This is a genomic window from Burkholderia reimsis, from assembly GCF_003294055.1.
In the GTDB taxonomy this organism is placed as follows: domain Bacteria; phylum Pseudomonadota; class Gammaproteobacteria; order Burkholderiales; family Burkholderiaceae; genus Burkholderia; species Burkholderia cepacia.
This window is the reverse complement of record NZ_QMFZ01000017.1, coordinates 1-163,153: the sequence shown is the minus strand read 5'-3', so window position 1 is coordinate 163,153 and position 163,153 is coordinate 1. Positions and strand designations below refer to the sequence as shown.

At 67.3% G+C, this 163,153-nt stretch carries 161 protein-coding genes and 4 pseudogenes; 85 read left to right on the top strand and 80 right to left on the bottom strand.

What is annotated here, in order from left to right; genetic code table 11:
- The first annotated feature begins 97 nt into the window (after window positions 1–97).
- The 6 genes from DPV79_RS20730 to DPV79_RS20705 all read left to right on the top strand — a co-directional run bounded on the left by DPV79_RS20730 (window position 98) and on the right by DPV79_RS20705 (window position 6,855).
- Complete coding sequence (locus DPV79_RS20730; RefSeq protein WP_113046351.1) at window positions 98–1,690, top strand: ABC-F family ATPase; 1,593 nt, start codon at window positions 98–100, stop codon at window positions 1,688–1,690.
- A 256-nt stretch (window positions 1,691–1,946) separates the two neighbouring features.
- Window positions 1,947–2,696 (top strand): FkbM family methyltransferase, encoded by a 750-nt coding sequence (locus DPV79_RS20725; protein WP_059687992.1) that lies wholly within the window; start codon window positions 1,947–1,949, stop codon window positions 2,694–2,696.
- Complete coding sequence (locus DPV79_RS20720) at window positions 2,697–3,689, top strand: phosphotransferase enzyme family protein (RefSeq protein WP_113046350.1); 993 nt, start codon at window positions 2,697–2,699, stop codon at window positions 3,687–3,689.
- Between the two features lie 22 nt (window positions 3,690–3,711).
- Window positions 3,712–4,572, top strand: a complete 861-nt coding sequence (locus DPV79_RS20715; RefSeq protein WP_414016671.1) for a 4Fe-4S cluster-binding domain-containing protein — start codon at window positions 3,712–3,714, stop codon at window positions 4,570–4,572.
- Window positions 4,569–5,642 carry an asparagine synthase-related protein gene (locus tag DPV79_RS20710; protein ID WP_113046349.1) on the top strand — a complete coding sequence of 358 codons (1,074 nt, stop codon included), beginning with the start codon at window positions 4,569–4,571 and terminating at the stop codon, window positions 5,640–5,642. Before DPV79_RS20715 ends, DPV79_RS20710 begins: the two co-directional genes overlap by 4 nt.
- Before the next feature lie 7 nt (window positions 5,643–5,649).
- Window positions 5,650–6,855 (top strand): glycosyltransferase, encoded by a 1,206-nt coding sequence (locus tag DPV79_RS20705; protein ID WP_060128478.1) that lies wholly within the window; start codon window positions 5,650–5,652, stop codon window positions 6,853–6,855.
- On the opposite strand, the gene DPV79_RS20700 is transcribed toward DPV79_RS20705, so the two are convergent.
- Entirely contained in the window at window positions 6,812–7,501 is a 690-nt protein-coding gene (locus DPV79_RS20700; protein ID WP_113046348.1) for a cephalosporin hydroxylase family protein, read from the bottom strand. The genes DPV79_RS20705 and DPV79_RS20700 overlap by 44 nt on opposite strands.
- Between DPV79_RS20700 and DPV79_RS20695 the strand changes: the two genes are divergently transcribed.
- A complete protein-coding gene (locus DPV79_RS20695; protein ID WP_208866737.1) occupies window positions 7,500–8,486 on the top strand; it encodes a phosphotransferase in 987 nt (328 codons plus the stop codon). The two genes, DPV79_RS20700 and DPV79_RS20695, sit on opposite strands and share 2 nt — an antisense overlap.
- A gap of 18 nt (window positions 8,487–8,504) precedes the next feature.
- Here the strand turns inward: DPV79_RS20695 and DPV79_RS20690 are convergent, their stop codons facing one another.
- A complete protein-coding gene (locus DPV79_RS20690) occupies window positions 8,505–9,080 on the bottom strand; it encodes a polysaccharide deacetylase family protein (RefSeq protein ID WP_113046346.1) in 576 nt (191 codons plus the stop codon).
- A 70-nt stretch (window positions 9,081–9,150) separates the two neighbouring features.
- The gene (locus DPV79_RS20685) at window positions 9,151–9,714 is read right to left on the bottom strand and encodes a hypothetical protein (RefSeq protein ID WP_425267362.1); all 564 of its coding nucleotides are present in this window, start codon (window positions 9,712–9,714) and stop codon (window positions 9,151–9,153) included.
- 271 nt (window positions 9,715–9,985) lie between these two features.
- Between DPV79_RS20685 and DPV79_RS20680 the strand changes: the two genes are divergently transcribed.
- A complete protein-coding gene (locus tag DPV79_RS20680) occupies window positions 9,986–10,465 on the top strand; it encodes a YjjA family protein (RefSeq protein WP_021159760.1) in 480 nt (159 codons plus the stop codon).
- A 111-nt stretch (window positions 10,466–10,576) separates the two neighbouring features.
- On the opposite strand, the gene DPV79_RS20675 is transcribed toward DPV79_RS20680, so the two are convergent.
- Together DPV79_RS20675 and DPV79_RS20670 are read right to left on the bottom strand one after the other, a co-directional pair.
- Window positions 10,577–10,942 (bottom strand): hypothetical protein, encoded by a 366-nt coding sequence (locus DPV79_RS20675; protein WP_027787292.1) that lies wholly within the window; start codon window positions 10,940–10,942, stop codon window positions 10,577–10,579.
- A 342-nt stretch (window positions 10,943–11,284) separates the two neighbouring features.
- Window positions 11,285–12,046, bottom strand: coding sequence for a hypothetical protein (locus DPV79_RS20670; RefSeq protein WP_113046345.1), 762 nt, complete (start codon window positions 12,044–12,046; stop codon window positions 11,285–11,287).
- A gap of 124 nt (window positions 12,047–12,170) precedes the next feature.
- Here DPV79_RS20670 and DPV79_RS20665 point away from each other — a divergent pair, with 124 nt between their 5' ends.
- The 3 genes from DPV79_RS20665 (at window position 12,171) to DPV79_RS20655 (ending at window position 15,626) form a co-directional block, all read left to right on the top strand.
- Entirely contained in the window at window positions 12,171–13,607 is a 1,437-nt protein-coding gene (locus DPV79_RS20665) for an aldehyde dehydrogenase family protein (protein ID WP_113046344.1), read from the top strand.
- Window positions 13,608–13,728: 121 nt separating this feature from the next.
- Window positions 13,729–14,919, top strand: coding sequence for an NAD(P)H-dependent flavin oxidoreductase (locus DPV79_RS20660; RefSeq protein ID WP_113046343.1), 1,191 nt, complete (start codon window positions 13,729–13,731; stop codon window positions 14,917–14,919).
- 65 nt (window positions 14,920–14,984) lie between these two features.
- Window positions 14,985–15,626 (top strand): OmpW/AlkL family protein, encoded by a 642-nt coding sequence (locus DPV79_RS20655; protein ID WP_021159755.1) that lies wholly within the window; start codon window positions 14,985–14,987, stop codon window positions 15,624–15,626.
- A gap of 98 nt (window positions 15,627–15,724) precedes the next feature.
- Here DPV79_RS20655 and DPV79_RS20650 read toward each other — a convergent pair whose 3' ends face one another.
- Window positions 15,725–15,928, bottom strand: a complete 204-nt coding sequence (locus DPV79_RS20650; RefSeq protein WP_021159754.1) for a DUF1289 domain-containing protein — start codon at window positions 15,926–15,928, stop codon at window positions 15,725–15,727.
- 421 nt (window positions 15,929–16,349) lie between these two features.
- Between DPV79_RS20650 and DPV79_RS20645 the strand changes: the two genes are divergently transcribed.
- From DPV79_RS20645 to DPV79_RS20625, 5 genes are all read left to right on the top strand, one after another.
- Window positions 16,350–17,444 (top strand): polyamine ABC transporter substrate-binding protein, encoded by a 1,095-nt coding sequence (locus DPV79_RS20645; RefSeq protein WP_027787297.1) that lies wholly within the window; start codon window positions 16,350–16,352, stop codon window positions 17,442–17,444.
- Window positions 17,445–17,529: 85 nt separating this feature from the next.
- The gene (locus DPV79_RS20640; protein ID WP_048022911.1) at window positions 17,530–18,690 is read left to right on the top strand and encodes an ABC transporter ATP-binding protein; all 1,161 of its coding nucleotides are present in this window, start codon (window positions 17,530–17,532) and stop codon (window positions 18,688–18,690) included.
- A complete protein-coding gene (locus DPV79_RS20635; RefSeq protein ID WP_027787299.1) occupies window positions 18,687–19,613 on the top strand; it encodes an ABC transporter permease subunit in 927 nt (308 codons plus the stop codon). Before DPV79_RS20640 ends, DPV79_RS20635 begins: the two co-directional genes overlap by 4 nt.
- Complete coding sequence (locus DPV79_RS20630) at window positions 19,610–20,431, top strand: ABC transporter permease subunit (protein ID WP_027787300.1); 822 nt, start codon at window positions 19,610–19,612, stop codon at window positions 20,429–20,431. The genes DPV79_RS20635 and DPV79_RS20630 overlap by 4 nt, the downstream gene beginning before the upstream one ends.
- An 87-nt stretch (window positions 20,432–20,518) precedes the next feature.
- Complete coding sequence (locus tag DPV79_RS20625) at window positions 20,519–20,929, top strand: hypothetical protein (RefSeq protein WP_113046342.1); 411 nt, start codon at window positions 20,519–20,521, stop codon at window positions 20,927–20,929.
- Between the two features lie 160 nt (window positions 20,930–21,089).
- Here the strand turns inward: DPV79_RS20625 and DPV79_RS20620 are convergent, their stop codons facing one another.
- Genes DPV79_RS20620 through DPV79_RS20610 form a run of 3 tightly spaced genes read right to left on the bottom strand, consistent with a single transcriptional unit; the run spans window position 21,090 to window position 24,499 of the window.
- Window positions 21,090–21,896: a sulfite exporter TauE/SafE family protein gene (locus DPV79_RS20620; RefSeq protein WP_113046341.1), complete on the bottom strand. Its 807-nt coding sequence runs from the start codon at window positions 21,894–21,896 to the stop codon at window positions 21,090–21,092.
- A gap of 18 nt (window positions 21,897–21,914) precedes the next feature.
- Window positions 21,915–23,585 (bottom strand): bifunctional protein tyrosine phosphatase family protein/NAD(P)/FAD-dependent oxidoreductase, encoded by a 1,671-nt coding sequence (locus DPV79_RS20615; protein WP_059588454.1) that lies wholly within the window; start codon window positions 23,583–23,585, stop codon window positions 21,915–21,917.
- Window positions 23,586–23,614: 29 nt separating this feature from the next.
- Window positions 23,615–24,499, bottom strand: a complete 885-nt coding sequence (locus DPV79_RS20610; RefSeq protein WP_113046340.1) for an MBL fold metallo-hydrolase — start codon at window positions 24,497–24,499, stop codon at window positions 23,615–23,617.
- Between the two features lie 261 nt (window positions 24,500–24,760).
- Between DPV79_RS20610 and DPV79_RS20605 the strand changes: the two genes are divergently transcribed.
- The 5 genes from DPV79_RS20605 to DPV79_RS20585 all read left to right on the top strand — a co-directional run bounded on the left by DPV79_RS20605 (window position 24,761) and on the right by DPV79_RS20585 (window position 28,408).
- Complete coding sequence (locus DPV79_RS20605; protein WP_111999286.1) at window positions 24,761–26,158, top strand: sigma-54 interaction domain-containing protein; 1,398 nt, start codon at window positions 24,761–24,763, stop codon at window positions 26,156–26,158.
- Between the two features lie 79 nt (window positions 26,159–26,237).
- Window positions 26,238–26,768 (top strand): M949_RS01915 family surface polysaccharide biosynthesis protein, encoded by a 531-nt coding sequence (locus DPV79_RS20600; RefSeq protein ID WP_113046339.1) that lies wholly within the window; start codon window positions 26,238–26,240, stop codon window positions 26,766–26,768.
- A 164-nt stretch (window positions 26,769–26,932) separates the two neighbouring features.
- Window positions 26,933–27,493 carry a DUF2975 domain-containing protein gene (locus DPV79_RS20595; RefSeq protein WP_048022805.1) on the top strand — a complete coding sequence of 187 codons (561 nt, stop codon included), beginning with the start codon at window positions 26,933–26,935 and terminating at the stop codon, window positions 27,491–27,493.
- Window positions 27,494–27,501: 8 nt separating this feature from the next.
- Window positions 27,502–27,726 carry a helix-turn-helix domain-containing protein gene (locus DPV79_RS20590; RefSeq protein ID WP_027787308.1) on the top strand — a complete coding sequence of 75 codons (225 nt, stop codon included), beginning with the start codon at window positions 27,502–27,504 and terminating at the stop codon, window positions 27,724–27,726.
- Window positions 27,701–28,408: a hypothetical protein gene (locus tag DPV79_RS20585; RefSeq protein WP_113046338.1), complete on the top strand. Its 708-nt coding sequence runs from the start codon at window positions 27,701–27,703 to the stop codon at window positions 28,406–28,408. Before DPV79_RS20590 ends, DPV79_RS20585 begins: the two co-directional genes overlap by 26 nt.
- A gap of 57 nt (window positions 28,409–28,465) precedes the next feature.
- Here DPV79_RS20585 and DPV79_RS20580 read toward each other — a convergent pair whose 3' ends face one another.
- The 4 genes from DPV79_RS20580 to DPV79_RS20565 all read right to left on the bottom strand — a co-directional run bounded on the left by DPV79_RS20580 (window position 28,466) and on the right by DPV79_RS20565 (window position 35,464).
- Entirely contained in the window at window positions 28,466–29,494 is a 1,029-nt protein-coding gene (locus DPV79_RS20580) for a MerR family transcriptional regulator (protein WP_113046337.1), read from the bottom strand.
- A 116-nt stretch (window positions 29,495–29,610) separates the two neighbouring features.
- Window positions 29,611–31,191, bottom strand: coding sequence for an efflux transporter outer membrane subunit (locus tag DPV79_RS20575; RefSeq protein WP_113046336.1), 1,581 nt, complete (start codon window positions 31,189–31,191; stop codon window positions 29,611–29,613).
- A 2-nt stretch (window positions 31,192–31,193) separates the two neighbouring features.
- Window positions 31,194–34,358: an efflux RND transporter permease subunit gene (locus tag DPV79_RS20570; RefSeq protein WP_021160906.1), complete on the bottom strand. Its 3,165-nt coding sequence runs from the start codon at window positions 34,356–34,358 to the stop codon at window positions 31,194–31,196.
- Window positions 34,355–35,464 carry an efflux RND transporter periplasmic adaptor subunit gene (locus DPV79_RS20565; RefSeq protein ID WP_113046335.1) on the bottom strand — a complete coding sequence of 370 codons (1,110 nt, stop codon included), beginning with the start codon at window positions 35,462–35,464 and terminating at the stop codon, window positions 34,355–34,357. Before DPV79_RS20565 ends, DPV79_RS20570 begins: the two co-directional genes overlap by 4 nt.
- A 185-nt stretch (window positions 35,465–35,649) precedes the next feature.
- On the opposite strand from DPV79_RS20565, the gene DPV79_RS20560 reads away from it, so the two are divergent.
- A complete protein-coding gene (locus DPV79_RS20560; RefSeq protein WP_059816981.1) occupies window positions 35,650–36,270 on the top strand; it encodes a TetR/AcrR family transcriptional regulator in 621 nt (206 codons plus the stop codon).
- A 97-nt stretch (window positions 36,271–36,367) separates the two neighbouring features.
- Here the strand turns inward: DPV79_RS20560 and DPV79_RS20555 are convergent, their stop codons facing one another.
- On the bottom strand, window positions 36,368–38,101 hold the full coding sequence (locus tag DPV79_RS20555; protein WP_196754962.1) for a ClcB-like voltage-gated chloride channel protein: 1,734 nt from the start codon (window positions 38,099–38,101) through the stop codon (window positions 36,368–36,370).
- A 103-nt stretch (window positions 38,102–38,204) separates the two neighbouring features.
- Window positions 38,205–39,272 (bottom strand): YeiH family protein, encoded by a 1,068-nt coding sequence (locus DPV79_RS20550; protein WP_048022797.1) that lies wholly within the window; start codon window positions 39,270–39,272, stop codon window positions 38,205–38,207.
- A 112-nt stretch (window positions 39,273–39,384) separates the two neighbouring features.
- Between DPV79_RS20550 and DPV79_RS20545 the strand changes: the two genes are divergently transcribed.
- The 8 genes from DPV79_RS20545 to DPV79_RS20510 all read left to right on the top strand — a co-directional run bounded on the left by DPV79_RS20545 (window position 39,385) and on the right by DPV79_RS20510 (window position 47,621).
- The gene (locus tag DPV79_RS20545) at window positions 39,385–40,278 is read left to right on the top strand and encodes a LysR family transcriptional regulator (protein WP_021160912.1); all 894 of its coding nucleotides are present in this window, start codon (window positions 39,385–39,387) and stop codon (window positions 40,276–40,278) included.
- Window positions 40,279–40,451: 173 nt separating this feature from the next.
- Complete coding sequence (locus DPV79_RS20540) at window positions 40,452–41,216, top strand: sugar phosphate isomerase/epimerase (RefSeq protein ID WP_113046334.1); 765 nt, start codon at window positions 40,452–40,454, stop codon at window positions 41,214–41,216.
- A gap of 28 nt (window positions 41,217–41,244) precedes the next feature.
- Window positions 41,245–42,237 (top strand): sugar kinase, encoded by a 993-nt coding sequence (locus DPV79_RS20535; RefSeq protein WP_113046333.1) that lies wholly within the window; start codon window positions 41,245–41,247, stop codon window positions 42,235–42,237.
- A 396-nt stretch (window positions 42,238–42,633) separates the two neighbouring features.
- Window positions 42,634–43,914 (top strand): MFS transporter, encoded by a 1,281-nt coding sequence (locus DPV79_RS20530; RefSeq protein ID WP_021160915.1) that lies wholly within the window; start codon window positions 42,634–42,636, stop codon window positions 43,912–43,914.
- A 5-nt stretch (window positions 43,915–43,919) separates the two neighbouring features.
- Complete coding sequence (locus DPV79_RS20525; protein ID WP_021160916.1) at window positions 43,920–44,885, top strand: NAD(P)-dependent oxidoreductase; 966 nt, start codon at window positions 43,920–43,922, stop codon at window positions 44,883–44,885.
- Window positions 44,886–45,358: 473 nt separating this feature from the next.
- Window positions 45,359–46,402, top strand: coding sequence for a LacI family DNA-binding transcriptional regulator (locus DPV79_RS20520; protein WP_059488421.1), 1,044 nt, complete (start codon window positions 45,359–45,361; stop codon window positions 46,400–46,402).
- Window positions 46,403–46,456: 54 nt separating this feature from the next.
- The gene (locus DPV79_RS20515; protein ID WP_113046332.1) at window positions 46,457–47,245 is read left to right on the top strand and encodes a YhfC family intramembrane metalloprotease; all 789 of its coding nucleotides are present in this window, start codon (window positions 46,457–46,459) and stop codon (window positions 47,243–47,245) included.
- Between the two features lie 13 nt (window positions 47,246–47,258).
- A complete protein-coding gene (locus DPV79_RS20510) occupies window positions 47,259–47,621 on the top strand; it encodes a DUF3022 domain-containing protein (protein ID WP_027784493.1) in 363 nt (120 codons plus the stop codon).
- A gap of 33 nt (window positions 47,622–47,654) precedes the next feature.
- Here DPV79_RS20510 and DPV79_RS20505 read toward each other — a convergent pair whose 3' ends face one another.
- A complete protein-coding gene (locus DPV79_RS20505; RefSeq protein ID WP_048022793.1) occupies window positions 47,655–48,086 on the bottom strand; it encodes a PGDYG domain-containing protein in 432 nt (143 codons plus the stop codon).
- A 142-nt stretch (window positions 48,087–48,228) separates the two neighbouring features.
- The gene (locus DPV79_RS20500) at window positions 48,229–48,780 is read right to left on the bottom strand and encodes a Spy/CpxP family protein refolding chaperone (RefSeq protein ID WP_113046331.1); all 552 of its coding nucleotides are present in this window, start codon (window positions 48,778–48,780) and stop codon (window positions 48,229–48,231) included.
- Window positions 48,781–49,035: 255 nt separating this feature from the next.
- Here DPV79_RS20500 and DPV79_RS20495 point away from each other — a divergent pair, with 255 nt between their 5' ends.
- A complete protein-coding gene (locus tag DPV79_RS20495; protein WP_006481526.1) occupies window positions 49,036–49,500 on the top strand; it encodes an Lrp/AsnC family transcriptional regulator in 465 nt (154 codons plus the stop codon).
- A 3-nt stretch (window positions 49,501–49,503) separates the two neighbouring features.
- Here DPV79_RS20495 and DPV79_RS43080 read toward each other — a convergent pair whose 3' ends face one another.
- Both DPV79_RS43080 and DPV79_RS43075 read right to left on the bottom strand, forming a co-directional pair.
- Window positions 49,504–50,073 (bottom strand): COG4705 family protein, encoded by a 570-nt coding sequence (locus DPV79_RS43080; RefSeq protein ID WP_208866736.1) that lies wholly within the window; start codon window positions 50,071–50,073, stop codon window positions 49,504–49,506.
- On the bottom strand, window positions 50,070–50,384 hold the full coding sequence (locus tag DPV79_RS43075; protein ID WP_208866735.1) for a COG4705 family protein: 315 nt from the start codon (window positions 50,382–50,384) through the stop codon (window positions 50,070–50,072). Before DPV79_RS43075 ends, DPV79_RS43080 begins: the two co-directional genes overlap by 4 nt.
- 251 nt (window positions 50,385–50,635) lie before the next feature.
- Here DPV79_RS43075 and DPV79_RS20485 point away from each other — a divergent pair, with 251 nt between their 5' ends.
- Window positions 50,636–51,736, top strand: coding sequence for a saccharopine dehydrogenase family protein (locus tag DPV79_RS20485; protein ID WP_021160924.1), 1,101 nt, complete (start codon window positions 50,636–50,638; stop codon window positions 51,734–51,736).
- Window positions 51,737–51,841: 105 nt separating this feature from the next.
- Here DPV79_RS20485 and DPV79_RS20480 read toward each other — a convergent pair whose 3' ends face one another.
- Window positions 51,842–52,459 carry a P-loop nucleotide/nucleoside kinase family protein gene (locus DPV79_RS20480; protein ID WP_021160925.1) on the bottom strand — a complete coding sequence of 206 codons (618 nt, stop codon included), beginning with the start codon at window positions 52,457–52,459 and terminating at the stop codon, window positions 51,842–51,844.
- Window positions 52,456–52,602: a cytochrome bd-I oxidase subunit CydX gene (gene cydX / locus DPV79_RS20475; RefSeq protein ID WP_048022786.1), complete on the bottom strand. Its 147-nt coding sequence runs from the start codon at window positions 52,600–52,602 to the stop codon at window positions 52,456–52,458. Before cydX ends, DPV79_RS20480 begins: the two co-directional genes overlap by 4 nt.
- Before the next feature lie 155 nt (window positions 52,603–52,757).
- On the opposite strand from cydX, the gene corA reads away from it, so the two are divergent.
- Window positions 52,758–53,735: a magnesium/cobalt transporter CorA gene (gene corA, locus DPV79_RS20470; RefSeq protein WP_048022784.1), complete on the top strand. Its 978-nt coding sequence runs from the start codon at window positions 52,758–52,760 to the stop codon at window positions 53,733–53,735.
- A 13-nt stretch (window positions 53,736–53,748) separates the two neighbouring features.
- On the opposite strand, the gene DPV79_RS20465 is transcribed toward corA, so the two are convergent.
- Both DPV79_RS20465 and DPV79_RS20460 read right to left on the bottom strand, forming a co-directional pair.
- On the bottom strand, window positions 53,749–54,036 hold the full coding sequence (locus DPV79_RS20465) for a YciI-like protein (protein WP_021160928.1): 288 nt from the start codon (window positions 54,034–54,036) through the stop codon (window positions 53,749–53,751).
- 321 nt (window positions 54,037–54,357) lie between these two features.
- Window positions 54,358–54,846, bottom strand: a complete 489-nt coding sequence (locus DPV79_RS20460; protein WP_091923283.1) for an adenosine-specific kinase — start codon at window positions 54,844–54,846, stop codon at window positions 54,358–54,360.
- Window positions 54,847–54,984: 138 nt separating this feature from the next.
- Between DPV79_RS20460 and DPV79_RS20455 the strand changes: the two genes are divergently transcribed.
- Window positions 54,985–55,983, top strand: a complete 999-nt coding sequence (locus DPV79_RS20455) for a cysteine synthase A (RefSeq protein ID WP_113046330.1) — start codon at window positions 54,985–54,987, stop codon at window positions 55,981–55,983.
- Window positions 55,984–56,083: 100 nt separating this feature from the next.
- On the top strand, window positions 56,084–56,569 hold the full coding sequence (locus DPV79_RS20450) for an aminoacyl-tRNA deacylase (protein WP_027787328.1): 486 nt from the start codon (window positions 56,084–56,086) through the stop codon (window positions 56,567–56,569).
- Window positions 56,570–57,164: 595 nt separating this feature from the next.
- On the opposite strand, the gene DPV79_RS42170 is transcribed toward DPV79_RS20450, so the two are convergent.
- Window positions 57,165–57,407, bottom strand: coding sequence for a hypothetical protein (locus DPV79_RS42170; RefSeq protein ID WP_124467399.1), 243 nt, complete (start codon window positions 57,405–57,407; stop codon window positions 57,165–57,167).
- On the opposite strand from DPV79_RS42170, the gene DPV79_RS20445 reads away from it, so the two are divergent.
- The 15 genes from DPV79_RS20445 to DPV79_RS20375 all read left to right on the top strand — a co-directional run bounded on the left by DPV79_RS20445 (window position 57,406) and on the right by DPV79_RS20375 (window position 78,279).
- Window positions 57,406–58,104, top strand: a complete 699-nt coding sequence (locus DPV79_RS20445; RefSeq protein ID WP_048022908.1) for an energy transducer TonB — start codon at window positions 57,406–57,408, stop codon at window positions 58,102–58,104. The genes DPV79_RS42170 and DPV79_RS20445 overlap by 2 nt on opposite strands.
- A gap of 86 nt (window positions 58,105–58,190) precedes the next feature.
- On the top strand, window positions 58,191–59,108 hold the full coding sequence (locus tag DPV79_RS20440; protein WP_027787330.1) for a MotA/TolQ/ExbB proton channel family protein: 918 nt from the start codon (window positions 58,191–58,193) through the stop codon (window positions 59,106–59,108).
- A gap of 20 nt (window positions 59,109–59,128) precedes the next feature.
- Window positions 59,129–59,551, top strand: coding sequence for an ExbD/TolR family protein (locus DPV79_RS20435; protein WP_021160935.1), 423 nt, complete (start codon window positions 59,129–59,131; stop codon window positions 59,549–59,551).
- 372 nt (window positions 59,552–59,923) lie between these two features.
- Window positions 59,924–60,355 (top strand): ExbD/TolR family protein, encoded by a 432-nt coding sequence (locus DPV79_RS20430; RefSeq protein WP_113046329.1) that lies wholly within the window; start codon window positions 59,924–59,926, stop codon window positions 60,353–60,355.
- Window positions 60,356–60,371: 16 nt separating this feature from the next.
- Window positions 60,372–61,562: a tetratricopeptide repeat protein gene (locus DPV79_RS20425; RefSeq protein WP_060196319.1), complete on the top strand. Its 1,191-nt coding sequence runs from the start codon at window positions 60,372–60,374 to the stop codon at window positions 61,560–61,562.
- A gap of 316 nt (window positions 61,563–61,878) precedes the next feature.
- On the top strand, window positions 61,879–62,454 hold the full coding sequence (locus DPV79_RS20420; RefSeq protein ID WP_059710271.1) for a helix-turn-helix domain-containing protein: 576 nt from the start codon (window positions 61,879–61,881) through the stop codon (window positions 62,452–62,454).
- 316 nt (window positions 62,455–62,770) lie between these two features.
- On the top strand, window positions 62,771–65,560 hold the full coding sequence (locus DPV79_RS20415) for a TonB-dependent receptor (protein WP_069253546.1): 2,790 nt from the start codon (window positions 62,771–62,773) through the stop codon (window positions 65,558–65,560).
- A 239-nt stretch (window positions 65,561–65,799) separates the two neighbouring features.
- Window positions 65,800–67,740, top strand: coding sequence for an extracellular solute-binding protein (locus DPV79_RS20410; RefSeq protein WP_244321783.1), 1,941 nt, complete (start codon window positions 65,800–65,802; stop codon window positions 67,738–67,740).
- A 13-nt stretch (window positions 67,741–67,753) separates the two neighbouring features.
- Window positions 67,754–68,806: a microcin C ABC transporter permease YejB gene (locus DPV79_RS20405; protein ID WP_027787337.1), complete on the top strand. Its 1,053-nt coding sequence runs from the start codon at window positions 67,754–67,756 to the stop codon at window positions 68,804–68,806.
- A complete protein-coding gene (locus tag DPV79_RS20400; protein WP_027787338.1) occupies window positions 68,760–69,872 on the top strand; it encodes an ABC transporter permease in 1,113 nt (370 codons plus the stop codon). Before DPV79_RS20405 ends, DPV79_RS20400 begins: the two co-directional genes overlap by 47 nt.
- Complete coding sequence (locus DPV79_RS20395; protein WP_113046328.1) at window positions 69,872–71,515, top strand: ABC transporter ATP-binding protein; 1,644 nt, start codon at window positions 69,872–69,874, stop codon at window positions 71,513–71,515. The genes DPV79_RS20400 and DPV79_RS20395 overlap by 1 nt, the downstream gene beginning before the upstream one ends.
- On the top strand, window positions 71,508–72,959 hold the full coding sequence (locus DPV79_RS20390; RefSeq protein WP_059488445.1) for a TldD/PmbA family protein: 1,452 nt from the start codon (window positions 71,508–71,510) through the stop codon (window positions 72,957–72,959). The genes DPV79_RS20395 and DPV79_RS20390 overlap by 8 nt, the downstream gene beginning before the upstream one ends.
- Entirely contained in the window at window positions 72,959–74,320 is a 1,362-nt protein-coding gene (locus tag DPV79_RS20385; RefSeq protein ID WP_048022768.1) for a TldD/PmbA family protein, read from the top strand. Before DPV79_RS20390 ends, DPV79_RS20385 begins: the two co-directional genes overlap by 1 nt.
- A gap of 21 nt (window positions 74,321–74,341) precedes the next feature.
- Window positions 74,342–77,503 (top strand): multidrug efflux RND transporter permease subunit, encoded by a 3,162-nt coding sequence (locus DPV79_RS20380; RefSeq protein WP_113046327.1) that lies wholly within the window; start codon window positions 74,342–74,344, stop codon window positions 77,501–77,503.
- 128 nt (window positions 77,504–77,631) lie between these two features.
- Window positions 77,632–78,279 (top strand): glutathione S-transferase family protein, encoded by a 648-nt coding sequence (locus DPV79_RS20375; RefSeq protein ID WP_113046326.1) that lies wholly within the window; start codon window positions 77,632–77,634, stop codon window positions 78,277–78,279.
- Between the two features lie 109 nt (window positions 78,280–78,388).
- On the opposite strand, the gene DPV79_RS20370 is transcribed toward DPV79_RS20375, so the two are convergent.
- From DPV79_RS20370 to DPV79_RS20305, 14 genes are all read right to left on the bottom strand, one after another.
- Window positions 78,389–79,420, bottom strand: a complete 1,032-nt coding sequence (locus DPV79_RS20370; RefSeq protein WP_226190813.1) for an extracellular catalytic domain type 1 short-chain-length polyhydroxyalkanoate depolymerase — start codon at window positions 79,418–79,420, stop codon at window positions 78,389–78,391.
- Between the two features lie 86 nt (window positions 79,421–79,506).
- A complete protein-coding gene (locus DPV79_RS20365; RefSeq protein ID WP_021160949.1) occupies window positions 79,507–79,761 on the bottom strand; it encodes a GlsB/YeaQ/YmgE family stress response membrane protein in 255 nt (84 codons plus the stop codon).
- A gap of 231 nt (window positions 79,762–79,992) precedes the next feature.
- Window positions 79,993–80,304, bottom strand: a complete 312-nt coding sequence (locus DPV79_RS20360; protein WP_048022765.1) for a hypothetical protein — start codon at window positions 80,302–80,304, stop codon at window positions 79,993–79,995.
- Window positions 80,304–80,675: a hypothetical protein gene (locus DPV79_RS20355; protein ID WP_048022763.1), complete on the bottom strand. Its 372-nt coding sequence runs from the start codon at window positions 80,673–80,675 to the stop codon at window positions 80,304–80,306. Before DPV79_RS20355 ends, DPV79_RS20360 begins: the two co-directional genes overlap by 1 nt.
- A gap of 52 nt (window positions 80,676–80,727) precedes the next feature.
- Window positions 80,728–80,976, bottom strand: coding sequence for a CsbD family protein (locus tag DPV79_RS20350; RefSeq protein ID WP_060196332.1), 249 nt, complete (start codon window positions 80,974–80,976; stop codon window positions 80,728–80,730).
- 367 nt (window positions 80,977–81,343) lie between these two features.
- The gene (locus DPV79_RS20345; protein WP_059488456.1) at window positions 81,344–81,877 is read right to left on the bottom strand and encodes a chalcone isomerase family protein; all 534 of its coding nucleotides are present in this window, start codon (window positions 81,875–81,877) and stop codon (window positions 81,344–81,346) included.
- A gap of 1 nt (window position 81,878) precedes the next feature.
- Window positions 81,879–83,096: an SAM-dependent methyltransferase gene (locus tag DPV79_RS20340; protein WP_059488458.1), complete on the bottom strand. Its 1,218-nt coding sequence runs from the start codon at window positions 83,094–83,096 to the stop codon at window positions 81,879–81,881.
- Window positions 83,093–83,947 (bottom strand): DUF1365 domain-containing protein, encoded by an 855-nt coding sequence (locus DPV79_RS20335; protein WP_113046325.1) that lies wholly within the window; start codon window positions 83,945–83,947, stop codon window positions 83,093–83,095. Before DPV79_RS20335 ends, DPV79_RS20340 begins: the two co-directional genes overlap by 4 nt.
- A complete protein-coding gene (locus tag DPV79_RS20330) occupies window positions 83,944–85,251 on the bottom strand; it encodes an NAD(P)/FAD-dependent oxidoreductase (protein WP_113046324.1) in 1,308 nt (435 codons plus the stop codon). The genes DPV79_RS20335 and DPV79_RS20330 overlap by 4 nt, the downstream gene beginning before the upstream one ends.
- Window positions 85,252–85,342: 91 nt before the next feature.
- Window positions 85,343–85,954, bottom strand: a complete 612-nt coding sequence (locus DPV79_RS20325) for a lipocalin family protein (protein ID WP_059653124.1) — start codon at window positions 85,952–85,954, stop codon at window positions 85,343–85,345.
- Between the two features lie 8 nt (window positions 85,955–85,962).
- Window positions 85,963–87,063 carry an SAM-dependent methyltransferase gene (locus DPV79_RS20320; protein WP_113046323.1) on the bottom strand — a complete coding sequence of 367 codons (1,101 nt, stop codon included), beginning with the start codon at window positions 87,061–87,063 and terminating at the stop codon, window positions 85,963–85,965.
- On the bottom strand, window positions 87,060–87,893 hold the full coding sequence (locus tag DPV79_RS20315) for a DUF1295 domain-containing protein (protein WP_060084912.1): 834 nt from the start codon (window positions 87,891–87,893) through the stop codon (window positions 87,060–87,062). The genes DPV79_RS20320 and DPV79_RS20315 overlap by 4 nt, the downstream gene beginning before the upstream one ends.
- 155 nt (window positions 87,894–88,048) lie before the next feature.
- On the bottom strand, window positions 88,049–88,783 hold the full coding sequence (locus tag DPV79_RS20310) for an anti-sigma factor (RefSeq protein WP_113046322.1): 735 nt from the start codon (window positions 88,781–88,783) through the stop codon (window positions 88,049–88,051).
- Complete coding sequence (locus DPV79_RS20305) at window positions 88,780–89,376, bottom strand: sigma-70 family RNA polymerase sigma factor (protein ID WP_042975896.1); 597 nt, start codon at window positions 89,374–89,376, stop codon at window positions 88,780–88,782. The genes DPV79_RS20310 and DPV79_RS20305 overlap by 4 nt, the downstream gene beginning before the upstream one ends.
- Before the next feature lie 283 nt (window positions 89,377–89,659).
- On the opposite strand from DPV79_RS20305, the gene DPV79_RS20300 reads away from it, so the two are divergent.
- Window positions 89,660–90,187, top strand: a complete 528-nt coding sequence (locus DPV79_RS20300) for a lipocalin family protein (RefSeq protein WP_165581777.1) — start codon at window positions 89,660–89,662, stop codon at window positions 90,185–90,187.
- Window positions 90,188–90,356: 169 nt separating this feature from the next.
- Here DPV79_RS20300 and DPV79_RS20295 read toward each other — a convergent pair whose 3' ends face one another.
- The gene (locus DPV79_RS20295; RefSeq protein ID WP_021160963.1) at window positions 90,357–91,016 is read right to left on the bottom strand and encodes a carbonic anhydrase; all 660 of its coding nucleotides are present in this window, start codon (window positions 91,014–91,016) and stop codon (window positions 90,357–90,359) included.
- A 220-nt stretch (window positions 91,017–91,236) separates the two neighbouring features.
- A pseudogene (locus tag DPV79_RS20290) lies at window positions 91,237–91,707 on the bottom strand (tyrosine-type recombinase/integrase); the annotation flags it as partial.
- Between the two features lie 118 nt (window positions 91,708–91,825).
- On the opposite strand from DPV79_RS20290, the gene DPV79_RS43405 reads away from it, so the two are divergent.
- The 14 genes and pseudogenes from DPV79_RS43405 (at window position 91,826) to DPV79_RS20215 (ending at window position 107,362) form a co-directional block, all read left to right on the top strand.
- Window positions 91,826–92,140: a hypothetical protein gene (locus DPV79_RS43405; RefSeq protein WP_244321782.1), complete on the top strand. Its 315-nt coding sequence runs from the start codon at window positions 91,826–91,828 to the stop codon at window positions 92,138–92,140.
- A gap of 877 nt (window positions 92,141–93,017) precedes the next feature.
- Window positions 93,018–93,680: a hypothetical protein gene (locus tag DPV79_RS42165; RefSeq protein WP_124467374.1), complete on the top strand. Its 663-nt coding sequence runs from the start codon at window positions 93,018–93,020 to the stop codon at window positions 93,678–93,680.
- Between the two features lie 22 nt (window positions 93,681–93,702).
- On the top strand, window positions 93,703–96,489 hold the full coding sequence (locus DPV79_RS20275) for a type VI secretion system Vgr family protein (RefSeq protein WP_244321781.1): 2,787 nt from the start codon (window positions 93,703–93,705) through the stop codon (window positions 96,487–96,489).
- Window positions 96,490–96,510: 21 nt separating this feature from the next.
- Window positions 96,511–98,739: a T6SS effector phospholipase Tle3 domain-containing protein gene (locus DPV79_RS20270; protein ID WP_060155118.1), complete on the top strand. Its 2,229-nt coding sequence runs from the start codon at window positions 96,511–96,513 to the stop codon at window positions 98,737–98,739.
- On the top strand, window positions 98,736–100,235 hold the full coding sequence (locus tag DPV79_RS20265; protein ID WP_060128573.1) for a hypothetical protein: 1,500 nt from the start codon (window positions 98,736–98,738) through the stop codon (window positions 100,233–100,235). Before DPV79_RS20270 ends, DPV79_RS20265 begins: the two co-directional genes overlap by 4 nt.
- Before the next feature lie 78 nt (window positions 100,236–100,313).
- Window positions 100,314–100,562 (top strand): hypothetical protein, encoded by a 249-nt coding sequence (locus DPV79_RS20260; protein ID WP_060155113.1) that lies wholly within the window; start codon window positions 100,314–100,316, stop codon window positions 100,560–100,562.
- A gap of 100 nt (window positions 100,563–100,662) precedes the next feature.
- Entirely contained in the window at window positions 100,663–100,920 is a 258-nt protein-coding gene (locus DPV79_RS20255) for a PAAR domain-containing protein (RefSeq protein WP_048022903.1), read from the top strand.
- A gap of 360 nt (window positions 100,921–101,280) precedes the next feature.
- Window positions 101,281–101,487: pseudogene (locus DPV79_RS20250) on the top strand (helix-turn-helix domain-containing protein); the annotation flags it as partial.
- Window positions 101,488–101,858: 371 nt separating this feature from the next.
- Complete coding sequence (locus DPV79_RS20240) at window positions 101,859–102,998, top strand: acyl-CoA dehydrogenase family protein (protein ID WP_059495916.1); 1,140 nt, start codon at window positions 101,859–101,861, stop codon at window positions 102,996–102,998.
- Between the two features lie 47 nt (window positions 102,999–103,045).
- Window positions 103,046–103,948, top strand: a complete 903-nt coding sequence (locus DPV79_RS20235; protein WP_048022729.1) for an HpcH/HpaI aldolase/citrate lyase family protein — start codon at window positions 103,046–103,048, stop codon at window positions 103,946–103,948.
- Between the two features lie 7 nt (window positions 103,949–103,955).
- Complete coding sequence (locus DPV79_RS20230; protein WP_113046319.1) at window positions 103,956–104,609, top strand: pyridoxine/pyridoxamine 5'-phosphate oxidase; 654 nt, start codon at window positions 103,956–103,958, stop codon at window positions 104,607–104,609.
- A 59-nt stretch (window positions 104,610–104,668) separates the two neighbouring features.
- Window positions 104,669–105,853: a cystathionine beta-lyase gene (metC, locus tag DPV79_RS20225; RefSeq protein ID WP_059817021.1), complete on the top strand. Its 1,185-nt coding sequence runs from the start codon at window positions 104,669–104,671 to the stop codon at window positions 105,851–105,853.
- Window positions 105,847–106,491, top strand: a complete 645-nt coding sequence (locus DPV79_RS20220; protein WP_021160969.1) for a glutathione S-transferase family protein — start codon at window positions 105,847–105,849, stop codon at window positions 106,489–106,491. The genes metC and DPV79_RS20220 overlap by 7 nt, the downstream gene beginning before the upstream one ends.
- 88 nt (window positions 106,492–106,579) lie before the next feature.
- The gene (locus DPV79_RS20215) at window positions 106,580–107,362 is read left to right on the top strand and encodes a glutamine amidotransferase (RefSeq protein ID WP_063803054.1); all 783 of its coding nucleotides are present in this window, start codon (window positions 106,580–106,582) and stop codon (window positions 107,360–107,362) included.
- Here the strand turns inward: DPV79_RS20215 and DPV79_RS20210 are convergent.
- From DPV79_RS20210 to DPV79_RS20190, 5 genes are all read right to left on the bottom strand, one after another.
- Complete coding sequence (locus tag DPV79_RS20210; protein ID WP_081057231.1) at window positions 107,285–108,019, bottom strand: autoinducer binding domain-containing protein; 735 nt, start codon at window positions 108,017–108,019, stop codon at window positions 107,285–107,287. The two genes, DPV79_RS20215 and DPV79_RS20210, sit on opposite strands and share 78 nt — an antisense overlap.
- An 86-nt stretch (window positions 108,020–108,105) precedes the next feature.
- Window positions 108,106–108,600, bottom strand: a complete 495-nt coding sequence (locus tag DPV79_RS20205) for a hypothetical protein (RefSeq protein ID WP_225723178.1) — start codon at window positions 108,598–108,600, stop codon at window positions 108,106–108,108.
- The gene (locus DPV79_RS20200; RefSeq protein ID WP_021160973.1) at window positions 108,597–110,135 is read right to left on the bottom strand and encodes a DHA2 family efflux MFS transporter permease subunit; all 1,539 of its coding nucleotides are present in this window, start codon (window positions 110,133–110,135) and stop codon (window positions 108,597–108,599) included. The genes DPV79_RS20205 and DPV79_RS20200 overlap by 4 nt, the downstream gene beginning before the upstream one ends.
- Entirely contained in the window at window positions 110,132–111,502 is a 1,371-nt protein-coding gene (locus DPV79_RS20195) for an HlyD/EmrA/EmrK family protein (RefSeq protein WP_081063918.1), read from the bottom strand. The genes DPV79_RS20200 and DPV79_RS20195 overlap by 4 nt, the downstream gene beginning before the upstream one ends.
- Before the next feature lie 9 nt (window positions 111,503–111,511).
- Window positions 111,512–113,011 carry an efflux transporter outer membrane subunit gene (locus tag DPV79_RS20190; protein ID WP_113046318.1) on the bottom strand — a complete coding sequence of 500 codons (1,500 nt, stop codon included), beginning with the start codon at window positions 113,009–113,011 and terminating at the stop codon, window positions 111,512–111,514.
- Between the two features lie 103 nt (window positions 113,012–113,114).
- On the opposite strand from DPV79_RS20190, the gene DPV79_RS20185 reads away from it, so the two are divergent.
- Entirely contained in the window at window positions 113,115–113,951 is an 837-nt protein-coding gene (locus tag DPV79_RS20185) for an AraC family transcriptional regulator (protein WP_021159581.1), read from the top strand.
- A 114-nt stretch (window positions 113,952–114,065) separates the two neighbouring features.
- Complete coding sequence (locus tag DPV79_RS20180; protein ID WP_113046317.1) at window positions 114,066–115,433, top strand: glutamate--cysteine ligase; 1,368 nt, start codon at window positions 114,066–114,068, stop codon at window positions 115,431–115,433.
- Between the two features lie 19 nt (window positions 115,434–115,452).
- On the opposite strand, the gene DPV79_RS20175 is transcribed toward DPV79_RS20180, so the two are convergent.
- Window positions 115,453–116,565: a 3-deoxy-7-phosphoheptulonate synthase gene (locus DPV79_RS20175; protein WP_113046316.1), complete on the bottom strand. Its 1,113-nt coding sequence runs from the start codon at window positions 116,563–116,565 to the stop codon at window positions 115,453–115,455.
- Between the two features lie 381 nt (window positions 116,566–116,946).
- Here DPV79_RS20175 and DPV79_RS20170 point away from each other — a divergent pair, with 381 nt between their 5' ends.
- From DPV79_RS20170 to DPV79_RS20155, 4 genes are all read left to right on the top strand, one after another.
- The gene (locus DPV79_RS20170) at window positions 116,947–117,357 is read left to right on the top strand and encodes an acyl-CoA thioesterase (RefSeq protein ID WP_113046315.1); all 411 of its coding nucleotides are present in this window, start codon (window positions 116,947–116,949) and stop codon (window positions 117,355–117,357) included.
- 28 nt (window positions 117,358–117,385) lie between these two features.
- Window positions 117,386–118,033 carry a hypothetical protein gene (locus tag DPV79_RS20165; RefSeq protein ID WP_059495927.1) on the top strand — a complete coding sequence of 216 codons (648 nt, stop codon included), beginning with the start codon at window positions 117,386–117,388 and terminating at the stop codon, window positions 118,031–118,033.
- The gene (locus DPV79_RS20160; RefSeq protein WP_059682554.1) at window positions 118,030–118,593 is read left to right on the top strand and encodes a shikimate kinase; all 564 of its coding nucleotides are present in this window, start codon (window positions 118,030–118,032) and stop codon (window positions 118,591–118,593) included. Before DPV79_RS20165 ends, DPV79_RS20160 begins: the two co-directional genes overlap by 4 nt.
- Window positions 118,594–119,172: 579 nt before the next feature.
- Window positions 119,173–119,880, top strand: a complete 708-nt coding sequence (locus DPV79_RS20155) for an SDR family NAD(P)-dependent oxidoreductase (protein WP_113046314.1) — start codon at window positions 119,173–119,175, stop codon at window positions 119,878–119,880.
- 31 nt (window positions 119,881–119,911) lie between these two features.
- Here the strand turns inward: DPV79_RS20155 and DPV79_RS20150 are convergent, their stop codons facing one another.
- Window positions 119,912–120,877, bottom strand: coding sequence for a LysR family transcriptional regulator (locus DPV79_RS20150; protein WP_113046313.1), 966 nt, complete (start codon window positions 120,875–120,877; stop codon window positions 119,912–119,914).
- A gap of 210 nt (window positions 120,878–121,087) precedes the next feature.
- On the opposite strand from DPV79_RS20150, the gene DPV79_RS20145 reads away from it, so the two are divergent.
- Window positions 121,088–121,552 carry a RidA family protein gene (locus tag DPV79_RS20145; protein WP_113046312.1) on the top strand — a complete coding sequence of 155 codons (465 nt, stop codon included), beginning with the start codon at window positions 121,088–121,090 and terminating at the stop codon, window positions 121,550–121,552.
- 42 nt (window positions 121,553–121,594) lie between these two features.
- Here the strand turns inward: DPV79_RS20145 and DPV79_RS20140 are convergent, their stop codons facing one another.
- Complete coding sequence (locus DPV79_RS20140) at window positions 121,595–122,848, bottom strand: alpha-hydroxy acid oxidase (RefSeq protein ID WP_113046311.1); 1,254 nt, start codon at window positions 122,846–122,848, stop codon at window positions 121,595–121,597.
- A gap of 103 nt (window positions 122,849–122,951) precedes the next feature.
- On the opposite strand from DPV79_RS20140, the gene DPV79_RS20135 reads away from it, so the two are divergent.
- The gene (locus DPV79_RS20135; protein ID WP_027787364.1) at window positions 122,952–123,839 is read left to right on the top strand and encodes a LysR family transcriptional regulator; all 888 of its coding nucleotides are present in this window, start codon (window positions 122,952–122,954) and stop codon (window positions 123,837–123,839) included.
- A 56-nt stretch (window positions 123,840–123,895) separates the two neighbouring features.
- Here DPV79_RS20135 and DPV79_RS20130 read toward each other — a convergent pair whose 3' ends face one another.
- Window positions 123,896–125,215, bottom strand: coding sequence for an MFS transporter (locus DPV79_RS20130; RefSeq protein WP_027787365.1), 1,320 nt, complete (start codon window positions 125,213–125,215; stop codon window positions 123,896–123,898).
- Between the two features lie 388 nt (window positions 125,216–125,603).
- Between DPV79_RS20130 and DPV79_RS20125 the strand changes: the two genes are divergently transcribed.
- The 4 genes from DPV79_RS20125 (at window position 125,604) to DPV79_RS20110 (ending at window position 127,217) form a co-directional block, all read left to right on the top strand.
- A complete protein-coding gene (locus tag DPV79_RS20125) occupies window positions 125,604–126,023 on the top strand; it encodes an organic hydroperoxide resistance protein (protein ID WP_042975135.1) in 420 nt (139 codons plus the stop codon).
- Between the two features lie 70 nt (window positions 126,024–126,093).
- Window positions 126,094–126,420 (top strand): DUF4148 domain-containing protein, encoded by a 327-nt coding sequence (locus tag DPV79_RS20120; protein WP_113046354.1) that lies wholly within the window; start codon window positions 126,094–126,096, stop codon window positions 126,418–126,420.
- Between the two features lie 68 nt (window positions 126,421–126,488).
- Complete coding sequence (locus tag DPV79_RS20115; RefSeq protein WP_059682827.1) at window positions 126,489–126,815, top strand: DUF4148 domain-containing protein; 327 nt, start codon at window positions 126,489–126,491, stop codon at window positions 126,813–126,815.
- 72 nt (window positions 126,816–126,887) lie between these two features.
- Window positions 126,888–127,217 (top strand): DUF4148 domain-containing protein, encoded by a 330-nt coding sequence (locus DPV79_RS20110; protein ID WP_113046310.1) that lies wholly within the window; start codon window positions 126,888–126,890, stop codon window positions 127,215–127,217.
- A gap of 260 nt (window positions 127,218–127,477) precedes the next feature.
- Here the strand turns inward: DPV79_RS20110 and DPV79_RS43760 are convergent.
- A pseudogene (locus DPV79_RS43760) lies at window positions 127,478–127,867 on the bottom strand (phospholipid methyltransferase); the annotation flags it as partial.
- Between the two features lie 213 nt (window positions 127,868–128,080).
- On the opposite strand from DPV79_RS43760, the gene DPV79_RS20100 reads away from it, so the two are divergent.
- A complete protein-coding gene (locus DPV79_RS20100) occupies window positions 128,081–128,806 on the top strand; it encodes a GNAT family N-acetyltransferase (protein WP_113046309.1) in 726 nt (241 codons plus the stop codon).
- 48 nt (window positions 128,807–128,854) lie between these two features.
- On the opposite strand, the gene DPV79_RS20095 is transcribed toward DPV79_RS20100, so the two are convergent.
- From DPV79_RS20095 to DPV79_RS20085, 4 genes are all read right to left on the bottom strand, one after another.
- Window positions 128,855–129,310, bottom strand: a complete 456-nt coding sequence (locus tag DPV79_RS20095; protein WP_113046308.1) for a MarR family winged helix-turn-helix transcriptional regulator — start codon at window positions 129,308–129,310, stop codon at window positions 128,855–128,857.
- A gap of 112 nt (window positions 129,311–129,422) precedes the next feature.
- Window positions 129,423–129,551 (bottom strand): hypothetical protein, encoded by a 129-nt coding sequence (locus DPV79_RS43655; RefSeq protein WP_021159600.1) that lies wholly within the window; start codon window positions 129,549–129,551, stop codon window positions 129,423–129,425.
- Window positions 129,548–129,919: a GFA family protein gene (locus DPV79_RS20090; protein ID WP_048022703.1), complete on the bottom strand. Its 372-nt coding sequence runs from the start codon at window positions 129,917–129,919 to the stop codon at window positions 129,548–129,550. Before DPV79_RS20090 ends, DPV79_RS43655 begins: the two co-directional genes overlap by 4 nt.
- Window positions 129,920–130,102: 183 nt before the next feature.
- Window positions 130,103–131,203 carry an NAD(P)H-dependent flavin oxidoreductase gene (locus DPV79_RS20085; RefSeq protein WP_113046307.1) on the bottom strand — a complete coding sequence of 367 codons (1,101 nt, stop codon included), beginning with the start codon at window positions 131,201–131,203 and terminating at the stop codon, window positions 130,103–130,105.
- Between DPV79_RS20085 and DPV79_RS20080 the strand changes: the two genes are divergently transcribed.
- Entirely contained in the window at window positions 131,202–131,447 is a 246-nt protein-coding gene (locus tag DPV79_RS20080) for a hypothetical protein (protein WP_133295690.1), read from the top strand. The genes DPV79_RS20085 and DPV79_RS20080 overlap by 2 nt on opposite strands.
- A 15-nt stretch (window positions 131,448–131,462) precedes the next feature.
- Here DPV79_RS20080 and DPV79_RS20075 read toward each other — a convergent pair whose 3' ends face one another.
- The 3 genes from DPV79_RS20075 to DPV79_RS20070 all read right to left on the bottom strand — a co-directional run bounded on the left by DPV79_RS20075 (window position 131,463) and on the right by DPV79_RS20070 (window position 133,921).
- Complete coding sequence (locus DPV79_RS20075) at window positions 131,463–132,719, bottom strand: MFS transporter (RefSeq protein WP_113046305.1); 1,257 nt, start codon at window positions 132,717–132,719, stop codon at window positions 131,463–131,465.
- Complete coding sequence (locus tag DPV79_RS42705) at window positions 132,716–132,889, bottom strand: hypothetical protein (RefSeq protein ID WP_165843537.1); 174 nt, start codon at window positions 132,887–132,889, stop codon at window positions 132,716–132,718. Before DPV79_RS42705 ends, DPV79_RS20075 begins: the two co-directional genes overlap by 4 nt.
- Before the next feature lie 105 nt (window positions 132,890–132,994).
- Window positions 132,995–133,921 carry a LysR family transcriptional regulator gene (locus DPV79_RS20070; protein WP_113046304.1) on the bottom strand — a complete coding sequence of 309 codons (927 nt, stop codon included), beginning with the start codon at window positions 133,919–133,921 and terminating at the stop codon, window positions 132,995–132,997.
- Window positions 133,922–134,157: 236 nt separating this feature from the next.
- On the opposite strand from DPV79_RS20070, the gene DPV79_RS20065 reads away from it, so the two are divergent.
- Together DPV79_RS20065 and DPV79_RS20060 are read left to right on the top strand one after the other, a co-directional pair.
- Complete coding sequence (locus tag DPV79_RS20065) at window positions 134,158–134,790, top strand: hypothetical protein (protein ID WP_027787377.1); 633 nt, start codon at window positions 134,158–134,160, stop codon at window positions 134,788–134,790.
- Window positions 134,791–134,803: 13 nt separating this feature from the next.
- Window positions 134,804–135,487: a hypothetical protein gene (locus DPV79_RS20060; protein WP_113046353.1), complete on the top strand. Its 684-nt coding sequence runs from the start codon at window positions 134,804–134,806 to the stop codon at window positions 135,485–135,487.
- Window positions 135,488–135,559: 72 nt separating this feature from the next.
- Here DPV79_RS20060 and DPV79_RS20055 read toward each other — a convergent pair whose 3' ends face one another.
- Window positions 135,560–136,693 carry an AAA family ATPase gene (locus DPV79_RS20055; protein WP_113046303.1) on the bottom strand — a complete coding sequence of 378 codons (1,134 nt, stop codon included), beginning with the start codon at window positions 136,691–136,693 and terminating at the stop codon, window positions 135,560–135,562.
- Between the two features lie 41 nt (window positions 136,694–136,734).
- Window positions 136,735–137,604: an RNA ligase family protein gene (locus DPV79_RS20050; RefSeq protein ID WP_113046302.1), complete on the bottom strand. Its 870-nt coding sequence runs from the start codon at window positions 137,602–137,604 to the stop codon at window positions 136,735–136,737.
- Window positions 137,605–138,341: 737 nt separating this feature from the next.
- On the opposite strand from DPV79_RS20050, the gene DPV79_RS20040 reads away from it, so the two are divergent.
- The 3 genes from DPV79_RS20040 to DPV79_RS20025 all read left to right on the top strand — a co-directional run bounded on the left by DPV79_RS20040 (window position 138,342) and on the right by DPV79_RS20025 (window position 141,941).
- A complete protein-coding gene (locus DPV79_RS20040) occupies window positions 138,342–139,490 on the top strand; it encodes an RNA ligase RtcB family protein (RefSeq protein ID WP_113046300.1) in 1,149 nt (382 codons plus the stop codon).
- Window positions 139,484–140,098, top strand: a complete 615-nt coding sequence (gene prfH, locus DPV79_RS20035) for a peptide chain release factor H (protein WP_113046299.1) — start codon at window positions 139,484–139,486, stop codon at window positions 140,096–140,098. Before DPV79_RS20040 ends, prfH begins: the two co-directional genes overlap by 7 nt.
- A 382-nt stretch (window positions 140,099–140,480) precedes the next feature.
- Complete coding sequence (locus DPV79_RS20025; protein ID WP_113046298.1) at window positions 140,481–141,941, top strand: MFS transporter; 1,461 nt, start codon at window positions 140,481–140,483, stop codon at window positions 141,939–141,941.
- 202 nt (window positions 141,942–142,143) lie between these two features.
- Here the strand turns inward: DPV79_RS20025 and DPV79_RS20020 are convergent, their stop codons facing one another.
- From DPV79_RS20020 to DPV79_RS19980, 9 genes and pseudogenes are all read right to left on the bottom strand, one after another.
- Window positions 142,144–142,905, bottom strand: coding sequence for an O-methyltransferase (locus tag DPV79_RS20020; RefSeq protein WP_113046297.1), 762 nt, complete (start codon window positions 142,903–142,905; stop codon window positions 142,144–142,146).
- Between the two features lie 104 nt (window positions 142,906–143,009).
- Window positions 143,010–143,306 (bottom strand): 4Fe-4S dicluster domain-containing protein, encoded by a 297-nt coding sequence (locus DPV79_RS20015; protein ID WP_059488551.1) that lies wholly within the window; start codon window positions 143,304–143,306, stop codon window positions 143,010–143,012.
- 2 nt (window positions 143,307–143,308) lie between these two features.
- Window positions 143,309–143,617 carry a hypothetical protein gene (locus DPV79_RS20010; protein WP_021159616.1) on the bottom strand — a complete coding sequence of 103 codons (309 nt, stop codon included), beginning with the start codon at window positions 143,615–143,617 and terminating at the stop codon, window positions 143,309–143,311.
- Between the two features lie 12 nt (window positions 143,618–143,629).
- Window positions 143,630–144,187, bottom strand: coding sequence for an RNA polymerase sigma factor (locus DPV79_RS20005; RefSeq protein ID WP_113046296.1), 558 nt, complete (start codon window positions 144,185–144,187; stop codon window positions 143,630–143,632).
- Between the two features lie 500 nt (window positions 144,188–144,687).
- Complete coding sequence (locus DPV79_RS20000) at window positions 144,688–145,581, bottom strand: LysR family transcriptional regulator (protein ID WP_021159618.1); 894 nt, start codon at window positions 145,579–145,581, stop codon at window positions 144,688–144,690.
- A 114-nt stretch (window positions 145,582–145,695) separates the two neighbouring features.
- On the bottom strand, window positions 145,696–146,523 hold the full coding sequence (locus DPV79_RS19995; protein WP_113046295.1) for an alpha/beta hydrolase: 828 nt from the start codon (window positions 146,521–146,523) through the stop codon (window positions 145,696–145,698).
- Window positions 146,524–146,774: 251 nt separating this feature from the next.
- Entirely contained in the window at window positions 146,775–147,158 is a 384-nt protein-coding gene (locus DPV79_RS19990) for a VOC family protein (RefSeq protein ID WP_027787387.1), read from the bottom strand.
- 22 nt (window positions 147,159–147,180) lie between these two features.
- Window positions 147,181–148,142, bottom strand: a pseudogene (locus tag DPV79_RS19985) (hydroxymethylglutaryl-CoA lyase).
- 40 nt (window positions 148,143–148,182) lie between these two features.
- Window positions 148,183–149,373, bottom strand: a complete 1,191-nt coding sequence (locus tag DPV79_RS19980; RefSeq protein ID WP_113046352.1) for a CaiB/BaiF CoA transferase family protein — start codon at window positions 149,371–149,373, stop codon at window positions 148,183–148,185.
- 253 nt (window positions 149,374–149,626) lie between these two features.
- On the opposite strand from DPV79_RS19980, the gene DPV79_RS19975 reads away from it, so the two are divergent.
- On the top strand, window positions 149,627–150,592 hold the full coding sequence (locus DPV79_RS19975) for a D-2-hydroxyacid dehydrogenase (protein ID WP_113046294.1): 966 nt from the start codon (window positions 149,627–149,629) through the stop codon (window positions 150,590–150,592).
- A gap of 307 nt (window positions 150,593–150,899) precedes the next feature.
- Here the strand turns inward: DPV79_RS19975 and DPV79_RS19970 are convergent, their stop codons facing one another.
- From DPV79_RS19970 to DPV79_RS19915, 12 genes are all read right to left on the bottom strand, one after another.
- A complete protein-coding gene (locus DPV79_RS19970) occupies window positions 150,900–151,112 on the bottom strand; it encodes a hypothetical protein (protein WP_006497261.1) in 213 nt (70 codons plus the stop codon).
- A 395-nt stretch (window positions 151,113–151,507) separates the two neighbouring features.
- The gene (locus tag DPV79_RS19965) at window positions 151,508–151,945 is read right to left on the bottom strand and encodes a hypothetical protein (RefSeq protein ID WP_021159623.1); all 438 of its coding nucleotides are present in this window, start codon (window positions 151,943–151,945) and stop codon (window positions 151,508–151,510) included.
- A 124-nt stretch (window positions 151,946–152,069) separates the two neighbouring features.
- Window positions 152,070–152,993: an ABC transporter permease gene (locus tag DPV79_RS19960; RefSeq protein ID WP_060056485.1), complete on the bottom strand. Its 924-nt coding sequence runs from the start codon at window positions 152,991–152,993 to the stop codon at window positions 152,070–152,072.
- The gene (locus DPV79_RS19955) at window positions 152,993–153,865 is read right to left on the bottom strand and encodes an ABC transporter permease (protein ID WP_104767999.1); all 873 of its coding nucleotides are present in this window, start codon (window positions 153,863–153,865) and stop codon (window positions 152,993–152,995) included. Before DPV79_RS19955 ends, DPV79_RS19960 begins: the two co-directional genes overlap by 1 nt.
- 46 nt (window positions 153,866–153,911) lie before the next feature.
- Window positions 153,912–154,991, bottom strand: a complete 1,080-nt coding sequence (locus DPV79_RS19950; RefSeq protein ID WP_113046293.1) for an ABC transporter ATP-binding protein — start codon at window positions 154,989–154,991, stop codon at window positions 153,912–153,914.
- Window positions 154,992–155,040: 49 nt separating this feature from the next.
- Window positions 155,041–156,207 carry an extracellular solute-binding protein gene (locus DPV79_RS19945; protein ID WP_113046292.1) on the bottom strand — a complete coding sequence of 389 codons (1,167 nt, stop codon included), beginning with the start codon at window positions 156,205–156,207 and terminating at the stop codon, window positions 155,041–155,043.
- A gap of 587 nt (window positions 156,208–156,794) precedes the next feature.
- On the bottom strand, window positions 156,795–157,388 hold the full coding sequence (locus tag DPV79_RS19940) for an RBBP9/YdeN family alpha/beta hydrolase (protein ID WP_113046291.1): 594 nt from the start codon (window positions 157,386–157,388) through the stop codon (window positions 156,795–156,797).
- Window positions 157,389–157,404: 16 nt separating this feature from the next.
- Window positions 157,405–158,757: an MFS transporter gene (locus DPV79_RS19935; RefSeq protein WP_113046290.1), complete on the bottom strand. Its 1,353-nt coding sequence runs from the start codon at window positions 158,755–158,757 to the stop codon at window positions 157,405–157,407.
- A 163-nt stretch (window positions 158,758–158,920) separates the two neighbouring features.
- Window positions 158,921–159,976 (bottom strand): beta-keto acid cleavage family enzyme, encoded by a 1,056-nt coding sequence (locus tag DPV79_RS19930; protein WP_021159631.1) that lies wholly within the window; start codon window positions 159,974–159,976, stop codon window positions 158,921–158,923.
- Window positions 159,977–160,094: 118 nt separating this feature from the next.
- The gene (locus DPV79_RS19925; protein ID WP_021159632.1) at window positions 160,095–160,943 is read right to left on the bottom strand and encodes a TauD/TfdA dioxygenase family protein; all 849 of its coding nucleotides are present in this window, start codon (window positions 160,941–160,943) and stop codon (window positions 160,095–160,097) included.
- A 10-nt stretch (window positions 160,944–160,953) separates the two neighbouring features.
- The gene (locus tag DPV79_RS19920) at window positions 160,954–161,934 is read right to left on the bottom strand and encodes a quinone oxidoreductase family protein (protein ID WP_021159633.1); all 981 of its coding nucleotides are present in this window, start codon (window positions 161,932–161,934) and stop codon (window positions 160,954–160,956) included.
- 18 nt (window positions 161,935–161,952) lie between these two features.
- Window positions 161,953–162,963: a universal stress protein gene (locus DPV79_RS19915; protein ID WP_113046289.1), complete on the bottom strand. Its 1,011-nt coding sequence runs from the start codon at window positions 162,961–162,963 to the stop codon at window positions 161,953–161,955.
- Window positions 162,964–163,153: the final 190 nt, after the last annotated feature.

Sequence of the window (163,153 nt, the reverse complement as noted above, 5' to 3'; positions counted from 1 at the left end):
GCCGGGAATACGCCGTCGGGGCGGGGCGGTCGGCAGTTTCTCCGACACCTGCTAAAATACACGGTTTTCCGTCGATTTCTCTCTTACGGGACCTGCCGTGCTTTCTACTGCCAACATCACGATGCAATTCGGGCCGAAGCCCTTGTTCGAGAATATCTCGGTCAAATTCGGCGAGGGCAACCGCTACGGTCTGATCGGCGCGAACGGCTGTGGCAAGTCGACCTTCATGAAGATCCTCGGCGGCGACCTCGAGCCGAGCGCCGGCAACGTCGCGCTGGAGCCGAACGTGCGCCTGGGCAAGTTGCGCCAGGACCAGTTCGCGTATGAAGACGTGCGCGTGCTCGACGTCGTGATGATGGGCCACACCGAGATGTGGGCCGCGATGACCGAGCGCGACGCGATCTACGCGAACCCGGAAGCCACCGACGACGACTACATGCACGCCGCCGAGCTCGAAGGCAAGTTCGCCGAATACGGCGGCTACGACGCCGAGGCGCGCGCCGGCGCGCTGCTGCTCGGCATCGGCATCGAGGAGAAATTCCACAACGGCACGATGAGCGACGTCGCACCGGGCTGGAAGCTGCGCGTGCTGCTCGCGCAGGCGCTGTTCTCGAAGCCGGACGTGCTGCTGCTCGACGAACCGACCAACAACCTCGACATCAACTCGATCCGTTGGCTCGAGCACACGCTCAACGAGTACAACTCGACGATGATCATCATCTCGCACGATCGTCACTTCCTGAACTCGGTGTGCACGCACATGGCCGACATGGACTACGGCACGCTGAAGGTCTGGCCGGGCAACTACGACGACTACATGCTCGCATCGGCACAGGCGCGCGAGCGCCAGGCCGCGGCGAACGCGCGTGCGAAGGAGCGTGTGGCCGAGCTGCAGGACTTCGTGCGCCGCTTCTCGGCGAACAAGTCGAAGGCCCGTCAGGCAACGAGCCGCGCGAAGCAGATCGACAAGATCAAGATCGAGGAATTCAAGCCGTCGTCGCGTCAGAACCCGTTCATCCGCTTCGAGTTCGAGAAGAAGCTGCACAACGTCGCGGTGGTCGCGGAAGACATCACGAAGAAGTACGAGCGCACGATCTTCCAGAACTTCAACCTGTCGGTGCAGCCGGGCGAGCGGATCGCGATCATCGGCGAGAACGGCGCGGGCAAGACGACGCTGCTGCGTTCGCTGCTCGGCGCGCTCCCGCTCGAGCACGGCACGGTGAAGTGGTCCGAGAACGCGAATGTCGGCTACATGCCGCAGGACACGTACGAGGAGTTCCCGAACGACATCACGCTGATGGACTGGATCGACCAGTACCGCAAGGACGGCGACGACGAAACGATGGTGCGCGGCACGCTGGGCCGCCTGCTGTTCTCGTCGGACGACATCAAGAAGTCGGTGAAGGTGCTGTCGGGCGGCGAGAAGGGCCGGATGATCTGGGGCAAGCTGATGCTCGGCCGCCACAACGTGCTGCTGATGGACGAGCCGACCAACCACATGGACATGGAATCGATCGAGTCGCTGCAGATCGCGCTCGAGCAGTTCGAAGGCACGCTGATCTTCGTGTCGCACGACCGCGAATTCGTGAGCGGGCTGGCGAACCGGATCATCGAAGTGCGCACGGACGGCTCGCTGTTCGACTTCGGCGGGAATTACGAGGAGTTCCTGACGAGCCAGGGGCAGGAATAAGTGTCCTGAGCGTTCCTCCGGCCAAGGGTCGCGGCTGGGCAGGCAAGCAGTACCTCCAGCCGTCCCCACGGAGCGCACCGCCGGAAGTAAATCGAGCCCGCATCGACAGCGTTGTCGATGCGGGCTTTTTTCATTTCCGCTTGCCGCGCAATCCGGCAGCGTGTCTCATTCCGGTTTCCTCCCATCAATCGACTTCGGGTAAATTACCCACCGAACGCCAATCATCATTCCCCATTTCGACCCGGAGCCGCCCCCGATGCCGGACCATCCACTCCCGCTCGACCTGTCCGGCCTTGCGCAAAGCCTGTACGCGCAGGGCACCGAGGAGGGCATCCTGTCGCGCCTGATGGAGCGGATCGCGCCGGTCAACCGGTTCTGCGTCGATATCGGCGCCAGCGACGGCCTGCGCAACAGCAACACCGCCCGGTTGTTGCGCGAACAGGACTGGGCCGGCGTGCTGGTGGAAGGCAGCGCGTACCGGTTCGGCAAGCTGGCCGCGCACTACGCGGGTGCAGCGCGCATCCGCCTGCATCACGACCGCGTCCAGCCCGACACGGTCGATCATCTGCTCGCCGATGCGAACACGCCGACCGACTTCGACCTGCTGTCGATCGATATCGACGGCAACGACTACTGGGTCTGGCGCGGCCTGCAGGCGTTCAAGCCGCGCATCGTCGTGATCGAATACAACCCGTACTACACGCCGCCCGAGCGTTGGGTCATGTGCTTCAACCCGGATCACGAATGGGACGGCTCGACCTATTACGGCGCGAGCCTCGAATCGCTCGTGCACCTCGGCAGGCAGAAGGGTTATGAACTCGTCTGCTGCGACGACATGGGCAACAACGCATTCTTCGTGCGGCAGGACCTGTATCCGCTGCTCGGCATCGCGAACAACGATCCTTCGGTGCTGTTCCGGCCCGCGATGTACAAGCTGCGTTATGTCGGACACAACACGTTCCTGACCGGTCATCCGTATCGGCACGGGCCGGCCGAGCACATCTGAATGGGCCCGCTCGCCGCGACCTTCGACGAGATCCTGGAAGCCTGCGCGCTCGGCCGTAGCGGGCCGCCGCGCCAGGTCAGCGAACGCGTGTGGCACCTGCCGACCGATGACGGCGGCGTGGCGCTCAAGCTCTACGCGGCCGGGCATCAGGCGCGTGCGGCCAGGGAAGCCGCGGTGCTCGCGCACTTCGAGACGCACGGCGATGCACGTTTCCATGTGCAGGCGCTGAAACGCACGGCAGCCGGCGCACCGCTGTGGACGGGGGCGAACGCCCACGCGATGCTTACCCGCTGGGAACCCGGGCAGTTCAGAACCTACGACACGTTTTCGCCGGCCGAATGGGATGCGCTGGGCGCGAGCCTGGCCGCGTTGCATCTGAGTCTCGAACGGCTTCAGCTGCCATCGCTCGACACGATCCGTGCGCGGTTGATCGCGATCGACGCGGATGCGGTGCGGCGCAGTCTGCTCGATTCGCTGAATCGCGCACGCTCGAACGAGAACGCCGCGAACCTGCGCCGCTACGTCGATCTCGCGCTGCGCATGCTCGACCGCTACTATCCGGGCAGCATCGACGCGTTTCCCGCCGACGATCCGCAGCACCCGATCCACAACGACTACAACCAGTTCAACTATCTGTTCACGGGCACGCTGCCGCCGCTGATCCTCGACTGGGAAGCGACGATCGGCGCGCCGCGCGAATACGAACTGGTACGTTGCCTGAATCATTTGCCGCTGGAAGCGCCGCAGCTGGCGGAAGCGTTCGTGCGCGCATACCGGCGGGTGCGGCCGGTGGATCCCGCACGCATTGCCTGGGCGGTCGATGCCGCATGCCTGCAGCACGCGCTGAAGCTCTGGATCGTGCAAGGCTGGCTCGACGATCCGTCGCGTTTCGCGTCGCATCTGAGCGGCGCGGTGACGATGGCATCCGCGATGGTGGATGCCCGCGACCGCCTGGTCGATTTCTTTTCCCGTTGCATCGAAGCAGGACGCTGAAGTGAATTCGAACCTGAACCGGATGTCGCCTCCGACGTCGCCGCCGGGCGAGCGGCAGCACGTATTTCCGCCGCCGCTGGATCGCGACTACCGTGTCGAAGACGGGCGTGTCCTGACGCGCTCGCTGGAAGCGCATATCGTCGACCACTGCAACCTGACGTGTGCGGAATGCTGCTCGCTGTCGCCGCTTCTGCCCGAGTGGTACGCGAGCCCGGCATCGCTCGAGGCCGATCTGCGCCGTGCGGCGAAGGTGCTGCGCCCGCGCATGTTCAAGCTGGTCGGCGGCGAACCGCTGCTGCATCCGGCGCTCGTCGAGCTCGTCGGGCGCGTGCGCGCCACGGGTATCGCGCCCGTGATCTCCGTCACGACGAATGGCCTGAAGCTCGGCGAGATGACGGACGCGTTCTGGCAGGCGGTGGATGCGCTGACGATCTCGCGCTATCCGAAGCCGTCGCTTTCGGCCGACCTGGTCGCGCACATCGAGCACCAGGCCGCGCGCTTCGACGTGCGCCTGAACTGGAAGGTGCAGGACGTGTTCACGACGATGAACCGTGCACAGCCCGGCACCGACCGGGACGCCGCGCAGCGCCTTTATCACGATTGCTGGATTCGTGAGCGCTGCCATATGATTCGCGACGGCATGTTCTACACGTGCACGCGTCCGGCGCATTTCCACACGCTCTACAAGGGCGAGAAGGATTTTCGATCCGACGGCCTGCCGCTGCGCGACGACGCGGGCATGCTCGACGCGATGCTCGCCTATCTGCAACGCGAGGCGCCGCTCGAAGCGTGCCTGCATTGCCAGGGCGGCAGCGCGCCGGTGGCGCCGCATCGCATCCTCAAACGCATTGAAGTGGACTCCTTGAAGGCTCGTTATCCATGATCGTCGGCACGCGCGACCTGTTCGGCTTCGACCGGCTTCACTACCATCCGCGCAGCGGCACGGCGGCGTCCGGCATCCGGGCCGTCCTGCGCGCGTCGGCGCAACCGGCCGGCGAGCCGGACGCGGCGGCCATCGCGGGCTACCTGAGCGGCGAGCGTCTGGCCGGCCGCACCGTGCTGCGCGACGTGCGCGCGGTGCCGCCCGGCCATGCGCTGATCCGTTCGCCGCAAGGGCTGGCCGTTCAGCCGGCATCCGGGCGGCCGCGGCACGCGGATCTGGAAACCGTGCTGCGCGCGTCGCTGCAACGTGCGCTCGACAGCGGCAAGCGCGTTGCGCTGGCGTTGAGCGGCGGGCTCGATTCGGCGTTGCTGCTTGCGCTGCTGCGCGAACTCGGCGCGCAGCGGCACGTGACGTCCTACATCCTCGTGACCGACATGCCGGACTATTGCGAACGCGACGCGGCACTCGAACTGGCCGGGCAGATGCAGGCGAACGTGAAGCTCGTGCGCGTGAACGAGGCGGATTTCGTCGCGGCGCTGCCGAGAACGACCCATGCGGTCGAGGAGCCGATGTTCAACCTGCATCCGGTCGCGAAACTGCTGCTGGCCGAGGCGATGGCCGCGGACGGCGTCGAGGTGGCCATCACCGGCGACGGCGCGGACCAGGTGCTGCGCCGCGACCAGTCGGCCAACTATCTGCCGCTGTGCCATGCGTTGTTCGATGCGGCGTCGGTCGACCTGCATCCGCCGTTCGTCGACGATGCCGTCGTCGCGCATCTGACCAGCATCGCACCCGATCCGGACAAGCAATGCCTGCGCGATCTCGGTGCGCGCCTGAACCTGCCGGACCGGCTCGTGCATGGCCCCAAGCGCGGGCGGCTCGCCCCGGCGATGGATCTCGCGACGCTGCTCGATCGCGACCGCACGCGCGCGCTGGCCGACACGCTCGGTCTGGACGCGCCCACGCTGCAAACGGACAACGAACGCGTGCTGTGGACGACGCTGTCGCTGATCCTCGATCATTTCAACCGCCTCGACACCCCCCTCGATGCCGCGCATCGCCCAACCTGAGCCACTCATGAAACGCATCCTGTTCTGCGTGGTGCCCGAGAAAGGGCACGTCAATCCGTGCATCGGCCCGGCCCAGCATCTGCGCGCCGCCGGTTGCGACGTCGCGTTCTATGCGCCGGCCGACATCAGCGCCCAGCTCGACGGCGCCGGCGGCTTCGCGTTCGTCGGGCCGCGCGAGACACCCGAGCGTCACGACCTGTCGCGCGGCGCGAGCTTTGCCGCGAACATCCGCGACGCGGACTGGCTGCGGCACTGGATCCGCACGCTGCTGATCGACCTGGCGCCCGCACAGGTGGACGGCATCCGCGCGGTGCTGCGCGACTGGCGGCCCGACGTGGTCGTGATCGATCCGCTGCTCTATGCGGCGGCGATCGCCGCCGAGCTGGAGGGGCTGCCGTGGGTGGCGATGTCGAATTCGCTGAATCCGGTGCTGCCGGACGATCTCGACTCCGAATTGCTGCGCACGGTGCGATGGTTGGCGCCGGAACGCACCCGGCTGTTTGCGCGCTACGGGCTCGATGCACGCTTTCGCGGTTGCGACATCCTGTCGCCGCACCTGACGCTCGCGTTCACGACCGACGCGCTGGTCGGCGCGCCGCCGCCCGGTGTCGAGCTGGTCGGCCCCGCGCTGCCGTCCGGCCCGCGTGGCGACGAGACGCCGTTCCCGTGGGAGCGCCTCGATGCCGATCGTCCGCTCGTCTACATGTCGCTCGGCAGCCAGCTTTATTACCATCCCGATGTGTTCGCGAAAGTCATCGAGGCGGCGCGCGCGACGCCGGCGCAACTGGTGTTGTCGGTGGGCGAGCTGGTCGATGCGGATCTGCTGCCGGCCGACGACGCGCGTGTCATCGCAGTGCGTTACGTGCCGCAACTGGCGCTGCTGCGACGCACGCACGCGTTCGTGAGCCATGGTGGCGCGAATTCGGTGATGGAATCGCTTGCATGCGGCGTGCCGATGTTGCTGTCGCCGTTCTGCAACGACCAGTTTCATTCGGCGCACTTCGTCGAGCGGGCCGGCGCGGGGCGCGTGCTGGATCTGCAGCACGCCGGCGTGGCCGACATTGCCGATGCGCTCGCGTGCCTGTTGCGCCCCGGTTCGTTGCGCGAGCAGGCGGCGCGGATTCGTGCGAGCTACGCGCGTGACGGCTCGGCGGAGGCCGCGCGCCTGATCAGCGAACTCGCTTCAGGAAGCCGCCTGGCGACAGCGTCATGAGTACGCGGTCTTCGATGTCGTAGTCGACCTCGAACCGGTCGTCGCGGCCGAGATAGTCGCGCACGGCGGTGGCCGGGTTGTTGCCTTTGCCGTACGGCTTGCCGTCGAACATCGACGCGGGCAGGTATTCCATCACGGTATCCATCACGATCGCGTAGCTGCCCGGCGTCACGAGCGGCGCATAGCATTCGAGTTCGCGCAGCACGTGCGCATGGGTATGCGTGAGGTCGAGGATCGCCATCACGCGCGCATCCTGGGGAATCTGCGAGCGTACCGATGCGAGCGTGTCGGCCGCGCACGACTTGCCTTCGATCAGCACCATGCGATCGGCGAGCCGATGCGACTGCAGGCGCTGCCTGACGTCGTCGCGCAGGCGTGGCTCGATCGCGACGACACGGCCGCGATCGCCGTTCAGCGCCAGCATCGACGCGGAGAACACGACGCCGCCGCCCGCCGCGATCCCGGTCTGCACGATGCAGTCGGGACGCTCGCGCCAGATCAGTTCCTGGAGCGCGAGCATGTCGCCGGGCAAGTGGAAGAAGCGCTCGCCGAGCCAGCGCGTCTGGAACAGGTGGTCGAATTCGGCGGCGCGCGTCAGCCATTCGATGTTGATGTCCCGCATGCGGGCCGAAGGACGCTCTGACATGGTCAATGCAACGAGTAGGAGTGACGTGAAAACGCTGGAACCGTGGCTTCACCGGTATTGGAACATCGGGCCTGCACGCATGCAGGCGCTGGCGTCGGGCCATACTAACAAAACGTATCTCGTCGAGTGCGACGCGGGGCGCGCGGTGCTGCGCGTGTCGTGGTCCGGCAAGCCGGTCGGGCAGGTGGATCGCGAGGCGGCGATACTCGGTCATCTCGGTGAGACGCGGACGGCGCCGATGCTGCCGGCGCTGCCGCGCCTGCGGCCGACCGTGGACGCGCAATCCGGCGTGCGACTGCCTGACGGAAGCTGGCTGCATCTGTTCGAGCATATCGCCGGCAGCCCCGGCCTGCCGGCCGAAGCGGAGGCGGGCGCGATCGACGCGATGCGTGCGCTCGCGCATCTGCATGCGGCGCTGGCGGCGATACCCGTGACCGAATCGGCGCCGCTGGCCTGGCTGGCGGCGCGGCACGCACGTGTTGCCGCGCGTGCCGCGCCGCCGTTGCCGGGGGACCTGGGCGACCGGTACGGGACGATGATCCGTCGGATCGGCGCGCATCTCGACGCTGCCGCACGCTGGCTGACGGGCACGGTGCACTGGCTGCACGGCGACTATCACGCGGGCAACCTGCTGTACGTGGGGGGCGCGGTGAACGGCGTGCTCGATTTCGACGACGTCGGGCAGGGCGCGCAGTGGCTCGAAGCGGCGTTTGCGCTGTTTGCGCTGTCGCGCGATGCGGGCCGGGACGATCGCTTCGTATTCGACGCGCGCCGCTGGGACGCCGGCCTGCGGGCCTATGCGGCGACGCGGCCCGATGCCGTGCCTGACTGGATGCATGACCGCCGCGACGCGCTGATGGCCCTGTTCTGCGCGGACCAGACGCTGATTCACCTGGAAGCCGCGCAGCGCGGCCTGTGGGTGCCGGGGCCCGGCATCGGTTTTCTCGGCGGCTGGCGGCAGTTGCTGGACGGCGCTGCGCCCTGACGCCGGCCGGATGCCGCGTCAGCACGGCCGATTCAGGAACAGGCGCACGGCTTCGACCGTGTTGGGCCGCGCCTCGCCGTGCCGCGATCCGTCGTGCATGCAGAACAGCACGTCGCGCCGCCGTGCCGTGCTGGCGTCGACATGGGCGCACATCGCGTCGAACAGCGCCTGCGGCGACGGCGCCGGCCGCTGCCAGTCGTCGAGGATCGCGGTCCAGCCGGTATGTTCGCGTTGCAGCCGTGCGAGCACGCGGGCGCGACTGTCCTGCGGCATCAGTCCATAAGGCAGGCGCAGCGGGATCGCATCCGGCGCGGGCACGCGTGCCTCGCGGTAGGCATCGCGGATCAGCGCGTCGGTCGTCTCGATCTCGTCGATCAACGCGTCGTCCGACAGCGTGCCCGGCTTCGCATGCGAACGGGTGTGATTGCCGAGCCGGTGGCCTTCGCGCGCCATGCGTGCGGCCACATCGAGCGCGCCTGCCAGATTCCGGCCGAGCAGGAAGAAGGTCGCGCGGCACGACGCGGCGTGCAGGACGTCGAGCAGGAGGGGCGTCGACGGGCCGGGGCCGTCATCGAAACTGAGGCAAATGGGCATCGCAGGTGGGTGCGCCGTTCAAGGTGTATCGGGGGAACGATAGCGCAAGTCGCGGCGACTAGCCGGCCGGCTACTCGCGCGGCTCGATGGCCAATGGACAGGTGCCGACCCGACGCAAGCGCGTACCGGTCCACTCGTAGAAGAACCGGGCCGCCTTCGCGTCGTTGTAGTCACAATCGTCGTTGAAGCAGCCCGCGACGATCAGCAGCGTACTGCCGGGCCGGAAATCGACGCGCTCCTCGTCGTTGCCCATCACGCCTGCGATGGCCTCCACGCCTGGCATCGTGTACGTCGCGCCCGTGTACTTGTCGACGATCGCGAAATTCCGGCAATCCGTTCCACAACCCCAGGTCGCGACGCGGTAGTGGCCGGCAAAGTTGGCCGGTTGCGTGAATTCGTCGCGAATGACGGTGCGGTAGAGGCGGGCTTCCCGGGTGGTCAGGCGTGGTGCCGCGGCGGGCTTGCGCGGTGCGCTTGCGGCGGGTGCCGGATAGCGCTCGAATGACGGCGAAGGGCATGCGGCGGCGGCCGTGGCCGTGGCCGCGCCGGCGGTGCCGGCGCCGCAACCGAGCGCGGCCGCTGCGCCGGCGAACAGCAGAAATCGATGGGCAAGCATCACGCGAGCGTCCTTCATGTTCGGGATCGAGATCGGGCCGGAGGGTCCGGGCGGCCGGCGACGACGATTCTATGACGCTTCGCGCGCGTGGGCGACCCGGGCGGGCGATCGCGCACGGATGCAACACCGGCATGTCCGCACGCGGCGCGCCGTCAAGCTTTGTCAAATCGTGGCGATATCACGATGCCTGACGTTTCAGGCCGCCTCCGAAGGCTGCCATGCACGGGTCGATTGAGTATCCTTGGATTCGATTCGCGGTACTCACGCAGTCACAACCGGGAGGCTTCACATGAATGCACGTCTATACCGCGCGACCATTGCCGGTGCGCTGATCGGGTTGCTCGCGCCGTTTTCGGTGGCGCATGCGCAACTGGGCGATGTCCTGAAGCAGGTCGGCGGCGGGGGCGATTCGGGCGGCAGCGCGGGCGGTGCGCTCGGCAACCTCGGCGGCATCGGCGGCGCGTTGACGGGCGGCGGCGGTTCGTCGCTGATGCCGGGCAGCACCGGCAACGTCGCGGGCCTGCTGCAGTTCTGCATCCAGAACAACTATCTCGGCGGGGCATCCGGCGGTGCGTCGTCGGTGAAGGACGCGCTGATGGGCAAGCTCGGCGGCAACGCGTCGTCCGACAGCGGCTATACCAGCGGCGCGAGCGGTGTTCTCGACGCCGGCAATGGCAGCAAGCTCGACCTGAGCGGCGGCGGACTGAAGCAGCAGGTGACCAGGCAGATCTGCGACAAGGTGCTGACGCAGGCGAAATCGCTGCTGTAAGCGCGCATCGCGGGTCGGGGGGCGGTGCGCGACGTACCGCCCCCGTCAGTCTTTCCGGCTGACACTCCCGTCAGCGAAAGGAGCGCGGCGCCGCGCGTGCCGTCCCGATCGTCAATCGGCCAGCCGCTTGTCGGCGAGCGCCTTGCAGCAGTCTTCGTAGACCCATTGCACGAGTTTCGCCCGATAGTCGAGGTCGTCGGTATCGACGATTTCCTCGACCGCGTCGCGCGCCCACGACGCGTCGACGAACCCGGCGTGCCGCTTGGCGATGTCCTGCGCGAGCGCCGCGAGCTTGGCGATCGCGAGCCAGTCGGCCTGACGGTGATGGCGGTCGAGCCAGCGGTGCGCGGCCTGGACCTGGAACGTGGCGTCCGGCCACGATTCGTTGAGGTAAAACGCGCCGAGGTTGCCGCAGGTGAGCCAGCAAAGCAGCTCGAGGCGGTCTTGCGAGCCGAGGGTATGGGGTGCGTCGGACATGGCAGCGCTCACGAAATACGTGGATTCCGGGCGGCGCCGGTTGCAACGGGCCGGTGCCGATAGTAAAAACATAGCACGATGCGGGCCCGCCCGCGCACCCGGGCGGATGCTGACATGGCGGTGGCGAAACGGACGCTGCGCCGGCGCGGATGGCCGATGGCGGAATGAGGGGGCGGCGGGAACGAAAAGTGCGCGAGCGCGTGGGGAACGACGCGGGAAGATGCGGCCGGTGAGCGGCCAGGAAGCGGCCAGGAAGCGGCCAGGAAGCGGCCGCTTGCGCCGCGAAGCGGGCCCGTTGCCGGGCCCCCGCAGCCCGGCGCGCGGGCTGGCGGATGCGCGGGTTCAGGTCACCGTGTGCGTGGCGCGCGCGATCGAGCGGATGCTGCGCTCGACGCGGATCAGGATGATCAGCACCGCGAGCGACACGAACGAATACAGCGCGACGAGCGCGGCGACACCGGCGAAGCGCGCGGTCTGGCCGTTCTCGGCAGCCGTTTCTTCCGCGGCCTTCTTCTCGTTGTCGATCGCCGTCCGGCGTGCGTCGTAGCGCTCGGAGAAGTCGCGCATGACCGCCGACACGACGTCGGTGTACGCCTGCTCGCGCGCATATTCGTCGCCGTGCCCGGTGACTTTCTTCTTGACGCTTGCCGCGACGTCCGCGCGTGACAGCACCTTGTCGAGATACGCGATCTGCTGTTCGTAGTACGCGACGTCCGGATGGTCGTCGTCGCCGAGCACGCGCTGGAACGACGGTTCGTACGCGTCGCGATCGACCGCGTAGTCCGGCGACAGGGCCGCCCGGCCGTGCTTCTGCACGATGCCCGACAGTTGTGTCGACAGGCGCAGCGCGGGCGACGCGTTGTCGTCCTTCGCTGCCGCGCCGTCGGCGGCCGGCGTGGCCTTGGCGGTTGCGCCGTTCTCCCACGCGAACGATGCAGGATCGACCTGGATGGCCGAATCGACCTTCGGCGGTTTCGACAGGCGCGCATCGAGTGCGATCGCGCCGAATATGACCCCGCCGATCAGGACCGCGGTCGCGAACAACAGCACGATCACGCGCAATACCTGAAGATAGCCGCCCTCGATTTTGGTCAGGATGCTCAAGGCATTCTCCTTTCTTATGATGAATGAGGCGCCGAGGCTAAAGACCTTTCCAATAGCTGTCAATCGTCACACCGGCCGGCCGAAACGCTCGCTAGAATGTCGGCTTTCCTGGAGGCGGAAAACGATGAAAATCTACGACCAGTTCTATATCGACGGCGCGTGGCGCAAGCCGGCCGGCACCGGCACGATCGACGTGATCGACTCGGGTACCGAAGCCGTGATCGGCCGGATTCCGGAAGGCGTCGCGTCCGACGCGCAGGACGCGATCCGCGCGGCGCGCGCGGCCTTCGACGCGTGGGCGGCCACGCCGGCCTCGACGCGCGCGGGCTACCTGCGCAAGATCGTCGAGCATCTGCAGGCGCGCAGCGAGGAGCTCGCGCAGTCGATCACCGGCGAAGTCGGGATGCCGATCAAGCTGTCGCGCGCGATCCAGGTCGGCGGCCCGATCTACAACTGGAAGGCGTACGCGAAGCTTGCCGAGTCGTTCGAGTTCGAGGCACAGGTCGGCAACTCGCTCGTCGTGCGCGAGCCGGTGGGTGTCGTCGCGGCGATCACGCCGTGGAACTACCCGCTCAACCAGGTGACGCTGAAGGTCGCGCCGGCGCTCGCGGCCGGCTGCACGGTCGTCCTGAAGCCGTCCGAGGTCGCACCGCTCAACGCGTTCATGCTTGCCGAAGCGATTCACGAAGCCGGGCTGCCGGCCGGCGTGTTCAACCTCGTGTGCGGCTACGGCCCCGTGGTCGGCGAGGTGCTGGCCACCGATCCGGACGTCGACATGGTGTCGTTCACGGGCTCGACGCGCGCCGGCAAGCGCGTCGCCGAGCTGGCGGCCGCGGGCGTCAAGCGCGTTGCGCTCGAGCTGGGCGGCAAGTCGGCGTCGGTGATCCTCGACGATGCCGATTTCGCGACGGCGGTGAAGGGCACGGTCAACGCGTGCTACCTGAACGCGGGGCAGACCTGCTCGGCGCACACGCGCATGCTGGTTCCGGAAGCGCGCTACGACGAAGCGCGCGAGATCGCGAAGGCCGCGGCCGAATCGTACGTCGCGGGCGACCCGCGGCAGGATGCGACGCGTCTCGGCGCGCTTGCGTCGGCCGTGCAGCAGCAGCGCGTGCAGGACTACATCCAGCGCGGGATCGACGAAGGCGCGGAGCTCGTGACGGGCGGCACGGGCCTGCCGGAAGGGCTCACGAAGGGCTTCTTCGTGAAGCCGACCGTGTTCGGCCGCGTCGATCCGAAATCGACGATCGCGCAGGAAGAAATCTTCGGGCCGGTGCTGTCGATCATCACGTATCGCGATGAGGACGAGGCCGTGCGGATCGCGAACGACTCGCCGTACGGGCTCGGCGGCGCGGTGTGGGCCGGCAGCGACGAACGCGCAATGGGCATCGCGCGCCGTATCCGCACCGGGCAGGTGGACATCAACGGCGGCACGTGGAACGGCGCCGCGCCGTTCGGCGGCTACAAGCAGTCGGGGCATGGCCGCGAGAACGGCGTGTACGGGCTCGAGGAATATCTCGAGTACAAGTCGATGCAGCTCAAGCCCGTGAAGCCTGCCTGAGCGCTTCGCACCGCACGAACCGGAAACGGCACGCTGGTGCCGTTTTTTTATTGACGGTCGTCAAGGTGCGCGGCGGTGGATCGTCGATCATCGCGGTTCCGATGTTCCGACGAGGTTTCAGATGACCGTACGCACTTCCTTTCCGCCGCTGACGATCCGCGGCCGCACCTTGCTGCCTGTCGTGCAGGGCGGCATGGGCGTCGGCATTTCCGCGCACCGCCTGGCGGGCAGCGTCGCGCGTGAAGGCGCGGTCGGCACGATCGCGAGCATCGACCTGCGTCACCATCATGCGGACCTGCTCGCGCGTTGCCGCGCGCAACCCGATCGCGCGACGCTCGAGGCCGCGAACCTCGAGGCGCTCGCCCGCGAGATCCGTCTTGCGAAGACCTACAGCGAAGGACGCGGGATGATCGCGGTCAACGTGATGAAGGCCGTGAGCGCGCATGCGGACTACGTGCGGGTCGCATGCGACGAGGGTGCGGATGCGATCGTGATGGGCGCGGGCCTGCCGCTCGACCTGCCCGATCTCACGCAAGGACACGACATCGCGCTGATCCCGATCCTGTCGGACAGCCGCGGGATCGCGCTCGTGCTGAAGAAGTGGATGAAGAAGGGGCGCCTGCCCGACGCGATCGTGATCGAGCATCCGGCGCATGCGGGCGGCCATCTCGGCGTCACGCAGATCGACGACATGCACGACCGCCGTTTCGATTTCGCACGCGTGCTCGACGAGGCCGCGCAGGTGATGGCATCGCTCGGCATCGAACGCGAAACGATCCCGCTGATCGTTGCGGGCGGGATCAACAGTCACGACACGGTGCGCGCGGCGCTCGAGGCCGGCGCGAACGGCGTGCAGGTTGGCACGCCGTTCGCGGTGACGGAAGAGGGCGATGCGCATCCGCACTTCAAGCGCGTGCTGGCCGATGCGACGCCCGACGACATCGTCGAATTCGTCAGCGTGACGGGGCTGCCCGCGCGCGCGGTGAAGACGCCGTGGCTCGATCGTTACCTGCGCAACGAGACGCGCATCCGCAGCAAGCTCGGCGCGCTGAAGCAGCGCTGCCCGACCGCGCTCGAATGCCTGAGCGTATGCGGCTTGCGCGACGGCATCGAGAAGTTCGGCCATTTCTGCATCGACACGCGGCTGGCGGCGGCGCTGCGCGGCGACGTCGCGAACGGGCTGTTCTTCCGCGGCCGTGAGGCGTTGCCGTTCGGCCCTGCGATTCGCAGCGTGCGCGACCTGCTCGACCTGCTGCTGACGGGCTGTGCGACCGAGCCTGCGGCAAACCGTCCCACGTTTACGCTGGCTTGACGGATATCAAGAACATGAAAAGACCCTACGAGGAGAATGGGAACCATTCTTTGGGGGTCCGTACCATGCTTAAAACGATTCGAACTTGTGTCACCGCTGCCGCCGTTGCGGCCAGTTTCGTCGCGATGCCGTCGCTGTCGCACGCGGCTTCGCCGGGCGAAGGCATCAACCAGGGCGACGTCCTGGTCCGGCTGCGTGCGATCAGCATCCAGCCGAACGAACGCGCGAGCGACACGCTCGGCGCGCTCAACGTCGGCGTGAACAACGCGATCGTGCCCGAGCTCGACTTCACGTACATGATCCGCGACTACCTCGGCGTCGAACTGATTCTCGGCACGTCGCGGCACCAGCTGACGTCGAGCCTCGGCAATCTCGGCGGCGTGGGCGTGCTGCCGCCGACGCTGCTGCTGCAGTATCACTTCAACCATGCCGGCAAGGTGCGTCCGTATTTCGGCGCGGGCGTGAACTACACGTACTTCTACAACAACGGGCTCAACGTCGGCGGGCAGGGCGTGTCGATCAACAAGAGCAGCTTCGGCCCGGCATTGCAGTTCGGCGTGGACGTGCAGTTGACGAAGAAGGTCTTCATGAACGTCGACGTGAAGAAGATCTGGATGAGCACCGATGCGACGCTCGGCGACAAGGGCATCGGCACGCTGCACATCGATCCGCTGATCGTCGGCGTGGGCGTCGGGATGAAGTTCTAGACGCGGCGGGAAACGAGCAGAAACAGGAACAGAAACAGAACAGAGTTGGGGTTGGCGGCATGGCGGTCTGCATGCCGCTTTTTTTTTGCGCGGCGGATTTACAGCTTGTCGTACTGGAAGCGCATCGCGGTGCCTTCGCGCTGGATGCGTTCCCACACCGCGCGCTTTTCGTCGTCGCTCAGGAACACCCAGTTCGACACTTCGGCCGCCGTGCGGCCGCAGCCCTTGCAGACTTCGTCGAAGAGGGTCGAGCACACGCCGATGCAGGGGCTGTCGGGCAAGTCGTGGAGATTGGAGGCCATCGGAGGGGTTCACGCAGTTGAATCGTCAGCCGCCATTTTAATGCATCGCGGCCGGTCGGTCGGACGGGCGCGGCCGGCATACCGTACCGGTGCAGCGGCGTGACAGTACGGCCGGGTTCGGGCGCAGCCGCCGCACGGCTCGCGTCCGGCCGGCGAACGCGGTTTCGTCGCCGCCTGTCTTTCCCGGTGGACAGCCGCCGATTACCCGATAGAATTCCCCGGGAACGTCCCGCCGCACGGGCCGCCTGACCGGCCGGCAGCGGGATATCTGTTCCGTTTGCGCGACACCGGCATGATTTTTTTGTGACGGGGCGCGAATGATGGTAGTTTTCGGGGTTTTCGAGGGGCGGCGCGCCAGAATGCGCCGCCATGACGAGGCAGACGGCAGCCGGGCAACGTGTCCGGCCGGAGGGAGAACGGGATGAAAGCAAAGGTAGTGGGCCGGTTCGCAGCGCTCGCGCTGTGCGTGGGTGCATCGGCGGCAGCGGCGAAGGATACGCAGCTCAATGTCTATAACTGGTCGGACTACATTGCGAAGGACACGATCCCGAACTTCGAGAAGCAGACGGGCGTCAAGGTTCGCTACGACAACTACGACAGCGACGATACGCTGCAGGCGAAGCTGCTGACGGGCAGCTCGGGCTACGACATCGTCGTGCCGACCAGCAACTACGCAGGCAAGCAGATCGCCGCCGGCATCTTCGCGCCGCTCGACAAGTCGAAGCTGCCGAACCTCAAGTACCTCGATCCGCAGCTGATGGCGCTCGTCGCCGGCGCGGACCCGGGCAACAAGTTCTCGGTGCCCTGGGCGTACGGCACGACCGGTCTCGCGTACAACCTGACGAAGGCGCAGCAGGCGCTGGGCAAGGTGCCGCTCGACAACTGGGACATCCTGTTCAAGCCGGAAAACATCTCGAAGCTGAAGACCTGCGGCGTGTCGGTGCTCGACGCGCCCGACCAGATGTTCGCGGCGACGCTGCACTACATCGGCAAGGATCCGATGAGCACGAACCCGGCCGACTACAAGGCCGCGATGGAAGTGCTGAAGAAGATCCGCCCGTACATCACGCAATTCAACTCGTCGGGCTACATCAACGACCTGGTCGGCGGCGACATCTGCTTCGCGTTCGGCTGGTCGGGCGACGTCGTGATCGCGAAGCATCGCGCGATCGAGGCGAAGAAGTCGTACAAGGTCGAGTACTACATTCCGAAGGGCGGCGCGCCGGTGTGGTTCGACGTGATGGCGATCCCGAAGGACGCGAAGAACAAGGAAGCCGCGCTGGAGTGGATCAACTACATCGAGGATCCGAAGGTGCACGCGGCGATCACGAACGCGGTGTACTACCCGAGCGCCAACGCCGAGGCCCGCAAGTACGTGCGGCCCGACGTCGCGAACGACCCGGCCGTCTATCCGCCGGCCGACGTCGTGAAGACGCTGTTCCTGCTCAAGCCGCTGCCGCCTGAAATCCAGCGCCTGCAGACGCGTCTGTGGACCGAGCTGAAGTCGGGCCGCTGACGCGAGCCGGCGTTCCCAGCAGTCATGAAGCCCCTGGTGCCCCCGGGGGCTTTGTTCGTTCAACGCAGGAGAGATGCAGCACATCATGAATAGCCAGTCGGGTGCGCCGGTCGCGGGCGCACCGTCCTCCGTTTCCTCCTCCGGCGCCGATGCGCGCGCCGAGAACTTTGTCCAGATCGTCGACGTCGTCAAGAAATTCGGCGACACCGAAGCCGTGCGCAGCGTCAACCTGACCGTGCGCCAGGGCGAGCTGTTCGCGCTGCTCGGCAGCTCGGGCTGCGGCAAGTCGACGTTGCTGCGGATGCTCGCGGGCCTCGAGACGGTCACGTCGGGCAAGATCCTGATCGACGGCGAGGACCTCGCGCAGATGCCGCCGTACAAGCGGCCCGTGAACATGATGTTCCAGTCGTATGCGCTGTTCCCGCACATGTCGGTCGAGTCGAACGTCGCGTTCGGCCTCAAGCAGGAAGGCACGCCGAAGGCCGAACTGAAGGAGCGCGTGGCCGCGGCGCTCGAACTCGTGCAGATGAGCAAGTACGCGAAGCGCAAGCCGCACCAGCTGTCGGGCGGCCAGCAGCAGCGCGTCGCGCTCGCGCGCTCGCTGGTCAAGCGCCCGAAGCTGCTGCTGCTCGACGAGCCGATGTCCGCGCTCGACAAGCAGATCCGCCAGCGCACGCAGATCGAGCTCGTCAACATCCTGAACAAGGTTGGCGTCACCTGCATCATGGTCACGCACGACCAGGAAGAAGCGATGACGATGGCCAATCGCCTCGCGGTGATGAGCGAAGGCCAGATCGTGCAGATCGGCTCGCCGAACGAAGTGTACGAATACCCGAACAGCCGCTTCTCGGCGGAGTTCATCGGCTCGACGAACCTGTTCGAAGGCGTGACCGTCGAGGACGAACCCGACCACGTGTACATCGAATCGCCGGAGCTGCCGAGCCGGTTGTACGTGAGCCACGGGATCTCGGGCCCGCTCGGGATGCCGGTCACGGTGTCGGTGCGCCCCGAGCGGATCGCGCTCACGCGCAAGCCGCCCGAAGGCGCGTTCAACTGGGCGCGCGGCCGGATCGGCAACGTCGCGTACATGGGCGGCTATTCGCTGTATCACGTGAAGCTCGACGGTGGCAAGACGGTGATCGCGAACGTGTCGAGCCTCGCGATTTCGGAGCTCGACACGCCGTCGCTCGGCGACGAGATCTACGTGCGCTGGAGCGCGACTGCCGGCGTGGTGCTGACGTCATGACCTCGTTCAAGTCCATGCTCTCGTGGCCGGTGCGGCGCTTCAACCTGACGGGCGCCACGGCGGTCGTGGCCGGCCCGTTCACGTGGCTCGTGCTGTTCTTCCTCGTGCCGTTCGTGCTGGTCGTCAAGATCAGTTTCGCGGAGCTGCAGCTCGGCATCCCGCCGTACACGGAGCTTGCGTCGTACGCCGACGGCGTCGTGCACGTCGCGCTGAACCTGTCGCACTACGCGTTCCTGTTCACGGACAGCCTGTATTTCGCGACCTACGTGAACTCGGTGTGGGTGGCCGCGATCACGACGCTGCTGTGCCTGCTGATCGGCTATCCGATGGCGTACTACATCGCGCGCTCGAACCCGGCGACCCGCAACCTGCTGATGATGGGCGTGATGCTGCCGTTCTGGACGTCGTTCCTGATCCGCGTGTACGCGTGGATCGGCATCCTGAAGAACAACGGGCTGCTGAACAACTTCCTGATGTGGATCGGCCTCACGCATACGCCGATCGAGCTGTATCGCACCAACTACGCGGTGTACATCGGGATGGTGTATTCGTACCTGCCGTTCCTCGTGATGCCGCTGTACGCGCACCTGGTGAAGATGGACCTGCGTCTGCTCGAGGCCGCATACGACCTCGGCGCGAAGCCGTGGAAGGCGTTCGTGCAGATCACGCTGCCGCTGTCGAAGAACGGGATCATCGCGGGCTGCCTGCTCGTGTTCATCCCGGCGGTGGGCGAGTACGTGATTCCCGAGCTGCTCGGCGGCGCGAACACGCTGATGATCGGCCGCGTGATGTGGAACGAGTTCTTCAACAACGCAGACTGGCCGATGGCGTCGGCCGTGACCTGCGCGATGGTGCTGCTGCTGCTCGTGCCGATGGCGATGTTCCAGCACTTCCAGGCGAAGGAGCAGGGAGGCCGTCGATGAAGCCGAATCGTTACCTGCAGTTCGCGGCGCTGTTTGCCGGCTTCGCGTTCCTGTACATCCCGATCATCAGCCTGATCGTCTATTCGTTCAACGAGTCGAAGCTCGTAACCGTGTGGTCGGGGTTCTCGTTCCGCTGGTACTCGGCGCTCGTCGAGGACGACGAGCTGCTGACGGCCGCGTGGCTGTCGCTGAAGATCGGCGTGCTGACCGCGTTCGCGTCGGTGATCATCGGCACCTGGGCCGGTTTCGTGCTCGCGCGGATGGGGCGTTTTCGCGGTTTCGCGCTGTTCAGCGGGATGATCAACGCGCCGCTCGTGATTCCCGAGGTGATCCAGGGGATCTCGCTGCTGCTGCTGTTCATCGAACTGGCGAAGTGGATCGGCTGGCCGGCCGAGCGTGGCATCTTCACGATCTGGCTCGGCCACGTGATGCTGTGCATCTCGTATGTCGCGATCATCGTGCAGTCGCGCGTGCGCGAGCTGAACCCGTCGCTGGAAGAGGCCGCGCTCGATCTCGGCGCGACGCCGCTGAAGGTGTTCTTCACGATCACGCTGCCGCTGATCTCGCAGGCGCTGATCGCGGGCTGGCTGCTGTCGTTCACGCTGTCGATCGACGACCTCGTGCTGTCGGCGTTCCTGTCGGGCCCCGGCTCGACGACGCTGCCGCTCGTGGTGTTCTCGCGTGTGCGTCTCGGGCTGAACCCGGAGATGAACGCGCTCGCGACGCTGTTCATCGTCGCGGTGACGGCCGGCGTCGTGATCGCGAACTTCGTGATGCTGCGCCAGGAGCGCAAGCGGATGGCGGGGTTCGCGACCTGATGGCTGAATGGCGTCTGCCATGAACAACGCCCGGTGCCGACGACGAGTCGGGCCGGGCGTTTTGTCTGGCGCGACGGGAGAAAGGAATTGAAGATTTCGGAATTGCTTGGTGCAAGCCTGACTGCCGCGATCGTGGCAGGCTTGCTGATCGGCGTTTTGTCCGTCAAGGATTTCGGCGGTGTTTCGATCGTTTTTTCCGCTGTGGCTTTCACGGTTGCATTTCCCGTGGCAATGCTGCTTTCGTATCCGGTCTATCGGGCCAGCACGCTGCTTCCTCGGAGGGCGGTATTGCCGATGCTGGTCATCGTGGGCGGAGCGGCTGGATTGACCGTTCTTGCGGTTCTGACACAGGCAGCCTGGCCGGACATCGCAGGGAACGGAGAAATGGCCCTGCTGTATGCGGCAATCGGAATGATGTGTGCGGTTTCGGCGCTGGGGTATGTCGAGCGATCCGGGATTGCCGGCAGGCTGCGCAAATGGCTCGAAAGGCCGAATTGACGGCCATCCAGCATCTGCCTTGACGACGACGGCGCGTCGCGCCGTTGGCCGGTGGCGTCCGCGATAAAAAACGCCCGGTGCGGACGTCGAGTTGGCCGGGCGTTTTGTCTGGAGGCGCTGCGCGTCGAGCTGCGTCGAGTCGGCGCTGGTCGGTACGCGATTACGCGCCGAACGCCGCTTTCGCCAGCAGCCCGAGCGCGACGCACACCAGCACGGCCGCGAACCCGGCCTGCACGTGCCGCGCGGCGAGGTGGCGCGACGCGCCGCGACCGGCAGCCATGCCGAGCGCGGTCGCGACGGTGAACCACAGCGTCACGTCGAGCGGCGCGCGCGTGCCCGACACGAGCGTCGCGAACACGCCGCCGGTGCCGACCAGCGCGATCACCATCAGCGATGTCGCGACCACCCCATGCATCGACACGTTCGTGAACTTGCGCAGCATCGGCACGATCACGAAGCCGCCGCCGACGCCGAGCAACCCCGTCATCAGGCCCGTCATCGCGCCGGTCGATGCCAGCGCGATGCCCACGGGCCAGGACCACATCAGCCGGCCCGTATCGGGATTCACGCGGCCGACGCACAGCGGCGACGCATCCGCATCGACCACCGCCTGCCGCAGCGCCTGCCGCAGCAGGCGGCCGGCGACGATCAGCATCGTCAGTGCGAACAGCGCGAGCAGCAGGCGCTGCGGCAACACGTGCGCGAGCCGTACGCCGAGCGTGGTCAGCGGCAGGCCGGCCACGGCCATCAGCAATGCCGCGCGATAGCGCACGAGCCCGCGGCGGAAGCCTTCGAGCGCGCCGAGCGCCGCGCTGCCGGCCACCGCGACGAGCGCGACGGGCGTGGCCTGCTGCATCGGCCAGCTCATGCCGACGACGAGCGCGGGCACCGCGAGGATGCCGCCGCCGGCGCCGGTCAGGCCGAGCACGGCGCCGACGAAACCGCCCAGTACGAGGGAAATCAGCATGACGTCATCGGGCTCCGGTCAACGCGCGATCGCGGGTTTCGCGAGCCATTCGCGGCCCTTGAGCATCGCCTTCCAGTAGAGCGGCGGCAGCACGCGTTCCTTGAGCAGCCACGCGAGCCGCGACGGGCGCTTGCCGTCGATCAGCCACGCGGGGAAGGTCGGCGCGACCTTGCCGCCATACAGGAATTCGGCGAGCACGATCTTGCCGCGCTCGACGGTGAGCGGGCACGAGCCGTAGCCGTCGTATGCGGCGTCGCCGTGCGCGCGGCCGAGCGACACGAGCAGGTTGTGCGCGACCACGGGCGCCTGCTTGCGGGCGGCCGCGGCCGTTTTCGCATTGGTCGTGTTGGTGGCGTCGCCGAGCGCATAGATGTCCGGGTACTGCCGATGGCGCAATGTCGCCGGATCGACGTCGATCCAGCCGGCCGCATCGGCGAGCGGGCTCGACCGCACGAAATCGGGCGCCTTCTGCGGCGGCACGACGTGGATCATGTCGAACGAGCGCACCACGGTTTCCTTGCCGCCGTCGGGCAGCGCGCGCGCGAACGTCGCCTGGCGTGCCGGGCCGTCGATCGAGACGAGGTTGTGGCCGAACGACAACGCGATGTCGTAGCTTTTCACGTACTCCATCAGCGCGGGTACGTAGTCGGCGACGCCGAACAGGGCGCCGCCCGCATTCAGGAACTCGACGTTCGCGGCCTCGAGGCGGCCCGCGCGCCGCCAGTGGTCGCACGACAGGTACATCGCTTTCTGCGGTGCGCCTGCGCACTTGATCGGCATCGGCGGCTGCGTGAAGAGGGCGTTGCCGCCGCGGAACGCGCGCACGAGTTCCCACGTGTACGGCGCCAGGTCGTAACGGTAGTTGGACGTGACGCCGTTGCGGCCGAGCGTATCGGCGAGGCCTTCGATCGCGTGCCAGTCGAGCTTGAGCCCCGGGCACACGACGAGCTTGCGATAGCCGATGCGGCGGCAGCCGTCGAGCACGACCGCGTGCGCGTCGGGCTCGAAGCCCGCAACGGCGGCCTGGATCCGGTGCACGCCGCGCGGCAGCACGTCGGTGATCCGGCGTGCGGTGGTCTCGGGCCGGAAGACGCCCGCGCCGACCATCGTCCAGCCCGGCTGGTAGTAGTGGACGTCGGCCGGATCGATCACCGCGATGTCGAGCGACGCGTCGCGCGCGAGCAGGCTCGACGCGACTGCGATGCCGGCCGCGCCCGCGCCGACGATCACGACGTCGTGCCGCGCGTCGACGGCCGGTGCCGCCTGCTTGCCGCCTTGCACGACACGCGACGCGAGCGCGTGCAGGTCGTAGCCGGCCGCGGCGGCCGTCGCGACGATGTCGTTCAGCGGGCGCAGGCCGGCTTGCGACAACGCCCACAGCGTGGCCGAACGCATGCCGCTGCGGCAGTACGCGAGCACCGGGCCGTCGAGCGACGCGACGAGTGCGCCGAATTGTGCGGCCTGGTCGTCGGTCACCTTGCCCGTATCGACCGGCAGGTAAAGCACGTCGATGCCGAGCGGCGCGGCGGCCGCGCGGATTTCGGTGACGGTCGGCTGGTCGGCGCCTTCGCCGTCGGGGCGATTGCAGACGATCGCGCGGATGCCGGCCGCGTGAAGCGCGGGCAGGTCGGCCGCCGCGATCTGCGGCGAGACCGACAGCGCGTCGGTCAGCTTGCGGATGGAGGTCATGTCGGGGGTCTCGGTTGAGGCGCCGGCGCTCAGATCGCGTCGAGCGGGATCTTCAGGTAGCGCACGCCGTTGTCTTCGGGCTCGGGCAGGTGGCCGGCGCGCATGTTGACCTGCACGGACGGCAGCATCAGCACGGGCATGGCGAGCGTGGCGTCGCGCGTGGTACGCATCGCGACGAAATCGTCCTCGGTCACACCGTCCTTCACGTGCACGTTCGCGCGGCGCTGCTCGGCCACGGTCGTCACGAACTGCACGTCGCGGCCGCCCGGCTGGTAGTCGTGGCACAGGTACAGGCGCGTGTCGGGCGGCAGGCCAAGCACGCGCGCGATCGAGCGGTACAGCGTGCGCGCGTCGCCGCCCGGGAAGTCGCAGCGGGCCGTGCCGTAGTCGGGCATGAACAGCGTGTCGCCGACGAATGCCGCGCGCTGCGTCGCGTCGTCGACGCAGTAGGTCATGCACGCGGGCGTGTGGCCCGGCGTATGCAGCGCGCGGATCGTCAGCGTGCCGAGCGCGAGCGTGTCGCCGTCGTCGAGCAGCCGGTCGAACTGGCGGCCATCGTGCGCGAAGCCGGGGCCTGCGTTGAACAGCGTGCCGAACACGTGCTGCACGCGGCGCACGTGCGAACCGATCGCGATCCGGCCGCCGACGTGTTTCTTCAGGTACGGCGCGGCCGACAGGTGGTCGGCGTGCACGTGGGTTTCCAGCAGCCAGTGCACGTCCGCGCCGAGTTCGGCGACGCGGGCGATCAGCCGGTCGGCGCTGGCGGTGCGCGTGCGGCCGGATGTCGGGTCGTAGTCGAGCACGCTGTCGATCAGCGCGCATGCGCGGCTCGCGGTATCGAGCACGAGATAGCTGACGGTGTGGGTCGCCGGGTCGAAAAAGCCTTCGACCGACAGCGTGGTGGCATTGCTCACGGGGTGTCCTCGATCGGGTTCTGCATCTGCAATCGCAACCTGTAAATCAAGAAGCGTGCCAGCCTGCGTCGCGGCACCGGCCGATCTGCCAGGGATTTGATTCGACTCGGGTTTTCGGCGCAGGCGCGGTGAAGCACGGGCGTCGCAGGCATACGGTTGCCGCTGCGGACTGCCACTTCTGGCAGTGTCGTGGCAGAATTGGCAGTCCGCCTGGCAGTACGCCCGCCCGTTCGTCAGGCATCTCCTTCACCGAGCGTCCGCATGAATCCGCACGACACCATCCCGATCGTCCCCGCGCCGCGCCCCGACGTCATGCCCGACGTGCGCGCGCTCGTCGCGTATCTCGAGCAGGATCCGCAGCCGATGATCGTCGTCGATCCCGATTACCGCATCCTCGCGGCGAACGATGCGTACCGGCGCCAGTTCGGCGTCGCGGGCGTCGAGCACGTGGGCCGGCATTGCTTCCAGGTGTCGCATCACTACGACGTGCCGTGCGACCAGGCCGGCGAGCATTGCCCGATGAAGCAGGCGCTCGAGTCGCGCGGGCTGAACCGCGTGCTGCACATCCATCACACGCCGCGCGGCCCCGAGCATGTCGACGTCGAATTGCGGCCGATCTTCGATGCGCACGGCAACGTGATCGCGTACGTCGAGCGGCTGACCACGGTGCGCAGCGCATCCGCGCAGCCGAGTGCGGAAGGGCTCGTCGGCGGCGCCGACGCGTTCAATGCGGCGCTCGGCGCACTGCAGCGCGTCGCGCCGTCGATGCTGCCGGTGCTGCTGCTCGGCGAATCGGGCACCGGCAAGGAACTGTTCGCCCGTGCGCTGCACGAAGCGAGCGATCGTGCGATGGGGCCGTTCGTCGTCGTCGATTGCTCGGGGATCGCCGAGACGCTGTTCGAGAGCGAACTGTTCGGTTACGAGAAGGGCGCGTTCACGGGCGCGAACCAGCGCAAGCCGGGCCTCGTCGAGACCGCGCAGGGCGGCACGCTGTTTCTCGACGAGATCGGCGATGTCCCGCTGCCGATGCAGGTGAAGCTGCTGCGTCTGATCGAGTCGGGCACGTTCCGCCGCGTCGGAGGTGTCGAGGCGCTGCGCGCGGACTTCCGGCTCGTCGCGGCGACGCACAAGCCGCTGCGCGAGATGATCGACGACGGCCGGTTCCGGCAGGATCTCTACTACCGGATCAACGCGTTTCCGATTCCGCTGCCGGCGTTGCGCGAGCGGCGTGGGGACGTCGCGCTGCTGGCGGAATCGATCCTGCGGCGAATCGCGAACGCGCGCGCCGGCGCGGGCGAGGCGGGCGCCCGGCCGTTCGCGGCCCGGCCGTTCGTCCTGACCGACCGCGCGCGTGCGTGTCTCGATGCCTATGCGTGGCCGGGCAATATCCGCGAGCTGCGCAACGTGCTCGAACGCGCATGCCTGTTCGCGGACGACGGGACGATCCGGGTCGAACACCTGCCGGCCGAACTGGTCGCCGCATCGGCGGCGCCGCAGGATCGCGCGTCCGATGCGCGCGGCGTGTCGGACGCGGAGCTCGTGCGCATCGCGCGCACGTTCGACGGCACACGCAAGGCGCTCGCCGAGCAGGTCGGGATGAGCGAGCGGACGTTGTACCGGCGGATGAAGGCGCTCGGGCTCGGGGCGCGCGAGCGCTGAACGGGCAGGCGGCGGGCGGCTGGCAGAGGCACGCGGCTGTGTCGATAATGGCGCGTTCGATCCCGCTTCCACCTCGCCGATGAAGAGACACTTCCTTTCGCCTTGCCTGTTTCTTGCCGCCACTGCGCTGTGCAACCCGGCGCAGGCCGCCACCGAATACACGTGGACCGATGCGGCCGGCGCACATGCGGTGACGCTCGCACGCACCGCGTCCGGCGACGACCTCGAGCTCAAGGTCGCCGCGACGCTCGACGGCCGGCCCGACTGGACCGTGCGCGACTACGTGAAGGCATGCCCGGTCGACGTGATTCTCGACGTCGTGCCCGCGTCGATCGAGATGCGCGACCTGCTCGGCAACGGCCGCAAGCAGTTTCTGTTCGCGTACAGGATCGGCTGCCGCGGCGACGTCAGCGCCGACCAGGTCAAGTACTTCCTGATCGACCAGGGCACGAAGTACGTGCTGCGCGGCGAGGAAACCGTCACGGTCAACGGCAAGTTCATGGACGGCGGCGCGGCGCCCGTGCCGAATGCGGACCTGAAAGCCCGACCCGCGTTTCTGCGCTACATGACGAAGCGCTGGCACGCGATCAGCGCGCACGACTATCGATAGGCGCGCGCCCGGCGCTCGTGACGGCGCGTGCGACTCACGCCTGTCGGGGGTGAGTCGAACCTGTCGAACAATAAAAAATCATGGTGCAACGACAATAAATTATCGTTTTACGATAATTTTAGACGTACAATCGACGCTCGTTCATTCGTCGTCGAGGACACGTCATGCATTCCGATCGCATCGCCCGTATCAGCCAGCAGATGGCCACCGTCACGCTGTGGTTCATCGTCGGCATGCTGGTGCTCAACGCCGCGTGCTGGGCGTTCCCGTCGCTGAACGCGGCGTCGGGGCCCGGCCTCGTATTCGGCCTCACCGATTCGGTGATCTCGAACCTGCACGTCGATGTCGCCGCGTTCCCGTGGTGGCAGAAGGCGGTCGGCATCCTGCTGTCGAGCGTGCCGCTGATCGCGCTCGCGAACGGGCTGCGTCATCTGCGTGCGCTGTTCCGCACCTACGCGCGCCGCGACTATTTCTCCGCGCAAGCGGCCGGCCATCTCGGCAAGACGGGCCGTGCGATCGGGATGTGGGTGTTGCTGAGCCTGCTGTGCGAACCGCTCCTGAGCGTGTGGGCGACGCTGCGCGAACCGGTCGGCCATCGCGTGGTCAGCATCGGTTTCAGCCTGCCGTACGTGGTCGCGCTGTTCACCGCGGCCTGCATCGCGGTCATCGCGCATATCCTTCGGCAGGCGAGCGAACTCGATGCCGAACATCGGCAGTTCGTCTGAGGCGCGCCATGTCGATCGTGGTCAAGCTCGATGTGATGCTCGCGACGCGCAAGGTCCGCTCGAAGGATCTCGCGGCGGCGGTCGGCATCACCGAACAGAATCTGTCGCTGCTCAAGCAAGGGAAGGTCAAGGGCATCCGTTTCGCGACGCTCGAGGCGATCTGCCGTTATCTCGACTGCCAGCCCGGCGACCTGCTCGCGTTCAGCGATGACGGTGTCGGCGAGCCGGACTGACGCATCGCCCTCGCGGCTTGCCGGCGTGGCGGGGCGGCGCCGGCCGCGCATCGTCGCGCTGGCTGTCGTCGCGTCCGTATCGATTCACCTGCTCGGATGGTTTCTGCTGCAGCGGGCGTCGACGGTGGCCGGCCCGAACGCCGGGGCGCGGCCCCGGCTCGCGCTGCGCGTCGAGCTGATTCCCGCGCGGCCGGTGCCCGTGGCGGGCGTGCCTGACGCCGGGCGAACCGGGCCCGCCGCGAGTGGGCGCGGTGCCGAGGGCGCCGTGTCATCGACGAAACGATCCGCCGCGGTTGCGGTGTCGCGCATGACGACGCGGCCGTCTTCGAATACGGAGGGCGTTTCGCATCGGCAAGGTGAAACGCGTGCCGGTGCAATCGCGACCCGACGTGAACCCGTTCCCGAACCCGCGCCAGGCCCCGATCTCGACTGGCGCCGCGATCTGGACGCGATCGGCTCGCGGCATGCGGCGGCGCGCAGTCCGGCGCAGGCGGCGGTCGGGGCATTGGGCGCGTCGTCCGGCGGCGTGGCCGCGCGCCGTGACACCGTCGATGCGAGGCTGGCCGACGGCGTGTCGAATGCCCGTCGCACCGACTGCCGTCACGCGTATTCACACGCGGGCCTGCTGGCATTGCCGATGCTCGCGCTGGATGCGGTGCGCGACACGGGCTGCAAATGGTGAAACGGGCGGCACGCGGGAAACCCGCGTGCCGCCCGCACCTTCATGCGCTCAACGCGTTCAGCGCGCGGGCGCAAGCTGCGCCATCGCCTCCCGCACGAAACCGATCAGCGTGTCGTCGACCCACGTATCCTGCGTCAGTGCAGGCTCGTTCATCATCGCCGCGCGGAATTTCGCGTGCGTGGCCGGATCGTGGCCGGCGTAGCTGCAGAACAGCTCGAGCCAGCGCTGCGCAAGCGCGCGGCCTTCCGGCGAAGCAGGTCGGACGCCCGCATCGATCGCGTCGCGCACGTCGCCCATCAGTTGCGGCCATTCCATCGCGCGTTCGCCGTAGTGCGCGCGCATGAAGCGGATCTCATCCGGCGCGAGATACTTCTCGAAGATCCGCATCTTGTTTTCGGACGACGCACGCAGCACATAGTCGCGCAGCGCGGTCGAAATGCCGATCTTCGACTGCATCGCCGGTTCGTGCTCGTGCATCAGGTTCAGCTTCGCCAGCAGCCGCGGGTCGTTGTTCGTGTCGCGCACGAGCAGCGTCATCCAGCGACTGGCGAGCGCACGGGGGCGTTCGTCCTCGGCGGGTACGCCCGCGTCGTGCAGCGCGCGCACTTCGTCGACGAGTGCGATCCATTCGGCGTCGCCCGCCTGGCTTTTCTGGTACATCGGCAGGCGCGCGAGTTCTTCCTCGGAAAAATATTTGTCGTACACGGTCATCAACTCCAGTGTGGTGAGCCAATCGGCCAGCTCCGGCTCCGTGCCCGCGGCGAGCTGCGCATGCAGGCTCACGAGGCGCTCGCGCAGCTGCGCGGTCTGCGCGAGCTGGCGGTCGAGCAGCTCGATCTGCTTCGCGACGAGATCGACGAGTGGGGTGCCGGGCTGGTTCAGGTGGTCGCCGATTTCGGTGAGCGACAGGCCGAAGCGACGCAGCGCCTGGATCTGGTGGAGCCGGGCGATGTCGTGGCGGTCGTACAGCCGGTAGCCGTTGTCGGCGCGCGCCGAAGGCGTCAGCAGACCGATCGCGTGATAGTGATGAAGCGTGCGGACGGTCAGCCCGCTGCGTTTCGCCAGTTCTCCCACTTTCAGTCGCATTCGTTCCTCCGTTCGGTACGCGCACTGGAGTCTCGAACGTTACGCTACGTGAGGGTCAAGCGGAAGATGGGGAGGCGTGCGCGCGGGATTCCGCGCGCACGCGATGGCGGGCCGGCTTATTGCGGTGAAGGCGGCGTCTCGGTGACGGCAGTATCGGCGGTGGCGGCGCGCGCTTGCTGGCCGGTTGCGCCGTCGGCGGCTGTGTCGCCGGCCTTGCCGGACGGCCCGCCCTTGTCGACCGGCGGCGTGCCCATCGCCTGGTAGAGCCGCGCGGTATCCGCGAACCGCGCGCCGGTCGCGCGGATCTCGTCGAGCCGTGCATTGCGATACTGCAGCTCGCTGGCGCGCGCGGCCGACGGCGGCAGCGCGCCGAGCCGTACGCGGGCCGCCGCGTCGTCGTACGCGCCCCGCGCGGACAGCGCGGCGCGCGACGACGCGTCGAGCGCTTCCGCATCGTGCTCGAGCGCCGCGAGCGAATCGGCCACGTTCTGGAACGCACCGAGCACGGCCTGCTTGTACTGGTCGACGGCGGCCTCGTAAGTCGCCTTCGCCGCGCGGCGCTGGGCGACCAGCGCGCCGCCGTGGAAGATCGGCTGGCTCAGCGACGCGCCGACGTTCCAGATCGCGCCGGCGCCCGACAGCATCGCCGGCCAGCTGAAGCCGCCTTTGCCCATCGCCGCTGACAGCGACAGTTGCGGAAACATCTGCGCGGTCGCGAGGCCGACTTCGGCCGCGGCCGCCTTCAGCCCCGCGTCGGCGGCCTGGATGTCCGGGCGGCTTTGCAGCAGGTCCGACGGCACGACGACGGGCACCTGTTCGGGCAGGTGCAGATCGGCGAGCGTGAGATCGGCCGGCGGCCGGTCGGGCGTGCGGCCGACCAGCACCGCGAGCGCATGGCGGGCCGAGTCGCGCTGCTGGCGCAGCGCGGGCAGGCTCGCCGCGAACGTGTCGGCGCTTTGCCGCGCGTTCAGCGCGTCGCTGCGCGAGGCGGAACCGAGTGCGTAGCGGCGTTCGGCATCGTGTGCCTGGTCGTTGGCGAGGGCGACGAGCCGCTCGGTCGTGTTGATCTGCGCATTCAGCACCGACACCGTGATCGACGCGGTGACGATGTTCGCGGCCAGCGCGCGCCGCGCGGATTCGAGCTGGAACGCGCTGACGTCGACGCGTCGCGCCAGCGCGCGGTTCGCGAAACGCGACGCGCCGAACAGGTCGATCGTGTAGCTCGCCTGCAGCTGGCCGACGAACGTGTCGTACAGCAGCGTCGGCGCGCCGAGCGCGGGGATCGGCACGCCGAGCGCACGCTGGCGCGTGGCCTGTCCGCCCGCGTCGATCGACGGCAGCATCGAGCTGCCGATCTGCCCGCGCAGCTGTTCGCGCGCGGCATCGAGCGAGTGCGATGCCGCACTGAGCGTCGGGCTGTTGCGCAGCCCTTCGTCGACGAGCGCGTTCAGCGCATCGGAGCGGTACTGCTTCCACCAGTCGGGCACCGGCTGAGCGCCGACCTCGAACTGCTGCGCGACGCCTTGCGCGGACACGGTCTGCTGCACTTGCGGCGTGGTGCCGTAGTGCGCGGGCGACGGCATCGCGGGCGGCTCGCCGCTCGGCGCGAACCAGGCGCAGCCCGCGAGCGGGCCGGCGAGGCTCGCGACGGCGAGTGCCCGCACGGCTTTCGTTTTCAGGTTCATCGATCGATCCATGGTCAGGCTCCCGACGGTGCGGCCGGCGTGCTGCCGCCGGGCGGCGGGCCGTTCTGCGGGTCGCGTTCGTCGCGCTTCACGCGGAACCACGTCGCATACAGCGCGGGCAGGTAGAACAGCGTCAGCACGGTCGCGCTCGTGATGCCGCCCATCAGCGCGGTCGCCATCGGCCCGAAGAAGTTCGAGCGCAACAGCGGGATCAGCGCGAGCACGGCGGCCGCGGCCGTCAGCGTGATCGGGCGGAACCGCCGCACGGTCGCGCCGATGATCGCGTCGACGCGGCCGTGGCCGGCGGCGATGTCCTGTTCGATCTGGTCGACGAGGATCACCGAGTTGCGCATGATGATCCCGAACATCGCGATCACGCCGAGCATCGCGACGAAGCCGAACGGCTGGCCGAACATCAGCAGCGTGGCGACCACGCCGATCAGCCCGAGCGGCGCGGTCAGCACGACCATCAGCACGCGCGAGAAGCTCTGCAGCTGGATCATCAGCAGCGTGAACACGGCGATCGCCATCAGCGGCATCTGCGCATTGATCGATTTCTGCGCCTTCGCGCTTTCCTCGACCGAGCCGCCGATGTTGATCTGGTAGCCGACCGGCAACTGCGCGCGCAATGCGTTCAGCTTCGCGTCGACCGCATGCGTGACGTCGATGCCCTGCGCGCCGGCACGTACGTCCGACTGCACGGTGATGGTCGGCTGGCGGTCGCGCTCCCACACGACGCCGTATTCGAGCGTCGGCTTGAAGCGGCCGAGCGAGCCGAGCGGCACCGGGCCGTTCGGGGTCGGCAGCGCGAGGCCGGCGAGCTTCGCGGGGTCGACGCGATCGGCCTTCGGCGCGCGCAGGTCGACCGCGATCAGCTTGTCGCGTTCGCGGTACTGCGTGACGGTCGTGCCGGACAGCGTCATCGCGAGGAAGCTCGAGACGTCCTGCGACGTGACATTCAGTTCGCGCGCCTTCTTCTGGTCGATCTCGAAGCGCACCGAGCGCTCGGCCGGCTCGTCCCAGTCGAACTGCACGTTGACCGTGCGCGCGTCGCCGCGCATCGTCGCCGCGACCTTCTCGGCGATCGAGCGGACCGTCGCGATGCTGTCGCCGCTCACGCGGAACTGCACCGGGTAGCCGACCGGCGGGCCGTTCTCGAGCCGCGACAGCCGCCAGCGCACGGCCGGGAACTGCTCGCGCAGCGTGGTTTCGAGCCAGGTCGCGAGCTTCTCGCGATCCTTCACCGATTTCGCGGTGATCACGAACTGCGCGAAGTTCGGCAACTGAAGCTGCTGGTCGAGCGGCAGGTAGAAGCGCGGCGCGCCGCTGCCGACGAAGCTCACCGAATGATCGATCTCGGGGCGCTTGTCGATCACTTTCTCGAGGCGCTCGGTCTCGCGCAGCGTCGCCGCGAACGACGCGCCTTCGGGCAGCCGCAGGTCGACGAGCAGCTCGGGGCGATCGGAACTCGGGAAGAACTGCTGCGGCACGAGCGAAAAGCCCATCATTGCCACGACGAACAGGGCGCCCGTGATCAGCAGTACGACGAAGCGCCGCTCGATGCACCAGTCGATCCAGCCGCGCAGGCGGCGGTAGAAGCGCGTGTCGTAGATGTCGTGCTCGTGATCGTCGGGCAGGTGCGCCTCGTGCGCCTGCCGCTTGCGCTCGGGCAGCATGTGATAGCCGAGCAGCGGAATCAGCACGACGGCCGCGAACCACGATGCGATCAGCGCGATGGCCGACACCTCGAAGATCGAGCGCGTGTATTCGCCGGTGCTCGATTTCGCGAGCGCGATCGGCAGGAAGCCCGACACGGTGACGAGCGTGCCGGTCAGCATCGGGAACGCGGTGCTCGTATAGGCGAACGCGGCGGCGCGTGCGCGGGTGTAGCCCTGTTCGAGCTTCACGGCCATCATCTCGACCGCGATGATCGCGTCGTCGACGAGCAGCCCGAGCGCGAGCACGAGCGTGCCGAGCGACACCTTGTGCAGCCCGATGTCGAACAGGTACATGAAGAGGGCGGTGACCGCGAGCACGACCGGAATCGAGATCACGACCACCATCCCGGTGCGCAGGCCGAGCGACACGAGGCTCACGACCAGCACGATCGCGACCGCTTCGGCGACGGCTTCGAGAAAGTCGTCCACCGAATGCGCGACCGCGTGCGGCATGCTCGACACCTCGACCAGCTTGAGGCCGGCCGGCAGTTGCGCCTGCAGGTCCTTCGATTCGGCGTCGAGCGCCTTGCCGAGGCGGATCACGTCGCCGCCCGGCTGCATCGTCACGCCGATGCCGAGCACGGCCTTGCCGGCCGAACCTGGACCGGCCGCGCGCATCTGCGTGACGACCGGGTCGTCGTAGCCGCGCTTCACGGTCGCGAGATCGCCGAGCCGGAACGTGCGGCCGTTGATGCGGATCAGCGTATCGGCGATCGCATTGACGTTGTCGAACTGGCCGCTCGGCCGCACGAACACGCGATCGTCGGCGGTCGTCAGTACACCGGCCGACGAGATGTCGTTCTGCGCGTTGATTGCCTGGCCGAGCTGCTGCGGCGAGATGCCGAGGCGCGTGAGCTGCGCATTGTTCACCTCGATGAAGATCCGCTGGTCGGGGTCGCCGAAATAGTCGACCTTGCCGACGCCCGGCACGCGCAGCAGCACGGTGCGCAACTGATCGGCGTAGTCGTGCAGTTGCGCGGGCGTGAAGCCGTCGCCCTCGAGCGTCCAGATGTTGGTGTAGACGTCGCCGAATTCGTCGTTGAAGAACGGGCCCTGCACGCCGGGCGGCAGCGTATAGCCGATGTCGCCGACCTTCTTGCGGATCTGGTACCAGGTCTCGGGCACGTCCTTTACGGGCGCCGAATCCTTCATCGTGAAGAAGATCAGCGATTCGCCGGGGCGCGAATAGCTGCGCAGGAAGTCGATGGCCGGCGTTTCCTGCAGCTTGCGGCCGATCCGGTCGGTCACCTGTTCCTGCACCTGCCGCGCAGTCGCGCCGGGCCAGAACGTGCGGATCACCATCACGCGGAACGTGAACGGCGGGTCTTCGGACTGCGCGAGCCGCGTGTACGCGAGGATGCCCGCGAGCGTCGCGAGCGCGATCAGGTAGACGACGAGCGCCTGGTGGCGCAGCGCCCATGCAGACAGGTTGAACCGGCCTTCTTCGTGCGGAGTGCTCACGATGCGAAGTCCTCCGGATGCAGCGGCGCGATCGCGCGTACCTTCTCACCCGCGCTGACCGTGTGCACGCCCTGCAACACGACGCGCTCGCCGGGCTGCAGCCCGTGCGACACCGTCACCGTGCGCTCGTTGAAGCGCGCGACGTCGACGCGGCGCAGCTCGAGCGTGTCGTCCTTCGTGCGCACCACCCACACGGCCGGCTGCGCGCCGTCATGGAACAGCGCGGTCGCGGGCAGCGTGATCGACGGCGCGTCGCCTGAGGCCGGTGCGCCGTCGAACGCGACGCTGGCCGTCATCCCGAGCCGGATCGCCGGATCGGGCGCGGCGAGCGTGAGCTTCACGCGATACGTGCGGCTTTGCGGATCGGCGGCCGGCGCGATTTCGCGCACCTTCGCCGCGAACTGGCGACCGGGCAGCGACGGCAGCGTGACGCTGGCCGCGTGGCCGGGCGTGAGCGATGCAAGCGCGGCTTCGGGCACGTCGCTGACGACGTCGACGTCGCCGGACCACGCGAGCTGGTAGACGGGCTGGCCGGCCGACACGTTCTGGCCGGTGTCGGCCTGTTCGGCGGTGATGTAGCCCGCGTGATCGGCGACGAGCGTCGCGTAGCGAAGCTGGTTCCGGGCGAGCGCGAGCTGCTGCTGCGCCTGGTCGCGCTGCGCGAGCGCCGACGTGTAGCTGTTCTCGGTCTGTTCGAGCTGGGCGGTCGCGATCAGGTTTTCGCGCGCCTGTGCGCGGTCGCGGTCGAGCTGCTGCTTCGCGAACGCGAGGCTGTGCGTCGCGGCGTCGAGTTGCGCCTGCGCGCTCGCGGCGTTCTTCTCGACGTCGGACGGATCGAGCAGCGCGACGACCTGGCCGACCTTGACCGTATCGCCGAGACGCACCTTGCGCTCGATGATCTTGCCGGCGATGCGGAACGACAGCGGGGTGGCATAACGCGGCTGGATCTCGCCGGGGAGCGTGCGGGCGACCGCGGCGTCGTCGGCATGCGCGGGCAGTGCGACGACGGGGCGCGGCGCGGGCGCCGCGGATTCTTTTGGATGACAGGCGGCGAGGACGAGCGCGGTGCCGACCAGCAGCACGGCGCGGGAACCGGAGCGATTCACGAAACCCCCAAGTGAGGTGAGAGCGAGAGCGGAACGAAGCCGGCAAGCGCGGCCGGCGCTTGCCCCGAGCGGCGCCGACAGAGGCGCGCGGACAGCATTTTCAGAAACTGTGGCGAATTCTAATACACACCTGTATCTGAATGCAAAGATGAATTTGAAAGGGAATCGATGCTAGACTGCGCGCCATGAAACCACAGCGCTTAACCCGCGAGCAGAGCAGGGATCAGACGCGCGAACGTCTGCTGAATGCCGCGCATCGCATTTTTCTGAAGAAAGGCTTTGTGGCCGCGAGCGTCGAGGACATCGCGGCCGCGGCCGGCTATACGCGCGGCGCGTTCTACTCGAATTTCCGCAGCAAGTCGGAACTCCTGCTGGAGTTGCTGGAGCGCAACCATGCGCAGGTGCAGGCCGATTTCCAGGCGATCTTCGACGAGGGCGGGTCGCGCGAACAGATGGAATCGATGACGCTCGCGCATTACCGCACGCTGTTCGCCGACGACGAATTCTCGTTGCTGTGGGGCGAGGCGAAGCTGCAGGCCGCGCGCGACGCGAAGTTCCGCGTGCGCTTCAACCAGTTCCTGCACGCCAAGCGCGTGCAGATGGCCGAATTCATCCGGCGCTTCTCCGAGCGCTCCGGCACGCCGCTGCTGTTGCCGGCGGAGACGCTCGCGTTCGGGCTGATGTGCCTGTGCGACGGCGTGCAGTCGTATTACGCGGCCGATCCGCAGCACGTGCCGGCCGACGTGGCCGAGTCGGTGCTCGCCGGGTTCTTCGCGCGTGTCGTGCTCGGGCGCGCGCCCGACTGACGCGGCAGCGGATTCGTCGTGCCGCGTGCGATGCGCGGCAAAGGCGGGGGGGCGATGAAGCATGCGGCATGCGCCGCGCCTCATCGCGTCGTGCGAATCAGCGCTCGCCGGTCATCCGCCGGTACGCGTCGAGCAGCGACGTCTTGTAGACCACCCCGGCGAGCGTCGGCTCGGCTTCGCTTTCGATCACCGGCAGGCGTTCGCCCTGGAACGCCATGAAGCGTTCGAGCGCGGTGGCGAGCGGCATGTCGGGCGTCAGGAGCGGAAACGGCGTGTGCGCGTAATGCGCGGCCGTCTTGTCGGTCGTGTCGCGCTTGTCGAGCAGGTCCGACGTGATGTCCTTCAGCGCGACCGCGCCGCGAAACCGCCCGGCATCATCGGTGACGTACAGGTACTTCACCGGATATTCGAGAAACACGCGCGTCATGTCGGCGACGCTCGCCGTGAGCGGCACGACCGTCTGCGCGGGCTGGATCAGCTCGCGCATCTGCGTGGTGCGCAGCCGCAGCTTCTCCTGCGCGTCCTGGTAATGGTGTTGCGTGATCTCGTACATCGACGTCGTGCCGGTCGCGCGCGCGACGAAATACGCGAATACGCACGACACCAGCAGCGGCAACACGACCTGATAACTCAGCGTCATCTCGAAGATCATCAGGATCGCCATCAGCGGCGCCTGCGTGGCGCCCGCCATGAACGCACCCATCCCGACGATCGCGTACGCGAAGTACGCCGACGTATGGCCGGGCCACAGCGCTTCCATCGCGAGCCCGAACAGCGAACCGAACACCGCGCCGACGAACAGCGTCGGCGTGAACACGCCGCCGATCGCACCTGAGCCGACCGTGGCCGAGGTCGCGATGACCTTGAACACGAGCACCGCGACCAGCGCCTGCCAGGTCCACGGCGAATGCAGGATCTGGTTGACGACGCTGTAGCCGTTGCCCCATACGTCCGGCGTCCACACCGAGATCACGCCGACGACGAGGCCGCCGAGCGCGAGCCGCACCGGCAGCGGCACCGGCAGCCGCTTGAACTGGTTCTTCGACGCGTCGAGCAGGTGCAGGAACTGCGGCGCGAGCACGCCGCACAGCGCGCCGAGCACGACGAACAGCAGCACTTCGGGGCCGGTGACGGCCGGAAACACCGGCATCTCGTACGGCGGCTTGTAGCCGGCGAATTCGCGCATCACGATGTTCGCGACGACCGATGCGACGACCATCGGCCCGAAGCTTTCCATCGCGATCGTGCCGAGCACGATTTCCGACACGAAGAACGCGCCGGCGATCGGCGCGTTGTAGGCGGACGTGATGCCGGCGGCGGCCCCGCAGGCGACCAGCAGGCGCAGGCGCGGCGGGTCGAAATGCACGAAGCGGCCGACGAGCGACGCGGCGAGCGCCGCGAGCTGCACCATCGGGCCTTCGCGGCCGATCGAGCCGCCGGTGCCGATCGTCAGCAGCGACGACACGCTGCGCCACAGGCTCTGCCGTACCGGCACGACACCGTTGCCGAGCGCGACCGATTCCATGTAGTCGGTATTGCCCGCCTTCCTGTCGCCGCGCGTCGCGAGCAGCAGCACGCAGCCGGCGAGGAAGCCGCCCGCGGCCGGCATCCAGAACCGCACGTACCACGGCAGGCGTTTCGCCATCTGCACGAAGCTGCCACTTTGCCCGGAGATCAGGTGCTGCATCAGGTCGATGCCTTCGCGGAACGCCATCGTGGCAAAGGCGCCGCCGACGCCGACGATGGCCGACCAGATCAGCATCGTATGGGCGTCCGACAGGCGGAACAGCGTTTGGGCGCGAGTGCGCAGCTTCAGCAGGAACGAGAGCACGGCTGAAAGAGGGCGAAGGAAAACGACGCGAAGCATAGCACTGCGCCGCGCCCGCGGGACCATCCCGGCGGGCGCGGCGCGCGACGTGTCACGGGCGGGCAACTCAGCCAAGCCAGTGCTGCACGGCCCACGTGATCCCGTAGCCGCCGGCGATCAGCCACACGTACAGGATCAGGCCGGTCATCAGCGCGCGCGGGCCGGCGGCGCGGATCTGCGCGACGCGGGTTTCGATGCCGAGCGCGGTCATGGCCATCGTCAGCGCGAAGGTGTCGAGCACGTTCAGCGTGTGCGTGACGTCCGTCGGCAGCACGTTCAGCGAATTGACGATCACGAAGCCGAGGAACCCGAGCGCGAACCAGGGTACCGCCACCTTGCGCTTGCCTTGCGCGCCGCCGGCCGTTGCGCGGGCCGAGCGGGCGAGCCACCAGCCGAGCACCAGCAGCACCGGCACCAGCAGCATCACGCGCGTCATCTTGACGATCGTCGCGATGTGCGCGACCTGCGGGCTGATGTCGCTCGCCGCGCCGACCACCTGCGCGACCTCGTGGATCGTGCCGCCGAAGAACAGGCCCAGGCCGGCCGGGTCGAGGTTCAGCAGACCGGCGTGATAGGCGATCGGGTACAGGAACATCGACAGCGTGCCGAACAGCACGACGCTGCCCACGGCCATCGCGCTCTGGTGCGGCTTCGACTGCAGCGTCGACTCGAACGCGAGCACGGCGGCCGCGCCGCAGATTGCGCTGCCGGCGGCGGTCAGCAGCGCGGAATCGCGGTCGAGCTTCATCAGCTTCATGCCCGCCCAGGTGCCGATCGCGAGCGTGCTGACGACGACGAGGACCGACACCGTCAGGCCCGGCAGCCCGACCTGCGCGATTTCCTGCAGGCTCACGCGCAACCCGAAGAACGCGACCGCGATGCGCAGCAGCTTGCGCGCGGAGAAATTGACGCCGGCCGCCCAGCTGGCCGGCATGCCGTCGCGCAGCGCGTTGCCGTAAAGCGCACCGGCGACGATGCCGACGATCAGCGGCGACAGGCCGAGCCCCGCGATCGCGGGAAGCTGGGACAGGCTCGTGACGGCGGCGGCGAACAGCGCGACGAACAGCACGCCGTTCAACTGGCCGCGCATCGACGGCGCGGCATGGTTGAGATGGGGAGTCGGGGCAGTGGACATGGAGGCACCGTGATGGAGCGTGTGGCGATGGTGTAATCCTAATTTCGTTATATCGATATGAAAAATTGTGATTTGTGACGTAAACTATCCGGAAATCCGATAATTTATCCCCATGACCCCGGATCAACTGATAACGTTCGCCGCCGTCGCCGAACACCTGAACATCAGCCACGCCGCCGTGGCGCTGCATCTGTCGCAGCCGGCCGTGTCGGGCCAGTTGCGGCTGCTGCAGGACGAATTCGGCGAGCCGCTGTACCAGCGCGAAGGGCGCGGCATCCGCCTGACGCCGGTCGGCGAACAGCTCGCGCAGTACGCGAAGGCGCAACGCGACACGTTCGCGCAGGCGCGCGCGTTTCGCGACGCGGTGCGCGGCCTGGAAGCCGGCACGCTGCGCATCGGCGCGAGCACGACACCCGCGAGCTACCTGTTGCCTTACCTGATCGCGGCGTTCCAGCCGCGCGCCCCGCGCGTGGCGATCCACACGATGAGCGGCAACACGGCCGACGTGGTCGCGGCGCTGCCGTCGCTCGACATCGCGATGATCGAAGGGCCGCCCGGCGAGGCGCTGCCGCCGGGCACCGCGGTGCACGCGTGGCGCGAGGACGAGATCGTCGCGATCGTGCCGACCGGGCATCCGCTGGCCGCGCCCGAATACGCGCCGGGCGTCACGCTCGACGCGCTGGCGGCCCATCCGCTCGTCCTGCGCGAGGCGGGCTCCGCCGTGCGGCAACTCGTCGAGCGCGCGTTCGCGCAAGGCGCGGCGCCGATGCGGGTCGCATTCGAGATCGCGGGTGTCGAGGCCGTGAAGGAAGCCGTGCGTGCCGGGATGGGCGTCGGGTTCGTGTCCGCGATGTCGCTGCGTCACGACGATGCCGCGCTCGTCCTGCGCTCGCTCGCGCCCGCGCCGCTCACGCGTCACTTCTCCATCCTCGTGCCGCACGGCGGTGCGCCGTCGCGGGTCGCCGCACAATTCCTCGACATGAGCCTCGCGCACGATATCGCCTGAACCTCGCCTGAACGGCCGAAGCCAGCCCGGGCATGCGTGATGCGTGCCGTCGGAACGTGCGTCCGCGCGATGCCCCAACTTAGGGATTTCCTCTATGGCGTGGGTTCGAGGCGAAGCGCACCATCCGTCTCAAGCAAATGGAACCGGTTCCATTCCGGGGAAAAGAGGGCTAAATGACAGACATCGTGATCGTGGCGAGCGCATTCGGGATGGACCGCGTGCGTCAGGAGGGCCACAGCGCATTCGTCGCGACCGCGGCGGCATCGGGTGCGACCGGTTTCGAGGTGCGGCGCGAACTGTTCGCGTCGGAAGCGGACGCCGCACCCGGCGCGCTCGCCGCGCTGGGTGCGCTACTGGCCGGCCACGGGCTGTGGTCGGTCTATTCGACGCCGGCCAACCTGTACACGGAAACGGGCGCGCTCGATGCGGACGCATTGCGCGGCGCGCTCGCGGAAGCCGACGCGCTCGGCGCGCGCTTCGTGAAATTCCAGCTCGGCGGCTTCGCCGGCGACGCGCACGCGGCCGACATCGTCGCGCTGTCGCGCGGCGCGAAGGCCCGCGTGGTGGTCGAGAACGGCCAGCTTCCGGTCGGCGGCGCGCTCGCGCAGTTCCGCGGGCTGTTCGATGCATTGGCCGCCGCGGGCATGCCCGATGCGCTCGGGATGACGTTCGACATCGGCAACTGGCAATGGCCGGGCGAAGCGCCGCTTGATTGCGCGCAAGTGCTCGCGTCCCATGTGGAATACATTCACTGCAAGGCCGTCGAGGGCGAGGGCGCGCGCCGTTTCGCCGCCGCGCCGGCGCCGAACGACCCGCTCGTGACCGGCGTGCTCGCGGTGCTGCCGCAGCAGGCGCCGCGCGGCATCGAGTTTCCGTTCGACGCGGCCGACCTGGCGGGCGATGCGTGCCGGCGTGTCGCGTGGCTCGCAATCGCGTGACGGCGGAAGGATCCCGGAGAGTTCATTCATGAAAGCAGCACTCGATGTCGTGACCTACGGCGAAGCGATGGCGATGTTCGTCGCGACCGAGCCCGGTCATCTCGCGCATGCGGCGCAATTCGCGAAGCGGATCGCGGGCGCCGACCTGAACGTCGCGATCGGCCTGTCGCGGCTCGGCTTCCGGGTCGGCTGGATGAGCCGCGTCGGCCGCGATTCGTTCGGCGGCTACGTGCTCGACACGCTGGCGCGCGAGGGCATCGACGCATCGTGCGTGACCGTCGATCCGCGCTACCCGACCGGCTTTCAGCTCAAGTCGCGCAACGACGACGGCAGCGACCCGACCGTCGAGTATTTCCGCAAGGGCTCGGCCGCGAGCCACCTGTCGTGCGACGACTACGTGGCCGATTACGTGCTCGGCGCGCGCCACCTGCACCTGACGGGCGTCGCGCCGGCGATCTCCGCGACGTCGTGCGAGCTCGCGTTCAAGCTGGCGCGCGAAATGCGCGCGGCCGGCAAGACGATCTCGTTCGACCCGAACCTGCGCCCGACGCTGTGGCAGTCCGCCGACGTGATGGCGAAGACGCTGAATGCACTCGCGTCGCTCGCCGACTGGGTGCTGCCGGGCATCGCCGAGGGGCGGCAACTGACCGGGCACGACACGCCGGCCGATATCGCGGGCTTTTATCTCGCGCAAGGCGCGCGCGGGGTGGTGATCAAGCTCGGTGCCGAAGGTGCGTATTACCGGACGGCTGACGGGCGTGACGGAACGGTGGCGGGCGAGCGTGTGCGGAACGTCGTCGACACGGTCGGCGCCGGTGACGGCTTCGCGGTCGGCGTGGTCAGCGCGCTGCTGGAAGGGAAGACGATCGAACAGGCCGTGGCGCGCGGCAACCGCATCGGTGCGCTCGCGATCCAGGTGATCGGCGACTCGGAAGGGCTGCCGACCCGTGCCGCGCTCGATCGATTCGAAAACGTCACCAATCACGCCGATCGCTTAGAGGAAACCTTCACCGCGCAATGAGAGGCCGGACACGGCACAATCCGCGGACTCATTTAGTCGTGCATGTATGGGATCGGAGTAAGGGCTGAGGCACTAACTCTGATCGACCGCGAAGCATGGGATCAGAGTAAGCGCTAAAGCGCCAACTCTGATCGACCGCGAAGCATGGGATCGGAGTAAGGGGTGAAGCGCGAACTCTGATCGATCGCGAAGCATGGGATCGGAGTAAGCGCTAAAGCGCTAACTCCGATCGACCGCGAAGCATGGGATCGGAGTAAGGGCTAAAGCGCTAACTCCGATCGACCGCGAAGCATGGGATCGGAGTAAGCGCTAAAGCGCTAACTCCGATCGACCGCGAAGCATGGGATCAGAGTAAGCGCTAAAGCGCTAACTCTGATCGACACAGGAGACATTCTGATGGCCAATACACTCGCTGCCCGCCGCTGGTGGACGATCATGCCGATCGTCTTCATCACCTACAGCCTCGCCTACCTCGACCGCGCGAACTACGGGTTCGCCGCCGCAGCCGGCATCAACCAGGACCTCGGGATCAGCAAAGGCCTGTCGTCGCTGATCGGCGCGCTGTTCTTCCTCGGCTACTTCTTCTTCCAGATCCCCGGCGCAATCTATGCGGAACGCCGCAGCGTGAAGAAGCTCGTGTTCGTCAGCCTCATCCTGTGGGGCGCCTGCGCGGCGCTCACGGGCGTCGTCAGCAACATCCCGTCGCTGATGGCGATCCGCTTCGTGCTCGGCGTCGTCGAGGCAGCCGTGATGCCGGCGATGCTGATCTACATCAGCAACTGGTTCACGAAGAACGAACGCTCGCGCGCGAACACGTTCCTGATCCTCGGCAACCCGGTCACCGTGCTGTGGATGTCGATCGTCTCGGGTTATCTCGTGCACGAATTCGGCTGGCGCCACATGTTCATCGCCGAAGGCGTGCCGGCCGTCCTCTGGGCCGTGTGCTGGTGGTTCCTCGTGCAGGACAAGCCGGCCGATTCGCCGTGGCTCAACGCACAGGAAAAACGCGACCTCGACGCCGCGCTCGCGGCCGAGCAGGCGGCGATCAAGCCCGTGCGCAACTATGGCGAGGCATTCCGCTCGCCGGCCGTGATCAAGCTGTGCGCACAGTATTTCTGCTGGAGCATCGGCGTGTACGGTTTCGTGCTGTGGCTGCCGTCGATCGTCAAGAACGGCTCCGACCTCGGGATGGTCGCGACCGGCTGGCTGTCCGCGCTGCCGTATCTCGCCGCGACGATCGCGATGCTCGCCGCGTCGTGGGCGTCCGACAAGGTCGGTTCGCGCCGTGGCTTCGTATGGCCGTTCCTGCTGATCGGCGCGGCCGCGTTCGCCGCATCGTACGCACTCGGCTCGTCGCATTTCTGGATCTCGTATGCGCTGCTGGTCGTGGCGGGCGCCGCCATGTACGCGCCGTACGGCCCGTTCTTCGCGATCGTGCCGGAACTGCTGCCGAAGAACGTCGCCGGCGGCGCGATGGCGCTGATCAACAGCATGGGCGCGCTCGGCTCGTTCGTCGGCTCGTACTTCGTCGGCTACCTGAACGGTGCGACCGGCTCGCCCGTCGCGTCGTACGCGTTCATGAGCGCCGCGCTCGTCGCCGCGGTGATCCTCACGCTGTCCGTCAAACCCCAGGCGCCCGATACGCATCCGCTCGCGGCGCCGCTGCAAGGAAAATGAATCAGATGAAGCCCCGTATCGTCGCGTACAAGCCGCTGCCCGATGACGTCCTCGCGTACCTGCGCGAGCATGCGGACGTCGTGCAGGCCGACGGTGCCGCAGCCCTCGCCGATGCGCTCGGCGACGCGGACGGCGCGATCGGCGCGAGCCTGAAGGTCACGCCGGACATGCTCGACCGCGCACCGCGGCTGAAGGCGTGGTCGACGATCTCGGTCGGCTACGACAACTTCGACGTCGCGGATCTCACGCGGCGCGGGATCGTGCTCGCGCATACGCCGGACGTGCTGACCGAATCGACCGCCGATACGGTGTTCTCGCTGATCCTCGCGTCCGCGCGACGCGTGGTCGAGCTCGCCGAGTGGGTGAAGGCAGGCCACTGGCATCGCAGCATCGGCCCCGACCTGTACGGTACCGACGTGCAGGGCAAGACGCTCGGCATCGTCGGGCTCGGGCGGATCGGCGGCGCGGTCGCGCGCCGCGCGGCGCTCGGCTTCCGGATGCAGGTGCTGTACGCGAACCGGTCCGCGCATGCGGAAGCCGAAACGCAGTACGGCGCACGGCGCGTGACGCTCGACGAACTGCTCGCGCAAGCGGATTTCGTGTGCCTGCAGGTGCCGCTGTCGCCCGAAACGCACCACCTGATCGGCGCGGCCGAATTCGCGAAGATGAAACGCGGCGCGATCCTGATCAACGCATCGCGCGGGCCGGTGGTCGACGAAGCCGCGCTGATCGATGCGCTGCGCGCGGGTACGATCCGCGGCGCGGGGCTCGACGTGTTCGAGAAGGAACCGCTGGCCGCGGATTCGCCGCTGCTGCAGATGAAGAATGTCGTCGCGCTGCCGCATATCGGCTCGGCGACGCACGAGACGCGCCACGCGATGGCGCGCTGCGCCGCGGAAAACCTGGTCGGCGCGCTGGCCGGCACGCTGCGCACGAATCTCGTCAATCCGGATGCGCTCGCGCGCGCCTGAGCCGCGGCGGGTAACGGGCCACCACGAGCAGGTGCCCGCCCGGCGGGCGGGCGCCTTCGTTAGAGTCGATGGTCTTGGTGCCGGAGGGCTGGCTGCGTTATGATCCCCGCGCGTCGTATCGACGGCACGGCAGCGCTGCCGGCGGCGTCCAGCGACGGGTATCCGCTCCAGGTCCGGTGCGGCCGGCTGCTTGTGAACGTGACCGGGGCGGGTGCCGATGCGCCGGCGCCGATCGACCGCGAAGCATGGGATCCGCGTAAGCGGTGAAGGGCGGACGCGGATCGACCGCGAAGCATGGGATCCGCGTAAGCGGTGAAGGGCGGACGCGGATCGACCGCGAAGCATGGGATCCGCGTAAGCGCTGAAGCGCTAACGCGGATCGACAGGAGATTCCACCGGGTGGCTTACGTTTCCAACAACAAAGATCCGTCTGCTCACGAAGCGGCGCGGATCGAACGTCGCGAGGCACGACAGTGACCGATTCGCAACCAACCACAACGCGTCCGGCGACGATCAGCGATGTCGCGCGCGAAGCCGGCACCGGCAAAACCAGCGTGTCGCGCTACCTGAACGGCGAGACGCACGTGCTGTCCACCGATCTGCGCCAGCGGATCGAAGCGGCAATCGCGCGGCTCAACTACCGGCCGAACCAGATGGCGCGCGGGCTCAAGCGCGGCCGCAACCGGCTGCTCGGCATGCTCGCAGCCGACCTGACCAATCCCTATACCGTCGAAGTGCTGCAAGGCGTCGAGGCTGCCTGCCAGGCGCTCGGCTACATGCCGCTGATCTGTCACGCGGCGAACGAAGTCGAGATGGAGCGCCGCTTCCTGCAGCTGCTCACGACCTACCGCGTCGAAGGGCTGATCGTCAACGCGCTCGGCGCCGATGAGGACGTGCTGCGCCCGCTGCGCGGGGCCGGCATCCCGGCGGTGCTCGTCGACCGGACCGTCGAGGGCTTCGAGGCCGACCTGATCGGCCTCGACAACGGCGACGCGATCGAGACGGCACTCGCGCACCTGGTCGAACACGGTTTCGACGCGATCCATTTCGTCGTGCAGCCGTTCGAGCGCGTCAGCTCGCGGCGCCTGCGCGAGGCCGCATTCCGCGCGGCACTGGGCGCGCGCGGGCTGACGGTGCCGTCGACCGTCGTGCTCGACCTGAACGAGCCCGATGCGACCGCGACGGCGCTCGCCGACATCGATGCCCGCATCGACGACGCGGCACGGCGCGGCGTGCGCGCGGCGCTGTTCGCCGCGAACGCGCCGGTCGCGCTTGCAATCGCGCGCCACCTGCGCGCGCGTTTCGGCGCCGCGTGGCAACAGAAGGCGGCGCTGCTGTCGATCGACGATCCGGAATGGGCCGAGCTGATCGGTATCACGACGATCCGGCAGCCGACCTACGAAATCGGCTACAAGGCCGTCGAATTCGTGCACGAGCGGATCGACGGCGCAGCGGGCGACGTACGCGTCTCGCTGTTGCCCGGCGAGCTGGTTGTGCGCGCGTCGACCGCAAGCTGAGTATCATTCGGGGCACGCAGCGCGTCAGGTGCGCTGCCCCGAACAAGGAAATACATGACTGTCGCCCCCGTCACGCTGGCGGTGCTGATCGCCGCCACGCTGATCATCGCGCTCCTGCCGCTCGTCCTCTTCCGTATCCTGCGCAAGCCGCTTGCGCTGAACCGCCGCGACACGATCGTCGGCGTGGCCGTCTTCACGCTGTTCGCGATGATCCTCGAGCGCGCATTCCACGGGCTCGTGCTGAGCCGGACGCCGCCCGACGGCTGGCTCACGCAGCCGCTCGCGTTCGTCGCGTACAGCGCGCTTGCGACCGCCGTGTTCGAGGAAGCCGGTCGTTATCTCGGGATGCGTTTCCTGAACCGCCGCTACGGCGCGTCGGCCGGCGACAGCCGCGGAATCGGCTACGGGATCGGCCACGGCGGCGCCGAAGCGTGGTTCGTCGGCGTACTCGTGTGGGGCCAGTGGTCGTATCTCGCGTGGCTCGCGAGCCGCGGCCAGCTGGAGACCCAGCTCGCCGACCTGCCGGGCGATACCGTCGTGCGGCTGCACGTGATGCTCGCGACGCTGTCGGCACAGTCGATCCTGCTGTTGCTGCTCGAACGCTGCGCGGCGTTCGTGCTGCAGCTTGCGCTGTCGGTGCTGGTCTGGCGCGGCGTGCGCGCCAGCCGCGCGGGCGTGTTGCCGCTCGCGATCGTGCTGCATGCGCTGGCAGCCGCGCCGGCGCTGCTGTATCAGGTGCGCGTGCTGCCGGCCGGTTGGGTCGAGGCCGCGTATTTCGTGCTGGCCGCGCTTCTGGTCGTCGTGCTGGTGAAGACGTGCCGGCCGTCGCAATCGGCAGCCTGACGGGAGAGACGGGATGGACGACTATCTGATCGAATGCCAGAGCGCGGAATTCGACGCGCTCGCACGCGTGATCTGCGATCTCTTTCCGGAGCAGACGCGGTTCGCCGAAAGCAGCGACACGCGCGGGCGGTTCCTGTCCGTGCACTGGCTCGCGATGCGTTTCGGCGCGACGCCGAAGCGGATGACGCTCGATATCCGCATCGTGCCGGCGGCACTCGCGCGCTATCTGGCGCTCAAGCCGATGCAGCGCGCGCGCAGCCATGCGGTGCTGCATGCGTATACGGAAGCGATGCTCGGGTCGCTCGAGGAGCGCCACGCGGCCGGCGAGGCCGTCGAGCGGGACGCCGAACTCGAACTCGACGAAGACTTTGCGTGATCGTTCGCGCCGGCGCGATGCCGGCGCGCCGCGTCACGCGTCGCGGTAGACCTGCGCGAAGCGCTGCGCCTGCACGACACCGTAGTCGCCGGGCGCGTATTGCATCACCCAGTCGCCTGCGACGCCGCGCAGCGTGTCGCCGTTTTCCGAGCGGGCGATCGTGAACGGCTCGTCCATCCGGCGGGCGAGCACGACGGCCGGCCGGTTCCGGTAGGCGCCCGGCGCACCGTGTACGAGTGCCGGATCGGCGGGCAGGTATTTGGCGTCGAAGCGCGCGCGCGACACGACCCAGCGGTCGCCGGTGGAGCCCGTGATCAGCGCGTCGCCCGCCACATAGCGGTTCGGGCCTTCGAGGCTCATCAGTTCGCCGTCGGCGTCCGCGAAGGAAACGGCGACGGTTTCGTCCTTGACGACGCGACGGGCCTGCGGATCGGTACGCAGGTCGATGTGCTTGAGTTCGAGCATGGCGGGGAAGTGCGGGAAAAGCCGGGAGCTTATCCCGAATCCGGCGCGCCGTGTGACGCGCCGGTCGCCTGTAGCGGTGCCGTTCGGCCCGGACGGACCGTATACGGTGCCGGCGGTGCCGGCGGTGCCGGCAGGGCGGGCGTCAGGGCTGCGCGGGTGCGCTGGCGGCCGGCGCGGCTGCCGCCTTGCCTTCCTTGCCCTTCGTCTTGCCCTTGCCACGATGCTCGCCGCCGTGGTGCAGCCAGCTGCGGAACGTCGTGTCGGCCAGTGCCTTCTGGTCGGCTGGGAAACTCTCGTAGAGCGGTGCGAAGGCGTCGGCGAGCTTCTTCGCGCCGTCCGCGTTCGCTTGCGACAGTTCCGCATACTGCTTCATGTCGTCGAGTGCGGAGACGTCGTGCCTGGCCATCCGTTCACGATAGAGGCGGCCCATCGTGTCGCCGTTGCCGCGCATCGTGTCGGCGAACGTCTTCCACTGCGGCTCCTGCGCCGACGTGATCTTCAGCTGGTCGTGCAGGTACTTGATGCGCTGCTCGACGCGGGCTTCATGGCGCGCCTCGCGCTGCTCGGCGCTCGGGGCCGAAGCCGCGGCTGCGGCCGTCGTGGCCTGAGCGGGCGCTTGCGGCTGCGCCGGGGTTTGCGCGAACGCGCTGGCTGCAACGGCGAGCGTAGCGAGGGTGAGCGAAATTCTCTTCATGGTTGGCTCTCCGGGGTGGTGTCTGGCGAGCGGGCGCGGCGGCAATTGCCGCAAGCGCGCATCTCGCGTCGCCCGCTATTAGTAGCACGTTGAGTGCGGCGCAGCAGTGAATGCGACACTTGCTTACATCCGATACGAATCGAAATTGAAAGGTTCGAATCGGTTCCGGGCGATGCCGTTTGGGCCGGCCGGCGTTCGGCGCTATCATCGCGTCACCTTCCACTTTGCCGGCACGTCGTGCCCCGGCCCAGCCTCATGCGTCCACCCCGCCTCGACCAACTCGACGATCTCGACCGGCAACTCGTCGCGCTGCTGCAGGCCGATGCGCGCGCCAGCGTCGCGGATCTCGCGCGCCAGCTCGACGTCGCGCGCACGACGGTCGTCGCACGCATCGCGCGGCTCGAACGGACCAACGTGATCGCCGGCTACAGCGTCCGGCTCGGGCAGGACGTACTCGACGCGAGCATTTACGCGTATGTCGGCATCATCCTCACGCCGAAGTTCGGCAAGGACGTGTTGCGCAAGCTCGACCGGATGCCCGAGGTGCAACTGCTGTGCGCGGTGAGCGGCGAGTACGACTACGTCGCATGGCTGCGCGCCGATTCTCCCGAACGGCTCAACGACCTGCTCGACCAGATCGGTACGCTCGAAGGCGTCGAGCGCACGACGACGTCGATCATCCTGTCGCGCAAGATCGATCGCGGGACGATCGGCGGCTGACGTTCAGGCGCGGCGTTCATTGCGCCGCGCTTGTTGTGCTGTCGTATCGGCCCGACTGCCGGGCTGCGTCGTGCCAGGCGCCCCGCAAGCGGAATCCGCACCGGGATGTGCCCACCCGCACGACTGCGCTTCGTTTGCACGGGCGAGCGTGATGTCGACGCTCAGCCGGTTCGCGACGGGCAGCACGATCGCGGTCGGGAACGGCGGGATCGTCCATGCCGCTGCGAAACCGGGCACCGCATCGTTGCGCGCTTGCGAGAGCAGATCGCCGACCGGCGCGACGAATGCGCGCGTCAGCATGGACACGATCCGGAACGACGGCACCGCATTGATGCCGAACCGCCACGTCGCGAACACGGTCGCGGTCAACCCACCGAAGCACGGCGCGCCGAACGTGAAGCCGAGGCCGATCGTCTCGGTTGCAAGATCGCCCGCGGCGGTGCCGGACGCGAACGTGCATGGGATCGCGGTCGAATGGAGCCGCTCGCATCGCGGTGTGACGATCGTGTCGATCGACAGCGTGGGTTCGACGCGATGCCGCACGTTGGAGATCGCCGCGAGCGCGACGATCAACGCGGCGCGCTCGCTCGGAGGCTGACGTTCACTCCGACGATGCGCAGGTCGGTGATTCGCGTACCGACGATGTTGACCAGCACCACCGTTGCCTGGCAGATCCACGGCACATCGCAGTGCGTACGCAACTGCATCCACGGCGCCATCGCGATGCGCGTCACGATCCGGCCGCCCCCCACGTTGACTGCGAGAAAGTCCGCGCCGTTTTCGCCGACCGTGGTCGACATGATCTTGCCGATCCGGAGCGACAGCGCGAAGTCGGGCACCTTGTTCAGCCAGTGCGGCGTGCGTTCGGCGGGCAGGGGCCGCATGCGATGCCTCCTCGGCAATCGTGTAGTCGGCATTGCAGTCCGGCTCGCGAGACTTTGGCCAGCCCCGGCAGGCCCGTCAGCGAGTGAAAAACCCTCATTTCGACGTTTCGACGAAATGTGTCGTCGGAACGTCGAAATTATCGGTCGTTTCGCATCATTCTTCGTCTTGGAACTGATTTTGCGCGTCCCTAAACTGTGTTCATGGCTCAACGCCGTCCACTACATCACACCCATCATCAGGAGATAAGCGCATGAAAATCGCCATCGTCGGCGCAGGTCTGATCGGCCACACCATTGCTCACATGCTGCGTGAAACGGGCGACTACGAAGTCGTCGCGTTCGACCGCGACGCGGATGCGCTCGCGAAGCTGTCGCGCGAAGGCATCGCGACGCAACGGGTCGATTCGGCCGACGCCAACGCGATTCGCGAAGCAGTGAAGGGTTTCGATGCGCTCGTCAATGCGCTGCCTTATTACCTCGCGGTCAACGTTGCCGCCGCCGCGAAGGCTGCCGGCGTCCACTACTTCGACCTGACCGAAGACGTGCGCGCGACCCACGCGATCCGCGAACTGGCCGAAGGCTCCGACCGTGCGTTCATGCCGCAGTGCGGCCTCGCACCGGGTTTCATCGGTCTCGCCGCGCATGAACTGGTGAACGGCTTCACCGAAGTGCGCGACGTGAAGATGCGCGTCGGCGCGTTGCCCGAGTATCCGACCAACGCGCTGAAGTACAACCTGACGTGGAGCGTCGACGGCCTGATCAACGAATACTGCCAGCCGTGCGAAGCGATCCGCGACGGCCGCAAGCAGTGGGTGCAGCCGCTCGAAGGCCTCGAGCACTTCTCGCTCGACGGTACCGAATACGAAGCGTTCAACACGTCGGGCGGCCTCGGCACGCTGTGCGAGACGCTGTCGGGCAAGGTCGAGACGCTCGACTACAAGTCGGTGCGCTACCCGGGCCATCGCGATCTCGTGCAGTTCCTGCTCGAGGACCTGCGCCTGTCGACCGATCGCGACACGCTGAAGTCGATCATGCGCCGCGCGGTGCCGTCGACGAAGCAGGACGTCGTGCTGGTGTTCATCACCGTGACGGGCGTGAAGGACGGCCAGCTGGTGCAGGACGTGTTCACGCGCAAGATCTTCGCGAAGGACGTGTGCGGGATGCACATGAGCGCGATCCAGATCACGACGGCCGGCGCGATGTGCGCGGTGCTGGATCTGTTCCGCGAGAAGAAGCTGCCGCAAAGCGGTTTCATCCCGCAGGAAAAGGTGTCGCTGAAGGCATTCCTGTCGAACCGCTTCGGCAAGCTGTACGAAGGCGGCACGATGGAGCGCGTGCACGCGGTGGCCTGACCGTCCGCCAGCCTCAGGCACGAGGGCCACGAGGGCCGTACGACGCCGGGAGCGCAGCAGCGCTTCCGGCGTTGTTTTTTTTGCGGGAACGAAAAGGAGGGGCGATCAGGCTGGCAGCGGCGGGACGATCGTCGCCGCAGGCGGAGGCGGCGCGATGCGGTACAGCAGCGTATCGATGTCGGCGTCGGAGGGCGCGGTGTTGTCGAACATCACGATGCCGTCGCATTCGTGGCCGGTCGGCACGAAGCGGCGCTGCCGGTATTCGTCCCAGTGCGCGAGCTTGTAGGCATCGTTCGGGTTGCCGCGTGCGACGATCCGCTGGTGCGCGACGTCTTCCGACGTGTAGACCCAGACGACCGTCAGCGTGACGTCGGGGGCGATGCCGAGCCATGCGCGGTCGAGAATGCGGCGATCGCGCACTTCGCGCGACAACGGGCCGACGACGAGCGCGCCGATGCCCAGCGCGAGGTTTTCACGGGCCGTGTCGAGCAGGCCCTGGTATTCGGGATCGCGCAGGTGCTTCAGGTAGAGCGGGCTGTCGCGGTCGTTCGGATCCTCGGTGAGCGCACCCATCGCGGCCGAGCTGTAGCGGCCGTACAGCGTGTCCTTGTCGAGCAGGCAGAAGGCCTCGCCGGTCGCGCGCATCAGCGGCCCGATGAGCCGCTTCGCGAGCGTGGTCTTGCCGGTGCCGGCGTGACCGCAGAAGAACACCAGGTGCGTCACGAAACCTTGCCTCCCGGCCGCGGGCTCGGCGTACCGTTGCGCTTGTCGCCGCGCGAGAACACTTCCGCCTCCAGCCACATCGCGTTGATGATGCCGAAGCCGAGCGCCACGCCGATGCCGAGTATCCACGAGAAATACCACATGGGTCTGTCTCCTTGACGGTTGGGCCGCAGTGTCCTGGTGCGCGTGCTGCGGCGCACGCAGCCCGATCATGACCAATATCGTCGTGCCGCGCAAGCCGGGCCGCCCGCGCAGCAAACCGGTAAACTGATGCGCAAACCGCAACATCAGAGGCACCATGCTGATCAACTGTGCTGCATACCAGGACGGCCGCAAGCTGGCCGACATCGATATCGACGCCATCAGCGACTACGTGTCGAAGCCCGAATGCTTCGTGTGGGTCGCGCTGAAGGATCCGACGCCCGAGGAAATCGACCTGATGGGCGAGGAGTTCGGGCTGCACGAGCTCGCACTCGAGGATGCCCGCAAGGGGCACCAGCGGCCGAAGATCGAGGAGTACGGCGATTCGCTGTTCGCGGTGCTGCATACGGTCGAGCTCGATGACGACGGCGAATTCAAGGTGGGCGAGCTGAACGTGTTCGTCGGCCCGAACTACGTGCTGTCGATCCGCAACCACACCGAGCAGGACTTCCGCGACGTGCGCAAGCGCTGCGAGCACGAGCCGCATCTGCTGCGGGAAGGCTCGGCGTTCGTGTTCTACGCGCTGATGGACCAGGTCGTCGACCGCTATTTCCCGATCCTCGAAACGCTCGGCACCGAGCTCGAGGAACTCGAGGATCGGATCTTCGCGAAGGCGACGCCCGCGTCGTCGCGCGCGATCATCGAGGATCTCTATTCGCTGAAGCGCCGGCTCGTGATGCTGTACCAGCACACGGCGCCGCTGATCGAGCCGCTCGCGAAACTCACCGGCGGACGCGTGCCGCAAGTCTGCAGCGGGATGGCGGCTTATTTCCGCGACGTGTACGACCATCTGCAGCGGATCGTGAAGACGATCGAAGGGCGCCGCGAGATGGTCGTCACGGCGATCCAGGTCAACCTCGGGATGATCTCGCTGGCCGAGAACGAAGTGACGAAGCGGCTTGGTTCGTTCGCCGCGCTGTTCGCGATACCGACGATGATCGCCGGCATCTACGGGATGAACTTCGCGAACATGCCCGAACTGCACCTGAAATACGGTTTCTACGGCTGCATCGCGGTGATGGTCGTCGCCGACTTCGCGCTGTGGTGGCGATTCAAGCGGGCAGGGTGGCTGTAGTCCTGCGTCGCGCCTAGCGCGGCGCGTGCTTGCCGATCACGACGCGCCACGGACGTACACGCCACGATTTCACGAGGCCGTTCTGCACATACGGATCGGCGCGCGCGAACGACTCGGCCGCCTCCGGCGAGTCGCCTTCGAACACGAGCACGGCCTGGTCGGCCGGGTCCGACAGCGCGCCGGCGAGCACGAGTTCGCCGCGCTCGGTCGCGGCCTGTGCAAGCGCGAGATGTTCGGCGCGGAACGGTTCGCGCCGCGACAGGTAATCGTCGACGAGTTCGTAGATCAACTGGTAATGCATGCGTGGCTCCGGGAAGGGGACGGCGGCGCGGTCGTCGTGTCGGCACGGCTGCCGGTCAGTCTGTTGCGGCCAGTATAGGACAGCCGGATGGCCGGCGCGTCGCCACCGGGAGCGTAATCTCGTTCCCTGAATTGCAACTAACGGTCAGCCAACTCAGCGACCGGAAGTCCCGACCGCGGTCGCGCCTTTGATCCCACCGCTTTTTCTTCTTGTTTCGCAGGGCCGGGAGACGCGGTCCGCATCGACGATGCGGTCACGTCTGCAGGGCAGGCCCTGACGGAAGCTCGGTGTATGCGCCGCGGCCGCTCCGGCGGCCCGCACCTACGCCTTGTATCCGATCGTGCGCAGCAGATCCTTGCGCCAGCGCACGTCGTCGTCGTTCTCGACGCCGAGCGGCGGAAAGCCGTCGACGACACCGGCGATCCCGCGTCCCTGCGCGCTTTCCGCGACGATCACGTCGGTCGGGTTCGCGGTCGCGCAGTAGATCCGGCAGACCTCCGGCACGGCCTTGATCGCATTGAGCACGTTGACCGGATAGAAACCGTCGCCGAGGAACACGATGAACGCGTGACCGGCGCCGATCGCAAGGGCGTTGCGGCACGCGAGCTCGACGAGTTCCGCATCGGTGCCGGAGCGGCGCACGAGACGCTTGCCCGATGCCTCGCAGAACGCGAGCCCGAAACGAATGCCCGGCACGGTGCCGACCAGCGTCTCGTGGATGTCCTCGACGGACTTGATGAAATGCGACTGGCCGAGGATGAAATTCACGGCCTCGGGTTTGTCGATGGTGACGGTTTCGAATTGCAGCATGGCGGACCTCGTCTGGCGATGCGGCGCGCGCGCCGCAATGGGCTCTCCAAGCTTAGTACGCGGCGGCTGGCGTCGAAAGCGACGCGTCCTATCCTTGGTTGTGTAGGGCGCGCGAGCGCGAATGCAACGGAGGGCAACATGGACGTGCGACACGGCTTCGTCGACTGCGTGGGACGCACGCCGTTGATCCGGCTGGCGAAGCTCAGCGCCGAAACGGGCTGCGAAATCCTGGGCAAGGCGGAATTCATGAACCCGGGCGGTTCGGTGAAGGACCGCGCGGCGCTCTACATCATCCGCGACGCCGAGCAGCGCGGCGCGCTGAAGCCGGGCGGCACCGTCGTCGAGGGCACGGCGGGCAACACGGGCATCGGTCTTGCGCACATCTGCGCGGCGCGCGGTTATCGCTGCGTGATCGTGATTCCCGACACGCAATCGCCGGACAAGATGGCGATCCTGCGCACGCTCGGCGCCGACGTGCGCCCGGTGCCGGCGGCGCCGTATCGCGACCCGAACAACTATCAGAAGATTGCCGGGAGGCTCGCGGACGAACTCGACAACGCGGTATGGGCCAACCAGTTCGACAACGTCGTCAACCGGCAGGCGCACTACGAGACGACCGGACCGGAAATCTGGCGCGATACGGCGGGCACGGTCGATGCGTTCGTCTGCGCAACCGGCACGGGCGGCACGCTGGCGGGCGTGAGCCGCTACCTGAAGGAGCAGAATCCGGAGGTCCGGATCGTGCTGGCCGATCCGCACGGCAGCGGGCTCTACGGTTACGTGAAAACGGGCGACCTCGGTGCCGAAGGCAGTTCGATCACCGAAGGCATCGGCTCGACGCGGGTCACCGCGAATCTGGCCGGCGCACCGATCGACGACGCCGTGAGGATCGATGATTCGCAGTGTGTGACGATGGTCTACCGGCTGCTGCGCGAAGAAGGGCTGTACGTCGGCGGATCGAGCGGAATCAACGTCGCGGCGGCGGTCTGGCTGGCCCGCAGGATGGGCCCGGGGCATACGATCGTGACTTTGCTGTGCGATCGCGGCGACATCTATCGTGCGCGGCTCTTCAACCGCGAATGGCTGCGCGAAAAAGGGTTGGAACCGCGGTTGGAACCGGAACGGGAGCCCGAATGAGCAGAGGGGGAGGCGGCGTTTCCATTGGCTCGAATGCGACCTATGCTGAACAAATCCGGAGCGAACGCCGTTCGCCCGATTCGCCCAGACGAGGTGTGCCATGCCAGTATCAGCCACCCTGCAGGATTGCCTGCGCCAGAAGTCATCGCGGTACGAAGTGGTGTACCACCCCTATAGCCATACGAGCATGGAGACGGCCGCCGCCGCGCATATCCCCGGCGATCGTCTTGCGAAAACCGTGCTCCTCGAAGACGACGAAGGCTACGTCGCAGCCGTATTGCCGACCACGCACGCCGTGCGCCTGTCGGATCTTTGGGTGAAGACGGGACGCCATCTCGTGCTCGCCCGGGAGGTCGAACTGCGCGAGCTGTTCAAGGATTGCGACATGGGTGCGCTGCCGCCGGTCTGCATGGCGTACGGCATGAAGACGTTTCTCGAGGAACGTCTTGCACAGCAGCCGGAAGTCTATTTCGAGGCCGGTGACCACGAAGCACTGATCCACATGATGCAGGATGAATTCCTGACGCTGATGGAGACGGCCGAGCGTGCGCATTTCTCGCACAAGATGCAGGGCATGCAGTCCTGACGCGTGCGGTGAACGGGCAATTGTCGGTGCGTGTGTGACAGGGGTGCAGGTCCTGCCAGTGGGCAGGTCGCAGGATAGTTAATTCGATGTGCGAAGTGTTTGGTGATGTGTTTTAGTCCGACGACCAATCCTGAATTTATGTCGCATTCCGGATTAACTGTTTTGGGTACCTCGGGTACGGCATCGCTGGTACGCCGTCCTCGAGGAAACGATCCCGGCCAGTTCGAGGCGGTCGACCGGCATGTCCGTCGACATGCGGGCGATGACGAGGCGGGGGATGCATCCGCGAGATTATTGTTCGAATGCCCTTTTTTGGTGCGGTGCAGGAGATATGCCGATATTTATGTTGAAGCGGATCAATATCCGTTTTTGCATATACCCATACAATTCAATTACCAATTGAATAATAAAAGGTGTATTTGTGCTTACCGGAATATTATTTGAATATCCCCTCCAAACTTTGTATTCGGGTATCAAATAAAGTTTGACGGCAAAATTTTTTCCTTGCTATCTTCTGCACCCAAGTGAACGGCGCCAATGACATCACCGTGTAACGAACGGCGAATCGTCATACGAAACACGCGGTGCCGCCCGCTCAGCTGACAATTGCCTGAACGTGCAGGCGCGTGGTTTTCCGGTGCAAACACCGGGCCGCGCCGGCCGGAACGATTCCTTGAAAAAGAATGTATTGGAATTCGAATGCAATTCTTTCAATTCGGATTGCAAATTGAATTTGAAATGAAATGTTCGGGTGGATGCGGTGGCGATGCCGACCTGGTTTCGCCGCCGGCAGCAATCCGAAACTGGGCGAATCGCTTGGGGGATGGATGGTGGGCATGAAAGTCGAAGAAGGTCTGGTTACGTCGAACAGCGGACTGGCTACGCTGGGCCGTCCGCGAGAGTTCGGCAAGAAGCAACAGAATCCGGTACGCCGGTTCGGCGGCATCGGAATCGTCCTGGTGCTGCATGCAGTGCTGATCTACGCGCTGCTCAACGGCCTGGCGACGAAAGTCGTGCAGGTGATCCAGCACCCGATCGAAACCCGCATCATCGAGCCGGTCAAGCCGCCGCCGCCACCGCCGATGCCCGTGGTCAAGCTCCCGCCGCCGAAGTTCGCGCCACCGCCGCCGCCGTTCGTCCCGCCGCCGGAAGTGCCGGTGCAGGCGCCGCCGCAGGCGACGATCACGCACCAGTCGGCCCCGGTACCCTCCACGCCGGCCGTGCAGGCACCGGTCGTGGCGCCCCCGGCGCCGGCCAAGCCCGTCAGCCATGACGTGGGTGTCGTCTGCCCGAATTCGGATGCGCTTCGCGCGTCGATCCAGTATCCGAAGGAAGCGCAGGAAAACAACATCACGGGTGACGTGACGATCGAATTCGTCGTGGATGCGGAAGGGAACATCACGAACGAGCGCGTGGCGCAGTCGGCCGATCCGGTCCTCGATCGCGCTGCCTACAACACCGTAAAACGATTCAAGTGCGTCGCGCAGGGCCAGTCGGTGCGGGTCCAGGTGCCGTTCTCGTTCAATCTGAATTGATGCAGTGGGCGGCCCGGCGCGAACCGGGCCGGGAAAAACCATCACGAACTGACGTATTAAGTTCACCGAAATAACTGGAGTGGGGTATGACGAAGCGTTCACTGGCCGCGTTGGCGGCAAGCATCCTGATGTCCGTCGTCGCAGTCGACGGGTTCGTTGCGCCGCAGCTCGCCCATGCGCAGGCAAGCGGCGCGGCCGGCACGGCGGCACAGGCGGCGGCGCCGTCTGCCGCACCGGCCACGGCTCCGGCCGCCGCCGAACCGGCTCCGCCGCCCGCGCCGGCCACGACGGAAGCGGTCGAGAACCCGTACGGGCTCGGCGCGTTGTGGAAGAACGGCGACTTCGTCGCCCGTTTCGTGCTGATCCTGCTGGTGATCATGTCGATGGGGAGCTGGTACATCATGATCACGAAGTTCCTGGAGCAGTTGCGCGCCAATCGCCGCGCGAAACTGGCAGATGCGCAGCTCTGGTCCGCACCGTCGCTGGCCGAGGGCGCCAAGCTCCTCGACGAGGCCTCGCCGTTCCGCTTCATCGCCGAAACGGCGATCGAGGCCGGCGAGCACCATGAAGATGCGCTGCTGGAAGCCGTGGACCGCAACACGTGGATCGACGTGTCGGTCGAGCGCTCGATCACGAACGTGTCGAACCGGATGCAGGACGGGCTCGCATTCCTGGCCACGGTGGGCTCCACGGCGCCGTTCGTCGGGCTGTTCGGCACGGTCTGGGGGATTTATCACGCGCTGACCGCGATCGGTATCGCCGGCCAGGCGTCGATCGACAAGGTCGCGGGCCCGGTGGGCGAGGCGCTCATCATGACCGCGATCGGCCTCGCCGTCGCGGTGCCCGCGGTGCTCGGCTACAACTTCCTGGTCCGGCGCAACAAGTCGGTGATGGAGCGGGTTCGCAACTTCGGCGCGCAACTGCATACGGTGCTGCTGGCCGGCAATCGGCGCCCGGTACGCGCGGCGTCCTCGTCGCCGGCCGCGGCGTCGCTTGCGAACTGACCGCCTGACGGAGACGCGCGATGGCCATGAACGTCGGGCAGGACGACAGCGACGAGGTGATCGCCAACATCAACACGACGCCGCTCGTCGACGTGATGCTGGTGTTGCTGATCATCTTCCTGATCACGATTCCGGTCGTGACGCACACGATCCAGCTTCAGTTGCCGAAGGAGACGGTGCAACCGCTGCAGACGACGCCGAAGAGCATCGAGATCGCGGTGAACCGCGATGGCGACTTCTTCTGGGGCGAACAGCTGGTGGATGCGCAGACACTGCTCGCGAAGCTGAAGGACGTGTCGCAGCAGCAGCCGCAGCCGAGCGTCCACGTGCGGGGCGACCAGAACACGCGTTACGAGTTCATCGGCCGGGTGGTCACGATGTGCGAGCGCGCGGGGATCGCGAAACTGTCGTTCATTACGGAGCCGCCCGCACGCGGCGGCTAGTCGTGGGCGGGAACCTTGGTGAGAGGGCGGGCTGGCGGCTGGGGGGGATGCACTGACGCCGGTCGGCCTTGGGGCATGGGGTCGGCGTAGGTGCTGAAGCATTAATGCTGGTCGACCGCGAAGCATGGGGTCGGCGTAAGTGCTGAAGCACTAACGCTGATCGACCGCGAAGCATGGGACCAGCGTAAGCGCTGAAGCACTAACGCTGATCGACCGCGAAGCATGGGACCAGCGTAAGTGCTGAAGCACGAACGCTGATCGACCGCGAAGCATGGGATCAGCGTAAGTGCTGAAGCACTAACGCTGATCGACCGCGAAGCATGGGATCAGCGTAAGTGCTGAAGCACTAACGCTGATCGACAGGAGTCGACGATGGAAATGAATGTGCCTTCGGGCGGAAGCAATGCCGAACCGGAAGTGATGGTCGATATCAACACCACGCCGTTGATCGACGTGATGCTGGTGTTGCTGATCATGCTGATCATCACGATCCCGATTCAGATGCATTCGGTGAAGATGGACCTGCCGGTGGGTAACCCGCCGCCGCCGGCCACGCCGCCGGAAATCGTGCAGATCGACATCGACTTCGACGGCACGACGACGTGGAACGGCGCACCGGTGCCGGACCGCACGGCGCTCGAGGCGAAACTGACCCAGGTGGCGGCGGAACCCGTGCAGGCGGAAATCCACCTGCGCCCCAACAAGCTGGTGCCGTACAAGGACGTGGCCGCCGTGCTCGCGTCCGCGCAACGCGTGGGCGCGACCAAGATCGGCCTGATCGGTAACGAACAGTTCATGCAATGACGCCACGGACGAGCCGATGAACCAGCGACGATGGAAACGGATGATGGCGGTGGCGGCGCTCGGCGCGGCAGGCTTGCTCGGACGCCCGGCATTGCCGGCGGACGCGCTGCGGCCGGACGTGGCAAAACCGTTGGCGGCCGCACAGGACCTGTACCGGGCGCACAAGTATCGCGATGCACTGGGCAAGATCGCCCAGGCGGCGGCCGTGCCGAACCGGACGCCGTACGAAACCTACATGGTGGAGGAGATGCGCGGCGCGGCCGCGATGGCGGCCGGCGATTCCGGCACGGCCGCGCAGGCCTACGAGGCCGTGCTGAACTCGGGGCGACTGTCGGGCGAGGACGAGCAGCGGACCACGGCGGCGCTGGCCGGCATCTACTTTCAGCAGAAGAACTACCCGCTGGCGATCCGGATCGCCCAGCGCTACCTGAAGGCCGGCGGATCCGATCCGGAAATGCGCACGCTGCTCACGCAGTCGTACTACCTGTCAAACGATTGCACACCGCTCGTGAGCCAGTTGAAGGCGAGCACCGACGCGCAGGCGAACGGCGGACACGTGCCGGATGAAGGGCAGTTGCAGATGCTTGCGAGCTGTGCGCAGAAAGTGAAGGACGGCAACGCATATCGCGGTGCGCTCGGGCTGCTGGTGGCTTACCACCCGAGCCCCGCGTACTGGGACGAAATGGTCACGGCGATTCGCGGCAACCCGGGGTATCTGCCGTCGCTCGATCTCGACATCTACCGGTTGCGCCGGGCCACGGGCTCGCTCGCGACAGCCGATGCGTACATGGAGATGACGCAACTCGCGCTGGTGGCAGGGTTGCCCGCCGAAGGCAAGCAGGTGATCGATCAGGGGTTCGCGTCCGGCGTACTCGGCAAGGACGCGCAGGCGGATCGCGAGAAGCGGCTGCAGGCGCTCGCGGCAAAGCGCGCGCAGTCGGGCGGGGACGCCGCGACGCCGGCTGCGCCGATCGACGCGGGCATGAACCTCGTCTTCGCGGGCAAGGCGCAGCAGGGGCTGCCGATGATGGAGCAGGCGATCACGAAGGGCGGTCTCGATCATCCGGACGCGGCGCGACTGCGGCTCGGCGAGGCGTATTACGTGGCCGGTCAGAAGGCGCGGGCGGTCCAGGTGCTGCGCACGGTCAAGGGCACCGACGGTTCCGCCGACCTCGCACGGCTCTGGACAGCGGTGGCATCCCGCTAACGCAACGCAAGGGCACGACGGCTCGCAGCGCGGGAGCAGGCGTGGTCGGTGAGCGGTAATCGGTGCGCCGCTCAGATGGCACCGATGCATGAAGGGCAGGTCAGCCGAGGGAAAAGGGGCAGCCTTGTTGATTAGTAAACCGAATGAAATGTGCAAGATCGGATCGGCCGCGCGATGCGGGTGCCGTGACGCACCACGCGTGGCGTGCACGCCGCGACAGCGTGCAGCCGGGTATCGCACCGGGCCGGTTGCGTCACGGCATCGGTCGAAGCTTGACGACATCAAACCGATTTCGACTGCGAGGGACCGTCTTCCCATGGTTGTGCCCCCTGATGAGTCGGTGCTCGTCGCCGTGTCGCTAGGCAACAAGATCCGGGCGCTGCGCCAGCGCCTGAAACTCACGCTCGACGAAACGTCGACGATCGCCGGCATTTCGAAGCCGTTCCTGTCGCAAGTCGAGCGTGGGCGGGCGACGCCGTCGATCACGTCGCTGGTCCGGATCGCAAAGGCGCTGGGCGTGACGATGCAGTACTTCATCGACACGCCGACGGAAGCGCGCTCGGTATGCCGCGGCAATGCGCTGCAGTATTTCCAGTTCACCAACTCGGCCAGCCGGTTCGCCCGGCTGACGAATCTGGTGGACGGCCGCAAGCTCGACGCGATCCTCGTCAGGATGCCGGCGGGGCAGTTGTCGTCCGAGATGACGACGCATGCGGGCGAGGAGTTCGTCTACGTGTTGCGCGGGCAGGTGGCGCTGACGCTCGAGGATTGCACGTTCACGCTGAACGAGGGCGATACCGCGCATTACGAATCGACGATGCCGCATGCGTGGCGCAACACGGCCGACGAAGAGGCGGTGATCGTCTGGGTCGGCACGCCCAGGCTGTTCTAGCAAGGGCGGCCGGCGCGGCGGGCCGTCAGGAAGGAGAGGTACCCGATCGGCAGCGGATGCCGGTCGAATCGGCAGGAAGCAGGTAATGCGCTCAATGTAGGTATTTAGTATGGCGAATCAAAATAGAAAACGACGGTGACGCTGAATGGTGCTGGTGCCCCGAAGCCGAGCCGTTCGAGTCGTGGCGGTAGAAAGCGTGGCAATCGAAGGCGTGGCAATCGCGGGTTCCGTTACACGGTCACCCAGGACGCGCAAGGAATTCACAAGGTTCCGGCGCGCAGCAGGTGGGGTCTTACTACGAGCGAGAGGGAACAAGATGAAGCAGAGAGTTTTGGCGTTGGCCATCAAGAGGATAGTCTGGGCGGAGCTGGCGCTGACGGCGGCATTGGCGCCGCCGGCGTTTGCCCAGAGCCAGCCGGCGCCGGGCGCCGTCGCGATCGCGGATGCGGTCGCGAACGGCGCGCCCGTGACCGTTGCACAGGCGGGCGGCACGCCCGACGCCGCCGCTGCCACGGGCGCCACGGCGCCCGACGCGGCAGCGGGTGCGGCAACCGAGGCCGCACCCGGTGCGAACGGGCAGGGCAAGGTCGCGCAGATCAAGCGCTTCGAAGTGACGGGGTCGCTGATCCGGCAGGCCGACAAGACCGGTTTCCAGCAGGTGCAGACGATCACGCCGAAGGAAATCCAGGCCAGCGGCGCGGTGACCGTCACCGACTTCCTGCGCGATGCGGCGGCCAACTCGGCGAACAGCTGGGGTGAAGGGCAATCGGGCAACTTCGCGGCCGGCGCGGCCGGTATCGCGCTGCGCGGCCTGTCCGAGAAGTACACGCTCGTGATGGTCGACGGCCAGCGCGTCGCACCTTACGCATTCTTCTCGAACAGCGTCGACTCGTTCTTCGACCTCAACACGATCCCGCTCAACGATATCGAGCGGATCGAAATCGTGAAGACGGGCGCCGTGTCGCAGTACGGTTCGGACGCGATCGGCGGGGTCGTCAACATCATCACGAAACACAATTTCCGCGGCCTGCAGCTCGACGGCAGCCTCGGCAGCGCGATCAATGCCGGCAACGGCGACGGCACGACGAAGTTCGGCGTGCTCGGCGGCTTCGGCGACCTGAACGCCGACCGCTTCAACGTGACGGCCGCGCTCAGCTACTACAAGTCGAACGGCTTCACGCTGGCCGATCGCGATTCGACGCGCAACCAGGACTTCACGGGCAAGCCGGGCGGCTTCTCGCTGCTCGCGCCGTCGTACTGGAACATGCCCGGCGGCGTCGCGCAGGCGCTGAGCGGGGGCTGCCCGTTCGGCGGCTCGGTGCATCCGGCCGCGTCGAATTCGCTGTCGTCCGGCTCGCCGGGCACCGTCTGCGCGTACAACACGGCCGAAAGCACGTCGATCCTGCCGATGACCGAGCGCCTGAACGCGAAGCTGCATGGTGACTTCAAGATCGACGACAAGACGACCGCGTTCGCGGATTTCCTCGAGAGCTACAACACGACCACGACCAACGACGGCCTGTGGAACAACGTGATCGGCAACCCGCAGAACCCGGCGCTCGTCTGGAATCCGCAGACGAAGCTGCTGTCGCCGTTCAACTACACGGTACCGGTCAGCAACCCGTACAACACGACGGGCGCGGCCACGCCGCTCACCTACGCGTTTCCGAACACGGTCGCGCAGAAGACCTGGGCGAACTACTGGCGTGCGGCCGCCGGCATCAAGGGGTCGTTCACGCTGCCGTACGGCGACTGGGACTGGGCAACGTCGGTCAGCCACTCGCAGAGCACGGTGTCGAACGTGTTCACGAACCAGCTGAACGTCAACGCGCTGAACAATATCTACCAGAACGGCACGCTGAACTTTGCGAACCCGGCGGCGACGCCGAATGCGTTCAACGGGCTGTTCCAGGAAGCGAACAACCTCGGCATCTCGAAGCTCGACACGATCGACGCGACGCTGTCGACGCCGAACCTGTTCCATCTGCCGACCGGCGACGTCGGGATCGGTTTCGGCGCGCAGTTCACGCACCAGAGCGAAGTGCTGACGCCGGGCTCCGAATACCTGAGCGGGGCGGTCGTTACCCCGGACCTCGAGACGGTGAACGGCCAGCGCAACGTCGCGGCCGTCTATTACCAGATCAACGTGCCGATCCTCGAGAACCTGACGTTCAGCCAGGCCGGCCGCTACGACCACTACACGGACGTGGGCGGTGCCTTCTCGCCGCGCTTCGCGTTGCGCTACCAGCCGATCAAGGCCCTCACGCTGTATACGTCGTACAACCGCGGCTTCCGTGCGCCGACCTTTGTCGAGGACAGCAAGTCGCAGACGCTCGGCATCCAGGTCGATCCGGCCACCGGCCAGAACTACACGTCGATCACCGTCGGCAACCCGAACCTCGCGCCGGAACGCACGCGCAACTTCAATATCGGCTTCCAGGTATCGCCGAGCCGCTACACGGATCTCGGCTTCGACTGGTACAAGATCCGCATCGACAACGTGATCGGCCAGGGCGCGCCGTCACAGGTCGTGACCGATCCGACGACGGGCCAGCTGCTGTACAAGATGATTCCGTATCAGAACCTCGGTTACCTCGACACGAACGGCTTCGAAGGCACGTTCCGCCAGGGCTTGCCGCTCAAGGGCTGGGGCACGGTCACGCTGTCGGGTGACTGGGCGTACATCAACAGCTACAAGATCGGCTTCCCGGGCGGCACGCCGGTCAACGGCGCGGGCAACAACTTCACGATAACGCAGCCGTTCGGCGGCAGTTTCCCGCGCTGGCGCGGCAACACGACGCTGGACTGGAACTACCGGAAGTTCGATGCGGCGCTGACGTGGCAGTTCACGGGCCCGTACGCGCAGAACCTGCTGCCGGCGCCCGCGCCGTCGAAGGTCGGCTCGTACAGCCAGTTCAACCTGATGATGACGTACACGGGTTTCAAGAACTGGACGATCTACGGCGGCATCAACAACCTCTTCAACCGCACGCCGCCGTACGACCCGATCTTCGCGAACGGCACGCTGGACCAGAGCGGGTACGACACGTCGGTGTATTCGTACATCGGCCGGTTCGCGCAGGTGGGCGCGACGTACAAGTTCTGACGGCGATCGCGATGCGCTGACAGGCTTTGGACAGGCCGCTCCACGTCCACTACCCCCTTTTCGGGGCGGCCTTTTTTCGCCTGGCGCCACGACGTCCCGCAACCGGGGCGCGCGGCGGCGCAGTTGATCCGATCGTGTACAGCACGAACCACACGCGGGACGCGGCCGGCATGCGGCGTCCGGCACAGGCATCGACCGTGCGCAGGCAGCGCGCCCGCACGCTTCCGGACAGACCGACCATGAGACTGTTGATTGGGCGACGGGCACGCGTGCCGCGCCACTCGCACCTGAAGCGCCTTCAGTGCCTGAAGCGCACGCATGCGCGGATACGTGCCGCCACACGCGCCGCGCTGCTTGCGTGCGCCGCGTGGCTCGTGTCGGGCGGCGTCATGCTGCAGGCCGCGCTCGCCGTGCCGGCGATCTCGCAATACGACCATCCGAAGTATCCGCCGGGCTTCACGCATTTTGACTACGCGAATCCGGACGCGCCGGACAGCGGCACGCTCGATTTCGAAAACTACGACGAAGCGCAAAGCTACGACTCGCTGAACCCGTTTCTCGTGCGCGGCTCGCCTGCGCCGGACATCAAGAACCTGATGTTCGACACGCTGATGCAGCGCAGCTGGGACGAGCTCGCGTCCGAATACGCGCTGATCGCCGACGACGTCGAGGTCGCGCCCGACGGGCTGTCGGCGACGTTCCATATCGATCCGGCCGCGCGCTTCTCGAACGGCGACCCGATCACCGCGGCCGACGTCAGGTATTCGTTCGATACGCTGACGAGCCCGCAGGCCTCGCCGCTGTACAACGCGCAGTTCTCGATCATCAGGCGCGCGGTGGTCGTCGACGGCCACACGGTGCGCTTCGAGTTCAAGCACGCGGAGCGCGACGCCGCGCTGATCGCGGGCGACCTGCCGGTGTTCTCGCCGAAGTGGGGCATGCGTGCGGACGGCACGCGGCCGCCGTTCGACCAGATCGCGACGGTGCCGCCGATCGCGAGCGGCCCGTACCTGATCGAGCAGCGCAAGAACGACAAGCAGATCGTCTATGTGCGCAACCCGCACTACTGGGCGGCGAACCTGCCGTCACGACGCGGCATGTTCCGCTTCGCGCGCGTGTCGTTCAAGCTGTACCTGGATCAGTACACGGCGCTCGAGGCATTCAAGGCCGGCGACATCGACGCGCGCATGGAATACAGCGCGACACAGTGGGCGCGCAAGTACGTCGGCAAGAACTTCCGAAACGGCATGCTCGAGCGCGGCGAGTTTCCTGACGGCCCCGCGCAGATGCAGGGCTTCCTGATCAACATGCGCAAGCCGATGTTCCGGGACGTGCGGGTGCGGCACGCGCTCGCGCTGGCGTTCGACTTCGACTGGATGAGCCGGATGATGTTCTACGGGCAGTATCGCCGCACCAACAGCTTCTGGGAGGCGAGCCCGTTCGCGGCAACCGGCATGCCGAGCGAGAAGGAGCGCGCGTTGCTCGAACCGTTCCGCTCGACGCTGCCCCCGGAGGTATTCGGCCCGATGATCCGGCAACCGTCGACGCTGCCGCCCGACTCGTTGCGCGCGAACCTGAAGCAGGCGCGCGACCTGCTCGCGCAGGCGGGCTGGTTTTACCGCGACGGCGCGCTGCGCGACGCGAACGGCACGCCGATGACGATCGAGATCATCGACGACCAGCCCGGCATGGACCGCCTGATCCTGCCGTACACGCAGGCGCTCGCGATGCTCGGCATCCACGCGTACCTGCGCGAGATCGACAGCGCGGTCTACCTGAAGCGGCTCGACAACTTCGAGTACGACATGACGACGTACATCTACCTGCCCGTGACGATCCCGGGTGCGGAGCTGACGCGCCGCTTCGGCAGCGCGGCCGCGTCGCAGCCGGGCTCCGAGAACTATCCGGGCGTGAAGTCGAAGGCGGTCGACGCGCTGATCCGCGCGGCGCTCGCCGCCGACACGCTCGACGATCTCGAGACGGCCACGCACGCGCTCGACCGCGTGCTGATCAACCTGTACGCGCTGATCCCGCAGTACTACCTGCCGAATGCGCGGATCGCGTACAAGGCGACGCTCGGCCACCCGGCGATCGTGCCGGACTCCTATCAGTATGAAGACTGGATCATCGACTACTGGTACGTGAAGCATCCGGCGGCGAAACCCGCGCCGGCGGCCTGACGGGGGAACGACGATGCTGGCATACATACTCAGGCGGTTGCTGCTGATGGTCCCGACGCTGATCGGGGTGGTGACGATCACGTTCGCGGTCACGCAGTTCGTGCCGGGCGGCCCGGTCGAACAGGTGCTCGCGCAGTTGCGCCACGGCAGTGCGCGCGGCGGGGAGGCGGGCGGCGGAGGCGGCGGCTACCACGGCAGCCAGGGCGTCGACCCGCAGCAGATCGAACAGATCCGCAAGCAGTTCGGCTTCGACAGGCCGCCGCTCGAACGCTACGTGCTGATGCTGAAGAGTTATGCGACGTTCGACCTCGGCCAGTCCTATTTCGCGCATCGCAGCGTGTGGGCGGTCATTCGCTCGAAGCTGCCGGTGTCGATCACGCTCGGGATGTGGACGGTGATCCTCACGTACCTGGTGTCGGTGCCGCTCGGCATTGCGAAAGCGGTGCGCAACGGGTCGCGGTTCGACACCGTGACGAGCGTGCTGGTGCTGGCCGGCTACGCGGTGCCGGGCTTCGTGCTCGGCGTGCTGCTGCTGATGCTGTTCGGCGGCGGCACGTTCTGGCAGGTGTTCCCGATGCGCGGGCTTACATCCGACAACTTCGACGACCTGACGCTGATCGGAAAGGCGCTCGACTATCTGTGGCACATCGTGATGCCGGTGACGGCGTCGGTCGTCGGCAACTTCGCGATCGTCACGATCCTCACCAAGAACACGTTCCTCGAGGAGATCGGCCGGCAATACGTGCTGACCGCCCGCGCGAAGGGCGCGCCCGAGCGCGACGTGCTGTGGAAGCACGTGCTGCGCAACGCGGCGATCCCGCTGCTCACCGGGCTGCCGGCCGCGTTCGTCGGCGCCTTCCTGAATGGCAACCTGCTGATCGAGACGCTGTTCTCGCTCGACGGCATGGGGCAACTGTCGTACGACTCGGTGATCCGCCGCGACTATCCGGTCGTGCTCGGCTCGCTGTTCCTGTTCACGCTGATCGGCCTGCTGACCAAACTCATCGCGGATATCTGCTATGTCCTCGTCGACCCCCGTATCCAGTTCAACCGCCTGGACCACTGACCAGGCATGCGCCGCGTGCGCGGCCTCGCCGTCGCCGTGGCGGCGCACGTGGTTGCGCTTTCGCGCACAGCCGCTCGGCTACTGGAGCCTCGTGATCTTCACGGTGCTGTTCGTGCTCAGCCTGGGCGCGAACCTGCTGTCGAACGACCGGCCGCTGATCGTGCGCTACGACGGGCACTATTACTTCCCGATCGTGAAGGACTATCCGGAGACCGCGTTCGGCGGCGATTTTCCCGCGATGACGAACTATCTCGACCCGTACATCCGCACGAAACTCGAGTCGCACGGCAATTTCGCGCTTTATCCGCCGAACCGCTATCGCTACGACACGATCGACTATTTCGCGTCGCGCCCGTATCCGGCGCCGCCGTCGGCCAGCAACTGGCTCGGCACCGACCAGTTCGGGCGCGACGTGCTCGCGCGGCTGCTGTACGGGTTCCGGCTGTCGGTGCTGATGGCGTTTGCGCTGACGGTATCGGGCGTGCTGGTCGGCGTGCTCACCGGTGCGCTGCAAGGCTTCTACGGCGGCCGTACCGACCTGGTCGGCCAGCGCCTGATCGAGATCTGGAGCGCGCTGCCCGACCTGTACCTGCTGATCATCTTCGCGTCGATCTTCACACCGTCGCTGTGGCTGCTGTTCGTGCTGCTGTCGATGTTCGGCTGGCTCGTGCTGTCCGACTACGTGCGCGCCGAATTCCTGCGCAACCGCGCGCTCGACTACGTGAAAGCTGCACGCACGATGGGGCTGACGAACGCGCAGATCATCTGGCGCCACGTTCTGCCGAACAGCCTGACGCCGGTGATCACGTTCCTGCCGTTCCGGATGAGCGCAGCGATCCTGTCGCTGACGAGCCTCGACTTCCTCGGGCTCGGCGTGCCGCCGCCGACGCCGAGCCTCGGCGAGCTGCTGCAGGAGGGGAAGAACAACCTGGATGCGTGGTGGATCTCGATCGCGGCGTTCGCGGCGCTGGTGGTGACGCTGCTGCTGCTCACCTTCATGGGCGATGCGCTGCGCAACGCGCTCGACACGCGCACGCGCGGCTCGGCATTCGGCGGAGGGCGATGATGACGAGACCGTTGCTGCAGATCGACGGGTTTTCCGCGCATTTCGGCGCGAACGCGGCCGTCCAGGACCTGAGCCTGTCGATCGGCCGCGGCGAGCGCGTGGCGCTCGTCGGCGAGTCGGGGTCGGGCAAGAGCGTGACCGCGCTGTCGATCCTGCGGCTCGCGCAGCAGGCGACGCTGTCGGGGCGGATGCTGTTCGACGGCGAGGATCTGCTCGCGAAGACCGAGCAGCAGATGCGCGGGATCCGCGGCGCCGATATCGCGATGGTGTTCCAGGAGCCGATGACGGCGCTCAATCCGCTGTATACGATCGGCAAGCAGATCGCCGAGAGCCTGCGGCTGCACGAGGGGCTGCGCCCGGGTGAAGCGCGCGAGCGCGGGATCGCGCTGCTGCGCCGCACCGGGATTCCCGAGCCGGAGCGGCGTATCGACAGTTTTCCGCACCAGCTGTCGGGCGGGCAGCGGCAACGCGCGATGATCGCGATGGCGCTGGCGTGCCGGCCGCGGCTGCTGCTCGCGGACGAGCCGACCACCGCGCTCGACGTGACGGTGCGCCAGCAGATCGTCGACCTGCTGATCGAGCTGCAGGAGCGGGAGGCCGCCGAGCGCGGGATGGCCGTGCTGCTGATCACGCACGACCTGAACCTCGTGCGGCGCTTCGCGCAGCGTGTGGCCGTGATGGAGAAGGGCGTGCTGGTGGAGACCGGCACGACCGCCGGGCTGTTCGCGGCGCCGCAGCATCCGTACACGCGCCGGCTGCTCGACAGCGCGCCGCAACGGGCGGTCGAGCCGGTCGCCGCCGGCGCGCAGACGATCCTCGACGTGCGGCAACTCGCCGTCGACTACCGCATCGCGGCAAAGGGCTGGCGCTCGGTGCTCGGCAAGACGACGTTCCGCGCCGTGCACGACGTGCAGTTGAGCCTGAAGCGCGGCGAAACGCTCGGGATCGTCGGCGAGTCGGGTTCGGGGAAATCGACGCTCGCGTCGGCGGTGCTCGGCCTGCAGCGGCCGACGTCGGGCGGGATCGAGATCGACGGCATGCCGCTCGCGTCGCTGCGCACGACGCAGGGCCGGCGCACGCTGTACGGGCGCATGCAGGTGGTGTTCCAGGATCCGTTCGGCTCGCTGTCGCCGCGCATGACGGTCGAGCAGATCGTCGGCGAAGGGCTGGGCGTGCACCGGCCGCAGGTGACCGGCGACGCGCGGCGGGCGCGGATCGCCGCGCTGCTGCAGGAGGTCGGGCTGCCGGCCGAGGCGATGCTGCGTTATCCGCACGAGTTTTCCGGCGGGCAGCGGCAGCGGATCGCGATCGCGCGGGCGCTGGCGGTGGAGCCGGAACTGCTGGTGCTCGACGAGCCGACCAGCGCGCTCGACGTGTCGATCCAGAAGCAGGTGCTGAATCTGCTGACGAATCTGCAAAAGAAGTACAAACTCAGCTACCTGTTCATCACGCACGATCTGGCGGTGATGCGCGCGATGGCCCATCGGGTCATCGTGATGAAGGCGGGGCGCGTGGTCGAGGAGGGCGAGACGCTCGACGTGCTGCACGCGCCATCCCATCCGTATACGCGGGCGCTGCTCGCGTCGTCCATGCCGGCGCCGGCGCACGGCCCGGAGCAGAGGCAAGAGAGAACCGATGATTGACGAGAACCGGGCGCCGGGCGCCCGAGCCGTACAGGCGGCGCAGGCGTTGCGCAGCGACGCCGATTTCTGGTCGCTGCGCATCGTCGACGAGACGATCGACGAACATGCGGTGCGCAACGACGTCGCGCAGCCGTTCTCGCGCACGCGCGAGCGCGGCGCGATGCTGATGGCGCGGGCCGGCACGGGCGCGGGTTATGCGGCGACGCCCGACCTGTCCCCGGCCGGGCTGCAGGCGGCGCTCGACATCGCGACCGCGCGGGCACGCGCAAGCGCGCCGTGGGCGCTGGTCGATCATCGCCAGGCCGCGCGCCCGCAGACGAGCGGCACGTATGCGTCGCCCGATGTCGACGCGGCACTGCCGTCGCGCGCGGAATGGATCGAGCGTCTCGCGCACGAATGCGCGGCGGCGAACCTCGGCGCGCGCATCGTCGAGCGCGCGGCGAGCGTGATGATCGTCGACACCGAACAGTGTTACCTGACGAGCGACGGCGTCCGGATCGACCAGCGGTTCCGCTTCCTGATGCCCGAGCTGCACGCCGTCGCCCACGGCGACGGCGACACGCAGACGCGCTCGCTCGGTCAATCGGGCACGCTGGCGCAGGGCGGCATCGACGTGCTGGCGCGCTACGGCTTCGACGGCGCCGGCGCGCGCGTCGCCGACGAGGCGCTGCAGCTGCTCGCCGCGCCGAACTGCCCGACCGGCCGGCGCGACCTGTTGCTGATGCCCGACCAGATGATGCTGCAGATCCACGAATCGATCGGCCATCCGCTCGAACTCGACCGGATCCTCGGCGACGAGCGCAACTTCGCCGGATCGAGCTTCGTCAGGCCGGAGATGGTCGGCCACTATCAGTATGGCTCGCCGCTGCTGAACGTCACGTTCGATCCCGAGCCGGCCGCCGAAGCCGCGTCCTACGCGTTCGACGACGACGGCACGCCGGCGCGCAAGCAGTACCTGATCCGCAACGGCGTGCTCGAACGGCTGCTCGGCGGGGCGCTGTCGCAGCAGCGTGCGGGCCTGCCGGGTGTCGCCAATTCGCGCGCGTCGAGCTGGAACCGCGCGCCGATCGACCGGATGGCGAACCTGAACGTCGAACCCGGCGACCAGTCGCTCGATGCGCTGGTGGCGGGCACCGAGCACGGGATCCTGATGCGCACCAACACGTCCTGGTCGATCGACGACCACCGCAACAAATTCCAGTTCGGTTGCGAATTCGGGCAACTGATCGAGAACGGCCGGCTCACGCAGGTCGTCAAGCGCCCGAACTACCGCGGCATCTCCGCGCAGTTCTGGCGCAGCCTGCGCGCGGTAGGCGATGCGGGCACGTTCGGCATCTACGGCACGCCTTATTGCGGGAAGGGCGAGCCCGCGCAGATCATCCGGGTTGGCCACGCCGCGCCGGCCTGCGTGTTCGCCGATGTCGACGTATTCGGAGGCGCGTGATGACGGGATTCGATCCGATGGCACGCCGCGCCGGCATCGACTGGCATGCGCATTTCACCCGGCTCGCCGACGAGGCGCAACGGTTGAAGGCGCCGGCCGAAACCGTCCTGCTCGGTTTCTCGAGCGAAACGTCCGACTTCGTCCGCTTCAACGGCGGCAGGATTCGCCAGACCGGGCGCGTCACGCAGGGGCGATTGTCCGTGCGGCTCGTCGACGGGGCGCGGCAAGCGCACTCGGCGCTGACCGTCTGCGGCGATCCGGCGGCCGACCTGCCCGAACTGGCCGCCGCGCTGGCCGTGCTGCGCGACGGCCTGCGCGATGCGCCGGACGATCCGCACCTGCTGTTCGATACCTCGTCGTGGCTGCAGGAAACCCACCGCACCGGGCGCCTGCCGGATGCGGACGGGCTCGCGCGCGTCGTGGCCGAATGCGCGCGCGGTCTCGATTTCGTCGGCTTCTACGCGGGTGGCACGCTGGCGCGCGGCTTCGCGTCGTCGACCGGCAGCCGCGGCTGGTACGAGGTCGAGAACTTCAACTTCAGCTGGTCGCTGTACGACCCGAGCGGACGGGCGATCAAGACCGCCTACGCAGGCGACGACTGGAGCGATGCGGCGTTCGCCGCCCGCGTCGAGGCAGCCGCCGCGCGGCTGCCCGTGCTCGGCCGCACGCCGAAGGCGCTTGCGCCCGGACGCTATCGCGCGTATTTCGCGCCGGACGCCGTTCACGAGATGACGAGCCTGCTCGGCTGGAGCGGCTTTTCGGCGCGTGCGCTGGCGAGCGCCCGTAGCCCGCTGCATCGCCTGTACGCCGGCGAGGTCGCGCTCGATCCGCGCGTGTCGATCACCGAGGATTTCTCGCTGGGCATCGCGCCGGCGTTCAACGCGGACGGCTACCGGCGCGACAGCGTGCCGCTCGTCGTCGGCGGGCGCGGGGAAGGGCAGCTCGTGAGCGCACGCACCGCGCGCGAGCACGGGCGTGTGCCGAACGGGGCGGACAACGGCGAATCGCCGCAGTCGCTGACGATCGCGGGCGGCACGCTCGCGGATGCCGACGTGCTGGCCGCGCTCGACACGGGGCTCTACGTCGGCAACCTCTGGTACCTGAACTTCTCGGACCCGATCGCCTGCCGGATGACGGGGATGACGCGCTTCGCGACGTTCTGGGTCGAAGGCGGGCGCATCGTCGCGCCGGTCGACGCGATGCGGTTCGACGACAGTTTCTACCGGCTGTTCGGATCGGAGCTCGAGCAGCTCGGCGCGACGCCCGCGCTGCTCGCGAACGACGACACGTACGGCGAGCGCGCCACCGGAGGCGCGCAGCTGCCGGGGCTGCTCGCGCGCGCGTTCGAACTCACGCTGTAGCGCGGCTGCCGGTACTCGCCGATGCCGTCATTCTTCATCGACCGTCCCGTCTTTGCGTGGATCGTCGCGCTCGCGATCGTCGTCGCGGGCGTGCTGGCCATTCCGCAATTGCCGATCGCGCAGTATCCGCGCCTGGCGCCGCCGCGGGTCGTGGTCACCGCGTCTTATCCGGGCGCGTCGACCGAGACGGTCGATGCCGACGTCGGCAGCGTCATCGAGGAAAGCCTCGACGGCGCCGACGGGCTGCTGTACTACGAGACGAGCAGCGACGGTCACGGCAACCTCGAGATCGACGTGACGTTCTCGCCCGGCACCGATCCGGACATCGCGCTCGTCGACGTCAACAACCGGTTGAAGCAGGTCGAGCCGCGGCTGCCGCAGCAGGTCGTCCAGCAGGGGATCGGCGTGTTCAAGGCGGCGAACACGTTCCTGATGCTCGTCACGCTGACGTCGACCGACGGCACGCGCGATTCCGCGCAGCTCGGCGATTACCTGAACCGCTACGTGCTGCGCGAGCTGAAGCGTGCGCCGGGTGTCGGCGCGGCCGAGCTGTGGGATGCCGACGAGGCGCTGCGGGTCTGGCTCGATCCCGTGAAGTTGCGCGAATACGATCTCGGCGCCGACGACGTGATCGCGGCGATCAGCGCGCAGAACGCGACGGTCACGGCCGGCGCGATCGGCGACGCGCCGTTCGTGCACGGCCAGCAGCTGACCGCGACGGTCGTGGTCAAGGGGCAGCTTGCGTCGCCCGAGGAGTTCGGCCGGATCGTGCTGAAGTCGAAGCAGGACGGTTCGGCGGTGCGCGTCGCCGACGTCGCGCGCGTCGAGATCGGCCGCGACGACTATTCGTTTTATTCGCGGCTGAACGGCCGGCCGGCCGCGACGGTCGGCATCCAGCTCGGCCCGCGCGGCAACGCGCTCGAAACGTCGAATGCGATCCGCGCACGGCTCGCCGAGCTGTCGCGGACGCTGCCGCCGGGCGTCGCGGTCGAGATCCCCTTCGACGGCGCGCATTTCGTCAAGATCGCAATCCACGAAGTCGTGCTGACGCTCGTCGAGGCCGTCGTGCTGGTGTTCTGCGTGATGTGGCTGTTCCTGCGCGACCTGCGCTACACGCTGGTGCCGACCGTCGTGATTCCGGTCACGCTGATGGGCGCGTTCGTCGCGATGTGGGCGTTCGGGCTGTCGATCAACGTGTTCACGATGTTCGGCCTCGTGCTGGCGATCGGCATCCTGGTCGACGATGCGATCGTCGTCGTCGAGAGCGTGCATCGCGTGATGGAGGAGGGTGTATCGCCGCGCGACGCCACACGGCGGGCCATGAAGCGGATCGGCGGGGCGATCGTCGGCGTGACTGCCGTACTGACCGCCGTATTCGTGCCGATGGCGTTTTTCCCGGGCAGTGTCGGCGGCATCTACCGGCAGTTCGCGGTGGCGATGATCGCGTCGATGCTGGTGTCGTCGTTCATGGCGCTGTCGCTCACGCCCGCGCTGTGCGCGAACCTGCTGAAGCCGGTCGCGCGACACGACGGGAGAACCGGCCGGGCGACGCGACGCGGCATCGGCGCGCGTCTGGCCGACCGGTTCGGTGCGGCCTTCGCGCGCGCCGAATCCGGCTATCGCCGCGTCGCGGTGTTTGCCGTGCGCCGCACCGGGATGGTCGTGACCGTCTATGCGGCACTCGTGCTCGCATGCGGGCTGCTGTACTGGATGATGCCGGGCGGCTTCCTGCCCACCGAGGATCAGGGGCAACTGCAGGTGATGATCCAGTTGCCGGCGGGCGCCACGCAGGCGCGCACGCTCGCGGTCGTCGAGCGTGTCGAGGCGATCCTGCGCGCGGAGCCGGCGATAGCGAACGTGACGAGCGTGATCGGCTGGAGTTTCGCGGGCAGCGGGCAGAACGTCGGGATGGCGTTCGTGGAACTGAAGGACTGGGCGCAACGCGACGTCGACGCGATGGCGTTGCGCGACCGGCTCAACGCGCGTTTCGGCGCGATCCTCGACGGCGACGTCGAGGCGGCGCTGCCGCCTTCGGTGCGCGGCATCGGGCATTCCGACGGATTCACGTTCCGGCTCGAGGATCGCGGCGGGGGCGGGCTCGACGCGCTGAAGGCGGCCCGCGCGAAGCTTGCCGAGCGTGCGAAGGCGGATCCGCTGCTCTCGGCCGTGCATTTCGAAGACCTGCCGGACGCGCCGCGTATCGAGCTCGATGTCGATCGCGCGAAGGCGTATGCGCTCGGCGTGCCGTTCGAGCGGATCGCCGGGCTCCTGGGCGGCACGTTCGGTTCGAACTACATCAACGACTTTCCGGCGTCGGGCCGGATGCGGCGGGTGATCATCGAGGCCGACCCGGTTGCGCGCGCGACCGACGCGCAACTGATGGCGCTGACCGTCCCGAACCGCACCGGCGACATGGTGCCGCTTTCGGCGCTTGCCGCGCCGCACTGGACGATCGGCCCGGTGATGCTGAACCGGTACAACGGTTATCCGTCGCTCGACATCAGCGGCCGGGCGGCGACCGGCACGAGTTCGGGCGCGGCGATGGCGGAGATGGAGCGGCTGGCCGGTGCGCTGCCGGCCGGGATCGGTTTCGACTGGGTCGATGCGGCGCGCGAGGAGCAGGTCGCCGCACGGCAGACGCCGCTGCTCGTCGGGTTGTCGGTGCTCGCGGTCTTCATGGCGCTGGCCGCGCTGTACGAAAGCTGGACGATTCCGCTGTCGGTGCTGACGATCGTGCCGCTCGGCATGATCGGCGCGATCGCGGCGGCACTCGTGCGCGGCATGCCGAACGACGTGTACTTCAAGGTCGGGATGATCACCGTGGTCGGGCTGGCGGCGAAGAACGCGATCCTGATCGTGCAGTACGCGCGCGACCTGGCCGGTCATGGCGTGCCGCTGCGGCAGGCGGTGGTCGATGCGGCCGCTGCGCGATTCCGGCCGATCGTGATGACGTCGATGGCGTTCCTGCTCGGTGTCGTGCCGCTCGTGCTGGCGACGGGCGCCGGGGCGGAAAGCCGGCGATCGATCGGTACGGGCGCGTTCGGGGGTGTGCTGGCGGCAACGGTGTTCGGGCTCGTGTTCGCGCCGGTGGCGTTTCGTGTCGTGGCGTCGGCCGGGCGACGCGGCCGGCGTGCGGCGGTGGCGACGCGCGACGATCGTCAGGCTGAGGCGGTGGGGGAGTGACGCAGTGCCACGCAGTGCCGGCAGGTGGATTTCGTGCGTTGCGTTGCGTTGATTGAATGCGATCGTCGTGCGGACGTCTCGCAGACGGCGCGATGCTCAATTCGAATTCCAGGAGACGGATTCAAACGATGTCCTACGTTCTGTATTACTCGCCCGGTGCGGCCAGCATGGCCGTGCACTGGATGCTGATCGAACTCGGTGTGCCGTTCGACACGCGTCTCGTCGATATCGATGCGGGTGCGCAGCATACGCCCGAGTACCTGCGGATGAATCCGGCCGGCAGAGTGCCGACGCTGGTCGTCGACGGCATACCGCGGACCGAATCGGCCGCCTTGCTGATGCTGCTTGCCGAACGCCATCCGGAGCCGTCGCTGGCTCCCCGTCCGGGCGCGCCCGAACGTCCCGAGTGGTTCGAGATGATGGTCTATCTGGCCAATTCGGTATTGCCTGCGATGCGAAACTGGTTCTATGCGGAGACGGATGGCGATCCGCGATGCGCCGAGATGGTGAAGACGTTTTCGCGGGGGCAAATCGAGGAATCGATGGCGCATCTCGACAATCTGCTGTCCGACGGTCGTTCGTACCTGATCAACAATCGGTTGAGTACGGCGGACTTCCTTGCGTTGATGCTCATGCGCTGGACGCGCAACATGCCGCGCCCGGCAACGACATGGCCGCATCTTGCGAGGTACATACAGCACCTTCGCGGGATGCCGACGTTTGTCGAGTTGAACGCGCGGGAAGGGTTGACTGAGTGGATGAATCCGGTTTCTTGAGTGTTCTTGAAAAGTGACGCAGCAGTCGATTGGGGGGCTGCTCGTCTGTTTTGAGCAATACCCGCGGTCCTGCCTCGAACGACGTGGGACCGGCGGCGAATATCCGGCGTCAGGTGCCCGCGCTCGCCGGAGCGTCGCGGCGGCGGTATCTGAAAAACGACCACAACATCGCGGTCGCGTCCGGGCCCTCCGCCGCGTGAAACGGCACGCGAGCGTCGCCGCCGCTCCACGCGTGACCGAGCCTGCGTACGATGCAGACACGCACGACGCAGCGGCCGCTGCGCCGATGGTCGATAACCAGCCGGTCGCCTCGATCCGACACGGTGCGCGTACCGCTGATGGGCTCACCCTCCGCGTCGATGAAACGATTGACACGCAACCACTGGCGCGCGGCCTGTTCCGCGTTGATTTTCGCAACGACGCCGTCCCGTTCGCCATGCACGATCAGTGCCGGCATGCCGGGGTAGTCCCGCACGCTGACGGCCGCATCGATGAGTTGCACCGGGTCGCTGCGGCTGCCGTACTGCATCACCTTCAATGCGTCGAGCGACGAGCGGGCGGCCGCGGAAACGGCGCCCGAATGAAGCGCTACGGCCGCAAATAGCGTCGGGGCGTGCAGCGCGAGTTGCGCGGCAAGCCCGGCGCCGGCGGACATGCCCGCGACGTAGACGCGGGCGGGATCGAACGCGTGCTGCCTGACGATCGCCCGGATCAGCGACGCGATCGCATCCGCGTCGGAGCCGGCGGTCGGCTCGGGCGGGTCGAACCAGTTCCAGCAGCGATGGGGGTGCCTGCTTTTCGATTGTTCGGGCAAGAGTACGGAGAAGCCGAAACGATCGGCGGCCCGATCGATCCGCGTGCCGAGCGCGAACGACTCGGCCGTCTGCTTGCAGCCGTGAAGCATGACGACGAGCGGGCCATGGCGCGGCGCGTTTCGCGGACGATACAGCGAGTAGGTGACGTGATTGACGAAACGGCCGGGCGCCGGCAGCGACGAGAAGAACGAGCGGGCCCACACGCCGTCGGTGGACAGCGCGGGCTGCTTGCGGGAAGCGGGCTTCGTGCGCGGGGCCGCTGTGCGCCGCGTCGCCGTTCTCTTGGGCAGCGAAGCGAACGGATTCAATCTCAGCCAATGACTCACCGGTTTTCGCGGCATGATCGGTAAGCGGCACGCGGGGTCGCATGCCGGATGGTGACGAAGAACACGCGGTCGGCCGTCAGACCCCGTCAGACCGCGCGATTGAACAGACGGATCACGAACAGCAGGATCACGGCGCCGATGACGGCGATGACGATCGAGCCGAGAATGCCGCTGAAGCCGATGCCGAGCAACCCGGCGAGCCAGCCGCCGATCACCGCGCCGACGATGCCGACCACGATGTCGATCAGCAAGCCGAAGCCTCCGCCCTTGACGAGTACGCCCGCGAGCCATCCTGCGACTGCGCCGATGATCAGCCATACGATCAAACCATGTACATCCATGATGTTTCCCCTCTCCTTTGGATTGATAGCAGATTCGTGAAACGGGATCTGCCCGACCGTCCGCGCAACAGGACAGAACGCGAAACGGAACTGCTCGTTTTTGCACTACCCTGAAGCCGTCAAGCACGATTGAAGTGGTCCGAAGAAATCGGACCGGTCAGCCGATCGGGCCTCTCGTGAAAGCGGCCGCTCCGGCACTCGCCCGGACGTTTCGCGCGGGTCTGCGCCGGTTTACTTCTCCACCATGTCCCGCGTCATTCGCCCGATCAACGCGACCAGCCCGGCGCGAACGGCCGTCGTCACGATCCGCCGCGGCCCAAGGATCACGAAACCGGCCAGCGCCACCGCGACGGCCGCGACGGCCGAGCCGCCGAGGGTCGGCAGCTTCATCGCCGGATAGTCCGCGATGTCGCCGGAACGCGCTCGCCGGGCCGTTTCGACGACGTGGTTCGACGCGGACAGTTCGGCCCGGGTCGCCGCCATGCGGGCCAGCAGGACACGCCGCCTCGATTCCGGCGAACCATCGGAGATTCGTCGTTTCATCACAGGCTCTCTCTGGCGGTCTGGATGTCGCGCTGCAATTCCTCGGTCAGGACGGAAAACGTGCCGTGTTTGTCACGCATGCGCACCGCCGCAAAGGAGGCGATCGACACGCACACCCAGAACCCGGCGACGACCCATGACGTCTCGATCAAATACGGCGTTCGTGCGGCGCTGACGATCGCCGCCACGCACACGAAAGCCAGTCCGAACGTCACGCTCAGGCCGAGCAACGCATACAGCATCAGATCGCGCAGGAAGTACTTCCTGGCGAGGTCGAATTCGATTGCCGCGAGACCCGCGTAGTCGGCCAGACGCGCGACCGAGAATTGCGCGACATCCTGCCATTTCCTGATTCTCGAAAGCAAAACCATGACATGCTCCGATGATGACCTCAACGCATGCCGTCGGGCTCGTGACAGCCGATCAGCGCTTCGACCACATTGCGCCGATGATGAAACTCACCGCTGCGACGGTCGCCAGCGTCGCAATCGGATTGCTTGCGGCAACGTCGCGCACCTGCTCGAGCGCCTCGCCATAGGTTTGCTGAACCGCGCCGGCCACCTGGCGCGCTTTTCCCTCGAACTGCATGTCGGCACTTCCCGTGGCGTCACCCACAGCCTCCTGCGCTTTGCCCGCCAGCTTCTGCACCGTGCCTTCCGTCTTTTCGAACATGATCGACCTCGTCGTTCAATCGGGTTGCGTGACCATTGGGACAATGCTGGATCACATTCGTGACGCCATTCGATATCCCGGGGCTCAGTGTAGAGGGGGCGCAGCGTGCAGGGCATGTTCAAATGCACTGGGCGGCGTAGTGCATTTGAGGGGGCGCGCGGGTGCGCAGCAGGTGTGCGCCCGCGAGCAGCCCCGCACGGAACGTGCCGATCCAGCGTTGCCGGTGCGCGGTGCTCGGTGCTCGGGACGCAGACGAGCAAGCCGGCCCGCGACAGCATGAGATAGGCGGCGGTTTCGGCGATGGCGGAATGGCTCCGGGGCCGATCCGTGAGATGCGCGACGGTGGCGATCGTTGCGCGTTCCGCCGTCAACGTGCGGTGTCGCCGAGCAACTGGCGGCGCAACGATTGTGCACGGGTGCGCGGATCGAGCCAGATGTCGAAGAAGGCGCGCGCGAAGACCGGATCGGGGATGTCGGCCGTGAGGCGGCCGTTCGTGTAGAAGCGCGCACCCTGATCGGGCAGGTAGACGCCGCAGAGTACGTCGCCGCGCGCGACGTCGGTAAATGCCCGTGCGATGTCGGCGCGCCACGCGTCGCGGGTCGCCGCGGGCAGCGGTGCGGGCGCGAGGCGCTCGATTTCGGCCATACCGGTGGCGACGAGCCGCGCGCCGCTCACGTCGTGGCGATACGTGAGCGAAAGTGCGAACGGCGTGTCGAATCCCGCGGGCGGGTGGGGCGCCCACAGCTGCGCGTCGTACAGACAGACGCCGAATACGCAGAATTGGCCGGCGCCGATCATCCGTGCCGACGCGACCTCGTCAACGCAACGCGCGCCGGCCTCCGGCGCCGCGGAAAGCACCGCCGCCAGCGCGAGGATCGCAGCCCGGTGTCTCGCGTTCATGTCAGCGTGCCGACGACACGACGAAATGCATCACGTCGGTGCGCCGCTCGGCGAACCCCGCCTCGCAATAGGCGAGGTAAAGCCGCCAGGTTCGGATGAAGGTCTCGTCGAACCCCAGTGCACGCACGGCGTCGACGTGATCCTCGAACGCCTCCCGCCAGGCGCGCAACGTGCGTGCGTAGTCGAGTCCGAACGCGAGCACCGGCTCCGCGGCGAGACCCGCGCGGCCAGCCGCGTCGACGAAGCGCTCGGCGCTCGGCAGCATGCCGCCCGGAAAGATGAACTCGCGAATGAAGTCGCTCGAAGCCCGGTAGGCCTCGAACTGCGACTCGGCGATCGTGATCGACTGGATCAGCGCCCGCGCGCCTGCCTTCAGATGCTGCCCGAGCGTGTCGAAATACACCGGCCAGAACGCTTCGCCCACGGCCTCGAACATCTCGATCGACACGATCGCGTCGTACTGTCCGTCGATGTCGCGGTAGTCGCGCAACTCGACCGTCACGCGATCGGACAGCCCCGCACGCGCGATGCGCTCGACCGCCAGCGCGTATTGCGCCTCCGAGATCGTCAGCGCACGCACGCGGATGCCCTGGCGTGCGGCGTACATCGCGAAGCCGCCCCAGCCGCAGCCGATTTCGAGCACGTGCATGCCGGCGCGCAGCCCGAGCGATGCGACGATGCGTTGATATTTCGCCGCCTGCGCATCGGCGAGCGAGCGCTGCTCGTCGCCGTCGAAGCAGGCGCTCGAATACGTCCACGTGTCATCGAGCCACAACCCGTAGAAGCGGTTGCCGAGATCGTAATGCGCGTGGATGTTGCGGCGGCTGCCGGCGCGTGTATTCATCCGCAGCCGGTGGCGTAGCGCATACCAAAGGCGGGCGACGCGCCCGCCCGTCAGCGTCTGCGCGATCGCCGGCTCGTTGCGGATCGCCAGACGCAGCAGCGCGACGAGGTCGGGGGTGTCGACCTGGCGTGCGCGATACGCTTCCGCGAACCCGATGTCGCCCGCGCGCAGGATCGCGCGGCACGCCCGCCAGTCGCGGATCTGCAGCGTCGCGGCCGGCTGGCAGTGCGGATCGCCGAACACGTATTGCGCGCCTTCGGGCGTCACGAGTATCACGTGGCCGTGCCGCAGCCGCCGCAGCAGCGCGACGAACAACCGCGAAGAAAGCGGCAGCGCGGGTTGCGATGCGTTCGATAACAGGCGCAGCAGGGTCATGGGCGGACCTCGTGGTCGGACACCGCAGGGCGGCAGGGCGGCGACGCCCGTGCCGACGGAGGCGGCGGCGCATCGGCGCAGGACGGCCGGGCAGGGGGCGTCCTGCCGTGGAACGGCACGCGCTTGAGCCAGAGCCGCAGCGCCTGCCAATGGATCCGGACGATCACTCCGATCGCGTTGAACGGCTGCCGCGCGAGCGCGCGCCACGCCCGCGCGGCGCTCAGCGGGCCGGCCTGCATGACGAGCGCCGTCCGCAGCAGCAGACCGTCATCGTCGCGGTAGTCGATGGCGACCCGCAGGTGGTCGCCGCGCTGGCGCACGCGAAACGCGTATGTCCCGACGACGTCGCAAAACGGCGATACGTGAAACGTCTTGCGGCAGACGAGGACGGTGTCGTCCCCGATCGGCGCGTGCCGCCTCGCGCTCAGCAAGTAGCCGTGGTGCGCGCCGAACGTATTGCGCACGTCCGCGTACAGCGCGCGAAGGCGACCCGCGCGGTCGTAGCAGTACCAGAAGCTCACGGGGTTGAACGCATGGCCGAAGAGGCGCGGGATCGTCTGCAGCCAGATCGGGCCGTCGGCCGGAATGCCGGCTTCGGCGAGGCGGGCGCGCAGCCACGGCGCAAGCGGCTGGCCGTCACGCGGCCCGTAGTCGCGCGACGCGAGTCCGAACGGCCGCCAGCGATCGACGCCGAACCAGTTGCCGTCGATCTCGTGAAGTCGCTCGATATCGCAGCAGATCTGGAACAGCGGATACGTGAACGCATGGTGCACGGGCCGCAGCCGCTCGTGCATCACGTGCCCGACGAGCAGCCGCGCGGCGCTGCCGTCGCTCGCGAACGGCGCGTTCATGACGTGGCCCAGGCCGGCTTTACGCCGAAGTCGCCGGCCACGCGCAAGGCGGATTTCAGGCCGTCTTCATGAAAGCCGTAGCCTGTCCACGCACCCGCGAACCACGTGCGGCGCTGCCCCTGCAGCGCGGGCAGGCGTTGCTGCGCATCGACGGCGGCGAGATCGAGCAGCGGATGCTCGTAGTCGTAGCGGCCGAGCTGCGTGCCGGGCGCGGGCGCGTCGACTGGATTCAGCGTGACGACGACCGGAGTGCGGAAAGGCAGCGGCTGCAGCTGGTTGATCAGGTAGCTGACACACACGGGCGATATGCCGCCGGCGGCCGGCGCCGCACGGCGGCTCAGGTAGTTCCACGCCGACCAGACGCGCCGCCGGCGCGGTAGCAACGCCGTATCGGTATGCAGCACCGCGACGTTGCGCTGGTAGCGCACGGCGCCCAGCACGCGGCGCTCGGCGTCGCTGGTGTCCGCGAGCAGCCGCAGGCTCGTCGGCGCGTGGCACGCGAGCACGATGGCGTCGAACCGCTCATGGCCGGCCGCGTCGGTCGCCACCGTGACGCCGTGATCGTCGCGCCGAATCGTGCGGACCGGCGTGTTCACGCGTACGTCGTCGAGCGTCGCGGCGATGCGCTCGACATACTGCCGCGCGCCACCGGCGATCGTGCGCCAGGGCGGTCGGCCGTTGACCTGCAGCAGCGCGTGGTTCAGGCAGAAGCGCAGGAACGTCGCCGCCGGAAACCGCAGGATGTCGTCGGCCGCGCTCGACCAGATCGCGGCCGCCATCGGCAGCAAGTAGTGCTCCTGGAACGAGGTGCCGTAGCCGCCCGCGGCGAGCAGCTCGCCGACCGACAGACGCTGGCGGTGTGCCGTTTCGAGGTGATGCTGCGCGGACGCGTTGAAGCGCAGGATGTCGCGCAGCATGCCGAGGAACGACGGCGAGAACAGGTTGCGGCGTTGCGCGAACACCGTGTTGAGATTGCTGCCGGCCCATTCGAGCCGGCCGCCGTCGATCGAAACCGAGAACGACATGTCGCTCGGATGCGCGGCCACGCCGAGTTCGGCGAGCAGCGCGATCAGGTTCGGATAGGTGCGGTCGTTGAACACGAGGAACCCGGTATCGACCGGGTGGCTCGCGCCGTCGAGTTCGACATCGACGGTGTGCGTGTGGCCGCCGAGGTAGCCGGCCGCCTCGAACAGCGTCACGCGGTGGCGACGGGCCAGCAGGTAGGCGCTCGCCAGGCCGGCGATGCCGGCGCCGACGACGGCGATCCGCCGCCCGGGCGGCAAGGCAGTGAAGGGCTGGTGCATCGCGAAGGGTCTCCGTCAGGCGGGTCGGCGGTCTCGGGAACGGTTTTTCAAGATACGGAGCAAAGCGGTCGGCGGATGCGCCGGGCCCGCTTCAGTCGCGCTCGCCCGGCGAGGCGAAGCCCGGTCGACCGATCTGCCCGGGTGTTTGCGGCACGCGCCTGAAGCGCGACGTGTCGTAGCCCATCGCATCGAGCCGCGCGAGCAGCGAGCGATACGTCGCGTCGTCCATCGTCGGCTCGCGCGAGAAGATCCATCCGAGCGTCTTGCCCGGGTAGCCGAGGATCGTGTAGCGGTAGTCGGGATCGACATAGAGCGTCAACTGCGTGACGTATACCGGCCAGAACAGCCGCACGCGCCATTCGCCGCCCCCGCTGCCGGGCTTTGCCGTATCGACGAAGCGATAGCGTTTCTCGGGTCGGTCGAAGCCGCCCTTGCGGCCGACGAACACGTCGTCGATCCGGCCGTCCTCGCGCAGCGTCCACTCGGCGCGGCTGCCCACGTAGTTGCGTTCCGCGAAATACGGGATGTTCGCGATCACGTACCAGCGGCCCATGTAGCGTGGCAGGTCGACGGCCACGCTCGACAGGGGCACGGCTGCGCGCGGATTCGTGTTCGGTGCATTGCCCGAGCAGCCCGCGGCGATGGCGAGCGCAAGACCGGCCGCGAGCATGGCGGCGAAGCGGCGGACGATTGGGTACGGCATGACACGTCTCACGCGCGTACGGGCCGCTTGTCGAACAGGTAGTGCGCGATGCCCCATTCCTGGCCGCCGGCATAACCGAACAGTTCGGCGACGGCCATGTAGAACATTCGCCAGCGCTGGAACCAGATCCGCGCGTCGGCGCCGTAGACCGTTTCGAAAATCGGCATGATCCGGCCGCGCGCGGCGTCGAGCGAAGCGAGCCAGTGGTTGGCCGTGCGGGCGTAGGCGGTGCCGTCGATCCACCATTGGCGGTCGAGGCGGACGTCGTCCTGGAACCGCAGCAGCAGATGGGCCGACGGCATCGTGCCGCCGGTGAAGAAATGACGCGACATCCAGTCGGTGTCGTCGCGCACTGCGAAATGATAGGCGAGCAGCTTGTGCGCGAAGACGTGCACGAACAACTTACCGTCGTCGTGCATCCAGCGTGCGATTTTCGCCAGCAGTTGCCCGTAGTTCTTCATGTGCTCGAACATCTCGATCGACAGCACGCGGTCGAAACCCGCTTCGCCGGGCGCGAAATCGAAGTCCACCACGTTGCCCGTGACGATCCGCAGATTGGTCAGCCCGCGCCGGGCCGCGCATTGCTCGATGAAGTTCCGCTGACCGTGAGCATTCGACAGGCCGACGATCCGCGCGTGCGGATAGCGCTCGGCGAGCCACAGCGACAGCGACCCCCAGCCGCAGCCGAGATCCAGGATGCGCTGGCCGTCCGCGAGGCCGGCCCGCTCCGCGTAAAGCGACAGCATGGCGTCCTCGGCTTGCGCGAGCGTTTCGTTGCCGTGCGGGTAATAGCCGCACGAGTATTTCAGCCGGGGGCCGAGATGGGCTTCAAAGAACGCGCCGGGCACTTCGTAATGCTGCGTGTTGGCCGCATGCGTGTCGATCGCGATGGGGCTCGCGTTCAGTTCGTGCACCAGCCGGTCGAAGGCGGCCGTGCGTCGCTCGCCGTCGAACATATGTTCGTCGCGCAGGCGCTGCCGCAGCAGCGTGCGCATGCCGGCGCGGATCAGCGGATCCGGCAGCCAGCCGCGTTCGCAGCAGCGGATCAGCCAGGTGTCGCCGGGGGCAGGCATCCGGGCGGGCGACGGTTGCGAGGCGGTGGCGGTCATGAGCGCGTACTCCTGTCTTCTGGATGGTCGGGGCGGGCAACGGGCGGTGGTGCGGCCGGCCTGGGCGGCCACGGAACGAGGGCGCTGGTCGTGAGCATGTATTCCCGGTAGCCCGGCCGCGTTCGCACGAGATGCGCCTCGAGTAGCGGCAGGCCGGAGACCCTGAGCAGCAGCCACGCCATCAGGAACGGCGGCATCAGCGTGAGCCAGCCCCACGGCATGCCGATCGCGAGCGCCGCGTATGCGCACCAGTGCAGGCATTCGAAGAAATAGTTGGGGTGCCGCGAATAGCGCCACCAGCCCACTCGACAGACGCGGTCGCGACGCCCGGGGGCAGCGAGGAAGTGCTTGAGCTGCCGGTCGGCGGCGGCCTCTCCGGCCACGGCGACGAGCCAGATCGAGACGGCCGCGACAGCTGCGGACCGGGACGGCGCGGCCGGACTGTATGCCGGCACGAAGAACGCGACCGACAGCAACATCGAGATCAGCGCCTGCAACTGGAACAGCCAGAACATGTTGCGCGGCGCGGCGTCGCCCCATTGCACGCGGAATTGCCGATAGCGTCGGTCCTCGGGCTGCCGGCGGTTGCGACGCCACAGGTGTCGTGCGAGCCGCAGCCCCCAGATGCCGCCGCCTGTCGCGACGAGTGCGCGGTTCAATGCCGGGCCGGTGCCGAGCCCCGCGACGAACACGGCCATGCCGCCGAGCGTCACTGCCCAGACCGGGTCGATCATCCCGGCATTCCGGGAGCGCAACTGGCTGATCCACACCGCCGTGAACGACAGAAACAGTCCGACGAAAGCGAGGAGGGCAACGGCGACGGCATGCATGCGGGCGGCTCCGGGGACGCGATATCCGTCATATACGGAGCCGAAGGCGAAACGGATGCATCGGGATGCGCCGCGACCTGCGCGCGGGCGACAGGGGCACGCACCGCGCTCACCCTCGGCGGACGGATGTCCGCCGCAGGTTGGCGCGGCGCCTGTTATGCCGCGTGCATTGCCCCGGTGGCGAGCACCGGACCCGTGGGTTGACCGCTCGGCGAGCCGCCGCGCGGCTCGATCGACACGGCGAGCACCGCACGTGCGCTGAACTGCGCGACGATCGCGGGCGGCAGCGTCATCGACGCCGGTGCGTCCGGCGTGAATACGCCGAGCGAGATCGGCTTCGCATTCGGCGGAATCAGCCAGAGCTGGGCCGAGCGATTCGCGGCGATCGTCGGCTTGTCCGCCGGCACCACGACCATCCGGGCGCGGCGCAGGTCGACGGTGGCGGTCCAGTGTGCGACGCCGTCCGACCGTGCGATCGTGGCCACCATGTAGCTGCCCTCGACAGCTGCCACGCGCGGTGGCGCTTCGCTCACCAGGATCAGGTTGAACGCGAGCAGTCCGAGTGCGGCCAAGCTCGCGCCGAGGCCGACCCAGCGCCACAGTCGCAGGCTGTTCCACCATCCGCCCGATGGCGTGGCGCCGCGCGCGGCCGGCGGAACGAGGAAGCCGAGGTCACGCTGGATTCTCGTCCAGACCCGGCCGGGCGGGGCGACGCGTGCGATGTCTTCCGCGAGCGGTGCGAAGCGGCGCTGCCAGCGCTCGAGTGTCGCCTGCAACAGCGGATCGCGTGCGGCGGACTCCTCGAGTGCGTGCCGCGCATCGGCGTCGAGCACGCCGAGCGCGTATTCCGCGCAGCGCAATTCGGGATCGTGATCGGCTGGCGTATTCATTGCTCGAGACATACCTTCAGCTGCATCAGGCTGCGCCGGATCCAGCTTTTCATGGTTCCGAGAGGCACACGCAGTCGCGCTGCGAGTTCGCTGTAAGTTGCGCCGCTGAAAAAAGCCTCGCGTATTGCGCGGCCCTGATCCGGATCGAGCCGCTCGAGGCACCGTTCGAGGCGTTGGCGCTCCTGGCTTGCTTCCGCGAGCGCGGCGGGCGTCGGATCCTCGTCGGGGAGATCCAGCACCTGCTCTTCGTCGAGTTGCGCCTCGCGATGCTGCCGTAACCGGTCGATCGTCCTGTTGCGCGCCAGCGTGGTCAGCCACGTCATCGCGCCGCCGCGTGCCGGGTCGAATGCGTCAGCGCGTCGCCACACGGCCGTGTAGACATCCTGGAGCAGATCCTCGGCTTCCCCGCGATCGTGAACCATGCGCAGGATGATGCCGAACACCCGCGACGAGGTCAGCCGGTACAGCTCGGCGAAAGCCGCCTGGTCGCCGCTCGCGACCTGCGACATGACCTGATTCAGGTGCTCGCGACGCACGGCATCCGCGTCGGTTGACGGGGCGAAGCGCTCGGCACCATCCGGCGTGTCGTTCATGCTGAAGAAATGGCGAGGATCGCCATGGCGTGAATGTCGAGCGAAATATAGCACTGCCGGATGCACTTGATCGAGCAATCGACGGCGGACCCGCTGAATGTCGTGCATGGTGGCGAACCGTATGAAGACGTTGTCGCGAGATACGAACGAATCGTCCGCCGGGATGCAACCGGCCGCCGTCACTGCGGCGGGGTGGTTGCGTGCACAATGGCGTGATTTCCTGGCCGGGAGGGAGTCAATGAAGCGATCTGTCCTTTGTACGTCGTCCGTGTGGACGGTTTCCATGGCGCTGGCTGGAGCGGCGCTGTTGCTCGCGGGATGCGCGGGCCTGGCGGGAGGCGAGAGCGGCAACGCCCAGGTGCCGCAGCCGGCCAAGGCGGTCGATCTTGATCGCTATGTGGGTAGATGGTACGAGTTCGCGCGCTATGAAAACCGCTTCGAGCGCGGTTGCGACGGCGTGACGGCCGATTATGCAAAGCGGGAAGACGGCCTCGTCGACGTGCGCAATACGTGTCGCGAAGGCGGGCCGGGCGGCCGCGCACGAAGCTCGGACGGACGGGCGAAGATCGTGGCGAACAGCGGCGACGCGAAGCTGAAAGTGTCGTTCTTCGGGCCGTTCTTTTTCGGCAACTACTGGATACTCGATCACGCCGACGACTACTCGTGGTCGATCGTCGGCGAGCCGTCAGGGCGATTCCTGTGGATCCTGACGCGCGTCGCCAGGCCGTCGACCGAGCAAGCCGACGCGCTTGTCGAGCGCGTGCGGACGCTCGGCTACGACACGATGATGTTGCGGCGCACTGCGCATTAGCCCGACTGCATGGGCAGCCATGCATCCGCGGCCGCGTCACGTTCGGGAGAACGTCGGGTACCGCGTGCGTTGTTGTCGGTGACGATCGTGAAGGAGAGGAGCGGGGCCCGGTCTGTTTGGGAGCGGGGGCGTGTTCGCCCCCGACTCTGGGCGCGAGCTGTCGGGGAGACTAGACCTGCCCGCGATCGCGCGAGCTCACGGCGACTACCGTAGGCGACTCGGCGAGCGAGACAAAGCTTCGGGTGACGCCGTCCAGCGCATCTATGTTGCCTGTCTCGATGTCGTAAACCCAGCCGTGCAGATTCATGCGCCCCTGTTCGAGGGCGAGCGCCACGGACGGGTGAGTGCGCAGATTGGCAAGTTGCGCGATCACGTTTTCGCGCACGAGCCCGTCGAGCTTCGCGCGAGGCGTGTCGTATTCATGCGCGGCGTTGATGACTTTAGCGGCGTCGGCATGACGCAGCCAGTTCGCGACCGCCGGCAGATGATCGAGGCAGGTGCAGCGTGAAATCGCGCCCATCGCACCGCAATCGGAGTGACCGCAGATCACGATATCGCGAACGCCGAGGACGGCGACCGCGTATTCGACGGTGGCGGACACGCCGCCGGGCTCGGGGCCGTAGGACGGCACGATGTTGCCTGCATTGCGGATCACGAACAGTTCGCCCGGCTCGCGTTGCGTGAGCAATTCGGGCACGACGCGACTGTCCGAGCACGTGACAAACAGTGCCTTGGGGTTCTGTGATGTGGCGAGCTGCTTGAAGAGCCCAGCCCGTTGCGGATAGATGTCGCGCTGAAAGCGAAGAAAACCGTCGATGACGTCACGCATGTTTGCTCCCGGGGTACAGATTCGATATACCGGCGTAGCAAAGACGGGTACGCTCGCGCGGCGGGCGATATTATGCCGGCATCAGATGAGCGAGGGAACGGCGTGGTACTTGAGGGTCGGCCGGGACTCGTGAAATTTTCGAAAAAAGCATCTCAACTTGATGATTTAACAGGGAAATTCTGAATCGTTGTCCGTCTGCTGACGTCCATCTGACGACAGACTATCCTTCCTTGCGGACCCCGAACGCATGATCAAACTGCCGAGCCCGCTGCACGTCGTCGCTGTGCAGATAGGTCGACGTCGTCGAGATCGACGCGTGGCGCAGGTTGTCGCGCACCATGATCAGCTCAGCGCCGCGCCCGAGCGCGTGCGATGCGTGGGTGTGCCGCATCCAGTGTGGGCTCGCGCGCCGCAGCTTCTCAGCGGTCGCCGGTCGTTCGTTCTGGATCTCGTCGGCTGCCAGCACGAAGAACCGGCGCAGCACGCGCCAGAGCCGTCTGGGTTCGATGCCCGCGCTCTCCGCCTCGAGACTCGCGACGAGCGGCGTCGCCGGGTTCCAGCGTGTCGGCGTGACCGGCAGCCCGCGCTGCACGAGATGCTGATCCAGCGCGGTCCGAGCGAGCGACGGCAGTGCCACCTTGCCGCCCTTGCCGAGCACGTGCAGCCAGTGATCGCCGTGCTCGTCCCGCCGACCGCAGCGGAGCTGGTCGGCCTACGCATGCGTCATCGCCGCACCCAGGCGGCCGTCGCCGAGCGGTCGGGCGTTCCCCCCCCGGCAGGTGCAGCGCTGGGAGGCCGGCGAAGGCACGATGCCGGTCGCGTCCTGGCAACTGCTGTGCCGTGAGTGGGGGACGCGCTTCCGGGAAGATTTCGCGACGGCGCCGGGCCCGATGACCCGCGGCTGGGACACGCTGCGCGATACCGCACGCGACACCATCGAGCGCGGCGACGTCGTGCACTTGCAGGCGATCGCCGGGCCGCTGATCGTGGCGACCGTGTGTGCCGATCGCGTCCACGACGGCCTGGTCGACGAGCACGCGTATGGCGCGATCGTGACGGGGCTGGGCTGGGCGCCGCGTATCCCGCTGGTGAGCCCGCAAGCTTTACTCTCGGCGAGCGCGTGAGCTTCGCGCGGGACAACGTGATCCACCTCGAGCAGTGCGCAGTGCGCACCGCGCGCGGGCGTGGTTGACCGGAGCGTGAAATCGTGCACAAAACCCAGAGCTACACGCAGCTGACGACCTACACCACGCAGACGATGCGGAAGCATTTGCGAAGACGATGCTCGATGCGGCCTAAAGAATGAGGCGCGCGAAAACCGTCGCCGAATTTCACGAACCTGATTCCCGATAAGGAAAACGATGACGAAATCGGATGACGAACAACGGATCCTCGAGCAGCAGGTTCGCGAGTGGACCACGGAACTGAAGCGATCCGTACCCGCCGGCGCTGTTCTCGGTGTCGGACGTGGAAACGGGACGAAGCATCGGAAGGATCATGGAAGGGTCGATCGACGCGCGCGCACCGTGGCGATTGAGAAGGTCGACCGAGCCACACCTGAGCAATGGGAGGCGTTTTGCTCTGCAGAGCGATCGGCGAATCCATGCGGGCGTCTGCGTGCTGCAGGTGCTTGATCCATGTCGAACCACCTCGGCAGGAGGCGCTGCCCCAGCGCACTTCCGTCCGAATTGGATTCACTAGGCCGCGTGCGGTTGAACGGCCCGCCGATATCCATATATTAAATTAATATATTTAATTGATCTATTATTTACACGAACCGCAACAATCGACCCACCGCAATGGTTCGCCCCCTGAATTTCCGGAGAAAATCAATGGAAATTGTAAGCTTCGCGTTCTCGCGCCGGCCATGAGGGCACCGTAACAAAGCTTGACGATCTGATTCGCGCAGTCCGTCTAGAATGGCTTTGCTAAATCTGCATATGGTCTAATAGCCGAATCTCGAACGTTTTGGAAAGCGCCGGGAAACTTGCGTTCGACACCATGAGGACGCTGGATTACGAACACCCGGTTTATGTCCTGATGACGCCTGCACCGATGGATGTCCTGTCCGTATTGGGCGATCGGTCGGATTTTGGTCCAGCGGTTGGCTGTTTCCTGTCGCCATTCGATGCGCTATTGGAAATGGTGTTCCTGCTGCGACACGATGCAAAGGCAGTCGAAGGCGTCTTGCTGTCGAGTCACCTGCCACGGCGCGTCCTCTATTCAGGCAGGTTGCGACAGCGGCCGCTAACCGTGCATCTCGCGTGGCTTGCCCACGAGAACCGGCTCATCGTGCATCACGATGGCCATCTCTTCAGGGTTGCTCGAGACCAGGCTGCACGATGGCGCCAGCACCATACGGCGGTGGCAATTGAAGCAGCGACGTGGTCGACGCTCGATCGACTGCACCAGTCCGCAGGCCTCTTTGCCTGGCAAGAGACGTTGCAGATCGCACGACGATGGCTGGCGTCGCCGGCCGTTGAGGAGGCGTCGCTCCGGCGGGCCGTCGCGGCGCTCGACGCTGTCGACGTGATCGCTGTACCTCCCGGCGATGCCAAGCAGTTGGCGTTGTACAACCCGGAAACCGGGTGCTGGCACTTCGTGCCGCGAGACGGGACCGTCTGGCAAAAAATCGACGGTCACGTTGTGGCTGGCCAGAGATGAACACAAAACTGAGAGGGCCGAAGTGAGCATCAGCGACACACTTAGTAGCTTCGCGTTGGGGGCCGTCGACTGGAACCGACGTCCGGTCGCTTTGAATTTCGGGCGGCTGCAAGGGACGTTGGGGCGCTTGCTTGCGCTTCAGCACGCAAACGTTCACGAAGGGCTGATGACCGGCATCCACGGCCATCTCACGTGCGTATCGACACGACACGACCTACCACCCAAGTTGTTTATCGGCGTGCCTGTTTCATTGCGACTGGTAACCGACCGTGGCCAGCTGCAGACGATCAACGCGATCGTTCAGAACGTACAAATCGGACAAAGCGATGGCGAGCTGTGCGTTTACCAGCTGACGATTTGTGATGCTTTGTCCCTGATGGACAAACGGACGAACTCGCGCGTCTTCCGCAAGCAGAGCGTTGTCGACGTCCTCTCGGTGATGTTCAACGAATGGCGGCAGCGTAGTCCGGCGCTCGCGCGCGCCTTCGAATTCGACCTGTCATTCCTGAATCGCGATCGCTATCCTGCTCGAGAATTGACGCGCCAGGTGAACGAGTCGGACGCAGCGTTTGTGCGGCGCTTGTTGCGTCGCGAAGGGATTTCGATCTTCGTCAAGGCAGGGCCCGCCAAGGGCGGATCCACCTCCGAAGACGAAACCCCCGTGCACACCTTGGTCTGTTGCGACAATCCCGATTCGTTGCAGGAAGGACCGGCGGGAACGGTGCGTCTACACCCACGCGACGCTGGAACCGAAGAGCGCGATACGGTTACGCTGTTCGCGCTGCACGCGCGCCTGGTGCCGGGCGCAGCGAGTCGACCATCATGGGACTACAAGAAGGCGCGTATTGACGAGTCGACCGTGGCAGGCGAAGTCGACCAGGGCGATGCCGGTAACGATCTGGCGACGCTCCTGACCGACGTGGCGATCGATGTCCCGCACGCAGGCGACTCGTGGGACGACCACGATCGCCTTACGCGCTCGCGTATGCTGGCGCACCAATTCGAAGCTGAACAGTACGATGGCGCGAGCGGGATCCGCGATCTCGCCGTCGGCACCTGGATCACGCTGACCGGTGACCCCGACCTGGACATGCAGTCGGCCGACAAGCGGCAGTTCGTCGTCACGTCGATTCGTCACGACATCTCGAACAACCTCCCGAAGGGGCTGACCGAACGCGTGCAGCAGCTCTTTGCTGCGAGCAAGAACCTCGTATCGCCTTCGCCGGCCCAGCTGGCCCCTTCGTCCGCTGAATCGGATACGCGCTACGAAAACACTTTTACGTGCGTGCGCCGCGGCGTCCCGATCACGCCGGCATACGATCCCAGGATTGACCTGCCACCCGTTCATTTGCTGACCGGGGTCATCGTTACGCGCGACGGTGATGAGGTTGTGACCGACGAGCTCGGGCGGGTCTACGTGCGGATCCAAGGACTGGATCCTGCCGATCACTCCCATGCACAAGGGGCCGGCACGAACGATAACGCCGGCGACAGCGCGCCGATCCGGGTGGCGTCGAGCCTCGCGGGCACGCAGTTCGGTGCGTCGTTTCTGCCACGCATCGGCATGGAGGTCCTGCTCGGGGCGATTGGGGGCGATCCCGACCGGTTGGTGATCATCGCTGTCCTCGGCAATGGGGCGAACCCGCCGGCGGCGTTTACGCACACCGGTTCGCTGCCTGGCAACCGATACGTGTCGGGTATCAAGACGAAGGAAATCAAGGGGCAGCGCTACAACCAGTTGCGGCTCGACGACACGCCGGGAGAAATTTCCAGCCAACTTGCGAGCGAGCACGCGCACTCCCAACTGAATTTGGGTTTCCTCACGCAACCGCGCCAGAACGGGCAAGGACAGGGACGCGGCGAGGGTGCGGAGCTGCGCACCGATGCGGCCGCAGCGCTGCGCGCCGCGCAAGGGATCTTGCTAACAACATACGCCCGCTCGCAGGCAAGCGGCGGGCAGCTTGATCGTGACGAGCTGCTGCAGCTGCTCGGCGAGTGCACCGAGTTGTTCAAGTCGCTGGGCGACTATGCCGGTGAACATGGAGGGCAAGCGACAGACACAGCCGGCCAGCAGGCTGTCGCCGCCGCGTTCAAGAGCTGGACACCCGCTGGTGGAGCACCTAACACCGGAGCTGGGGCGGGCACCGGAAGCGGCTCACAGGCGCTGATGGCTTTCGGCGCGCAGGCCGGATCGGTTGCGATCACCCCGAAAACCCACGTGACGTACGCGGGCGAAAACATCGACCAGGTCGCGCAGCAACACGTCCAGGTGACGAGCGGCCAGCGCATCAATCTGCACGGCGGCCATGGCGTCGCGATGTTCGCGCACAGCGAGGGCGTGTCGGCGATTGCGAACCAGGGCAAGGTCACGCTACAGAGCCAGAACGACGACACGGAGATCGATTCCGCAAAGAACATCCAGTTGACGGCCGCCGACGGGAAGATCACTGGTATGGCAAACGATCAGGTGGTCTTCACGACTTCCGGCGGCGCCTACCTGAAACTTCACGGCAGCGACATCGAACTTGGGTGCCCGGGAAAGTTCACCGTGAAGTCCGCCGGCCATTCATGGCAAGGGCCGGCGAGCATGAGTACGGATATGCCGAAATTCGACAAAGAACCGCTTGGGGCTATACCGAAACTCGTACGAGCGTCGGATGGCCAGCCAATCGAGGGGTTCGTGGGGCAAGTCCATAAGGCATCGGGCGGGATACTCAGCGGGCAGACGGACAGTAGCGGCAAGCTGACTCCAATCGAACACGACCAGTTCGAACAGGTAGTCGTGAAGTTCTTCAGAAAAGACGCGTAAGCATCCGGGAGATAACATAGTATGCCTAACAAATCTACGAGCCCGGCCGCCACCAAGGTTGGCACGTTGCTGCCCGGCAAGAAGAAGGAAATTGTTGCTGTCAATCCAATGCCGTTACCAGGCGTCGTAATTTTCGTTCACGGCGTCAACTCCGAGGGCGAGTGGTTCGGCCCGGCCGAAGAGGGTCTCTGCAAGGGATTGAACCGGCGACTTGGGCGGCTCGACGATCAGATGAAGTTCAAAGGACCAGAAGGTGGACAACTCACCCCAGCCAAGTACGTCAAGTTCCTGACGAACGACGGCTTCATCAACCCGAAGATGACGCCGCAAACCTACGTGCAGCCCGACCCGTCGTGGTCGCCGGTCATCCATTTCCGTTGGGGACACAAGGCGAACAAAGAAGAACTGCAGGAGTTTGGCGGCAACATTTTCCTGAACGAACAAAACTACTGGGGGGGAGGCCCGTTTGCAAATGGGTGTACAACTCTTCCGGATTTGTGGAACGTCGGGGTGAACGATCGACTATTCCTGTGGCTACAGGTTCAGGATTTGAACCCCGTTGATGCACGCATGGTGTACTCGACGCCAAACCGGCAATACGGAGTCATGGCTGCGCTGCGTCTCGCGAAACTGATCGAGTCGATCAGGAAAAAGCAAGCAGACTGTCCGATCACCGTCGTTTGTCATAGTCAAGGGAACATAGTCGGGCTCACAGCCGCGTTTCTCGGCGACCAATTGCCGGAGGTAAAAGATGGCCAGGGGAAATCTGGCCGTTGTGTTGCCGACGCCTATGTATTGGCAAACGCGCCGTACAGCCTGGTCGACAGCAACTTGCCCGATAACTGGACTCAACGCGGCGCAAAGGATGCAGAGGGTCGACGCGGCCGCGAGACATGGGAAGCGCGGGTCCGCACGCTGTCAAACTTCTTCGACATCATCCGGGCACGGTTCAGCCTAGAACCGACGCCAGAAGATATCGATCCGGTAATGTCCAATATGTGCACGTCGTCAACAGGCAAACCCTATAAGGCAGCGGACGATCGCCAGGCGCACGGCCTTCAGGTATGGGGAAAGACCTCCATGGGGCCGACAGGTTACGGAAACACGTATCGCACATTTGGCCGCGTCACGCTCTACTGCTGCCCGCATGATCAAGTCATCTCGGCGACAACGGTCCAGGGGATCGGCTGGCGTGGCTTGAGCGAGTACGAGATAGAAGTTACGGGCGGTGCTGATTGCTTCACGCAGCGAGTCTTCGCTTCGGGCTACCTGGTGGGCCAGAAGCCCGGGCAGTTTTACGATTACACGAAGAATGACTGGCGCTACAAGAAAGGAAAGACGAAAGGGTTCTGGTATCCCCCATCTCCCGAGGCACGATTCTCGCTCATCAAGTCGTTAAAGAACCGAACGACTCTTCACGACATGTGGGGAATCTGGAAGATGCAAAGCATCGGAACGGCCGTAAACATATTCCGGCCGGCGGTCAATGCGACGCCATCAGAATGGTGGGCAATCCCGATCGACGCGCCCAAGCTGGATCACCCGTTCACCCCAGTAGCAATGAAGTTTGGCAGTCCGATCGCACCCGTCCATGACGGCCCCGCAGCAACGAGCCAATTTAATGAGGGTAATGACCCGGTTGCGGCCGCACGCGACAGAAACAAGGCTTCTGCTAACAAAAAGCCGGGAGACGCGATCGACAACTACAAGGGCGCGGCACCGATTGGGAATGAGGATAGCGAAGCAGATATGCGGTACGAATTGCATGCGGTCGTGCGACAGACCGTCCGCCAACGTGAGCAAGGAAATGGCTCGCTCATTGACGCGGCTGGAAATGTGACCTCTGAGCAACCGGGCTTCAATGCTGACGGCAAGGCAAGGGAGTATTCGACGTCCACTGTGACAACCTATCTCGGTGCGACGGAGAAGAACAATCCAACGAACCATTCGACGATCATGACGAACGCGATGCACGCGGAGCATGCTCTCGCCTACGATGTCGCAATCGGTGTGTGCAAACTGACACCCGAAGATTGGAAGGAATTGCGCATTGAAGCTGACTGGCGCTTCGGTGAAGGCATGGACAAATCGAATCCTCACCGGAAGTACGCGTCGTACTTCTCGAAAGGGAAGATGAGTGGTCTGTTTCTATCAGACTGGGTTAAGGCCGATGCAGATGCACATATGCCGAAGAAAATCCAGGACGAACGAGATGGTGGGTGGTTCCTCAGTGCGACGCACGCCCTATGAGTACCGCTCTCTCGACTTGGCCGCGACGTGTAGGCGTCGCTATCGCGATTCTCGTCTTGTCGGTCGCAGTAGCTGCGACGTGGACGTATCATGCTCAGCAGGCTGCGCCGCAGCCGCTTTCGGTTGAGGAATGGATGAAACGATTGATTGTGTTGCCGCTCCTTGTTGTGGTTGCCGTGCTGGCGCTCTGGGCGGGAATTCGGAAATCCGGCGGTGAAAAGGCCGCTTTGGCCATGACTGGGGCAGCTGCCAGCGTTGCGATGGCAGCACCTGCACCCAATCAGCCGTTCCGGGCTCAAGTCGTGGGCCTGGCGTGGCTCAATCCGTTAGAACGACGTGACTATCCGACCGAATGGCAATTGCTTTGGACGATGGGCCTCGTTGGGCCAAATGAGCACGACGACATGGTGAAGGAGGATCCGAAGAGCTTCACGACTGTTCAACCGGTCGCGGGTGTTGCGTATGGAAACGATGGACGCGAGACGTTTGACGGATTCTACGAAAAATATGTCGACAAGCTTCTCAGCTTGTTTGCTGAGATTTATGTGATGAGCCCGGCGTACTTTTACAACGTGCATTCGAAGGACCGAAAGGGCTGGCGAGAACTCGCAGGTACGCATATCGAGTTTGCAATCCCCGAGAAGCGACTCGATCCGGAAGAGTCACGTAAATATCTCGTCGACCAGTTTGTCGACTATTACGAGATCGGGAATAAGTCCGCACCGAGTCTGTGGAACAGTGACACTCCGCCAGATGTCCACATAACGCCAGGTGGTCCAAATGCGGGCTTCACTTCGCTGAATCGTGCGCTCGAGTACCTGCAAGCGCACCCCGATAAAAGCGTATGGGTGATGAACTGGGACGCGCCGAGCTTCCCGCCGAAGGACAACCAGATGAACGAGAACATGGTCCTGCTCGTTCTGACGGGGCCGGACTTTGCGACAGGGCGAGAGCCGCTCGCCTGGATTGGGCGAGCCGCAGTCGGCAACGTGAACGACTTCGAAAAGAAGTCCGGGACGACCCGCGCAGTCCAGGCTTGGAAATCGACCATTGAACAAGCTGCCCACAATGCTGGGGTGGCGACGGCTGATCTTCATTACGTGGTCCACGACGCCGGCAAGGGCAGTGACGCCGCATCCGCTCGCCTGGGTACGTTGTCCCAGACGTTGACCGAAGTGCTGCCGGAATACGACTACAAGAAACAGACGTTCAACACGCCAGCGCTCCTCGGCGAGATGGGCGCAGGTTCCGCGTTGACGGACGTCGCACTGGCGATCGGTCGTGCAAACCACATCGGCGGCAATACGCTCGTGGCAGGCACGACAGACCTCGAACACCCGACGGCGGTCGTCGTGGTTCCGCCGGCGAAGCTGAATCCCGTCGATCCAAAGAAACCGTGGTTCCGCGCGGCCGGAGAGGGTAGTGCCTATCTGCCTTGGTGGGGGAAGCGCCACGATGTCGATTACAGTCGATCCGGGCAAGGGTACAGCTTCTGAGCACGCGAATGATGCGATAGATCGGGTGCGGCGCCCGGTCGATTCGCGCGTCGTACGCATTCGTTGTGGAGAATTTTTATGGAATCGGGAGCGTATAGACTCTCTCGCCATCAGCAGCTCATGGGGTGGGGCGTTGGGCTGGTTGCAGCTGGGATTTGTCTTTGCGTCGCCTTATTTGTTCTTCTGATCATTGGCGCATTCGACCAGTGGCATATTCAAAGCGATGCACAGTTGTCGTTTGTCTTCTCGGTGCCCGTTTTAATGGTGTTCGTCGGACTTGCCCTGTTCGTCGTGGGCGTGGTCAACGCGTTCAGAGCGCGTAGATGAACCGATATGGCCACCGCGCGTGGATTGTCCTAACAATGGAAGTGCGATGTGATTGCGCGGCGGGATCTATGACGAAGGCGAACCTGGAACAGAGGCTTTCATGCGCGGTGTAATTCGGGTTGGAGACGTACACAGTCACGGCGGGCGCGTTGAGTCCGGTGCTGCGAACAGCGAGGTGATGGGTCGGCCGGTCGCACGAATCGGTGACCGCTGCACCTGCCCGATCCACGGCGAGTGTGTGATTGTGGAAGGCGATTCCGATTTCAACGTGGAGGGTAGCTTCGCGTCGTTCGACGGTCACAAGACGTCATGCGGCGCGGTGCTGATCACGTCGCTTCCGACGTCCGGGCGGGCCTAGCTTCTCGCACGAGCGCGCACGCGCCTCGACGCCTGCAGGCGATCGCTGCGGTCGTGGCATGGAGGTGAGCTCATGCATCAGATACAGCATGTTCGTCGCGAGGTCGTGGGCCAAGCCGCCGACAACAATGAACCAGCATGAGTGCCTCTGTAGGTCGAACGCACGCTCAGGCGGTGGCCGCCGGCGCCGGCCTTACGCTGCGCTTAGTGTCCAAAGTATTATTCTGGACTACACTTTACATAATCATAGTTATCGGTGGTTTTTGTGTAGGTCCCAAGTTCAGATGTCGCGTTTCCGCTAAATAAAAATGTCGTGTTTTGGCCTGTAGGTTGATCGCCTGCACCCTTGGGAGCGCCGGCGATGAACGCGACTGGGACGATCACCATGACGATGCGCGAGCTGGATCGATTCAAGGTCATTCAGGACGTAGCCGACGGTGAGCTCAAACCATGGCGTGCAGCGGAACGGCTGGAATTGACGACCCGGCGGGTCCGCCGGCTGGTCGCCCGGTTACGTGAGCACGGCCCGGTGGGATTGGTATCGGGACACCGAGCGAAGCCGAGCAACAAATGAGCAATGGCAGCGCTATCGAGTCGAGCGCTTCCCATGGATCAGGCGCTTCTTCGCGAGAAGATGATGACCGCCCGCCAGAACGAGTCGCTCCGTGAACAGCTGCTCCGATTCGATATCGTCCCGCGACGCGGGATGAAATGCGATGCCGGGATCAAACCAGCGCGCGCCGACCGAGATGCGTGCACACCGCGACTCGTGCACTCGAACACACCCTGCGAAGATCCACGCCCGCCTGTCCCTGCCGCGACACCCCACCCGGCAACTACCACTACTGCCAGTACCTCCGCTGTCCGTGCCCCCTTACTCTTGTCGGCATCGCTGGCGCGCCGTCCGAGGCCGCGCCGCTTCGACCGGAGACACGACAGATGCCATTTGACTGGACGCAGGAACAGCATGCGACGCTCGCGCGCTTTCGCGACATCGGCACGGAGATCGCCGCGGCGGAACGCGACGCTCGCGCGCCTGCCGGATTCGATGCAGCCGGCTGGACCCGGCTCGGCCAGGAAGGACTGTGGGACATGATCGTGCCGGAGACCTACGGCGGCGACGGTCACGGCTGGTGGCACTTTTCCGCGGCGCTGGAAGGGCTTGCATCGACGATCCGCCGCCCGGCGCTGCTGCTGTCGGTGATCGCGCAGGCCGGCATGGTGCGCGCGCTCGAACGCTACGGCACGGCAACCCAGCAGGACCGCTATTTCGGCGCGATCCTGCGCGGCGAACTGAGTGCGACGGCGATCGCCGAACCGGGCACCGGCACCGACGTGCGCAGCATTGCGACGAAGCTGGTCGAGCACGGCGACGGCTACCGTCTGACCGGCAGCAAATTCAACATCGCGCACGCGCCGCTCGCGCGCTTCATCCTCGTCGTCACGCGTGTCGAAACGCTCGGCCGACGCAATACGGCGCTCGTGATCGTCGACCGCGACCAGCCGGGCATGACCGTCGCGGCGCCCGACAGCAAGCTCGGCCTCGACGACCTGCCCACCGGCGCGCTGCATTTCGACGACTGCCCGATCGCGCGTGGCCAGCTGCTGGGCGAACCGGGCGCCGGGCTCGGCAACCTGATCGACATCATTTCGCTCGGCCGCCTCTACTACGGCCTCGTCGCCGCGCAGGTGACGGCGCCGTACCTGCGCGACGCAATCGCCTATTGCCGCGACCGGCGCAGCTTCGACAGCACGATCGACGCGCACCAGTATGTGCAACGCCGCCTGGTCGACCTGCAGATCGGCATCGAGCGCGGCACGTGGCTCGCGCGCGGCGCGCTCGCGCAATTGCTGACGGATCACCCGCAAGCGTTGATGACCTGCTCGATCGCGAAGCTGGTCGGTGCGCAGGATCTCGTCGACGGCGCGCTCGGCCTCGTGCGGCTGTACGGCAGCCTCGGCTACCAGGCCGGGCCGGTGGCCGCATTCGCGTCGGACGCGCTGGGTTTCATGAGCGTCGGCGGAACCGAGGAAATGCATCGCAAGAACATCTTCAACCAGATGATGCGCGCCGGCTGAACGCCCGCCATCGACATGCGTACGACGCACCCTACAGGAATCCAAGCATGACAACGACCCACCGACGCCCTTCCCGCCTGCGCCGCTCCTGGCTGTTCCTCGCCGGCGCCGATCACGATGCGCTCGTCGACGGCGCCGCGAGCGGCGCGGACGTATTGATCCAGGAACTCGAGACCTTTACGCCGCCGGACCGGCGTCCGGCCGCGCGCGAACTCAGCGAGCGCGTGCTCGCGGGCTGGCGCGATGCCGGCATCCTCGCGTCCGTGCGCGTGAACCCGCTCGACGCGGGCGGCATCGACGACCTGCGCGCGGCGATGCGCGGCCGGCCGGACATCGTGATGATGTCGTACGTCGCGACGCCCGAGCAGGTCGTCGCGCTCGACGAAGCCGTCACGCGCTTCGAGCGCGAATACGATATCGCGCCCGGCTCGACGGAACTGGTGCCGAACATCGAGTCGACGCTCGGGCTCGTGAACACGATGGCGATCGCGCGTTCGAGCCCGCGCGTGTCGGCCGTGCTCGTCGCGACCGAGGACATGGTGGCCGACATGGGGGCCGAGCGCACCCGCGCGGGCCGCGAGCTCGACTATGTGCGTTCGCGCTTTCGCGTCGAATGCGCGGCCGTCGGCATCACCGCGATCGACTGCCCGTACAGCTATGCCGACAACGAAGGCGCGGAGCTCGACATGCGCGTGTCGCGAGGCCTCGGATACCACGCCAAGGCGATCGTCAACGCGCAGTTCGTGCCGGTCGTCAATCGCGTGCTGACGCCGACGGCCGATGAAGTCGCCCTCGCCCGCCGCGTGATCGACGCGTTCGACACCGCCCGGCGCGCGTCCGGCGGCCGCCGCGTGGCCGCGGCCGTCGTCGACGGTTTCCTCGCGGAAGTCCCCGACTATCTCGCCGCGCATCGGCTGATCGCCCGCGCGACGCAATTCGGCATTGCCTGAGCCCGCCATGGATACGATCGCCACGCGCCTGAAGGCGCTGAAAACCCTCGCGTATGCGGCGCCGCATGTTCCGGCCGAGAACTGGCCCGACACGCCGCAAGCGCAATTCGAACGCTGGCTCGACGAGGCCGTTGTCGCAGGCGCCGTCGAACCGCAGGTGATGACGCTGTCGACGGTCCGCCCGGACGGGCGGCCCGACGCTCGCTCTGTCGTACTGCTTAACGTCGACGCACGCGGCTGGCATTTCGCGGCGAGCACGCGCAGCCCCAAGGGGCGCCAGATCGAAAACCGGCCGTTCGCCGCGCTGACGTTCTATTGGCCGGCGATCGCGAGCCAGGTCCGCCTGAGCGGCCCGGTCGAGCGGCTGCCGGCCGCCGAAGGCCGCGCCGATTTCGCGGGCCGCCCGGAGCGGTCGCGCGCGAGCATCCTGGCCGGCCGGCAAAGCGAACGGCTCGACGATCCCGCCGACCTGACGCGCGCGATCGACGCGCAGCTCGCGCGGCTCGCCGCCGACCCCGCACTCGTGTCGGAGGACTGGCACCTGTACACGCTCGCGCCGGACGAAGCCGAATTCTGGCGTGCCGACAGCGCACGCCGCTTCGCGCGGCAGGCGTACCGTCGCGACGGTCAGCGCTGGGAACGGTGTGCGCTATGGCCTTGAAGTCCGCCGCCCCCCCCTCGCGACCGGACGGCACCCGGCACGACGGCATGAATGGCCGGATGCACGAAGACACGCGCCTCATGCACGCGGGCCGCGACAGCGCGGCCTGGCACGGCTTCGTCAATCCGCCCGTCTACCATGCGTCGACCGTGCTCAGCCCGACGGTGTCCGATCTGCTGAACCGCACGCAGCCGTATATCTACGGCCGCCGCGGCACGCCGACGACCGACGCGCTCGAGCGCGCGGTGACGAGCCTCGAAGGCGGTGCCGGTGCGGTGCTGTGTCCGTCGGGCTTGTCCGCGTGCACGCTGGCGCTGCTGTCGTGCCTGAAGCCCGGCGATCACCTGCTGATGACCGCATCGGTCTACGGCCCGGTACGCCATGCGTGCGAAGGCGTGCTTGCGCGGCTCGGCGTCGAGACGACCTGGTACGACGGCAGCACGCCCGTCGCCGCCGCATTCCGTGCGAATACGCGCGCGCTGTATGTCGAAGTGCCGGGCTCCTATACGTTCGACATGCACGATATCCCTGCGCTCGTCCGGCTCGCGCACGCACACGGCGCGCTGGTCGTCGCGGACAACAGCTGGGCCACGCCGCTCTTCTTCCAACCGCATGCGTTCGGCATCGACCTGTCGATCCAGGCCGGCACCAAGTACCTGGTCGGGCATTCCGATGCGATGCTCGGCACCGTGTCGGCCACCGAACGCGCGTGGCCCGCATTGAAGCAACTGCATGGCGATCTCGGGCTGTGCGCGGGCCCAGACGACGTCTATCTCGCGCTGCGCGGGTTGCGCACGCTCGGCGTGCGGCTGCGGCAGCACCAGCGCAACGCGCTGGCGGTCGCGAGCTGGCTCGCGACGCGCCCCGAAGTGCAGCGCGTGCTGTATCCGGCCCTCCCCGGCGACGACGGACATGCGCTGTGGCGCCGCGATTTTCGCGGCGCATCGGGGCTGTTCTCGGTCGTGCTGCAGCCGGCGCCGCCGCACGCGGTCGAAGCGTTTCTCGACCACCTCGCGCTGTTCGGGCTCGGTTATTCGTGGGGCGGCTACGAGAGCCTTGCGCTGCCGTTCGAACTGGACGCGCACGGCCTTGCCGCGCGCTGGCCGGCCGGCAGTCGCGGCGTGCGCGTGCATGTCGGGCTCGAGGACCCGGACGACCTGATCGCCGATCTCGCGGCCGGTCTCGATCGTTATGCGGCGTGCGCGCGGCAGGCCGCCGCCTGTGAGGATGCCGCGCGATGCTGACCGTCTGGGGCCGCCGCACGTCGTTCAACGTGCAGAAGGTGTTGTGGCTCATCGGCGAGCTGGGCGTGCCGTACCGGCACATCGCGGCAGGCGGTGAACACGGCTCGCTGCAGACGCCCGCGTTCGCGGCGCTGAATCCGACCTGCCGGATTCCGGTGATCGACTGGGATGGCGACGTCGTGTGGGAGTCGCACACGATCCTGCGCTATCTCGCCGCGCGGGTGCCGAACAATCCGTTCTGGTGCCGCGACGCGTTCGCCCGTTCGCGCGCCGAGCGCTGGATGGACTGGTCGCAGACCGCTCTCGAACCGGACGTGATGACCGGGCTGTTCTGGGCGCTCGTGCGAACGCCGCCGGAGCGGCGCGACGATGCGCTCGTGCGCGACAAGGCCGCGCGCAGCGCGACGCATTTCCAGCTGCTCGACCGGCTGCTGTCGACCCAGCCCTTCCTGGGCGGTGCGACGCCGGGCCTGGCCGACATTCCGGCCGGCGCGACGCTGTTCCGCTATTTCTCGCTCGACGTCGAGCGGCCGCCGTTGCCGCACGTCGAGGCCTGGTACGCCCGCCTGAGCCGACGCCCCGCCTATCGCGAACAGGTCATGGTGTCGTTCGACGCGTTGCGCGGCCAGCCGGGCTGACTCTCCGCGTGACGACTCGCACGGCCTCGCGGTTTCACGAACTCTCGACCTCACGAACTCACGACCCTCTCGACCCTCTCGACACGACATGACGCACTCCGCCCTTCGTCCGATCCTGATCGTCCTGCACCGCGAACAGTCGAGCCCCGGCCGGATCGGCCGGCTGCTTGCCGCCCGCGGCCATCCGCTCGACATTCGCCGCCCGCCGCTCGGCGATCCGCTGCCGGCGACACTGGCCGACCATGCGGGCGCGGTGGTGTTCGGCGGCCCGATGAGCGCCAACGACGGCGATCGCTGGATTCAGGATGAAATCGACTGGATCGGCGTGCCGCTGCGCGAGGCGGCACCCTTTCTCGGTGTCTGCCTGGGGGCGCAGATGATGATCCGCCACCTGGGCGGCCGCGTGATCGCGCATCGCGACGGGCGCGCGGAAATCGGTTATTGGCCGATCGCCGCGACGCCCGCCGGCCGGCGTCTCGGGTCGTGGCCGTCGCACGTCTACCAGTGGCATCGCGAGGGCTTCGAACGCGTCGCCGGGCTCGAGATCCTCGCGACCGGCGAGCACTTCGAGAACCAGGCCGTGCGCTACGGGCCGCGCGCATACGGCGTGCAGTTTCATCCGGAAGTGAGCTATCCGATGATGCGGCGCTGGAGTACGGCCGCCGCGCACAAGCTGTCGGCGCCCGGTGCGCAGGATCTCGCGACGCAGGCACGCGAAGGCCGGCGGCACGACCGCGCGACGGCCGCGTGGCTCAGCGCGTTTCTCGACCGCTGGCTCGACGACGCGCCCGCATCAGGTCGGCACGGTCACGTCGGAGATGCTGATCAGCCCCCACTCGACCGCGCGCAGCACGGCTTCGTGCCGACGTGACACGTTGAACTTGCGGCGGATGTTCATGAAGTGGAAATTGATGCACGACTCGGTCACGTTCAGGATGTGGCCGATTTCCCACGACGTCTTGCCGGCCGCGTGCCAGCGCAGGCATTCGACTTCCCGCCGGCTGAGCCGCGGCACGCTGTCGGGCGGTGCATGGCAGCGCGTGCCGGCGATCGCTTCGCACGCGACGTCGCGCAGCAGCGTCAGCGCCGCGAGATGGCGGTCGCAGTGCTCGCGCGTGGCGGCGAGCTCGTCGGTGCTCGCACACAACAGCATGCCGACCTCCCCCTTCGCGCCGCGCACCGGCAGCACGACGCCGCTGCGCATGCCGTATGCGGCCGCCGCTTCGTAACACGGGCGCTGCTCCGGCAGCGCGAACAATGCGTCGTCCCAGACGAGCGGCAGTGCCGAACGGAAGCAATGCCGCAGCATCGGGTCGACGCGGTCGAACTGGCGCTGCCGGTACAGCGCCGTCCAGCCGGGCACGCCGCTGCTCCATTTGCGCGCGAGATCGAACGACGCGCCGCTAAACGGCAACACGATCAGCACGACCTTGTCGAACCCCATTCCGGCGGCCGCGTCGGTCATTCTCTGCCATGACGCGTCCGTGTCGCCGGGTACCAACCATTTCAGACAATCCAGTCCATTCATACAAGCCACCCCGTTCGTTTAGTTGGAATCTGCAGCCAGGCGGACTTGCGCAACCGGTTCGAGACGTTGCGCGTGAACGGGCCGCGCTAGACCGCCTCGGCCAGACGTCGCCGGCCTGCCTGCCTCGCGTCGTCGAGCGACGCCGTCACGTCGAACGGAATGCCGAACGCCTTTTCGATGCCGGATGCGTTCGCGATGGCCGCCTCACGCTCGGCCGGGTCCGGTTCGATCGTGATGAGCGCACGGCAGACCGCGGCGAGCGCGGCGCGGTTCTGCTTGAGCCACATGCCGCGTTCCTTGCGGTCGTCGTGCGCTTCATCCGGGCGGGCCGGCGGAAAGATCATGACAAACGGCTCGCCGTGCCGCATCAGCGCGTGCATGTCGTCGAGCCAGCGCTGTGCGTAGCCGGCGGATGCGATCGCGTCGTTGCGCACGACGACGAACGGAAATTCCGCGACGTCGAACACGGCGAGCGTCGCCAGGTCGGGGGGCATGGCACCAGCATGGTGGGTGGGCATCGGGTCAACCTCCATCGAATTGAACAGCATGGGTCGGAACGGGCCGCGCAGCGCCCGCTTCATCGTTTCGCGGCGGCGCCGGGGCCGAACGGCGGACGGGCGAGCCAGACCACCGCGATCACCGCGAGATACACGCAGCCGAGCGCGAACGAAACGTCGTTGAACGAGATCTGGTACGCCTGCGCATCGACCAGGTTGCCCAGCAGCGTCGCCGCGCGCTGCGGATCGCCGCCGCCGAGCCGCGCGACTTCGGCGCGCACGGCCGGGTCGAACGCGCTCACGTGCTCGCTGAGCTGCGCGTGGTGCAGGATCGCGCGCCGGTCCCACAGGAACGACGTGATCGACACCGCGAAGCTCGCGCCGAGCGTGCGCAGGAACGTCGACAGGCCGGAGCCGGCGGCGATCTCGTCCGGCTTCAGGTCGGACAGCAGGATGCTGTTGATCGGCATGATGAACAGTGCGAGGCCGAGGCCCTGCAGCAGCTGGATCAGCGCGATGTGCGTGAAGTCGATGTCGGGCACGAAACCCGCGCGCAGGAACGACGACGTGCCGAGGATCGCGAACGCGCAGCACACGAGCACGCGCATGTTGAAGCGCGGCGCGTACTTGCCCATGAACGGCGTCATCAGCACCGGGATCACGCCCATCGGCGCGACGGCGAGCCCGGCCCAGAACGCGGTGTAGCCGAGCGTGCGCTGCAGCCACTGCGGCACGATCACGTTGACCGCGAAGAACGCCGAATACGCGAGCACGAGCGTCAGCGTGCCGGCCGCGAAGTTGCGATGCGCGAAGAGCCGCAGGTTCACGATCGGGTTCGGCTCGTTGAGCTCCCAGATCAGGAACAGCGCGATGCCGAATGCGGCGACCACCGACATCACGACGATGAACGTCGAGTTGAACCAGTCGGCTTCGTTGCCCTTGTCGAGCACGATCTGCAGCGCGCCGACGCCGACGATCAGCGCGGCGAGGCCCACATAGTCGACGCGCGCGGCAACGGTCGTCTCGACGCGTGCGCGCATCTGCGCGAACACGCACAGCGCGGCGAACACGCCGATCGGCAGGTTGATCAGGAACGCCCAGCGCCACGAGTAATGCTCGGTGACCCAGCCGCCGAACACGGGCCCCGCGATCGGCGCGACGACCGTGACCATTGCGATCATCGACAGCGCGAAACCGCGCCGCTGCGGCGGATAGATCGACAGCATCAGCGCCTGCGTGGTCGGGATCATCGGCCCGGCCACCAGGCCCTGCAGCGCGCGGAACGCAACGAGCTGCGGCAGGTTTTGCGCGAGGCCGCACAGGAGCGACGCGAACGTGAACGCGAGCGTCGCCCACACGAACAGCCGCACCTGCCCGACGCGCTTGACGAGAAACCCGGTCAGCGGCAGCGCGATCGCATTGCTGACCGAGAACGTCGTGACGACCCACGCGCTCTGCGTCGTGCTCACGCCGAAGTTGCCGGCGATCGTCGGCAGCGACACGTTGGCGACGGTGCCGTCCAGCACCTGCATGAAGACCGCGAGCGCGAGGCCGAAGGTCGTGAGTCCGACGCTCGACGGTCGAAAACCGCTGTCGGCGGCCGCCATCGGGCCGCTCATCGCACCGTCTCCGCGCGCGCTGCCGACGGCAGGTTCGCATGGATGACGTCAGCGATCAGGCTGTCGGCGCGGGCCAGCTCGTCGCGGTACACGTCGGTGCGGAAGACCGGCGCGCGCTGCTCGCGACGCGACAGCATCGCGCCGCTGCGGTCGTGCTGGTCGACGCGTGCGTGCATCGACAGGCCGATGCGCAGCGGATGCGCGTCGAGCTGGGCCGGCTCCGTCAGCTCGATGCGCACCGGCAGCCGCTGCACGATCTTGATCCAGTTGCCGGTCGCGTTCTGCGCCGGCAGCAGCGAAAACGCGCTGCCGGTGCCGACGCCGAGGCTTTGCACGCGGCCGGTATAACGCACCGCGTCGCCGTACAGGTCGGCGGTCAGTTCGACCGGCTGCCCGATGCGCATGTGTTCGAGCTGCTTCTCGGTGAAGTTCGCATCGACCCACAGCTCGCGCAGCGGCACCACCGCCAGCAGCGGCACGCCGGGCGACACGCGCTGCCCGACCTGCACCGTGCGCTTCGCGACATAACCGGTGACGGGCGTGACGACGTCGGTGCGTGCATGCGCGAGGTACGCGGCGCGCAGCCGTTCGGCCGCGGCCTGCACGTCGGGATGCGACGCGACCGCGGTGTCGTCGATCAGCGCCTTGCTCGTCTGGTGCTGCTCGCTCAACGTGGCGAGCGCGCTTTGCGCGGCCGCGTACGCGCTTTGCGCGGAGGTCAGCGTGTCGCGTGCATGCGCGAGTTCCTCGCGTGAAATCGCGCCGGAGCGGCCGAGATCCTCGCGGCGGCTGTAGTCGGCCTTCGCCTTGTCGAGCGCGGTGCGTCGCGAGTCGAGTTCGGCGCGTGCGCCGTCGATGCTGTTCGCCAGCCCGCGTTCGTTGCTGTACAGGCCGCGCACCTTGCGCACCGTTGCCGCGAGATCGGCCTGCGCGGTCGCGAGCGCGATCTGCGCGTCGCTCGGGTCGAGGCGTACGAGCGGCGTGCCGGCGCGGACGAGGTTGCCGTCGTCCGCGTCGATCGACACGACGGTGCCCGTCACCTGCGGCGTCAGCTCGACGACGTTGCCTTGCGCGTATGCGTTGTCGGTGGATTCGTACCAGCGCCCGACGATCACGTACCAGATGCCCCAGCCGAGGATGCCGAGCGCGAACACGGCGACGAGCGCGCGCACCAGATGCTTGCGCCGTGCCGGCGGTGCGGGCGGCGTCGCGGGTGCGGCACCGCCGGGTGCCGGTGGCGTGCGGGCGTCCGGCCCGCCCGGCGCGCGGGGTGCGCCGGTGTGGTCGGCCGCCGGCTGCTGGCGGGCGCTGGCGGAATCGGCGGCGGCCGGCCGCGCGGGAGTCTGCAGGGAGTTGTCGCTGCTCATGGTTCGATATCAAGGACGTTGGGAAGGAGTGGCGACGAGCGCGACGTCGTCCGGCTCGGCGCGAAAGCCGCCGCCGAGCGCGGCGACGAGCTGCAGCGACTGGTCCGCGCGCTGCGCGCGCAGCGCGGCGACCTCGCGGCTCGCGACCAGCAGTTGCTGGCGCACGACGAGCGCGTCGAGGTAGCTGCCGACGCCGGCCCGGTAGCGCGCGTCCGCGAGCCGCCACGCATCGGTGGCGGAGTCGAACGCACGCTGCTGCGCATCGGTCTGCACGGCGAGCGAATCCAGCCGGTGCAGATCGTCCGCCACCTCGCCGATCGCACCGATCAGCGTCTTGTTGTAACCGGCGACCGCGAGGTCGTATTGCGCGTCACGCCGGCGCAGCACGCCGCGCCGCTCGCCGCCGTCGAAGATCGGCAGGCTCACGGCCGGGCTGACGTTGTAGGTGCGGGATGCCGCCTGGAACAGCGATGCGCCCCCGCGCGTCGCGAGCCCGATCAGCGCGGTGAGACTGACGTTGGGCAGGAAGTCCGCACGGGCGGCCGCGACGTTGCGGCTGGCCGCCTCGACCCGCCAGCGCGCGGCGACGAGGTCGGCGCGCCGGCCGAGCAGCGCGGCCGGGAGGTCGGCCGGCACCGCGAGCGCGGCGGTCGGCAGCGGCGCGGGCCGCACGAGCGCAAGGCCGCGGTCGGGGCCGGCGCCGAGCAGGATCGCGAGCGCGATGCGCGCACTGTCGATCGCCTGGGCCGTGCGCGCCTGCTCGCGCGTCGCGGCCGCGACTTCGCTTTCCGCCTGGCGCTGTTGCGCGACGTTGTCGATGCCCTTGGTGACACGCTGGCGCGTGAGCGCGAGCGCTTCGTCGGCGCGCGCGTATTCGGCCCGCGCGACGTCCTGCTGATCGAACGCATACGCGAGATTCACGTAGGCGCGCGCAACGTTGACCGACAGCAGCACGCGCGCGGCCTGCGCATCGATCTGCGCGGCGCGCGCTTCGCCGAGCGCGGCTTCCCACGCGGCGCGGCGCCCGCCCCACAGATCGAGATCCCAGCTCAGGCCGAGATTGACCTCGCGTGTGTGGCTGAAGAAGCCGCCGCCCTCACCCGACGAAAACTGGGTACCGGACAGCCGCTCGGCCTTTGCGCTCGCGCGGCCGTCGAGATGCGGCAGCCGCGCGGCCCGCGCTTCGATCACCAGCGCCTGCGCTTCGCGTGCGCGCGCATCGGCGGTCGCGAGATCGGGGTTGCCGGCGAGCGCCTCGTCGATCAGCGCGCTCAGTTGCGCATCGTTCAGCGCACGCCACCAGTCGGCGGCCGGCCAGTCGGCGGCGGGCACATGCGCGAGGCTGCGCGATGCGGCGAGCGTATCGGCGCCGCGCAGCGTGCCTGCGGGTGCGAGCCCGTCGCGGCTCGCGCACGCGCCGAGCACGACGAGCGCGGCGGCGGCGGCGATTCGCGACATGACGCGCAGTGCGCCGGCATCGCGTGCCCAGGGAGCAAGTGCTGCATGCATCGCATTCCTCTGCTTCGTATCGGTTTGAACACGACACGCATTGTTGGACGCCCCCGGGCAAAGCTGATAATGTTGTTTAGACAAAAAATAATGAATTCCGGCCATGCCCATCCGAGACACTTCTCCACCGCGCACCGTGCAGCGCGCCGATTCCGATCCGAGCGAACGCGAGGACGGCCCGTCACTGATCGCCGTCTGGGGGGAAGACGACGGCAGCAACACCTACCGGCTCGGCACCCGCGAGGTCGACTGGCACAGCCATCTGCGCGGGCAGGTGTTCTGCGTGGAAAGCGGTTTCGCGCACGTGCGCACGCCGCACGGTTCGTGGCTGTTGCCGCCGCATCGCGCGGGCTGGATTCCGCCCGGCGAGCAGCACAAGGTCAGCATCAGCGGCGCGTTGAGCGGCTGGAGCGTCGTGATCGCACCGGCCGCAAGCCGGCGGATGCCGGGGCAGCCATGCGTGATCGCGATCACCGAGCTGATGCGCGCGCTCGTGCGGCGCGCGGTGTCGTGGGCGGACCAGGACAGGCTCGACGTCGAGCAGGCACGCATCAGCGTCGTGCTGCTCGACGAGATGCGCCGCGCGCCGCACGAGCCGCTGCACCTGCCGATGCCGCGCGACCGGCGGCTGCTGCGCATCGCCAACGCGATCCTCGGGCAGCCGCACGACAGCCGCACGCTCGAAGCGTGGGCCGAATGGGCCGGGCTGTCCGCCCGCACGCTGAGCCGGCTGTTCGTCGCCGAAACCGGCACGAGCTTCGCGCAATGGCGCCAGCAGGCGCGCCTCACGCATGCGCTCGAACGTCTCGCGAGCGGCGACAGCGTCGCCAACATCGCCGACGCGCTGGGCTATGCGACGCCGAGCAACTTCATCGCGATGTTCCGCCGCGCGTTCGGCGATTCGCCCGCGCATTACTTCGCGAAGCGCAGGCAGCCGTAGCGCGGTACGGCCCTGCCCCTATCACCCCTGCCAGTACAGCACCCGCATCGACGTCGTTATAGTCGCCGTGCGACCGGCCGGTCGGTCGCTCAATGTGACTTGTGGAGGGTGTCGATGTCGAATGCCGTTGGGTCGGACCACACGCCGATCGTCTCCGAGCAGCAGCTCGCCGATCATCTGGCCGCCGGCTGCAAGCCGGCCGTGCAGTTCCGGATCGGGACCGAGCACGAGAAGTTCGTCGTCGCGCGTGCGACGCACGCGGCCGCGCCTTACGACGGGCCGTCGGGCATCGCCGCGGTGCTCGCGGGGCTGCAAGGCGACGGCGCGCCGATCGTCGATGCCGGGCGGATCGTCGGCGTGATCCAGCGCGACGGCGCCGCGATCTCGCTCGAGCCGGCCGGCCAGCTCGAACTGTCGGGTGCGCCGCTCGAAACGCTGCACGATACGCATGCCGAGCTGCATGCGCATCTCGCCGCGGTGCGCGACGCGTGCGAACCGCTCGGCCTGCGCTGCGCGCCGCTGGGGTTTCACCCTCACCTTGCGCGCGCGGCACTGCCGTGGATGCCGAAGCAGCGTTACGGGATCATGCAGCGCTACATGCCGCGCGTCGGGACGCGCGGGCTCGACATGATGCAGCGCACCTGCACCGTGCAGGTCAACCTCGATTTCGCATCGGAAAGCGACATGGCGCGCAAGATGCGCGTGTCGCTTGCGTTGCAGCCCGTTGCGACCGCGCTGTTCGCGAACTCGCCGTTTGCCGAAGGCAGGCCGACCGGCCTGCTGTCGACGCGCGCACACACATGGCTCGACACCGACGAGGATCGCTGCGGGGCGCCTGCGCTGTTCCTGTCGCGCAGCTTCGGCTTCGAGCGCTACGTGAGCTGGCTGCTCGACAACGTGCCGATGTATTTCGTGCGGCGCGGCGACCGCTATGCGGACGCGACCGGATGGACGTTCCGCGATTTCATGCGACGCCGCATTCCGCATCTCGAGGGCGAGACGCCGACCCTCGGCGACTTCGCCGACCACCTGACGACGGTCTTCACCGAAGTGCGGCTCAAGCGCTACCTCGAGATGCGCGGCGCCGATGCGGGTTCGCCCGCCATGATGGTCGCGCTGTCGGCATTCTGGACCGGCCTGCTGTACGATCCGACCGCGCTGTCGGAGGCCGAGACGCTGGCCGCCGCGATCGACCGCGGCGCGCTGCTGACCCTGCGGCGCGACGTGCCGCGTTTCGGGCTCGGCGCGTCGGTCGACGGCCGGCCGTTGCGCGCGTTCGCGGCCGATGCGCTCGCGATCGCGCATCGCGGCCTGCGCGCACGGGCGCGCAGGGATGCGGCCGGCCGCGACGAATCTGTGTATCTCGCGCCGCTCGACGAGATCGTCGCCGGTGCGCCGACCCAGGCCGAGCACTGGCTTGCCCGCTATCGCGACGCGTGGGCCGGCGACGCGACGCGGATCTACGACGAAGCCGAAACCTGACCGCGTCGCGCGGGGCCGCTCATGCGCAGCACGCGAGGAGCGGCTCGTGCGCGAACTCGACGTCCGGCGCCGGCGCATGCCCGCGCCGGCGCGCACGAACCGCGTGCGCAAGTGTCTCGAGGAGCTGCGTGGTATCGGCGAACGAGAGGCATGCGTCGGTGATGCTCTGCCCGTAGCGCAGCGGCACGCCGGGCACGAGATCCTGGCGCCCTTCGATCAGGTTCGACTCGACCAGCACGCCGACGATGCGCGTATCGCCGGCCGCGACCTGCGCGGCGACCGCCGTGCCGACACCCAGCTGATTGCGGAACTGGCGGCGGCTGTTGCCGTGGCTGACGTCGATCATCACGCGCGGCGCGCAGCGCGCGGCCGCCATGCGTTCGCACGCGGCATTCACCGCGGCTGCGTCGAAATTCGGCTCGCGCCCGCCGCGCAGCACGACGTGCGTATGCGGATTGCCGGGCGAGGCCGCCGCGCATAGCCGGCCGCCCGTGTCGACCGACAGGAAGCGATGCGCGCGTGCGGCCGCGCACATCGCATCGACGGCCACCTGGACATTGCCGTCGGTGCCGTTCTTGAAACCGATCGGGATCGGCAGCGACGACGCCAGCTCGCGATGCACCTGCGATTCCACGGTGCGGGCGCCGATCGCCCCCCATGCGACCAGGTCGGCCAGGTAGCGCGGCGACAGCAGATCGAGAAACTCGGTCGCCGCCGGCATCTCCGCGCCGTTGATGTCGCACAGCAGCGCGCGGGCCGTATGCAGCCCCGTGTCGATCCGTTCGCTGCCGTCTAGCAGCGGGTCGTTGATGAGCCCCTTCCAGCCGACCGTCGTGCGCGGCTTCTCGAAGTACACGCGCATCACGATTTCCAGCTCGTCCGCGAAGCGCGCGCGTTGCAGCGCGAGCCGTGCCGCGTAGTCGCGCGCCGCGGCCGGGTCGTGCACCGAGCACGGGCCGGCGATGACCACGAGACGGTCGTCCGTGCCGTTCAACACGTCGACGATCGCGTGGCGAGCCAGATGAACCGTGCGCGACGCGCGCAACGCAGGCTGCAGCGCGCCGGCCAGATCCGCGGGGGACGGCAGGTGCAGCTCGGCGTCACGGTTCGTCGTCCAGGTATTCGCATGCATGGGGACTGCCCTCCTGTCGATAATTCGGGGGATTTTTTACTACAGCGCGACTGTATTGAATGGCGCTTTCCGTGCGCAACTAACATAGTTGCCAGTTTCTAATTCATAACCTTATGAATGACAGAAATAAGCAAGGCGACCGGAAATTCAGGAATTGGGTTTGCCTGATTTTGAGACACACCACGGGCCGGGAAAGCGATTTTTTATTCTCGGTTCTGGAGCATTTTATGACGCGCAGACGCCGATTGTTCAGCCTTTCGAAGCGGGTTGCTATTCGTTCTGATAGTGGCGTCGCGATAGGCGTTCAATTAATTTTCAGATTCCTGACAGGCCGATCAGGTTCATATATATAAATCAACCCAGTCATTGCGGAGAATCACCATGTCGAAACGTCATTATGAAACGCCGATTCACGTCAAGTATCGCGATACCGATTCGATGGGCCATGTGAGCAGTCCCGTCTATTACGACTATCTGCAGCATTCCTATCTCTGCTACATGTTCGATCTCCTCGGCCTGCCGCGGAGCGAGAAGCTGCCGCACATCATGGTGAAGACGCAGTGCGAGTACCTCGCACCGGCCCAATTCGGCGACAACCTGACGATCCGGTCGAGCATCGTGCGTTTCGGCAGCAAGAGCTTCGATCTCGAACACCTGATGGAGCGCGACGACCAGACCATCGTCGCGCGCGGCATGTCGACGCACGTGATGTTCGATTACGCGAACAACACGACGAAGGCCGTGCCCGACGAGTTCAAGGCGCGCGTGCTCGAATTCCAGGGTTCGCTGTGATGCGCGCGCGCCATTTCGGGAGCGACACGTGAGCGCCGCGGTGGCGCGCGCCCGGCGCCGGATCGGCGCGATCGTCGAGCGCCGCGACGACCGCGCGATCGTCATCGTCCGGCATGCGGCGCAGGCGTTGCTCGAGCCGGCCGCGCTCGAGCGGCATCGTTCGCTCGTCAGCCGTCACGAGGACGAACTCGAGGTGCTGCTGCAGCCGTGCGGTGGCGCGCACGACGGCGTGCGCCCGCTGCTCGGGCGGCTGCGGGATGCCGGCGTGACCGTCGCGCTCGACGCGGCGACGCTCGCTCACGACGCGTCGCTGCTCGAGTTCGCGAGCTGGGTCACGCAGTGCGCGACGCCCGGCGACACGGCGCCGCCGCGCGACGATGCAGCCGTGCCGGGCGGCGGGCTGTTCTGCGGCCTGGTCGTGCGATGGCGCGACTTGCGCAACGGGTGGCGGCGGCCGGAACGTGACGAGGCCCACGAACGCACGCCGCAAACGATCGCGGCGGATGCGGCCGAGCACATCGCGGCCGGCGATCCGGACGGCCAGGTGCTCGGCGCGTTGCTCGACGCCGACGACACAGCCACCGACGCGGCGCTCGACACGTTGTCGGACGCGGTACGCGCGCGGCGGATCTGCGCGGCGACGCGGGCCGGCTGGCCGCTTGCGCGACGGTTATGAGCGCCGTCGCCACGACGGTCGACGTGCGTGCCCTGCCCGACCGCGCGTTCCTGGTCGGCATGATGGGCGCGGGCAAATCGACGCTCGGCCGCGCGCTCGCGGCATCGCTCGGCTGGACGTTCGCCGACAGCGATGACGAGATCGCGCGGCGCACCGGCCGCTCGGTCGCCGAGCTGTTCGACAGGGTCGGCGAAGGCGGCTTTCGGCTGCTCGAAACGCAAATCGTCGACGAACTGACGCAGCGCCCGAACGTCGTCGTGGCGACCGGCGGGGGCGCGGTGCTGAATCCGCGCAGCCGCGCGCGCCTGAGCGAGCGCGGCTGCGTGATCTACCTGCATGCGGACCCCGATGCGCTGTGGCGCCGCACGCGCGATGACACGCGGCGGCCGCTGCTGCAGGTGGCCGACCCGCGGCAAACCCTCGCCGCGCTGTACCGGATGCGCGACCCGCTGTATCGCGAATGCGCACATGCGTTCGTCGACACGACGGCGCAGGACGTCGCGCGCGCGACGGCCGACGTGTTGACGGTGCTGCTGGCGCGGATCGATGCGCCGGATTGACGGCGCGTGCGGCGGACGTTCGCTCCCCTGCCCCCGAAGCGAAGGCGGGACGCATGGGCGCGGCGCGAACGTCGAGTATCCGACGCGTTTTCGAAACGGCGAGTTTGGATTTTCGATCGTGTTGTTGTGATAAGAAAAGTTATCTTGATGATATGAGCAGGAGAGCAAAGACGCTGAAAAGGCGCTGCTGGAACGTGCGCTGTTTCATGCCGGTTTTGCTCGCCCGAGCTTCGAATTGGCGCGGCACGGCCGGGTGACCGTCACCATGCCGTCGAAACGCGCTGCTTCGTCCGCTTCCAGGAGCGGCTCGGGGATGAATCGCGGCGGCCTGCCTTCACGAACCGGCGCATCGTCTCCGGCGAGGTTCGCGGGTCCCGCAACACGCGCGGAGTTCGTCGACGACCGCGCGTCGCGCCAACGGGCGCCAATCGCCCTCCGCCGCATTTGTTCCTGCGACGCAAGACTGTTGCGCCATGGTGGGTGTTCGAGATCGTGACCGGCACGCCTACAGTGAGGCCATCGGATTCATCGATCCGTTCGGCACTGAAGCCGGGAACCCTTCACCTATCGAGGCAAATCATGAGCGCATCCAAGGTCATCATCGTCACCGGCGCATCGCAAGGCATCGGCGCGGAAACGGTCAACGCATTCCGCGCACGCGGCCATCGCGTCGTCGCGACGTCACGTTCGATCGGCCCGTCGAACGATCCGGATCTCGTCACCGTCGCGGGCGACATCGGCGATCCGGCCGTCGCCCGGCGCGTGGTCGACGCGGCCATCGAGCACTTCGGCCGCGTCGACACGCTCGTCAACAACGCCGGCGTGTTCATCGCGAAGCCGTTCACGCAGTACACCGCGGACGACTATGCGCAGATCACGAGCGTCAACCTGAGCGGTTTCTTCCACGTCACGCAGCATGCGATCGCTGCGATGCAGAAAGATGGCAGCGGCCACGTGGTCAGCATCACGACGAGCCTGGTCGATCATGCGAACAGCAACGTGCCGTCGGTGCTCGCCTCGCTGACGAAGGGCGGATTGAATGCGGCGACGAAGTCGCTCGCGATCGAGTATGCGAAGGCCGGCATTCGCGTGAATGCGGTGTCGCCCGGCGTCATCAAGTCGCCGATGCATGCGCCCGACACGCATGCGACGCTCGCGTCGCTGCATCCGGTCGGCCGCATGGGCGAGATGAGCGACATCGTCGACGCGATCCTGTACCTGGACTCGGCACCGTTCGTCACGGGCGAGATCCTGCACGTCGACGGCGGCCAGAGCGCCGGGCATTGAGTCGCGGCGTCGAAACCGCGAGCCGGCGTGCCTATCGCGATGTGCCGGCCCGTTTGGCGCGCGTCCCGGCCGGCCGCCTGGCCGGCTCGCGCGCCAGCTGCTCGACGAGAAAATCGACGAATACGCGCACGCGCGACGACAAAAAACGCGCATGCGGATACAGCAGCATGAAGGGCCGCGACCGGCCGCCGAGGCCGGGCAGCACTTCCACGAGCGTGCCGGCACGCAGATCCTGCTCGACGATGAAGCGATAGGTCTGGAACAGGCCCGCTCCGCTGCGCGCGAGCGTCACACCGCCAAGGTAGTCCCCCGACGTACCGTAGCTGCCGGTCGTCGTGACATCGACTTCCTCCGCCCCATCGTTGAACAGCCAGGGAATCGGCCGCCCGCTGCTCGGCAGCTCGAACTGGATGCATTCGTGCGCATGCAGATCGTCGATGGCGGCCGGCAGGCCCGCGCGCTTCAGGTAGCCGGGCGTCGCGACGACCACGAGTTCGGCGTCCTCCAGCTTGCGCGCGACCAGGTTCGAATCGGCCGGCGCGCGCCCGCGAATCGCCAGATCGTAGCCTTCCTCCGCGAAATCGATGTTGCGGTTGCTCAGGTGGGTTTCGACGCGCACGTCCGGATACCGCTCGCGAAATGCAGGCAGCAGCGGCAGCACGCGATAGTGCCCGTACGGCGTTGGCATGCTGATCCGCAGCAGGCCGGCGGGCGTGGCCTGCTGGCCGGTTGCCTCGCGCTCCGCGTCGACGAGTTGCGCCAGCGCGTCGCGGCATTGCTCGAAGTAGCGGCGGCCGGGATCGGTCAGGCGGATCTGGCGTGTCGTGCGCACGAACAGCCGCACGCCGAGACGCTCCTCGAGCCGCGCCACCGACCGGCTGACCGCGGCCGGCGTGACGCTCGCCGCGTTTGCCGCGAGCGTGAAGCTGCCGAGTTCGGCGGCAAGACAGAACAGCTCGATGCTGCCCAGCAGCAGATCGTCGAATTGTCGTTGCATGGTTCCTGCGGTCTCCGGCGGATGGCGCGCGTTGGAGCGACGAGTGTGCATGAATCCCGTGCGGGAAACCAGCTGGCGCGCATGGCGCGATTCGTTACACCGCGTCGTGAATCAATTGCGCGACCGACATTTACCGGCTTCGGTCGCATGACTACAGTGACTCGCAGGCAGCACCGATTGCCCCAACCCTTTTCCTGCAAGGAGCATGACATGACCGTCGAACAGAAGCTGGCCGAGCTCGGCCTCGCGTTACCCGAACCGCCGAACCCGCTCGGCAGCTATACGGCCGTCAGCGAAGCGGGCAACCTGCTGTTCGTGTCGGGACAACTGCCGCTCGTCGACGGCAAGGTCGCGTATACCGGCCGCGTCGGCGAACAGTTGAGCGTCGACGACGGCAAGCATGCCGCCCGGCTCGCGGCGCTGAACGTGCTCGCGCAGATCCGCCGGCACCTGGGCGGCTTCGAACGCCTGAGCAAGATCGTGCGCGTCGAGGGGCACGTCAGTTCGGCCGACGGTTTTTTCGGGCAGCCGGCCGTGATCGACGGCGCGTCGGACCTGTTCGCCGCCGTGCTGGGCGACAAGGCGGGACACGCGCGCTCGGCGTTCTCCCAGCGCCAGTTGCCGGCCGACGCGGCCGTGATCCTCGTCGTGATCGCCGCGATCGATCCGGCGTAATGCGGGTATCGTCCCGGAGGGCGGCAACCGGCCTTCCCTACGCTACACGGTCGTCGGCGACGCAGAGACGCCGCCTTTCCGAATCAGCACGTCGGGCGTCAGGCCGCTGCACCGTTCGACGCCCAGCATGGCCATGTTCCGGTCCACTTCGTCGCGCAGCAGCCCGATCGCGTGCATGACGCCGGCTTCACCGGCCACGGCCGCCGCGTAATTGAACGGCCGCCCGACGAACACCATGCGCGCGCCCATCGCGACCGCTTTCAGCACGTCCGACCCGCGCCGAAAGCCGCTGTCGATCATCACCGGATAGTCCGCGCCCAGCGCCCGAACCACGTCGGGCAGGATCCGCATCGGCGAGACCGCGCCGTCAAGCTGGCGGCCGCCGTGGTTCGACAGGATGATGCCGTCGGCGCCGGCGTCGCGGGCGATGACGGCATCGTCCACGCTGAGGATGCCCTTGATCACCAGCTCGCCCTTCCATTCCTGCCGGATCCGTTCCAGGTGGCCCCAGTCGAGATGGTCGCGGGCCGAGAAATCCCGCTGCACCGTGGACGACAGGATCGGCGCGCCGCGGGTGGCAAAGGAGTTCTCGAAATGCGGCATGCCGTGCGCGAGCAACGTCCGGGCGAAGGTGCCGGCGAGCCAGCGCGGGCGCACGATGCCGTCCCAGAACAGGCGCGGCCCGGGGCGCAGCGGCGTGGTGAAGCCGGTCCGCACGTTGTTTTCGCGATTGGCGGACACGGGGATGTCGACCGTGATTACGAGCGTCCGGTAGCCGGCACGCGCCACGCGTTCGAGCAGCGCGCCGATGCGGCCTGCGTCGCCGGGCAGGTATGCCTGGAACCAGGTTTCCGGCGCGGCGGCGGCGACTTCCTCCAGTGGAATGAGCGACGAGCCGCTCATGATCGATGCGATGCCCGCGCGCTGTGCGGCCCGCGCCAGCACGATATCGCCGCGATAGGCCGACAGCGCGTGGATCCCCATCGGTGCGATGCCGAAAGGCGACGCGTAGCGTCGTCCGAACAGCTCGACGCCCTGCTCCCGCTGCGACACGTTGCGCAGCACGCGCGTCGCAAACCCGTACTCGTCGAACACGGCACGATTGTCGTCGCGCGTGCGGTTGTCTTCCGCGGCGCCGCTGACGTAGCCGAAGATCGGGCGCGGCAGCGCGCGGCGTGCCGCGGCTTCGAAATCATGGAGGCACAGCATCTTTCGCAGCACGCGCGGCATGTGCGGCGTGCGCGTATCGGCCAGTGGGCGGCTTGTTCCGGAAACGGATGAGGCGGAAGGAGTCATGTCTGAAGCCTGTTTTCGAATCGATGGCGGAATTTTAGGTACGCGCGGCGTGCTTAAAAAGCGATAATCTTCCAATGAATTTGTTCGATAAAAGCGAAAGACAATGGCGACCCCGACTCTCAAGCAGCTCGACGCGTTCTACTGGGCGGCGACCTGCGCAAACTTCTCGACCGCTGCGCAACGGCTGCACCTGTCGGTGTCGTCGCTGTCCAAGCGCATCAACGAACTGGAACAGGTCGTCGAACGCACGCTGTTCGACCGGAGCGGCCACCGGGCCGTGCTGACCGACGACGGCGAGGCGCTGCTGCCGGCCGTGGTGCGGGTGCTCGAGTCCGTCGCAGCGCTGCAGGAATCGGTTGCCAGGGATGAAGGGTTGAGCGGCCGGCTGCGCTTCGGCGTCGGCGAACTGTCGGCGCTGACGTGGCTGCCGCGCTTCGTGGCGGCGGTCCAGAAGCAGCACCCGAAGCTGGCGCTGGAGCCGTATGTCGACGTGGGCGCGGCACTGGAGGAGAAAGTCGATGCCGGTGAACTGGATTTCGCGGTGATCGCCGGCCGGTCGTCGCGCAGCAGCGTGCTGTCGCAGCCGGTGGCGGAAGCGCGGTTCGCGTGGATGGCGGCCGAGGCGCTGGTCGGCCGCGAGCGCGTGCTGACGCCGGCGCTGCTCGCCAGCCACGCGCTGGTGCTGCTGCCGTCCGGTTCGGGCGTGACACGTATTCTCGACGACTGGCTGCTCGCGTGCGGCGTCAATCATGCGCGCAGGATCGAGTGCAACAACTGGAGTGCGGTGGCCGGCATGCTGGGCGAAGGCGTCGGCATCGGCTTCCTGCCGGTCGACTGGGCACGCGCGCGGCCGGGCGGCCATCTCGTGCAGCTGACGAGCGAGCCGCCGCTGGCGCCGCTTCAATATGCGTTCCAGTGGCGCCGCGGCGACGTGCGCGGGCTGATTCCGTCGATGCTGTCGCTGGTGCGGCATTACGCGGACTTCCGCTGAACTCGTGCTTGCCGCCCGGCGTCAGGCCCGGGCGATCGCGAAGATGCGTGCCGTCGTCACGCTTCGTCGATGCGCGAGACCTGCTTGGGATCGGGCATCCACAGGTAGCACAGCAGCGACACGAGCACGCACGCCGACACGTAGTAGAAGAACCACGCTTCGTGTCCGATGCTCTTCATCCACAGCGCGACGTATTCGGCCGTTCCACCGAACAGCGACACCGTGATCGCATACGGCAGCCCGACGCCCAGTGCGCGCACGCCGACCGGAAACAGTTCGGCCTTGGCCACGGCGCTGACCGACGAATACAGGCTGACGATCAGCAGCGCGGCGACGATCAGCGCCAGCGCGGCGCCGGTTGTCTGAACGCCGCGGAGCGCCTGGAAGATCGGCACGGTGCAGAGCGTGCCGAGTACGCCGAACGCGATCAGCAGCGGGCGACGCCCGACGCGATCGGACAGGCTGCCGAAGATCGGCTGCATCGCGACGAATGCCAACAGGCTGATCACGGAGACCATCGATGCGTCGGCCTTGCTCATCCCCGCGCTGTTGACGAGGAATTTCTGCATGTACGTCGTATAGGCATAAAACGCGACCGTGCCGCCGAGCGTCAGTCCGGCCACGATCAGGCACTCGCGTTTGTGGTGGAACAGGTCGGCGATCGACGCGTGGCGCCGCTTGCTGCGGCGGTGCTGCTCGAACGATGCCGTTTCCTGCATGTTGCTGCGCAGGAAGATCGCACTGCAGGCCAGCAGCGATCCGAGCAGGAACGGGATGCGCCATCCCCAGCTTTCGAGTTGCGCGGTGGTCAGGAAAAACTGCTGCAGCACGACCAGCACACCCATCGCGAGCAACTGGCCGAGCGACAGGGTCGCGAACAGGAAGCTCGAATAGAAGCCGCGCCGGGACTTGTCGGCCATCTCGCTCAGGTACGTTGCCGAACTCGCGTATTCGCCGCCGAGGCTCAGTCCTTGCAGCAGTCGCGCGAAGACCAGGAGCACCGGCGCGGCAAGGCCGATCGTGTCGTAACCGGGGGTCAGGCCGATGATCAGCGAGCCGACGCACATCGCCAGCACCGAGACGAGCAGCGCGGCCTTGCGTCCGTTGCGATCCGCGTACAGGCCGACGAGCCAGCCGCCGATCGGGCGCATGACGAAACCGACGGCGAAGATGGCCGCCGTGTTCAGCAACTGCACGGTCAGGTTGCCGTTGGGAAAGAACGCCTTCGCGAAATACAGCGAAAACGCGGAATACACGTACCAGTCGTAATACTCGATGAGGTTGCCTACCGATCCGCTGAAGATGGATCGAAGGTTCGCGAGGGTTCCGGTCGGCCGGGAATCCGTGGCCGTTGCAAGAGGGCTGACGCGCGACACGTAATGTCTCCGTTTCGATTGTGCTCGTGATCCGTGCAAGTGCCGGCCGTGGGCGGGCCGCTTGCGATCGGGTGCGGCAAGGTTAGAAGAGACGATGCATTGTAGAAAGCGAAATAATGACAAGGAACCTGTTCGCTTTATGGAAAGTCGGGGTGGCAACTCCCCGCTTCCGTGCCTGTTTCGGCGCCGTTCCGTGTTCCCCGGTTATCAGGGATCGATCGCAGGAAAGGCTTGCCCTGAAAGGCGCTCCGCGTTCCGGATACATTGAAATACAAAATATCGCATGCGATTTAATCGAATGCGCTTGACGTGAGTGGGCGACAAGACCAAACTGCGTCGCATGCGATCGAATCGCATCTGAGACAAACCTCAACTGACGGAGCAAATGATGAGCAAGATCGAACACGTGCTGTACACGGGCAAGACGCATACGACTTCCGGCGGCCGCGACGGCGCCGCACGCAGTTCCGACGGCCGCCTCGACATCCAGTTGTCGTCGCCGGGCAGCGCCGGCACCGGAACCAATCCCGAGCAACTGTTCGCGGCGGGCTGGTCGGCCTGCTTCATCGGCGCGATGCAGCTCGCGGCGCGTGCCGCGAAGGTGACGTTGCCGGCCGATCTCGCCGTCGACGCCGAAGTGGACCTCGGCACCGCCGGCAACGCGTACTTTCTGCAGGCCCGGCTGAACGTGAGCGTGCCGGGGCTCGATCGCGACGTCGCGCAGCGCATCGTCGATGCCGCACACCAGACCTGCCCGTATTCGAAGGCGACGCGCGGCAACATCGACGTCGACATCCGTATCGCCTGAACGTGCGTCGGGCGGCCCGGCGCCGCCTGACCGAATGCCCGGTTCCTTTTCTTTTTTTTCGAGGTGAATGATGAATACCCGATTGATCGCCGCCCTTCTCGTCGCTGTTTCGGCCACCGCCGCCGCACCGGCGTTCTCCAGCGAAGCCACCGTGACGCGTGCGCAGGTGCGCGCCGAACTCGCCCAGCTGCAACACGCCGGCTACCCGCTGAATCGCGCGACCGACGCAACCTATCCGGACGATCTCCAGGCCGCACTCACGCGGATCCAGGCGGGCGATGCGGTTGCCGGCAACGACCGGGCGTCCGGCTACGGCGGCAACGGCGATGCGGCCACGCAATCGGGCCGCCGCCATGCAGTCAGCGTGGCCGACCGCTCGGTGTATTTCGGACATTGAGCGTGCTGCGCCGTCCGTCGAAACGCGAACCCTGAATTCCTTCCATCCCCGTTCTGTCGAGGTAAATGATGAAAACCCAATTGATCGCCGCCCTTCTCGTCGCCGTGTCCGCCTCCGCCGCCGCACCGGCGTTCGCCGATGAAGCCGTCGTGTCCCGCGCGCAGGTGCGTGCCGAGCTCGTCCAGCTGGAACAGGCCGGTTATCGGCCGGGCCGCGCGAACGATCCGCACTATCCGGTCGACCTGCAGGCCGCGCTGACGCGCATTCACGCGAACGACGCCGTGGTGGCCGATGCGGCGACATCCGGTTACGGCAGCGAAACCGTCGCCGCGACGCAGTCGGGCCGCCGGCCCGCGACACGCGTCGCCGAACGCTCGATCTACTTCGGTCATTGAACGAATCCGCGTACGGCGCCGGATGCCGGCGCACGATGCGCAACCGCTGAATCCAATTATTTGTCGAGGTGAATGATGAAGACCCCACTGATCGCCGCCCTTCTTGTTGCCGTGTCGGCCGCCGTTGCCGCGCCGACGTACGCCAGCGAAAGCACCGTGACGCGTGCGCAGGTGCGTGCGGAACTGGCCGCGCTGCAAACGGCCGGCTACCTGCCGAACCGCCCCAACGACCCGAACTATCCGGACAATCTGCAGGCTGCGCTGCGCCGGGTTCACGACAACGATGCGGTCGCGGTCGGGCCGCAAGCGTCCGGTTACGGCGGCGACGCCGTCGGGGCGACGCAGTCGGGAAACCGCAGCGCGATTCGCATGGCGGAGCGGTCGATCTACTTCGGCCATTGAGCATGCGTCGCCGGAATCGTGACGCCTATCCGGGCGGCACGGTACGACGGGCGGGGAACGGGGGCGCGCGAGCACGGCGCGCTCCTCGTCGGCCTTCGGCGGAAAGCAGCGATGCAGGCTGACGTACATCCGTTACTTGTGTCGGCCCGGGATTCGATCGCGCGCGGCACCGATGCGGCCGCCGGTTCTCGCGATCAGCTGGCATGCAGGAAAAGACAGCAGCCGTGCCACGCCGAACAACACCCCATTCCCGAGCGTGTTCACGATGATGAACGCGCGTCTGCCGATGGCCTGGCGCCGCTCGAATCGAGTGACGGCGTATGGCGCAATCGGACAATATCGACGCCGTGCAGGATCGTTGCTTCCGCAACCGCATCCCGCCGCGGCGGAGCATCGGGCCATTGACGGCCGATTGCATCGACCCGGCGTCTGAAGCGGTACACGACGGCGGGCGGAAAGATCATCCACGCAATGCCGATCCGGACGGCGCGAATGCGCATCGCCTCCAAGTAGCGCGCCGGGATCCGGCAGCGCGGCACGCAGGTGAACTGGTCGAACACGCCATCCTCGGCGAGGTGGCGCGCGAACGCGCAGTGAACGATCGCGACGGCCTGTTCGGCCGGCATCGCGACAAGCGGCATCGCGTCGAGGTGACTGTCGGTACCGGAGGGCACGGGCTGGCGGCGATCCTGTCGTTTCCGGTCTGGGTGGAGCCGGCGCGCCGGTAACGCTGGCCCGGGCTTCGCAACACGTGCCGCGCATCCCCGCACCGTGCCGGTGACACGATCGATGTTGTGCGGCGCCCTGCCCGTCCGGTCCCGGTCTATGCTGTGCAACCGACACCTTCAATCGAGGAGCAGCCGATGTCCGATGCAACGACCGGAAACGCAACAGGCGCAACAGACAGTACGCACCCGCTCGACCATGTGGTGTGGAACGCGCTGACCGGCAGGCAGCGCCGCTTTGCGCTCGGCGACGGCCGTGCATGGCGGTTTCCGGCGGCCATCGCGCCGTTTGCCGCGATCGAGGATACCGGCGGGGCATCGTTCGACGCGTTGCGCGCACTGGTCGCCGCACACGGGCCGGCGGCACTCGTCATGCCCGACGAGATCGAATTGCCGGCGGGCTTGTCGGCGATCCGGCGCGCGACCCTGTTGCAAATGGTCTGGCGAGGGACGCCCGCCCCGGCACCTGAAGCGGGCCACGTCACGCTCGCGGAAGCCGACGTGCCGGACATGCTCGCGCTGACCACGGCCGCGCAGCCCGGCCCGTTCGGCCCGCGCACGTTCGAGCTCGGCCGCTACATCGGCATCCGCAACGAAGGCAGGCTGGCCGCGATGGCCGGCGAGCGGATGCAGGTCGACGGGTATACCGAGATCAGCGCCGTGTGCGTGGATGCCGCGTTCCGGCGGCAAGGGCTGGCGGCACGTCTGATCCGGTCGTTGATCGCGGCCATCGACGCGCGCGCGGAAACGCCTTTCCTGCACGTCCTCACGTCCAACCGGGTCGCGATCGAGCGCTATCTCGCACTGGGTTTTGTCGTGCGCCGCGAGATGCACCTGCTGGTGCTGGGCGACGGGCACGCATGACGACGCGGCCGGCACGATGCACGTGCCGGCCGCCGGTAGCCCGTGGGGTTATTCGTCGGTCGAGTGGATCAGGTTGCCGCGCAGCGTGACGATCGCCTTCTGCATCTTCGCGAATTCGTCCGGCTTCAGCCCGGTGGCCTCGACCAGGTTCATGTCGAGCCCCTTCTCGCGCACACGGCGCCCGCTCTTCGTCAGGCTGACGAGCACCTGGCGCTCGTCCGACGGATCGCGATGCCGCTCCAGGTAGCCCATTGCCTCGAGCTTCTTCAGGATCGGCGTCAGCGTATTGGATTCGAGGAACAGCTTCTCGCCGAGCTGGCCGACCGTCTGGTTGTCCTGCTCCCACAGCGCAATGATCGTGATGTATTGCGTGTACGTGAGGCCCAGCTCCTCGAGGATCGGCTTGTAGGCCTTGCCGAACGCGAGGTTCGTCGAGTAGATCGCGAAGCACAGGAACTCGGACAGCTTCGGCGCGGCGGTGGATGGTGCTTCGGTCGGTTTCATGAACGTCCTCCAGCGACGCGAACGGCCGCAGATGGACGCATTATATATCGCGTGCGATCTTATCGGAAGCATGATAAATCGGTCTCGATGAACCAACGGGCGCCGCGCGCCGTCAATCCGGCGTGCGGCGCTTGCCGGTCTGCACGCGGCTGGCCGACAGCAGCGTGCATTGCACCGGATGCGCGATTTCGGTCGCGACCCCGCCTGCCGCAAACAGCAGGATCATCAGCCAGCGTTTCATGCGTCCTCCACGACGGAAAGGCTCGCGCCGTCGGCGACCGTCGCGTCGAGCGCATACGGGTCGATACCGTCGAGGCAGCCGAGATTGACGCGCCAGCAGGCCGGGTCCTTGCGGGTCTGATGGAACGGATAGACGCCGCAATGGCTGCAGAAATAGTGGCGCGCCGTGTGTGTGTTGAAGCGGTAGCACGTCAGCGCGCCCTCGCCTTCGACGATCTTCAGTTCGCTCGCGGCGAACATCGGACTCATCAGCGCGCCGCGCCGGCGGCACAGGCTGCAGTTGCAGCGAACCGCCGGCGTCACGGCGGCCCGGACTTCGAATCTGACGGCCCCGCAATGGCAGGACCCTTTGAGCCAGGTGGCAGACATGGTGCACTCCAGAAGAGGTCATGCCTGCTTTATAGCGGACGCCCGAACCCGCGATGTATCGCGATGTATCCGCGGCTCGCGCAGATACAGGACGTTTCAAATCGGCGGCGGGCAATCGCGTTGCATGCTCCGATCGCCGGCATGCGCATGCGGCCCGCCGCGCGTGGAGCGCGGATCGTGCGATCAATCCAGCACGTGCTGCATCCGCTCGATCGCCGCCCGCGTCTCGCGTTCGAGCGCGGCGAACAGCTCGGCCGCCGGCAACTGCCGCACGAGCGGCGCCGCCTGCCCGGCCCACTGCGCGCCGTAGCCGAATTCGCCCTTTGCCTTCGCGGCTGCATGCAGCGCCTTGCCGGCGTCGTAGGCGATCGGGTACGCGGGCGTGGCCGGCGCCTGCGGGTCGTCGCCGAGCGTGGTCAGCCGGTTCGCGATGCCGCGCGCGATCCGGCCGGAGATCGCGGCCGTGAACGTCGTGCGCCGTGCGGCGTCGCTCAGCAGCGCGCGGCGATAACCGTCGTCGATCGATGTCTCCGGGCACGCGACGAACGCCGTGCCGAGCTGCGCGGCCTGCGCGCCGAGCGCGAGCGCGGCGGCGATGCCCTCGCCGTCCATGATGCCGCCGGCGGCGATCACCGGCAGCGCGCATTCGCGCACGATCTGGCGCGTGAGCGCGAACGTGCCGAGGCGGTCGTCATGGGCGGTCGAATCGAACACGCCACGGTGGCCGCCCGCTTCGATGCCCTGCGCGACGATCGCGTCGATGCCGGCGGCGGCGATCCGGTGCGCCTCGTCGAGATTCGTCGCGGCCGCGAACAGCGTGACGCCCGCGCGCTTCAGCGCGTCGATCACGTCCGCGGACGGCAGCCCGAAATGGAAGCTGACGACGGCCGGCTTCTCTTCGACGAGCAGCGCCTGCATCGCGTCGTCCGCGACGAAACTCGTATAGATCTCCGACAGCGATGCGGGCGGCGTCGCGCCGTATTCGCGGAACGCCGGCGCGAGCCAGTCGAGCCACGCGCGTTCGACGGCCGCGTCGGCGCGTGCCGGTTGGTGGCAGAACACGTTGATGTTGAACGGCCGGTCGGTGAGCGCGCGCGTGTCGCGGATCATCTTGCGGGCGCCGTCGGCGTTCGTCGCGCCCACGCCGAGCGAGCCGAGCCCGCCCGCATTCGACACGGCGGCCGCCAGCGCCGGCGTGCTGACGCCGGCCATCGGCGCCTGGACGATCGGTGTGCGCACGCCGAGCGTGCGCAACAGCGTCCGGTTGTCGGTCGATTGATTCATGTCGCTGGCCTCCTGCAAGATCCGCAATCGAAATGCTTCGACCGGATGCGGGCCGAAGCGCGTGGATCGGGTTCGGATCGGTGCGCATGGGTCGTGCCTCGCGCGCAGCCGGTCGCATGAAAGTTCTGTCGAAAAAGGCGCGCAGCCGTGCGGTGCGGTGTTTGCCGTCGCGGCGACGGTGTACGACATCGCGCGTTGCGCGGCGCGGCACCTGCTGCTGCGCCCATCCTACGCCCGCTCGTGACCCGCCGGCTATCGGCTATCGGCCGCGCGCCCAATGCGCGAGCCCCGCGCAAGCCGCCAGCAGCGCACCCGTCACGAAGAACACCGAATGCAGCCCGAGCGCGACGCCGATCTGCCCGCCGATCACCGGGCCGATCACCTGCCCGCTGAACTGGGCGGACTGCAGGTAACCGAGCATCTGCCCGGTCGCGCGCTCGTCGACCGATTGCCGCACGAGCTTGCCGATCGACGGCAGCAACCCCGCGAGGGTCATGCCCATCAGCGCGCGCAGCGCGGCGAGCTGCCACCAGTGCGTGACGAACGCCTGCGGCACCATCGCGAGCGCGGTCAGCAACAGGCAGCCGATGATCACGTTCCAGCTGCCGATCCGGTCGGCCAGCGCGCCGAGCCGGGCGGCGGTCAGCATGCTGCCGAGCGCCGAGCACGCCATCACGACGCCGGCGATACGCGCGAGATGATCGCTGCCGACGCCGAGGCCGCCGATATAGACGGTGATGATCGGCTCGATCGACATGTTCGCGAGCAGCACCATCATCGCCGTTACCAGCAGCGCGGCCACCGCCGCACGATCCGTGCCGCGCGACGTGCCGGCCGTCGCGCTCGCGGTGCGCGGTTTCGCGTCGGTGCCCGCGTGGAAATCCTCCTTCACGACGAAGATCGTCAGCAGCGCGGCGACGGCGATCATCGCGCCACCGGCGAAGAACGTGCCGCGAATGCCGAGCCAGCCCGGCAGCAGCCCGCCGACGAGCGGCCCGACCAGGTTGCCCGCGAGCGCGCCGGTCGACAGGATGCCGAGCGCCCAGCCCGCGCGTTCGCGCGGTGCCTGCGTGCCGACCATCACGGTCGATGCCGACGCGTAACCGCCGACGAGCCCCGCGAGCAGCCGCAGCACGACGAGTTCGACCACGTTGTGCGCGACGCCGATCAGCGACATCACGATCGCCATGCCGATCGCCGCGCGCACGAGCATCGGCTTGCGGCCGTAGCGGTCCGCGAGCCGGCCCCACAGCGGCGCGGTGACGGCCGTGCCGAGAAACGTCGCGCCGAACGCGACGCCCGACCACTGGATCACGGCCGACTGCGCGTCGACGCCGAGTTGCCGCACGTACAGCGGCAGGAACGGCAGCAGCATGCTCAGGCTGACGAGCGTCGTGAACGACCCGAACACGCAGACGGCGAGATTGCGCCGCCAGTAGCGCGCGTTGCGTTCGGCGTAGCCGGCGGCGGGCCGTTCGGCCCGTGCCGCGGCGGGGGCCTGCGAGATCGTGCTCATTGCGCCCTCGCCGTCGCGGTCGTCGGTGCGGCAAACCCTTGCGCGACGAAGTTCGCCGGCAACGGCAGGAAGGCGAAACGCGCCATGCCGATGCCGGACCCGGCGCGGCGCGCGCCGAACGCACCGGCGCGGGGCCGGCTGGAAAGCGCTCGATCCATGTTGACCTCCATTCGCTGAACGGGCGCCCTGCGCGTCCGTTGGTTGAAGGAAGTCTAGATTGAGCCGATTGCCGAGTGAATCGTCGTCACTCGAAAGCCATTCTTCCGCATCCCGGTTCAATCGCCGTCGGTGATGGCCGCCAGCCGCGCGAAGTGCTCGCGCAGGCGCGGCGCCGCGAAATCGACGAATGCACGCACCTTCGGTACGGAAAGTCGCCCGTAAGGCATGACGAGATGGATCGGCAACGGCGCGTGTTCGCTGTCGCGCAGCACGATCTGCAGCGTGCCGTCCCGCACCGGTTCGGCGACGTGATAGGAAAAGAGCCGCGTGACGCCGTGGCCGGCGACGGCCGACGCGACCGCGCCGCGGATCGTGTTGATGATGAAGCGCGGCGCGAACTGGACGACCTGCGGCAGCGCCGCCGGCGCGGACGGCGGGAAGCTCCACGAATCGAGGCCGAAATGCGTCATCGAGATGATCTGGTGCCGGGCGAGATCGGCCGGCGTCTCGATAGCCGGATGTCTGGCCAGGTAATCGGGCGACGCCACGACGACCCGCCGCACCGCGCCGACCGGAATCGCGACCAGCGTCGAATCGCTCAGGTGCGCGATCCGCAGCGCGACGTCCATGCCTTCGTCGATCAGGCTGACGGGACGGTCGAGCAACTGCAGGCGGATCGACACGGCGGGATGGCGTTCGATGAATTCGTCGAGCAGCGCGCGCAGCACGTCCTCGCCCGCGGCGACCGGCGCGGTGACGGTCAGCATGCCGCGCGGCGCCGAGCGTTCGTCGGCGACCAGCATGTCGGCTTCCTCGAGATCGGACAGGATGCGGCGGCACGCGGCGGCGTAGCGTTCGCCGGCTTCGCTGAGCCGGATCGTCCGGGTCGTGCGGTACAGCAGCGCGGTGCCTGTGTGCGCCTCGAGAAACGCGATCGCGCGGCTGACCGCCGCCGGCGACCGGCCGAGCTTGCGGCCCGCGCCCGCGAGGCTGCCTTCGTCCAGCGTGGCGACGAACACCTTCATCGCGTCGATTCGATCCATGGTTTGAGCGGGCCGGTTGCGAACGGCCGTGTAATGGGCGGCGGGCAAGCGAGCGAGCAGTCTACCGCACACCAGTGCGATGCCCGGCTCCGGGGACACTGCACTTGCCGCTTTGGCCCTACAATGCGCAGGCGCAGAAACCGCACGAACGGCCGTCAGGGTGCCGCGTTCATCGAACGCGGCGTCCGACATTCAAGCGGTACCGCTGAATAACGAACCACAACCAACCAGCACTCATGAAAAGAAGAACATTTCTCGCCCTGCCCGCCGTGGCCGCGTCCGGCATGCTTGCCGGCTGCTCCAATTTCGGCCCCGTCACCAAGGCGTGGATGAGCGATTCGAAATACGACGAAACCTTGTCGACGTTCCTGATTACCGCGGACGGCAAACAGCTCGTCGTACTCGGCAAGAAGTATCACTACATCTTCGAGATGCCGCCGAGCCTTGCGACGGTGCTCAACGCCCCCTATCGCCCCAAGATTCACACGGCGTTCAGCGATTTCGAGGCGCACGGCGACGCGATTACCGGTCAATACACGATGCGGCTGGACTACGCGGATGCGCCGACCGGCTCCGACGTGCGCGAGCGTGCGCTCGCGGACGGTTTCAAGAAGGACGGTGCCTATCTGGAGTCGGAAGGCAGGATCAGCGGCAAGCGCTATCTGCCGAACGATGTCACGTCTTCGTCGGTTCCGCAGGCGTTCAATCGTCCGTACGAGGTCACGGTGACGGACAAGCTGACGGCTGTCGGCCGCGGCGCGAAGCTGGCCTTGTCGCCGATCGCGATGGCGGCCGATGGCGCGTTGGGCCTGCTCGGCCTCGCGCTGTTTCCGATCGCGCTCACCACCTTCATCATCGTGGCGAGTTGAGGTGCGATCGGCGATGAAATCTCCTGTCCGAAACCTGTTCCGCATCGGCTGCGTGGCGGCCTGCCTCGCGTTCGCGCAACATGCCGCCGCCGAAAGCGACTGGGACGCCGCGCGCCATGTTCGTACCGACTGGGTGTTCGCGTCGATGAAGGAAAGCGACGTGCGGCCCACGCTCGATCGCGCGCTGAAGGACCAGGCGCGCTGGGCCGGCCTGCCCGGCAACGCACCGGATGCCGGTGCATTCAGCTGCACGAAGCTCGCGCTGCCGCCGCCGTCGGCCGAAGCGCAGGCCGCGTTCGACGCGGCGCCGTCGTCGCGCGGCCGCGAGGCCGACAAGGCCTACGCGAAGGCCGCATCGCTCGGTTCGTGGCGTGCGGCCGCGCGCCTCGCGAGCAGTTCGCTCGACGACGAGGATTGGGAAGGCGCGCAGCCGGCGATTGCTTGGCTGCTCGTTCATCACGTGCCGGCCGGCTACAACAAGCTCGCGGATGTCTTGCAGGCGATGTCGGGCTACGATGGCGAAACGCCCGGCGAAGGCATGAGCGGGATGATCGCGTCGCTGCGCTGGCGCGCGGCGCGCGAAGGCGATCCGGTCGCGCAGATGGAAATGGCCGACCTGTTCGAGAAGCTCGGCCAGCCCGATCTCGTCACCGCGTTGCGCGCGTGTGCGACGCAGCAGAATCCCGCGCTGAAATGATGCGAGCCGGTATGCCGCCATGACGGGCGGTGTACCGGCTCGCGCGGTGACATTTGTCGCGACGTTGCCGCATCAGATTTCGTACCGCACCGCGTGCGCTTCGGTGGGCAGCGGCGGATCCCAGCGCGGCAGCATCGCCTCGAGCGCGCGGTTCGTCAGCGACGTGTCGCGCCGCGCGTTGCGGCGCAACAGCTCCGCGCGCGGCCGCTCGAGATAGACGAGCGTCACGTCGGCGCCGTACGCGAACAGCAGGTCGAGCGTCTTCTTGCGCATCAGCGGCGACAGGTTCGTCGCGTTCCACACGAACGGCCGCTTCTCCCGCAACAGCGCTTTCGCGGCGTCGACCGCACGGTGCGCGACGGCGCCCTCGTTCTGGCCATGGCGCAGCCCCAATGCGTCGCGTGCATCGTCGAACGACACGACAGGCAGCTCCGGATGATGCTGCGCGACCCACGTGTTCTTGCCCGACGCGGGCAGGCCCGACATCACGACGACCCGCGAGCCCGGCGTGCGGAACAGCGGATAGTCGGGATGCACGTCCGCGCCGCGAAAGTAGCTGAGCGCGGTGTGCGCGTCGGCGAACGCGCGCGGCTGGCCATAACACCCCTCGTCCCGTGCCAGTTCGCGCAACAGTTCGATGTTGTCGAGCACGCGCTGCGTATCGCTGCAGATGCGCCCGCGCATATCGGCTTCGGCGAGCAGGCACAGCAGCGGCAGGCTCACCTGCCACGACAGTTCGCGCGCGATGAACTCGGGCGTGCCGCGGCGCGACCCGCTCATCGCGAAAAACGGCACCTGGTGCACGGCGATCATCCGGCAGATCGCCTCGCGCACCGCGAACGGCACGCCGGCATCCCACAGCGCGATACGCGCATCGATCGCCCCCTTGCGCGAGTGGCCGGGATGGCCGATCGCGCCGGTGACGGGATCGACGACCGTCGTGTGGTACTTCGCGATGTCGTGCAGTAGCGCGGCCAGGAACACGATTTCCTGGTCGGCGCGCGATGCGGCCTGATAAGCGGGCAACGCGAGCAGCGCATCGATCACCATCGTCGTATGCGTCCACACGTCGCCTTCGCCGTGATGCGCCGGCTCCTGCGGTGTCGTCTTCGCCTGTTCGAGCGCGGGAAACGCCGCGAGGCAGGCGCGATAGTCCGGCTGCCGTCCGGGCGCGGGCACGAGTGCCTGCAGTTGTTCGTACTTCATGATCAAGACTCCTCTCGAAACGGCGCACGGCCGTTCCGCATTCATGGGTGCGCGCGCGTCGCGGCGATCGATCGCCACGTGACCGTCGGGCGCGGCGCATACAGGTCGACGTCCGGCGCGAGCAGGTTCGGGATGAACGGTTGCTCCGAGTGATGGCGCGCCGATTCGAGAATCGCCTGCACGAAATCGTGGCGGACCCACTTCAGGCGCGCGGTCGTCGTGTCGTCCGTCTCGACCTTCACGTAGAGCCCTTCCGCGCAGGCCGACTTGTCGCACTGCTGCCATGCGCGCGCGAGGTCGAGCCCCTGCCGCCGCACCGTTTCCTCGAACGCGCGACGCCAGTTCGGCGTCTTCGCGAGCGACGGGCCGAGCAGGGCCTTCAGGTCGGCGAGCCGCGCCGGCGCGATGCCTTCGTACAGCACGGGCACCGACAGCACGGGCCCGTCGGCAAGCAGCGCACGACGCGCACACGTCGACAGGAAACGGCCCGTCGTGCGGTCGAACACGTCGAATTCGAAGAAGTGATGCGGCAGCGCGTCGTAGAACACCGCGTGCTTCTTGCTCATCGTCTCGCCGTACATCACGTAGCGATCGCCGAGGCGGTCGAGCAGCCAGCCTGCATGGGCGGCGGCCCACGTCTTCACGAAACCGAACTGCCGCTCGCGGCCGCCGCCGGCCAGATAGTGGCCGCGCGACTGCAGCAGCAGTTCGCCCGCCGGGCCGAAGCTGATGCCCGTGTTCGCGCCGTCGAGCTTTTCCTCGACGACGATGTGTGCGCCCGCGAGGGTGCGATAGGGAACGTGGTCACGACCTTCGTCGCCGTCCTGCAGGCGCGAGCCTTCGAGATGCGGCGTGCGCGGGTAGCGGGCGAGGTCGAGCGATTGCGCGTATGCGCGAAAATCCAGCGTCATGGTCTTTCTCCGGAAACAGGGGAAAAAGCCGACGACGTGAACGAACGGTCTGGTGTGCGTTGCGGTGTCAGTGCTTGTCCGGGCGCGTTCCTGCAGTCGACGTTCCGGCGCGGCGACGCAGGCGGAAACGGGCAGGACGACACGCGGCCGGGACGGCAGTCGTCGGCGTATCAGGCGAAGGGACGAATGTTTGCGGGCACTTGGATCACCGGTTCGATGAGGGTTCAGGGATGAAGCAGGCGGATGCTACGAAGCGGCTTTTGCACTGTCAAGCGCTGTCGGAACCCGCTGATGCGGCCGCCTGCATGTGTTGAAAACCTGCTGTGGCGTGCCGCACGCGCCGTCGGCACGCACATTGTCAGGATATCTATATGTGTGTTTTTCGCCACATCGGGCGACGATTCGATGGGCAGCGCCGTGCTGTCCGCTTGCTGCGCCCGCTGCGTGCATGCTAGAGTCGCCGCCATTCCGATCAACCCCTCACTCGCAAGGAGAAGAACATCATGACGTCACGCCAACGCTCCTCCCGTCGCGGGTCGTAGTCCGGGTTTTTCGCGTCCGTCCGTTTCATCGTTCACGCCACGCAGCAGCACACCGTATCGCCGTCACGGCGATGAGCCGGGTCGTTCCGATCCGGTCGTGCCGCCCTCTTCCCGACTTCCGATGTCGGGCAGCGCATTCGAGCGCTGCCTGCGCCATGGCCCGCCGTTCTACCTTTTCATCGAACGGAAACCTCCATGGGCAATTCCATGCAATACCTGGGCGAGCGCGTCACCTTGTGCGCTTGCGCCACCACCTGGATCGAAGGTGAGGCCATCCGGCAGCTCGAACACGCTGCCACCCTCCCCGGCATGCGGCGTGTCGCCGGCATGCCCGATCTTCACCCCGGACGCGGCTACCCGGTCGGCGCCGCGTTCTTTTCGACGGGCCGGCTGTACCCGGCGCTGATCGGCGGCGATATCGGCTGCGGAATGGCGCTGTGGCAAACCGCGCTCGATGCGCGGCGCGTCAGCGCGTCGAAGCTCGCGAGCCGGCTCGGCTCGATCGACGCCACGCCCGATGCAAGCTGGCAGCCGCTCATCGCGGCCGCCGGGTTCGCGGATCACGCGTTCGCGGCATCGCTCGGCACGATCGGCAGCGGCAATCATTTCGCGGAAGCGCAGCGGATCGACGCGGTGTACGACGCCGATGCCGTCCACGCACTCGGCCTCGATCACGAGCGCCTGCTGCTGCTCGTGCACAGCGGGTCGCGCGGTTTCGGCCAGTCGATCCTCGAACAGCACATGCGCGAGCACGGCTACAACGGGCTCGACGATACGGATGCCGCATGCACGGCATACCTTGCGCGCCACGACGCGGCGTTGCGCTACGCGATCGCGAATCGCGACCTGATCGCGCGGCGCATGCTGGCGCGCTGGCGCAGCGACGGCCGGTGCGTGCTCGACGTGAACCACAACCTGGTGAGCCGCGCGCGCGTCGACGGCGAGCCCGGCTGGCTGCATCGCAAAGGCGCGACGCCGGCCGATGCGGGGCCGGTCGTGATTCCCGGGTCGCGCGGCGACTACAGCTATCTCGTCGCCCCCGTGCGGCCCGACGATGCGGCCAGCCTCGCGTCGCTTGCACACGGCGCGGGCCGCAAGTGGGCGCGCGGCGATTGCAAGGGGCGTCTCGAACGGCGCGTCACGCCGTCGCAGCTCACGCGTACGCCACTCGGCAGCCACGTCGTCTGCGAAGACCGCGAACTGCTGTACGAGGAAGCGCCGCAGGCCTACAAGCCGATCGACAGCGTCGTCGACGCGCTCGAGGCGGCCGGCCTGCTGCGCAAGCTCGCGCGGCTCGCGCCGGTGCTGACCTACAAGACGTCCGGGGAGGCAGGCCGATGCTGATGCAGATTTCTTCCGCGCACGGGCCGCTGGAGTGCCAGCTCGCCGCGGCCAATGCGTTGCGGCGCCTGCAGGCGGAAGCCGATGCGCAGCGCGTCGTCGTCACGGTGCTCGATGTGCAGCCGGGTGAACGGCCCGGCACGCTGCGCTCGGCGCTGCTCGATCTCGACGGTGCCGGCGCGCAGGCGCTGGCGGACCGCTGGACGGGCACGCTGCAATGGATCTGCGCGAGCCCGTACCGGTTGCGCCATCCGCGCAAGAACTGGTTCATCGGTGTCACGCGCTGCGCCGACGCGCAGCCGCTGCCGGACGGCGACGTGCGATTCGAAGCGATGCGCGCACGCGGGCCGGGCGGCCAGCACGTGAACAAGACGAGCTCGGCGATTCGTGCGACCCATGTCGCGACCGGCCTGTCGGTGCGCGTGGAAAGCGAGCGCAGCCAGCACGCGAACAAGCGCCTCGCGCTGCAGTTGCTGCAGGTTCGACTGCAGCAGGAGGCCGACCGTCACGCGTCCGACGCGCGCCGGAAGCGGCGGATGCAGCACTTTGCGCTCGAGCGCGGCAACCCCGTGCGCGTGTTTCACGGGGCGGCGTTCGTGCCGGCCGACTGAGCACGAAGGCCCGACTGCCGGCGGTTGTTTCGCCGGCAGTCGCGCAACGGGCCTCATGGTTTTCCCGGCCAGCCGGTTGCGTGAGCGCGCCGGCGGTTCCGGTGCACGACCGCACGCCACGCAGGCTGCACGGGCCTCACGCACGGATGCCGGCTGCCGCGTGTTCCGCACCCTTTCTGCGCGGGAAAGGACGCTTGAAACATCCGCAATTATCACGTGCCGCGGATTTGCCCACCATGTGCCGGACGATCGGTACAGCCCGCCTGTCCGGCCCTTTCAACGGGCTTGCGGTGCCTGCCGCCACGTCGTGCGACCGGATGCATCGCGCCGGTCGCGAACGGCCGGGCTTCGCGCCACGGCGTACCGATAATCAGGAGACACGATGAACAGCCATTCCCTCGATCTCGGCGGCGACGCGGGCGAACCCGCGCCCGCACGACCTGCGGCCGCCGCCGGCACGGGCGCCGCCGCGTCGGCCCTCCCCGCCCGCCGCGTCACGCTCGGCGATTTCATGGACGACCTGCCGGTCGGTGCATTGCACCGGTTCGTCGTCTGGGTGATCGGCATCGGGCTGTTTTTCGACATGTACGAGATCTTCCTCGTCAGCACGATCGGTTCCGCGTTGCAGAACGAATACGGGCTGAGCCGGCAGAGCACCGATTTCAAGCTGCTGCTGGCATCGGCGTTCATCGGCATGTTCGTCGGCGCGATGTGCCTCGGCAGCCTCGCCGACCGCATCGGCCGGCGCAAGGCCTTCCTGCTGACGCTCACGTGGTACAGCGCGTTCTCGCTGGTCGGCGCGTTTTCCGTGAACGCCGACATGCTCGTCGCGTGCCGGTTCCTGACCGGCATCGGCGTCGGCGCGATCTATCCGGTTGCCGACAGCTTCCTGTCCGAGATCCTGCCGAAGGAAAAGCGCGGGCGGCTTGCCGCATGGGCCTATACGACTTCCTATGTCGCGGTGCCGCTCGTCGGTTTCCTCGCGCTGTGGCTGAATCCGCTGCACGTGGGCGGCGTGGCCGGCTGGCGCATCATCCTCGCGATCGGCAGCCTCGGCGCGGCGTACGTGCTGTTCGTCCAGCACCGGCTGCCGGAAAGCCCGCGCTGGCTGCTCGCGCAGGGCCGCACCGCCGATGCGTACGCGGCATTGCGGCGCTTCGCGGAGGGCACCGGCGTGCGCGTGCCCGAGCAATTCGCGGAACCGGTCGAGCCCCAACGGCCGCTCGGGCTCGGCGAGCGTATCGCGCTGCTGCGGCGCGAACCGTACGGCGCGCGCTACCTGATGCTCGCGATCTTTCATCTGTTCCAGGGTTTCGGTTATTACGGCTTCGGCACGCTGGCCGGCACGGTCGTGAAAAGCCGCGGCTTCGACGTGACGGACAGTACGCTGTTCATCGCGCTGTCGTTCATCGGCTATCCGGTCGGCTCGCTGCTGTCGATTCCGCTGCTCAACTGGATCGAGCGCCGCACGCTCGTGATTGCGTCGATCCTGTCGATCGCGGCGTTCGGGCTGTGTTTCGCGTACTCGGGCCAAACCGTGCTGATCGTCGGCTTCGGGTTCCTGACGACCTGCGCGTCGAACGTGTTCAGCAACGCGTATCACGTGTACCAGGCGGAGATCTTTCCGGCGCGCGTGCGTTCGACGGCGATCGGCAGTACCTATGCGCTGTCGCGCATCGTCAGCGGTGCGCTGCCGTTCGTGTTGCTGCCGGTGCTCGGCGGTTACGGCGCGGGCGCGATGTTTGGCGTGATCTCGGTTGCGCTCGGCATTGTCGCCGTCACGCTGCGCGTGTTCGGGCCGCTGACGACGCGGCGCAGCCAGGACGAGATCAATCCGGTTTGAGCGCGTGTCGATGCGGGGCGCGGGAACGCGTTCACGCGTCGTTCCTGATGCTTCGCCGATGGCCGGGGTATCGGTCGCCCGGCGGCCCACGGCAGGCGGTCGTGTTCTCCGCATACGGTTACGGTCACGTAACGCTCGTATGCGTCGACCGCTGGCACGCGAAATCCGAAGCGAGATGCCCGGCGATCGATGGTTCTGCCCTTCACTGCGCGCCGTCTCGGCAAGCGCCCTGCGATGCCATGTCCGCTCGGGAAACGACGACCGTGAATTCGATCCCGGATTCAAAATCCAGTGTCGTGGTCGAGAAGCGCGGATCGTCATCGAGATAGTGCTTGTACGGTCGAACGACGTCCTCGGCCGTGTACATGTTGTCGGCCAGGACGATCGACCCCGGGCGCAGCAGGTGCTCGATCTGCGTGAACAACTTCAGGTAGGCGTCGGCCCAGACGTCGATGAATACCATGTCGAAGTGGCCGTCCAGTTCGGCAACGGTCTCGAATACGTCGCCTTCACGGATGTCGACATGGGCATCCAGGCCCGCCGTGCCGACGTGATCGCGCAAACGGGCGCACTTGAGCGGGTCACGTTCGGTCGCGATGACCACGCCACGGCCCAACGTGCGCAGTGCGTCGGCGAAATACAGCGTGGACACGCCGCATGAGCTGCCGAGTTCGAGGATTCGGGCCGGCCATTGCGAGAGCACCATGTTGCGCAAGAATCCACCCGTTTCCGGCGACACGGCCAACGATAGCCGGCTGCCTTCCGGGGAGTCGAAGTCGTCGGTGAACAGCCCGAACGTTTCGAGAAACCGCCCCCGCAGACGGGGGGCGATCGCTTCGTATTCCTCTGCCAACGACAGAAGCTCCTCGTTCGATCCCGGGAACTGCGCGCGGGCGCGGGCAATGATTTCGATCCGGCTCTCTTCGTGGAGCCGTCGCAGAAGAACGGCGGTGGATGAAGCCATGTGTGTTCCTTGACGAGATTGATCACGTCGACGATGTATCCGGCCGCGCCTCTTGCGCCAGGGTTTCGGCGCGGCCGCTCGATATCGGCGACACGCGGAGGTTGTCATGCGATTCGGGCGAGCGTGATGGCGCGCTCGGGGCACGCGGTCACACATAGTCCGCATGACCGGCACGCATGCGCGTTCGGCGTGTAGGCGACTTTCATGCCGTGCACGCGCAGCTTCAGGCGATGCATCAGGCCGAGGCCGACGTAATCGGCCGGGTCGATGCGTCTGACCTCGAACACGTTTTCAGGGCAAACCGCGACGCAATCCGCTTTGCCTTCGCAACGCTTCAGATCGACGACCGGCGCGATCACGCCCGGTTGCTGTTTGCAGTCGCCCGTGGATTTTTCGCGCACGTTCACGCTCCCGTGGGCCGGTCGCCGCCGGAGCGCCACGCGTTGCGGAAATGCTCGCGTTCCTCGGGCGTCATCGATTCCCACTTGCGCCAGTGGCGCCGGCCGCGCCAGCCGTGGTGTCCGCGGAAGCCGCCGAACAGGATGCGGCTCAACACGAGCAGGCCCAGCGCCCGGGCGAAATCGATCGTGCGGGCACCGACGAACAGCGCCGGCATCACCCAGTTCCACAACATCATGACGACCCATCCGAGCACGCCTATGGCGATCAAGACGAGCACCGCCTTGCCCGCGCATCTGATTCGAAAATTCATTTGTCGACTCCTCTAGGTATTGTCCAGTTCGTCATGAATGAGCTGCAGTCGTGCACGCAGATGCAAGACCGCATAGCGTTTGCGCGCGAGCAGCGTATTGAGCGCAACGCCGCTTTGCGTGGCCATCTCCTTGAAGGAACGGCCCTCCAGTTCGTGCGCGATAAACACCTCGCGCTGATTCGCCGGCAGCTCGTCGAGCGCATCCTGCAAGGCTTCGAGCAGGAGCGTGCGCGCGTAGACGGCTTCGGGGCCGGCATCGTGCGCCGGCAGCACGAGATCCAGCCGGTACTCGCTGTCCGCGTCGTCGTCGGCCTCGGACAGATCGGTCAGCGGCTGCTCCTTCTTCTTGCGAAAGCGGTCGACGATACGGTTGCGCGCCGCGCGGAACAGCCACGCGCTCGCCTGTTCGATGGGCGCCGGAAGCCGGTAAGCCTGGACGAACTCGTGAAACACGTCCTGAAGGATGTCCTCGGCATCGTCCGGGTCGCGAATCCGACGCCGGATGAAGCTCACCAGCCTCGTTCGTTCACGCATCACTATCGCGGTGATGTCGCGGTCTGGGTCGGTCATGTGCGTGAAGTGGGTGGCGATTCCATGCACCTGAAGACGTTTCAGGCGCGGGAATATTGTGGTGAGTGCGAAAAATGATTGCTCAACGGGGCGGCTTCAACGGAGAGATCGGTTACACCGCCCGTCCGGCGGGCAGCAATTGGTCCGGCCCGACGGTCATCGCCGACACGAGCGGGAACGGCGTAACGATAGTGCAAGGATCGAACCCGCGACGACAAGGCGAAGCATGCGCTTCGCGGCGGCGAAGTGTGCAGGCGGCAGGCACGGGCGTTGCCGAGGCGAGACAGGAACGCGCGTGCCCTGCTCGCGACTGTCGGCTGCATCCGGGCGGTACTACTCGCCGGCTGTTCGCAGTCGTCCGCCGGTCGGTCCGGCGCGGCTGCTACGAATGGCTTCCCGCAACGGCATCGGCTTCCCGCGACGGCGAGCCAAACGCGCCCCGACGATCGCCCTTCCCCTAAGCCGCACCGCGACAACTCCCGCCGGCTCGCAGGCCGGCCTCAACGCGCCGACATGAAATCGAACAGCTTCGCGATATCGGTCGTCAGCACGGTTCCGGCCTTCACGCCGACCCACAGCGTGCGCGTCGCCCACGCATCGTCGAGCTTCACGACCCCGAGCCGCGCCGCGCGCTCGCCGGTCACCGCGTCGCGCGGCAGGATGCCGATCCCGAGCCCCGCCTCGATCATCCGGCTCACGCCGTCGAAATTCGATACCTGGATCCGCAGCTTCAGCGAACGCTCGACCGCGAACGCGGCGTCGGTCATGCGCGCGAGCAGCGAACTGCCGTCGCTGAGCCCGACGTAGTCCTCGTCGAGCGTGTCCGCGAAGCGGATGCTGTCGCGCGCGGCGAACCGGTGCGTGCGCGGCACGAGCAGCACGAGTTCGTCGCGGCGGTACAGCCTTCGTTCGATACCGGGGGCCGGCACGTTGTCGGCGAACACGCCGAGATCGGCCTTGCCGGACGCGAGCGCGTCGACGATCTCGTGGCTCAAGCGCTCCTCGAGGCTGACCTTGATACCTGGATTGTCGGTGAGGAACGCCGCGAGATCGGCGGGCAGGAACTGGACGATCGCGGACGTGTTGGTCCACACATGGATGTGGCCACGCACGCCGGCGACGTAGTCGCTCATCTCGTGCGCCATCCGGTTGACCTGCTCGATCACCTTCGCCGCATGGTCGAGCAGCGCGCGGCCCGCGGGCGTCAGCTCGACACCGCGCGCATGCCGGACGAACAGCGCGCTGCCCGTCACGCTTTCGAGCTCGGCGATGCGCTTGCTGACCGCGGACAGCGTGAGCTGGCCATGCTCGGCCGCTTTCGTCAGGCTGCCGTGCTCGGCGACGAGCGCGAACACGCGCAGCGATTGCAGATCGAAATGAAGCGGGTTCACCATGTCGTGGGTCCTGGGGAGGCCAGGCCGGCGCTTGCCGTCAGCGCGGCGGCCTGACGCCGATCATACGCCCGGCCGCCCCCTCGCGACACGGTGCACGACGACGCAAAACGGCGCCTAGCGCGGCGCGATCGACTGCAACGCGGCGAGCATCGCACCGTCCGGCTTCGCGAGATCGTCGAGCACGTCGAAGTGCCGCATGCCGGGGAGCCCGACGTGGACGATCCGTTCGTCCGCCGCTTCGCAAGCCGTCGCATAGTCGCGTGCCTGCCGGACGAGTTCGGGCAGCTCGGCATCGCCGACCGCCACGACCGTCGGTGCGCCGGGCCCGACATGGCGCAACGGGCTGTACGCGTCCACTTCGCGCGCGCTGAGCTGCAGCTTGTCGTTCAGGACGCACAGCGAGATCGGTTCGAGATCGACGAGCGGGCTGATCGCGAGCGCCGACACGACGGCCGGATGCGCGCGGTACACGGCCGTCAGGTGGCCGCCCGCCGAATGGCCGCCCAGGTGGATCGGCCGCCCGGCGGTACCGATTGCGTCGGGGTCGTTCGCCAGGTAGTCGAGCAGCGCACCGATCTCGCCGACGATGCCGGTCATCGTCGCGACCGGCGCCAGCGTGTATTCGGCGAGTATCACGTCGAAACCGCGTGCGAGCGGCCCGCTCGCCGCGTACGCAAAATCCTCTTTTGCGCAGTGCTGCCAGTAGCCGCCGTGAATGAACACGAACAGCGGCGCATCGGGCCGACCGCACGACAGCCAGTCGAATCGCTGCGCGGGCTGCGCACCGTAACGCAGGTCGCGCCGGCCGCGCGTCGTGTCGTAGAGCGCCGCACTGCGCGCCTGCATCGACGCCAGCAGCGCCGGGAAATCGGGTACCACCTTCGTGTTCAGATAGGCGGCGTCGAGTGCCGCGCGGTCCATGCCGCGATAGAGGATCGTCATCGGAATCGTTCGGGTCGGATTGCGGAAGCGCGGACGCAGGCGTCGCGTCCGGTGCGAAGGCGGCTTCTCAGTCGCCGAAGCACGCATTATCCGCAGCGCGGCACGGGCCGGCTATCCGGAATCGGCGAGCGCGGAAACCGGCTGTCCGTTTTCGGCGGCAGATCGACGCGGCAGGAGGCCGCACCGGTACGATCCGGGCCGCATGCGCGATGGCACGAGATGCCCGACGGTGCGCCGGCGGTCGGATCGAGTCAGATCAGCTCGGAGATCTCGATCAGGTTCAGGTCGGGATCGCGCACGTAGACGGAGCGGATTTTCCGCGTCGCGCCCGTGCGTTCGACGGGCCCTTCGACGATCGGCCATTCGACGCGCTTCAGGTGCGCGATCACGTCGTCGAGCGGCACCGACGCGATGAAGCACAGGTCGAGCGCGCCGGGCACCGGCACATGCGCTTTCGGTTCGAACTCCGCGCCGCGCACGTGCAGGTTGATCTTCTGGTTGCCGAAGCGGAACGCGATCCGGCCGGCCCCGAAGGTTTCGAGCTGCATCTGCAGCACCTCGGTGTAGAAATGCGTCGTCCGGTCGGGATCGACGCAGGTCAGCACGAGATGGTCGAGGTGGTCAATCAGTGCCATGAGGTTCGCTCCGGTTGGTCGTTCACGAGAAAGCGCGTTGCGCGGGCATGTCGCCGGCGTCCGCGCGCGCGGCGGATGAAGGTCCGAGCGGCGCCCGGCCTTCAGGATCTTGCTCGGCACGTCATGGCCGATCAGCGCCGGCAGCCGTGCCGACGCGGCCAGCACGGCCGCGAGATCGACGCCGGTATCGTAGCCGTCGAGTTCGAGCATGTGCACGAGTTCCTCGGTGCACGCGTTGCCGGTCGCGCCCGGCGCATACGGGCAACCGCCGAGGCCGCCGAGCGATGCGTCGAAGCGGTCGATACCGGCGTCGAGTGCCGCGAGCGTGTTCGCAAGCGCCATCCCGCGTGTGTTGTGGAAGTGCAGCGTGAGCTGCAACGCGCCGAAGCGCTCGCGCGCACGTGCCGACAGCTCCCGCACTTGCGACGGAAACGCCATGCCCGTCGTATCGCACAGCGTGAAGCCATGCACGCCGAGATCGGCGAAACGCTGCATCCACGCGAGCACGCCCTCGGCCGCGATGTCCCCTTCCATCGGGCAGCCCATCGCGGTCGACAGTGAAACGTTGATGGCGACACCCGTGCCGCGTACCGCGTCGATCACGTCGCGCAGCTGCGCGAACGATTGTTCGCGCGTCATCCGCAGGTTCGCGCGGTTGTGGCTTTCGCTCGTCGACATCACGAGGTTCACTTCGTCGACGCCGCACGACAGCGCGCGCTCGGCACCGCGCACGTTCGGCACGAGCACCGTGTAGACGACACCCGGTGCGCGCGCGATGCCGTGCATCACGGCCTCGGCGTCGCGCAACGCGGGGATCGCCCTCGGCGACGTGAACGACGTGACCTCGATCTTCGCGTAGCCGCAGGCGCTCAGCACGTCGACGAGCGCGATCTTGTCGTCGGTGTCGACGAATGCCGCTTCGTTCTGGAAACCGTCGCGCGTCGCGACTTCGTGGATGTAGAGCCGTGTGCGTTGCCCGCTCATGTCGTCGTCTCCTGGTTCGGGTTCTGGTTCTGGTTCTGGTTCAGATCACGCCGCGCGTGCGCCAGTCGCCGCGCGTCGCCGCATCGATGCCGAGCGCTTCGAGTACCGCGTCGGTATCCGCGCCCAGCGCGGGCGCCGGGTGCTCGATGCGCCCGGGCGTCGCACCGAGCTTCGGCACGATGCCGGGCACGAGCACGGGCGTGCCGTCGGGCAGCGCGGCATCGACGAGCATGTCGCGCGCGCGGTAATGCGGGTCGGCGGCGATGTCGGCCACGTCGTAGATGCGCCCGGACGGGATGCGTGCGTCGTTCAACGCGGCCAGCACGGCGTCGAGATCGTGCCGCGCGCTCCACGCGCCGATCGCCGCGTCGATGCGCTCGACCTGCGCGACGCGCCCGTCGTTGTGCGCGAGCGCGGGATCGTTGCCGAGATCGGGCCGGCCGATCAACTCCATCAGGCGCCGGAAGATGCTGTCGCCGTTCCCGGCGATCAGTGCATACCGGCCGTCGCGGCAGCGATATGCGTTGGTCGGCGCGATGCCGGGCAGGCTGCTGCCGGCCGCCTCGCGCACGGCACCGAACGCCGAGTATTCGGGCAGCAGGCTTTCCATCATGTTGAATACCGACTCGTACAGCGCGACATCGACGACCTGCCCCTTGCCGCCCTGCTGCTCGCGATGCCGCAGCGCGAGCAGCACGCCGATCACGCCGTGCAGCGCCGACAGCGAATCGCCGAGCGAGATGCCGACGCGCACCGGCGTGCGGCCAGGCTCGCCGGTCAGGTGCCGCAGGCCGCCCATCGCCTCGGCGATCACGCCGAAGCCGGGACGGTCGCGGTACGGGCCCGTCTGGCCGAAGCCCGACACGCGCAGCATCACGAGCCCCGGGTTGATCGCGGACAGCGCGTCCCAGCCGAGCCCCCAGCCCTCGAGCGTGCCGGGCCGGAAGTTCTCGATCAGCACGTCGGTTTCCGCGACGAGGCGGCGTACCACGTCCTGCCCTTCGGGCGTGCGCAGGTCGAGCGTCAGCGAGCGCTTGTTGCGCGACTGCGCGGCCCACCAGACCGACGTGCCGTCGTGCAGCAGCCGCCATTTGCGCAGCGGGTCGCCGAGCGCGGGCGGCTCGACCTTGAGCACGTCCGCACCGAATTCGGCGAGCATCCGGCCCGCGAACGGGCCGGCGATCAGTTGTCCGAGTTCCAGCACGCGGATGCCGTCGAGGGGGCGTGTCATGGCTGTCTCCGATGAAAGCGTGTTGTCGATGACGGCGATCATGACGGCGTTCCCGCCCGGCGAAAATCGATCGATGCTCAACCAGCCTTTCCGAAACGGAAAGGCGTGCGCGACATCCGTTCACATATGTGGTGCGCCAGCCTTTCCGTCCGGGAAAGCGCACTCGCGCAACGGTCAAACGACGGCCCGCGCACCGCCGGCAGAATCGAACCCGTTCCGCGCCCGCCCCGGGCGCCTGCCAGCGAGGCCCGCCATGTTTTCCGTTTCCTCTCCCGCGAAGATCGTGTTCCTCGACCGCGCGACGCTGTCGCCGCAAACCGTGCTGAAGCCGTTCCCGTTTCCGCACGCGTTGCGCACGTTCGAGCGGACGGCCGCGCACGAGGTCGCTTCGCGCATCGGCGACGCGGACATCGTCGTGACCAACAAGGTGCGGCTCGACGCGGCGGCGCTTGCCGACGCGCGGCGCCTGCGGATGATCGCGATCGCCGCGACGGGCACCGACATCGTCGATCTCGACGCCTGTGCCGCGCACGGCATCGTCGTGAGCAACATTCGCGGGTATGCGGTCCGCACGGTGCCCGAGCACACGTTCGCGCTGATCTTCGCGCTGCGCCGCAGCCTCGTCGCGTACCGCGACGCGGTGCGCGCGGGGCGCTGGCTCGACAGCGGGCAGTTCTGCTTCTTCGATCATCCGATTCGCGACCTGGCTGGCTCGACGCTCGGGATCGTCGGCGACGGCGTGCTCGGGCGCGCGGTGGCCGGCATCGCGCGCGCGCTCGACATGCGGATGCGGTTCGCCGCGCACGGCGATGCGTCGGGGGACGACTATGCGCCGCTCGACACGCTGCTTCGGGACAGCGACGTGATCACGCTGCACTGTCCGCTCACGCCCGCGACGCGACACCTGATCGACGCGGCCGCATTCGCGCGGATGGCACGCCGGCCGCTGCTGATCAATACCGCGCGCGGCGGGCTCGTGGATGAAAACGCGCTCGTCGACGCGTTGCAGTCGGGGCAGATCGCGGGCGCGGGGTTCGACGTGGTCACGCAGGAGCCGCTGCCGGCCGCGCATCCGTTCCACGCGATCCTGTCGCATCCGGCCTTCATCCTGACGCCGCACGTCGCGTGGGCGAGCGACGAGGCGATGCAGGCGCTCGCCGATCAGCTCGTCGACAATGTCGCCGCGTTCGTCGAGGGCGCTCCGACGCATGTCGTGTGATGCGCAGCCGCGGGGATCGTTTCGACGGCTCTACGAGAAAAGCCCCGCTCGATTGCTCGAAGCGGGGCTTTGGATCGGGAGTTGCTTATGCCAGTGACCCGGCACGTAGCGGGTTTGTGCATCGGGTTCATGCATCCGCCCTGTCTTGCAGCGGGTTTCTGAACGCCTGACGAGCGCTACGTCAGGGAACTCGGGCCGCCGATGCTGCAGGGCCGGTCTGACGCTGGTCGGGCCGTGTACTGGATCTCACCGGCTTTGGCTGCGGCGCACCACCCGGCGCGCTGATCCCGACCCGAACGCGTGCGTTTCAGTAAGCGGACATCTCGACGCAAGGATCGACCTTGGACGGCGAGCAGATGACCGAATACTTGGCGCTCTCGCGCATCAGCGCTTCGCCTTCGTGCAGCGCGATCTTGATCTCGGGATGACGCTCGTACGCGAGGAATGCCGAGCACACGACCGCGGACATCACGACGAGGGAAAACACAAATTTTTCAAGGGTTTGGAAACGTTCAGGCATGGTTCGACCTATCACTTAGGCCGTGATTATATCTCGAAATAAGGGTTTTCCCTATAAGCCGGCCCGCATACCGAGGATGCATTCGGTCGCGCGCGGACGCGATGCTCGCGCCCTTTTTTCCTGCCAGTCCGCGCCTGAGTGTCGGTCGAACAGGATGGGTCGACCGGTTGCGGGGTTCGCGCCGTACCGGCGCTGCCGGCAACCGTGTCCGGCCACCAGGCCGGTCGCGGACGCCGCCCCGCCGCTGCGCCAGCCCCGGTGCATCCGGCGATGCGCTCGCGGGCAATCGGTCGGTGGCGTGAGGTCGGTGGAAGGCGCGGCGCGGCGTTCGGGCGCGACAGGCCGCGTATTACCGGAGGGAAACGCCCCGCCCGTCGCCCTCGCAGGTCACTGCGTCACTGCGGCGCCGACGCGCCGCTTGCCGCATTGCCGGGCCATGCCTTGCCGATCTGGTCGACCAGCGATTTCGCGGTGCCCGTCACGATCGCCGCATCGACGCCGGACGTCTGCCACGAGCCGTCAGCGGCCTTCACGAACGTCAGGTTCGCGCGCGACGGCTTGTAGTCGGTATTGCGCCACGTGACCACGACGTCGCACGAGTAGGTGCGATCGCCGACCTTCTTGCAATCTCCGTCGGGCTTCGCCGACACGACATCGGCCGAGACGGGCAGCGGCTGGCCGAACAGCGCGTTCAGCCCGCCGTGGTTTTCCGCCTCGAGCGCGCGGCGCACGGCGGCATCGACGTCGCCCGATCCGGGGCCGTCGTGGAGCAGGTTGCAGGCGGCCAGGAGAGTCGATGCACCGGCGAGTGTCAGCAGCGTCTGGAACTTCATGGATATCCGTTATCGGGTGAACGCCGCGTAGTCTGCAACGTCCGCGTATCGTGCGCGGTATCCATTTGTAACCAATTGCACGGGCGCGATCGCCCCTCCGCTTCGCCCGCGCCTGCTGACGCCCCTACTGCCGCTCCTGCTTCACGCGGCTCACGAGCTGCGTCGGGCTCACGAACTGCAGCGCGATGACCACCCATACGAGCGTGATGGCCATGTAGATCATCGCCATCGCGTCGATCGACTGCGGCGCGCGCACGCCGGTCGAGAACACCGCGTAATACAGCGCGACGACGAGTGTCTGCGTGCTCGGCCCCGCGGTGAAGAAGGTCAGCTCGAACATCCCGATCGTGCGCACCAGCACGAGCAGCCCCGCCGCGAGCATGCCGGGCACGAGCAGCGGCAGCAGCACATGGCGGAAATAACGCCACGTGTTCGCGCCGAAGATGCGCGCGGCGGCTTCGAGATTCGGATCGATCTGCTCGATGAACGGCGTCATCACGAGGATCACGAACGGCAGCGCCGGCACGAGGTTCGCGAGGATCACGCCGGGCAGCGTGCCCGCGAGCCCGACCTTGTACATCACGGTGGCCATCGGGATCCCGTACGTGACGGGCGGCACCATCAGCGGCAGCAGGAACACCAGCAGCGCGAAGCGCTTGCCGCGAAACTGCACGCGCGCGAGCGCATAGGCGGCCGGCACGCCGAGCGCGATCGACAGCAGCACGACCGCGCCGACGACCTCGACGGTCACCCACAGCACGCTCGCGAGCTGGAAGTCCGCCCACGCCTTCGCGTACCAGTGCAGCGTGAAACCCTGCGGCAGCGGCGTGCCGAACCAGCGTGTCGCGATCGAGTTCACCGCGACGGTCGCGATCAGCAGCATCACGTTCAGCAGGAAGAACGCCATCAGCCCCCAGACGAGCGCGTGCCACGCACGGCCGGCGAGATGGCCTGCCATCTTCCGCGGTTTCCTCGCGTCGGCGGGCCGCACGTCGGGCACATCGTGCTTCGGCGGCCACGCGCGGGCGGCATGATTGTCGGTCGCCATCAGCCCTTGCCCCCCGTCACCGCGCCGGTATAGAAGAAGCGGCGCGCGCCGAGCATCGACGCGACCACCAGCAGCTGCACGAAACCCATCACGATCGCGATCGCCGACGCGAGCGAATAGTCGTAGCTCTCGAACGCCGCTTCCGCCGCCGCGATCGAGATCACGCGCGTGGGCCCGGCCGGTGCGCCGAGCAGCACGGCCGACGGGAACACCGAGAACGCCTGCACGAACGACAGGCACGCGGCCATCGTGAGCCCCGGCACGAGCAGCGGCAGGTAGATCCGCCGGAACTGCTGCCACGGGTTCGCGCCGAGCGTCGCCGCCGCGCGCGCGAGTGTCGGGTCGATGCCGCTGATGTACGAGAGCATCAGCAGGAATGCGAACGGAAAACCCGACACGATCAGCGACAGCAGCACGCCCCAGTAGTTGTGCGTGAGGCGCACTTCGTCGGTGTACAGGTGCAGCCCCTGCAACGCCTGCGGGAACCAGCCGTTCGGCCCGAAATACGTGAGCATCCCGTCGGCGACGAGCACCGTGCCGAGCGTGACGGGAATCACGAGCAGCGTCGTGACGAACTTCTGGTAAGGCGAATTGCGGCGCAGCGCGAATGCGACGGGCACCGCGACGCCGACGTTGAGCAGCGTCGCCGGCACCGCCAGCTTCAGCGTGACGAGCACCGTGGGCCACATCGCGGTGTCGGTGAAGAACTGCACGTAGTTCGCGAGCGCGCCGCCGCCGTTCATCGGCTGGAACGACAGCACGAGACCGTAGGCGAACGGATAGACGAACAGCGCGACGATGAACGCGAGTGCGGGTGTGACGAGCCAGGCTTTCGCGTCGCGCGGTGTGCCGCCGGCCCGGAGCGTGCTCACGCGGCCTCCCGATGGCGCGTTGCGGTGCACGCGATGCGGCGGCCGTTCATCGCGCGTCTCCCGCATAGACGAGCGTGCGCGACGGCGCAACACATAACCGCAAATGCTCGCCTTCCGCGAATTCACCGGCCACGCGCGCCCAGATCGGGCCGAACGGCGTGGCCGCACGGATCAGCGAATCGCGGCCGCCGTATTCGACCGTTTCGACGGTCGCGTCGAACGCGTTGTCGGCGCCGTCTGCCGCGCGCTCGATGTCGTCGGGACGCAGCGCGACCGCGACGTCCTTCGCGTCGAAGCCGGCCATCGGAACGCCCGTGAGCCGCACGCCTGCGGCGCTGACGTTTACGTGGCCGCCGGCCATCCCGTCGAGCGTGAACGGCAGCACGTTGCGATAACCCATGAAACGCGCGACGTGCAGGTTGTGCGGGCGCGTGTAGACGTCCTTCGGTGTCGCGACCTGCTGTACGACGCCCTCCTTCATCACGACGATGCGGTCGGCCATCGACAGCGCCTCGTCCTGGTCGTGCGTCACGTAGATCGTCGCGCGTTCGAGCTGCGTGTGGATGCGGCGGATCTCGGCGCGCATCTCGATGCGCAGCTTCGTGTCGAGGTTCGACAGCGGTTCGTCCATCAGCACGAGCGGCGGCTCGATGACGATCGCACGTGCGATCGCGACGCGCTGCTGCTGCCCGCCCGACAGTTGCCCGGGCAGCTTGCCCTCGTGGCCGACGAGCTGCACGAGTTCAAGCGCCTGCTGCGCGCGCCGCCGCGTTTCCTGCTTCGGCACGCCGCGCATCTTGAGACCGAAACCGACGTTGTCGAGCACCGACAGGTGCGGAAACAGCGCGTAGTTCTGGAACACCATCCCGAAGCCACGGCGCTCGGGCGGCAGCACGTCGATGCGCGTGTCGTCGAGCCAGATGCCGCCGCTCGTGAGCGGCTGCAGCCCCGCGATGCAGTTCAGCGCGGTCGACTTGCCGCAGCCCGACGGGCCGAGCAGCGCGATGAACTCGCCGCGCCGGATCTCGAGGTCGAGCCCGTTCAGCGCGGCGATCTGCGCACCTTCCGCATTGGTGAAGCTGCGGCTGACGCCATCGAGCCGCAGCCGTTCGAAACTCTGCTTCATTGCGCGAACTCCATCGACGCGGGCGCCGTGGCGCCCGCCGGCCCATGCGTCACTTCGACTTCTGCGAACCGATCTCGCGGTCCCACTTCTGGAACGCGGCGACCATCGCCTGCGCGCTGAGCGGCTGCACGTGCGGGCGATCCGCCAGCAGCTTCGCGTATTCCGGGCGGCCGAACTTGCGGATCACTTCCTGGCTGTGCGCGGGCGCCATCTCGAGCGTCACGCCCTTCACCGCCGGGCCCGGATAGAAGTAACCGTCGTCGTAGGTCATCGCCTGCTGCGCCGGTTCGAGCAGGAAGTTCATCAGCTTGAACAGCACGTCGAGCTTGTCCTTCGGCACGCCCTTCGGGATCACCATGTAGTGCGCATCGTTGACCCACGTCATGTTGTCGAACGCCTGGACCCGGAACTCGGCCGGCACGATGCCGAGCGCACGCGGGTTGAGATCCCAGCCGGTGACGGTCACGGTCATGTCCCGCGTGCCTTCGCCGAGTTCCTTCATCACTGCCGACGTGCCGCCCGGGTAGTACGGGACGCAGTCGTTGAGCTGCTTCAGGAACGCCCAGGTCTTGTCCCAGCCGTTGATCGGGTCCTGCGGGTTCTTGTCGCCGAGCACATACGGCAGCCCCATCAGGAACGTGCGGCCGGGGCCCGAGTTCGCCGGGCGCGCGTAGATCAGCTTGTTCGGGTGCGCCTTGCACCATGAGAGCAACTGGTCGGGCGTCTTCGGCGGGTCGCTGACCTTCGCCGGGTTGTATTCGAGCAGCGGGCCGGCCGGCATGTAGGTGACTTCGAGGCCGAAGCCCTGTGCGAGGTCCTGCATCTTGCGCGGGCCGGGTGCGTACCGGTCGAGCACGCCGGGGAATGCGCCCGCGTTGTCGGGCAGCACCTTCAGCCACAGGTTCTGCTCGATGCCGGCGGCCAGTGCGTCGGTGCCCGTCAGCACGAGGTCGATGTCGGCGCGCCCCGCCGCCTGCATCGCCTTGATCTTGCCCGGCAGCTGCGGCGCCGGCGCGTTCGTGAACGTGACGCTCGACACGAGGGTCGGGTTCTTGTCCCTGAAGGCTTCGATGGCCTTCTGCGTGAGCTGCAGGTTGCCCGCGACATCGACGATGTTCAGCGATACGGGGGCGGCAACGGCTGCCGAGGCCGACAGCGTGAAGCTCACGGCGAGTGCGATCCGGCGGACACGGCGAGCGATCGTGGTGGCGTTCATGTCTCCTCACTTCGGTCGGTGGATGGGACCTTTCTTTTCAGGAAATCATGACGGCGTTATACGATGTCGGTCAACAAAAAACCGAGGTGGCCGGGGCGGGACTTTCCCTGACAAACACCTTCTGGTGAGTGCCAGTTTGATTACCCGGCAAGACGGGCCGGGATCGCGGCTGGATGCCCAGTCGTCTTGCGACGTCATATCTCTGCTGGGGCAATCCCGGCGAAGTGGATTCAACTGGCCCCGACTGGATCGGTGCCGTCAGCGTTCGGCAGGCCCGGCAAATCAGCGGTTCTTCAGCGCGATCAACACGTCCCGGTGGCCGGAAATGATTTTTCGCGCCGCGCGGGACGTCGTCCTCCTCGGCTTCGGTCGAAGCCTTGGCCTCGTGGGTAGGACGGATGATCGTGCGGGGTTTCAACGCAACGCCGTACAGCACCTTTCGTTTGGGATCCGTGACGGCATTCCGCAAAAAATGACAGCGATCGGCCGCTTGTCCGTCAATCGGATGGAGCGGTCGCGTCGCTGTCAGTCATGGCGCCCGATGAATGGACGAAAACGGCCCGAGGACGGCAAACAATGCCCGAATATCAATTCCTCAAGCCTGAATTGCCTTCACCCAACGCCCTCACCTCGCCGATCAACCGTTCCGCATCGCGCCACTCGCCATACCCCGACGCCGGATTCAGGTGCCCCACTTCGCCGAGATCGACGAGCCTGCTGCCCCACCCTGCCGCCAGCGTTTCGATGCGCTCGAAGCGCGCGAGCGGATCGTTGCGGCTCGCGGCGACGATGCTCGGAAACGGCAGCCGCCCGGTCGGTACCGGCGTCCAGCCGTTCGCGTCGATCGCGTCGGGCGCCGGATAACCGGCGGGCATCGGCGTATCGAGATCGGCCGGCGCCGCGAGCAGCGCGCCGTGGATCTTGCGCGTGGCCTGCCGCGCCCAGTGCACGGCAATCATCACCCCCGCGCTGTGCGCGACGAGGATCACGGGGCCGTCGATCGCGGCCAGCGCCGCATCGAGCGCCGCGACGCGTGCGGCGCGGCTCAGCTTGTCGGCTTCGAGCGGCGCGACGGCGCGTGCGTTCGGCAGGCGCCGTTCGAGGTGCGTCTGCCAGTGGTCTTCGACGTGATCGCGCAAGCCGGGCACGATCAGGATGGTGGGTGCGGTCGTCAGGGTCATGCAGCCTCCGAAGCGTTCAGGAAAGTCTGGACGCGCGCCGTTCGCGTTCGACGCGCGCGAGGTCGGCCACATAGCTCGCGCGTCCGATCGCGAACAGCACGGCGGCCATGAGCGGCACGACGGGAATCCATTGGAGTGCGCCGACGAGGCCGGCGCGATCGGCGGCCCACCCCGTCAGCAGCGGGCCCGGCGCCATGCCGAGCAGGTTGTTGGCGAGCGTGAGCGTCGCGAACGCCGATGCGTGGATCGCGGCCGGCGTCAGGTTCGCGACCATCGCGCCCGACGCACCGGACGCGCCCGCGCCGACCAGCATGCCCGCGCAGATCAGCGCGAGCTGCAGCGGCCCGGGCGGCAGCCGGAACGCGACCTCGAGGCAGACGCCGGTCAGCACGCAATACGCGATCGCGGTCAGCCACTTGCGCTTGCCGTCGGTTTTGCCGACGCGGTCGGTGACGATCCCGCAGCCGACCATTCCGATACCCGCGAGCAGCACGAAACCGGCGGCGAGCACGGCCGCGCGGTCGGGCGCCATCGCGTAGTAGCGATTCAGGTAGCTCGGCAGCCATGCGAACAGCGCGCCCGGCACGAACAGGTGCAGCCCGCTGCCGAGATACGCGCAGATCACCGAACGCGACGCGAACAGCCCCGACATCAGCACGCGCACGCTGCCGCGCAGGTCGCGCGGCGTGTCGGTGTCGCGCCGGCAGGGTTCGGTGCCGCATTCGGTGCCGAATTCAGAGCGATATGCGGCGAGCCGCCGTTCGGTCACGACGCAGCGATACGCGACGAGCAGCACGATGCCGAGCGCGGCCATCACGCCGAACGACCAGCGCCAGCCGAGATGCGCGCCGACGAGCCCGCCGAGCGCCATGCCGAACACGGAGCCGAATGCGCCGCCGGCCATGAACGCGCCGGTCAGCGTCGCGCGCAGCCGCGCCGGGAAGATGCTGAGGATCAGCGCGACGCCGACGCTGCCGTACGCGGCTTCTCCGAGCCCGACGAGGCCGCGCGCGACGAGCATCTCCGTGTAATGAGTCGACAGCGCGCAGCCGAGCGTCGCGACGCTCCACAGCGCGGCCATCAGCACGATGCTGCGCACACGCCCGAAGCGGTCGGCGAGCACCGACAGCGGAAACGTCAGCAGCCCGACCAGCAGCGCGACGACGCCGGAGAGCGAACCGAGCTGCGTGTCCGACAGCGCCCATGCTTGCTTGAGCAGCGGGAACACGGCGTTGAGCACCTGCCGCGACATGTAGTCCGACAGCAGCAGGCCGACGGTCAGCCCGAACACGAGCCACGCATAGGCGGGCGCGCGCCGGCCGGCGGCGGCGACGTCCTGAATCGACGGCTCGACATGATGGATCAGCATGCGTGTCTCCTCCGGCACCGGAGCGGTCGTGCTCCGGCGCGGCTTGCGTGGCCCCGCTCCGTTGACCGGAGTCCGCCCCCGCATCACGCGCGGGGATGGGTGCCACGCCACAACGATCGGCGGGCCGCGGCCGCCATGGCCGCGGGCCCGGATGCGCGGCGCGTCAGGCGGCCCGCAGCGGCACGTTCGGCTGGCCCGGCCGGCGGTTCGGCGCCATCCCGAGCTGCGCGAGGGTCTCGTCGATGCCGTCGTACTGCACGCCGATCCGGTAGATCGCCTTCGCTTCCTTGCCGGTCGCGATGTCGCGGCCGAGTTCGCGCGCGATCCGTGCGCACTGCTCGACCTGCTGCACCGAGGTCATCCGGTTGCCCTTCTGGTCGATGATCGTGTCCTCGATCCCGCAGCGCGGATGCAGGCCCAGCGCCATCGCGACCGTGTTGATCGGCAGCACGTTCTTCATCAGGGATTCGAGCGTGATGCATGCGCCGTCCGGGCAGCGCCGCACGAATTCCATGAAGTTGTACGGATTCGGGCCGTCGAAGCCGCCGCCGATGCCGACCCACGTGACGTTCAGCGGGCCGCGATAGACGCCGCGGCGGATGATCCGTTCGAGCGTTTCCAGCGCATGCATGCCGGTGAGCTGGAAATGCGGCTGGATGCCGGCCGCCTGCAGGCGGCGCAGGTGCTCGTCGACCCAGCCGGGGCCGGCCGGCACGGTCATCTCGCGGTACGCGTCCCACAGCGCGGCTTCGTTCAGCGACGTGCCGGCGATGTCCTTGCGGTTCATCAGCTCGGTGATGTTCATCTGTACGGTGTTGATCGCGACCGTCACCTGGTCGGGCTTCGGCGTCAGCTCGGCGAGCATGTGGCGCGTGTCGTCGGACAGCCATTTCGCTTCCGCGCCGTCGCCTTCCGGCGCGAACGAGATCGAGCCGCCCACTTGCAGGATCATGTCGGGCACCGCCTCGCGCAGCCGGCCGAGCAGCTCGTTGAACTTCGACAGCCGCTTGCTGCCCTTGCCGTCGAGTTCGCGCACATGCAGGTGCAGCACCGTCGCGCCCGCGTTGTAGCAGTCGACGGCCTTCTGCACGTGCTCGTCCATCGTCACCGGAATGTCTTCCGGAAAATCGGCGGGCATCCATTCGGGGCCGTACGGTGCGACCGTGATGACTACCTTGTCCTGGTTTTCCGGGTGCAGCGAATCGTCGAGAAATTGCATGTCGTCCTCCAGTGGAAATCGTTTTTGTGCAGGCGTACGGGCGTGCGTATCCCGCCGCGCCGGGCGGCGGGCCCGGCGCGTTGTTCGGCGTGGCGAATCGGTTAGGGTGCGAGCGCGCTCAGAACGGCACGTCGCCGACGATGCCCGCGCGCTCCATCCGGCGCACGCACGGCGGGTAGTCCATGACCGCGTAATGCTGCGTGCTGCGGTTGTCCCAGATCGCGACGCTGTTCTTCTTCCAGCGCCAGCGCACCTGGTATTCGGGGATGTATGCCTGGCTGATCAGGTATTGCAGCAGCTGGCCGGCGCCGGGATTCGCGTCCTGCCCGACCCGCACGCGCGCGGGCGTGTGGTAGTTCGTGAAATGCGTGGTGAACGCGTTCACGTACAACACCTTCTCGCCGGTTTCGGGGTGCGTGCGCACGACCGGATGCTCGGCGTCCGGGTACTGCGCCTTCAGCGCGAGGCGCTTGTCGATCGGCATCGCCGCACCGAAGCTCGCCTCGATGCTGTGGCGCGCGCGCAGGTCGTCGATCTGCTGCTTCACGTGGTCCGGCAGGCGCTCGTAGGCGAGCACCATGTTCGCCCACATCGTGTCGCCGCCAACCGGAGGACCGTCGATGCAGCGCAGCACGCAGCCGAACGGCGGCGCCACGCGCCAGCTCGCATCGCTGTGCCACGCATTCTCGTAGCGGTCGTTCGGCTGGTCGGGCGACTTGTAGATCCGCACGAGCCCCGGGTGTTCCGGGTCGCTGCCGGCGACCGGATGATCCTCGAGCTCGCCGAAGCGCCGCGCGAACGCGACGTGCTCGGCGCGCGTGATGTCCTGGTCGCGCAGGAACAGCACGCGATGCCGCAGCAGCTGCGCGCGGATCTCGGCGAACAGGCCGTCGTCGTGCACGGCGTCGGCGAGGCTCACGTCCAGCAGTTCCGCGCCCAGCGCGCAGGTCAGGGGTTCGACTCGCATGCGCGTCTCCTCAGACGATGAACACCGACGAACCGGTCGTCTTGCGCGATTCGAGATCGCGGTGCGCCTGCGCGGCATCCTGCAGCGCGTAGCGCTGGTTGATTTCGATCCTGATGCGGCCGGCCGCGACGTGCGCGAACAGTTCGCCGGCCAGGTCGTTCTTCTCGGCCGGATCGGCGATGTAGTCGGCCAGCGCCGGGCGCGTCAGGTACAGCGAGCCCTTCATCGCGAGGCGCTGCGGATCGAACGGCGGGATCGGGCCCGACGCGGTGCCGACGCACACCATCAGCCCGCGCCGCTTCAGCGAATCGAGCGAGCCTTCGAAGGTGTCCTTGCCGACGCTGTCGAACACGACGTCGACGCCCGCGCCGTCCGTCAGCTCGCGCACGCGTTTCGCGACGTCCTCGCGGCTGTAGTCGATCGTATGGTCGCAGCCGTGCGCGCGGGCGATCGCGGCCTTGTGCTCGCTGGAAACCGTGCCGATCACCGTGAGCCCGAGCAGCTTCGCCCATTGCGAAACGATCAGCCCGACGCCGCCGGCGGCCGCGTGCAGCAGGATCGTGTCGCCCGGCGCAAACGCGTGGATACGGCGCAGCAGGTAGGCCGACGTCAGGCCGCGCATCGTCATCGCCGCGGCCGTTTCGCACGAAATGCCGGCCGGCAGCCGCACGAGCGGCGCGGCGGGGATCAGCCGCTCGGTGCTGTACGCGCCGAGCGTGTTCAGGAAGCCCGTGTAGGTCACGCGGTCGCCGACGGCGACGTTCGTCACGCCCGGGCCGACGGCGTCGACCACGCCGGCCGCCTCGACGCCGATCCCGGCCGGCAGCGGCACCGGATACAGGCCGCTGCGGAAATAGGTGTCGGCGAAATTCAGCCCGACGGCCTCGTGCCGCAGGCGCACCTGGCCGGCGCCCGGATCGCCGACGTCGACTGCTTCCCAGCGCAGCACGTCGGGGCCGCCGGTTTCGTGGAATCGCACTGCATGTGCCATCGTGTTCTCCGTATGTTGTCAGTCGGATGCGCGCCGCGCATCGTCGGGTTCGTTCATGCCCGGCGGCGTCGCGGCTGCGCCGTCCGCCAGCGGGTCGTCCAGTCCGGCCCAGTCCGCGTCGCCCAGGTAGCGTCGCGCGGCCGGGAAAATCACGCCTTCCATCCGCCCCATCTGCTCGAACGCGCCGTGCGCATAACGGGCGAGCGCCGCGTCGAACGCGGCCGACGGCAGGCCGTCCGCGGCGATTCGCTCGAGCGCATCGAGCGCTTGCGCATCGCGCTGCCGCTGGCGGTCGAGTTCGTCCAGTTCGGCCGCGACGCACTCCGCGCGCACGCGCAATGCCGCGAAGAGCTGCGCTTCGGCGGCCGTGCCGACACGGGCGCGCTGCAACGCGGCGAGCGATGCCAGCGCACGCTGCGCGTCGGCCGCGCGGCGCAGCGGTACGTCCGCGTGTGCGTCGGCCGCCATCAGGCCACGCTGCGCGTCGCTCGCTTGTCGCTGCTGCTGTGCATCCACGTCCACATCAGCGTCCACGCCGGACGCCATCAGCGCATGCAGCAACTCGCCGACCGCGCGATGCGCATCCAGGCAACGTGCCATCACGCGCGCCTCGGCCGGCGTGCGCCGCGACGTGCACACGAGCACCGGTACACCGCTCGTCGCGAGCAGGTGCCGCCGTTGCGCGCAGGCCGCCGCATCGGCGTCGTGCGGCAGCGCCGCAACGCCGATCAGGTCGCAGCCGAGTTCGGCCGCCAGCGCGGCAGGTGCCGCGTCGCCGCCCCCCGGATGGCCGGCCCCCGGAAGGCCGGCCCCCGCGATCACATGGGACAAACCCTGCGCCCGCGCGGCGGCTTCCACTTTCGCACCGTGTTCCGGCAGCCGCGCTCCGGATAAACGCGAGGCCGGCGCGGCGCCGGCCAGCAGGAACGTGACCCGGGCGCCGACCGCGCGCGCCAGTTCGAGCGCATGGCCGATCGCGTCGATGCCGCCGGGCGCGCCGTCGACCGTCACGAGCAGATGGCGGTACATCGTGCCGCTCCGTTTATCCGGCGAGCGACGCGTTGCGCCGCGTGCCGCTCGATACGATGTTCATGGCCCTCTCCTCGTTGCGTTCGTCATGGATCGGAACCCATGCTATCGACGCGGTGCCGGTACGGCCCCACTCGTCGCGGGGGGGATTGACGCGCGAACGCGGTTCGGCCGATCCTTCCCCCCACAC

Coding starts and splice junctions, on each gene's coding strand:
- DPV79_RS20725 (WP_059687992.1), top strand. CDS start 1,947: ATGCCGGACCATCCACTCCCGCTCGACCTGTCCGGCCTTGCGCAAAGC.
- DPV79_RS20720 (WP_113046350.1), top strand. CDS start 2,697: ATGGGCCCGCTCGCCGCGACCTTCGACGAGATCCTGGAAGCCTGCGCG.
- DPV79_RS20715 (WP_414016671.1), top strand. CDS start 3,712: ATGTCGCCTCCGACGTCGCCGCCGGGCGAGCGGCAGCACGTATTTCCG.
- DPV79_RS20710 (WP_113046349.1), top strand. CDS start 4,569: ATGATCGTCGGCACGCGCGACCTGTTCGGCTTCGACCGGCTTCACTAC.
- DPV79_RS20705 (WP_060128478.1), top strand. CDS start 5,650: ATGAAACGCATCCTGTTCTGCGTGGTGCCCGAGAAAGGGCACGTCAAT.
- DPV79_RS20695 (WP_208866737.1), top strand. CDS start 7,500: ATGGTCAATGCAACGAGTAGGAGTGACGTGAAAACGCTGGAACCGTGG.
- DPV79_RS20700 (WP_113046348.1), bottom strand. CDS start 7,501: ATGTCAGAGCGTCCTTCGGCCCGCATGCGGGACATCAACATCGAATGG.
- DPV79_RS20690 (WP_113046346.1), bottom strand. CDS start 9,080: ATGCCCATTTGCCTCAGTTTCGATGACGGCCCCGGCCCGTCGACGCCC.
- DPV79_RS20685 (WP_425267362.1), bottom strand. CDS start 9,714: ATGAAGGACGCTCGCGTGATGCTTGCCCATCGATTTCTGCTGTTCGCC.
- DPV79_RS20680 (WP_021159760.1), top strand. CDS start 9,986: ATGAATGCACGTCTATACCGCGCGACCATTGCCGGTGCGCTGATCGGG.
- DPV79_RS20675 (WP_027787292.1), bottom strand. CDS start 10,942: ATGTCCGACGCACCCCATACCCTCGGCTCGCAAGACCGCCTCGAGCTG.
- DPV79_RS20665 (WP_113046344.1), top strand. CDS start 12,171: ATGAAAATCTACGACCAGTTCTATATCGACGGCGCGTGGCGCAAGCCG.
- DPV79_RS20660 (WP_113046343.1), top strand. CDS start 13,729: ATGACCGTACGCACTTCCTTTCCGCCGCTGACGATCCGCGGCCGCACC.
- DPV79_RS20655 (WP_021159755.1), top strand. CDS start 14,985: ATGCTTAAAACGATTCGAACTTGTGTCACCGCTGCCGCCGTTGCGGCC.
- DPV79_RS20650 (WP_021159754.1), bottom strand. CDS start 15,928: ATGGCCTCCAATCTCCACGACTTGCCCGACAGCCCCTGCATCGGCGTG.
- DPV79_RS20645 (WP_027787297.1), top strand. CDS start 16,350: ATGAAAGCAAAGGTAGTGGGCCGGTTCGCAGCGCTCGCGCTGTGCGTG.
- DPV79_RS20640 (WP_048022911.1), top strand. CDS start 17,530: ATGAATAGCCAGTCGGGTGCGCCGGTCGCGGGCGCACCGTCCTCCGTT.
- DPV79_RS20635 (WP_027787299.1), top strand. CDS start 18,687: ATGACCTCGTTCAAGTCCATGCTCTCGTGGCCGGTGCGGCGCTTCAAC.
- DPV79_RS20630 (WP_027787300.1), top strand. CDS start 19,610: ATGAAGCCGAATCGTTACCTGCAGTTCGCGGCGCTGTTTGCCGGCTTC.
- DPV79_RS20620 (WP_113046341.1), bottom strand. CDS start 21,896: ATGCTGATTTCCCTCGTACTGGGCGGTTTCGTCGGCGCCGTGCTCGGC.
- DPV79_RS20615 (WP_059588454.1), bottom strand. CDS start 23,585: ATGACCTCCATCCGCAAGCTGACCGACGCGCTGTCGGTCTCGCCGCAG.
- DPV79_RS20605 (WP_111999286.1), top strand. CDS start 24,761: ATGAATCCGCACGACACCATCCCGATCGTCCCCGCGCCGCGCCCCGAC.
- DPV79_RS20600 (WP_113046339.1), top strand. CDS start 26,238: ATGAAGAGACACTTCCTTTCGCCTTGCCTGTTTCTTGCCGCCACTGCG.
- DPV79_RS20595 (WP_048022805.1), top strand. CDS start 26,933: ATGCATTCCGATCGCATCGCCCGTATCAGCCAGCAGATGGCCACCGTC.
- DPV79_RS20590 (WP_027787308.1), top strand. CDS start 27,502: ATGTCGATCGTGGTCAAGCTCGATGTGATGCTCGCGACGCGCAAGGTC.
- DPV79_RS20585 (WP_113046338.1), top strand. CDS start 27,701: ATGACGGTGTCGGCGAGCCGGACTGACGCATCGCCCTCGCGGCTTGCC.
- DPV79_RS20580 (WP_113046337.1), bottom strand. CDS start 29,494: ATGCGACTGAAAGTGGGAGAACTGGCGAAACGCAGCGGGCTGACCGTC.
- DPV79_RS20575 (WP_113046336.1), bottom strand. CDS start 31,191: ATGGATCGATCGATGAACCTGAAAACGAAAGCCGTGCGGGCACTCGCC.
- DPV79_RS20560 (WP_059816981.1), top strand. CDS start 35,650: ATGAAACCACAGCGCTTAACCCGCGAGCAGAGCAGGGATCAGACGCGC.
- DPV79_RS20550 (WP_048022797.1), bottom strand. CDS start 39,272: ATGTCCACTGCCCCGACTCCCCATCTCAACCATGCCGCGCCGTCGATG.
- DPV79_RS20545 (WP_021160912.1), top strand. CDS start 39,385: ATGACCCCGGATCAACTGATAACGTTCGCCGCCGTCGCCGAACACCTG.
- DPV79_RS20540 (WP_113046334.1), top strand. CDS start 40,452: ATGACAGACATCGTGATCGTGGCGAGCGCATTCGGGATGGACCGCGTG.
- DPV79_RS20535 (WP_113046333.1), top strand. CDS start 41,245: ATGAAAGCAGCACTCGATGTCGTGACCTACGGCGAAGCGATGGCGATG.
- DPV79_RS20530 (WP_021160915.1), top strand. CDS start 42,634: ATGGCCAATACACTCGCTGCCCGCCGCTGGTGGACGATCATGCCGATC.
- DPV79_RS20525 (WP_021160916.1), top strand. CDS start 43,920: ATGAAGCCCCGTATCGTCGCGTACAAGCCGCTGCCCGATGACGTCCTC.
- DPV79_RS20515 (WP_113046332.1), top strand. CDS start 46,457: ATGACTGTCGCCCCCGTCACGCTGGCGGTGCTGATCGCCGCCACGCTG.
- DPV79_RS20510 (WP_027784493.1), top strand. CDS start 47,259: ATGGACGACTATCTGATCGAATGCCAGAGCGCGGAATTCGACGCGCTC.
- DPV79_RS20505 (WP_048022793.1), bottom strand. CDS start 48,086: ATGCTCGAACTCAAGCACATCGACCTGCGTACCGATCCGCAGGCCCGT.
- DPV79_RS20500 (WP_113046331.1), bottom strand. CDS start 48,780: ATGAAGAGAATTTCGCTCACCCTCGCTACGCTCGCCGTTGCAGCCAGC.
- DPV79_RS20495 (WP_006481526.1), top strand. CDS start 49,036: ATGCGTCCACCCCGCCTCGACCAACTCGACGATCTCGACCGGCAACTC.
- DPV79_RS43075 (WP_208866735.1), bottom strand. CDS start 50,384: ATGCGGCCCCTGCCCGCCGAACGCACGCCGCACTGGCTGAACAAGGTG.
- DPV79_RS20485 (WP_021160924.1), top strand. CDS start 50,636: ATGAAAATCGCCATCGTCGGCGCAGGTCTGATCGGCCACACCATTGCT.
- cydX (WP_048022786.1), bottom strand. CDS start 52,602: ATGTGGTATTTCTCGTGGATACTCGGCATCGGCGTGGCGCTCGGCTTC.
- corA (WP_048022784.1), top strand. CDS start 52,758: ATGCTGATCAACTGTGCTGCATACCAGGACGGCCGCAAGCTGGCCGAC.
- DPV79_RS20465 (WP_021160928.1), bottom strand. CDS start 54,036: ATGCATTACCAGTTGATCTACGAACTCGTCGACGATTACCTGTCGCGG.
- DPV79_RS20460 (WP_091923283.1), bottom strand. CDS start 54,846: ATGCTGCAATTCGAAACCGTCACCATCGACAAACCCGAGGCCGTGAAT.
- DPV79_RS20455 (WP_113046330.1), top strand. CDS start 54,985: ATGGACGTGCGACACGGCTTCGTCGACTGCGTGGGACGCACGCCGTTG.
- DPV79_RS20450 (WP_027787328.1), top strand. CDS start 56,084: ATGCCAGTATCAGCCACCCTGCAGGATTGCCTGCGCCAGAAGTCATCG.
- DPV79_RS20445 (WP_048022908.1), top strand. CDS start 57,406: ATGAAAGTCGAAGAAGGTCTGGTTACGTCGAACAGCGGACTGGCTACG.
- DPV79_RS42170 (WP_124467399.1), bottom strand. CDS start 57,407: ATGCCCACCATCCATCCCCCAAGCGATTCGCCCAGTTTCGGATTGCTG.
- DPV79_RS20440 (WP_027787330.1), top strand. CDS start 58,191: ATGACGAAGCGTTCACTGGCCGCGTTGGCGGCAAGCATCCTGATGTCC.
- DPV79_RS20435 (WP_021160935.1), top strand. CDS start 59,129: ATGGCCATGAACGTCGGGCAGGACGACAGCGACGAGGTGATCGCCAAC.
- DPV79_RS20430 (WP_113046329.1), top strand. CDS start 59,924: ATGGAAATGAATGTGCCTTCGGGCGGAAGCAATGCCGAACCGGAAGTG.
- DPV79_RS20425 (WP_060196319.1), top strand. CDS start 60,372: ATGAACCAGCGACGATGGAAACGGATGATGGCGGTGGCGGCGCTCGGC.
- DPV79_RS20420 (WP_059710271.1), top strand. CDS start 61,879: ATGGTTGTGCCCCCTGATGAGTCGGTGCTCGTCGCCGTGTCGCTAGGC.
- DPV79_RS20415 (WP_069253546.1), top strand. CDS start 62,771: ATGAAGCAGAGAGTTTTGGCGTTGGCCATCAAGAGGATAGTCTGGGCG.
- DPV79_RS20410 (WP_244321783.1), top strand. CDS start 65,800: ATGAGACTGTTGATTGGGCGACGGGCACGCGTGCCGCGCCACTCGCAC.
- DPV79_RS20405 (WP_027787337.1), top strand. CDS start 67,754: ATGCTGGCATACATACTCAGGCGGTTGCTGCTGATGGTCCCGACGCTG.
- DPV79_RS20400 (WP_027787338.1), top strand. CDS start 68,760: ATGTCCTCGTCGACCCCCGTATCCAGTTCAACCGCCTGGACCACTGAC.
- DPV79_RS20395 (WP_113046328.1), top strand. CDS start 69,872: ATGACGAGACCGTTGCTGCAGATCGACGGGTTTTCCGCGCATTTCGGC.
- DPV79_RS20390 (WP_059488445.1), top strand. CDS start 71,508: ATGATTGACGAGAACCGGGCGCCGGGCGCCCGAGCCGTACAGGCGGCG.
- DPV79_RS20385 (WP_048022768.1), top strand. CDS start 72,959: ATGACGGGATTCGATCCGATGGCACGCCGCGCCGGCATCGACTGGCAT.
- DPV79_RS20380 (WP_113046327.1), top strand. CDS start 74,342: ATGCCGTCATTCTTCATCGACCGTCCCGTCTTTGCGTGGATCGTCGCG.
- DPV79_RS20375 (WP_113046326.1), top strand. CDS start 77,632: ATGTCCTACGTTCTGTATTACTCGCCCGGTGCGGCCAGCATGGCCGTG.
- DPV79_RS20365 (WP_021160949.1), bottom strand. CDS start 79,761: ATGGATGTACATGGTTTGATCGTATGGCTGATCATCGGCGCAGTCGCA.
- DPV79_RS20360 (WP_048022765.1), bottom strand. CDS start 80,304: ATGAAACGACGAATCTCCGATGGTTCGCCGGAATCGAGGCGGCGTGTC.
- DPV79_RS20355 (WP_048022763.1), bottom strand. CDS start 80,675: ATGGTTTTGCTTTCGAGAATCAGGAAATGGCAGGATGTCGCGCAATTC.
- DPV79_RS20350 (WP_060196332.1), bottom strand. CDS start 80,976: ATGTTCGAAAAGACGGAAGGCACGGTGCAGAAGCTGGCGGGCAAAGCG.
- DPV79_RS20345 (WP_059488456.1), bottom strand. CDS start 81,877: ATGAACGCGAGACACCGGGCTGCGATCCTCGCGCTGGCGGCGGTGCTT.
- DPV79_RS20340 (WP_059488458.1), bottom strand. CDS start 83,096: ATGACCCTGCTGCGCCTGTTATCGAACGCATCGCAACCCGCGCTGCCG.
- DPV79_RS20335 (WP_113046325.1), bottom strand. CDS start 83,947: ATGAACGCGCCGTTCGCGAGCGACGGCAGCGCCGCGCGGCTGCTCGTC.
- DPV79_RS20330 (WP_113046324.1), bottom strand. CDS start 85,251: ATGCACCAGCCCTTCACTGCCTTGCCGCCCGGGCGGCGGATCGCCGTC.
- DPV79_RS20325 (WP_059653124.1), bottom strand. CDS start 85,954: ATGCCGTACCCAATCGTCCGCCGCTTCGCCGCCATGCTCGCGGCCGGT.
- DPV79_RS20320 (WP_113046323.1), bottom strand. CDS start 87,063: ATGACCGCCACCGCCTCGCAACCGTCGCCCGCCCGGATGCCTGCCCCC.
- DPV79_RS20315 (WP_060084912.1), bottom strand. CDS start 87,893: ATGCATGCCGTCGCCGTTGCCCTCCTCGCTTTCGTCGGACTGTTTCTG.
- DPV79_RS20310 (WP_113046322.1), bottom strand. CDS start 88,783: ATGAATACGCCAGCCGATCACGATCCCGAATTGCGCTGCGCGGAATAC.
- DPV79_RS20305 (WP_042975896.1), bottom strand. CDS start 89,376: ATGAACGACACGCCGGATGGTGCCGAGCGCTTCGCCCCGTCAACCGAC.
- DPV79_RS20300 (WP_165581777.1), top strand. CDS start 89,660: ATGGCGCTGGCTGGAGCGGCGCTGTTGCTCGCGGGATGCGCGGGCCTG.
- DPV79_RS20295 (WP_021160963.1), bottom strand. CDS start 91,016: ATGCGTGACGTCATCGACGGTTTTCTTCGCTTTCAGCGCGACATCTAT.
- DPV79_RS43405 (WP_244321782.1), top strand. CDS start 91,826: ATGCCGGTCGCGTCCTGGCAACTGCTGTGCCGTGAGTGGGGGACGCGC.
- DPV79_RS42165 (WP_124467374.1), top strand. CDS start 93,018: ATGAGGACGCTGGATTACGAACACCCGGTTTATGTCCTGATGACGCCT.
- DPV79_RS20270 (WP_060155118.1), top strand. CDS start 96,511: ATGCCTAACAAATCTACGAGCCCGGCCGCCACCAAGGTTGGCACGTTG.
- DPV79_RS20265 (WP_060128573.1), top strand. CDS start 98,736: ATGAGTACCGCTCTCTCGACTTGGCCGCGACGTGTAGGCGTCGCTATC.
- DPV79_RS20260 (WP_060155113.1), top strand. CDS start 100,314: ATGGAATCGGGAGCGTATAGACTCTCTCGCCATCAGCAGCTCATGGGG.
- DPV79_RS20255 (WP_048022903.1), top strand. CDS start 100,663: ATGCGCGGTGTAATTCGGGTTGGAGACGTACACAGTCACGGCGGGCGC.
- DPV79_RS20240 (WP_059495916.1), top strand. CDS start 101,859: ATGCCATTTGACTGGACGCAGGAACAGCATGCGACGCTCGCGCGCTTT.
- DPV79_RS20235 (WP_048022729.1), top strand. CDS start 103,046: ATGACAACGACCCACCGACGCCCTTCCCGCCTGCGCCGCTCCTGGCTG.
- DPV79_RS20230 (WP_113046319.1), top strand. CDS start 103,956: ATGGATACGATCGCCACGCGCCTGAAGGCGCTGAAAACCCTCGCGTAT.
- metC (WP_059817021.1), top strand. CDS start 104,669: ATGCACGAAGACACGCGCCTCATGCACGCGGGCCGCGACAGCGCGGCC.
- DPV79_RS20220 (WP_021160969.1), top strand. CDS start 105,847: ATGCTGACCGTCTGGGGCCGCCGCACGTCGTTCAACGTGCAGAAGGTG.
- DPV79_RS20215 (WP_063803054.1), top strand. CDS start 106,580: ATGACGCACTCCGCCCTTCGTCCGATCCTGATCGTCCTGCACCGCGAA.
- DPV79_RS20210 (WP_081057231.1), bottom strand. CDS start 108,019: ATGAATGGACTGGATTGTCTGAAATGGTTGGTACCCGGCGACACGGAC.
- DPV79_RS20205 (WP_225723178.1), bottom strand. CDS start 108,600: ATGAAGCGGGCGCTGCGCGGCCCGTTCCGACCCATGCTGTTCAATTCG.
- DPV79_RS20200 (WP_021160973.1), bottom strand. CDS start 110,135: ATGAGCGGCCCGATGGCGGCCGCCGACAGCGGTTTTCGACCGTCGAGC.
- DPV79_RS20195 (WP_081063918.1), bottom strand. CDS start 111,502: ATGAGCAGCGACAACTCCCTGCAGACTCCCGCGCGGCCGGCCGCCGCC.
- DPV79_RS20190 (WP_113046318.1), bottom strand. CDS start 113,011: ATGCATGCAGCACTTGCTCCCTGGGCACGCGATGCCGGCGCACTGCGC.
- DPV79_RS20185 (WP_021159581.1), top strand. CDS start 113,115: ATGCCCATCCGAGACACTTCTCCACCGCGCACCGTGCAGCGCGCCGAT.
- DPV79_RS20180 (WP_113046317.1), top strand. CDS start 114,066: ATGTCGAATGCCGTTGGGTCGGACCACACGCCGATCGTCTCCGAGCAG.
- DPV79_RS20175 (WP_113046316.1), bottom strand. CDS start 116,565: ATGCATGCGAATACCTGGACGACGAACCGTGACGCCGAGCTGCACCTG.
- DPV79_RS20170 (WP_113046315.1), top strand. CDS start 116,947: ATGTCGAAACGTCATTATGAAACGCCGATTCACGTCAAGTATCGCGAT.
- DPV79_RS20160 (WP_059682554.1), top strand. CDS start 118,030: ATGAGCGCCGTCGCCACGACGGTCGACGTGCGTGCCCTGCCCGACCGC.
- DPV79_RS20155 (WP_113046314.1), top strand. CDS start 119,173: ATGAGCGCATCCAAGGTCATCATCGTCACCGGCGCATCGCAAGGCATC.
- DPV79_RS20150 (WP_113046313.1), bottom strand. CDS start 120,877: ATGCAACGACAATTCGACGATCTGCTGCTGGGCAGCATCGAGCTGTTC.
- DPV79_RS20145 (WP_113046312.1), top strand. CDS start 121,088: ATGACCGTCGAACAGAAGCTGGCCGAGCTCGGCCTCGCGTTACCCGAA.
- DPV79_RS20140 (WP_113046311.1), bottom strand. CDS start 122,848: ATGACTCCTTCCGCCTCATCCGTTTCCGGAACAAGCCGCCCACTGGCC.
- DPV79_RS20135 (WP_027787364.1), top strand. CDS start 122,952: ATGGCGACCCCGACTCTCAAGCAGCTCGACGCGTTCTACTGGGCGGCG.
- DPV79_RS20125 (WP_042975135.1), top strand. CDS start 125,604: ATGAGCAAGATCGAACACGTGCTGTACACGGGCAAGACGCATACGACT.
- DPV79_RS20120 (WP_113046354.1), top strand. CDS start 126,094: ATGAATACCCGATTGATCGCCGCCCTTCTCGTCGCTGTTTCGGCCACC.
- DPV79_RS20115 (WP_059682827.1), top strand. CDS start 126,489: ATGAAAACCCAATTGATCGCCGCCCTTCTCGTCGCCGTGTCCGCCTCC.
- DPV79_RS20110 (WP_113046310.1), top strand. CDS start 126,888: ATGATGAAGACCCCACTGATCGCCGCCCTTCTTGTTGCCGTGTCGGCC.
- DPV79_RS20100 (WP_113046309.1), top strand. CDS start 128,081: ATGTCCGATGCAACGACCGGAAACGCAACAGGCGCAACAGACAGTACG.
- DPV79_RS20095 (WP_113046308.1), bottom strand. CDS start 129,310: ATGAAACCGACCGAAGCACCATCCACCGCCGCGCCGAAGCTGTCCGAG.
- DPV79_RS43655 (WP_021159600.1), bottom strand. CDS start 129,551: ATGAAACGCTGGCTGATGATCCTGCTGTTTGCGGCAGGCGGGGTCGCG.
- DPV79_RS20090 (WP_048022703.1), bottom strand. CDS start 129,919: ATGTCTGCCACCTGGCTCAAAGGGTCCTGCCATTGCGGGGCCGTCAGA.
- DPV79_RS20080 (WP_133295690.1), top strand. CDS start 131,202: ATGTCGCTGGCCTCCTGCAAGATCCGCAATCGAAATGCTTCGACCGGA.
- DPV79_RS20085 (WP_113046307.1), bottom strand. CDS start 131,203: ATGAATCAATCGACCGACAACCGGACGCTGTTGCGCACGCTCGGCGTG.
- DPV79_RS20075 (WP_113046305.1), bottom strand. CDS start 132,719: ATGAGCACGATCTCGCAGGCCCCCGCCGCGGCACGGGCCGAACGGCCC.
- DPV79_RS42705 (WP_165843537.1), bottom strand. CDS start 132,889: ATGGAGGTCAACATGGATCGAGCGCTTTCCAGCCGGCCCCGCGCCGGT.
- DPV79_RS20070 (WP_113046304.1), bottom strand. CDS start 133,921: ATGGATCGAATCGACGCGATGAAGGTGTTCGTCGCCACGCTGGACGAA.
- DPV79_RS20065 (WP_027787377.1), top strand. CDS start 134,158: ATGAAAAGAAGAACATTTCTCGCCCTGCCCGCCGTGGCCGCGTCCGGC.
- DPV79_RS20060 (WP_113046353.1), top strand. CDS start 134,804: ATGAAATCTCCTGTCCGAAACCTGTTCCGCATCGGCTGCGTGGCGGCC.
- DPV79_RS20055 (WP_113046303.1), bottom strand. CDS start 136,693: ATGAAGTACGAACAACTGCAGGCACTCGTGCCCGCGCCCGGACGGCAG.
- DPV79_RS20050 (WP_113046302.1), bottom strand. CDS start 137,604: ATGACGCTGGATTTTCGCGCATACGCGCAATCGCTCGACCTCGCCCGC.
- DPV79_RS20040 (WP_113046300.1), top strand. CDS start 138,342: ATGGGCAATTCCATGCAATACCTGGGCGAGCGCGTCACCTTGTGCGCT.
- prfH (WP_113046299.1), top strand. CDS start 139,484: ATGCTGATGCAGATTTCTTCCGCGCACGGGCCGCTGGAGTGCCAGCTC.
- DPV79_RS20025 (WP_113046298.1), top strand. CDS start 140,481: ATGAACAGCCATTCCCTCGATCTCGGCGGCGACGCGGGCGAACCCGCG.
- DPV79_RS20020 (WP_113046297.1), bottom strand. CDS start 142,905: ATGGCTTCATCCACCGCCGTTCTTCTGCGACGGCTCCACGAAGAGAGC.
- DPV79_RS20010 (WP_021159616.1), bottom strand. CDS start 143,617: ATGAATTTTCGAATCAGATGCGCGGGCAAGGCGGTGCTCGTCTTGATC.
- DPV79_RS20005 (WP_113046296.1), bottom strand. CDS start 144,187: ATGACCGACCCAGACCGCGACATCACCGCGATAGTGATGCGTGAACGA.
- DPV79_RS20000 (WP_021159618.1), bottom strand. CDS start 145,581: ATGGTGAACCCGCTTCATTTCGATCTGCAATCGCTGCGCGTGTTCGCG.
- DPV79_RS19995 (WP_113046295.1), bottom strand. CDS start 146,523: ATGACGATCCTCTATCGCGGCATGGACCGCGCGGCACTCGACGCCGCC.
- DPV79_RS19990 (WP_027787387.1), bottom strand. CDS start 147,158: ATGGCACTGATTGACCACCTCGACCATCTCGTGCTGACCTGCGTCGAT.
- DPV79_RS19980 (WP_113046352.1), bottom strand. CDS start 149,373: ATGACACGCCCCCTCGACGGCATCCGCGTGCTGGAACTCGGACAACTG.
- DPV79_RS19975 (WP_113046294.1), top strand. CDS start 149,627: ATGTTTTCCGTTTCCTCTCCCGCGAAGATCGTGTTCCTCGACCGCGCG.
- DPV79_RS19970 (WP_006497261.1), bottom strand. CDS start 151,112: ATGCCTGAACGTTTCCAAACCCTTGAAAAATTTGTGTTTTCCCTCGTC.
- DPV79_RS19965 (WP_021159623.1), bottom strand. CDS start 151,945: ATGAAGTTCCAGACGCTGCTGACACTCGCCGGTGCATCGACTCTCCTG.
- DPV79_RS19960 (WP_060056485.1), bottom strand. CDS start 152,993: ATGGCGACCGACAATCATGCCGCCCGCGCGTGGCCGCCGAAGCACGAT.
- DPV79_RS19950 (WP_113046293.1), bottom strand. CDS start 154,991: ATGAAGCAGAGTTTCGAACGGCTGCGGCTCGATGGCGTCAGCCGCAGC.
- DPV79_RS19945 (WP_113046292.1), bottom strand. CDS start 156,207: ATGAACGCCACCACGATCGCTCGCCGTGTCCGCCGGATCGCACTCGCC.
- DPV79_RS19940 (WP_113046291.1), bottom strand. CDS start 157,388: ATGACCCTGACGACCGCACCCACCATCCTGATCGTGCCCGGCTTGCGC.
- DPV79_RS19935 (WP_113046290.1), bottom strand. CDS start 158,757: ATGCTGATCCATCATGTCGAGCCGTCGATTCAGGACGTCGCCGCCGCC.
- DPV79_RS19930 (WP_021159631.1), bottom strand. CDS start 159,976: ATGCAATTTCTCGACGATTCGCTGCACCCGGAAAACCAGGACAAGGTA.
- DPV79_RS19925 (WP_021159632.1), bottom strand. CDS start 160,943: ATGCGAGTCGAACCCCTGACCTGCGCGCTGGGCGCGGAACTGCTGGAC.
- DPV79_RS19920 (WP_021159633.1), bottom strand. CDS start 161,934: ATGGCACATGCAGTGCGATTCCACGAAACCGGCGGCCCCGACGTGCTG.
- DPV79_RS19915 (WP_113046289.1), bottom strand. CDS start 162,963: ATGTACCGCCATCTGCTCGTGACGGTCGACGGCGCGCCCGGCGGCATC.